Annotated in this window: 224 protein-coding genes, 5 tRNA genes and 2 pseudogenes (1 of these 231 cut by a window edge); 130 read left to right on the top strand and 101 right to left on the bottom strand. The window is 62.1% G+C overall.

Annotation, left to right across the window (positions count from 1 at the left end):
- The first annotated feature begins 76 nt into the window (after positions 1 to 76).
- Positions 77 to 1,498, top strand: a complete 1,422-nt coding sequence (locus tag FJ970_RS22500) for a Ppx/GppA phosphatase family protein (protein WP_415752009.1) — start codon at positions 77 to 79, stop codon at positions 1,496 to 1,498.
- Between the two features lie 25 nt (positions 1,499 to 1,523).
- Positions 1,524 to 2,237 (top strand): RlmE family RNA methyltransferase, encoded by a 714-nt coding sequence (locus FJ970_RS22495; RefSeq protein WP_140755467.1) that lies wholly within the window; start codon positions 1,524 to 1,526, stop codon positions 2,235 to 2,237.
- 179 nt (positions 2,238 to 2,416) lie between these two features.
- Here FJ970_RS22495 and FJ970_RS22490 read toward each other — a convergent pair whose 3' ends face one another.
- On the bottom strand, positions 2,417 to 3,838 hold the full coding sequence (locus FJ970_RS22490) for an MFS transporter (protein WP_140755465.1): 1,422 nt from the start codon (positions 3,836 to 3,838) through the stop codon (positions 2,417 to 2,419).
- A gap of 210 nt (positions 3,839 to 4,048) precedes the next feature.
- Here FJ970_RS22490 and FJ970_RS22485 point away from each other — a divergent pair, with 210 nt between their 5' ends.
- From FJ970_RS22485 to FJ970_RS22465, 5 genes are all read left to right on the top strand, one after another.
- On the top strand, positions 4,049 to 4,288 hold the full coding sequence (locus tag FJ970_RS22485; protein ID WP_140755463.1) for a type II toxin-antitoxin system Phd/YefM family antitoxin: 240 nt from the start codon (positions 4,049 to 4,051) through the stop codon (positions 4,286 to 4,288).
- The gene (locus FJ970_RS22480; RefSeq protein ID WP_140755461.1) at positions 4,285 to 4,734 is read left to right on the top strand and encodes a PIN domain-containing protein; all 450 of its coding nucleotides are present in this window, start codon (positions 4,285 to 4,287) and stop codon (positions 4,732 to 4,734) included. The genes FJ970_RS22485 and FJ970_RS22480 overlap by 4 nt, the downstream gene beginning before the upstream one ends.
- Positions 4,735 to 4,962: 228 nt before the next feature.
- A complete protein-coding gene (gene guaB / locus FJ970_RS22475) occupies positions 4,963 to 6,465 on the top strand; it encodes an IMP dehydrogenase (protein ID WP_140755459.1) in 1,503 nt (500 codons plus the stop codon).
- Positions 6,466 to 6,496: 31 nt separating this feature from the next.
- Positions 6,497 to 7,039, top strand: a complete 543-nt coding sequence (locus FJ970_RS22470; RefSeq protein WP_181178299.1) for a hypothetical protein — start codon at positions 6,497 to 6,499, stop codon at positions 7,037 to 7,039.
- Between the two features lie 25 nt (positions 7,040 to 7,064).
- Positions 7,065 to 7,484 carry an MAPEG family protein gene (locus tag FJ970_RS22465; RefSeq protein WP_140755455.1) on the top strand — a complete coding sequence of 140 codons (420 nt, stop codon included), beginning with the start codon at positions 7,065 to 7,067 and terminating at the stop codon, positions 7,482 to 7,484.
- Between the two features lie 48 nt (positions 7,485 to 7,532).
- On the opposite strand, the gene rnd is transcribed toward FJ970_RS22465, so the two are convergent.
- Positions 7,533 to 8,684 (bottom strand): ribonuclease D, encoded by a 1,152-nt coding sequence (gene rnd / locus FJ970_RS22460; protein ID WP_140755453.1) that lies wholly within the window; start codon positions 8,682 to 8,684, stop codon positions 7,533 to 7,535.
- A 75-nt stretch (positions 8,685 to 8,759) separates the two neighbouring features.
- Positions 8,760 to 10,004: an MFS transporter gene (locus FJ970_RS22455; RefSeq protein ID WP_140755451.1), complete on the bottom strand. Its 1,245-nt coding sequence runs from the start codon at positions 10,002 to 10,004 to the stop codon at positions 8,760 to 8,762.
- Positions 10,005 to 10,206: 202 nt separating this feature from the next.
- On the opposite strand from FJ970_RS22455, the gene aspS reads away from it, so the two are divergent.
- Positions 10,207 to 11,994 carry an aspartate--tRNA ligase gene (gene aspS / locus FJ970_RS22450; protein ID WP_181178297.1) on the top strand — a complete coding sequence of 596 codons (1,788 nt, stop codon included), beginning with the start codon at positions 10,207 to 10,209 and terminating at the stop codon, positions 11,992 to 11,994.
- 234 nt (positions 11,995 to 12,228) lie between these two features.
- Here the strand turns inward: aspS and FJ970_RS22445 are convergent, their stop codons facing one another.
- Positions 12,229 to 13,419, bottom strand: coding sequence for a hypothetical protein (locus FJ970_RS22445; RefSeq protein WP_140755447.1), 1,191 nt, complete (start codon positions 13,417 to 13,419; stop codon positions 12,229 to 12,231).
- Positions 13,420 to 13,755: 336 nt separating this feature from the next.
- Here FJ970_RS22445 and parC point away from each other — a divergent pair, with 336 nt between their 5' ends.
- Together parC and FJ970_RS22435 are read left to right on the top strand one after the other, a co-directional pair.
- Positions 13,756 to 16,002 (top strand): DNA topoisomerase IV subunit A, encoded by a 2,247-nt coding sequence (gene parC, locus FJ970_RS22440; protein WP_140755445.1) that lies wholly within the window; start codon positions 13,756 to 13,758, stop codon positions 16,000 to 16,002.
- A gap of 288 nt (positions 16,003 to 16,290) precedes the next feature.
- A complete protein-coding gene (locus FJ970_RS22435) occupies positions 16,291 to 17,505 on the top strand; it encodes an AI-2E family transporter (protein ID WP_140755443.1) in 1,215 nt (404 codons plus the stop codon).
- A 19-nt stretch (positions 17,506 to 17,524) separates the two neighbouring features.
- Here the strand turns inward: FJ970_RS22435 and FJ970_RS22430 are convergent, their stop codons facing one another.
- The 3 genes from FJ970_RS22430 to FJ970_RS22420 all read right to left on the bottom strand — a co-directional run bounded on the left by FJ970_RS22430 (position 17,525) and on the right by FJ970_RS22420 (position 19,925).
- Positions 17,525 to 18,421 (bottom strand): DMT family transporter, encoded by an 897-nt coding sequence (locus FJ970_RS22430; protein ID WP_027146679.1) that lies wholly within the window; start codon positions 18,419 to 18,421, stop codon positions 17,525 to 17,527.
- A 134-nt stretch (positions 18,422 to 18,555) separates the two neighbouring features.
- Positions 18,556 to 19,314 (bottom strand): arginyltransferase, encoded by a 759-nt coding sequence (locus FJ970_RS22425; RefSeq protein WP_015318275.1) that lies wholly within the window; start codon positions 19,312 to 19,314, stop codon positions 18,556 to 18,558.
- A gap of 140 nt (positions 19,315 to 19,454) precedes the next feature.
- Positions 19,455 to 19,925, bottom strand: a complete 471-nt coding sequence (locus FJ970_RS22420) for an RDD family protein (RefSeq protein ID WP_140755441.1) — start codon at positions 19,923 to 19,925, stop codon at positions 19,455 to 19,457.
- Positions 19,926 to 20,127: 202 nt separating this feature from the next.
- Here FJ970_RS22420 and sthA point away from each other — a divergent pair, with 202 nt between their 5' ends.
- Positions 20,128 to 21,516 (top strand): Si-specific NAD(P)(+) transhydrogenase, encoded by a 1,389-nt coding sequence (gene sthA / locus FJ970_RS22415; RefSeq protein ID WP_140755439.1) that lies wholly within the window; start codon positions 20,128 to 20,130, stop codon positions 21,514 to 21,516.
- Between the two features lie 78 nt (positions 21,517 to 21,594).
- Here sthA and FJ970_RS22410 read toward each other — a convergent pair whose 3' ends face one another.
- Positions 21,595 to 22,263, bottom strand: coding sequence for an alpha/beta hydrolase (locus FJ970_RS22410; RefSeq protein WP_140755437.1), 669 nt, complete (start codon positions 22,261 to 22,263; stop codon positions 21,595 to 21,597).
- Positions 22,264 to 22,464: 201 nt separating this feature from the next.
- Between FJ970_RS22410 and FJ970_RS22405 the strand changes: the two genes are divergently transcribed.
- Positions 22,465 to 23,643: an OpgC family protein gene (locus FJ970_RS22405; protein ID WP_140755435.1), complete on the top strand. Its 1,179-nt coding sequence runs from the start codon at positions 22,465 to 22,467 to the stop codon at positions 23,641 to 23,643.
- Between the two features lie 16 nt (positions 23,644 to 23,659).
- Here FJ970_RS22405 and FJ970_RS22400 read toward each other — a convergent pair whose 3' ends face one another.
- Entirely contained in the window at positions 23,660 to 24,736 is a 1,077-nt protein-coding gene (locus FJ970_RS22400; RefSeq protein ID WP_140755433.1) for a substrate-binding domain-containing protein, read from the bottom strand.
- A gap of 164 nt (positions 24,737 to 24,900) precedes the next feature.
- On the opposite strand from FJ970_RS22400, the gene FJ970_RS22395 reads away from it, so the two are divergent.
- Together FJ970_RS22395 and FJ970_RS22390 are read left to right on the top strand one after the other, a co-directional pair.
- Complete coding sequence (locus FJ970_RS22395) at positions 24,901 to 25,044, top strand: hypothetical protein (protein ID WP_181178260.1); 144 nt, start codon at positions 24,901 to 24,903, stop codon at positions 25,042 to 25,044.
- Between the two features lie 59 nt (positions 25,045 to 25,103).
- Positions 25,104 to 25,250 carry a hypothetical protein gene (locus FJ970_RS22390; RefSeq protein ID WP_181178258.1) on the top strand — a complete coding sequence of 49 codons (147 nt, stop codon included), beginning with the start codon at positions 25,104 to 25,106 and terminating at the stop codon, positions 25,248 to 25,250.
- An 18-nt stretch (positions 25,251 to 25,268) separates the two neighbouring features.
- Here the strand turns inward: FJ970_RS22390 and FJ970_RS22385 are convergent, their stop codons facing one another.
- Together FJ970_RS22385 and FJ970_RS22380 are read right to left on the bottom strand one after the other, a co-directional pair.
- The gene (locus tag FJ970_RS22385; protein WP_140755431.1) at positions 25,269 to 25,637 is read right to left on the bottom strand and encodes a DUF423 domain-containing protein; all 369 of its coding nucleotides are present in this window, start codon (positions 25,635 to 25,637) and stop codon (positions 25,269 to 25,271) included.
- 34 nt (positions 25,638 to 25,671) lie between these two features.
- Entirely contained in the window at positions 25,672 to 26,925 is a 1,254-nt protein-coding gene (locus tag FJ970_RS22380; RefSeq protein WP_140755429.1) for a multidrug efflux MFS transporter, read from the bottom strand.
- Between the two features lie 115 nt (positions 26,926 to 27,040).
- Between FJ970_RS22380 and FJ970_RS22375 the strand changes: the two genes are divergently transcribed.
- Positions 27,041 to 27,706, top strand: coding sequence for a GntR family transcriptional regulator (locus tag FJ970_RS22375; RefSeq protein ID WP_140755427.1), 666 nt, complete (start codon positions 27,041 to 27,043; stop codon positions 27,704 to 27,706).
- Between the two features lie 232 nt (positions 27,707 to 27,938).
- On the top strand, positions 27,939 to 28,172 hold the full coding sequence (locus tag FJ970_RS22370) for a DUF982 domain-containing protein (protein ID WP_246682203.1): 234 nt from the start codon (positions 27,939 to 27,941) through the stop codon (positions 28,170 to 28,172).
- A 60-nt stretch (positions 28,173 to 28,232) separates the two neighbouring features.
- Here FJ970_RS22370 and FJ970_RS22365 read toward each other — a convergent pair whose 3' ends face one another.
- Positions 28,233 to 28,379: a hypothetical protein gene (locus FJ970_RS22365; RefSeq protein WP_140755423.1), complete on the bottom strand. Its 147-nt coding sequence runs from the start codon at positions 28,377 to 28,379 to the stop codon at positions 28,233 to 28,235.
- A gap of 199 nt (positions 28,380 to 28,578) precedes the next feature.
- Between FJ970_RS22365 and FJ970_RS22360 the strand changes: the two genes are divergently transcribed.
- Together FJ970_RS22360 and FJ970_RS22355 are read left to right on the top strand one after the other, a co-directional pair.
- Complete coding sequence (locus FJ970_RS22360; protein ID WP_140755421.1) at positions 28,579 to 29,550, top strand: glycosyl transferase family 90; 972 nt, start codon at positions 28,579 to 28,581, stop codon at positions 29,548 to 29,550.
- 152 nt (positions 29,551 to 29,702) lie between these two features.
- A complete protein-coding gene (locus FJ970_RS22355) occupies positions 29,703 to 30,674 on the top strand; it encodes a glycosyl transferase family 90 (protein WP_140755419.1) in 972 nt (323 codons plus the stop codon).
- A 24-nt stretch (positions 30,675 to 30,698) separates the two neighbouring features.
- Here FJ970_RS22355 and FJ970_RS22350 read toward each other — a convergent pair whose 3' ends face one another.
- Entirely contained in the window at positions 30,699 to 31,742 is a 1,044-nt protein-coding gene (locus FJ970_RS22350; protein WP_140755417.1) for an aldo/keto reductase, read from the bottom strand.
- Positions 31,743 to 32,023: 281 nt separating this feature from the next.
- Between FJ970_RS22350 and ppk2 the strand changes: the two genes are divergently transcribed.
- A complete protein-coding gene (gene ppk2, locus FJ970_RS22345) occupies positions 32,024 to 32,944 on the top strand; it encodes a polyphosphate kinase 2 (protein ID WP_140755415.1) in 921 nt (306 codons plus the stop codon).
- A 284-nt stretch (positions 32,945 to 33,228) separates the two neighbouring features.
- On the opposite strand, the gene FJ970_RS22340 is transcribed toward ppk2, so the two are convergent.
- The 3 genes from FJ970_RS22340 to FJ970_RS22330 all read right to left on the bottom strand — a co-directional run bounded on the left by FJ970_RS22340 (position 33,229) and on the right by FJ970_RS22330 (position 36,229).
- Positions 33,229 to 33,873, bottom strand: coding sequence for a dihydrofolate reductase family protein (locus tag FJ970_RS22340; RefSeq protein WP_140755413.1), 645 nt, complete (start codon positions 33,871 to 33,873; stop codon positions 33,229 to 33,231).
- Positions 33,874 to 34,262: 389 nt separating this feature from the next.
- Entirely contained in the window at positions 34,263 to 35,294 is a 1,032-nt protein-coding gene (hemB, locus tag FJ970_RS22335) for a porphobilinogen synthase (protein ID WP_140755411.1), read from the bottom strand.
- 113 nt (positions 35,295 to 35,407) lie between these two features.
- Positions 35,408 to 36,229, bottom strand: coding sequence for a DUF2066 domain-containing protein (locus FJ970_RS22330; RefSeq protein WP_140755409.1), 822 nt, complete (start codon positions 36,227 to 36,229; stop codon positions 35,408 to 35,410).
- 163 nt (positions 36,230 to 36,392) lie between these two features.
- On the opposite strand from FJ970_RS22330, the gene FJ970_RS22325 reads away from it, so the two are divergent.
- From FJ970_RS22325 to FJ970_RS22255, 15 genes are all read left to right on the top strand, one after another.
- Positions 36,393 to 37,433 (top strand): enoyl-CoA hydratase/isomerase family protein, encoded by a 1,041-nt coding sequence (locus FJ970_RS22325; RefSeq protein ID WP_140755407.1) that lies wholly within the window; start codon positions 36,393 to 36,395, stop codon positions 37,431 to 37,433.
- On the top strand, positions 37,430 to 37,852 hold the full coding sequence (locus tag FJ970_RS22320) for a DUF6163 family protein (RefSeq protein ID WP_140755405.1): 423 nt from the start codon (positions 37,430 to 37,432) through the stop codon (positions 37,850 to 37,852). Before FJ970_RS22325 ends, FJ970_RS22320 begins: the two co-directional genes overlap by 4 nt.
- Before the next feature lie 342 nt (positions 37,853 to 38,194).
- Positions 38,195 to 38,710: a transcriptional regulator LdtR gene (gene ldtR / locus FJ970_RS22315; RefSeq protein ID WP_013896002.1), complete on the top strand. Its 516-nt coding sequence runs from the start codon at positions 38,195 to 38,197 to the stop codon at positions 38,708 to 38,710.
- A 349-nt stretch (positions 38,711 to 39,059) separates the two neighbouring features.
- Entirely contained in the window at positions 39,060 to 40,313 is a 1,254-nt protein-coding gene (locus FJ970_RS22310; protein ID WP_140755403.1) for a L,D-transpeptidase family protein, read from the top strand.
- Between the two features lie 134 nt (positions 40,314 to 40,447).
- Positions 40,448 to 42,088, top strand: coding sequence for a Na+/H+ antiporter (locus FJ970_RS22305; protein ID WP_140755400.1), 1,641 nt, complete (start codon positions 40,448 to 40,450; stop codon positions 42,086 to 42,088).
- Between the two features lie 178 nt (positions 42,089 to 42,266).
- Entirely contained in the window at positions 42,267 to 43,580 is a 1,314-nt protein-coding gene (gene glyA, locus FJ970_RS22300) for a serine hydroxymethyltransferase (protein ID WP_140755398.1), read from the top strand.
- A gap of 117 nt (positions 43,581 to 43,697) precedes the next feature.
- On the top strand, positions 43,698 to 44,276 hold the full coding sequence (locus tag FJ970_RS22295) for a hypothetical protein (RefSeq protein WP_181178296.1): 579 nt from the start codon (positions 43,698 to 43,700) through the stop codon (positions 44,274 to 44,276).
- Between the two features lie 198 nt (positions 44,277 to 44,474).
- Positions 44,475 to 44,954 carry a transcriptional regulator NrdR gene (gene nrdR / locus FJ970_RS22290; RefSeq protein WP_015318247.1) on the top strand — a complete coding sequence of 160 codons (480 nt, stop codon included), beginning with the start codon at positions 44,475 to 44,477 and terminating at the stop codon, positions 44,952 to 44,954.
- A gap of 2 nt (positions 44,955 to 44,956) precedes the next feature.
- On the top strand, positions 44,957 to 46,093 hold the full coding sequence (gene ribD, locus FJ970_RS22285; RefSeq protein ID WP_140755394.1) for a bifunctional diaminohydroxyphosphoribosylaminopyrimidine deaminase/5-amino-6-(5-phosphoribosylamino)uracil reductase RibD: 1,137 nt from the start codon (positions 44,957 to 44,959) through the stop codon (positions 46,091 to 46,093).
- A gap of 6 nt (positions 46,094 to 46,099) precedes the next feature.
- Positions 46,100 to 46,717: a riboflavin synthase gene (locus FJ970_RS22280; protein WP_140755392.1), complete on the top strand. Its 618-nt coding sequence runs from the start codon at positions 46,100 to 46,102 to the stop codon at positions 46,715 to 46,717.
- A 70-nt stretch (positions 46,718 to 46,787) separates the two neighbouring features.
- Positions 46,788 to 47,048 carry a CopG family ribbon-helix-helix protein gene (locus FJ970_RS22275; RefSeq protein WP_140755390.1) on the top strand — a complete coding sequence of 87 codons (261 nt, stop codon included), beginning with the start codon at positions 46,788 to 46,790 and terminating at the stop codon, positions 47,046 to 47,048.
- Positions 47,048 to 47,323 carry a type II toxin-antitoxin system RelE/ParE family toxin gene (locus tag FJ970_RS22270; protein ID WP_140755388.1) on the top strand — a complete coding sequence of 92 codons (276 nt, stop codon included), beginning with the start codon at positions 47,048 to 47,050 and terminating at the stop codon, positions 47,321 to 47,323. The genes FJ970_RS22275 and FJ970_RS22270 overlap by 1 nt, the downstream gene beginning before the upstream one ends.
- Positions 47,324 to 47,402: 79 nt before the next feature.
- Positions 47,403 to 47,897, top strand: coding sequence for a 6,7-dimethyl-8-ribityllumazine synthase (ribH, locus tag FJ970_RS22265; RefSeq protein WP_140755386.1), 495 nt, complete (start codon positions 47,403 to 47,405; stop codon positions 47,895 to 47,897).
- Positions 47,894 to 48,394 carry a transcription antitermination factor NusB gene (gene nusB / locus FJ970_RS22260; protein ID WP_015318243.1) on the top strand — a complete coding sequence of 167 codons (501 nt, stop codon included), beginning with the start codon at positions 47,894 to 47,896 and terminating at the stop codon, positions 48,392 to 48,394. The genes ribH and nusB overlap by 4 nt, the downstream gene beginning before the upstream one ends.
- Positions 48,391 to 49,605: an MFS transporter gene (locus FJ970_RS22255; protein WP_140755384.1), complete on the top strand. Its 1,215-nt coding sequence runs from the start codon at positions 48,391 to 48,393 to the stop codon at positions 49,603 to 49,605. Before nusB ends, FJ970_RS22255 begins: the two co-directional genes overlap by 4 nt.
- Positions 49,606 to 49,619: 14 nt before the next feature.
- Here the strand turns inward: FJ970_RS22255 and FJ970_RS22250 are convergent, their stop codons facing one another.
- Positions 49,620 to 50,192 carry an NADPH-dependent FMN reductase gene (locus tag FJ970_RS22250; protein WP_140755382.1) on the bottom strand — a complete coding sequence of 191 codons (573 nt, stop codon included), beginning with the start codon at positions 50,190 to 50,192 and terminating at the stop codon, positions 49,620 to 49,622.
- A gap of 218 nt (positions 50,193 to 50,410) precedes the next feature.
- Here FJ970_RS22250 and FJ970_RS22245 point away from each other — a divergent pair, with 218 nt between their 5' ends.
- The 6 genes from FJ970_RS22245 to FJ970_RS22220 all read left to right on the top strand — a co-directional run bounded on the left by FJ970_RS22245 (position 50,411) and on the right by FJ970_RS22220 (position 57,829).
- Entirely contained in the window at positions 50,411 to 51,322 is a 912-nt protein-coding gene (locus tag FJ970_RS22245; protein WP_140755380.1) for an ABC transporter substrate-binding protein, read from the top strand.
- A gap of 208 nt (positions 51,323 to 51,530) precedes the next feature.
- Positions 51,531 to 52,694 (top strand): ABC transporter permease, encoded by a 1,164-nt coding sequence (locus FJ970_RS22240; protein WP_140755378.1) that lies wholly within the window; start codon positions 51,531 to 51,533, stop codon positions 52,692 to 52,694.
- Entirely contained in the window at positions 52,691 to 53,629 is a 939-nt protein-coding gene (locus FJ970_RS22235) for an ABC transporter ATP-binding protein (protein WP_140755376.1), read from the top strand. The genes FJ970_RS22240 and FJ970_RS22235 overlap by 4 nt, the downstream gene beginning before the upstream one ends.
- Positions 53,626 to 54,375 (top strand): ABC transporter permease, encoded by a 750-nt coding sequence (locus FJ970_RS22230; RefSeq protein WP_140755374.1) that lies wholly within the window; start codon positions 53,626 to 53,628, stop codon positions 54,373 to 54,375. Before FJ970_RS22235 ends, FJ970_RS22230 begins: the two co-directional genes overlap by 4 nt.
- A 153-nt stretch (positions 54,376 to 54,528) precedes the next feature.
- Entirely contained in the window at positions 54,529 to 55,497 is a 969-nt protein-coding gene (locus tag FJ970_RS22225) for a hypothetical protein (protein ID WP_140755372.1), read from the top strand.
- 190 nt (positions 55,498 to 55,687) lie between these two features.
- Positions 55,688 to 57,829, top strand: a complete 2,142-nt coding sequence (locus FJ970_RS22220) for a sodium-translocating pyrophosphatase (protein ID WP_140755370.1) — start codon at positions 55,688 to 55,690, stop codon at positions 57,827 to 57,829.
- A gap of 119 nt (positions 57,830 to 57,948) precedes the next feature.
- On the opposite strand, the gene FJ970_RS22215 is transcribed toward FJ970_RS22220, so the two are convergent.
- Positions 57,949 to 58,464: an outer membrane protein assembly factor BamE gene (locus FJ970_RS22215; RefSeq protein ID WP_140755368.1), complete on the bottom strand. Its 516-nt coding sequence runs from the start codon at positions 58,462 to 58,464 to the stop codon at positions 57,949 to 57,951.
- Positions 58,465 to 58,578: 114 nt separating this feature from the next.
- Here FJ970_RS22215 and FJ970_RS22210 point away from each other — a divergent pair, with 114 nt between their 5' ends.
- The 7 genes from FJ970_RS22210 to FJ970_RS22180 all read left to right on the top strand — a co-directional run bounded on the left by FJ970_RS22210 (position 58,579) and on the right by FJ970_RS22180 (position 63,401).
- Positions 58,579 to 59,121: a ubiquinol-cytochrome C chaperone family protein gene (locus FJ970_RS22210; protein WP_140755366.1), complete on the top strand. Its 543-nt coding sequence runs from the start codon at positions 58,579 to 58,581 to the stop codon at positions 59,119 to 59,121.
- Positions 59,122 to 59,124: 3 nt separating this feature from the next.
- Positions 59,125 to 59,667: a YceD family protein gene (locus FJ970_RS22205; RefSeq protein WP_140755364.1), complete on the top strand. Its 543-nt coding sequence runs from the start codon at positions 59,125 to 59,127 to the stop codon at positions 59,665 to 59,667.
- 113 nt (positions 59,668 to 59,780) lie between these two features.
- Positions 59,781 to 60,851, top strand: a complete 1,071-nt coding sequence (plsX, locus tag FJ970_RS22200) for a phosphate acyltransferase PlsX (RefSeq protein ID WP_140755362.1) — start codon at positions 59,781 to 59,783, stop codon at positions 60,849 to 60,851.
- A 9-nt stretch (positions 60,852 to 60,860) separates the two neighbouring features.
- Positions 60,861 to 61,832 (top strand): beta-ketoacyl-ACP synthase III, encoded by a 972-nt coding sequence (locus FJ970_RS22195; protein ID WP_140755360.1) that lies wholly within the window; start codon positions 60,861 to 60,863, stop codon positions 61,830 to 61,832.
- A gap of 101 nt (positions 61,833 to 61,933) precedes the next feature.
- Entirely contained in the window at positions 61,934 to 62,257 is a 324-nt protein-coding gene (locus FJ970_RS22190) for an integration host factor subunit alpha (RefSeq protein WP_006201891.1), read from the top strand.
- 215 nt (positions 62,258 to 62,472) lie between these two features.
- Positions 62,473 to 63,012, top strand: a complete 540-nt coding sequence (locus FJ970_RS22185; protein WP_127280880.1) for a MerR family transcriptional regulator — start codon at positions 62,473 to 62,475, stop codon at positions 63,010 to 63,012.
- An 86-nt stretch (positions 63,013 to 63,098) separates the two neighbouring features.
- Positions 63,099 to 63,401, top strand: a complete 303-nt coding sequence (locus tag FJ970_RS22180; protein ID WP_140755358.1) for a hypothetical protein — start codon at positions 63,099 to 63,101, stop codon at positions 63,399 to 63,401.
- A gap of 72 nt (positions 63,402 to 63,473) precedes the next feature.
- Here the strand turns inward: FJ970_RS22180 and FJ970_RS22175 are convergent, their stop codons facing one another.
- The 3 genes from FJ970_RS22175 to FJ970_RS22165 form a co-directional block, all read right to left on the bottom strand.
- Complete coding sequence (locus FJ970_RS22175) at positions 63,474 to 64,451, bottom strand: ATP-grasp fold amidoligase family protein (protein ID WP_181178256.1); 978 nt, start codon at positions 64,449 to 64,451, stop codon at positions 63,474 to 63,476.
- 263 nt (positions 64,452 to 64,714) lie between these two features.
- Complete coding sequence (locus tag FJ970_RS22170; RefSeq protein ID WP_140755353.1) at positions 64,715 to 64,912, bottom strand: hypothetical protein; 198 nt, start codon at positions 64,910 to 64,912, stop codon at positions 64,715 to 64,717.
- A 184-nt stretch (positions 64,913 to 65,096) separates the two neighbouring features.
- A complete protein-coding gene (locus tag FJ970_RS22165) occupies positions 65,097 to 65,711 on the bottom strand; it encodes a hypothetical protein (protein WP_140755351.1) in 615 nt (204 codons plus the stop codon).
- Positions 65,712 to 65,945: 234 nt separating this feature from the next.
- Here FJ970_RS22165 and FJ970_RS22160 point away from each other — a divergent pair, with 234 nt between their 5' ends.
- From FJ970_RS22160 to FJ970_RS22145, 4 genes are all read left to right on the top strand, one after another.
- Entirely contained in the window at positions 65,946 to 66,230 is a 285-nt protein-coding gene (locus tag FJ970_RS22160) for a helix-turn-helix domain-containing protein (protein WP_140755349.1), read from the top strand.
- A gap of 185 nt (positions 66,231 to 66,415) precedes the next feature.
- Complete coding sequence (locus tag FJ970_RS22155) at positions 66,416 to 66,877, top strand: YbaK/EbsC family protein (protein WP_140755347.1); 462 nt, start codon at positions 66,416 to 66,418, stop codon at positions 66,875 to 66,877.
- Between the two features lie 511 nt (positions 66,878 to 67,388).
- The gene (locus tag FJ970_RS22150; RefSeq protein ID WP_210243026.1) at positions 67,389 to 68,018 is read left to right on the top strand and encodes a hypothetical protein; all 630 of its coding nucleotides are present in this window, start codon (positions 67,389 to 67,391) and stop codon (positions 68,016 to 68,018) included.
- Complete coding sequence (locus FJ970_RS22145; RefSeq protein WP_140755345.1) at positions 68,015 to 68,392, top strand: hypothetical protein; 378 nt, start codon at positions 68,015 to 68,017, stop codon at positions 68,390 to 68,392. Before FJ970_RS22150 ends, FJ970_RS22145 begins: the two co-directional genes overlap by 4 nt.
- A 202-nt stretch (positions 68,393 to 68,594) precedes the next feature.
- On the opposite strand, the gene FJ970_RS22140 is transcribed toward FJ970_RS22145, so the two are convergent.
- From FJ970_RS22140 to FJ970_RS22115, 6 genes are all read right to left on the bottom strand, one after another.
- Positions 68,595 to 69,791, bottom strand: a complete 1,197-nt coding sequence (locus tag FJ970_RS22140; RefSeq protein ID WP_140755343.1) for an MFS transporter — start codon at positions 69,789 to 69,791, stop codon at positions 68,595 to 68,597.
- A 428-nt stretch (positions 69,792 to 70,219) separates the two neighbouring features.
- Positions 70,220 to 70,296 (bottom strand) — tRNA-Pro (locus tag FJ970_RS22135).
- 56 nt (positions 70,297 to 70,352) lie between these two features.
- Positions 70,353 to 71,621, bottom strand: coding sequence for an O-antigen ligase family protein (locus FJ970_RS22130; protein WP_140755341.1), 1,269 nt, complete (start codon positions 71,619 to 71,621; stop codon positions 70,353 to 70,355).
- Entirely contained in the window at positions 71,618 to 73,153 is a 1,536-nt protein-coding gene (locus FJ970_RS22125; RefSeq protein WP_140755339.1) for an undecaprenyl-phosphate glucose phosphotransferase, read from the bottom strand. The genes FJ970_RS22130 and FJ970_RS22125 overlap by 4 nt, the downstream gene beginning before the upstream one ends.
- An 87-nt stretch (positions 73,154 to 73,240) precedes the next feature.
- Complete coding sequence (locus FJ970_RS22120) at positions 73,241 to 74,371, bottom strand: glycosyltransferase (RefSeq protein ID WP_140755337.1); 1,131 nt, start codon at positions 74,369 to 74,371, stop codon at positions 73,241 to 73,243.
- Positions 74,372 to 74,382: 11 nt separating this feature from the next.
- Positions 74,383 to 74,946, bottom strand: coding sequence for a polysaccharide biosynthesis/export family protein (locus tag FJ970_RS22115; protein WP_140755335.1), 564 nt, complete (start codon positions 74,944 to 74,946; stop codon positions 74,383 to 74,385).
- A 255-nt stretch (positions 74,947 to 75,201) separates the two neighbouring features.
- Between FJ970_RS22115 and FJ970_RS22110 the strand changes: the two genes are divergently transcribed.
- On the top strand, positions 75,202 to 77,502 hold the full coding sequence (locus FJ970_RS22110; RefSeq protein WP_140755333.1) for a GumC family protein: 2,301 nt from the start codon (positions 75,202 to 75,204) through the stop codon (positions 77,500 to 77,502).
- 29 nt (positions 77,503 to 77,531) lie between these two features.
- Here FJ970_RS22110 and FJ970_RS22105 read toward each other — a convergent pair whose 3' ends face one another.
- Both FJ970_RS22105 and FJ970_RS22100 read right to left on the bottom strand, forming a co-directional pair.
- Entirely contained in the window at positions 77,532 to 78,368 is an 837-nt protein-coding gene (locus tag FJ970_RS22105) for a GNAT family N-acetyltransferase (RefSeq protein WP_140755331.1), read from the bottom strand.
- 128 nt (positions 78,369 to 78,496) lie between these two features.
- Positions 78,497 to 79,726, bottom strand: coding sequence for a GNAT family N-acetyltransferase (locus FJ970_RS22100; RefSeq protein WP_140755329.1), 1,230 nt, complete (start codon positions 79,724 to 79,726; stop codon positions 78,497 to 78,499).
- A gap of 89 nt (positions 79,727 to 79,815) precedes the next feature.
- Here FJ970_RS22100 and FJ970_RS22095 point away from each other — a divergent pair, with 89 nt between their 5' ends.
- Positions 79,816 to 80,874, top strand: coding sequence for a polysaccharide deacetylase family protein (locus FJ970_RS22095; RefSeq protein WP_140755327.1), 1,059 nt, complete (start codon positions 79,816 to 79,818; stop codon positions 80,872 to 80,874).
- Positions 80,875 to 81,009: 135 nt separating this feature from the next.
- Positions 81,010 to 81,498: a GNAT family N-acetyltransferase gene (locus FJ970_RS22090; protein ID WP_140755325.1), complete on the top strand. Its 489-nt coding sequence runs from the start codon at positions 81,010 to 81,012 to the stop codon at positions 81,496 to 81,498.
- A 112-nt stretch (positions 81,499 to 81,610) separates the two neighbouring features.
- On the opposite strand, the gene FJ970_RS22085 is transcribed toward FJ970_RS22090, so the two are convergent.
- Positions 81,611 to 81,826, bottom strand: a complete 216-nt coding sequence (locus FJ970_RS22085; protein ID WP_027143610.1) for a DUF2842 domain-containing protein — start codon at positions 81,824 to 81,826, stop codon at positions 81,611 to 81,613.
- A gap of 153 nt (positions 81,827 to 81,979) precedes the next feature.
- Here FJ970_RS22085 and FJ970_RS22080 point away from each other — a divergent pair, with 153 nt between their 5' ends.
- Positions 81,980 to 83,071, top strand: a complete 1,092-nt coding sequence (locus tag FJ970_RS22080) for a COX15/CtaA family protein (RefSeq protein ID WP_140755323.1) — start codon at positions 81,980 to 81,982, stop codon at positions 83,069 to 83,071.
- 10 nt (positions 83,072 to 83,081) lie between these two features.
- Here FJ970_RS22080 and FJ970_RS22075 read toward each other — a convergent pair whose 3' ends face one another.
- The 4 genes from FJ970_RS22075 to speB form a co-directional block, all read right to left on the bottom strand.
- Positions 83,082 to 83,405 carry a hypothetical protein gene (locus tag FJ970_RS22075; RefSeq protein WP_140755322.1) on the bottom strand — a complete coding sequence of 108 codons (324 nt, stop codon included), beginning with the start codon at positions 83,403 to 83,405 and terminating at the stop codon, positions 83,082 to 83,084.
- An 82-nt stretch (positions 83,406 to 83,487) separates the two neighbouring features.
- Entirely contained in the window at positions 83,488 to 84,330 is an 843-nt protein-coding gene (locus tag FJ970_RS22070) for an aminoglycoside phosphotransferase family protein (RefSeq protein WP_210243025.1), read from the bottom strand.
- Complete coding sequence (gene argC / locus FJ970_RS22065; RefSeq protein ID WP_140755318.1) at positions 84,327 to 85,253, bottom strand: N-acetyl-gamma-glutamyl-phosphate reductase; 927 nt, start codon at positions 85,251 to 85,253, stop codon at positions 84,327 to 84,329. The genes FJ970_RS22070 and argC overlap by 4 nt, the downstream gene beginning before the upstream one ends.
- Positions 85,254 to 85,283: 30 nt before the next feature.
- Positions 85,284 to 86,291 carry an agmatinase gene (gene speB, locus FJ970_RS22060; protein ID WP_140755316.1) on the bottom strand — a complete coding sequence of 336 codons (1,008 nt, stop codon included), beginning with the start codon at positions 86,289 to 86,291 and terminating at the stop codon, positions 85,284 to 85,286.
- 123 nt (positions 86,292 to 86,414) lie between these two features.
- Here speB and FJ970_RS22055 point away from each other — a divergent pair, with 123 nt between their 5' ends.
- Positions 86,415 to 87,623, top strand: coding sequence for an acyltransferase family protein (locus FJ970_RS22055; protein WP_140755314.1), 1,209 nt, complete (start codon positions 86,415 to 86,417; stop codon positions 87,621 to 87,623).
- Positions 87,624 to 87,798: 175 nt separating this feature from the next.
- Positions 87,799 to 88,857 (top strand): glycerophosphodiester phosphodiesterase family protein, encoded by a 1,059-nt coding sequence (locus FJ970_RS22050; protein ID WP_140755312.1) that lies wholly within the window; start codon positions 87,799 to 87,801, stop codon positions 88,855 to 88,857.
- 146 nt (positions 88,858 to 89,003) lie between these two features.
- Here the strand turns inward: FJ970_RS22050 and rpsI are convergent, their stop codons facing one another.
- From rpsI to FJ970_RS22035, 3 genes are all read right to left on the bottom strand, one after another.
- Positions 89,004 to 89,486, bottom strand: coding sequence for a 30S ribosomal protein S9 (gene rpsI / locus FJ970_RS22045; RefSeq protein ID WP_010915637.1), 483 nt, complete (start codon positions 89,484 to 89,486; stop codon positions 89,004 to 89,006).
- 1 nt (position 89,487) lies between these two features.
- A complete protein-coding gene (gene rplM, locus FJ970_RS22040) occupies positions 89,488 to 89,952 on the bottom strand; it encodes a 50S ribosomal protein L13 (protein WP_010915638.1) in 465 nt (154 codons plus the stop codon).
- A gap of 214 nt (positions 89,953 to 90,166) precedes the next feature.
- On the bottom strand, positions 90,167 to 90,631 hold the full coding sequence (locus FJ970_RS22035; protein WP_140755310.1) for a PaaI family thioesterase: 465 nt from the start codon (positions 90,629 to 90,631) through the stop codon (positions 90,167 to 90,169).
- A gap of 147 nt (positions 90,632 to 90,778) precedes the next feature.
- On the opposite strand from FJ970_RS22035, the gene FJ970_RS22030 reads away from it, so the two are divergent.
- From FJ970_RS22030 to FJ970_RS22005, 6 genes are all read left to right on the top strand, one after another.
- Positions 90,779 to 91,603, top strand: a complete 825-nt coding sequence (locus FJ970_RS22030) for an enoyl-CoA hydratase (RefSeq protein ID WP_140755308.1) — start codon at positions 90,779 to 90,781, stop codon at positions 91,601 to 91,603.
- Between the two features lie 10 nt (positions 91,604 to 91,613).
- Positions 91,614 to 92,036: a VOC family protein gene (locus FJ970_RS22025; RefSeq protein ID WP_140755306.1), complete on the top strand. Its 423-nt coding sequence runs from the start codon at positions 91,614 to 91,616 to the stop codon at positions 92,034 to 92,036.
- Positions 92,036 to 92,818 (top strand): AAA family ATPase, encoded by a 783-nt coding sequence (locus FJ970_RS22020; RefSeq protein WP_140755304.1) that lies wholly within the window; start codon positions 92,036 to 92,038, stop codon positions 92,816 to 92,818. The genes FJ970_RS22025 and FJ970_RS22020 overlap by 1 nt, the downstream gene beginning before the upstream one ends.
- Positions 92,815 to 93,336: a CoA-binding protein gene (locus FJ970_RS22015; RefSeq protein WP_140755302.1), complete on the top strand. Its 522-nt coding sequence runs from the start codon at positions 92,815 to 92,817 to the stop codon at positions 93,334 to 93,336. Before FJ970_RS22020 ends, FJ970_RS22015 begins: the two co-directional genes overlap by 4 nt.
- 157 nt (positions 93,337 to 93,493) lie before the next feature.
- Positions 93,494 to 94,774, top strand: a complete 1,281-nt coding sequence (locus tag FJ970_RS22010) for an O-acetylhomoserine aminocarboxypropyltransferase (RefSeq protein WP_140755300.1) — start codon at positions 93,494 to 93,496, stop codon at positions 94,772 to 94,774.
- 6 nt (positions 94,775 to 94,780) lie between these two features.
- A complete protein-coding gene (locus FJ970_RS22005) occupies positions 94,781 to 95,125 on the top strand; it encodes a cupin domain-containing protein (protein ID WP_140755298.1) in 345 nt (114 codons plus the stop codon).
- Between the two features lie 51 nt (positions 95,126 to 95,176).
- Here the strand turns inward: FJ970_RS22005 and FJ970_RS22000 are convergent, their stop codons facing one another.
- Positions 95,177 to 96,427, bottom strand: a complete 1,251-nt coding sequence (locus FJ970_RS22000; protein ID WP_140755296.1) for a cytochrome P450 — start codon at positions 96,425 to 96,427, stop codon at positions 95,177 to 95,179.
- A 104-nt stretch (positions 96,428 to 96,531) separates the two neighbouring features.
- Between FJ970_RS22000 and FJ970_RS21995 the strand changes: the two are divergent.
- Positions 96,532 to 97,636: pseudogene (locus FJ970_RS21995) on the top strand (NAD(P)/FAD-dependent oxidoreductase).
- 2 nt (positions 97,637 to 97,638) lie between these two features.
- Here the strand turns inward: FJ970_RS21995 and FJ970_RS21990 are convergent.
- The gene (locus FJ970_RS21990) at positions 97,639 to 98,229 is read right to left on the bottom strand and encodes a hypothetical protein (RefSeq protein WP_140755294.1); all 591 of its coding nucleotides are present in this window, start codon (positions 98,227 to 98,229) and stop codon (positions 97,639 to 97,641) included.
- A 335-nt stretch (positions 98,230 to 98,564) separates the two neighbouring features.
- On the opposite strand from FJ970_RS21990, the gene clpP reads away from it, so the two are divergent.
- The 4 genes from clpP (at position 98,565) to FJ970_RS21970 (ending at position 104,014) form a co-directional block, all read left to right on the top strand.
- Positions 98,565 to 99,194, top strand: coding sequence for an ATP-dependent Clp endopeptidase proteolytic subunit ClpP (gene clpP / locus FJ970_RS21985; protein WP_140755292.1), 630 nt, complete (start codon positions 98,565 to 98,567; stop codon positions 99,192 to 99,194).
- Positions 99,195 to 99,488: 294 nt separating this feature from the next.
- On the top strand, positions 99,489 to 100,763 hold the full coding sequence (gene clpX / locus FJ970_RS21980; protein WP_023759839.1) for an ATP-dependent Clp protease ATP-binding subunit ClpX: 1,275 nt from the start codon (positions 99,489 to 99,491) through the stop codon (positions 100,761 to 100,763).
- Positions 100,764 to 101,037: 274 nt separating this feature from the next.
- Complete coding sequence (gene lon, locus FJ970_RS21975) at positions 101,038 to 103,449, top strand: endopeptidase La (protein WP_127869591.1); 2,412 nt, start codon at positions 101,038 to 101,040, stop codon at positions 103,447 to 103,449.
- 292 nt (positions 103,450 to 103,741) lie between these two features.
- A complete protein-coding gene (locus tag FJ970_RS21970; RefSeq protein ID WP_027143628.1) occupies positions 103,742 to 104,014 on the top strand; it encodes an HU family DNA-binding protein in 273 nt (90 codons plus the stop codon).
- A gap of 91 nt (positions 104,015 to 104,105) precedes the next feature.
- Here FJ970_RS21970 and FJ970_RS21965 read toward each other — a convergent pair whose 3' ends face one another.
- Complete coding sequence (locus FJ970_RS21965) at positions 104,106 to 105,128, bottom strand: aldo/keto reductase (RefSeq protein WP_140755290.1); 1,023 nt, start codon at positions 105,126 to 105,128, stop codon at positions 104,106 to 104,108.
- A gap of 190 nt (positions 105,129 to 105,318) precedes the next feature.
- Here FJ970_RS21965 and FJ970_RS21960 point away from each other — a divergent pair, with 190 nt between their 5' ends.
- Positions 105,319 to 105,885: an SIS domain-containing protein gene (locus FJ970_RS21960; RefSeq protein ID WP_140755764.1), complete on the top strand. Its 567-nt coding sequence runs from the start codon at positions 105,319 to 105,321 to the stop codon at positions 105,883 to 105,885.
- 3 nt (positions 105,886 to 105,888) lie between these two features.
- The gene (locus FJ970_RS21955) at positions 105,889 to 106,632 is read left to right on the top strand and encodes a creatininase family protein (RefSeq protein WP_140755288.1); all 744 of its coding nucleotides are present in this window, start codon (positions 105,889 to 105,891) and stop codon (positions 106,630 to 106,632) included.
- 53 nt (positions 106,633 to 106,685) lie between these two features.
- Here FJ970_RS21955 and FJ970_RS21950 read toward each other — a convergent pair whose 3' ends face one another.
- From FJ970_RS21950 to FJ970_RS21940, 3 genes are all read right to left on the bottom strand, one after another.
- On the bottom strand, positions 106,686 to 107,603 hold the full coding sequence (locus FJ970_RS21950) for a carbohydrate ABC transporter permease (RefSeq protein ID WP_140755286.1): 918 nt from the start codon (positions 107,601 to 107,603) through the stop codon (positions 106,686 to 106,688).
- A gap of 12 nt (positions 107,604 to 107,615) precedes the next feature.
- The gene (locus FJ970_RS21945; RefSeq protein ID WP_140755284.1) at positions 107,616 to 108,737 is read right to left on the bottom strand and encodes a carbohydrate ABC transporter permease; all 1,122 of its coding nucleotides are present in this window, start codon (positions 108,735 to 108,737) and stop codon (positions 107,616 to 107,618) included.
- Between the two features lie 97 nt (positions 108,738 to 108,834).
- Entirely contained in the window at positions 108,835 to 110,499 is a 1,665-nt protein-coding gene (locus FJ970_RS21940; protein ID WP_140755282.1) for a sugar ABC transporter substrate-binding protein, read from the bottom strand.
- A gap of 276 nt (positions 110,500 to 110,775) precedes the next feature.
- On the opposite strand from FJ970_RS21940, the gene FJ970_RS21935 reads away from it, so the two are divergent.
- Genes FJ970_RS21935 through rbsK form a run of 3 tightly spaced genes read left to right on the top strand, consistent with a single transcriptional unit; the run spans position 110,776 to position 113,257 of the window.
- Positions 110,776 to 111,825, top strand: coding sequence for an ABC transporter ATP-binding protein (locus FJ970_RS21935; RefSeq protein ID WP_140755280.1), 1,050 nt, complete (start codon positions 110,776 to 110,778; stop codon positions 111,823 to 111,825).
- Positions 111,826 to 111,852: 27 nt separating this feature from the next.
- Positions 111,853 to 112,305, top strand: a complete 453-nt coding sequence (locus FJ970_RS21930; protein WP_140755278.1) for an RbsD/FucU family protein — start codon at positions 111,853 to 111,855, stop codon at positions 112,303 to 112,305.
- 4 nt (positions 112,306 to 112,309) lie between these two features.
- Entirely contained in the window at positions 112,310 to 113,257 is a 948-nt protein-coding gene (rbsK, locus tag FJ970_RS21925; protein WP_140755276.1) for a ribokinase, read from the top strand.
- A gap of 115 nt (positions 113,258 to 113,372) precedes the next feature.
- Here rbsK and FJ970_RS21920 read toward each other — a convergent pair whose 3' ends face one another.
- Both FJ970_RS21920 and FJ970_RS21915 read right to left on the bottom strand, forming a co-directional pair.
- Positions 113,373 to 114,152, bottom strand: a complete 780-nt coding sequence (locus FJ970_RS21920; protein WP_140755274.1) for a hypothetical protein — start codon at positions 114,150 to 114,152, stop codon at positions 113,373 to 113,375.
- Between the two features lie 359 nt (positions 114,153 to 114,511).
- Positions 114,512 to 114,602, bottom strand: a tRNA-Val gene (locus FJ970_RS21915).
- A 90-nt stretch (positions 114,603 to 114,692) separates the two neighbouring features.
- On the opposite strand from FJ970_RS21915, the gene FJ970_RS21910 reads away from it, so the two are divergent.
- Both FJ970_RS21910 and FJ970_RS21905 read left to right on the top strand, forming a co-directional pair.
- Positions 114,693 to 115,784 (top strand): tyrosine-type recombinase/integrase, encoded by a 1,092-nt coding sequence (locus FJ970_RS21910; RefSeq protein WP_140755272.1) that lies wholly within the window; start codon positions 114,693 to 114,695, stop codon positions 115,782 to 115,784.
- A gap of 292 nt (positions 115,785 to 116,076) precedes the next feature.
- Positions 116,077 to 117,258: a hypothetical protein gene (locus tag FJ970_RS21905; protein WP_140755270.1), complete on the top strand. Its 1,182-nt coding sequence runs from the start codon at positions 116,077 to 116,079 to the stop codon at positions 117,256 to 117,258.
- A gap of 285 nt (positions 117,259 to 117,543) precedes the next feature.
- On the opposite strand, the gene FJ970_RS21900 is transcribed toward FJ970_RS21905, so the two are convergent.
- The 3 genes from FJ970_RS21900 to FJ970_RS21890 form a co-directional block, all read right to left on the bottom strand.
- Positions 117,544 to 117,611: transfer RNA gene (locus tag FJ970_RS21900), tRNA-Val, on the bottom strand.
- A 235-nt stretch (positions 117,612 to 117,846) separates the two neighbouring features.
- Positions 117,847 to 120,861, bottom strand: coding sequence for an NACHT domain-containing protein (locus tag FJ970_RS21895; RefSeq protein WP_140755268.1), 3,015 nt, complete (start codon positions 120,859 to 120,861; stop codon positions 117,847 to 117,849).
- A gap of 74 nt (positions 120,862 to 120,935) precedes the next feature.
- Positions 120,936 to 121,607 (bottom strand): recombinase family protein, encoded by a 672-nt coding sequence (locus FJ970_RS21890; protein ID WP_227791868.1) that lies wholly within the window; start codon positions 121,605 to 121,607, stop codon positions 120,936 to 120,938.
- A 494-nt stretch (positions 121,608 to 122,101) separates the two neighbouring features.
- On the opposite strand from FJ970_RS21890, the gene FJ970_RS21885 reads away from it, so the two are divergent.
- A complete protein-coding gene (locus FJ970_RS21885; RefSeq protein WP_140755264.1) occupies positions 122,102 to 122,446 on the top strand; it encodes a hypothetical protein in 345 nt (114 codons plus the stop codon).
- 109 nt (positions 122,447 to 122,555) lie between these two features.
- Here FJ970_RS21885 and FJ970_RS21880 read toward each other — a convergent pair whose 3' ends face one another.
- From FJ970_RS21880 to FJ970_RS21865, 4 genes are all read right to left on the bottom strand, one after another.
- The gene (locus tag FJ970_RS21880) at positions 122,556 to 122,783 is read right to left on the bottom strand and encodes a helix-turn-helix domain-containing protein (RefSeq protein WP_140755262.1); all 228 of its coding nucleotides are present in this window, start codon (positions 122,781 to 122,783) and stop codon (positions 122,556 to 122,558) included.
- Positions 122,784 to 123,420: 637 nt separating this feature from the next.
- Entirely contained in the window at positions 123,421 to 124,629 is a 1,209-nt protein-coding gene (locus FJ970_RS21875; RefSeq protein WP_140755260.1) for a hypothetical protein, read from the bottom strand.
- A 147-nt stretch (positions 124,630 to 124,776) separates the two neighbouring features.
- The gene (locus tag FJ970_RS21870; protein ID WP_140755258.1) at positions 124,777 to 125,346 is read right to left on the bottom strand and encodes a hypothetical protein; all 570 of its coding nucleotides are present in this window, start codon (positions 125,344 to 125,346) and stop codon (positions 124,777 to 124,779) included.
- Positions 125,347 to 125,735: 389 nt separating this feature from the next.
- Positions 125,736 to 125,811: transfer RNA gene (locus FJ970_RS21865), tRNA-Val, on the bottom strand.
- A 216-nt stretch (positions 125,812 to 126,027) separates the two neighbouring features.
- Between FJ970_RS21865 and FJ970_RS21860 the strand changes: the two genes are divergently transcribed.
- A tRNA-Asp gene (locus tag FJ970_RS21860) sits at positions 126,028 to 126,104 on the top strand.
- Positions 126,105 to 126,216: 112 nt separating this feature from the next.
- On the opposite strand, the gene FJ970_RS21855 is transcribed toward FJ970_RS21860, so the two are convergent.
- From FJ970_RS21855 to FJ970_RS21830, 6 genes are all read right to left on the bottom strand, one after another.
- The gene (locus FJ970_RS21855; RefSeq protein WP_140755256.1) at positions 126,217 to 126,987 is read right to left on the bottom strand and encodes an SDR family oxidoreductase; all 771 of its coding nucleotides are present in this window, start codon (positions 126,985 to 126,987) and stop codon (positions 126,217 to 126,219) included.
- Between the two features lie 46 nt (positions 126,988 to 127,033).
- Entirely contained in the window at positions 127,034 to 128,029 is a 996-nt protein-coding gene (locus tag FJ970_RS21850) for an ABC transporter permease (RefSeq protein WP_140755254.1), read from the bottom strand.
- A gap of 116 nt (positions 128,030 to 128,145) precedes the next feature.
- Complete coding sequence (locus FJ970_RS21845; RefSeq protein WP_140755252.1) at positions 128,146 to 129,186, bottom strand: sugar ABC transporter substrate-binding protein; 1,041 nt, start codon at positions 129,184 to 129,186, stop codon at positions 128,146 to 128,148.
- Between the two features lie 39 nt (positions 129,187 to 129,225).
- A complete protein-coding gene (locus tag FJ970_RS21840) occupies positions 129,226 to 129,990 on the bottom strand; it encodes an ATP-binding cassette domain-containing protein (RefSeq protein ID WP_140755250.1) in 765 nt (254 codons plus the stop codon).
- Positions 129,990 to 131,153, bottom strand: coding sequence for an ROK family transcriptional regulator (locus tag FJ970_RS21835; RefSeq protein WP_140755248.1), 1,164 nt, complete (start codon positions 131,151 to 131,153; stop codon positions 129,990 to 129,992). The genes FJ970_RS21840 and FJ970_RS21835 overlap by 1 nt, the downstream gene beginning before the upstream one ends.
- A gap of 379 nt (positions 131,154 to 131,532) precedes the next feature.
- The gene (locus tag FJ970_RS21830) at positions 131,533 to 132,837 is read right to left on the bottom strand and encodes a M23 family metallopeptidase (protein ID WP_140755246.1); all 1,305 of its coding nucleotides are present in this window, start codon (positions 132,835 to 132,837) and stop codon (positions 131,533 to 131,535) included.
- 302 nt (positions 132,838 to 133,139) lie between these two features.
- Here FJ970_RS21830 and FJ970_RS21825 point away from each other — a divergent pair, with 302 nt between their 5' ends.
- Positions 133,140 to 134,141, top strand: a complete 1,002-nt coding sequence (locus tag FJ970_RS21825) for a sterol desaturase family protein (protein WP_140755244.1) — start codon at positions 133,140 to 133,142, stop codon at positions 134,139 to 134,141.
- Entirely contained in the window at positions 134,138 to 135,274 is a 1,137-nt protein-coding gene (locus tag FJ970_RS21820) for a GNAT family N-acetyltransferase (RefSeq protein ID WP_140755242.1), read from the top strand. Before FJ970_RS21825 ends, FJ970_RS21820 begins: the two co-directional genes overlap by 4 nt.
- Positions 135,275 to 135,315: 41 nt before the next feature.
- Here FJ970_RS21820 and FJ970_RS21815 read toward each other — a convergent pair whose 3' ends face one another.
- Complete coding sequence (locus tag FJ970_RS21815; protein ID WP_140755240.1) at positions 135,316 to 135,783, bottom strand: peroxiredoxin; 468 nt, start codon at positions 135,781 to 135,783, stop codon at positions 135,316 to 135,318.
- A gap of 95 nt (positions 135,784 to 135,878) precedes the next feature.
- On the opposite strand from FJ970_RS21815, the gene FJ970_RS21810 reads away from it, so the two are divergent.
- Positions 135,879 to 139,259: a DUF3971 domain-containing protein gene (locus FJ970_RS21810; RefSeq protein WP_140755238.1), complete on the top strand. Its 3,381-nt coding sequence runs from the start codon at positions 135,879 to 135,881 to the stop codon at positions 139,257 to 139,259.
- Between the two features lie 7 nt (positions 139,260 to 139,266).
- On the opposite strand, the gene tyrS is transcribed toward FJ970_RS21810, so the two are convergent.
- Positions 139,267 to 140,520, bottom strand: a complete 1,254-nt coding sequence (tyrS, locus tag FJ970_RS21805; protein WP_140755236.1) for a tyrosine--tRNA ligase — start codon at positions 140,518 to 140,520, stop codon at positions 139,267 to 139,269.
- A 321-nt stretch (positions 140,521 to 140,841) separates the two neighbouring features.
- Here tyrS and FJ970_RS21800 point away from each other — a divergent pair, with 321 nt between their 5' ends.
- From FJ970_RS21800 to FJ970_RS21785, 4 genes are read left to right on the top strand one after another with little or no spacing between them, the layout of a single operon-like run.
- Entirely contained in the window at positions 140,842 to 141,576 is a 735-nt protein-coding gene (locus tag FJ970_RS21800; protein WP_140755234.1) for a glycosyltransferase family 2 protein, read from the top strand.
- Positions 141,569 to 141,901: a lipid-A-disaccharide synthase N-terminal domain-containing protein gene (locus tag FJ970_RS21795; RefSeq protein WP_140755232.1), complete on the top strand. Its 333-nt coding sequence runs from the start codon at positions 141,569 to 141,571 to the stop codon at positions 141,899 to 141,901. The genes FJ970_RS21800 and FJ970_RS21795 overlap by 8 nt, the downstream gene beginning before the upstream one ends.
- Before the next feature lie 38 nt (positions 141,902 to 141,939).
- A complete protein-coding gene (locus FJ970_RS21790; protein WP_181178254.1) occupies positions 141,940 to 143,589 on the top strand; it encodes an ArnT family glycosyltransferase in 1,650 nt (549 codons plus the stop codon).
- A gap of 25 nt (positions 143,590 to 143,614) precedes the next feature.
- Positions 143,615 to 144,436, top strand: a complete 822-nt coding sequence (locus FJ970_RS21785) for a phosphatase PAP2 family protein (RefSeq protein WP_140755230.1) — start codon at positions 143,615 to 143,617, stop codon at positions 144,434 to 144,436.
- A 104-nt stretch (positions 144,437 to 144,540) separates the two neighbouring features.
- Here FJ970_RS21785 and FJ970_RS21780 read toward each other — a convergent pair whose 3' ends face one another.
- Positions 144,541 to 145,215 carry an alpha/beta hydrolase gene (locus tag FJ970_RS21780; protein WP_027028091.1) on the bottom strand — a complete coding sequence of 225 codons (675 nt, stop codon included), beginning with the start codon at positions 145,213 to 145,215 and terminating at the stop codon, positions 144,541 to 144,543.
- A 254-nt stretch (positions 145,216 to 145,469) separates the two neighbouring features.
- Here FJ970_RS21780 and FJ970_RS21775 point away from each other — a divergent pair, with 254 nt between their 5' ends.
- The 10 genes and pseudogenes from FJ970_RS21775 to sufA all read left to right on the top strand — a co-directional run bounded on the left by FJ970_RS21775 (position 145,470) and on the right by sufA (position 153,816).
- A complete protein-coding gene (locus FJ970_RS21775) occupies positions 145,470 to 146,630 on the top strand; it encodes a cysteine desulfurase family protein (RefSeq protein WP_140755228.1) in 1,161 nt (386 codons plus the stop codon).
- Between the two features lie 215 nt (positions 146,631 to 146,845).
- Positions 146,846 to 148,363 (top strand): Fe-S cluster assembly protein SufB, encoded by a 1,518-nt coding sequence (gene sufB / locus FJ970_RS21770; protein WP_140755226.1) that lies wholly within the window; start codon positions 146,846 to 146,848, stop codon positions 148,361 to 148,363.
- A complete protein-coding gene (locus FJ970_RS21765) occupies positions 148,360 to 148,776 on the top strand; it encodes a hypothetical protein (protein ID WP_140755224.1) in 417 nt (138 codons plus the stop codon). The genes sufB and FJ970_RS21765 overlap by 4 nt, the downstream gene beginning before the upstream one ends.
- A gap of 366 nt (positions 148,777 to 149,142) precedes the next feature.
- Positions 149,143 to 149,898: a Fe-S cluster assembly ATPase SufC gene (gene sufC, locus FJ970_RS21760; RefSeq protein ID WP_140755222.1), complete on the top strand. Its 756-nt coding sequence runs from the start codon at positions 149,143 to 149,145 to the stop codon at positions 149,896 to 149,898.
- Positions 149,899 to 149,938: 40 nt separating this feature from the next.
- Positions 149,939 to 151,207 (top strand): Fe-S cluster assembly protein SufD, encoded by a 1,269-nt coding sequence (gene sufD, locus FJ970_RS21755; protein ID WP_140755220.1) that lies wholly within the window; start codon positions 149,939 to 149,941, stop codon positions 151,205 to 151,207.
- 5 nt (positions 151,208 to 151,212) lie between these two features.
- Positions 151,213 to 152,457, top strand: coding sequence for a cysteine desulfurase (locus FJ970_RS21750; RefSeq protein ID WP_140755218.1), 1,245 nt, complete (start codon positions 151,213 to 151,215; stop codon positions 152,455 to 152,457).
- Between the two features lie 5 nt (positions 152,458 to 152,462).
- On the top strand, positions 152,463 to 152,855 hold the full coding sequence (locus tag FJ970_RS21745) for an SUF system Fe-S cluster assembly protein (protein WP_027143659.1): 393 nt from the start codon (positions 152,463 to 152,465) through the stop codon (positions 152,853 to 152,855).
- Between the two features lie 58 nt (positions 152,856 to 152,913).
- Positions 152,914 to 153,126 (top strand): annotated as a pseudogene (locus FJ970_RS33930) (DUF4375 domain-containing protein); the annotation flags it as partial.
- Between the two features lie 92 nt (positions 153,127 to 153,218).
- Entirely contained in the window at positions 153,219 to 153,350 is a 132-nt protein-coding gene (locus FJ970_RS33685) for a hypothetical protein (protein WP_265336192.1), read from the top strand.
- 85 nt (positions 153,351 to 153,435) lie between these two features.
- On the top strand, positions 153,436 to 153,816 hold the full coding sequence (gene sufA / locus FJ970_RS21735) for a Fe-S cluster assembly scaffold SufA (RefSeq protein ID WP_140755214.1): 381 nt from the start codon (positions 153,436 to 153,438) through the stop codon (positions 153,814 to 153,816).
- 101 nt (positions 153,817 to 153,917) lie between these two features.
- On the opposite strand, the gene FJ970_RS21730 is transcribed toward sufA, so the two are convergent.
- Positions 153,918 to 154,415: a GFA family protein gene (locus FJ970_RS21730; RefSeq protein WP_140755212.1), complete on the bottom strand. Its 498-nt coding sequence runs from the start codon at positions 154,413 to 154,415 to the stop codon at positions 153,918 to 153,920.
- A 91-nt stretch (positions 154,416 to 154,506) separates the two neighbouring features.
- Here FJ970_RS21730 and FJ970_RS21725 point away from each other — a divergent pair, with 91 nt between their 5' ends.
- Positions 154,507 to 154,830, top strand: coding sequence for a TfoX/Sxy family protein (locus FJ970_RS21725; protein ID WP_140755210.1), 324 nt, complete (start codon positions 154,507 to 154,509; stop codon positions 154,828 to 154,830).
- A 188-nt stretch (positions 154,831 to 155,018) separates the two neighbouring features.
- Here FJ970_RS21725 and FJ970_RS21720 read toward each other — a convergent pair whose 3' ends face one another.
- Both FJ970_RS21720 and FJ970_RS21715 read right to left on the bottom strand, forming a co-directional pair.
- Positions 155,019 to 155,936 carry a pseudouridine-5'-phosphate glycosidase gene (locus FJ970_RS21720; RefSeq protein WP_140755208.1) on the bottom strand — a complete coding sequence of 306 codons (918 nt, stop codon included), beginning with the start codon at positions 155,934 to 155,936 and terminating at the stop codon, positions 155,019 to 155,021.
- A 57-nt stretch (positions 155,937 to 155,993) separates the two neighbouring features.
- On the bottom strand, positions 155,994 to 156,938 hold the full coding sequence (locus tag FJ970_RS21715; RefSeq protein WP_140755206.1) for a carbohydrate kinase family protein: 945 nt from the start codon (positions 156,936 to 156,938) through the stop codon (positions 155,994 to 155,996).
- Positions 156,939 to 157,240: 302 nt separating this feature from the next.
- On the opposite strand from FJ970_RS21715, the gene recA reads away from it, so the two are divergent.
- Both recA and alaS read left to right on the top strand, forming a co-directional pair.
- On the top strand, positions 157,241 to 158,341 hold the full coding sequence (recA, locus tag FJ970_RS21710) for a recombinase RecA (RefSeq protein WP_013895892.1): 1,101 nt from the start codon (positions 157,241 to 157,243) through the stop codon (positions 158,339 to 158,341).
- Between the two features lie 272 nt (positions 158,342 to 158,613).
- On the top strand, positions 158,614 to 161,280 hold the full coding sequence (alaS, locus tag FJ970_RS21705; protein WP_140755204.1) for an alanine--tRNA ligase: 2,667 nt from the start codon (positions 158,614 to 158,616) through the stop codon (positions 161,278 to 161,280).
- 304 nt (positions 161,281 to 161,584) lie between these two features.
- Here alaS and FJ970_RS21700 read toward each other — a convergent pair whose 3' ends face one another.
- Together FJ970_RS21700 and FJ970_RS21695 are read right to left on the bottom strand one after the other, a co-directional pair.
- A complete protein-coding gene (locus FJ970_RS21700; RefSeq protein WP_140755202.1) occupies positions 161,585 to 162,211 on the bottom strand; it encodes a glutathione S-transferase family protein in 627 nt (208 codons plus the stop codon).
- 78 nt (positions 162,212 to 162,289) lie between these two features.
- The gene (locus FJ970_RS21695) at positions 162,290 to 163,501 is read right to left on the bottom strand and encodes an NADP-dependent isocitrate dehydrogenase (RefSeq protein WP_140755200.1); all 1,212 of its coding nucleotides are present in this window, start codon (positions 163,499 to 163,501) and stop codon (positions 162,290 to 162,292) included.
- 214 nt (positions 163,502 to 163,715) lie between these two features.
- On the opposite strand from FJ970_RS21695, the gene FJ970_RS21690 reads away from it, so the two are divergent.
- Together FJ970_RS21690 and murI are read left to right on the top strand one after the other, a co-directional pair.
- Positions 163,716 to 164,636 (top strand): RNA methyltransferase, encoded by a 921-nt coding sequence (locus tag FJ970_RS21690; RefSeq protein ID WP_140755198.1) that lies wholly within the window; start codon positions 163,716 to 163,718, stop codon positions 164,634 to 164,636.
- Positions 164,629 to 165,498, top strand: coding sequence for a glutamate racemase (gene murI / locus FJ970_RS21685; RefSeq protein WP_140755196.1), 870 nt, complete (start codon positions 164,629 to 164,631; stop codon positions 165,496 to 165,498). Before FJ970_RS21690 ends, murI begins: the two co-directional genes overlap by 8 nt.
- Here murI and FJ970_RS21680 read toward each other — a convergent pair.
- On the bottom strand, positions 165,442 to 166,824 hold the full coding sequence (locus FJ970_RS21680; RefSeq protein ID WP_140755194.1) for an RNB domain-containing ribonuclease: 1,383 nt from the start codon (positions 166,822 to 166,824) through the stop codon (positions 165,442 to 165,444). The genes murI and FJ970_RS21680 overlap by 57 nt on opposite strands.
- A 158-nt stretch (positions 166,825 to 166,982) precedes the next feature.
- On the opposite strand from FJ970_RS21680, the gene FJ970_RS21675 reads away from it, so the two are divergent.
- Positions 166,983 to 167,165, top strand: a complete 183-nt coding sequence (locus FJ970_RS21675) for a DUF3008 family protein (RefSeq protein ID WP_140755192.1) — start codon at positions 166,983 to 166,985, stop codon at positions 167,163 to 167,165.
- 85 nt (positions 167,166 to 167,250) lie between these two features.
- On the opposite strand, the gene FJ970_RS21670 is transcribed toward FJ970_RS21675, so the two are convergent.
- Positions 167,251 to 167,445 (bottom strand): hypothetical protein, encoded by a 195-nt coding sequence (locus FJ970_RS21670; protein ID WP_140755190.1) that lies wholly within the window; start codon positions 167,443 to 167,445, stop codon positions 167,251 to 167,253.
- Positions 167,446 to 167,820: 375 nt separating this feature from the next.
- Here FJ970_RS21670 and rpsD point away from each other — a divergent pair, with 375 nt between their 5' ends.
- From rpsD to FJ970_RS21650, 4 genes are all read left to right on the top strand, one after another.
- Positions 167,821 to 168,438, top strand: a complete 618-nt coding sequence (rpsD, locus tag FJ970_RS21665; RefSeq protein ID WP_140755188.1) for a 30S ribosomal protein S4 — start codon at positions 167,821 to 167,823, stop codon at positions 168,436 to 168,438.
- 150 nt (positions 168,439 to 168,588) lie between these two features.
- A complete protein-coding gene (gene ttcA, locus FJ970_RS21660; RefSeq protein WP_140755186.1) occupies positions 168,589 to 169,476 on the top strand; it encodes a tRNA 2-thiocytidine(32) synthetase TtcA in 888 nt (295 codons plus the stop codon).
- Entirely contained in the window at positions 169,466 to 170,293 is an 828-nt protein-coding gene (locus FJ970_RS21655; RefSeq protein WP_140755184.1) for an inositol monophosphatase family protein, read from the top strand. Before ttcA ends, FJ970_RS21655 begins: the two co-directional genes overlap by 11 nt.
- A 69-nt stretch (positions 170,294 to 170,362) precedes the next feature.
- A complete protein-coding gene (locus tag FJ970_RS21650; protein WP_140755182.1) occupies positions 170,363 to 170,791 on the top strand; it encodes a cell envelope integrity protein TolA in 429 nt (142 codons plus the stop codon).
- Between the two features lie 29 nt (positions 170,792 to 170,820).
- Here FJ970_RS21650 and FJ970_RS21645 read toward each other — a convergent pair whose 3' ends face one another.
- The 5 genes from FJ970_RS21645 to purL form a co-directional block, all read right to left on the bottom strand.
- Positions 170,821 to 172,005, bottom strand: coding sequence for a multidrug effflux MFS transporter (locus FJ970_RS21645; protein WP_415752049.1), 1,185 nt, complete (start codon positions 172,003 to 172,005; stop codon positions 170,821 to 170,823).
- A 285-nt stretch (positions 172,006 to 172,290) separates the two neighbouring features.
- A complete protein-coding gene (gene grxD / locus FJ970_RS21640; RefSeq protein WP_013895877.1) occupies positions 172,291 to 172,626 on the bottom strand; it encodes a Grx4 family monothiol glutaredoxin in 336 nt (111 codons plus the stop codon).
- A 151-nt stretch (positions 172,627 to 172,777) separates the two neighbouring features.
- Entirely contained in the window at positions 172,778 to 173,011 is a 234-nt protein-coding gene (locus FJ970_RS21635) for a BolA/IbaG family iron-sulfur metabolism protein (protein WP_015318146.1), read from the bottom strand.
- A 135-nt stretch (positions 173,012 to 173,146) separates the two neighbouring features.
- Entirely contained in the window at positions 173,147 to 173,698 is a 552-nt protein-coding gene (locus FJ970_RS21630) for a hypothetical protein (RefSeq protein WP_140755180.1), read from the bottom strand.
- A 7-nt stretch (positions 173,699 to 173,705) separates the two neighbouring features.
- Positions 173,706 to 175,937, bottom strand: coding sequence for a phosphoribosylformylglycinamidine synthase subunit PurL (gene purL / locus FJ970_RS21625; RefSeq protein WP_140755178.1), 2,232 nt, complete (start codon positions 175,935 to 175,937; stop codon positions 173,706 to 173,708).
- Positions 175,938 to 176,181: 244 nt separating this feature from the next.
- On the opposite strand from purL, the gene FJ970_RS21620 reads away from it, so the two are divergent.
- A complete protein-coding gene (locus FJ970_RS21620; protein ID WP_181178252.1) occupies positions 176,182 to 176,346 on the top strand; it encodes a hypothetical protein in 165 nt (54 codons plus the stop codon).
- A gap of 66 nt (positions 176,347 to 176,412) precedes the next feature.
- On the opposite strand, the gene FJ970_RS21615 is transcribed toward FJ970_RS21620, so the two are convergent.
- Positions 176,413 to 177,822, bottom strand: coding sequence for a PLP-dependent aminotransferase family protein (locus FJ970_RS21615; RefSeq protein WP_140755176.1), 1,410 nt, complete (start codon positions 177,820 to 177,822; stop codon positions 176,413 to 176,415).
- 92 nt (positions 177,823 to 177,914) lie between these two features.
- On the opposite strand from FJ970_RS21615, the gene FJ970_RS21610 reads away from it, so the two are divergent.
- A complete protein-coding gene (locus FJ970_RS21610) occupies positions 177,915 to 178,166 on the top strand; it encodes a DUF1127 domain-containing protein (RefSeq protein WP_140755174.1) in 252 nt (83 codons plus the stop codon).
- Between the two features lie 8 nt (positions 178,167 to 178,174).
- Here the strand turns inward: FJ970_RS21610 and FJ970_RS21605 are convergent, their stop codons facing one another.
- The 7 genes from FJ970_RS21605 to purC form a co-directional block, all read right to left on the bottom strand.
- A complete protein-coding gene (locus tag FJ970_RS21605; RefSeq protein WP_140755172.1) occupies positions 178,175 to 178,816 on the bottom strand; it encodes a Pr6Pr family membrane protein in 642 nt (213 codons plus the stop codon).
- A gap of 7 nt (positions 178,817 to 178,823) precedes the next feature.
- A complete protein-coding gene (locus tag FJ970_RS21600; RefSeq protein WP_140755170.1) occupies positions 178,824 to 179,231 on the bottom strand; it encodes a hypothetical protein in 408 nt (135 codons plus the stop codon).
- Positions 179,228 to 179,893, bottom strand: a complete 666-nt coding sequence (locus FJ970_RS21595; RefSeq protein ID WP_140755168.1) for a glutathione S-transferase family protein — start codon at positions 179,891 to 179,893, stop codon at positions 179,228 to 179,230. The genes FJ970_RS21600 and FJ970_RS21595 overlap by 4 nt, the downstream gene beginning before the upstream one ends.
- 64 nt (positions 179,894 to 179,957) lie before the next feature.
- Positions 179,958 to 180,626, bottom strand: a complete 669-nt coding sequence (gene purQ, locus FJ970_RS21590; protein ID WP_140755166.1) for a phosphoribosylformylglycinamidine synthase subunit PurQ — start codon at positions 180,624 to 180,626, stop codon at positions 179,958 to 179,960.
- Positions 180,623 to 180,877 carry a hypothetical protein gene (locus tag FJ970_RS21585; RefSeq protein WP_140755164.1) on the bottom strand — a complete coding sequence of 85 codons (255 nt, stop codon included), beginning with the start codon at positions 180,875 to 180,877 and terminating at the stop codon, positions 180,623 to 180,625. The genes purQ and FJ970_RS21585 overlap by 4 nt, the downstream gene beginning before the upstream one ends.
- An 18-nt stretch (positions 180,878 to 180,895) precedes the next feature.
- Complete coding sequence (purS, locus tag FJ970_RS21580; protein WP_140755162.1) at positions 180,896 to 181,138, bottom strand: phosphoribosylformylglycinamidine synthase subunit PurS; 243 nt, start codon at positions 181,136 to 181,138, stop codon at positions 180,896 to 180,898.
- A 43-nt stretch (positions 181,139 to 181,181) separates the two neighbouring features.
- Complete coding sequence (gene purC, locus FJ970_RS21575) at positions 181,182 to 181,976, bottom strand: phosphoribosylaminoimidazolesuccinocarboxamide synthase (protein WP_013532127.1); 795 nt, start codon at positions 181,974 to 181,976, stop codon at positions 181,182 to 181,184.
- Positions 181,977 to 182,253: 277 nt separating this feature from the next.
- Between purC and FJ970_RS21570 the strand changes: the two genes are divergently transcribed.
- Together FJ970_RS21570 and FJ970_RS21565 are read left to right on the top strand one after the other, a co-directional pair.
- On the top strand, positions 182,254 to 182,574 hold the full coding sequence (locus FJ970_RS21570) for a DUF1476 domain-containing protein (protein WP_140755160.1): 321 nt from the start codon (positions 182,254 to 182,256) through the stop codon (positions 182,572 to 182,574).
- Positions 182,575 to 182,683: 109 nt separating this feature from the next.
- Positions 182,684 to 183,457 (top strand): HpcH/HpaI aldolase family protein, encoded by a 774-nt coding sequence (locus FJ970_RS21565; RefSeq protein WP_140755158.1) that lies wholly within the window; start codon positions 182,684 to 182,686, stop codon positions 183,455 to 183,457.
- Positions 183,458 to 183,560: 103 nt separating this feature from the next.
- On the opposite strand, the gene FJ970_RS21560 is transcribed toward FJ970_RS21565, so the two are convergent.
- A complete protein-coding gene (locus FJ970_RS21560; protein ID WP_140755156.1) occupies positions 183,561 to 184,115 on the bottom strand; it encodes an RBBP9/YdeN family alpha/beta hydrolase in 555 nt (184 codons plus the stop codon).
- A 245-nt stretch (positions 184,116 to 184,360) separates the two neighbouring features.
- Between FJ970_RS21560 and FJ970_RS21555 the strand changes: the two genes are divergently transcribed.
- On the top strand, positions 184,361 to 185,173 hold the full coding sequence (locus tag FJ970_RS21555) for a VOC family protein (RefSeq protein WP_140755154.1): 813 nt from the start codon (positions 184,361 to 184,363) through the stop codon (positions 185,171 to 185,173).
- 195 nt (positions 185,174 to 185,368) lie between these two features.
- Here FJ970_RS21555 and purB read toward each other — a convergent pair whose 3' ends face one another.
- Positions 185,369 to 186,676: an adenylosuccinate lyase gene (gene purB / locus FJ970_RS21550; protein WP_140755152.1), complete on the bottom strand. Its 1,308-nt coding sequence runs from the start codon at positions 186,674 to 186,676 to the stop codon at positions 185,369 to 185,371.
- Between the two features lie 207 nt (positions 186,677 to 186,883).
- Between purB and FJ970_RS21545 the strand changes: the two genes are divergently transcribed.
- Positions 186,884 to 187,138 carry a DUF2171 domain-containing protein gene (locus tag FJ970_RS21545; RefSeq protein ID WP_140755758.1) on the top strand — a complete coding sequence of 85 codons (255 nt, stop codon included), beginning with the start codon at positions 186,884 to 186,886 and terminating at the stop codon, positions 187,136 to 187,138.
- A gap of 9 nt (positions 187,139 to 187,147) precedes the next feature.
- Here the strand turns inward: FJ970_RS21545 and FJ970_RS21540 are convergent, their stop codons facing one another.
- The gene (locus FJ970_RS21540) at positions 187,148 to 188,173 is read right to left on the bottom strand and encodes a P1 family peptidase (protein WP_140755150.1); all 1,026 of its coding nucleotides are present in this window, start codon (positions 188,171 to 188,173) and stop codon (positions 187,148 to 187,150) included.
- Positions 188,173 to 189,246 carry a branched-chain amino acid ABC transporter substrate-binding protein gene (locus FJ970_RS21535; RefSeq protein ID WP_140755148.1) on the bottom strand — a complete coding sequence of 358 codons (1,074 nt, stop codon included), beginning with the start codon at positions 189,244 to 189,246 and terminating at the stop codon, positions 188,173 to 188,175. The genes FJ970_RS21540 and FJ970_RS21535 overlap by 1 nt, the downstream gene beginning before the upstream one ends.
- A gap of 179 nt (positions 189,247 to 189,425) precedes the next feature.
- On the opposite strand from FJ970_RS21535, the gene FJ970_RS21530 reads away from it, so the two are divergent.
- From FJ970_RS21530 to FJ970_RS21500, 7 genes are read left to right on the top strand one after another with little or no spacing between them, the layout of a single operon-like run.
- The gene (locus tag FJ970_RS21530) at positions 189,426 to 189,953 is read left to right on the top strand and encodes a flavin reductase (RefSeq protein WP_140755146.1); all 528 of its coding nucleotides are present in this window, start codon (positions 189,426 to 189,428) and stop codon (positions 189,951 to 189,953) included.
- Positions 189,950 to 190,879, top strand: coding sequence for an AAA family ATPase (locus FJ970_RS21525; RefSeq protein ID WP_140755144.1), 930 nt, complete (start codon positions 189,950 to 189,952; stop codon positions 190,877 to 190,879). Before FJ970_RS21530 ends, FJ970_RS21525 begins: the two co-directional genes overlap by 4 nt.
- Positions 190,880 to 190,884: 5 nt before the next feature.
- A complete protein-coding gene (locus FJ970_RS21520; protein WP_140755142.1) occupies positions 190,885 to 192,135 on the top strand; it encodes a vWA domain-containing protein in 1,251 nt (416 codons plus the stop codon).
- 48 nt (positions 192,136 to 192,183) lie between these two features.
- Positions 192,184 to 192,522, top strand: a complete 339-nt coding sequence (locus FJ970_RS21515; RefSeq protein ID WP_127280086.1) for an XdhC family protein — start codon at positions 192,184 to 192,186, stop codon at positions 192,520 to 192,522.
- Between the two features lie 6 nt (positions 192,523 to 192,528).
- Entirely contained in the window at positions 192,529 to 193,233 is a 705-nt protein-coding gene (locus FJ970_RS21510; RefSeq protein ID WP_140755140.1) for an XdhC family protein, read from the top strand.
- Positions 193,230 to 194,840: an NTP transferase domain-containing protein gene (locus FJ970_RS21505; protein ID WP_140755138.1), complete on the top strand. Its 1,611-nt coding sequence runs from the start codon at positions 193,230 to 193,232 to the stop codon at positions 194,838 to 194,840. The genes FJ970_RS21510 and FJ970_RS21505 overlap by 4 nt, the downstream gene beginning before the upstream one ends.
- Positions 194,841 to 194,872: 32 nt before the next feature.
- Positions 194,873 to 195,781, top strand: a complete 909-nt coding sequence (locus FJ970_RS21500) for an alpha/beta hydrolase (RefSeq protein ID WP_181178249.1) — start codon at positions 194,873 to 194,875, stop codon at positions 195,779 to 195,781.
- A 29-nt stretch (positions 195,782 to 195,810) separates the two neighbouring features.
- Here the strand turns inward: FJ970_RS21500 and FJ970_RS21495 are convergent, their stop codons facing one another.
- The gene (locus tag FJ970_RS21495; protein WP_140755136.1) at positions 195,811 to 196,860 is read right to left on the bottom strand and encodes a DUF1176 domain-containing protein; all 1,050 of its coding nucleotides are present in this window, start codon (positions 196,858 to 196,860) and stop codon (positions 195,811 to 195,813) included.
- 138 nt (positions 196,861 to 196,998) lie between these two features.
- Between FJ970_RS21495 and FJ970_RS21490 the strand changes: the two genes are divergently transcribed.
- Positions 196,999 to 197,505: a DUF1993 family protein gene (locus tag FJ970_RS21490; RefSeq protein WP_140755134.1), complete on the top strand. Its 507-nt coding sequence runs from the start codon at positions 196,999 to 197,001 to the stop codon at positions 197,503 to 197,505.
- A 51-nt stretch (positions 197,506 to 197,556) separates the two neighbouring features.
- On the opposite strand, the gene FJ970_RS21485 is transcribed toward FJ970_RS21490, so the two are convergent.
- Entirely contained in the window at positions 197,557 to 197,721 is a 165-nt protein-coding gene (locus tag FJ970_RS21485) for a hypothetical protein (protein ID WP_140755132.1), read from the bottom strand.
- A gap of 361 nt (positions 197,722 to 198,082) precedes the next feature.
- Between FJ970_RS21485 and FJ970_RS21480 the strand changes: the two genes are divergently transcribed.
- From FJ970_RS21480 to FJ970_RS21470, 3 genes are all read left to right on the top strand, one after another.
- Complete coding sequence (locus FJ970_RS21480) at positions 198,083 to 198,547, top strand: hypothetical protein (RefSeq protein WP_140755130.1); 465 nt, start codon at positions 198,083 to 198,085, stop codon at positions 198,545 to 198,547.
- Positions 198,548 to 198,666: 119 nt separating this feature from the next.
- Positions 198,667 to 199,734, top strand: coding sequence for an aldo/keto reductase (locus tag FJ970_RS21475; RefSeq protein WP_140755128.1), 1,068 nt, complete (start codon positions 198,667 to 198,669; stop codon positions 199,732 to 199,734).
- Between the two features lie 47 nt (positions 199,735 to 199,781).
- On the top strand, positions 199,782 to 201,050 hold the full coding sequence (locus tag FJ970_RS21470) for a cysteine desulfurase-like protein (RefSeq protein WP_181178292.1): 1,269 nt from the start codon (positions 199,782 to 199,784) through the stop codon (positions 201,048 to 201,050).
- A 15-nt stretch (positions 201,051 to 201,065) separates the two neighbouring features.
- Here the strand turns inward: FJ970_RS21470 and FJ970_RS21465 are convergent, their stop codons facing one another.
- The 5 genes from FJ970_RS21465 to FJ970_RS21445 are packed head-to-tail and all read right to left on the bottom strand — an operon-like array spanning position 201,066 to position 206,578.
- Positions 201,066 to 202,094 carry a histone deacetylase family protein gene (locus FJ970_RS21465; RefSeq protein WP_140755126.1) on the bottom strand — a complete coding sequence of 343 codons (1,029 nt, stop codon included), beginning with the start codon at positions 202,092 to 202,094 and terminating at the stop codon, positions 201,066 to 201,068.
- Entirely contained in the window at positions 202,091 to 202,606 is a 516-nt protein-coding gene (locus tag FJ970_RS21460; RefSeq protein ID WP_140755124.1) for a GNAT family N-acetyltransferase, read from the bottom strand. Before FJ970_RS21460 ends, FJ970_RS21465 begins: the two co-directional genes overlap by 4 nt.
- Before the next feature lie 9 nt (positions 202,607 to 202,615).
- Positions 202,616 to 203,545 carry a 3-keto-5-aminohexanoate cleavage protein gene (locus FJ970_RS21455; protein WP_140755122.1) on the bottom strand — a complete coding sequence of 310 codons (930 nt, stop codon included), beginning with the start codon at positions 203,543 to 203,545 and terminating at the stop codon, positions 202,616 to 202,618.
- A 5-nt stretch (positions 203,546 to 203,550) separates the two neighbouring features.
- On the bottom strand, positions 203,551 to 204,936 hold the full coding sequence (locus FJ970_RS21450) for an aspartate aminotransferase family protein (RefSeq protein ID WP_140755120.1): 1,386 nt from the start codon (positions 204,934 to 204,936) through the stop codon (positions 203,551 to 203,553).
- Between the two features lies 1 nt (position 204,937).
- Positions 204,938 to 206,578 carry a N,N-dimethylformamidase beta subunit family domain-containing protein gene (locus FJ970_RS21445; RefSeq protein ID WP_181178290.1) on the bottom strand — a complete coding sequence of 547 codons (1,641 nt, stop codon included), beginning with the start codon at positions 206,576 to 206,578 and terminating at the stop codon, positions 204,938 to 204,940.
- Between the two features lie 155 nt (positions 206,579 to 206,733).
- On the opposite strand from FJ970_RS21445, the gene FJ970_RS21440 reads away from it, so the two are divergent.
- Positions 206,734 to 206,982 (top strand): ParB N-terminal domain-containing protein, encoded by a 249-nt coding sequence (locus tag FJ970_RS21440; RefSeq protein WP_140755118.1) that lies wholly within the window; start codon positions 206,734 to 206,736, stop codon positions 206,980 to 206,982.
- A gap of 147 nt (positions 206,983 to 207,129) precedes the next feature.
- Here FJ970_RS21440 and FJ970_RS21435 read toward each other — a convergent pair whose 3' ends face one another.
- A complete protein-coding gene (locus FJ970_RS21435) occupies positions 207,130 to 208,158 on the bottom strand; it encodes an isopenicillin N synthase family dioxygenase (RefSeq protein ID WP_140755116.1) in 1,029 nt (342 codons plus the stop codon).
- Between the two features lie 113 nt (positions 208,159 to 208,271).
- Here FJ970_RS21435 and FJ970_RS21430 point away from each other — a divergent pair, with 113 nt between their 5' ends.
- The 5 genes from FJ970_RS21430 (at position 208,272) to FJ970_RS21410 (ending at position 211,752) form a co-directional block, all read left to right on the top strand.
- Positions 208,272 to 208,667 (top strand): GFA family protein, encoded by a 396-nt coding sequence (locus FJ970_RS21430; protein ID WP_140755114.1) that lies wholly within the window; start codon positions 208,272 to 208,274, stop codon positions 208,665 to 208,667.
- A gap of 152 nt (positions 208,668 to 208,819) precedes the next feature.
- Positions 208,820 to 209,017, top strand: a complete 198-nt coding sequence (locus tag FJ970_RS21425) for a hypothetical protein (protein ID WP_140755112.1) — start codon at positions 208,820 to 208,822, stop codon at positions 209,015 to 209,017.
- Between the two features lie 193 nt (positions 209,018 to 209,210).
- Complete coding sequence (locus FJ970_RS21420; protein WP_140755110.1) at positions 209,211 to 210,083, top strand: undecaprenyl-diphosphate phosphatase; 873 nt, start codon at positions 209,211 to 209,213, stop codon at positions 210,081 to 210,083.
- A 147-nt stretch (positions 210,084 to 210,230) separates the two neighbouring features.
- Positions 210,231 to 210,857, top strand: a complete 627-nt coding sequence (locus FJ970_RS21415; RefSeq protein ID WP_140755108.1) for a transglutaminase-like cysteine peptidase — start codon at positions 210,231 to 210,233, stop codon at positions 210,855 to 210,857.
- A gap of 103 nt (positions 210,858 to 210,960) precedes the next feature.
- On the top strand, positions 210,961 to 211,752 hold the full coding sequence (locus FJ970_RS21410) for a phosphodiester glycosidase family protein (protein WP_140755106.1): 792 nt from the start codon (positions 210,961 to 210,963) through the stop codon (positions 211,750 to 211,752).
- Positions 211,753 to 211,757: 5 nt separating this feature from the next.
- On the opposite strand, the gene FJ970_RS21405 is transcribed toward FJ970_RS21410, so the two are convergent.
- Positions 211,758 to 212,390, bottom strand: coding sequence for a DedA family protein (locus tag FJ970_RS21405; protein ID WP_140755104.1), 633 nt, complete (start codon positions 212,388 to 212,390; stop codon positions 211,758 to 211,760).
- A 325-nt stretch (positions 212,391 to 212,715) separates the two neighbouring features.
- Between FJ970_RS21405 and FJ970_RS21400 the strand changes: the two genes are divergently transcribed.
- Positions 212,716 to 213,789: a GH25 family lysozyme gene (locus FJ970_RS21400; RefSeq protein WP_140755102.1), complete on the top strand. Its 1,074-nt coding sequence runs from the start codon at positions 212,716 to 212,718 to the stop codon at positions 213,787 to 213,789.
- A gap of 34 nt (positions 213,790 to 213,823) precedes the next feature.
- Here the strand turns inward: FJ970_RS21400 and FJ970_RS21395 are convergent, their stop codons facing one another.
- Positions 213,824 to 214,012 carry a hypothetical protein gene (locus FJ970_RS21395; RefSeq protein ID WP_140755100.1) on the bottom strand — a complete coding sequence of 63 codons (189 nt, stop codon included), beginning with the start codon at positions 214,010 to 214,012 and terminating at the stop codon, positions 213,824 to 213,826.
- Positions 214,013 to 214,202: 190 nt separating this feature from the next.
- Here FJ970_RS21395 and FJ970_RS21390 point away from each other — a divergent pair, with 190 nt between their 5' ends.
- Positions 214,203 to 215,177 (top strand): DUF3592 domain-containing protein, encoded by a 975-nt coding sequence (locus FJ970_RS21390; RefSeq protein WP_181178248.1) that lies wholly within the window; start codon positions 214,203 to 214,205, stop codon positions 215,175 to 215,177.
- Between the two features lie 12 nt (positions 215,178 to 215,189).
- Here FJ970_RS21390 and FJ970_RS21385 read toward each other — a convergent pair whose 3' ends face one another.
- Entirely contained in the window at positions 215,190 to 215,549 is a 360-nt protein-coding gene (locus FJ970_RS21385) for a hypothetical protein (protein WP_140755096.1), read from the bottom strand.
- Positions 215,550 to 215,729: 180 nt separating this feature from the next.
- Between FJ970_RS21385 and FJ970_RS21380 the strand changes: the two genes are divergently transcribed.
- Positions 215,730 to 216,251, top strand: coding sequence for a hypothetical protein (locus FJ970_RS21380; protein WP_140755094.1), 522 nt, complete (start codon positions 215,730 to 215,732; stop codon positions 216,249 to 216,251).
- A 212-nt stretch (positions 216,252 to 216,463) separates the two neighbouring features.
- Here FJ970_RS21380 and FJ970_RS21375 read toward each other — a convergent pair whose 3' ends face one another.
- From FJ970_RS21375 to FJ970_RS21355, 5 genes are all read right to left on the bottom strand, one after another.
- Entirely contained in the window at positions 216,464 to 220,255 is a 3,792-nt protein-coding gene (locus FJ970_RS21375) for a vitamin B12-dependent ribonucleotide reductase (RefSeq protein ID WP_140755092.1), read from the bottom strand.
- A gap of 674 nt (positions 220,256 to 220,929) precedes the next feature.
- Positions 220,930 to 221,241: a PilZ domain-containing protein gene (locus FJ970_RS21370; protein ID WP_140755090.1), complete on the bottom strand. Its 312-nt coding sequence runs from the start codon at positions 221,239 to 221,241 to the stop codon at positions 220,930 to 220,932.
- 104 nt (positions 221,242 to 221,345) lie between these two features.
- Complete coding sequence (locus FJ970_RS21365; protein ID WP_140755088.1) at positions 221,346 to 221,834, bottom strand: NUDIX hydrolase; 489 nt, start codon at positions 221,832 to 221,834, stop codon at positions 221,346 to 221,348.
- 209 nt (positions 221,835 to 222,043) lie between these two features.
- Positions 222,044 to 222,544 carry a xanthine phosphoribosyltransferase gene (gpt, locus tag FJ970_RS21360; RefSeq protein WP_140755086.1) on the bottom strand — a complete coding sequence of 167 codons (501 nt, stop codon included), beginning with the start codon at positions 222,542 to 222,544 and terminating at the stop codon, positions 222,044 to 222,046.
- Positions 222,545 to 222,660: 116 nt separating this feature from the next.
- Positions 222,661 to 222,865, bottom strand: the end of a protein-coding gene (locus tag FJ970_RS21355) for a universal stress protein (RefSeq protein WP_140755084.1). Its footprint extends 629 nt past the window's final position; only the last 205 of its 834 coding nucleotides appear in the window; its start codon lies off the right edge, out of view; its stop codon occupies positions 222,661 to 222,663.

Here is a 222,865-nt window from a genome sequence, read left to right as displayed (position 1 = left end):
ACCCAGCCGGCAAAATTCAGCATGCGGCTCTTGGTGATCGGCCACGGCACTGTTAGTCTGGCGGCAACTTGAAACAATGCGAAAGCGCCTGCTGCGTCCGTCACCGGTTCGCGCGGCGCCGGAAGGAACGACAGTGGAAGACCGCGACACCGGCGCAGGCGCGCCGGAGGTGGGCGCGTCCAGCGCTTCCCCGGGGTCATCAGGCCCGGGGACAGCCGGTTGGCAGCAACGCCGCCCGACGGAGCCTCGCTCCGTGAATGGGCAGGCGGGCGACGCGACCCACAACCAGAAGGGCAAGCCCAAGAAACGGCGCAAGCGAAGGCGTGGGCGCAAGGTTTTTGCGCGCGACGATGCGCGCCCCGGGGACAGTCGATCGCCGGGACAAGGCAAGGCCGCTGTCGCGGCGGTGGAACTGAAGCCCGTTGCCACTGCGACGATCTCGCCCGTCGTTCCAGTGCCACACCCAGAACATGGCAACCGCCGGCCGCCGGTACACGAGCTTCCCGTCTTCGCCGCGCTGGACCTCGGCACCAACAATTGCCGGCTGCTGGTCGCCGTTCCCACGCGTCACGGCCAGTTCCGCGTCATCGATGCCTTCTCGCGCATCGTCAGGCTGGGCGAGGGGCTGACCGCCAATGGCCGGCTCGGCCAGCCGGCGATGGACCGCGCGGTCGAGGCGCTGAAGGTCTGCGGTGACAAATTGCGCGGCCGCAAGATCAGGAAGGCAAGGCTGATCGCCACCGAAGCCTGCCGCACGGCTGAAAACGGCGTCGAATTCCTTGACCGTGTCGAACGCGAGGCCGGCCTCAAGCTCGAGATCATCGACCGCCGGACAGAAGCCCGCCTTGCGGTTTCCGGCTGCGGCTCGCTGGTCGAGCGCGACACGCAAGGCGTCGTCCTGTTCGACATCGGCGGCGGCTCTTCCGAAATCGCGCTGATCGACCTCACCGGCCGCCGTTCGCCGCGCCTTGCCAACCACATCGTGTCGTGGACATCGCTGCCGGTCGGCGTCGTGTCATTGGCGGAACGCTTTGGCGGCCGCACCGTGACGCGCGAGATCTTCACCGCCATGGTCGACGACGTCGCCGGCAGGCTGGCCGCTTTCGATGGTCGCGATCGGCTGAGCCATCTCAAGACGAGCCCGAATTTCCATCTGCTGGGCACTTCGGGAACGGTGACGACGCTGGCCGGCGTCCATCTCGATCTCGAACGCTACGACCGCCGCCGGGTTGACGGCCTGTGGATGGACCGCGACAGCGTCGATCGCATGGTGGAGAAACTGGTCGGCTGGGATTTCCAGCAGCGCTGCGCCAACCCCTGTATTGGCGCCGACCGCGCCGATCTCGTGCTGGCCGGCTGTGCTATCCTCGAAGCGATCCGCGCCGTCTGGCCCTCGGAGCGGCTGCGCGTCGCCGACCGCGGCCTGCGCGAGGGCATATTGAGCGAGCTGATGGCCGATGATGGCGTCTGGCGCAACGATGGACGTACTAGCGCATGATCATGCTCAAACAAGAAATCAGGCAATGACCAAAAAACCGGAAAAACCAGGGTCCGCCAGCATTCGCGTGCTGAAGACGCGGATCAAGAAGAAAAGCGGCCTGAAGGAATCGTCGCGCCGCTGGCTGCAGCGCCACATCAACGATCCCTATGTCCAGCGCTCCAAGGCCGATGGCTATCGCTCGCGCGCGGCCTACAAGCTGATCGAGATCGACGACAAGCACCACCTCTTGAAGCCCGGCATGAAGGTGATCGATCTGGGTTCTGCCCCCGGCGGCTGGTGCCAGGTCGCGGCCGCGCGCACGAAATCGACGGCCGAACATCCGCATGTCGTCGGCATCGATTATCTGGAAATGGATGCCGTGCCCGGTGCGCCGGTGCTGCTGCTGGACTTTCTCGATCCGCAGGCTCCGCAAAAGCTGGCCGAGGCGCTGGGCGGGGACCCGGATGTCGTGCTGTCCGACATGGCGGCGCCGACCACCGGCCACAAGCGGACCGACCATATCCGCACCATGCATCTGTGCGAGGTGGCGGCCGATTTCGCGCTGTCGGTCCTCAAGCCGGGCGGCCATTTTCTGGCCAAGACCTTCCAGGGTGGCGCCGAGAACGAGCTACTCTCCATGCTCAAGAAGAATTTCCGCTCCGTCCACCACGTCAAGCCGCCGGCCTCGCGTGATGAATCGGTCGAGCTTTATCTCTTGGCGAAAGACTTCAAGGGGCGAGAGGCCGGTCAGGAATAGCGCCTTGCCTTCTCCCCTTGTGGGAGAAGGTGGCCGAGCGAAGCTCGGTCGGATGAGGGGTGCTCCAGCTTGGCAATACGCCTGTATTTCCAAGGCCTCATTCTGTCACACACCCCTCATCCGTCTCGGCGCTTCGCGCCGATCCACCTTCTCCCACAAGGGGAGAAGGGAAGGCTGCCTCACTCTCCCGGCGATCTAACCGGTTGCAATGTCTTGGGCGTCGTCAGCAGCCCATGGCCGGAGACTGCGTTGCCGGCGTCGGGTGCCAGCCGCATGAACGACAGCGACGCGGCGGCCGAAATCGCGGCGACGATGAAAAAGGCGGTGTGGAAGTCAGCGAGCGTCAATGGTTCGCCATGGATGCCGGTCGACACTTCCAGGATGCCGCCGGCAACCGCCACGCCGAGTGCGATCGACAACTGCTGGAAGACGGCGGCGATCGGCGTTGCCTTGCTAGTGTCCTCGGCCGAAACCTCGGCATAGGAGAGTGCGTTGACACCGGTGAAGAACATCGAGCGGATGAAGCCGCCGACCAGCAATATGGCCAGCATCAGCGCGTAAGGCGTTTCGGGGGTGAAGAGGCCGTTGACGGCGATCGATGCGGCAGCGACCAGCGAGCCGGCGATCAACACACGGCGGAAGCCGACGACGCGGAAGATCGGCGCGGTGACGAATTTCATGCCGATGGCGCCGATCGCCGAGACGAAGGTGATCATGCCCGACTGGAACGGAGTCAGCCCGAAGCCGATCTGGAGCATCAGCGGCAACAGGAACGGCACGGCGCCGATGCCGATCCGGAACAGTCCGCCGCCGAGCACGGAGGAGCGGAAAATCTGGTTGCGGAACAGGTCGAGCGCCAGCAGCGGATTTCTGGCGCGGCGCGCATGCATCAGGTAGAGCGCTCCCGACAGCAGCCCCACGGCCACGGTGATGAAGCCGGTCGCCGGCGGCAGATAAGGCAGGCTGACCACCGACAGGCCGAAGACGATACCGGATGCCGCCACCCCGCTCAGCACGAAGCCGACGAAATCGAGCGGCGGCGTCTCCATCGATTCGGTTTCCGGCAGGAAGCGGGTGGCCAGCCAGATGCCGATCAGGCCGATCGGCACATTGATCAGGAAGATCCAGTGCCAGGTGAAATAGGTGGTGATGAAGCCACCGATTGGCGGACCGACCAGCGGGCCGACCAGTGCGGGGACGGTCAGCCACGACATGGCGGCGACCAGTTCGCTCTTGGGCGTGGCGCGCACCAGCACCAGGCGCCCGACCGGGGTCATCATGGCGCCGCCAATGCCTTGCAGGAAACGCGCAATCACGAAGGCCGGCAGCGAACCGGACAGCGCGCAGGCGACCGAACCGGCGATGAACACCGCGATCGCGGCGCGAAAGATGTTCTTGGCGCCGAAGCGGTCAGCCATCCAGCCGCTGATCGGAATGAAGATCGCCAGCGACACCAGATAGGCCGTCAGCGCCAGTTTGAGCGCAATCGGGCTGGTATGGATGTCGATGGCGATCGCCGGCAGCGATGTCGCGATGACGGTCGAATCCATGTTTTCCATGAAAAGAGCGACCGCCAGGATAAGCGGAATGGTGCGGTTCAACGAACGCGTCCGAATTGGTCGAATTTGCCTGCCGGCTGGGGGCATGCCGATACAATGGGCGGTTATCATGCCCTGGGGCCGATGTCGCATTAATTTGCTGTCACTTTTGTGCGATTTCGACGCCGCGGAGTGCCTGGGCAGTGATCAGAGACTGCTTGCCAAGGAGCCAAGCTATCGCTATTGTAGTTAAAATAACTACTTGGATGGATCATGGACGAATCCGTTTCAGCCGCCGACGCCAATCGAAAATTTTCGCTCATTCTTCGTGGTGTGCGGGAAGGGCAGAGCTTTGTCGTGACCAGTCATGGACGGCCGGTTGCGCGGATCGTGCCCGCGGACAATCGCGGTCAGGTGGCCTCGCGTTCGCGCAACACATTGCTGTCGCGGCTTGAACGGCAGCCTGTCGTCGATGCCGGGCAATGGACGCGCGACGAGCTTTACGAGCGGTGAAGGTCGCCCTCGACACCAATATCCTTGCTTACGCTGAAGGCGTGAACAACGCCGACAAGCGTGACGCTGTCCTGGAATTGCTGCGCAACGTTCCGCAAGAGGCAGTTGTCATTCCGGTTCAGGTGCTTGGCGAACTCTTCAATGTGCTTGTTCGCAAGGCTGGACGATCTTCGCAGGAAGCTCGGGATGCACTTCTGGGCTGGCGCGACGCCTTTCCGGTCACAGCAACGTCGCCCGAGGTCATGATGATGGCGGTCGATCTCGCCGCGGACCATCATTTCAGTATCTGGGATGCAGTCATCCTATCAGCTGCCTCGCAATCGGGTTGCCGGCTGCTCCTGTCGGAAGATCTGCAACATGGCTTCACCTGGGTCGGCGTGACCGTTGTCAATCCTTTCGCATCGTCGCGTCATGAATTGCTCGATGCTCTTCTGGGCGCGGACTAGGCTCCAGGAAAAGTGTGGAACGGTTTCCGTCTGGAACTGCGTAGAAACAGCAAGTCGGATCGGTTCCGCGACCCTATCGACACTGAGCCGATCCTTAACGACCACTCAACGATCGGCTTTTCAACGCCGCCGCGACGTGTTACCAGCCACCGCCAATCCTGAAAGGGAATAACGAGTCGGCGCTGTCCATTCCGGTCCAGCGCTTTTTCTGCATTCGAAGGGCTGGCCATGGCAAGAATCATCGAAACCTCCACCGGCGCACTGGCGCTGACCTTTGACGACGTGCTCTTGCAGCCCGGTCATTCCGAGGTGATGCCCGGCCAGACCGACATCCGCACCCGCATCGCCGGCGACATCGACCTCAACGTGCCGATCCTGTCGGCGGCGATGGACACTGTTACCGAGGCAAGGCTTGCCATCGCCATGGCGCAGGCCGGCGGCATCGGCGTCATCCATCGCAATTTCTCGCCCGCCGAACAGGCCGAGCAGGTGCGGCAGGTCAAGAAATTCGAATCCGGCATGGTGGTCAACCCGGTCACCATCGGTCCCGACGCCACGCTCGCCGACGCCTTGTCGCTGATGCGCACCTACTCGATCTCGGGCATTCCGGTGGTCGAGAATGGCGGCGCCGGCGGCCACAAGACCGGCCGGCTGGTCGGCATCCTGACCAATCGCGATGTACGCTTCGCTTCCGATCCGGCGCAAAAGGTCTACGAATTGATGACCCGTGAGAACCTGATCACGGTCAAGGAGAATGTCGACCAGGACGAGGCCAAGCGGCTTCTGCACCAGCACCGCATCGAGAAGCTGGTGGTGGTCGACAAAACGGGCAATTGCGTCGGGCTGATCACCGTCAAGGACATCGAGAAGTCGCAGCTCAACCCGCACGCCACCAAGGATGCGCAGGGCCGCCTGCGCGCCGCGGCCGCCACCAGCGTCGGCGATGACGGCTTCGAGCGCGCCGAGCGTCTTATCGAGGCCGGTGTCGACCTTTTGGTGATCGACACCGCGCATGGCCACTCGCAGCGCGTCCTGGACGCGGTGACGCGGGCGAAGAAGCTCTCCAACTCCGTGCGCATCCTGGCCGGCAACGTCGCCACCGCGGACGGCACGCGGGCGCTGATCGACGCCGGCGCCGACGCCGTCAAGGTCGGCATCGGTCCGGGCTCCATCTGCACCACCCGCATCGTGGCCGGGGTCGGCGTTCCCCAGCTTTCGGCCATCATGTCGGCGGTCGAAACGGCGCATAAATCGGGCGCGTCGGTGATCGCCGACGGCGGCATCAAATATTCCGGCGATCTCGCCAAGGCACTCGCCGCGGGCGCCAGTGCCGCCATGATCGGCTCGCTGCTGGCCGGCACCGACGAAAGCCCGGGCGAGGTCTATCTGCACCAGGGCCGCTCCTTCAAGGCCTATCGCGGCATGGGCTCGGTCGGCGCGATGGCGCGGGGCTCCGCCGATCGCTACTTCCAGGCCGAGGTGCGCGACACGCTCAAACTGGTGCCGGAAGGCATTGAAGGGCAGGTCCCCTACAAAGGACCTGTGTCTGGCGTGCTGCACCAGCTTGCAGGCGGGCTGAAAGCAGCTATGGGTTATGTTGGTGGCCGCGACCTTGCCGATTTCCGCGACCGCGCCACTTTTGTGCGCATATCCAACGCCGGACTTCGTGAAAGCCACGCCCATGACGTCACGATCACCCGCGAAAGCCCCAACTATCCCGGCGGAGCCTGATTCTTCCGGGTTTTGGCGCAACTTGACCGCCATGGTGCTGCGCCTGTCGCGCCATGTCGCGGCGCTCTGCTTCCTCTCGGCGGCGGTCTTCATCGCCATGACGGTGATGGAGTTCTTCTATTTCCGCCAGTTGAGCGGGGGCTTGGCCTCGCTCGACATGCGCTATTTCGGATTCACGCCCGACGAAGGCATGGCCTGGCTGACGGCGCTTGGCCGGCGTGGTGGAGAGATCATCCTGGTCTGGCATTACCTGACCTTCGACCTTTTGTTTCCGGCGCTGTTGTCGCTGACACTGGTCAGCCTGATCCTGGCAACCGGCCGGCGTCTGAAGAATTTCCGGGTGCTGCCGGCGCAGGTGCAGGCGATCTTCGCGCTGGTCCTGGTGCTGCCATACACACTCGCCGACTACGCCCAAAATATCGCCGTGGCGCGGCTTCTGTCCGATTTCCTCTACGCCAACCCGGACTCGCTGTCTTTCGCCTCGGCGTTGATCGTCACCAAATTCGCGTTTCTCGCCGTCCCGGTCATCGTCATTGCCGCTTTCTGGCTGGCGGGCCAAAGACGTCGGAATTGAGGCCGGACAGGACAGGGGCGTTTTCATGAACCAGACCGCGATCTTCTGGCCGGTGCTAGCGCAAGTGCTGCTGGTCTACATCATCTATGTCGTCATGGGCCGGGGCCGCTATTTTGCCGTCAAGTCGGGTGAAGCCAAGGTCGGCCAGTACAAGGTTCGTTCGACCGAGCCGGCCTCCACTGTCACCGTCGCGAACAGTTTGATCAACCAGTTCGAACTGCCGGTGCTTTTCTACGTGCTGTGCCTGTCACTGCACATGACCAACGGCGTCAATTACATCACGCTCGCACTGATGTGGATTTTTGTCGCGTCGCGCTATTTTCACGCCTGGTTTCACCTGACCAGCAACAACCTACTGCTGCGCAACCGCTCCTTCGTTCTGGGCGCGGTGGTGCTGGCCCTGGGCTGGATCTGGTTGGCCCTGCACTTGCTCGCAATCGTCTGAGCTGCGCCAAATACCTTCTCCACAAGCCGAGACGGAAAAGGCCGGTGCTTACAGGTCGAACACCGCTATTTTTCGCTTGTCGAACTTGATGCCGATCTCGCCGCGCACAAGCTTCAGCGCCTGTTCGCCGAAGACGGCGCGCCGCCAGCCTTGCAGCGCCGGCACATCGGCATCCTCGCCCTCGGCCGCGATGCGGTCGATGTCGTCGCTGGAGGCGAGCACCTTCGAGGCGACACCCTGTCTCTCGGCGACGATCCTGAGCAACACTTTCAAGAGTTCCGCGGCCGCGTTCGAGCCCTCGGGCGGCTGGAAGCTTTTCGGCAGTTTCGGCATCTGCTCCTTGGGCAGGGCGAGCGCGGTGTTGACCGCGCCGAGCAGTGCCGTCGCCGTCGAGGAGCGTTCCCAGCCCTTGGGCGTCGTGCGCAGCTTGGCAAGGGCCGCCGCATCGCGCGGACCCTGCTGCGCGATCTCGTAGATCGCGTCGTCCTTGAGCACGCGGCCGCGCGGCACGTCGCGCTCGCGCGCCTCGCGTTCGCGCCATGCCGCCACGCCCTGCACGATCGCCAGCTCCTGCGGTTTGCGAAGTCGCATCTTCAGCCGCTTCCAGGCATCCTCGGGGTGCGGATCGTAGGTCTCGCGCGAGGTCAGGACATCCATCTCCTCATTCAGCCAGTGGGCACGGTTTTCCCGCGCCAGCTCGGCGTTGAGGTGCTGATAGACCTCGATCAGATGGGTAACGTCGGCCAGCGCGTAATCGAGCTGCTTGTCGGACAGCGGCCGATGGCGCCAGTCGGTGAAGCGCGAGGACTTGTCGAGCCGCGCCCCGGTGATGCGCTGCACGAGCTGATCGTAGGAAACGCTGTCGCCGAAGCCGCAGACCATCGCCGCCACCTGTGTGTCGAACACCGGGTGCGGAACGAGATCGCCGAGATGGACGATGATTTCGATGTCTTGCCGGGCGGCGTGGAAGACTTTGACCACCGCCTCGTTGGCCATCAGCCTGAAGAAGGGAGCCAGATCGATTTCAGGTGACAGCGGATCGATCAGCGCCGTCACGCCGGGCGCGGCCATCTGGATCAGGCACAGGATTGGCCAGAAGGTCGTTTCGCGGATGAATTCGGTGTCGACGGTGACGAAATCCGACTTTTCGAAAGCGGCGAGAACGGTCTCGAGTTCTTTCTGGGTGGTGATGACGTGCATCAAATCGCTTTTGGCAGGAGTAGGGTCTTCCTAGATTTCAGCCGGGAAGGCTTTCGTCAAGCTGTGGTGCCGCCGTCAAGACCCTTCCGGACTGTCTGAATCACTATTTCTCCTCGCCAGCCGCGCGAAAACGGTTGAGGTGCGCAACAGCGCGGTGAAGCGGCTGCGCTTGCCGGCCGGCACGCCGGATCGTGCCTGCATGCGGTAGAGGATGACGGCGATGAAGACCGCGTAGACCACGGCGCTGAAGACAAACAACGCGCTTGGCCCGAAATATTGCATCGCGGTCGAGGCCGCGAAAGGGCCGCCAATGGCGCCGAAGGAATAGAGCAGCATCAGGGCCGCGTTGATCAGCACGAACTCGCCGGCATCCGCGCGATCATTGGAATGTGCCGCCGACAGCGAATAGAGCGGCATGGCGAAACAGCCGAAGATGAAGATGATGATGAAGTTGAGCAGCGGATTGCTGCCGGCGATGAACACCAGCGCCAATGCCGAAAGCATCGCGCAGCAGGTCGTCATCAACAGCACCCGTCGCCGATCCCAGCGGTCGGAGAGGTAACCGAGCGGATACTGGATGATGGCGCCGCCGAAGATGCCGACGCTGACGAAAGTGACCACATCGGCGACCGACATGCCGATCTGCTCGGCATAGACCGGCGACAAGGTGCGAAAGGCACTGTTGGTGACGCCGACGGCGATGCAGCCGAAGCAGCCAAGCGGCGAAATCCGCCAGACGCGCGCCAGATCGAGCTTGACCTCCTCGGGCGGCGTCGGGTTGGAGCGGTCGCCGAGCGAGACCGGCACCAGCGACAGCGTGATCATGATCGACATGATGGCGAAGATGGTAAAGCCGCCGGCGCCGAAGACGGGAATCAGGAACTGGGCCGATGTCACCGATCCGGTATCGACCATCCGGTAGATCGCCAGCACGCGGGCGCGGTCCTTGTTCGTGACGCCTGAATTCAGCCAGCTTTCGACGATGGTGAACAGCCCGGCGAAACAGAAGCCGCCGGCAAAGCGCACCGCGCACCACATGACCGGATCGAGGACCAGCACCAGCAGCAACGTACCGACCGAGGCGATAGCCGCCAGCGCCGAAAACGCCCTGATATGCCCGACCGCCTTCATGATGCGCGTGATGGCCAGGCAGCCGAGCAGGAAGCCGGCGAAATAGAAGGTGCCCATGAGGCCGATGTCGGACGCCGAAAACCCTTCCTGCGCGCCGCGCAACGCGATCAGGGTGCTTTGCAGTCCATTGCCGCCGAGCAGGATACCGGCGGCCAGGAGAAGCGGGATCAGCGGACGGATGGAAGACATGAAGGAAGATGATCACGTATCGGTGATCTCTTTCTTGAACCATCGCCTTGGCGAATGCCAGAGGCAATTGCCGGCGGCGTTGAGCCTGTGACGCCCACTTGCCTTGACAAACCATGCCTCCCATGCGCTTTTCGCGCAAATTTTGGGCCGGGCTGCGATGCTTTGGCCCGCAACCCACAATCCCGGACTTTTATCCATGACCATGCATCGTTACCGCAGCCACACCTGTGCCCAGTTGCGAAAGAGCGACGTCGGCAATTCCGTTCGTCTGTCGGGCTGGGTGCATCGCGTGCGCGACCATGGCGGCCTGCTCTTCATCGACCTGCGTGATCACTATGGCCTGACCCAGATCGTCGCCGATCCCGATTCGCCTGCCTTCAAGGTCGCCGAAACCTTGCGTGGCGAATGGGTGATCCGCGTCGACGGTGAAGTCAAGGCGCGCTTGCCCGAGACCACCAACGCCAACCTGCCGACCGGCGAGATCGAGATTTTCGCCCGCGAGATCGAGGTGCTGTCCGCCGCCAAGGAATTGCCGCTGCCGGTGTTCGGCGAACCGGACTATCCCGAGGACATCAGGCTGAAGTACCGATTCCTCGACCTGCGCCGCGAGACGTTGCACAAAAACATCGTGGCGCGCACGAAAATCATCGCCGAGATGCGTAGGCGCATGGGCGAGATAGGCTTCACCGAATTCTCGACGCCGATCCTCACTGCCTCGTCGCCGGAAGGCGCGCGCGACTTCCTAGTGCCGTCGCGCATCCATCCCGGCACTTTCTACGCGCTGCCGCAGGCGCCGCAGCAGTACAAGCAGCTGATCATGGTGTCGGGCTTCGACCGCTATTTCCAGATCGCGCCCTGTTTCCGCGACGAGGATCCGCGCGCCGACCGTCTGCCCGGCGAGTTCTACCAGCTCGACCTCGAAATGAGCTTCGTCGAGCAGGACGACGTGCTGTCGACCATGGAACCGGTGATGCGGGGAGTCTTCGAGACCTTCGCCAGCGGCAAACCGGTGACGCAGAAATTCCAGCGCATCCCCTATGATGTCGCCATGCGCAAATACGGCTCCGACAAGCCCGACCTGCGCAACCCGATCGAGATGCAGGCCGTCTCCGACCATTTTCGCGATTCCGGTTTCAAGGTGTTCGCCAACATCCTGGCCAACGACCCGAAGGCGGAGGTTTGGGGCATTCCGGCCAAGACCGGCGGCAGCCGCGCCTTCTGCGACCGCATGAACTCCTGGGCGCAAGGTGAGGGCCAGCCGGGGCTGGGCTACATTTTCTGGCGCAAGGAGGGCGACAAGCTCGAAGGCGCCGGCCCGCTCGCCAAGAATATCGGCGAGGAACGCACCGAAGCGATCCGCCTGCAACTCGGCCTTGCCGACGGCGACGCTGCCTTCTTCGTCGCCGGCGACCCGAAGAAATTCGTTTCTTTCGCGGGCGCTGCGCGCACCCGTGCCGGCGAGGAACTCAATCTTGTCGACCGAGAACGCTTCGAACTGTGCTGGATCGTCGACTTCCCGTTCTTCGAATGGAACGAGGAGGAGAAGAAGATCGACTTCGCCCACAACCCGTTCTCGATGCCGCAGGGTGGCATCGACGCGCTGAACGGCGACGATCTGCTCGGCATCAAGGCGTTCCAGTACGACATGGTCTGCAACGGTTTCGAGATCGCCAGCGGCGGTATCCGCAACCATTTGCCCGAAACCATGGTCAAGGCGTTCGAGACGGTCGGGCTGGACCGCGCCACGGTCGAGGAACGCTTTGGCGGCCTCTACCGCGCCTTCCAGTATGGCGCGCCCCCGCATGGCGGCATGGCCGCCGGTGTCGACCGCGTCGTCATGCTTCTGGTCGGCGCCAAGAACCTGCGCGAGATCACCATGTTCCCGATGAACCAACAGGCCTATGACCTGTTGATGAACGCGCCGTCGGAAGCGAGCCCGCAGCAGCTTCGCGATTTGGCGCTGCGCGTCGCGGTTGCGAAGAAGGACTGACGGCAGCGTTGCAACTGCCCTTTCTCCCCGTCACTATACGGGGAGAAATGTCCGGCAGGACAATGAGGGGCGGCGCGGGTGCTGGCGATTTGCGAGCGGTCGTAGCAACTGAAGCCTTCTGACAGGCAATCGGTTCAGCATCGAATTTCATATTCGCAAGCTTCAGCGCTGCCCCTCATCCGCCTGCCGGCACCTTCTCCCCGTATAGTGACGGGGAGAAGCCAGCTAATTCGATCAGTCCTCGTTGGCCTTGACGCTGACGCCGAGCGTCTTCGGCAGGTCCAGCGGGTTCGACATGGCGCCGGCCATGATCAGCGCGAACGGCACCGATGCCGGCGGCTCGGCCGAGATTTCGAGGCTCTTCGGATCGTCGAGATATTTGCTGACCGCCGCGGTCACCTGAGCCGTCAGCTCGGGATTGTTGAGCTGCGCCATGCCGAACGGCACGATCGCCTTGGCCTGGTTGGCGATGTCCTTGGCCGACATGCCTTGCTGCTTGCCGACATAGTCCAGCACCTTGCCGGTCAGCGAATCGTCGTCGAAGCGGATCGAGGCGCTGTTGAACGAAAGCTGCTGCAACAGGCCGAGCATGGCCATGCCTTGCGCCGAATTGTCGGCGCCTTCCGGCTGTGCGGCCATCTTCTTCTGCATTTCCTGCAGCGACTTGATGAAGTCGATCGTGTAGCCGCCGAGGTCGAAGGTCATGCCGAGCGTGCCGGCATTCTCGACGGAGATGTCGTATTTCGACAGTTCCATCTTGCCGTCCGATGGCTGCCAGGTGCCGGCCATTTCGAGATTGCCCGAGATGTTCTGGTAACCGAGCGCGTTGATGACCTCCTTGGACTTGGGATCGTCGACCAGCGAGAGATCGGCCGTGAACTTCTCCGTGTTGGCGGTGAACTCCATCGCCTTGCCGTCGGCGGGCGGCGTGATCTCGATGGCAAGGCCGTCCATCGAGAAGGCGGTCTTGTCGGCCACCTTGACCGTCATGTTCGACAGTTCAGCGGATTTGTACATCATCAGCGAACCCAGCGGGCCGGTGGAGCCGTCGGCCGGCACCGTCATGTCGTGGATGACGAAGGGGCTGAGATCGAGGGTGACGCCGTCCTTGCTGTGTTCGAAGGCCGAGGTCGACACGGTGCCGATATCATAGCCGCCATTGGCTTCGGTGACGTTCTCGAGCTTGACGTCGCCGATCGGCAGCGCTTCCTTTTCCGCGGCCGGTTTCACCGACACGCCCTGCAGCACCATGCTGGTATTGTCGCCGGTCACGCCGGTCCAGGTGATGTCGACGCCCTGGGCCGCGAGTGCTGCCTTCAGCCGGTCCGCGACCGCGGCGTCCTGGGCAAGGGCCGCATTCAGCGGCAGTGTGAGCAAGAAGGTCGAAAGAGCGAATTTCCGGAGAGTTGAGCGGTTGATTGTCATCGCAAGGTCCCTGAGAGTGTCCTGAAATTATTTTTCAATTCTTTGCGCCATCACCATTCCGTGACGAACTGGACGGGAAAAAGGCGTGTCCCGGCACATTGGTCGAAAATCGCGGTGAAAGGCAAACCCGATCCGAACGCTATTGCAGGATGCGGTGAATTTGGCATGAAGGTCGGGCCGCCAGCGTGTCGTGCTTCGCAATAGATGTGGCATGTAACAGGTTGATGTTGGTCGGCAAGCTCGACGTTGCGGTTTCCAGTTGCAGAATAGCGTGCAAATCGACCGGCCGGGTGCGCGCCTCTTGCCGCGAATCACCCGCTCGGCTAGGTCCAACCCATGGGAAAAAGGCTTTTGCCGCCTGGCGGCGGCGATCATATCGAACCGGTCGATCTGAAGAAGGCGCTGGAAGAGCGCTATCTTGCCTATGCGCTGTCGACCATCATGCACCGGGCGCTACCGGACGTGCGCGACGGACTGAAGCCGGTCCATCGCCGCATCATGCACGCCATGCGCCTGCTGCGCCTCAATCCCGACCAGGGTTTTGCCAAATGCGCCCGCATCGTCGGCGAGGTGATGGGCAAGTTCCACCCGCATGGCGACCAGTCGATCTATGACGCGCTGGTGCGGCTGGCGCAGGATTTTTCGATGCGCTACCCCCTGGTCGACGGCCAGGGCAATTTCGGCAACATCGACGGCGATAATGCCGCCGCCATGCGCTACACCGAAGCGCGCATGACCGACGTGGCGACCGAATTGCTTGCCGGCATCACCGAGGATGCCGTCGACTATCGGCCGACCTACAATGAAGAGGACGAGGAGCCGGTCGTGCTCCCCGGCGCCTTCCCCAATCTTTTGGCCAATGGCTCGTCCGGCATCGCCGTCGGCATGGCGACATCGATCCCGCCGCACAATGCGGCCGAGCTTTGCGACGCCGCGCTGCACCTGATCGAGCATCGCGACGCGCCGGTGGCGAAGCTGATGGACTTCGTCCAGGGTCCGGATTTCCCGACCGGCGGCATCATCGTCGACAGCCGCGCCTCCATCCTCGAAGCCTATGAGACCGGCCGCGGCGGGTTTCGCGTGCGGTCGAAGTGGAACCAGGAAGACCAGGGCAGGGGCACTTGGAGCATTGTCGTCACCGAAATCCCCTATGGCGTGCAGAAGGCGCGGCTGATCGAGAAGATCGCCGAGCTGTTGATGGCCCGCAAGCTGCCGCTGCTCGAGGATATCAGGGACGAAAGTGCCGAGGACATCCGCGTCGTGCTGGTGCCCAAGAGCCGTTCCGTCGACCCAGGCATCCTGATGGAATCGCTGTTCAAGCTTACCGAGCTCGAAAGCCGTTTCCCGCTCAACATGAATGTGCTTTCGCGTGGCAAGGTACCCAACGTTCTCTCGCTGAAAGGCGTGCTGCAGGAATGGCTGGATCACCGCCGCGAAGTCCTCGTCCGTCGCTCGAAACATCGCCTTGGCGAGATCGAGAGGCGGCTGGAAATTCTCGCCGGCTACCTGATCGCCTATCTCAACATCGACGAGGTGATCAAGATCATCCGCGAGGAGGATGAGCCCAAACAGGTGATGATGGCCCGCTGGTCGCTCACCGACACCCAGGCCGAAGCAATCCTCAACATGCGGCTGCGCGCTTTGCGCAAGCTGGAGGAATTCGAGATCCGCAAGGAATTCGATGGCCTGACCGCCGAAAAGAAGCAGATAGAGGCGCTGCTGGCCTCCGATGCGAAACAGTGGTCGACGATCAAGTGGGAAGTCACTCAGCTTCGCGACAAGTTCGGCCCGGAGACCGAGATCGGCAAGCGCCGTACCCAGTTCGCCGATGCGCCCGAGCACGACCTGACCGACATCGCGCACGCCATGATCGAGCGCGAGCCGGTCACTGTCGTGGTTTCGGAAAAGGGTTGGCTGCGGGCAATGAAGGGCCATCTGGCCGATCTCTCGACGCTGACCTTCAAGGAGGGCGACAGCCTCAAGCTCGCCTTCCATGCCCAGACGACAGACAAGGTGCTGGTCTTCACCACCGGCGGCAAGTTCTACACGATTGGCGCCGACCGGCTGCCCGGTGGCCGCGGCCATGGCGAGCCGATCCGCATCATCGTCGACATGGACAATGACCAGGACATCGTCACCGCCTTCGTCCACGATCCCAAGCGCAAGCTGCTGCTCGCCTCTTTCGACGCCAACGGCTTCATTGTTCCGGAGGAAGAGGTGGTCGCCAACACCCGCAAGGGCAAGCAGGTGATGAACGTCAAGGCCCCCGACGAAGCCAAGCGCTGCGTGCCGGTCACCGGCGATCATCTGGCCATCGTCGGCGAGAACCGCAAGATGCTGGTGTTCGCGCTCTCGGAAATTCCCGAGATGGGCCGCGGCAAGGGCGTGCGGCTGCAGAAATACAAGGACGGCGGCCTTCTCGACCTCAAGCCGTTCGCGCTGGAGACCGGTCTTTCCTGGCAGGATTCGGCCGACCGTACTTTCACCCGATCGCGCGAGGAACTGGCCGAGTGGATCGGCGCGAGGGCATCGGCAGGGCGTATGGTGCCGAAGGGCTTTCCGAGGACTGGCAAGTTCGGTTGAGCTACGCCTCTTCCTTCTCCCCTTGTGGGGCCCGAAGGGCGGGCGAGGCCCGTGACTCGCCCAGGGCGGTGGCCTCGCGTAGCGAGGTCGGATGAGGGGTGTTCCAGGCAACACCAACGCCTCACTCCGCTGGAACCCCCCTCATCCGTCTCGGCGCTGACGCGCCGATCCACCTTCTCCCACAAGGGAAGAAGGAAGAGGCGCCGCCACCACGATTTGGACTATCGTCACGATTGCTGCACTATATCGGTCCATAACTGGCCGGATGGGCCGGGGAGAACAGGGCGTTTGAAGGAAGCAAGGATCCAGAAACCGGAACGACAGCAGCGCCTCTTCGGGCTGTCCACACCGCTTCGGTCGGCCGTCATACCGCCGCTGTCGGCGGCACGCTGGCTGCTCGTGCTGATCGTCGCCGCCGGCGTCTATTTCTTCCACGGTTTCCTGTTCCCGGTGCTGGCCGCCCTCGTCATCGCCTTCGCCAGTTGGCCGCTCTACCGACGGCTGCTGGTCGGCGCTGGCGGCAACCGCACCATCGCCGCCACCTTGGCCATCCTGTTCATCCTCGCCTTCCTGGTGATCCCGATCGCGCTTGCCGGCACCTATGCCATCAACGAGGTGCGCGAATGGGTCGGCTGGGCGATAGAGACCAATCGGCACGGTGCGGTGACGCCGCACTGGATCGCCAGCCTGCCTATCGTGGGTGAGTGGCTGAACGAGCAGTGGACCACCAATCTCGGCCATCCCGGCGGCATCGGTGAACTGATCCAGCTGGTCAGCGGCGCCAATATCGGCAGCATCTACCGGGGCGCGCTCGCCGCCGGCGGCAGCGCTTTCAGCCTATTTCTGACGCTGCTGTTCATGATGATCGCCCTGTTTTTCGCCTATCGCGACGGCGAGAATTTCGCCGGCCAGATCGACCGCCTCGGCGAACGCATCCTGCCGACCCGCTGGGAGCGGATCTCGCGCGTCGTGCCGGCGACCATTTCCTCGACCGTGACGGGCATGACCGTGATTGCCATCGGCGAGGGGCTGGTGCTGGGCATCGCCTACTGGCTGGCCGGGGTGCCGTCGCCTGTGACGCTGGGTGCGTTGACCGGAGTGATGGCGCTCATCCCCGGCGGTGCGCCGCTGTCCTTTACCTTGGTGTCGATCTACCTCGCCGCCAGCGGCTCACCGATGGCCGGCCTGGCGCTGTTCATATGGGGGACGGTCGAGCTGTTCATCGTCGACAAGACGCTGCGCCCCAAGCTCGTCGGCGGACCGATAAAACTGCCCTTCCTGCCGACCTTTTTCGGCCTGATCGGCGGTGTCAAGACCATGGGGTTTCTCGGCCTGTTCATCGGCCCGGTGCTGATGGCGCTGCTGGTCGCAATCTGGCGCGAGTGGCTGCGCGAAGTGGAACTGGCCGACGAGACGGCCGCCGGATCGGCGGCCGAGATCGAGGCCGGTCCGCGCATCGAGGCCCTGCCCGAACCAGGCGCCGCGAAGAAGGCCAACGCCTGATACGGATTTCGCTGCGGCTCTAAGCGGGATGGTGCACCGCCAGGTCGCCGCGGCGCCTGCGTCCATCATGCAACTGCCAGAGCGAATGGGCGACCAGGGTGACAATCAGGATGCCGCCGCCGATCAGGCTGTTGCGTGTCGGCGTCTCGGCAAAGATCATCCACACCCAGATTGGCGCCAGCACGGTTTCGAGCAGGTAGAACATCGCTACTTCCGGTCCTGAAATGTATTTCGGCCCGGCGGCGAGGCAGAAGAACGAGATCGGCATGATGACGGCGCCGTTGAAGATGATCCACCATGGCGCGTTCACGTGAAAACCTTCGCCCGTCACCATGAAGGCGGCCAGCCCAAGCGGCAGAAGGACACCGATGAGCGAGGTGAATCCCATATCCTTGCCGCTGGCACGCGAGATGGTGATGGCGACCGCGATGAAGAAAGCCGAGCAGAGCGCCATGAAATCGCCGAACAGCTTGCCGGTGCCGACCGAACCGCCGACGATGACCAGCACGCCGAGGATCATGACAAGCATCGCCACGATCGTCACCGCCCGCGGTCTTTCCTTCAGGAATATCCAGGACAAGAGTGCGGCGAACACCGTGTTGAAGGCCAGGATGAACACCAGATCGGCGGTCGAGGTGTGGAAGACCGCGGTAACGAAGGTGATCGAGGTCAGCCCATAGCATATCGCCACGATCAGTCCGGACCAGCCGGGGATCAGCGGCGGGACATTCCGGCTCAGAGCGCGCCAGACCGACCAGATGATCATCGCGGCGATGAAGGTGGTTCCGGTTCGCAGCAGAAGGATCGTCCAGGCGCCGCCATCCGCAAGGCGTATCAACGGTATGTCGACAGTCAGTATCAGTCCGCCAATGGCGGTTATCAGAAGGCCCTTCTGGTGATCATGGTGAGAGGACATGCAGGAACTTTCGCAATTGAATTGCAGGCGGCGGCCGATCGGCGCAATCGCGCACTCTCTCCAGCCGAGCGGCTGAAAGACCAGCATCCCCTGCCTTGAAACAGTTTAAGCGTGGATCGTGGGAAAACTCAGCGTCAGACCGCTTCGTTGGTGTAGCGCTCCCAGCCTTTTGGGCCGAGATGCTCCTGCGGCATGAAGCGCATCTTATAATTCATCTTGCGCGAACCATTGACCCAGTAGCCAAGGTAGACATGGGGCAGTCCCATCGCCTTGGCGCGGGCGATATGGTCGAGGATCATGAATGTGCCGAGCGAGCGGCTTTCGAAATCGGGATTGAAATAGGAATAGACCATCGACAGGCCGTCGGCCATCTTGTCGGTGAGCGCGACCGCGATGAGTTCACCCTGACCCTTGCCGGTGATGAAGGTATCGGGTCCGCGCCGCCGATATTCGATCACCTTGGTGTCGACATGCGTATCCTCGACCATCATGGCGTAGTCGAGCACCGTCATGTCTGACATGCCGCCGCGGCGGTGGCGGGCATCGAGATAACCGCGAAACAGGGAATATTGTTCGGTCGAGGGCTCGGCATTGTGCATGGCGCCGACGAGGTCGGAATTGTGCTGCAGCACGCGTTTCATGTTGCGGCTGGCGGTAAACTCCTGAGCCAGGATGCGCACGGATACACAGGCGCGGCAGGTCTCGCAGGCTGGCCTGTAGGCTATGTTCTGCGAGCGCCGGAAGCCGCCTTGCGTGAGCAGGTCGTTCATCTCCGAGGCCTTGTCGCCGACCAGATGCGTGAACACCTTGCGCTCGAACTGGCCGTCGAGATAGGGGCACGGCGACGGCGCGGTCAGGAAAAACTGCGGCGACTGGGTCGGGTGCTGCGTCATCGAGCCTTGGAAACACTCCTTCGAATCGCTCTACCTTTGGCTCCGGCGACGAAAAATTCAACAGGATTGTGAAGGTGTGGCTGACTGAACACCTTCACATTTGCGCTCAAGGGCCCGTGGTTTCTCTTGAGGGCCGGTTTTTAACGGCCGGTACGGCTGACGACAGTGCCGAGCAAAAGATCGTGCAGCGTGCGCTTGCGGTCGGAGAACAACGTCACCAGCAAGACCAGCGGCGACAGGATGACGTTGCCGGCCCAGAACAGCACGGAATGGACGACCGCCGTGAGGCCATCGATCGGCCTGCCATCGAGACGGTCGAGGCGGATGCCCATCATCTTCATGCCCGTAGTGGCCTGGTCGGAGCTGCCCAGCGTGTTCCAGATGTAGAGGATGGCGACTGCCGGCACCAGGACGCCAAACAGCATCCAGCCAAGGCCGAGGGTCAAAAGGCCGAGGAAGAACACCAGGATCGCGAACGGAATGGTCAGCAGGGCGACGATGATATAGTCGAGCAAGAAGGCCAGGATACGCCTTGTGCGGACGCCTTCATAAGCCCTGACATCGTCGAGCCGAGTGTCGATGATTTCGCCGTCGAGAACGCGAGCGTTCATGTCATTTCCTCGTAACGGGGCCTGCTTAGCCTGCGCCCACCTCACCAAAAATGGTGAAGGCTCATGGCGGAATCAAGATAGGGACATTTTCCCGCCACGCCGGGCGGGACAGAATGGGCTGACGGTCTGAACCGGTTGAATTCGCAGTGTGGATGGCGTTAGCTTGCTGCGGCGCAACAAGACGCCGAGGGGACGGGGCAATATGGACTACGACATGCTGGTCATCGGCAGCGGCCCCTCGGGCCGCCGCGCGGCGGTGCAATCGGCCAAACTCGGCAAATCGGTGCTGGTGGTCGACCGGGGCCGGCGTCTTGGCGGCGTCTCTGTCCACACCGGCACCATTCCCTCGAAAACGCTGCGCGAAACGGTGCTCAATCTCTCGGGCTGGCGCGAGCGCGGCTTCTATGGGCGCGGCTATCGGGTCAAGCAGGATATCTCGGTCGGCGACCTGATCGAGCGCCTGCACAAGACGCTCGACCACGAGGTCGAGGTGCTGCAACACCAGTTCATGCGCAACACGGTCAAAAGCGCGCGCGCGGCGGTGAAATTTCTCGGCCCCAACAAGGTCAGCCTGACATCGGACAGTGGCGACTACAGCGAAGTCGGCTTTGCCAATGCGCTGATCGCCGTCGGCACGAGGCCGCATCGGCCGCGCGACGTGCCCTTCGACAAGACCCGTGTCTTCGACAGCGACGAGATGCTTGAACTCGACCGCCTGCCGCGCACGCTGACGGTGATCGGCGCCGGCGTCATCGGCGTCGAATACGCCACCATCTTTTCCGCGCTCGACGTGCCGGTGACGCTGGTCGAGCCGCGCAACTCCATCCTCGATTTCGTCGACCGGGAGATCGTCGACGATTTCATCCACCAGATGCGCGACCGCGGCATGACGATAAGGCTGGGCAGCGCGGTCAAGGAAATCCGCTCCAAGGCGGAAGCCGCCGAGGTGGAACTGGCCGATGGCCGCACGATCCGCTCCGAGGTCGTGCTCTACGCCGCCGGCCGCACCGGCAATGTCGGCAGCCTCGGCCTCGACGTTGTCGGCATCGAGGCCGACTCCAGGGGCCGTATCAAGGTCGATCCGCAGACTTTCCAGACCAGCGTGCCCAATATCTACGCCGCCGGCGACGTCATCGGCTTTCCGAGCCTCGCCTCCACCTCGATGGAGCAGGGCAGGGTGGCCGCCTGCCATGCCTTTGGCGTGACCCTGCCGGCGCCGCCGGAGACCTTTCCCTACGGCATCTATGCGGTGCCGGAGATCTCGACGGTCGGCCAGTCGGAAGAACAGGTACGCCAAAGCGGCGACGCGTATGAGGTCGGCGTCGCGCGCTTCCGCGAGACGTCGCGCGGCCACATCATGGGTGTCAATACCGGCTTCCTGAAGCTGTTGTTCTCGATCGAGACGCGTCGACTGCTCGGCGCGCACATCGTCGGCGAGGGCGCCACCGAACTCATCCACATCGGCCAGGCGGTGATCAATCTCGGCGGCACGGTCGACTTCTTCGTCAACAACACCTTCAACTACCCAACGCTGGCCGAGGCCTACAAGATCGCGGGCCTCGACGCGTGGAACAGGATGGGGCGAGGGTAGGTTACCCTTCCATCTGGGCGAGCAAAGTTCGGATGGTGACCAAACGCTGATTGGGCAGCGAGCGGTCCAGAAAGACAGTCAACCTATCTGCGCAGCCGCCGCCGATCCCGCCAGCCATCGCTCGACGATCGCGGCGTCCGGGTCACCGATTTCGTGGCCCGATGGAACAATCCGGGCGTCGATCTCCGTGCCGTGTCGGCTGAGCAGCGTCACCAGCGCCGGCGCGAAAGGCCCGTAGGTCTCGTCGGCGGCTCCGGCAATGATCAGCGTCCGTGTTCCCGTAAGGTCCGTCGCCGGTACCTTGTCGAGCACCGGCATTGGCCTCAACAGGGCCGCCCTGCGGACGATGCCGGGATGCAGCAGCATCAGGCTCGAAACCAGATTGGCGCCGTTCGAATAGCCAAGGAATGTTGCGTGACCGAGATCAAGTCCATGGCGCGCGGCGCCTTCGGCTGCAAATGCCGCGAACGCGGCGGTTTCGACACGTATGCTTTCCTGGTCGAAGGTGGTCGGCGTGATTCGCTCGAACCAGCGAAAACCGTCCTCCTGGGGGATGCGGCCTCGCACCGCGATCAGGACGGCGTCGGGTGCCATGCTTCTCGCCAGCGCCACCATGCTTGTCTCGTCGACACCCGATCCATGCAGCAGGAACAGGCATTCACGGCGGCCCTTGCCAGCGCCGAGGAGGCGATACGGAAAGGCCAGATCCAGCACTAGGGTGCCGTTTTCGGCATTGTCGCCAGTCATATCGCATCCCGTTGATTATATGAGGTTCCGCTCAATTTGCCGGCTTCAAAACGCAATATTTTCATGCTCCGCGAAAGTTGATTGAACCAGGCGCATTCCGGCCCGTTTCTGCGGCGATACACTCCATCCGGGAGGAATCGAAGCGGTGCGTCGGGGGTCGCATTGCTGGACATGAACAACCAGCTTTGAGGCCTTTTGTCGATGACCACCCCTGTTTCGCCCGAACGCGACACGCGTATCGATGTATTGCGCGCGCTGGCGTTGCTCACGATCTTCATCGACCATGTTCCGGGCACGGCTTTCGAGGCCCTGACCTACAAGAATTTCGGTTTTTCGGATGCGGCCGAAGCGTTCGTGCTGATTTCCGGCATCTCGGTCGCGCTCGCCTACGGCACGAAATTCCGACCGGGAGGCCGGCTTCTGGCGACCTTGAAGATGTGGCGGCGGGCGGGCGTGCTCTACGCCGCCCATATCGTCACGACGATGGTGGTGATGGCCCTGTTCTGCGCCGTGGCGGTGTTTGCCAAGCGGCCGGAACTGCTGAAGCTCATCAATATCGAGCCGCTGATGAAGAATACGCCGCAAGTGCTGGTCGGCATCGTCACGCTCGGCCACCAACTCGGCTACCTCAACATCCTGCCGGTCTATGCGGCGCTGCTTTTGATGGCGCCGGCATTCGTCCTGTTCGTCAGCTACAGGCCCGTCGCGGCGCTCGTCGTATCCGGCACGCTGTGGCTCGTAGCCGGAATCTGGCAGATCGCGCCGCCCAATTACCCCGAGCCCGGTTTCTGGTTCCTCAATCCGCTGTCCTGGCAGTTCCTGTTCAACATCGGCCTTGCCGCCATGCTGCATGTCAGGCGCGGCGGTGTCATTCCGGTCAACCGCTGGCTGATCGGCGCGGCCGCCGCCTATGTGTTGGCGGCGCTGGTGTGGGTGCATAGCCCGCTCTGGGGACATATAACGTGGTTCAACCTGCCGGTGGTGATCGGCGGCTTCGACAAGACCTTCCTGTCGCTGCCGCGGCTGTTGCACATCCTGGCGGTGAGCTACCTCGTCGTCGCCCTGCCGGCGCTCTCCAGCCTGTTCCGCACCAGCCCCGACCACCCGCTGGCGATACTGGGCAAACGATCGCTGCCGGTCTTCATCGCCGGCACGGTGATCGCCATGGTCGCGCAGGTGATGAAGGTGATCAATCCCGGCGGGTTCGTCTATGACAGCCTGCTGATATCGGCCGGCATTGCCATGCAATTCGCGCTCGCCTTCTATCTCGAATGGCTGTCGACCATCGGCGGCTCGGGCAAGGCCCGCACGACGCAAAAGGATCCAGCGCCGGCTCGTGCGCCTTTCGGCCTCTCTGCCGTGGCAAGAGCCAATCGGTAGGCGGTTCGGGGGCGGTTCAACCGCGGGGCTGGCCCGACGAGCCCCGCACGATCAGTTCGACAGGCAGTTGCTGCCGGCTGACCGGCCCGTCGCTCTCCAGGATCGCCCTGACCGCAAGGCGGCCCATCTCGGCGATCGGCTGGGCGATCGTGGTCAATGGCGGCTCGGACACCGCGGCTTCCGGAACCCCGTCGAAGCCGACGACGGAAATTTCGTCAGGCACGTTGAGCCCGCGTGCGCCCAGCCATTCGAGCGCCACCAGGGCTATTCTGTCCGACATGGCCAGGATGGCGGTGGGCGGCGCGTCGGAGGCGAAGATGGTTTCTAGGCCCGCCTTCGTGCTCGCCAAGTCGTTGGCGGTCTCGTAGACGGGCACTTTGGATATGTCGACGCCAACCCGCGAAAGCTCCCGGAGATAGCCGGTGAGGCGGTCGCGCGTCCCTGCATAGGTTGCGGCCCGGACCTGTTCGGCCGAAACAAGGCCTGTCCTGTCGTCGGCGAAGGGCAGCGCCAGGACGGCGAAGCGGCGATGTCCGAGATCGGTGAGATGGCGGGCCGCCATGCCGGCGCCGGCGATGTTGTCGACACCGATCGCGGCGACCGACCCGTCCTCGGAATCGAGGTCGAGCGCGACGAAGGGCAACTTGCGTTCGCGTGCCAACTCCACCAGGCGCGAGCCGCCCTCGATGCAGAAGACGATGAAGCCGTCGACAAGGGCGCTCTGGATGTTCCAGGCAAGCTGCTCGTTGTTGGCGGCCGAGACCAGGGAAATGCCGGCTCCCGTAGCATCGCAGGCCTGCGAGATGCCCGCCATCATGACGCGCGCGAACGGATCGTCGAAGAAATAGGAGAGGGGCTCGGCTGTGGCAACGCCAATGGCGTTGACCTTGCCGGCGCGCAGCAGCCGGCCCTTTGGATCGGGCCCGCCATATCCCATCGCCTCGGCAGCCGCGCGAACCCGTTCGCGCACTTCCTCGCGTACGATCTCGGGTCGGCTGAATACGTTGGACGCCGTGCCGTGCGAAACACCGGCGGCCTTTGCGATGTCGGCCAGCCGTACGGGTCGTCGATTGCCTGCGGTGAGTGACGCCATTTGCGCGTGCCTCCTGACATGCATTTAGCACGTTCCTGGGCCGCATCTAGTATTTTCGTTGGATCGATTCAAAGTTTGCTTGACCAGCGGCGATCATGGTCTTATGTTTGAATCGATCCAAAATAACAGATTTGAACTGTTTGACTGGCCAAAGGAGGAGCGTCATGCATCCTGTCAACTATCTGTTCGATGACATTTATCGCAGCGACTGGAATATCGGGTCGGCCGCCAACAAAGCCAGGCGCCGTGGTGAAACCGGTCCATGGATTCGCGACCTTCGTTTCCTGGTGGTCCGCAATCGGGGCTAATCAGCCTATTCTTTTCAACGCCCGTGGATTGGATCGATTCAAAACGAGGAGAATGAGACATGCATCCCATCCAGCATCTGTTCGAAGATATTTATCGCAACTACTGGGGCATCATGCCTGCCGCCGAGCGGCCAGAGGCAAGGCGCCTGAAGAAGCCGGCCGCGCGCAATCGTGATCTGCTGATCCGACCCGAACGTCGGCGCTGATTCCTGCTGGATTGAACCTCAGGAACGTGGGCGTGCCAGGGCAGAAATTGCTATCGCCAGCCAGCCGACGATGAGCAAGGTGCCTCCGATTGGCGCCGACATCGGAAACAGTCTCGATCCCAGGAAATCGCGGGCGAGAAGATCGCCCGCGAAAAGCACGAGCCCGGCGAGCAGAACGAGGCTTGCGATGCGCAGCCAGCGGTTTGCTCCTCCGACAAGGCCAACGGCCAGAAAGACCGGAGCATGCATCAGGAGGAACGACGCGGCCGTGCCGATGAAGGCGCCGCCGCGATGCGCGGCTGCTGCCGAAAGCGCCACCCCCGCCGCGCCGACGAGACCGCCGGCAAGCACGAGGAGGCGGCTGCCGTTTGGGTCGGCGAGGTTCATGGTCGGCGTGCTCCTTCTGCGGGTCGGGTAAGTCTCAGGGCTTGCCCGCTTCCAGTGCCATATGCCGCGTCCGCCGCGACTGGACAATCCAGTTGCATACGGCACCGAGCGCCATCAGCACCGATGTGCCGAGAAACACCGCCGGCATGCCGAAATGGCCGCCGACAAAACCGCCGGCCAGCGGTCCCGCGACCTGCCCGACATACTGCGCCGAGATCGCCAAGCCAAGCACGTTGCCGCCGACGCCGTCTGGGATGTTGTGCCTGATGACACTGGTGATGCAGGGCAGGAGGCCGCCCAACGCCACGCCCATCAGGAAACGCAGGCCGATGAGCTGCCAGCCGTTGGTGACAAAAGCCTGCGGGATGAGCAGCAGCGCCGAGACCGCCAGCGCTCCCACGACAACGTTCCAGTGCCCGATCCGGTCTGCGAGCTTGCCGAGCCAGGACGCCGACAGGATGGTGCCGAGCGCGGCCGCCGACATCACAACGCCGGCGACGAGCGTCACCCGGCTCTGGTCCTCGATGAGCTGCTGCACATAGACGGCGATGATAGGCTCGATCGACATCGTGGCGAAGGCGAGCAGCATGCCGGTGGTCAGCATGGCCACCACCGGGCGCTTGTCCGGGATCTGCGACCAGCCGCTTTTCGGCTTTGCCGCCGGCGCGGCTTTGGCCGCCCTCTGGCGCGGGTTCTCCTTGATGAGGAAAGTCGTCGCTAGGAAGGCGAGGAAGATCACCCCGCCTGACAAGAGGAAGGTGGCGCGAATCCCGATCACCGGCGGCAGCACGCCGCCGAGCAGGGGACCGACCAGCGAGCCCGCCGTGATGCCCGCCGACAGGACGCCGAGCGCCCAGCCTGAGCGCTCCTTCGGCGTCTGCATGGCCACCAATATGGTTGAACCCGAGGAATAGCCGCCGGCGAAGCCGATCAGCAGGCGCAGCAGAACCAACTGCCAGACCGTCTCGACCATACCCGTCAGCGACATGCAGATCGCCATGCCGAAGGAGGCGCGTACCAGCATCACCTTGCGGCCATAGCGGTCGCCCAGGCGTCCCCACAACGGCGCGACCATGGCCGCGGCGAAGAAGGTGGCGCCATAGGCGATGCCGGACCACTGTACGATGGCGGCATGACCCTGTGCGCCGAGCTGTTCGACATAGAGCGGCAGGAAGGGCAAGAGCAGGGTCATGGCGATGAGCGTGCTGAACGAGCCCGCGAAACAGACGGCGAGATTGCGTCGCCAGTGGATATTATAACCGCTTTGCCGCGTGTCTTCCTGTGCCATGTCCTGCCTGCCCGGTATCGGCGCTTGCTGCGGATACCATTTTGGGATACCAAACTGGTATCCGTCATGAACTTCAAGCCGGTCGCTGTCAATGCGGCTACCGAAAGGATGCGCGATGTCGCAGATGCAGAATGTCGAACGGCAGCTTCGCGAGATGATCCTGGCGCTCGAGATCGGGCCGGGAGAGCGGCTGACCGAACGCTGGATCGAAGGCCGCTTCGGCGCCTCGCGCACGCCGGTCAGGGCGGCACTGCTGCGGCTGGAGACCGAGGGACTGGTCGGCAGGGACGGGCGCGGCTGGACGGTCTCGCCCATTAACCTCGCCGAGCTCGAGCAGATCGCGGTCTATCGCGAGGCGGTCGAGGTCGCGGCGCTGCGGCTGACATGCGGGCAAGCCGACAAGAGCGCTGTCGATATCATCGAGGCGATGCTCGATTCCTGCGACGAAAACACGCCGCGCGAGGAATGGCATCGTGTCGGCATGGATTTTCACATCGAGCTGGCGCGGCTATCCGGCAACGAATTCCTGTTTCGGGCGGTCCGTGACGCCATGACGCGCCTGTCGCGCGCCCGCTGGCTGGAAGTGCGTGACGAAACGGCCCTTGGCCGTGCCTGGCTCGAACATCGCGCCATCCTTGCCGTGACACGCCTTGGTCAGGCCGATGAAGCCGCGCGGATGCTGTCGGCCCACATCGTCGGCAGCCGTGACCGGCTGGTGACGTCGCTTGCCAACGACCGACGTGGCCTTCGCGCCAGGGGATTTGCCGTCGTCGCCGCTTAATGCATGTCGCCCGGAAGTGTCCTCGGTTCCGGGATAACGACATGCATGAAATCAGAAGCTTACAGCAGGTCGGGCGAATTCTATTCGCCGCGACATGCTGTAGTGCGGGCTATGCACGGTAGCGTTCGCCGGAAAAACAGGCGGCGTCTGACGCGAAGCGCACTTTCGGCCTCGCTTCAAGCAAGCCGATGGCGTAAGAGCGGCGATGGAAAACAATCGGTTTGAAACGCCCGTGACCGTCAAATCCGTCACGGCGGGGAGCACTCAGCTCTTGCGTTCGGCAAGGGAGGCTTCCGATTACCTTCTCAACAGCTGGCCCGGGAAGCGCAGCGCCAAGCATCGCGCGGCGCTGCAGGCCTGCCACGATGCGCTCGCCGGCGACAAGCCGGCGATGAATGCCCGACGCGCTTTCATCGCCGCGGCGCGGGAGGTGGATGTTTTCATCAGCGACAAGGCGCCAGTCTGACATAGGCTGACACCGACAATTCGCATTGAGGCACGGCCCGCATTCGCGGGCCGCATGCCGTTACTCCTCGGTTTCGGCCTCCGTCTCGGTCTCGGGCTTCGAACGTTCGCGCGCGGCAACCTTGGCCGCCAGCTTTTCAGCCTTCTTGGCCGCTTTCTGGCGGTCGCGCTCCTTGCGTTCCTGATCGTAGTTTGGTGCTCGCGCCATATCGGCTCCTTTTGTCACTGCCTTGCGGCCCTGAACCTGCCTAGGAGCATTAGCCGTCAAACACAACAGCCGAAGCGACAATGCGTGGATGCTGGTGTCGAAGAGATGCGGGGGCTTGCCAGATGGGCGCCACAATGATGTAGGAAACCCGGGGCGCCAATGAATTGAGAGCTGCCTGTTTATTTTGATCAAGTGACCGATGGCCACAATTTCGCGGACCGCAGCAAGAGTTTTCTACTATGCGAGAAACGCCGCGCGCGATGTCGCTCCGCAGGCGCTGTTTCGCGCCAGGCTGGCCGGCCGTCTCGAAAGGGCCAGGCTTTCCGGTGAGGCGGTGCGCCGCAGGCTGAACTACTACAACAAGCTGCAGGATGGGTTCGCGCCAAGCGGCAATGCCGTGCGCATCGGCAAACTGCCGTTCACCCCGACCATGTACTATTACGACCTGAAGGAATTCGCCCGCTACTTCGATCCCGGTTTGTTCATCGACCTCGAATTCGGCGATGTCAGGAACGTGCCGAAGATGCCGACGATCGTCAAGGATCGGCCGATCCGTGATGACGACAAGAACGCGATCATCATGAAGCTCGACAAGTTTCGCCATTTCCAGATGCCGGCTGACACCATCTCGTTCACCGACAAGCTGCCGGCCGTGGTCTGGCGCGGCGATCTCAACAATCCGATCAGGACAAGATTCCTCAAGGCAGTGCGCGACCTGCCGTTCTGCGATGCCGGCTCGCACAAGCCGAATGCGCCAGCGGAATATGCCAGGCCCTTTCTCAGCATCAGCCAGCACCAGCGCTATCGCTACATTGTCTCGCTCGAGGGCAATGACGTGGCGACCAACCTCAAATGGATCATGAATTCCAACTCGCTCTGCATGATGCCGCCGCCGACCTATGAGACATGGTTTGCCGAGCGGCAGCTCGAGGCGAATGTCCACTATGTACCGCTCGAAGCAGACTTCTCCAATCTTGCCGAACACGTCGCATATTTCGAACGGAATCCGGCGAAGGCAGAGCGCATCGTCGCCGCCGCGAACGCCTATTGCCGCACATTCGACGACGAGCGGGCCGAACAGGCGATCTCCCTGCTGGTGCTCTACAAATATTTCGTGCTCTCGGGTCAGATCAAACCTCATGCCGAGGTGTGGCGCTACATAACGGGCTAGTTGCCGGTGCATCCCCCCGGCGCGCCTCGTCAAGGCCGGCGCCATCTGTTCGGGCACTGCCGGAAAGCGTGGCCCAACGATGCGCAATCATGCCGCCGGAACCATCCCGGCTGTTGTCTGTTTAGTGGCGCTTGTTTTAGATTACGAGAACGATGGCCACCATAAAACGAACGACGGCAAGGGTCTTCTACTATGCGCGAAACGTCATGCGCGATATCGCACCCCAGGCGATCTTCCGACGACGGCTGGCGGGCCGCCTGGAACAGGCCAGGCTCTCGGACGAGGCCGTGCGCCGACGGCTGAATCACTACAACAAGCTGCAGGACCCTTTTACGCCAGGCCCGGATGCGGTGCGCATCGACCAGATACCTTTTGAACCGAGCATGTACTATTACGACCTGAGGGAATTTGCCCGCTATTTCGATCCGTCATTGCTCATCGACCTGCAGTTCGGCGACGTCAAGGGCGTGCCAAAAGTGCCGACGCTCGTCAAGGACCGGCCGATCCGCGCCGACAACGGCAGCGCTGTCATTATGAAGTTCAACAAGTTCCGCCACTTCCACATGCCCGCCGACGCCGTCGCCTTCGCCGACAAACGCCCGGTCGTGGTCTGGCGCGGCGACCTCAACAATCCGATCAGGACACGGTTCCTGGATGTCGCGCGCGACTTGCCGTTCTGCGACGCCGGTTCGCACAAGCGCAGTGCGCCGGCTGAATACAGCAAGCCCTTCCTCAGCATCAGCCAGCACCTGCGCTATCGCTACATCGTCTCGTTGGAGGGCAATGACGTGGCGACCAACCTCAAATGGATCATGAATTCCAACTCGCTCTGTCTGATGCCGCCGCCGACCTACGAAACATGGTTTGGCGAGAGCCAGCTCGAGGCCGGTGTCCACTATGCGCCGCTCGAGCCGAACTTCTCCGATCTCCGTGAAAAGGTAGATTATTTCGAGCAGCATCCGGCCGCGGCGGAGCGCATCATCGCCGCTGCCAATGCCTATTGCCGCAAATTCTCCAATGAACAGGACGAGCAGGCGATCTCCCTGCTCGCCCTCTACAAATATTTCGTGCTCAGCGGCCAGATCGAACCCGATGCCGAGCTCTGGCGGTTCATCGGCAGCTAGCTCTCGCTCTTGGCCTGACACCTATCAGAGATCGCTGCGGTCGAGAACCATGTCGGCGGGGCCGAAGCGATCCTTCGCCGTCAGTTGCTGGTGCCAGTAGGGGTAGAGCAGGGGCGGCCGGCTGACCGCGTCGAGGCGCTGGCGTTCCTCGCTGCCGAGCTCCAGGGCCGCGGCCGCGAGGTTGTCCTTCAGCTGGACGTCATTGCGGGCGCCGATCACCAGCGAGGAGACGGCAGGGCGGCCGAGCAGCCAGGCAAGGGCCACTTGCGCCGCCGATACTCCACGATCCCTGCCGATCTCGACCAGCACATCGACGATCCGCCAGAGCCGGTCCTCGTCGCGGATCGGCGGCTCGGACCAGCCGGCGAGCTGGCGGGCGGTCGGGCTGTCGCGGCGGTATTTGCCGGACAGCAGGCCGCCGGCGAGCGGGCTCCAGACCAGCACGCCCAGCCCCTGGTCGACCGAGATCGGCAGCAGCTCGTACTCGGCCTCGCGCGCTTCCAGCGTGTAATGGATCTGCTGGGTGACGAAGCGTTGCTGATGGAGGCTGTCGCTGATGGAAAGCGCCTTCATCACCTGCCAGCCGGAATAGTTGGAGCAGCCGATGTAGCGCACCTTGCCCTGGCTGACCAAAGTGTCGAGCGCCGCAACGGTTTCCTCGAGCGGGGTGAGGCCGTCCCACTCGTGGACGAAATAGATGTCGATGACATCGGTCTTCAACCGCTTCAGGCTCTTCTCGCATTCGCGGATCAGATGATGGCGCGACAGGCCCTCGTCGTTCGGGCCCTTGCCGATCCGCATCCGCGCCTTGGACGCGATCAGCACGTCGTTCTTGCGTTTGCCGCCGAGCGCTTCGCCTATGATTTCTTCGGACAGGCCGTTCGAATAGACATTCGCGGTGTCGATGAGGTTGATGCCGGCGTCGATGCACATGTCGATCATCCGCTTGGCTTCGGCGAGATCGCTGTTGCCGACCGCGGCGAAGGGCCCGGCGCCGCCGAAGGTCATGGTGCCAAGCGTCAGTGTCGAAACCTTCAGGCCCGAACGGCCAAGGGGGCGGTATTCCATCTCAGATCCTCACGATTTTGTTGAAGAGGCGTGCCGCCAAGGGCAGGCCTGGAACGCGACCGGGGATTTGTAGGACAATTCGGTCGGCTTGTCGCCGTGCGATGACGTCGATGGATCATACATCGCGGAATTTGCAACGGCCGCAATCGCGCCCGGGCTGCAATAAAACCGTCACTGCCGGCCTATATTGAAGTCGGCTCAGGTGTTTCCATTCCAGGCCGCTGGCCAGCAATTGGGGCGCCCAGTGGTAACCGACAGGGCTTGCAAGCGGAGCAGTTGATATGACCGAGCTGAAACAGAATTCCCCTGCCAAGGACTGGCTCGAAGCCGAGCTCGCCGACACGCTCGACGAAGATTATGAGCTCGAATTGTCGGAGCCGGCGCTGTCGATGGAGATCGCCAAGATCTACAAGAACTCGCATCCGCCTTCGATCGATCGGATGCAGTATTTTCGCGACCTGATCAGCCTCCAGTCCGAATTGATCAAGCTGCAATCCTGGGTCGCCTATCACAAGAAGAAACTGGTGGTGATTTTCGAGGGCCGTGACTCCGCCGGCAAGGGCGGCGTCATCAAGCGCATCACCCAACGGCTCAATCCGCGCATCTGCCGCGTCGTGGCGCTTCCGGCGCCGACCGAACGCGAGAAGTCGCAATGGTATTTCCAGCGCTATGTCCCGCATTTGCCGGCAGGCGGCGAGATCGTGTTGCTCGACCGCTCCTGGTACAACCGTTCCGGCGTCGAACGGGTGATGGGCTTTGCCAACCCCGAGCAAGTCGAGGAGTTCTTCCATGACGTGCCGGAGTTCGAGCGCATGCTGGTGCGCTCGGGTATCACCGTGGTCAAATACTGGTTCTCGATCACCGACGAGGAACAGCAGATGCGCTTCCTGATGCGCATCCACGACCCGATGAAGCAGTGGAAGCTGTCGCCGATGGACCTGCAGTCGCGGGTGCGCTGGGAACAATACACCAAGGCCAAGGAGGAGACCTTCGCCCGCACCAACATCCCCGAGGCGCCGTGGTTCATCGTCGAGGGCAACGACAAGAAGCGCGCGCGCCTGAACTGTATCGATCATCTGCTGAAGCAGCTGCCGTACGAAGACGTGCCGCACGAGGAGATCACGCTGCCGGAGCGCGTCTTCAACCCCGAATACGAACGCCAGGTCCTGCCGCGCGAGCTTTACGTGCCGGAGAAGTATTGAGACAGATATTCCCTTCTCCCCGTCACTATACGGGGAGAAGGTGCCGGTCCACCCTCCGCAGCTGCTGCGGAGGACGGGCAGGCAGATGAGGGGCGGCGCCAGCTTCTACAAGTTAAACCCGGCCAAATCGCTGCGTGGACCGAACGTATTCTGAGCTATTTTTGTAATCGGCGGTGTTGTCGGACAAGGCAATCTTCGTTCGGCGGCGCTGCCCCTCATTGTCCTGCCGGACATTTCTCCCCGTATAGTGACGGGGAGAAAGGGGCCTGTACCAAGCGCTCCGCCTAGGCTCGCTTGATGACCACGTGGGTGGCCAGCGCCGTTGCCGCCTGCTCGGTGCACTGATAACCGAGCTTGGGCGTGTCGAGGCCGGCAAAAAGGTTCTCGCCCCTGCCAAGCAGCACCGGCGAGATCGCCAGGTGCATCTCGTCGATGAGTTTCTCCTGCAGATATTGCCGGATGGTGGAGACGCCGCCGCCGACCCGCACGTCCTTGCCGCCGGCCGCCGATTTCGCCTGCTCGAGCGCCGAATGGATGCCGTCGGTGACGAAATGGAAGGTCGTGCCGCCTTCCATGGCTATGGGCGCCCGCTTGTGGTGGGTCAGTACGAAAACAGGCACATGGTACGGCGGGTTGTCGCCCCACCAGCCTTTCCACTTGTCATCAGGCCATTCGCCCCGGATTGGGCCGAACATGTTGCGGCCGAGGATCCAGGCGCCGAGGTTCTCGAAGCTGCGCGCCGCAAAGTCTTCGTCGACGCCCGTCTCGCCACCTTCCTCGCCAAACATCTTGCGGAAAGTGCGGGTGCTGAAAGCCCATTTGTGCAGGGCCGGTCCGCCGACACCGAGTGGATTTTCCAGGCTCTGTTCGGGACCGGCGCCGTAGCCGTCGAGGGACAAGCTGAAAGCGTTGACGCGAAGTTTGGGCACGGGAACCTCCTAAACCACTCTTATTTTGCAATTGGTTTCTTGTAGCAAACTGATTGCTAATTGCAAGCGGTATTTTCCGGACCCATTGCATGTCGCCCGGAAGTGTCCTCGGTTCCGGGATAACGACACGCATAAAATCAGAAGCTTACAGCAGGTCGGGCGAATCCTATTCGCAGCGACATGCTGTAAGGCGCGTGCTTGGACCTCACCGCCAAGTGATGCCCGGAAAATTCCGCGATCAATGGTGTTGGCGCTGTCTCGGCATCCGCCATATCAGCTTATTCGCCGGTGCGTTCCATGAAGCGGATGTGGTTGCTGAACGGGTCGATGACCTCGACCGTGAGAAGAGGACCGGCAAAATCGCTTGCCGGTGCCTGAAATGGCAGGATCTATCCTTTCAGTATAACAGCCACTTCGGGAGCGAAATAGGTCAGGATACCGTCGCAGCCGGCACGCTTGAAAGCCAGCAGCGATTCCAGCATCGCCTTCTCGCCATCGATCCAGCCATTGGCGCCGGCCGCCTTGATCATCGAATATTCGCCAGACACCTGATAGGCGAAGGTCGGCATCTGGAATTCGTCCTTCAGCCGGCGGATGATGTCGAGATAGGGCAGGCCGGGCTTGACCATCAGCATGTCGGCGCCCTCGGCGATGTCTTGTTCGGCCTCGCGCACCGCCTCGTCCGAATTGGCGTGATCGATATAGTAGGTCTTCTTGTCGCCCTTGAGCAGCCCGGCGGTGCCGACCGCTTCGCGATAGGGGCCGTAGAAGGCCGAGGCGAATTTGGTGGCGTAGGACATGATCGCCACGTCCTGAAAACCGCTGGCGTCGAGGGCGTCCCGGATGGCACCGATACGGCCGTCCATCATGTCGGACGGCGCGATGATGTCGGCGCCGGCGGCAGCCTGAATGACGGCCGCCGCCGCGACCTGTTCCACGGTCTCGTCATTGACGATGATGCCGTCGCGCAGGATGCCGTCATGGCCATGGCTGGTGAATGGGTCGAGCGCCGCGTCGGTGATGATGCCGATCTCGGGCACCGCGTCCTTTATCGCGCGGGTGGCGCGGTTGATGACATTGTCGGGGTCGAGGATGTGGGAACCGGTCTGGTCGCGCAGGCCGAGATCGACATTGGGGAAGGTGGCAAGAGCCGGAATGCCGAGCTTGGCCGCGCGTTCGGCCTCCTTGACCGCAAGGTCGACCGACAGGCGAAAGACGCCGGGCATGGCGGCGATCGGTTCGCGGACATTCCTGCCCTCGACGACGAAGATCGGCCAGATCAGGTCGTCGACCGAAAGCCTGTTCTCCTGCACGAGCCGGCGCGACCAGTCGGCCTTGCGCATGCGGCGCAGGCGGCGGCTGCCGGTGACGTCGTCGACGCTGCGCGCGCCGGCGGGTTTTGCTGGGGTGAATTTGTTCATGGCCAAAACTCCGGATCGGCAGCTTTTACCACGAGCCCTTGGTGCTGACCAATGCGACACGTTTGTGCCAGTGTCGAAAGCTGCCACAGCGCTGTCCCTCCACGCCTGTTGGGTCAGGGGTGCCCATTGCCCGAAAGGATCTGTGCCGCGCCTCCGATTGCCACACGAAACGCCTCGTCGAAGCTGACACCGCGCACCTGCCAACGATAGGTCTTGCCGTGATCGGCCAGTCGCCAATCGGCGATCCAGCCTAGCTCCTCATCGCTCCATACGATGCTGCCGGCGAGCGCTCGGTCGCCTCCGGCTTGTTTGGCCAGCCGATCCAGTTTCGCCATGTCGGCCGCCCGCAGCGCTTCTTCGCCCAGGTCGCTCAGCTGTGCGGCCTTCGGAAAGACAACATGCATCAGCATCGGACCGGTGGCATTGACGAAAGATTCGCGCATTGTCTCGCCACGCCCTTCCTCGGCGGTCAGAACGAAATGCCGAGCGCCTTGTTCAGTCGTGAGAAAGACGGTGAGCGTCGGCCGTTCGCCAAGCCAGGGCCTGCTGCCGAGCGACGCCAGCAGCTTGTCGATCACATCAGGTTTGTAGAAGCAGGTGAGATCATGCGGCCGGTCATGCGTGCCTTGCTCGTCATGGATCGGAATGCCCTCCAGCCGGTCGCGGTAGCGAAAGCTGTCGACAAAGCTGCCGGCCTTGTCGCGCAGCGCGTCCATTTCGCGTCTGGCAAGCAGCCGCTGATCGCCGGAAACCCGGATCAGGACTTTGTCGAGGCAAATCCTGAAGCCGAGCTGGCGGTTTTCTTCACCCTGGCCGGTGACGATGGTCTGCGACTGGTAAAGGTCGCCAAGGTCGGCCGCCCTGGCGGAGACATTGCTTGCCCACAACGCCGACAGGCAACTCAGAACAAGGGCAAGGCGCAAAAACTGCGGCATGGCTCACTATCCCGCTCGTGGCCTGTCGTAATGGCCGCCAACGTCTAGCATCGGCCACCGCTTGCCGCCAAGACCGCGGCCGACAGGCCGCTGCCATTGACGCACCCATGCGCCGCCTTTAGCACTTCAGTCCCGCAGGCGCGGGGACAAGGATTCTCTGGCGATGGATTTTGGTGGAGGCGACGAAATTCGCTTCGAAAGGTTGGGCAGGGCCGGCGTCGTCACGCTGACGCGGCCGCAGGCGCTCAATGCCGTTACCCATCGCATGGTCAAGGCGCTGGACAAGGCGCTGCGGTCCTGGGAGCGCGACGACGGTGTGGATGTCGTTGTCGTCAAGGCGGAGGGCAGGGCGTTTTCGGCCGGAGGCGATATCCTGCACATCTACGAAGCAGGCCGGGCCGGAAAGCCGCCGGTCGAGTTCTTCGCCGACGAGTATCGGCTCAACGCCTATATCGCCCGTTTCGAGAAACCCTATGTGGCGCTCATCGATGGCATCGTCATGGGCGGCGGGGTCGGCATTTCCTTCCACGGTTCGCACCGGGTGATGACCGAGAATGCGCAGTTCGCCATGCCGGAGGTCGGCATCGGCTTTTTCCCTGATGTCGGCGCCAGTCATCTGCTGCCGGATCTTGGCGGTTCCTTCGGCATGTATCTGGCGCTGACCGGAAACCGCATCCGCCATGGCGATGCGCTGTGGTCGGGGCTGGCCACCCACACCATCAAGGCCGAAGACCAGGCAAGCGTCCTCGACCGGCTGGTACTGACGGGCGATCCGGAATCGGTGCTGCGCGGTTTCTTTGTTCCGGCCAAGCGGGAGACCGACAGGCCGATCCTGGAGGCGATCGCCCGCCATTTCGCCCAACCGTCGCTGCCGGATCTCATCGACAGCCTGGATCGCGCGGGCAAGGACGAATTCGCGGCCAGGACGCTGGCGACGATCCGCATGCGCTCTCCGACCAGCCTTCGGGTCGCCTGGCGCCAGATCAGCGCCGGGCTGACATTGTCGATGGACGACTGCATGAGAATGGAGTTCCGCATCCTGAACCGCATGCTGGCCGGCCACGATTTCTACGAAGGCATCCGCGCCGCCATCATCGACAAGGGCTCGAAGCCGCAATGGCGGCCGCCTAAGATCGATGCGGTCAGCGAGGCGGATGTCGGGGCCTATTTTTCTCCGCTCGGCGATCGGGAGCTTGAGCTGTGAGCGAGGTGACATCGAGACGCGTCGTTCTGCAGCCCTCGACGGTGGAGGTGATCTTCGCCTGGTTCCAGCGCGTCATCGCGGGCTACTGCCTTATGTTCGGCGTCCTGTACTGGATCAAGCTGATCGGATTCTATCCGGGCTCGCTGTGGCGCTTCGACCTCATGCCGGTGCATTGGCAGGTGGCGGCGGTGATGCTCGCCGTGTTCTTTCCCTTCGCTGCGGCGGGATTGTGGATGCTGGCGTCCTGGGGGCCGGTGATCTGGTTCATATGCGCGGTCACCGAGATCGTCATGTATGCCGGCTTTCCCGAGCTTTTCGGCCATCGTCCCCTGATCATCGTCTCGCATGCCTGCGTGGCGCTGCTCTACATCGTCTTTCGCGTCGTCATCTACCTGCAGAAACGCCCGGCACGGCACTAGTGCATGTCGCCCGGAAGTGTTTTCGGTTCCGGGATAACGACATGCATAAAATCAGAAGCTTACAGCAGGTCGGGCGAATCCTATTCGCCGCGACATGCTGTAAAGCCAATGTACGCATTGATGAGTTGGCGATCGCTCGAATCCGCCCCGGCGATCGTTGCCTAAATCTTTAGGTTAATCATCCTTGCTCGGGTGACCGTTCGTTAAGCGTCTTGCGAAACCTCTTACCGGTAAGCTCTTGTTAGCCCTAGCGTTTAAGTCGAATTTTATGAGTATTCGATAGTGTCGCGATCAAGGTGAAAAACAAAAAATCACCAGGGCGACAAACGAGAGGCAAAGACAATGATCAATTCGCGTCCGGCGGCGAAGACCGCCAACGTTTCCGACGATCGCCGCGAGGCTATCCGTTCCCTGTACATGGAATCGCTGCAGCTGGTCGAGCGTCTGCACCGCCGTCTGCTCGATGTCATCAAGGACGAATTCGACCGCAACGGCCGTTCCGACATCAATGCCATCCAGGCGCTGCTGCTCTTCAACATCGGCAATTCCGAGCTGACCGCCGGCGAACTGCGCTCGCGTGGCTACTATCTCGGCTCGAACGTCTCCTACAATCTGAAGAAGCTGGTCGATCTCGGCTTCATCAACCACCAGCGCTCGCGCATCGACCGCCGTTCGGTCCGCGTCTCGCTGACGCCGAAGGGCAATGAAGTGGCTGATGTGGTTGCCGGCCTCTATGAGCGTCATGTCGGCTCGATCGAACAGGTCGGCGGCATCAACACTGACGAGTTCAAGCAGATGAACCGCGCCCTGCAGCGGCTCGACCGCTTCTGGAACGACACCATCGCCTACCGGATGTAAGACCATCCGGGAAACGGAGCCGCGCCGCAGAAGCGTGGCCATGACAGCGACCTCCAGTCAGGGCCGGTGCCGAAAAGCACCGGTCTTTTCTTTCTTGCGTCCGGCCAAAGCAAATTACGGGCCAAGGCCACGTTGCCGCCATATTCCAATGGAACCGAGAGTGGCAGTGATGCTGTGGTGAAGACCATGCGTCCACCCGCAACCGCATCGCGCCTCTTGGCTTTGTCGCCAATGTGATACGGCCCATGGTTGGCTAATTGTTAAGATTGCCGATTTTAGAGTGCGGGCGAGATCGCGCGATGATCGACGCAGCAAGTGATCGAACGCTACAAGAATGTCTGGAACGTCCATGAGAACCAGCCGCCGCCTTTTCCTTTCCGGAGCCTCCGCGCTCGCCGCCGCCGTAGTGGCCGGTCGTGCGAATGCGCAGGATGTGATCGGGGATATCCTGAAATCCTCGGCGCGCGGCAACTGGGATGATCAGTTCGACGCGCGCGCAAGCGAAGGCGGCAAGGTGGCCTCGACGCTGCCGATCTTCAGCCCGCAGACCGTCGCCTTCACCGAGCAGGCGGTCGCGCAGTATCAGAACATTGTCGGGCAGGGTGGCTGGACGGACGTTCCCGCGACCAAGAAGCTTGAGCTCGGCGTCGACGATCCGGATGTGGTGCCGCTGCGCAAGCGCCTGATGATTGCGGGCGACCTGTCGCAGAGCGCCGGCATTTCGACGGCTTTCGATTCCTATGTCGACTCGGCGGTCAAGCGCTTCCAGTTGCGCCATGGCCTGCCGGCTGACGGCTCGATGGGCAAGTACACTTACGCCGCGATGAACGTCTCGGCGCAGATCAGGCTCGGCCAGCTGCAGACCAACCTGCAGCGGCTGAAGGAGAAGGCCGGCACGTTGGGCAGCCGCTATGTGCTGGTCGACATTCCGGCGGCGCAGGTCGAAGCGGTCGAGAACGACCGCGTCGTGCTTCGCCACACCGCGATCGTCGGCAAGATCGATCGCCAGACGCCGATCGTCAATTCCAAGATCAACGAGATCATCGTCAACCCGTACTGGAACGCACCGGTCTCGATCGTGCGCAAGGACATCATTCCGCTGATGCGGAAGGATCCCGACTATCTCAAGAACAGCCATATCCGCCTGTTCGCGCCCGATGGCAGCGAAGTCGATCCGATGAACGTGGACTGGTCGACCGACGATGCCGCCAAGTACCGTTTCCGTCAGGATCCCGGTTCGGAAAACGCCATGGCGTCGGTCAAGATCAATTTCCCGAGCCCCGACGGCGTCTACATGCACGACACGCCGCAGCAGAGCCTGTTCGGCAAGATGATGCGCTTCGATTCGTCGGGCTGCGTGCGCGTTCAGAACGTGCGCGACCTCGTCACCTGGATCCTGCGCGACACGCCCGGCTGGGATCGCCAGCATTTCGAGGCGGCGATCAAGACCGGCCAGAACACGCCGATCCAGGTCACCAACCCGGTTCCGGTGCATTTCCTCTATCTCTCGGCCTGGTCGACAGGACCCGGCGTCGTCCAGTTCCGCGACGACGTCTACGCGCTCGACGGCGCCAGCGAGCTGCAGATCACGTCTTCGCTGTAACAAGCTGATATTTTTGCAAAAAAAGCCGCCCTAGGGCGGCTTTTTCGTTGCGGACGCCGTCAGATCCAGTCCTTTGACCGGCTGGACGAAGCTCCGGCGATTGGCGATGGTCGGCAAACAGCCGGATTCGTGCCATGGACGTCGCCATTTTCATTCTCGTCGTGCTCGTCTTCGTGGCGCTGTCCGGCGCGCTCGTCCGGCTGGTTCGGGTGCCGCTGCCGGTGCTGCAGATCGCCATCGGCGCGGCTCTGGCGTGGCCCGCCAGGGGCCTGCATGTCGAGATCGATCCCGAACTTTTCCTGCTGGTGTTCATCCCGCCGCTTCTGTTCGGCGACGCCTTCGCGGCGCCCAAACGCGAACTCGTCGCCTTGCGCGGACCCATACTCGATCTCGCCATCGGGCTCGTCTTCTTCACCATCGTCGGCTTCGGCTATGCCTTGCACTGGCTGGTGCCGAGCATTCCGCTCGTCGTCGCTTTCGCGCTGGCCGCCGTGCTGTCGCCGACCGACGCCGTGGCGGTGTCCTCGATCGTCGACAGGAATGTGGTCCCGTCCCGGCTGATGCACATATTGGAGGGCGAATCGCTGCTCAACGACGCGTCGGGACTGGTCATGTTCCGCTTTGCAGTGGCGGCGGCATTGACCGGCAGCTTCTCCTTCGCGGGAGCCTCGCTCAGCTTTCTCTACGCCGTCGCCGCCGGCATCCTGGCCGGTGTCGCGGCCCTGTTCATCGCCGCCAGGGCGCTGCAACTGCTCAACCGCATCGGTGGCGTGCCGGCCGAGGCGCAGGTTCTCGTCATGATCCTGCTGCCTTTCGTCGCCTATCTCGGCGCCGAGCATGTCGGAGCCTCGGGTGTCCTGGCGGCGGTGACCGCCGGCCTGCTGACCGGGGTCACCGGCATGTTCCGTTTCCTCGGCGTGTCGGCGCGCATGCAGACCCTGTCTCTGTGGGCGACGCTCACTTTCGTCTTCAATGGCGCTCTCTTCATTCTGCTCGGCCTGCAGCTTCCCGACATCATCCGCAAGGTCCCGCCGGAATTGTCCAGCCGGCATTGGCTGATCGAGCCGATGGCGACAGTGCTGATCCTGACGCTCTGCCTGATCGCGCTGCGCTTTCTGTGGATCTGGGTCGGCGACATCGCCCAGGCGATCGCGGCGCGTTTCGGCCAGCGCAAGGCCGAGCCGTTTGGATTTCGCGTCCGCCTCGCCGGCTCCGTGGCCGGCGTGCGCGGCGCCATCACATTGGCGGGCATCCTGTCATTGCCGCTGGCTTTGCAGGATGGCTCGCCCTTTCCGGCACGCGATGTCGTGATCTTCCTCGCCGCCGGCGTCATCATCTGCTCGCTCGTAATTGCCAGCTTTGCCTTGCCCAGGATCGCGCGGGGACTGGTCGAGCCGGGCGAGGATCCGGCCGCGGCGGAGGAGCGCCGGGCGCGCGTCGGCGCCGCCAATGCGGCGATCGCCAGGATCGAGAGCATCGCCAACGAGGCAGGCGAGGGCGAGGCGGTCGAGGCTCGGCTGGCCGTCGCCGACAGCATCGTGGCAGGTTACCGTCGACGCATCGCGGCTTCCGACGAAGCCGACGAGGCCCGTGCCGAGGCCCGTGAAGCCGGCAGGCTGGAGCTGGAACTCAGGGCAGCGGGCATCGAAGCCGAGCGCGCCGCGCTGCGCGCCATGTTCCGCAGCCAAGAGATCAATGATCACACGATGCGCGCCCTGTTTTCCGAAATCACCTTGACCGAGGCCTTGCTGAAGCAGCGGCGGAACAGGAAATAGCGGTCCGCGTCGAACCTTTGCCGCAAACCGGCCAGCAAATTTCGCGCCGCAAACGTGGCGAGCCCAAAACAACTGTGTTAATGGCCGGCGAACGCAATGCATGTCGCCCAGAACCGTCCAGTGGTTTGGGACGACGGCATCCAAGAATTTACCCTTTCAACCCCGGGGAACTCAGGCCATGGCAACAGCAGCGGCGGCGTCCAACAAATTCGAATCCTTCTTCGAAACCACTTTGGAAGATGCCGATCCGGAGATCTTCGGCGCCATTCGCAACGAACTCGGTCGCCAGCGCCACGAGATCGAGCTGATCGCTTCGGAGAACATCGTCTCTCGCGCCGTGCTCGAAGCGCAGGGGTCGATCATGACCAACAAATATGCCGAGGGCTATCCGGGCAAACGGTACTATGGCGGCTGTCAGTTCGTCGACGTGGCCGAGGAACTGGCCATCCAGCGCGCGAAAAAGCTGTTCGGCTGCAACTTCGCCAACGTCCAACCGAATTCCGGCAGTCAGATGAACCAGGCGGTGTTCCTGGCGCTGCTGCAGCCCGGCGACACCTTCATGGGCCTCGACCTCAATTCCGGCGGGCATCTCACACACGGCTCGCCGGTCAACATGAGCGGCAAGTGGTTCAAGGTCGTCTCCTATGGTGTGCGCAAGGAAGACCATCTGCTCGACATGGACGCCATCGAAAAGACCGCGCACGAGACCAAGCCGAAGCTGATCCTGGCCGGCGGCACAGCCTATTCGCGCATCTGGGACTGGAAGCGCTTTCGCGAGATCGCGGACGCGGTCGGCGCCTATCTGATGGTCGATATGGCACACATCGCGGGCCTCGTCGCTGGCGGCGTGCATCCCTCGCCCCTGCCGCACGCCCATGTAGTGACGACCACCACGCACAAATCGCTGCGCGGCCCGCGCGGCGGCATGATCCTGTGCAATGACGAGGATATCGCCAAGAAAATGAACTCGGCGGTGTTCCCCGGCCTGCAGGGCGGCCCGCTGATGCATGTCATCGCCGCCAAGGCGGTGGCCTTCGGCGAAGCGTTGAAGCCGAGCTTCAAGGTCTATGCCGAAAGCGTCGCCGCCAATGCCAAGGCGCTGGCCTCCAGCCTAAAGGAAACTGGACTGGACATCGTTTCCGGCGGCACCGACAACCACCTGATGCTGGTCGACCTCAGGCCCAAGAACGCCACCGGCAAGCGCGCCGAGGCGGCCCTTGGTCGCGCCAACATCACCTGCAACAAGAACGGCATCCCCTTCGACCCGGAAAAGCCCTTCGTCACTTCGGGCGTACGGCTGGGCACGCCGGCCGGCACCACGCGCGGCTTCGGCCAGGCCGAATTCCGTGAGATCGGCAAGCTGATCGCCGAGGTGCTGGATGGGCTCAAGGTCGCCAATTCCGACGAAGGCAATGCCGCGGTCGAGGCTGCGGTCAAGGCCAAGGTCGTTGCATTGACCGATCGGTTCCCGCTCTATCCCTATCTCGGTTGACCATCCTTATCCCGGTTGACCATCCTATCTCGGTTGACCGGGCGCGAAGCGTCATCTTTTATCCACCGGCGGTGCGTCACCCCTGATCGGGTGACGCATGGAACTGGAGAATTGATGATGCGCATTTTTTGTCTTGCCTCATTCGGCGCCTTCGGCTGGCTGGCTGCTTGCGGGCCTGTTTTGGCGCAGACGCAGCCCGCCCCGGAAATGCCAGCCACCAGCACTTTCGGCCGCTGGACCACCATGGTCGATACGCTCGACACCGGCCAGGACGCGCACAAGACCTGCGCCGCCTCCACGGCGTTCTTCGACGCGGGTGGCAATTCGGGCACGCTGACATTGTCGATCTCGACAGGCGATGCGCTGCCGCCCGATGCTTATCCGGCCGTCATGATCACCATCGACAACCGGACCCTGCCGACCGACAAGAAGATCGCGGCCATTTTCGGCGATCCCGGCGTCAAGGTTTCCGCGACGGTTTACTCCAACGATGCCGTCAATGGCCGTCCCAGCTGGACGATCGACAACCAGGCCAAGACAAGTCTCGCGCTGCTGCGGGCCATGCGAAAAGTCACGTCGCTCGACGTCACCTTCGGCAAGCAGGCCGTCGCCAGCATTCCGATGGACGGTTTCACGAAGGCCTATCGCAATCTCGGCACATCTTGCGGCTTCCCAACCAAGGACGTTGCGCCTTAACGGCTTGGCGGGCAGGGGACGATGGACATTCTCTGGAAAGGGGCATTGCCGTCTGGCTGCTTGCCGCGCTGGCAATCTTCCTCGCGCCTCGCTATCTCTGAGGCGCGGCAGGCCGTCGAAGAAACGGAACTGCTTCAATCCGCACCGGAAAGGCTCTAATCCTTTCACCTCACCAGATTCGCGAACCCAAGGCTCTCCATGCGCTGTCCCTATTGCCAGTCCGAAGATACGCAGGTGAAGGATTCGCGCCCCGCCGAGGACGGCGCGGCGATCCGCCGGCGGCGTGTCTGCCCCGATTGCGGCGGCCGTTTCACCACGTTCGAGCGCGTGCAGTTGCGCGACCTCGTCGTGGTCAAGAAATCAGGGCGAAAAGTACCCTTCGACCGCGACAAGCTGTTGCGCTCGGTCGAGATCGCGGTGCGCAAGCGCAATGTCGACCCCGAACGCATCGACCGCGCGGTGACCGGCATCGTGCGCCAGCTCGAAAGCTCCGGCGAAACGGAAGTGGCTTCCGGCGAGGTCGGCCGGCTGGTCATGGATGCATTGAAGTCGCTCGACGATGTCGCCTATGTGCGCTTCGCCTCGGTCTATCGCAATTTCCGTGAGGCCAAGGATTTCCACGAGTTGCTCGGCGAGCTGAAGGGGGACGAGGAAAAGAGCGAAGAGGACGCCGGCTGAGGATGGCAGGACCGCAACGCAGCGAGGCCGAACAAGCGGCCCTTGACCGCCGTTTCATGGCTGCGGCCTTGCGGCTGTCGCGCAAGAACGCCGGTCGCACCTCGACCAATCCGTCCGTCGGCACGATCATCGTGCGTGACGACGGTTCAGGCCCGATGATCGTCGGCACCGGCGTCACCGCGATTGGCGGTCGGCCGCACGCCGAGACCGAGGCGCTGGCCGAGGCCGGCGAACTCGCGCGGGGCGCCACCGCCTATGTCACGCTCGAGCCTTGCGCCCATCACGGCCGCACGCCGCCTTGCGCCAACGCGCTGGTCAACGCCGGCATCGCGCGTGTCGTGGGCGCTGCCAGCGATCCCGATCCGCGGGTCTCCGGCAAGGGCTATGCCATCCTGCGCGAGGCCGGTGTCGAAGTGGTGGAAAAGATCCTGGCCACCGAAGCTGCCGAACAGATGGCGGGCTACTTGATTCGTTCTCTGAGAAAGCGCCCGGAAATTATTCTGAAGCTTGCGCTTTCCAGCGACGGCAAGATCGGCAGGGAAGGCGCCGGCCAGGTCGCGATAACAGGCGACATGGCGCGCCGCGAAGTCTACCTGATGCGCGCCGAGGCGGACGCTATCCTGGTCGGGATCGGCACGGCGCTGGAAGATGATCCGGCACTGACGGTGCGTTTGCCCGGGCTGGAGAACCGTTCACCCGCACGCATCGTGCTCGACCGTCAGATCAGGTTGCCGGAAGGCTCGAAGCTGGTGTCGGGCGTCGATCGCGTACCGCTTTTCGTAGCGGCTTGCCTGGAGGCCGATCCGCAGCGCCGGGCGGCACTCGAGCGCGCCGGCGTACGCTTCATCGGCACGGAGACGCACGAGGGCGGCGTCGCATTGCCGGAACTGCTTGAGGATCTGGCGGCGCTCGGCATGGCAAGCGTGCTGGTCGAGGGCGGTGCCAAGGTGGCGAGCGCTTTCCTGGCCGACGGGCTGGTCGACCGCATCGTGCTGTTCCAGGGACCGGAAGCGATCGGCGAAGACGGCATTGCATCGCCTGTCGACGCTGACCATATCCCGGCAGATTTTCGCAAGCTGCGCGAGATGCGGTTCGGCGAAGACGGCTACGCCGAATGGATCAGGGATTTTCAGGGATAGCGATCGATGTTTACCGGCATTGTCACCGATATCGGCACCGTGGCCGCCATCAAGCCGCTGCGGGAAGGGGTGGGACTGCGCATCGACACCGCCTATGATCCCGAGACCATCGCCATCGGCGCCTCGATTTCCTGCGGTGGCGTCTGCCTGACGGTCACGGCATTGCCCCACAGCGGCTCGAATGTGCGCTGGTTCGAGGTCGAGGCCTGGGAGGAGGCGCTCAGGCTGACGACGGCGGCGGGCTGGAAATCGGGCACCAGGATCAATCTGGAGCGGGCGCTGAAGATCGGCGACGAACTCGGCGGCCACATCGTTTCGGGCCATGTCGACGGCACCGCCGAGATTGTCGAGCGCAGGGATGAGGGCGATGCGGTGCGCTTTACGCTGGAGGCGCCACGCCATCTGGCGAAATTCATCGCGCCGAAAGGCTCCGTCGCGCTCGACGGCACCTCGCTCACCGTCAACAGGGTCGAAGGCACCCGCTTCGACGTGCTGTTGATCCATCATTCGCTGACCGTCACCACCTGGGGCGAGCGCAAGGCCGGCGACCGCGTCAATCTTGAGATCGACACCATGGCCCGCTACGCGGCGCGGCTGGCGGAGGCGGCGAAAGAGGGGCTGTAGGCACAGCCCCAATCTCACCTCGACTTAATCAACTTTAATCGCTATGATTAAACTTGATTGCGAGGCTTGAATGGACACAAAAGTTATCACCGCTCATGTTCCGCTACCGCTTGCGGAGAAAGTGGACCAACTGGCTGCTCGACTTGAGCGTCCGCGCGGGTGGATCGTCAAACAAGCCCTTTCCGCTTGGGTCGATTTGGAGGAGGAACGTCGACGGCTCACGCTTGAAGCGCTGGCCGATGTCGACGCTGGTCGGGTTATAGACCACCAGGCCGTTCAGGCATGGGCCGAGAGTCTTGGTACTGAAAAGCCACTGCCGGTACCACGTTGATGGAGCTGAAGTGGACCAGTAAGGCTTTGTCCGATCTGGTCAGGCTTCATGACTTTCTTGCAGCAGTGAACAATCAGGCGGCAGCCCGTGCGGTGCAGTCGCTGGTTGCCGCCCCAGCACGGCTAATCGAGAATCCGCGTATCGGGGAGAAGCTGGAAGAGTTCGAGCCGCGCGAAGTCCGCCGCATTTTGGTCGGCAACTACGAGATTCGCTATGAGATAGCGAACGCCACGATTCTGTTGCTGCGCCTGTGGCACACGCGAGAGGATCGATAGGACGACTAGCCCACGGGCAATCTTCCGCTTGCGATCAAACCGGCTTCGGCCTAAGTCACCGGCGACCCCGGAGACATTTATGGCTGGCACATCCCAACACGGCAAGGCGTTCATCCGTCCCAAGACGAAGGCGCACTTGCTTATCATCGAGGCGCGCTTTCACGACGACCTTGCCGACGCGCTGCTCGACGGCGCGACAAGCGCGCTCGATGAAGCGGGCGCGACTTACGACGTCGTTACTGTTCCCGGTTCGCTCGAAATTCCCGCGGTGATCACCTTCGCGCTCGACGGCATGGCCGAAGGCGGGACGGGCTATGACGGTTTTGTCGCGCTCGGCACCGTTATCCGTGGCGATACCTATCATTTCGACATCGTCGCCAATGAATCCAGCCGTGCGCTCATGGACCTGTCCGTGCAGGACTCGGTCTGCATCGGCAACGGCATCCTGACCACCGAGAACGATGCACAGGCGTGGACGCGGGCCAAGCGCTCGGAAGGCGACAAGGGCGGCTTTGCCGCGCGTGCGGCGCTGACCATGATCGCGCTGAAGGAACAGTTGGGAGCGCGATCGTGAGCGAACCCGCTTCGCCAGGACAGCCCGCGGTGCGCCACGCCAACAAGCGCGGTGCTGCCCGTCTGGCTGCCGTGCAGGCGCTCTACCAGATGGATGTTGCCGGCAGCGGTGTGTTCGAGATCACCGCCGAGTACGAGGCGTTCCGCCTCGGCAAGGAAGTCGACGGTGCGCTCTATCGCGAGGCGGACGCGCAGTGGTTTCGCGCCATCCTGACAGGCGTTGTCGAGAACCAGAAGACCATTGATCCGATCATCCGCCAGGCGCTGACCGACGACTGGCCGCTGTCGCGCCTCGATTCCACGCTGCGTGCCATTCTGCGCGCGGGCGTCTATGAGCTGATGAAGCGCGAGGACGTGCCTGTCGCGGTGATCGTCACCGAATATGTCGATATCGCCAAGGCCTTCTACGAGGAAGACGAGCCGAAGCTGGTCAACGCCGTGCTCGACCGTGTGTCACGCCGTGTGCGTGGCGAGGGCCGCGGCAAGGACGCTTCGTGACCGCCATCGCCGTCGAGGCGGGCAAGGAGGCGCGGCGGACCGCGCTGATCCTCGCCGCCTCGCAGGCGATCATCGGCTCGGCGGCTCCCATAGCCATCTCCATGGGCGCGCTGGCTGGGCAGTATCTGCTCGGCGCCGACAAATCCCTGGCGACGGCGCCCATCACTGGCTTCAATCTCGGCGTGGCGCTCGGCGCCTTGCCGGCTGCGGCCATCATCCGATGGCTCGGCCAGCGGGGCGGCTTCATGACCGGAACCGTCGTCACCGCGCTCGGCGGGCTGGTCGCCACCCTGGCATTGTTCCACGGCAGCTTCTGGCTGTTCGCGTTCGCATTGCTCGTCATCGGCGTCGGCGGCGCCTTCGTCCAGCAGTTCCGTTTTGCCGCTGCCGACAACGCACCGCCGGCGTTCAAGGCGCGCGCCATCTCCTTCGTGCTCGCCGGCGGCATCATCACCGCCATTCTCGGACCTCAGATCGTCATCTTCACCCGCGAATTGTTCGCGCCTGTCATGTTTGCCGGTTCTTTCGCCTCGATCCTGCCGCTGGCGGCGGCCGGCGCCATCATCCTGTCGTTCCTGCGCTTGCCGGCGAAGGCCGCGAGCAAGGTGGTGGACGTTGCCGACGGCGATGCCAGACCCCTTTCCGAAATCGTCACAAAGCCGCGTTTTGTCGCGGCGCTCTTCTGCGCCGTCGGCAGCTACGCGCTGATGAGTTTCGTCATGACCGGCGCGCCGCTCGCCATGGTCGGCTGCGGCCTGTCCGAGGACGATGCGACGCTGGGCATCTCCTGGCATGTCATGGCGATGTTCGGGCCAAGCTTCTTCACCGGCTCGCTGATCCATCGCTTCGGCGCCGAGCGCATTGTCGCCATCGGCCTGCTGTTGCTGACCGGCTGTGCCGTCGTTGCACTGTCGGGCCTGGCGCTGTGGCAATTCTGGGCAGCGCTTATCCTGCTCGGCCTCGGCTGGAATTTCGCCTTCATCGGCGCCACCGCCATGGTGGCGGCCAGCTACCACCCTTCCGAAAAGGGCAAGGTGCAGGGCTTCCACGACTTCGTCCTGTTCGGCTCCGTCGCCTGCGCGTCGCTGATGTCGGGCATGGTCTACAACGCCTGGGGCTGGACGATGCTGAACTGGATGATCTTTCCGGTCGCCGCCCTCTGCTTCGTGGCACTCGGCGCGCTGAAGATAACGAGCTTGCGACCGGCTTGACGCCGATTTGAAAATTATGCGTCCGGCGGCAGGACCTGAAGCACCCGCGCGATGAACATATGGAACTCGGCCATATAGTTGCGCAGGAAGTCCTCGGTGGATTCAACCGTCACCTCGCCCTCATCCGTGATCAGCCCCGGCGTGAACTGGATATAGGCTTCGGGCGCGTTCATCTGCGGCGAGTTGCAGAAACCCAGAACGCTGCGCAGGCTTTGTTGGGCGACGGCGGTCGCGATGGCTCCCGGTGATGTTCCGATGACGGCGGACGGTTTGCGCGCGAATGAATTCTTGCCGTAGGGGCGACTGGCCCAGTCTATTGCGTTCTTCAGTCCGCCGGGGATCGAGCGGTTATACTCCGGGGTGACGAACAGCACGGCCTGAACGGAGGCGATCGCCTTTTTGAAAGCTTGGGCGGCTGGTGGGAAATTGGCGTCATAGTCGTAGCTGTAGAGCGGCAGATCCTTGAAGCCGATTTCCGTCATTTCGAGTTCTGGAGGGGCAAGTTGAACGAGCGCCTTCGCGAGCTTGCGGTTGATGGATTCCCGGGCAAGGCTGCCGATGAGATAACCGACCTTGTGTATGGCCATGACACGCTCTCCGTGTTTGCCGCCCGCACCCTCGGGGCATTATCCGCCGGAAGGCGGCCGATCGCCAGCCCGCTGTTGCCGCCGCGCCGAAATCGGCGCGTCTGGAACAAAAATATTGCGCTGATCCCCTTTCTTATGAAACCGTATGCCCCGACTGGCCGTTGAAGCCATGCTCATATGCGCCCACCGCATTCCGGTTCACAGCAAGGGATTTCACAATGTTTTCGATCAAGCATCTGGTCGGCGCCGCTGTCGCGCTGAGCCTGTCAGCCGTTTCCGCGAGTGCTCAGGTCGTCGTTTCCTCGAAGATCGACACCGAGGGTGGCGTGCTCGGCAACATCATCCAGCTCGTCCTCAACGCCAACAACATCAAGACCACGGACCGCATCCAACTCGGCGGCACGCCGGTAGTGCGCAAGGCGATCATCGCCGGCGAGATCGACATCTATCCCGAATACACCGGTAATGCGGCCTTCTTCTTCGAAAAGGCCGATGACCCCGTTTGGAAGGATGCGGCCAAGGCCTATGAGACGGCCAAGAAGCTCGACTACGACGCCAACAAGATCGTCTGGCTGTCGCCGGCGCCGGCCAACAACACCTGGGCGATCGCCCTGCGCAAGGAAGTCGCCGAAACCAACAAGCTCGCCACGCTGTCCGATTTCGGCAAATATGTCGCCGGCGGCGGCAAGATTGTGCTGGCGGCCTCGGCCGAGTTCGTCAATTCGGCCGCAGCCCTGCCGGCCTTCCAGACCACTTATGGCTTCACGCTGAAGCCGGACCAGCTGATCACCCTTTCGGGTGGCGATACGGCAGCGACCATCGCCGCGGCCGCCAACCAGACCAGCGGCGCCAACGCCGCCATGGTCTACGGCACCGATGGCGGCATCGCGCCATCGGGCCTCGTCGTGTTGACCGACGACAAGGGCGTGCAGCCGGTCTACCAGCCGGCGCCGATCATCCGCGAATCAGTGCTGAAGGAGCACCCGGAGATCGAGACGCTGCTTAAGCCGGTCTTCGCCAAGCTCGACCTCGTCACGCTGCAGGAGCTCAATGGGCGCGTGCAGGTCGGCGGCGAGCCGGCCAAGGGCGTCGCCGAGGACTTTTTGAAGAAGAACGGGTTTTTGAAATAGCTACGCGTCGATAAGTGACGTCAGTGCGAGGCGCCCCCCTCTGTCCTGCCGGACATCTCCCCCTCAAGGGGGGAGATTGGCAGTTTGTGCGCCTCGCTTCTCTTTACAGCGCCGAAGATCGGCGAAGGCCGTCACGACATCCGATCTCCCCCCTTGAGGGGGAGATGTCCGGCAGGACAGAGGGGGGCGCCTCGCGCAAACGCGCCTTATGACCCCGCGTTTCGACAAGCTCGGCGTGGTCATCGCCGTGATTGCTGCCTATGCGGCTTTCGCGGCACCATTCGCCACCTTCCGCGCCAACCGCATCGTTCCCGGCCAGGCACGCTCGATCCTCGAAGCGCTGCCGGTAACGACCGGTCCGCTGCTTTTGGCTATCCTCGTCCTCGCTGCCCTTGTCGCCCTGTTCAGGACGCCGCTCATCTTGCGCCTTGCAGCCAGCGCGATCGCGCTTGTCGCGCTTGCGCTGCTCATCGGTGTCGCCGGCACGTTCCTCACTCCGGCCGGAAATAGCTTTGCCCGGGTCTCGCCAGCTTCCGGCTTCTGGATTCTCATCTTCGCCTTCACGCTTTTGCTCGCCGACGTATTGACCCGGCTCAACCTGTCGCCTTGGGCGCGCGTCGGCGTGCTTGTCGTTGCGGCGCTGGCCATCGGCTTGCTGCTGATTTCGGGACGCTGGGACAGCCTCTCGATCCTCAAGGAGTATTTCAACCGCGCCGACAGCTTTTGGGCCGAAGGCTCCAAACATGTGACCCTGGCGCTCGGCTCGCTGCTTGCCGCCGTGATCGTCGGCTTGCCGCTCGGCATCCTGTGCCACCGCGTCGAGAGCCTGCGGGCCGGCGTTCTCAACGTCTTGAACATCATCCAGACCATTCCTTCGATCGCGCTGTTCGGCCTGCTGATCGCGCCGCTCGGCTGGGTCGCGACCCATGTGCCGGGAGCCGCCGCGCTCGGCATCAGGGGCATCGGCACGGCACCCGCCTTCGTCGCGCTGTTTCTCTATTCGCTGCTGCCGGTGGTGGCCAACACCGTGGTCGGCCTTGCCGGCGTGCCGCGTGCGGCCAACGATGCGGCGCGGGGCATGGGCATGACCGACCGCGAGCGCCTGCTCGGTGTCGAGTTTCCGCTGGCCTTTCCGGTGATCCTCACCGGCATCCGCATCGTCCTGGTGCAGAACATCGGCCTTGCCACCATCGCCGCGCTGATCGGCGGTGGTGGTTTTGGCGTGTTCGTGTTCCAGGGCGTCGGCCAGACGGCGATGGACCTGGTGCTGCTCGGCGCCGTGCCGACCGTGGCGCTGGCTTTCGCCGCCGCCATCATCCTCGACGCGGTGATCGAAATGACCGCCACCAAGCGCAGGGTTGAAACGGCATGATCGAGATCGAAGGCATCACCAAGCGCTATGACGCGACGACGGTCGTCGACAACGTTTCGATGATCATCGAGCCACGGACCATCGCCGTCATCGTCGGCACCTCGGGGTCCGGCAAGACGACGCTGCTGCGCATGATCAACCGGCTGGTCGAACCGACATCAGGCACCATCAAGCTCGACGGCGCCGACAATCGATCGGTGCCCGGTTACGAACTGCGCCGCAGTATCGGCTACGCCATCCAGGGCCACGGCCTGTTTCCGCATCGCACCGTGGCGCAGAACATCGCCACCGTGCCGGTGCTGCTTGGCTGGGACAAAGGTCGCATCAAGGCCCGCGTCGATGAACTGATGACGCTCTACCAGCTCGATCCCCTGGAATTCGGGCCGCGCTACCCGCACGAACTCTCCGGCGGCCAGCAGCAGCGCGTCGGCGTGGCCCGCGCGCTTGCCGCCGAACCCAACGTGCTTTTGATGGATGAGCCGTTCGGCGCGCTCGACCCGATCATCCGCACCAAGGCGCAGGAGGATTTGCTGGCGATCCAGAAGCGCTTCGGCACCACCATCATCCTCGTCACCCATGACATGGAGGAGGCCGTGCACATGGGCGACAGGATCGCGGTGATGGATGCCGGCAAACTCGTGCAATATGCAAGGCCGGCGGAGGTCCTGGCGAAGCCGGCCAACGCCTTTGTCGAGACGTTGGTCGGCGCCAGTGAAAGGCCATTCAGGCTGTTGTCGCTCGGTCGGGTGCGTGACGCCGTGGAGCAGGGCGGAGCCGAAGGCGAAGCGATCCCCGGCGACGCCAGCCAGCGTGACGCGCTTGCGGAACTTCTCTGGTCCGGCAGGCCGGCGCTTCCGGTGAAGGGCGCCGACGGCAAGCCGATCGGCCGCGTCACCGTGGATGGCCTGGTCAAGCGGGCGGCGAGGCCGGCATGAAAGCCTGGCTGCCTCTGTTGCTCAGGCTTGCGCTGGTGGTGTTGCTTGTTGCTTTCATCACCAGCCCGGGTTGGTTCGAGCCGTTGCTGAAGCCGCTGACCGAAAACAACGCTCCCGCGATCTACAACCAAGGCAGCCTGCTGACGCTGACGCTGCTGCATCTGCGTACCGTGTTGATCGCGACCGTCGCGGCCACCATCGTCGCCGTGGCGCTTGCCATCCTCGTCACCCGGCCCGCAGGCGCAGAATTCCTGCCGCTGTCGCGCAGCCTGGTCAATATCGGCCAGACCTTTCCGCCGGTGGCGGTGCTGGCGCTCGCCGTGCCGGCGGTCGGCTTCGGCGAGAAGCCGACGCTGATCGCGCTGTTTCTCTACGGCCTGCTGCCGATCTTCGAGAACGCGCTCACCGGACTGACGACGCTGCCGGCCAATGTCGTCGAGGCGGCGCGCGGCGCGGGCATGACCGGCTGGCAAAGGCTCACCAAGGTCGAACTGCCGCTCAGCGCGCCGATCATCCTTGGCGGCATCAGGCTGTCGGTGGTGATCAGCCTGGCCACCGCCACCATCGGCTCCACGGTGGCCGCCAGGACGCTCGGCGAGGTGATCATCGCTGGGCTGCTGTCGAACAATCTGGCCTTCATCTTGCAGGGCGGTTTGATCGTCGCGGCACTTGCCGTGCTGATCTATGACGGACTATCCGCGGTCGAGCGCTACGCGGCGCGCCGGATGGGGCGTGAGGCGGAATAGCTGTCAGCGCGCGTTGGCAGGGCAAAGTGGTCGAGAATTGCCGCCAGGGGGTCGCCTTCTCAAGGCCCTTGCCATTGTCTTGAAAATCGCAACGCTTGTTCAACCAAGGTGGGCGCAAGGCACAGGCTCAACGGCACCAGGAGAGGCAGGAAGATGGATTGGCTAGCAGGCCTCGGTCGCAGGCTTTGGCGCTCCGGTGAAGCAAGGCCGGCGCGGCCAGTCGGCTTCCCGATTGCGATCTTGTCGTTCGACAGGCCGGGCTATCTGCGCGAGGTGCTCTACAGCCTTCGCCCGCAGATCGCAGAGCGGGACAGGGTGGTGCTGTTTCAAGATGGCGGCTGGAACCGCTGGAGCGGCCGCCAGAAGGGCAATGCCGAACTGATTGCTCAGTGCGTTGCCGCCTTTCGCCGGATCATCCCGTGGGGGGAGGTAGTCGAGGCGCCGGAAAACCTCGGCATCGCGCTGAATTATGAGCGCGCCGAGCGTTACCTGTTCGAGGATTCGCGGGCAGAGAAGGCGCTGTTTCTCGAGGATGATCTGCTGCTTTCGCCCAACTATCTCGGCGTTGTCGGGCAACTCCTCGATCTCGCCGAGCAAGACCAGCGCATCGCCTATGTCGCGGCCTATGGCGATCTCTGGGCCGGCCGGCGCAGCCAGCGGCGCCGAGCACACGACCTCATCCCGATGCACGAGAACTGGGGCGCCGCGCTCACCCGATCCGCCTGGCTGGCCGAGCGGCCTTTTCGCAAGCAATATCTCGAACTGGTCGGCGATTGCGACTATTCCAGGCGCGATCACGAAGCGATCAAGGCTTTCTATTCCGGACGCGGCTGGAAGAATGAGATCACCAGTCAAGATGCCGCCCGCTGGATAGCGTGCGCCGAACGTGGCGCGGTGCGGGTTACCACCTTCGCCTGTCACGCCCGCTACATCGGCATGCATGGCGAACACTCCACTCCCAAGCTGTTCAAGGCGTCGAAGTTTGACAAGACGGTGGTGTTCAGGGGCACTCCGCCTGATTTGACCGCGCCGACGGACGATGAGGTGGCGTTGTGGCTGGGTACCGAGCGCCAGCGCTTTCAGGGCGGCGGCAAGCCGTTCTATGTCGGGCACGGGCTGTGATCCGAATTTAATCGGTTTGCACGAAGCAATGCGGCGAAAGCCGGGCAAAAACCGAACAATATCTTGACGTTCGCAGCCCTGTTTCGCATACACCGATGCGAAGAGGGGGATTCCATGCACGGGATTCCGTCTTTGTCTCAACGGCTCAGGGAGGGGTTCTTTTGGGCCAACAATCGAGGAAAACCCGGCAATGACCATAATTTCCGCCGTCATCGCCTGCGGCTTGCTTTCTGTCCTTTACGCCATATGGGCGACACGTTCGGTCCTTGCGGCCGACCAGGGCAACGCACGCATGCAGGAAATCTCCGCCGCCATTCGCGAAGGCGCGCAGGCCTATCTGGCGCGCCAGTACAGCACCATCGCCATCGTCGGCGTGGTCGTGCTCCTGCTCGCCTGGTGGCTGCTGTCGATCACCGCCGCCGTCGGCTTCCTGATCGGTGCCGTTCTGTCGGGCGCAGCCGGCTTCATCGGCATGCATGTTTCGGTGCGAGCCAATGTGCGCACCGCACAAGCGGCTTCCAACAGCCTCGCCGCCGGCCTCGACATCGCCTTCAAGTCGGGCGCCATCACCGGCATGCTGGTTGCCGGCCTGGCCCTGCTTGGCGTTTCGATCTACTACCTCATCCTCACTCATTTCCTCGGTCTCCAGCCTAACGACCGCATCGTCATCGACTCGCTGGTCTCGCTCGGCTTCGGTGCTTCGCTGATCTCGATCTTCGCCCGCCTCGGCGGCGGCATTTTCACCAAGGGGGCCGATGTCGGCGGCGATCTGGTCGGCAAGGTCGAAGCCGGTATTCCGGAGGATGATCCACGCAACCCGGCCACCATCGCCGACAATGTCGGCGACAATGTCGGCGACTGCGCCGGCATGGCCGCCGACCTGTTCGAAACCTATGCGGTGACGGTCGTCGCCACCATGGTACTCGCCGCCATCTTCTTCGGCGGCACCGCCGTCCTCGGTGCGGCGATGCTGTATCCGCTCGCCATCTGCGGCGCTTGCATCCTGACCTCGATCGTCGGCACCTTCTTCGTCAAGCTCGGCTCCAACGGCTCGATCATGGGCGCGCTCTACAAGGGCCTGATCGTGACCGGCCTGCTGTCGGTCGTTGGCCTCGGCGTCGCCACTTCGGCCACGCTAGGCTGGGGCGAGGTCGGCACCGTCGCCGGCATCACCATCACCGGCAAGAACCTGTTCATCTGCGGCCTTATCGGCCTTGTGGTGACCGGTCTCATCGTCGTCATCACCGAATACTACACCGGCACCAACAAGCGCCCCGTCAACTCGATCGCCCAGGCGTCGGTAACCGGCCACGGCACCAACGTCATCCAGGGCCTCGCGGTCTCGCTGGAATCGACGGCGCTTCCGGCAATCGTCATCGTCGGCGGCATCATCGCCACCTACCAGCTCGGCGGCTTGTTCGGCACGGCGATCGCCGTCACCACCATGCTCGGCCTCGCCGGCATGATCGTGGCGCTCGATGCCTTCGGCCCGGTAACCGACAATGCCGGCGGCATCGCCGAGATGGCGGGCCTGCCCAAGGAAGTGCGTCACTCCACCGACGCGCTCGACGCGGTCGGCAACACCACCAAGGCGGTGACCAAGGGTTACGCCATCGGTTCGGCCGGCCTCGGCGCGCTGGTGCTGTTCGCGGCCTATTCGAACGACCTGAAGTTCTTTGCCGCCAATGGCGACAAGTATCCCTACTTCCAGGGCATGGGCGAAATCTCGTTCGATCTCTCCAACCCTTACGTCGTCGCCGGCCTGATCTTCGGCGGCCTCATACCCTACCTGTTCGGCGGCATCGCCATGACGGCCGTCGGCCGCGCGGCGGGCGCCATCGTCGAGGAAGTGCGTAAGCAGTTCCGCGAGGATCCGGGCATCATGGCCGGCACCTCGAAGCCGAACTATGCGCGTGCCGTCGACCTCCTGACCAGGGCGGCAATCCGGGAGATGATCATCCCGTCGCTGCTGCCGGTGCTGGCGCCGCTCGTCGTCTATTTCGGCGTGCTGCTGATCTCGGGGTCGAAGGCGTCCGCCTTTGCCGCGCTTGGCGCCTCGCTCCTCGGCGTCATCGTCAATGGCCTGTTCGTCGCGATTTCGATGACCTCGGGCGGTGGCGCCTGGGACAACGCCAAGAAGTCGTTCGAGGACGGTTTCACCGACAAGGACGGCGCCAAGCACCTGAAGGGTTCCGAGGCGCACAAGGCTTCGGTGACCGGCGATACGGTCGGCGATCCCTACAAGGACACCGCCGGCCCGGCAGTCAACCCGGCGATCAAGATCACCAACATCGTGGCCTTGCTGCTGCTGGCCGTGCTCGCGCACGGCTGAGACCAGGACTTAAAATCAAAAACCCGCGAGGAGCGATCCTCGCGGGTTTTCGGTCGCCTGAGACATTTCTGTTCCCCAAGTCGGGGAAGCAGGATCTAGGGAAGCAGGAATCCTGGGGATTAGGGGGTGCCGCCGCCGGGAATGCCGGGCGCCAGCTTGCTGGCACCGTTGATGATCTGGCTGAGGAAGTTCTGGTCCTTGCCGCCGGTCGGTGTGGTGCGCGAAATGAAGTCGAAAATCTTGCCGTCCTTCAAGCCGTAATTGGCGATCTGGGTGACGCGGCTGTCCGGGCCGAAATAGACCGCCAGCACCTTCTGGTCGACCAGCCTCGGCTTGTCGAAGGCGACGTAGCGCTTGCGCGTCTGCGAGATATAGTAAAACGCCTCGTTGTCGAAAGTCGCCGTGGTCGACGGCGTGCCGAGCGCCAGAAGCACCTGCTCGCGGCTGGAACCGACCGGCACCGAATCGATCGCCTGCTGATCGAGGACATAGCCTTGCGTGAACGTCTCGCTCGGATTGAGGTCGCCGATCATCTTATTGGTGTGGCAGGCAGACAGCGCCGCCACGATAGCCAGCAAAGAGATCGCACCGGCAGGCCTCGAAATGAAAGTCGACTTGAAATTCAGCGCGCGCAACAACAATTCTCCATTCCATCGCCGCAACTTGCGCTGGGCCGCAAAACCGGTAAACCAGCTTGCTTGCCGATGCAACAAGGCCAATTCAACAAACGGTCCCCGGAGACCATCCCCATGTTCCAGCGCCTTTTTGGCCGCGAACGCCACGCCAACCGCGCCATCACCGAGGCGCTTTACGCACAAATCGTGGCGGCGGCGCGGCAGACTGTTTTTTATTCCCACTGGAATGTGCCGGACACGCCACTTGGCCGTTTCGAGATGCTTTCGCTGCACATGTTCCTGGTCCAGCACCGCATGCGCGGCGAGGACGGTGTAGCACAGGAGATCGCGCAGGTGCTGATCGACGAGTTCTTCCTCGACGTCGATCATTCGTTGCGGGAACTGGGCATTGGCGATGTCGGCGTGCCAAAACGCATGAAGAAACTGGCGAAGATGTTCTATGGCCGCACCGCCGCCTATGATGATGCGCTGGAACGAAACGATCATGACGGTCTGACCGCGGCACTTGCCCGTAACGTCCGTCCCGACGCCGACGCCTGGCCGGAAGCATCGCGTTTGGCCGGGTATGTCGCCGGCGCCAGCCGGCAACTGAGCGCGCAGCCGACCGAATCGATCGCTGCCGGCACTGTGGCATTTCCAGAAGCCAACGGAGGCTGATCGATGAAACACGCCGATATGCAAAGTCCGGTATCCTTTTTCGCCAATGTCGCCCGGCTGCCGGGGCTGCCCGTGGTGATCGAGGCTGACGCTGCCCAGCGCGCGGCACTCGCCGAGGCGCACGGGCTGCTGTCGGTCGAAGCCTATCGCGCCGAACTGCTCGTAGCGTCGTGGAAGCGCAATGGCGTCAAGGTCAGCGGCCGTGTCGAGGCGGACATAACCCAGGCCTGCATCGTCACGCTCGACCCCGTCCAGGCGCATATCGATGAGCCGGTCGAGGCGCTGCTCTTGCCCGAGGATTCCAAGCTCGGGCGGCAGGGATTCGAAGGCGGCGGCGAGATCCTGCTCGACGCGGACGGGCCCGACAGTCCCGAGACATTTTCGGGCGACATCATCGATGTCGGGGCGCTTGCCGAACAGTTCTTCGGATTGGCGATCGACCCCTATCCACGCAAGCCAGGCGCGTCGCTTGGTGCCGGTGACGACACCGGATCGGCCGAGAATGAATTTCAGCAAAAACTGCGATCCTTGCTGGGAAAATCCTGAAAACCTCGCCCGCGACGGAAAAGTCGGTTGTGCGACAGCCTAAAACCGCTATTTTCGCCGAACCTTTGCGATCGCTAAAACGACTTGCCGCCTAACCGTGAGATGAATACCGCGTGATCAGGATTTCCATCGATGCTATGGGCGGCGATCACGGACCAACCGTGGTCATTCCAGCGCTCATGACGGTCGCGACCCGCCGTCCCGACATCCGCTTCGTCGTCTACGGACGTGAGGAACTGGTGCGCCCGGAACTGGCCAAGTTTCCCAAATTGGCCGAGGTCAGCGAGTTCTTCCACTGCGAGATCGCGGTCAGGATGGACGACAAACCGAGCCAGGCGCTGCGCCATGGCCGCTGGAAGTCGTCGATGTGGAAGGCGGTCGAGGCGGTCAAGTCGGGCGCCGCGGATGCATGCATCTCCGCAGGCAACACCGGCGCGCTGATGGCGATGTCGAAATTCTGCCTGCGCACCATGGCCACGATCGAACGTCCGGCGATTGCGGCATTGTGGCCGACATTGCGTGGCGAGAGTGTGGTTCTGGACGTGGGCGCCACCATTGGCGCCGACGCGCACCAGCTCATCGATTTTGCCATTCTCGGCACCGGCATGGCGCGTTCCGTATTCGGCGTCGCCCGGCCCACGGTCGGCCTGCTCAATGTCGGCGTGGAAGAGATCAAGGGCCAGGAAGAGGTCAAGGAAGCGGGACGCATGTTGCGCGAGGCCAACATGGCCTCGATGAACTACCATGGCTTTGTCGAAGGCGACGACATCGGCAAGGGCACGGTCGACGTCGTGGTGACGGAAGGCTTCGCCGGCAACATCGCGCTGAAGACGGCGGAAGGCACCGCGCGTCAGATAGCTGGCTATCTGCGCGCCGCGATGAGCCGCACCCTGATGGCCAAGATCGGCTATGTCTTCGCCAAGGGCGCCTTCGACCGCCTGCGCGAAAAGATGGATGTCGGCCGCTCCAACGGCGGCGTGTTCCTGGGGCTGAACGGCATCGTCGTCAAAAGCCACGGCGGCGCCGATTCGGACGGTTTCGCCGCGGCGATCGAACTCGGCTACGATATGGTGCGCAACAATCTGCTCGACCGCATCGAGGCCGACCTCGATCTGTTTCATGCGCGCAACCCGCATGCCCTGACAGCTAGGAAATCCGACGTCGTTACCGACGCAAAGGAATAGGAAAGAATTTTGATCAGATCAGTTGTGCGCGGCACGGGCGCCGCGCTGCCCCGCCGCATCATGAAGAATGCCGATTTTGAAGGCATGGTCGAGACCTCCGACGAGTGGATCGCCCAGCGCACCGGAATCCGCCAGCGCCATATCGCGGCCGATGACGAGACGACGGCCTCCCTGGGCGAGGCCGCGGCGCGCGCCGCGCTTGCCGATGCCGGATTGACCCCGGACGATATCGATCTGATCGTGCTGGCGACCTCGACGCCCAACAACACGTTCCCCGCTACCGCTGTCGAGATCCAGAACCGGCTCGGCATGCAGCACGGTTTTGCCTTCGACTTGCAGGCGGTATGCTCAGGCTTCGTCTATGCGGTGACGACAGCCGACCTCTATATCCGCGGCGGCCTGGCAAAGCGGGTGCTGGTGATCGGCTCGGAGACCTTTTCGCGCATCCTCGACTGGAGCGATCGCTCGACCTGCGTGCTGTTTGGCGACGGCGCCGGCGCGGTCGTTCTGGAAGCGGGCGAGGGGGCCGGCACGATCGCCGACCGAGGCGTCCTGGCGGCCAGCCTGCGTTCCGACGGCGCGCACAGGGAGAAGCTTTTCGTCGATGGCGGGCCGTCGACGACGGGAACGGTCGGCCATCTGCGCATGGAAGGCCGTGAGGTCTTCAAGCACGCGGTCGGCATGATCACCGATGTCATCGAGACGACCTTCTCGGCCGCTGGCATTACCGCCGACGATCTTGACTGGTTCGTGCCACACCAGGCCAATAAACGGATTATTGACGCTTCAGCAAAAAAGCTTGGGATAGCAGAGCAAAAGGTGGTGGTGACCGTCGATTTGCACGGTAACACCTCGGCTGCTTCCGTACCGCTGGCGCTGTCGGTGGCCGTCGCCGACGGCCGCATCAAGAAGGGTGACCTGGTGCTCCTGGAGGCGATGGGCGGCGGCTTCACCTGGGGCGCCGTTCTGGTTCGCTGGTAAGTGGAGAACGGTCCGGTTTCGGTCCTTGACCTTGCCGGATCAATTACTTAGGCTCTGCTGTTGTTGTGCCGATTTTATGTTTGAACTGATGGGACGGTCGCATGGGGGGAAAAACACTTACGCGCGCCGACCTGGCCGAGGCCGTCTACCGGAAGGTCGGTCTGTCGCGCACTGAATCCGCCGAACTCGTCGAGGCGGTACTGGACGAAATCTGTGAAGCGATCGTGCGCGGCGAGACGGTGAAGCTGTCGTCCTTCGCGACGTTTCATGTCCGCTCCAAGAATGAGCGGATCGGGCGCAATCCCAAGACCGGCGAGGAAGTGCCGATCCTGCCGCGTCGGGTGATGACCTTCAAATCGTCCAACGTGTTGAAGAGCCGAATCTTGCGTTCTCACCAGAACAGCAAGGCCAAGGGCGGCAAATAGTCCTCATTGCACGGTTGAAAACCGGTGCCGCGATGACGGCGGGCTTGAATATTGCTTCACAAACCGCTGAAATAAGGCCCGATTCGGCGGTATGGCCGGATTGGTGTTCTGGCGTATGATCGATTCCGCGCTGGCGGAACAAGCTCTTCTCTTCGTTGAGCGTGATCTCGTCTGAAGACCGTTCCGGGCCACGCTCCAGCGTGAGGATTTCGCCCATGGACAAGAGCCCTGACGCCTTTCGCACCATCAGCGAGGTCGCGGAAGACCTCGACCTGCCACAGCATGTGCTGCGTTTCTGGGAGACGCGCTTCAATCAGATCAAGCCGATGAAGCGCGGCGGCGGCCGTCGCTACTACCGGCCGCAGGATGTCGAACTGATCAAGGGCATCCGCCATATGCTCTATGACCAGGGCTACACCATCAAGGGCGTGCAGAAGCTGCTGCGCGAAAACGGCAATCATTTCCTGGTCGCCATCGGCAATGGCGACATGGCCGCCGTCGAGGCGATTTCGCAACGCAAGCAGGCCGACCAGGTGCCGCTGACGCCTGCCGCCCAGCCGCGCGGGGGAGATGACGAACTGGTTGGCCAGCCAAGGGTCAAGCCCAGCCGCCGCTTTTTCGGCCTGGGCAAGAGCGACGAGGAAGGTCCGGTTGCGCCGGATGCGTCGAAACTCTCGCGTGACAATCGCGCGCTGCTGCAGGAGGCGTTGTTCGACCTCCTGGAATGCAAGCGCCTGCTTGACCAGGTGCGCTGACCGCGAGTGGCTTCGACGTCCCGAAAACCGGAACCGGCGGTCGGGTGAGGCGTTACGTTTCCTTCTGCGAAGCAAGGAAACGGATGATGGTATCATATTCGACCCTTTCGGACATCGACCTGGAAAAGCAGGTCGCGGCTCTCTCGAGGGAACTCGCGGCGTTGCGCAAGGCAGTGTCAAAGCGAGGTGGCGCTTATTATGAAGACGGCCGTGATGCCGCTCTTGATGCGTATTCGGATCTTGCGGAGCGCCTGCGCGATGCCATGCCGGCAATCCGCAAACAGGGCAGGGTGATCGAGAAATCGGCACGCGACCATCCGGCCGCGGCCGCCGCGGTCGGCCTTGTCGTGCTCGGCCTAGTCGCCAGCCTGCTGCTCGGCCGGCGCTGACTGCTACTCCAGGACAAATCTAGAGAGAAATGGCGGCTCGCTTTTCCAGGCCGGCCGCCATTCCCATTCATATCAGCGATTTGTCGTGCCGCGTCGGCATCTGGCACGAAGCGCGTCGGCATAGAGGCGCACGACACCGGCGTGCGGCCGGCGCAGGAAGGCGGATTGATCGAGCCGCCACAGCCGCTCGATTTCCGCGGCGATCGTCGGGTTTGTCCATGTGCCATATCCGGCGGCCGAGTAGACGGTGATCTCGCCGGCATGGAGACGCTCGTCGGTGACCAGGAAATCGATCCTGACATAATCGAGGTCGCCGGCTATGGCGGGCGCGATCGAGATCGCCTGGCGGACATGGGCGATGAGCCGCGCATTGACAGGCAAGACCTGATCCTCGCCGGGATAGTCCGGATCGCGGCCGGGCAACGGATTGGCTTCCCGGTCGAACAGCAGCGAACGCTTGGCGTGCTTGTCCTCCACCCAGACATGGCATATCACCCCGCTGCAGACATGGACCTTGATGTCAGTGGCGATCGTACCGCCGCTGAGCGCCAGCCGCTCCTCCACGAAAACAGTCGGTACGACAGGCCAATAGGCCCATTCGCCATTGCGCCGGCCGTAACGCTTTTTGAGCCAGCGGCTCGCCTTGCGCACGATGGCAGTGCGATCTGGTTCTCCGTCGGAGACGAATATGTTCATTGCGCAGCCATGGTTTGCCTTGACCATGACGTCTCCAACGAGCAGGCCCGGTGGGATGTCCGTGGCGTCGCGCCCGGACCAAAGCGTCTTTGGCATTGCGATCTCGGGACAGGCGTCCCGGATATGGACCTTGGCCGCGAGCTTGTCGGTCAGCGTCACGAACAGCGGGTTGCGATCGAGGATTTTTCGCCAGAGCAACAGCTCATGGTAGCGGCTGGGTACGGCGGTATTGGGCAGATAGCCCAGTTTCATGACAAATCGTACGACGAGGACAGGGTGGCGCAGCGTCAGCCACAATCGCGCGACCGACAGGACAACGCGGTCTGTCCGGGAAAGATAGGCCTTGGCCGTCATCGGGGATACCTGGCCTGTTGGCGAAGCCTGATCCGGCGCAGCATGCCGCTCGGAAATATCCTTGCCGTATCGCGATTTGGCGTCGCGTGAAAGATTTCGTCTGTCGTCGCGGTATCGGCAATTGGCGCCAGAAATCCCGCCCGCGCTGTCATTCGGCGAAAATCGATAGGTCCCATTCATGTCGGCTTGGCATTGTACGACCAAGAGAAGACCAGCCCTGAACAATGAGCCAAGGCGGTCTTCTCGTTGGCAGTCTGGTACGCTCAGTATGCCTTCTTCACAACCTTCTTCATGTGATGGTGATGATGGCGATGGTGGTAGCGGTGATGGTAGCGATGATGGTGGTGGCGATGATGATGCTTTGCCATCATGGCCGCATCCGCGCTCGTCGCACCGATGACCGGCGCCGTGAAAACGAGGGCAACTGCAAGCCCGATGGCCGAGAGGAGGGACTTCTTCATGGATCGTTTCCTTTCTTCGCAGGCAGGTATCAATCGGGCCGATATCCCGACCGCCGCGAATGGAATTACGCTCCTGAATTTTTTCGTCAGTATTTCCCGATTGTAGAATCTTGTTTCTGAACTGTTTCGGAGGAAACCGGCTTCCTGCTCCGTTATCGCCAGGGTCGAAAGCCGGCTGTTTGGCTTACATCGGCGGGATCACGCCATTGTTGCCCACAACGACGCGGCTGGCGCTGAGCGTGCCGTCAGCCTCGCGATGCGCGGGAACGAAGACCGTCGCGCTTGGCTTGAGATCGGTCGGCGCGGCCGGCGCGAAGGTGACGACGGGCGTGCCGTCGGGTATGGAGATCTTCTTCGTCTGCCCATTGTCATAGGTCAGCGTCACGGCCCGCCCGTTTATGTCGGTGACGTCGGCGACGGTGCCGTTGGTCATGCGGCTGTTCGGCTCCAGGTCCCAGGGGCGGTCCCCCTCGCCAGTGCCTTTCAGGGCTGCGGGAAAGATCACCACTTCCAGAGCGCCGCTGCCGCCGTCGGCCTTGGAGACAGAGGCGATGCCGAGGAAATCGCCCTGCTTGATGTCCTTTACCGACGCGTTGGCAACGCCTGAAATCTTCCAGCCTTCTTTCAGTTTGACCGCGGCGGCATCGCCCTGACGGGTTTTCACGGCGAGCAGCGAGGGCTCGAAACTGACCACCGTGCCGCGCACGCGCACTGCGTCAGCTGCCTGCGCGCTGGCCACGCCGACGCCGGAAAGCATGGAAATCGTGCCGAGCACGAAGAGGGATGTCTTGAGGTTCATGGGGGGTATCCTTTTGGGAAAGGCTGGCGGAAAGCGATGGTTTCACGCCAGCGACGTCGAGATAACGAACGGGTGGGGCGAAACTGCTGGGCAAAAAGCCGGTCGGGCGTTCAAAACAACTTGATCGGGGCAGGGCGTGGCAGCGCTTGGCAAATCGCTGGCGAGAGGGCATCTTCCTGCTCGTCTCAGGCAACATCCATTTTGATCAAATGCTTTCAGTCAACGGAGTTGCCAATGCCCAACAATGCAAAAAACCACGCCCTTTCCGAACCATTAGCCAACGAGATCGGGCCAGATTACAACACCCTCAGGGCAATGCGGGAAACGCGCGGATACAGCCTCGAAGCGCTTTCCCTGACCTGCGGCCTCTCGGTCGACGAGATCGAGGACATCGAAAGCGGCCGGGCGGCCGACCCGGCGAAGCTGCGTCGTATCGCGTCCGCGCTTCGTTTGCCCCAGGACGCTCCCATTGCTTCCGCCGCACCGACACTGGCCGCACAAGGCCGGCCTCAGGCATAGATCGGCGACAGGCATGCCCAAGAAACCCGCCAAGGCCCGCTTGGCGGGTTTCTTGTTGACGCGATGGCATTCTCCGGCAAGCCGGGCTTGCCGATTTGCAGATCGCACGTGTTCATACGCGCGGCCCCCAAATCCGCGCCGATCGCATCTGCCATGCATCGGGCCTGAACCGTGAGTTTTTCGATATGAGCCTGGACTCCGTTGGTGCCTTCTTCACGGCTCACGCGCCTGATATCGAGGTCATTGTCACGCAATCGAGTTCGGCGACGGTGACGCTGGCGGCGGAAGCGCATGGCGTCCTGCCGGCGCAGATCGCCAAGACGATCTGCCTTCGCGTCGGCGAGCGCACCATGCTGGTCGTGACCAGCGGCATCGCCAGGCTGGACAACCGCAAGTTCAAGGACCAGTTCGGCGGCAAGCCGCGTATGCTGGACGCACAAGAGGTTGTCGCTGCCACGAGCCATCCAGTGGGCGGTGTCTGCCCGTTCGGCCTGCCGGCGCCGCTGCCGGTCTATTGCGACGTCTCGCTGCGCGAATTCGCCGAGGTCGTACCCGCCGCCGGCGCCACCAACGCGGCAGTGCGGATTGCACCGCAGAGGATGGTCGAACTGGTTGGCGCGGAATGGGTGGATGTGTGCCAGGCCTAGTGCCGGATCCAATCCTGAGTTGAGCCGGGCAGGATGGGCAATTCGAGAATGAGGGGCGGACTTGTGGGGGCAAGTCCCTGCTTTAAAATGGTCGGAGTGGCCGGATTCGAACCTTATCCGGAGTCCGAGTGTCCACTGAGAGTGTAGATTGGTTTTTCGCAAGCTTCCGAACTGCGCTCACGACAAAACGCGCCGTCCCGATTAGCCAGCGCTGACTTCCGTTTCGGAAGAGTATCCACATTTCGCCCCCCCGCAGCCGCCATTATCGCTTCACGTCACAGGTCGTGGGAGACGATCCGGCGGGCGCTGACGGCGACTTGGTCGCTCGGCTTGGCATACGCCCTGACGAGCCACGGGGCCCAGGGCAGCCAGTGTGCCCATCACCGTCCCCGTCTAAGACGGCCTTGCTGACTCCGATTTGAGCAAAATCAAAGACTGCCTTATCGAACACCGATATTGATGCCTCTGACCATTCCGGCGCTTCGCATGCCGAATGACAACGGAGGTTCTGATGGAAATCACCACTCGCGATCTAATGACGGTGCTCCATGGAATGGGCTTCGGCGCTCTTTTCATGCTCGCATTTTCCGGTGCCATTGCCGGTCTCTATAGAATGTCAGCCCCAGGGGCGCCGCCAATGAGTTCAAGGGAACAGTCGCTGCTCAACTTTTGGATTGTCGCGATGGTGGTTCTCTCATGGCTCACGGTGTTCTCTGGCACCTACGGCGTCTATCCGTGGTATCGCGCTGTTCCGCCGGCCGGGGTGACCGATCTTGCGGAGTATCCGCGGAGCCTTCTCCTGTCGAGCCCAAGAACATCTGAGTGGCATTCTCTCGGCATGGAATGGAAAGAGCATGTCGCCTGGCTGGCGCCAATCGCAATGACCATGGTGGCCTATGTCACCATGAAGTACGGACGAGCGATCATTCAGCACCGGAACATGCGCATCTCGGTCTTGGCCTTTGCGGTCGCGGCCTTCTTCGCCACGGGCGCAGCCGGTGCACTGGGCGCGTTCCTCAACAAATACGCTCCCGTCCGCGGCGGCCAGTCGATCGTATTGATACAAGGAGAGCAACCGGAAGGAGCTCAAACACCAGGAGTGCAGCGACAGGCCGCGCAGCCAAAGGGAGAACAGCCATGACCATCTCGCAGAAGCCGGTCGTCGGCAAAAGCCAACTCGTTGAAACAATCGCTGAAACCATACCCAATGGTCCCGGCGGGGCAGCCATTCTCGCCGCAGGCATCGGATGCGCTGCCATCGGTATCCTGGCTCTCGCCGGCGATGCCTCGAAGGCCATCAACGGCTTGCTGAACTTCTACAATCCGACAGGAGCTCTCTCCGGCGTGACGACCGTGGCCATCATCGTCTGGCTGGTGGCGTGGTTCACCCTCTCGCGTCGTTGGGCGACCAAGACCGTGGCGATGAGCAGGGTCAATATCGCCGCTTTTGGGCTGCTCCTCGTCGGTGTACTCCTCACCTTCCCATCGTTCATGGATTTCCTGCAGGGCAAATAGTTGGCCTGAGGCAAGCGCTGCGTCGGGGATACCGACGCAGCATAGCTTTCATCTTCACCAGCCCGCTCGAACCGAATAGCCGCTGCTTGAACGGCAAGGCAATCCGACACCTCCCCGGTGGAACATAGTGTGGCATTCGTCTCTGCGCTGCCTACGCGCGCTGCACAACGCGAGCCTTAGATGAAGCGTGCGTTTCGACAGTCTAGCTGGATCGGGTGCTTTTCGGGCTGTCCGATGGGACTAGGATCAGGGTTGCCGCAGTACCAACCACGGCGAAGACAGCTCCGTAGATAAATACGGCTAGGTGCCCAAGTCGGTCCCAAAGAAGGCCTGCGATTAGGCTCGCAAGGAGCTGGGTCAGCCCGACGAGCGAACTGTACCAGCCGATGCCGCCCGCGCGCAGCTCGCTCGGCACGAAATCGGCGGCGAGCGCCTTACCGACAGTGCGGAAGGTTCCTTGGTAGGCGCCGTAACAAACAAACAGAATGGCAACAATCCAGACGTTGGCGCTGAGTGCAAATCCCCCATAAGCGACAAAGAACACTGCGAACGCAGCGAGCAGAAGATTGCGGCGGCCGAGGTGATCGGACAGAAAGCCCGTCGGATAGGAGACCAACGCAGCGACAAGGTTGAACCCGGCATAGACGAGAACCGTGTTCTCAACCGAGGCACCCGCGGCCTGTGTTTCAAGAATAAGGAAGGCGTTGCTCGAGTTGCCGATGCAGAACAGGCCAGTCGCCATCAGGTACTTCCAGTAGGCGCGAGGAAACCGCCGGAGGCTGATATCAACCTTGGCCTTAGCGGCGAAATCGACATGCTCCTCGCGCACGAACAGCACGATGGCGAAGGCGAGCAGGCCCGGGATGACGGTGAGGTAGAAGATTACGCGCATATCGAGTCGAAACGCACCGAGCAGCAGCACGGCGATGAGTGGCCCGAGAAAGGCGCCTAGATTGTCACCGACTCCCTCGAGGCCGAAGGCTTTCCCGCGGTGTTCCTCCGCCGCGGCTGCGGCGATAAGTGCATCGCGCGGTGCGGAGCGGGTGCCGGCGCCGACACGATCGAGGAACCGTACACCGAGCACCATCGGCCATGCCGATGCAAGTCCGGTTATGGGCTTGGAAAGGGCCGAAAGGAGATAGCCGGCCAGGGCAATGGGCTTGCGGCGCTGCATCCGGTCAGACGCCCACCCGGAGAAGCCTTGCACGATGTTCTGTGTCGCCTGCGCGACACCGTCGATCAATCCGACTACGCTGCCACCCGCCCCAAGAACTCCGGTCAGGAAGAGTGGAAGGATCGGGTAGAGCATCTCGGTCGAGATGTCGGCAAACAAACTGCAAAACGACAGCAGGATGACGTCGCGTGTCAACCAGGACGAACGGGTGCGGACATTGGGCATGGGTTTGGCCGAAGATCTGACGAGGAAACGCCAAGCACTGACCGTCGTTCAGCGAGTCTGACGCAACGTATTTCGAAAAGGTAGGTCAACCGTCGAAGACGTCCATACGTTGCCAGAATCCGCCCCCTGGATTGGTCTGGCTGATGTCCTTCATTGTGCCCCGGGCGGCGAAAACGTGATCTATGCATGATTTCGCAGATTGACTTCAACGCCTACAAGCTCAGCCCGAAACACGCCACGGGTCATGGATGAAGCTGCCGGAAATTCACGGGCTTTGGACAGTTAGGCAACCATGGAGACTGATGCGCGAGGGGGCGATAATGCACGAACCCGGCTCCGCGGCGGCCGCTGCAAGCGGTGCGGGGAAAATCCAGGTCCTTCGGAGTCAAAGCTGGATCGCCACATTGGGGGATGAGGCGTCTGTGAAATGGTCGGAGTGGCCGGATTCGAACCGACGACCCCTTGACCCCCAGTCAAGTGCGCTACCGGGCTGCGCTACACTCCGGACCGGTCGCGATGTATCGTGATAACCCGGCTCGGGTCAACCGATTTCCGCGATAATTATCTTGCCGCGACCGCGGGCTTGAACGAGGCCCGCAATACCGGCCTCAACTCCCGCTGGTGGCGGTATTCCAGGGCGATGGCTCCCCAGATCAAGCCAAGCAGCAGATACAAGTGGCGCCAGTGGTCGATGTCGATGAAGGTGCCGAGCCCGATATTGCCGATGAAGGCGACGTAGGCGCACAGGAGGTAGGGCTGCCAGGGCCGGTCGCGCAGCAGGATGCGGAACCCCGCCGATATCGTCCAGACGATCAGCGTCAGGAACGAGACGAAGCCGAGCCAGCCATAGTCCATCAGCATCTTCAGCCAGATGTCGTGCGTGTCCTCGCCGTAGATCGTGCCGAAGACCAGCGGCCCGATGCCGAACGGATGCTCCATCGCCATCTGGAAACCGATCGTGTAGCGGGCGAAGCGGCCGAGGCGGGCGGTGTCGTAGCTCTGTTCGAGATGGGCGCGGTTGGAGAACATCTCCGCCACGCCAGGCAACTGCAATATGACGATGATGGCGATGGCCAGCAGCGATAGCGCGGCGATGGTCATGATCACCACGCGCAGTCGGAACATGCCGCTGGCGCTCTGCAGGAACAGGCAGCCGGTGAGCAGGACGGCCGAAAACGCGAACATGCCCCAGGCGCCGCGCGAGAAGGAGAAAAAGATGCCGGCGCTGATGACCAGCAGCGGCATAGCCAGCAGCGGCATGCGCGTGACCGGTCCGGTCAGCAGCAGATAGAGCAGGTAGATGCCGGGCAGCACCAGGAACGGCCCGAACACGTTCGGGTCCTGGAAGGCGCCGGCGGCGCGGTCGTATTTGGTGAACATCTCCGCGCCCGGGAAAGCATGGAAATAGCCCGCTATGCCAAGCAGCGACGTCGCCACCGCCGAGACGACATAGGCATTGAAGATCAGCCGGTAGAGATTCGGCTGCGTGGCGGTGACCGATGCGAAGAAGACGGCGCTGAAGGCGAGGAACAGCGACACGGCGAGATAGAGCGGCGTGTTGGCGAGGTTCGCCATCTGCGTCATGGAGATCATGCCGCCGATATTCATCGTCACAAGCAGCACCAGCAGCGGCATGGCCGCGCGCGAAATCCTCAGGCCGAACAGAGCCCAGATGGCGATCAGCCCGGCCATGTAGATTTCGTAAGGCGCCGGCTCGCTGATGACGAACCCCGACAGAAGAATGCCGAGCACGACCGCGCTCGAGGAGATCAGCGTGATCAGCTTGGCGTTGACCGCCGCGCGCGGCAGATCATGGCTGATCGCCCTCAATAGGCGTTTTCCGTATTGAGCAGGCGGATCGGCGTCAGGAACAGGATCCGCAGATCGAACAGCAGCGACCAGTTCTCGATGTAATAGAGGTCGTATTCGGTCCGCATGCGGATCTTCTCGTTGGTGTCCATCTCGCCGCGCCAACCATTGATCTGTGCCCAGCCGGTAACTCCTGGCTTGACCTTGTGGCGCGCGAAATAGCCATCGACCACCTCGTTGTAGAGCAGGTTGTGCGACTGCGCGGCAATGGCGTGCGGGCGCGGACCGATGAGCGAGAGCGAGCCGAGCAGCGAGTTGAAGAACTGCGGCAGTTCGTCGATCGAGGTCTTGCGGATGAAGCGGCCGACACGGGTGACGCGCGGATCGTTCTTGGTCACTGTCTGCTTGGCGGTCGGGTCCGACCTGTCGGTGTACATGGAACGGAACTTGTAGACTTCGATCACCTCGTTGTTGAAGCCATGCCGCTTCTGCTTGAACAGAACCGGCCCCTTGCTGTCGAGCTTGATGGCGATTGCCGTGCCAAGCATCACCGGCAAGAAGACGACGATGCCGACGAGACTGAAGATGATGTCGAAGGCGCGTTTGGCGACCGAGTCCCAGTCGTTGATCGGCTTGTCGAAGATGTCGAGCATCGGCACCGAGCCGATGTAGGAATAGGCGCGCGGACGGAACTGCAGCGCATTGGAATGCGCCGACAGCCGGATGTCGACCGGCAGCACCCACAGTTTCTTCAGCAATTGCAGCACGCGCGATTCGGCGGTCAGCGGCAACGACACGATCAGCATGTCGATGCGGGCGATGCGGGCGAATTCGATCAGTTCCGAAATGGTGCCGAGCTTGGGATAGCCGGCGACGAGGGCTGGCGAACGCTTGTCGTTGCGATCATCGAAGATGCCGCAGATGCGGATGTCGTTGTAAGGCTGCTTTTCCACCGAGCGGATGAGCACTTCCGCCGCCTTGCCGCCGCCAACGATGACCGCGCGCCGTTCCATGCTGCCATCGCGCGCCCAGCGCCGGATCAGCTTCGACATCACCAGCCTGAGACCGAAAAGGCAGACGAAGGCAACGACGAACCAGGTGCCGAACAGCAGGCGCGAAAAGTCTTGCGACATCTTCATGGTGAACGCCGTCAACGCCATCATGGCGAAGGTCCCGGCCCAGACCAACAGGATGCGCCCAAAATTGGCGATCGGCCGCATCAAGGCGACGACCTGGTAGCAATCGGTGACATCGAGCAGCACCACGGCGAGGAACGACGCGGCGGCGATCGTCAGCGGATATTGCCAGGCGAGGTAATTGAAGAATCCGACGTAGTAGAAATAGACGCAGAGCCCCGAGACCAGCAGCACCGCGAATTCGACCATGCGCAGCACGCCGCTGACCATGATCGGCGACATCGTATCGCGCCGGTATTGCGACGCGACCTGCCGGGCAACGTCGTTCATGCCGCCGGGCTTGTCGCCGTCGGCAGGGCCGTCGAATTGACGCACCGCTTCTGATGAAAAGCGGTGCGCGGGGTCGATTTCGTTCATGGAACTGTCCGCAAGCTTTGCCAGGGTGATTAGCAAAAGAGAGCTAAGAAACCCTTGAAACAACCTGTGGCTTTGGAAGAGCCTGAACTACTTTTCGAGCGCGGCGAAGTAGGCCTTCTCGATTTCGGCGGCCATGACGTCGGCGCCGAAGCGCGCCCTGAGCGTGGAGTCATCGGGCATGAGTTTGCGATAGGCGGCAAGGTCGCCCAGCGCCTGGCTCATCTTCTCGGCGAGCTCAGTCGGATCCGGCCGGATCAGGGCAGGGGAGCCCGAACCGAAAATCTCCGGTATGCCGCCGACCGAGGTCGCGATCATTGGCCTTGCCGCGGCAAGTGCCTCCAGCACGGTATAGGGCATGGCTTCGGCGCGCGAGGGAACGACGACGAGCGCCGCCAGCACAAAGGCCTCCCGGGCCGGCATCGGCGGCAGGAAGCGGACATTGCCTTCAAGCCCCAGGCGCTTCACCTGCGCGTGGTAGCGGGGCAGGTCGTCGCCGTCACCGACCATCACCGCACTCGGTGTACGGCCAAGCCGGGAAGCGGCGGCGGCCAGGGCATCGATGAAGATGTCGGGGCCCTTGAGGTCCCGCATCATGCCAATATAGAGAAAATCGGCCGCGTCGGCCCTGGCGTTCACCGGCTCGAATTCGGTGGCGCGAAGTCCATTGTAGACCAGTGTGTTCGGGATCGGCGGCTCGCCCACCTTCCTGCGATAGGTCCGCCGCTCGTAGTCGGACACGAACAGCAGGCTATCGGTGAAGCGTGCCATGAGATACTCGAGCGCGAAGAACAGCTTTCCGGTGGCTGTATTCTCGTCATAGTGGAGAGAGCCGCCATGCGGCGAATAAAGGCGGGCTACGCGAGACCTTGATACCCGCAACAATGAGCCGAACAGACGGGCATAGGCGCCACCCTTGGCACCGTGCCCGTGCAGCACGTCCGGCCGCAATTCCTTGATGATCCTGTAGGTTTGCCGGGCCGAAGTCAGGTCGCCCGCGCCGACATGGCGCTGCATTGGCGTGCGATGGATGCCGAGCGCCAGCATGTCCTTCATCTGCTCGAACAGACGCTCCTCGAATTCGCCGCCTGTGGTCGAGTCGCAAACGATGCCGACCATGTGGCCGGCGGCGACCTGCGCTTCCGTCAGGTCGCGCACGTGCCGGAAAATTCCTCCGACGGGTGAGCGAAAGCAGTGGACGATCCTGAGCTTGCCCGCCACGAGGTGTCTGTTCAGAACAGGCGTTCGCGGACGTAGACGGTATCTCCCGGCAGCAGCGGATCGGAGGTGACCACGCGGCCGGTTATCACCTTGCCGTTGATGTCGCGGGTGATGTCGACGCTCTCCTGGTTGGCGCGTGGCGTGAAGCCCCCGGCGATGGCGATGGCCTTCTGCACGGTCAGGCCGGGCACGTAGGAATACTGGCCGGCGGCGCCCACTTCGCCCATGACGAAGATCGGTCGGTAACGATCGATCTCGACCGAGACGTCGGGGTCGCGCAGGTAGCCTTGCCGCAGTTTGTCGGCGATCTCTTTCTCCATCTGCTGCGCGGTGTGGCCACGTGCCGGTATGGCGCCGACGAGCGGGAAGGAGATGTAGCCGGACTGGTCGACGCTGTAGCTATTGGTCAGGCCGTCCTGCTCGAACACGGTGACGCGGACACGGTCGCCGGCGCCGAGACGATAGGGCTGGTCGAGGACCTCATGAAAGGCGGCCGGCGTCGGCCGGTAGCTGGAGCAGCCCGCGAGCATCGACACGGCAAGCAGTGCGCGAAAGAGGGAAGCAGTGCTTTTCATGATCGGACAGGTACCTTCGACTGGCCGCTGCGGCGTCGCAGCAAACATCTGGGATCGCGCCCGTTATCATCCTGTTAGGGTTAATGGCCGGTAAAGGAGCCCCGCCAATAGCGATCAGCAGACAAGGTTTTGCGATTTTATCGATTTTTTTCTGTTGCCCGCAGTAAACCCTAATGGAAGCTTACCGTGATCTTAACGGCTGAGTTACCATAGTTGTTTACGGTGCGTCCCGACCCAGTTTCGGAGTAGGGATGCATGTCCGTTCAATCCGCGGCCGCAGACGTCGATGTTGATCTCAGGCAGCTCTTTGCCAGCCTGGGGCGGAACTGGCTGCGGATTCTGGTCTTCGTTCTCGTCGTGACGGGACTTGCCTTCGCGGCCGCGTCGTTCGCGACCCGGTATTACAAGGCCGAGACGCAGGTGGAGATCGCTCCACGTGAATCCGTCTACACCCGTCCGGCCGGCAGCAACAATGACGGCGACAAGCCGATCCTCGACGAGCAGGGCGTTGCTACCCAGGTCCAGATAATTTCGTCCAACGAAATTCTCAAACAGGTGGCGCAGAAACTCGGCCTGTCGCGACTGCCTGAGTTCGACGAAACGATCAACATGTCGTCCCTGAGCCGCGGTCTGATCCTGCTTGGATTGAAAAGCGACCCGATGGACGTTCCAACCGACGAGCGCGTGCTGAAGAAGATGCGCGAGAAGCTCAACGTCTACGGTGTTGAAAAGACTCGCATCATTGCCATCGAGTTCTCTTCGGAAGATCCCAAGCTTGCCGCCGCCATCCCCGATGCCATTGCCGCCGCTTATATAGCGGGGCAGGGGGCGGCCAAGAGCGAATCGAACACCGCCGCAGCGGACTTCCTGGCGCCCGAGATCGCCGACCTGTCCAAGCAGGTCAGGGATGCCGAAGCCAAGGTCGCGGCTTACCGCGCCCAGTCGGACCTTCTGATGGGCGGTAACAATTCCACCCTGGCCACCCAGCAATTGGCCGAGTTGTCGACCGAGTTGTCGCGGGTGCGGGCCAACCGCGCCGCTGCCGAAGGCACGGCCGAGAGCGTGCGCAAGGCACTGCAGAATGGCGGATCGCTGGATTCACTGCCGGAAGTGCTGTCTTCCGATCTGATCCAGCGTTTGCGGGAGCGGCAGGTCGAACTGCGTGCCAACATCGCCGATCTGTCGACGACGCTGCTCGACAATCATCCGCGTATTCGCGCCGCCAAATCACAACTGGCCGATCTCGATGCGCAGATTCGCAGCGAAGCCCAGAAGATCATGAAGGGGCTGGCGATGCAGGCCGATGCCGCCAAGGCGCGCGAAAGCCAGCTTGTCGCCGACGTCAACACGCTCAAGGCTGCTTCGGCGCAGGCCGGCGAGCAGCAGGTCGGGCTCGACGCGCTGCAGCGCGATGCCGCCGCCAAGCGCCAGCAGCTCGAACTTTACCTGACCAATTATCGCGAGGCGGCGTCGCGTCAGGATCGCAACTATGTTCCGGTCGACGCTCGCATCGCCTCGCCGGCTTCCGTTCCCTCCGAGCCGTACTTCCCCAAGATCGGGCCGATCGTCGGTGCCGCCGCCGCGGCTTCCCTTCTGCTGGCGGCGGTGTTCACGCTGCTTCGGGAGCTCTTCTCGGGCCGCGCCATGCGCCCGGCCAGCGGAGCGCGGTTTGAACCGATCGACGAGGTGGCGATGCCGCCAGCCGCTTATCAGGAGCCATCCCCCCGCTCGGAGCCGGCAGTCGCCAACGAGTTCGCCAATCGCGCCGCCGAGCCGTCATGGCCCGAAGCGCCTGCACCGACGCAGCCGCGGCCTGCCGCCGAGGTCGAGCCTGTCGCCAAAGCGAAGCCTGTCGCCGAGCCTGAATCCTTGGCCAAATCTGAACCCGTTGCCGAGCCTGAGCCCATGGCTGAGCCGCCGGAGCCCGTCGTGGAGGTTCGTCGGCCGCGTTCCGTGCTCGGCGAGATCGACGTCGAGAAGGCTGCCGAGAAGCTGATCGCCAGCGGGGCCGCGCGCGCCATATTCGTTTCCCCCGAGGGCGACGAGGCGGCGGCGTCGGCGATCCTGGTGGCGCGCGAGGTTTCCGACGCCGGCCTGCGCGTCCTGCTGCTCGACCTCACGGCCTCGGGAGCTGCTTCGCGGCCGATGCTGGACAGCGGGCTTTTCCCCGGCATCACCAATCTGCTGGCGTCGCAGGCGCAGTTCAGCGACGTGATCCATGCCGACCTCTATTCCGACTGCCATGTCATCCCGGTAGGCACCGCCGATCCGGTCCGTGCCATGCGCGCCGCCGATAGGCTGCCGATCATCATGCAGTCGCTGACAACAGCCTATGACCTGGTGGTGGTCGAATGCGGCCCGGCCGACGCACAAGGCATCAGCCGTCTGGGCGGCGAGGCCACCGAGGTATTCTTGTCCATGCTGGAGGCCGACGACGAGGTGACGCAGGCCGCGGTCAAGTTGATCGAGAGCGGCTATCCCGACCTGACGCTGGTGACGCCGCTCGGCCACGAGCCGCCAGGCAACCCGGTGCCGGGGCGGCGTTCAGCAGCCTGAAAGAGCTGCCACTCGAAGGCACGTCAGGCCTATCCCAGTTCCAGGGTCGTCACGCCGAATATTCTGTTGGCGTCGAGCCTCGGCGGCGGGCCTTTGTACATGCGCGTGGTGGTGAAGGTCGATGAGAAGCCTGCCGCCACGAGCGCCGCGATGAAATCCACCTTGCTGGCCGGAACGTCGATGTGAAGGTCGCCACCTTCGCAGGCGCTCGCCAGGTCGTCGAGCAAATCCAGTGCGGTCCGTGTATCGTCGGCGAAGAGCGGGCCGATCTTGAAGCCGCTGCGGCAGGATCGCGCTACCGCGTAACCGGCCGTCCCCCGCGGCGTGATTGCTGCCAGCGCGCGATGCGGCGGCTGCAGCCATCGCTGCAGGAAGGAATGGCGGGACGCGGGAAAGCAGAGTGCGTCATACCTGATGATGTCTGGCACCAATTGCGCGGTCACCGTGCGAGGCCGTTCGGCGCCGATGGTCAAGGTTGCAGGGCGCCCGCTGTAACGAATGGTCTCGTAGAGCGGCCTGAACCCTTTGCTCTCGTAATTGGCCTGTTGCTCTTCGACGCCATCGAGGCCGATGGTGCGCCCGGCCAGCCTTGTCATGCCCGCGGTCCATACCGCCTTGCCATAGCCCTTGCCGCGCATGTCCGGCCGGCAGATGTAGAGGCCTATGAAACCAAAATCGTGCCCATAGGCCACCGCTGATATCCCGGCAACCATTTCGCTGCCGGCAAAGGCACCGATGAAACCCCTGGGATCCGCTGCCTGAAACATCGCCGCATCTTCAAGGCCGGGGTTCCAACCCTCCGCGGCCGCCCAGTCGACGAGATCGGCCAATTCTCCCAGCGACAGCGTGCGGATGATCGGTTTCATGGTGCTCATTTCGCAGCGATAGTGTTCGGTCGATGGATTTCAGCACGGGATGGCAAGTCTTGACCAGCGGCCCATATAGACGCCGCGCTTCGCATCGAGGCCAGCAGACCACCGCGGGTCGCGCAGGCCTAGCTGTCGTCCTCGCCGGCCGCCGGCTGTGCCTGTCCGGCTGCCTTGCGGCGCAGCATCTTGGCGAGCTTCCAGATCGTCGGGCTGTTCTTGACCAAGGCCTTCAGCCGCGCGCCCAGGCGAAGTGCCTGTGCCAGCCCACGGCCCTTGAGCGTCAGCGGGACCAGGACCTCGAAATGCTGCGTTTCGATATCGCACCATAGCCGCTTGTAGGGTTCGTCTCCGACGGAGAAATCATAAACCGCGAACCCACTCTGCCAGGCATTCTGGATGTTGTCGAAGAACAGGAAGTCGCCCGGGCTGGTGTTGGAGAGATCGTCCTCGGCGATCGCTCCGAACTCGCAGATCAGGCGGCTGCCCGAGCGGCTCGATCCGGTGACGGCGCGCAGCTTGCCGGCGACCTCCAGCCCGTGCAGCACGAAGTAAGGCTTGTCCTCGGCGACTGCTTGCGTGAACAGCCCTCGGAAGAAGGCGCGTGTCCGGCCGTCACCGAAGACGTTGGCAATGCCCATCTTGCGGAAGCGCTGTTCCTTCATCTCGAAGAACGCATCGAGCAGCCTCTCCACCTCGTCGGCGCTGCGTGCCTCGATGCGCCGGTGGCTGCCGACGGCCTCGAACTTGCGCGTCTGCGAACGATGCTTCTTGCGTTTGCGCTTGCCGCCGGCACGCAGCAGCAGCGCATCGAACCCGCCGCTGAGGTCGACGGCCAGCGAAAGATTGGGACTGGCGAAATGATCGAGCGATGCCAGCGGATTGGCGATGCCGTCGAGATCGGGCAGCAACCTTTCCAGCGCGATGAGATCGATATCGGGCCGGGATCTGGCGATCGCCGCCAGCATCGACCGGATGGCTGTGAGGTCGCCGCTGGCGAGCCACTGCGGTTCGGCGGCGCAGAAATTGCCATTGGCGTGGCGGCCGCCCATGAACTGGGCGAACCGGAACGGGCCGCGCTTGACCACCTCCAACGCCAGTGCGAAGGCCGGTTTGCCCTCCAGTTCAAGCGTGGCAATGAGCAGATCGGGCTTGACCTCGGTGGCCCAGTTCAAGATCCATGCCGCACTTTGCGGCGGCGCACAGAGCGCCGAACGACAGAACGCCGCATATGCCGCGAGCCCCTCGGCGGCGGCAACGGAAACCGACAGCCCCACGGCATTCCCAGGCAGTGCGCGTGGCGAGGCCTGGGCCGCCGCGAGCCGCTTGCCATCAAATGACGCGGTTGCGTCAACCATACCTCAATCCTTAGGGCGTACTGATCCCGATTTGGGGGGCGCTCGGGCGTATTCCGTGCTTGGATAGCCTAGGCGCAAAAGGTGAATGAATGATCGACGGTGGGGAGGCAATCCGGAAATTGGCGCTCAACGTCGCCCGCTATACCGGCCTAGCACCGCTGGCCAGGCCGTTTGTCGGCGGCATCGGCGCCATCCTGATGCTGCACCGCGTGACGGCGACACCTGAAAAGCCCGACAGCGTCAACCGGCACCTCAACATCGCGCCCAGTTTCCTCGATGCCGTGATCGCCGACATGAGAGCGAACGGCTATGCCTTCGTCTCGATGGACGAAGCCGTGGAGCGCATCAAGGCAGGTGGCAAGGGCGGCCGGTTCGCCACCATCACCGCCGACGATGCCTATCGCGATAACATGACGGAGGCCCTGCCGGTGCTGGAGAAGCATGACGCGCCGCTCACCATCTATGTCGCTCCCGGGCTGATCGATGGCACCGCCCACCTTTGGTGGGATGTGGTCGAGGACATCGTCAATGCCTGCGATCAGCTGGCCCTGGCGACATCGAACGGCCCGACTGTGATCGATTGCGCGACCCCCGCAAGGAAACATCAGGCCATCGCCCGCCTGCATGCCTACTTCACCACCGAGGTCCGCGAGGAAGACCTGCGGACCGTGCTGCGCGACCTGGCCGCTTCGAATGGCGTCGACGCGGACGCCCCGCGCCTGCGCACGCTGATGAACTGGGATGAGATCCGCACCGTCGCCGCGCACCCGCTGGTGACGATCGGCGCCCATACGATCAACCACAGCAATCTGAAACGGCTTTCCGAGGCCGACGCGCGGCGCGAGATCGGCGCCGTCAACGACATGCTACGGACCGAGCTAGGCGAGGAGCCGCGCCATTTCGCCTATCCCTATGGTTACGCCAGCGCCGTTGGCTGCCGCGAAGTGGGCTTTGCGCGCGACGCCGGCTATGCCTCCGCAGTGACCACCCGCCACGGCGTGCTGCGCGCCGAACATGCCGGCTTCCTGCACGCCTTGCCGCGCATTTCGGTCAATGGCCGCTACCAGAGCCTCGCCCATATCCGCACCATGCTGTCGGGCGTGACGACGCCGCTCGCCAATGCCGGCAAGATGCTCGTCACGATCTAAAAGCAGTTCCAGGAAAATGCGCTGCGGTTTTCCTTCTGGAATTGCGGTGATCTATCAACTGATTGTCGCAAGATGACCGCTCCGGATGGGAGCCGGCCATTCGACAAATGGGCGCGAGCATCTTAGTTTTTTGCAATGACAGCCGATCTTCCCGAGCTCAGAAGCGCTCGTCTCATTCTTCGTAGGCCAATACCCAAAGATGTGGAGACGCGGCTAGCGCTTGGACGGCATCGCGAGATTGTTGAAGGCTATGGGGGGACATTCGACCCAAACGCAACCTTAAGCCAGGGCGACGCCGAAGCCGCCACTCGCTTCATTGAGCAACAGAATTGTGCCTGGGTGATCGATGCGGGTTGCTTTATCGGTCATGTCCGCCTCCAAAACATAGACCGGCAAGACAAAAGGGCAACCTTGGCCATCGGCATCGACGACTTGGCATATCTCGGCAAGGGATATGGCGCCGAGGCCATCAAGCTCGTCCTCGGCTATGCCTTCGATCGTGGTCTGCACCGCGTGTCTCTGCGGGTGTTGTCGAGCAATTCCCGTGCTATCGCCTGCTATCGCAAGTGTGGATTTGTGGAGGAGGGGCGCGAACGCGAAGCCGCACTCGTCAATGGGGCCTAGCAGGACGACATCGTTATGGGGGTATTGGACAGAGAATTCGACCCGTCCTGAAGGACTATGCGAGAGCGCACTCGACTGCGTCTGAGTAATTGAGTTTTGATCCCAAGGCGTTTCAGCGCTTGGCCCGTGGCTCCAGCATCAGCCACTTGATGATGCCCATCGCCGGCAGCACCCAGAGCAGACCGCTAAGCAGGAAGAACAGGAATTGCACCAGCGCGCCCGATTCCGACAACCGGGCGACCGCGAAGATCGAGGCGACCAGCGCGTAGATGATGACCAGCGCCAACAGCAGGAACATTCCGATCAGCTTTTTCAGGCGAATGGGCATGGTACGGTCTCGTTGATGGCTACCGCTTAGGCCGAACGCGGGACGCGCGCAACCCACGACATCGGGCGCGACGGCGTGCCGCGCTGCCCGGTCTTGCCAGCAGGAGTGCGATGGTTCACCAATCCGCGACATTCAACCCGTCGGGATATATTCATGGCCGCCATCACTGCCGCCGCGCCCTATCAGGCCCGCGACCGCGATCTGCACAACCGGGCTCTCGTGCGCGGCTGGCTGTACGCCGTGCTCGTGGTGCTGTTCGCGCTGGTGCTGGTTGGTGGCGCCACGCGGTTGACCGAATCCGGCCTGTCGATCACCGAATGGCAGCCGATCCATGGCGTCATCCCGCCGCTCAACGACGCCGAGTGGCAGGAGGAATTCCAGCGCTATCAGCAGATCCCGCAATACACCGAACTCAATAAGGGCATGAGCATCGAAGCGTTCAAGTCGATCTTCTGGTGGGAATGGGCGCATCGCCTGCTGGCGCGCAGCGTCGGCCTGGTCTTTGCCTTGCCGCTGCTGGTCTTCTGGGCGACGCGCCGCATCGAGCGCGGCCTTGGGCCGAAACTGGTCGGCATTCTGCTTCTCGGCGGCCTCCAGGGCGCCATCGGCTGGTGGATGGTGGCCTCCGGCCTGGTCGACCGCGTGTCGGTGAGCCAGTACAGGCTCGCCACGCACCTGACGCTGGCGGCACTGATCTTCACCGCAACCATGGTCGTCGCGCGGGGTCTCGCTCCTCACTCCGAGCCTGCGGCCGATCGCTCGACGCAGAGATTGGCCGGCTTCATCGTGCTTCTGGCGCTGATCCAGATCTATCTCGGCGGTCTGGTCGCCGGTCTCGACGCCGGCATGAGCTACAACACCTGGCCGCTGATGGACGGCAGGATCATCCCCGGCGATCTGCTCATCCTCGAGCCGGCATGGCGCAACTTCTTCGAGAACCCGAAGACGGTGCAGTTCGTCCATCGGCTCGGCGCCTACACGGTCTTCGCCGTCGCGCTCTGGCACATGATCGCCACGCGTCGGCGGCTGCCCGGCTCGACGCATGCGCGACGCGCGACCCTGTTGTTCGTTCTGGTGCTGGTGCAAGCTTCGATCGGCATCGGTACGCTGCTGATGCAGGTGCCCCTGCATATGGCGCTGACACATCAGGCTTTTGCGCTTGTCGTGCTGGGCTTTGCCGCCGCGCATTGGCGCGGCACCAAGGGCGCCTATCCCTTGCCCAACGAGGTTGCCGTCGGACGCTGAGTGCGGCCGATCACATCCAGAATTCGTTCGACTGCGTCGTCTTCTCGCCATCGAATTCAGCCTGACGCAATGCGGCGGCGGATGGCGTCGACTGGCTCTGAGCGGCCTTGGCAGCTTTGTCGGCGTCCAAGGCTCTCAGTGCGTCGAGCTTGGCCTGGGCGGTGGCGATATCCTGCTGCACCTGGGCGGCTTGAACCTGATCCTTGATCGCCTTGGCCTGGTCTTCCAGGTCCTGGATCTGCTTTTCGAGCGCTGCCTCCTGGGCTGCATTGCTCGAGGAACCGGACGAGGAATATTGGGTTGCCTGGGAGGAACCCGAGATCGCGCCGACCATGACAAATCCTTGAGGAGGGAGCCAGGACACGGTCTGTAGCCGATCATGGTGAACAAGCCGTTACTTCAGCTCTTCCCCGGGATCACAAACGCGCCCGCACTTCCCAGATCGCCGCGGCAATCGACAGCTCGCGGTTCTCCTCGACCGCATTGTCGTCCTCATGGTGCCAGGCCGCGGACAGGCAACCATAGGCGATGGCATGGTCCAGTATCGCTGCCGGTGATTGTCCCAGCGCCCGGGCAAAGACCTCGGCCATATGCGCGATCCGCTCCGGGGCGAGGCAAAGTGCGTCGCGATCGAGCGGGTTGTAGAACATGTTGGCGGCGTCGAAGCCGGGATCACCGAGCACGCCTTTCGGATCGATCACCAGCCAGCCGCGCGCTCCCCGCAGGATGTTTTCGTGATGCAGGTCGCCATGCAGCGGCCTGATGTCATGCGGATTGGCCAGCAATCGATCCGCGATGGCGCCGGCCTCGACATAGAGGCTGTCATCGCCGATGCCGCGATCGGTTGCGGCCTTCTTGAAAAGGCTGGCGAACCGCTCCCTGAGCGGCTGAAGCTCGGGCGGGTAGGGGTGCTCGGATGGCGAAAACAATTTCGCCATCACATCCGCCGCGATGGCGGTCGCTGCATCGTCGCCTTGCTCGTCGAGAACCTGCGACAGAAGTGTGTTCCCGCCATATTCGAGTAGCATGGAATGCCCGTCGAGGCCGAGAAGCCGCACCGCGCCTTCGCCGCGTCGCCAGGCAAGGAAATGCTCGCCGCGCAACTCGTCGGCAACGTCGTCGAACGGCTTCAGCGCCTTCACGATCGCCGGTGAGCCGTCCTCGAGCCGCACCTTCCAGATGCGGCTCGAAAAGGTCTCGGCAATGAGTTCGGGTTCGCTGACCCTCCAGCGCGCTGGGAAGGCTGGCGCGTCCATCACAGACCGAGCATCAGGTCCATGTTCTGGACGGCTGCACCCGAGGCGCCCTTGCCGAGATTGTCGTAGACCGCCAGCAGCAGCGCCTGGGCTCTGCTGTCGTTGGCGAAGACATAGACCTTCATGCGGTTGGTGCCGTTGTAGATCTCCGGATCGATGTCCGGCACCCGCTCCAGATGCGCGTAAGGCGCCACCTCGACCACACCGCCCTCGATCGCGGCGAAATGGTCCGCAATGGCGGCGTGAAGTTCGGCACCCGTCGGGACGCGGTCGAGGCCACCGAGTTGCAACGGCACAACCGTGATCATGCCTTGCGCGAAATTGCCCACCGCCGGCTGCATGATCGGATCATGCGACAACTTCGCGTACGCCTTCAATTCCGGCACGTGCTTGTGCTGCAGGGTCAGGCCATAAGGCAGGAACTCCGAGGCGTCCTCGCCCTTGGCGACGTAGTCTTCGATCATCGGGCGCCCGCCGCCCGAATACCCCGTAATGCCGTTGACCGCGATCGGGAAATTGGCCGGCAGCAGACCTGCGGTGACCAGTGGCCTGAGCGTCGCGATCGGCCCCTGCGGCCAGCAGCCGGGATTGGCGACGCGCCTGGCCGTGGCGATCTTCTTGGCCTGCTCCTTGTCCAGCTCGGCGAAGCCATATTCCCAGCCTTCGGCCACGCGATGCGCGGTCGACGCATCGATGACCTTGGTGGTGTCGTTGGTGATCAGCGAGACGCTTTCCTTGGCTGCATCGTCGGGCAAGCACAGGATCGCGATGTCGGCGGCGTTGAGGAATTCGGCGCGCGCGGCCGTTTCCTTGCGGCGCTCGACCGGAATGGAAATGATCTCCAGATCGCCGCGCTCGGCAAGCAGCGCCCGGATCTGGAGACCGGTGGTGCCGTGTTCGCCGTCGATGAAGATTTTCGGTTTCATTGCCTGATCAAATTCCCTGATATCTCAAAACTATATGCCGTTGCCCTGATTGACTGCGGCGCCATTGTGGTTGCCGTTGTTCAGTTCCTCGAGCCGCGCCTTTCGTTCCGCCAGCAGGCCGAGATACTGCATGGCCACCATCGAACCGGCGATCGCCGTTATATCGGCGTGATCATAGGCCGGCGCAACCTCCACGACATCGGCGCCGACAATATCGACCTGATTGAGCTGACGCAGCGTCGACAGGATCTTCGCCGAGGATGGGCCGCCCGAAACCGGCGTGCCGGTTCCCGGGGCATAGGCCGGATCGAGGCAGTCGATGTCGAAGGTCAGATAGGTCTTCTTGCCCCCGGTGCGGTCGACGATGGCATAGGCGATATCGGAGGCGCGCATTTCCTCGATTTCATAACCATGCAGGATCTTGATGCCGAACGTGTCGGGCGCATGGGTGCGGATGCCGATCTGGATCGAGCGATCTGGATCGATGATGCCTTCCTTGACCGCGCGGCCGACGAAGGAACCATGGTCGATGCGCTTGCCGTCGTCGGGCCATGTGTCCTGGTGGGCGTCGAACTGCACCAAGGCGAGCGGCCCGTGGATGGCGGCATGCGCCTTGAGCAGCGGCCAGGTGACGAAATGGTCGCCGCCGAGCGTCAGCAGGAAGGCGCCCGATTTCAGGATCTTGGTCGCTTCGCGCTCGATCGTGCCGGGCGTCTTCTGATGGTTGCCCGAGTCGAGCAGGCAGTCGCCGTAATCGACCACGGCGAGGTGCTCGAACAGATCGCGCGAGAACGGGTATTGCGGGTCGTTATCGAGGATCGCGGAGGCGCGGCGGATCGCCTGCGGCCCAAACCGGGCGCCCGGCCGGTTGGTGACGGCGGCGTCGAAGGGAATGCCCCACACCACCGCATCCGCGCCCTTCACGTCCTTGGTGTATTTGCGCCGCATGAAAGACAGCGCGCCGGAATAGGTCGGCTCAAGGGCGCCACCCGTTTTGGAGCGGGCGGTGAAGGCATGGTCGATGTTCTTGGTCGCCATTACTGGTCCTCGTTTTCATCGGGGTGCAACAACTACAGAACCGGCATGGAAGATGCCAGTCACGGCCTGGGGAGACGAAACGGCGCCGCCCGGGTGCCGCGGCAAGACAGGATTTGTATCATCATGACGCAGACCGCGTTTCTTAATCGGTCGGATGCCGTGGTGTCGACCCACGCCGGCACGATCGCCGGCGATCGCTTCCAGGTTCTCGATTCGTGGCGCGGCATCTGCGCGTTGCTGGTGGCGCTGTTTCATTTTCCGACCGCCTCGGCGATCTCGCAGAGCAGCTTTATCGGTTCGGCCTATCTTTTCGTCGACTTCTTCTTCGTCCTTTCCGGCTTCGTCATCGCCTCCAGCTATGCCAATCGGCTGGGCCGACCGGAAGAGGTCGCCCGCTTTGCGCTGGTCCGTTTCGGCCGCATCTACCCGCTGCATCTGGTCATGCTTGGTGCCTTTGCCGCCTTCGAGCTGTTGCGGTTGGTGCTGCCGCAATTGCATGGCACGGGGGCTGCTCCCTTCACCGGCGGCTTCGACGTCGAGAGCTTGGCTGCCAATCTCCTTTTGCTGCAAGGTGTCGGCTTCGAGGATCGGTTGACGTGGAACGCGCCAAGCTGGAGCATTTCGGCCGAGTTTTTTGCCTATCTCCTGTTTGCCGGCGTGGTCTTCATCGCCGGCGCGCGCGCCTGGATATGGTTTGTCGCCGCCGCCGTCACCGCGCCGCTGTTCCTGCTCGGCTTCTCCATGCGTCATATGGATGTGTCCTACGATTTCGGCTTCATCCGCTGCCTCCACGGCTTCTCGCTCGGCGCCCTGTTGGCCTGGTTTCAGCAAGATTCCATTGCAGGGGCGCGACAGGTTCTGCTCGCAAACGGCCCGCGGATGAGCTGGACTCTTGCCGAAATCGTCATGGTGGCCGTCATCGGTCTTTTTGTCTCGCTGGCGGGCGACAACGACGCCGGCATTGCCGCGCCCCTGGTGTTCGCCCTGGCGCTGTTCCTCTTCGCCCATGAAGGCGGCTGGATCAGCGCGTTGCTCAGGACACCGTTCATGCTGACGCTCGGCGCGCTGTCCTATTCGATCTACATGGTCCACATCTTCGTCCAGGCGCGCCTGATCAATGTCGCCGGGCTCGTCGAGCGCAAACTCGGCCTCGGCTTGATTGGCGACATCGTACTGCGTGGCGATCCCGCCACCGGCTTTGGCGCCGGCTGGACGGGGACTGTGGCGATCGTCGTCATGCTCGCCGCCACCATCGCCGTGTCTTGGGCCACATGGCGCCTGGTCGAAATGCCGGCAATGGCGTGGTTCCGCCGACTGTCGAAGCGCATCTGACCGATATCTCCGGCCAACCGCTAATGCATATCGCCCAAAGGTGATCTCGGTTTGGAGTGCGCCCCCAGGGGGTGCCTGAATCCGTTTCGATGCGACGCGCTTTAGCCGGCTTCGTTCACCTGGATGTCACTGATGTCGCCTATCCCCGGCTCGATCCGGCAAGGAGCGATTCTCGATGCGGACGATCTGGCTGAGCCTTCTGCTTTCCACCGCGCTGGCGGCCGCCTCCGGCCAGGCCTTGGCCGGCGAAACCCGCGCCAGCCAGATCCTCGACCGTTTCGAACATGCCAACCAGTGGCGCGACCATGTCATGGTGGCCGCCCATCGCGCCGGCAGCATGCAGGCCGGCAAGACCCTCTATGCGGAAAATTCACTGGCCGCCGTGGAAGGCTCGATCGCGATCGGCGCCGAAATCGTCGAGGTCGACATCCGGCGCTCGAAGGACGGCGCGTACATCGTCATGCACGACAGTTGGCTCGACCGCACGACCACCTGCAAGGGCGAGGTCGTCAGTTACACGCTGGCCGAGCTGAAGAGATGCCGGCTGGTGATCGAGGGCACCCATGCCGTCACCAACGAGCCTGTCTCGACGTTGCGCGAGATGCTGATGACGACAAGGGACAGAATCCTCATCAATCTCGACAACAAGCTCGAAGTCGGCGACCTCCCGGGCATGATCGCGGTGGCGCGCGACCTCGGTATGGCCGAGCAAGTCATCGTCAAGGAAAACCTGTGGAACCAGAACAGGATCACCACGGTGAAAGCCGCCATGGCAGCGGCAGGCGGTGGCTTCCAGTTCATGCCGATCATCGCCGATGACGCGGTGCATGATGCCGGCTTCGCCTCGATGGTCGACCACGCCTTCGCGCCGCGCGCGATCGAGCTGATCAACTGGCGGGCTGGCGCCGAGACGCTCACCGAAACCGGCGGGCCGCTGTTCAGCGCCCGCATGCGCGCCGAGGCGGTGAAGGGCGACTGGCATATCTGGGCCGACACCTATGCCATCGTCAACAAGCCGGGCGGCTTCCTCGCCGGCGGGCGTGGCGACGAACTGGCGGTCCAGGCCAGCCTGCCGCGCGAAGCCTGGGGCTTCTGGGCCGATCGCGGCGCCACCATCATCCAGACCGACGAACCTAAGGCGGCGATCCACTGGCTGGCGGCAAACGGCTATCGCGTGCCTTATGCCGACGACAATCGGCCTTTCAAACCGGCGCATACGGCCAGCATCAATTAGGAGTGGCGGCAGAGGCTGCCGCTCTCCTCTCTCGTGAGAGTTGCCTGTAGGGCGCTGTCCCACAACCTGTCGATCACTCAGATCTGTAGCCCCAAAAGAAAAGGCCGCCCGGAGGCGGCCTTTTCGATATCGACAGTTCGAAACGCTCAGCGCTTCGAGAACTGGAAGGAACGACGGGCCTTGGCCTTGCCGTACTTCTTGCGCTCGACGACGCGGCTGTCACGGGTCAGGAAGCCACCCTTCTTGAGCACGGCGCGCAGCGCCGGCTCGTAGTAGGTCAGCGCCTTGGAGATGCCGTGACGCACGGCACCGGCCTGGCCGGAGAGGCCGCCGCCGACGACCGTGGCGACGATGTCGTACTGGCCCGAACGGTTGGAGGCGATAATCGGCTGGTTGAGGATCATCTGCAGGACCGGACGCGCGAAATAGGTCGCGAATTCCTTGTCGTTGACGACGATCTTGCCGGAACCCGGCTTCACCCAGACGCGCGCGATGGCGTTCTTGCGCTTGCCGGTGGCATAGGCGCGGCCCGACTTGTCGAGCTTCTGGACGTGGACGGGGGCCGCGGCCTGCGTGTTGGTGTTGCCGGTGGCGGCGCCCAGTTCTGCGAGCGAGGAAAGCTCAGCCATCTTATGCGACCTTCTTGTTCTTGGAATTCAGCTTGGCCACGTCGAGGACTTCTGGCTGCTGGGCGACATGCGGATGCTCTGCGCCTGCATAGACGCGCAGGTTCTTCATCTGGCGACGGCCGAGCGGACCACGCGGAACCATGCGCTCAACGGCCTTCTCGACGACACGCTCGGGGAAACGGCCCTCGAGCAGCTGGCGCGCGGTGCGCTCCTTGATGCCGCCGGGGTGGCCGGTGTGCCAGTAATAGACCTTGTCGGTGAACTTCTTGCCGGTGAACACCACCTTGTCGGCATTGATGACGATGACATTGTCGCCGTCGTCGACATGCGGGGTGAAGGTCGGCTTGTGCTTGCCGCGAAGATGATTGGCGATGACAGTGGCAAGACGGCCGACGACGAGACCCTCGGCGTCGATCAGGATCCACTTCTTCACCACATCCGCAGGCTTCTGCGAAAAGGTTGTCATGTTTTCTGCTCTCGGTTTTGACCTTCACGGGGAAGGCGTTTCTTGTTGCTTGAATTGGCTAAAGACACTTGTCCCCTGCCAATAATAAAACGGCGGCCTTTGCGGGCCGCTGCTTCGTGGGGGCTTATAGGCGAGCGGAGTGACCGCGTCAAGGCTGCGGGGAAGTCCTGCCGCGTAGAAAATGCTGTAGAAACAATATGTTGGTCTAAAGGTATTATTTTACCACACCGACAGAGCGCTGCGGCGGGATCGAATAGGTGCCCGTGGCATGCGCGATCGTGTGTCCATCCCGGCTGGCGACGATGTCGATGTCGAACACCATCAGGCTCTTTCCGAGCTTCAGGATGCGGCAATACCCGTCGATTGGCCCGGTTTCGGCCTTGCGCACGAAGTTGATGTTGAGGTTGGTGGTGACCGAGAGCGCATCCGGCCCGGCATGGCTGAGCACGCAGACATAGCCGCCGATGTCGGCCAGCGTGAACAGGGCAGGGCCCGACACTGTGCCGCCGGGACGCAAATGCCGCTCGTCGGCATTGAGCCGCACGATGCAGCCCCCAGGAAACACGTCGATCGCCTCATAGGCGGCCGAGTTCTCATTGAGTTGCGGAAAGACGGTCTCCATCAACACGTTGATCTGCGCTGCGGTCAGCACCGGCTTGAGGTTGGTCTGGGCGGGCATGTCGGTCTCTCGTTCTGCGCCAAGCCTGTATGGGCGCAGCTGGGTGTTTCTGGCAACATATACATCGCCCTGGCGCAAGCGATGGGTGTTGGACGAAACCCGATCCGATATTAGATACTCTGCCAGCGGAAACTCGGAGACCTAGCCATGGCCGAAATCCTTGCCATCAAGCCTGCTGCCGCCGACGAGGGTCCGGTTGCGACAAGGCTGGATAAGGGAGTGCTGCGCCTGACGCTCGCCAATCCGCCCGCCAACGCCCTGTCGCTGGCAGTGATGGCGGCGCTGACGGCGGAACTCGACCGCGCCAAGGCCGACAAAGCCGTTCGCGTCATCGTGCTGTCAGCGGCCGGCAAGGTGTTTTGCGCCGGCCACGACCTCAAGGAAATGACCGCGCGGCGCGCCGACGCCGATCGCGGCAAGGCCTTCTTCGAAGAGACGTTTGCCGCTTGCGCCACGCTGATGCAGACGATCGTGCGCCATCCCCTGCCTGTCATCGCCGAGGTGGACGGCCTGGCGACTGCCGCCGGCCTGCAACTGGTCGCCAGTTGCGACCTTGCGATCGCCTCGCATGAGGCGACCTTCTGTACGCCGGGCGTCAACATCGGCCTGTTCTGTTCGACGCCGATGGTGGCGCTGTCGCGCAACGTCTCGCGCAAGCAGGCAATGGAGATGCTCTTGACCGGCGAGACGATCGACGCGGCAACGGCGAAGGAATTCGGCCTCGTCAACCGCGTCGTGCCGCGCGAGTACCTGAATCAGATTGTCACCAAATACGCGCAAACCATTGCTTCCAAATCCTCCTTGGTGGTGAAGACCGGCAAGGAGGCCTTTTACGCGCAGGCCGAGATGGGTTTGGCGGATGCCTATGCCTATGCCGGCCGCGTCATGGTCGAGAACATGCTGGCGCGAGACGCGGAAGAGGGCATTGGCGCCTTCATCAGCAAGCGCAAGCCGGAATGGACGGACGAATAGGACGAGGATCGTGGAACCCCGCATCTCCATCATCACCATCGCCACGGACGATCTGGATCGCGCCGTGCGTTTCTACGAGGCGATGGGTCTGAAGCGCCACGCGGGGATCACCGACGGTGTCGCCTTCTTCCAGATGGGCGGCGCCATCCTCGGTCTGTTCCCGCGCGCCAGCGCCGAGGAGGACTCGGGCATCACCTTCGCCAAGGCGCCTTCGGCCGTCTATCTCGCCTACAACACCCGCTCCGATGCCGAAGTCGACGAGGTGCTCGCCATGGCTGAAAAGGCCGGCGGAAGGATCGTCAAGCCGGCCGGCCGCGCCTTCTGGGGCGGCTGGTACGGCTATTTCGCCGATGCGGATGGGCATGTCTGGGAAGTGGCGCACAATCCGGCCTTCCCGATCGCGGACGACGGCACGATTTCGCTGCCTGATTGATGGCTTATCGCAAGCAACTGACACGGCTCAAGGCACCGTATCTCAAGCGCATCCTGCTCGACCCCGAGCGCGTGGCGGAATGGGAAAAATATCCCTGGAACCTGCCGCTGTTTCGCGGCCACGAGTTCGAACTCGAATTCACCACGCCCATCACCATCATCGTCGGCGAGAACGGCACCGGTAAATCCACGCTGCTCGAGGCAATCGGCGCGCTGGCCGGCTATGACGAGGCCGGCGGCGGCAAGGGCTATCGACCGGTCGACCACTCCAGTGCCATCGACAAGAGTGGAGCGGCACTGGCGAACACATTCCGTGGCCACTGGTTGCCAAAAGTCACCGCTGGCTGGTTCTTTCGCGCCGAATCCTTCTATTCGGTGGCCCGCTACCTCGACCAGGCCGCGCAGGAGGACCCGTTCAAGCCACCGCCGCCGGATTTCCTGTCCTGGTCGCACGGCGAAGGCTTCATCCGCTTCTTCGAGGAGCGCTGCCGCAGGCAAGGCATCTATATTCTCGACGAGCCCGAAAGCGCGCTTTCACCGACGCGCCAGATCGAACTGCTGAAGATGCTGCGGCGCATGGATCAATCGGGCACCGCGCAGGTGATCATGGCGACCCATTCGCCGCTGCTGATGGCCTGTCCCGATGCGCGGCTGTTCCGCATCAGCCGCTTCGGGCTCGAGCCCGCAGACTTTCGTGATACGGACCATTTCCGCATGCTGCGCGATTTCAGCAACGACCCGGATGGTTTTCTCGCCGAGGCGTTGTATGAGGACGAGACATGAATCACGACAGCTACGACAATGCCTATATCGGCGGCATCCTCAATTCGGTGAAGACGATCGCCATGGTCGGCGCGTCGGCGAATGACGTCAGGCCGAGCTATTTCGTGCTGAAATACCTGCTGGCCAAGGGGTTTTCGGTGTTCCCGATCAATCCCGGCCAGGCCGGCAAGGAAATCCTCGGCCGAATGACCTATGCCAGGCTGGCCAACATACCGGAGCCGATCGACATGGTCGACATTTTCCGCAATGCCGCGGCGGTTCCCGGCATCGTCGACGAAGTGTTGCAGCTCGATCCGTTGCCGAAAGTCATCTGGATGCAGCTTGGCGTGCGTCATGACGAGGCGGCCGCACGCGCCGAGGCGGCGGGCATCAAGGTGGTAATGAACCGCTGCCCCAAGATCGAGTACGGCAAGCTCTCCGGCGAGATCGGCTGGACCGGTGTCAATTCCGGTGTGCTGTCGTCGAAGAAGCCGCTGATGCGCCAGGGTTTCCAGAGTTTCGGCGTGCGTCAGAAATAGGCGCAACGCAGGGGCGCAAAATTATTCCGCGGAATGCCGCATTATCCTGCGGTGTGATCGAAGGATCAACGCCGAGCGGAATTTTCTTCTTTGCATTCGCACGCCGCCTTCGCCAAGAATGCGCAGCTGATTTGAGAAGTTTCAAAGGGAGGTTTCAGTGACCCGTACACCCGGTTTCAACACGCTCGCCGTCCATGCCGGCGCCAAGCCCGATCCGGCCACCGGCGCGCGCGCCACGCCGATCTACCAGACGACCTCCTTCGTCTTCGATGACGCCGACCACGCCGCTTCGCTGTTCGGGCTGAAAGCGTTCGGCAACATCTACACCCGCATCATGAACCCGACCCAGGCAGTGCTCGAAGAGCGAGTCGCGGCCCTCGAAGGTGGCACGGCTGCGCTTGCGGTTGCATCCGGCCATGCCGCGCAGGTCATCGTTTTCCACAATCTGATGCAGCCCGGCGACAATTTCGTCGCCGCCAACAAGCTTTACGGTGGTTCGATCAACCAGTTCGGCCATGCCTTCAAGAATTATGGCTGGGAGGTGCGCTGGGCCGACACCAATGATCTCTCGACCTTCGAGAACCAGATCGACGACAGGACCAAGGCGATCTTCATCGAGAGCCTGGCCAATCCGGGCGGCACCTTCGTCGATATCGAGAAGATCGGCGACATCGCCCGCAAGCATGGCCTTCCATTGATCGTCGACAACACGCTGGCCTCGCCCTACCTCATCCGCCCGATCGAGCACGGCGCCGACATCGTCGTGCATTCGCTGACCAAGTTCATGGGCGGCCATGGCAATTCGATCGGCGGCGTCATTGTCGACGGCGGCACCTTCGACTGGTCGAAATCGGGCAAGTACCCGATGCTGTCGGAACCGCGCCCCGAATATGGCGGCCTCGTGCTGCACGAAACCTTCGGCAATTTCGCTTTCGCCATCGCCGCCCGTGTGCTCGGCCTGCGCGATCTCGGTCCGGCGATCTCGCCGTTCAACGCTTTCCTCATCCTGACCGGTCTCGAAACCTTGCCGCTGCGCATGCAGCGGCACTGCGACAATGCGATCACGGTCGCCGGCTGGCTGTCCAACCATCCCAAGGTCGCCTGGGTGAATTATCCCGGCCTGCCCAGCGACAAGAACAATGCGTTGCAGAAGAAATACTCGCCTGAAGGCGCCGGCGCCGTGTTCACCTTCGGCCTCAAGGGCGGCTACGAGGCGGGCATCAAGTTCGTCGAGGCACTCGAACTCTTCTCGCACCTGGCCAATGTCGGCGACACCAAGTCGCTGGTCATCCACCCGGCGTCGACCACGCACCGCCAGCTTTCCGACGAGCAGAAGGTCAAGGCCGGTGCCGGGCCGGATACGGTGCGACTGTCCATCGGTATCGAGGACGTCACCGACATCGTCGCTGACCTCGAACAGGCGCTCGCCAAGGTCTGATCTGATATGACCGCGTTTCTTTCCGTCGACACCAAAAGCGTGGAGCCCGAATCCGGCGCGCCCGCGCCGGATCGCCTGATCTCGGGCGATCCGAAATTCCGCACCTGGAACGTCGAGGAGCGCGACGGCGGCCTCTATGCCGGCATCTGGGAATCGACCCCCGGCAAATGGCGCATCGTCTATGACGAATGGGAGTTCTGCCACATTCTCTCAGGCGTTTCGGTGATCGCGGAAGAGGGCGGCGAAGCGCGCACCATAAAGCCCGGCGACAGCTTCGTGCTGCGGCCGGGCTTCAAGGGAAGCTGGGAAGTGCTTGAGACGACTCGCAAGGAGTATGTGATCAAGCTTTGAAAGGCTGATCACATATCGAGGATCGGATCGGATTTCCGGGCAACTCGCCAGCTAGAAACCCACGGCGAGCGCCTCCAGCCCATGGAAGTGGTAAGTGTCGCGGAAGCGGGGCTGTTCGGCAAGATGCAGTCGCGGGTGCCGCTCGAACAAAGTCTTCAGCGAAACCTGCAGTTCGAGGCGGGCGAGCGGCGCGCCGATGCAGAAATGGATACCGGCGCCGAAAGACACATTCTTCTGGTCGGTGCGCTCCGGCCGGAAGGCCTGCGGTTCGGCGAAGGCGTGCGGATCATGATTGGCCATGCCAAGCAAGAGCCCTATCGTCTGGCCCGGCCGCACGACGATGCCGGGCGCGATTTCGATCTCCTCATGGGCATAGCGCATGAACATATGCAGCGGCGCGTCGAAACGCAGGCATTCCTCGACGGTCGCCGCGGTCGTTTCCGGTGAGGTGAAGAAGCGGCGCGGGTCGCCGCCTTGCACAAGGATCGAGCGCACTGCGTTGCCGGTCTGGTGCACGGTTGCCTCATGGCCGGCGTTGAGCAACAGGATGGCCGAGGAGACCAGTTCGTCCTCGGACAATTTCTGTCCGTCTTCCTGCGCCGAGATCAGCAGCGACAGCAGATCATTGCCCGGGTTCTTGCGCCGCTCGGTGACGTAGCCGCGCAGGAAATCGGAAAATTCGCGTGCCGCGCCATTGGCCGTCTCCTCGGTCTCGCGGGTGCGGCCATGGATGTACATGGCGACCATCTGATGCGACCAGTCGAGTAGTTGCGGCCCCATCTCCACCGGCACGCCGAGCATTTCGGCGATGATGGTGATCGGCAGCGGGGAGGCGAAGGCCGGCAGGAGGTCAAAGGCCTTGCCAGGTTCGAAACGATCGATCAATTCGTTGGCGAGTGCCTCGACACCCGGCCGCAACCGTTCGACCTGACGCGAGACGAAGGCACGGTTGACCAGTGTCCTCAGCCGCGTGTGCACCGGCGGCTCCAGTTCCAGCATCGAGTTGGCTTCGATGCCGTCGAACGCCTCGAGATGGGTCCTGTCCTGGCCGACACCGTGGCTGTCTGGGATGCCAGCAGGGTTCTGGCGGCCGAAACGGCGGTCGCGCAGCAGTCTGTTGACATCGCCGAAGCCGCCAAAACACCAGAAGCCGAACTCTTCCCAGAAAAATGCATTCGATGCGTCATGCAGGAGGCCGTAGGCCTCGTACGGGTTCATGAAGAAAGCCGGTTCGCGCGGGTCGAGCCTCAGCCGGCGTGTGGCTGGATCAAAGGCCAGATACGGGAGCGTCGATTTGGTCATGCCAGACCCATAGCGCGGCTTGCCAGCCCGGTTCCAGACCGTATGTTGCGTTCGGCAGCCTGATGCATTGAGCCAGCCAGTAGGGTTGCGAAAGGTCTGAACGGATGAATGTGATCGTCGTCGGCGCGGGTATCGCCGGTCTCTCCACGGCGTGGTCGCTGGTCAAGGCAGGCCACGCCGTCTCGATCGTCGAGCAGGGGCCGATCCCCAATCCGCTGGCGGCATCGGGCGACCATCACCGCATCATCCGCCGTGCCTACCGCGCTGGAACCGGCTACGGCCGGCTGATCACCGAAGCCTATGAGGCCTGGGACGAGATGTGGGCCGATCTCGGCGAGAACCACCTCGATCCCAGGGGATTCGTCTGCGTTTCGCGCGAGCCCGGCGATGAGGCCGAGGAATACCGCGAGGGTCTGGAAGAGGGCAATTTCCCTTTCGAATTGCTGGAGCCGGACGCAGCCGTCGAGCGCTGGCCGTTCCTTGAGACCGGCTCGTTCCGCTACGCCTATTTTTCGCCCGAAGGCGGCGCGCTGCATTGCCGCAAGATCGCGGTCGGGCTGGCCAAATGGCTGCGCGCCAACGGCGCCAACGTCTACGAGCACAGCAAGGTGACGGAGATCGATGCAGAGGCCGGCCATATCGTGCTGGAAAGCGGCGAGACGATGCAGGCAGACCGCATCGTCGTTGCCCCTGGCGCCTGGGTGCTGAAGCTATTCCCCGAGCTCGGCGGCGAATTGAAGACTTTTCGCACCGCGCTCGCCTATGTCGAGCCCCCGGCCGATCTCGAGGCCGCATGGGAGGCCGCGCCCGTCATTCTCGATGTCGGCGGCAAGACCGATGGCTATATGATCCCGCTCACCCGCGGCGCCGGAATGAAATTCGGCTCGGGCCTGCACAAGGTGCCGACCAGCGACGCCGACTGGAACCGCGAGCCGGTGCCGGGCGAAGGCGAGGCGATCCGCAACCTGTTCTCGCCGCCGATCACCCGCATCGAGGAGTACAAGGGTGACCGAAGTGGTCACCTGCGCCTACACCTTCACCGAGGACGAGAAATTCCTGGCGCATGAAACAGGCAAGTGCCTGGTCGTCTCGGCGTGCTCGGGCCACAGCTACAAGTTCGGCGCGGCAGTGGGGCGCCGTGTGGCCAAAGCCATCGGCGACGGCGATGTCATCGGCCTCAAGGCTTGGCTACGGGCCGAGGTGGCCTAAGCTCAATCCTGGCAATGCCTCGGAATATGCACGCGCCGCCAGCCGGATGAGCCTTCGCGCACCAGCACGCGCCGCGGAACGGTCTGGTAGGCGGCAGGAATATCGATGACGCGCCCTTGCTCGGGCCGCACCAGCACCTCCTCGGCGATGCTGTCATATTGCGCCGGAATGACGACGCGCCGCGTGCGCTCGGGCTGGATCACCACCGTCTCGGCGACGCTTTCGTAGCGTGCCTTGTGCCAAACCTTGCACAGCACCCGGCGGCCATGGATGACGCGCCATTCCCAGGAATAGCCGCCGCCATCGACCCTGACGGTGTGGACTGTCCGGGTGATTGCCGGGACCACTTCGTACCGAACCTGTGCCGGCACGGTCATCACCACGCGCTCGCGGGTGCCGTAGATTGGCGGGTCATAGTCGACGATCTGCTGGCCCGGAGGGCTGACCATGACGTCTTCGTAGACGGTGTCGTAAACGGCCGGTGTGCGGACGGGCTCGTAGCATTCGACAGCGCGGCCGCCTGCCGCCGTTTGCGAAATCGAGCCGAGCAGGGTCAGCCCGGCAATGGTGAAGCATGCGGTTTTCCCGGACATGGCAGTCCCCCGTTTGAACTGCAGGCACAAGTTCAACGTTGAATTGTAGGGGAAGCCATTGCGGAGAAAAGCGGTTTCGGCGCATTTCGTTAAGTGACGAGGTTAAGAAACTGCTACCTGGCGGGGGCAGGCTCGGTATTTCGGGGCGGCGTGGCATCAGCTGCTGCCAATCCTTGCCCGGAAGCTTGATTCGACTTACCCAGATGGCTAGGACGGGTCGGCCTTGCACAAGGATGAGCCGGCATCCTATTTACATCTTGACGATCCAGAACCGATTCTGCCCGAACTGCCAGCCTGTCCGGCGCCGGAAATCCCACCGCGAGAAGAGATAACTGATGAAGAATCCCATCGAAACCTACATGAACCTCGTTCCGATGGTGGTCGAACAGACCAATCGCGGCGAGCGGGCCTACGACATTTTCTCGCGCCTCCTCAAGGAGCGCATCATTTTCATCACCGGTCCGGTCGAGGACGGCATGGCGACGCTGGTCTGCGCGCAGCTCCTGTTCCTCGAAGCCGAGAACCCGAAGAAGGAAATCAATCTCTACATCAATTCGCCGGGCGGCGTCGTCACCTCGGGCATGGCGATCTACGACACCATGCAGTTCATCAAGCCGGCCGTGTCGACGCTGTGCATCGGCCAGGCGGCCTCGATGGGCTCGCTGCTGCTGACCGCCGGCCACAAGGACATGCGCTTTGCCACGCCGAACGCCCGCATCATGGTTCACCAGCCGTCCGGTGGCTTCCAGGGCCAGGCGTCCGATATCGAGCGTCATGCCCAGGACATCATCAAGCTGAAGCGTCGCCTCAACGAGGTCTATGTCAAGCACACCGGCAAGAGCTATGAAGAGATCGAGAAGACGCTCGACCGCGACCATTTCATGACCGCCGACGAGGCCAAGGATTTCGGCCTGATCGACAAGGTCATTTCGTCGCGCGAGGCGGCCGAGGGAGCGTTGGCATAAAGGTTGGTTGGCAGTTGGATGGCACCATCACGCGCTTTTGGCGCGTCTTGCGTCATTTCGGCCACAATTGGCTGTTCCCTCGGAGGTCGGGATTGCCTACGTTAAGGCTATGTTGATTTTCGACGGCTTAGCTTTGCGTGGGGAAGCTGCGAATCATTGCCACGTTTTCTGATTTGTGTTTCGTATGGAATACGTTGCGGGAGCCGGAAGACTGGCGGCGGCGGATTCCCGCGATAAATAGAGTATGCGCCCTTTCAGCCAGACCATCGGCGGGCGGCCATGAAAGGACATGAAATGAGCAAGGTCGGCAACAACAGCGGTGACTCCAAGAACACGCTCTATTGCTCGTTTTGCGGCAAAAGCCAGCACGAGGTGCGCAAGCTGATCGCCGGCCCAACGGTGTTCATCTGCGACGAGTGCGTCGAACTTTGCATGGACATCATCCGCGAGGAGAACAAGACCTCGATGGTGAAGTCGCGCGAGGGCGTGCCGACCCCGCAGGAGATCCTCAAGGTTCTCGACGACTACGTCATCGGTCAGCCCTACGCCAAGCGCGTGCTGTCGGTGGCGGTCCACAACCATTACAAGCGCCTCGCGCATGCCGGCAAGAACAACGATGTGGAGTTGGCCAAGTCCAACATACTGCTGATCGGCCCGACCGGCTGCGGCAAGACGCTGCTGGCGCAGACGCTGGCCCGCATCATCGACGTGCCCTTCACCATGGCGGACGCCACGACGCTGACCGAGGCCGGTTACGTCGGCGAGGACGTCGAGAACATCATCCTGAAGCTGTTGCAGTCGGCCGACTACAATGTCGAGCGCGCCCAGCGCGGGATCGTCTACATCGACGAAATCGACAAGATTTCGCGCAAGTCCGACAATCCCTCGATCACCCGCGACGTGTCGGGCGAGGGCGTGCAGCAGGCGCTGCTCAAGATCATGGAAGGCACGGTCGCCTCCGTCCCGCCGCAGGGCGGCCGCAAGCACCCGCAGCAGGAGTTCCTGCAGGTCGACACCGCCAACATCCTGTTCATCTGCGGCGGTGCCTTCGCCGGGCTGGACAAGATCATCTCGGACCGCGGCAGGAAGACATCGATCGGTTTTGGCGCCATCGTCGCGTCGCCGGAGGATCGCCGCACGGGTGACGTTTTCCGCCTGGTCGAGCCCGAGGATCTGTTGAAATTCGGCCTCATTCCGGAGTTCGTCGGTCGTCTGCCGGTCCTGGCGACGCTGGAGGATCTCGACGAGCCAGCATTGATCCAGATCCTGACCGAACCGAAGAACGCGTTGGTCAAGCAGTATCAGCGCCTGTTCGAGATGGAAAATGTCGACCTGACCTTCCACGAGAACGCGCTTTCGGCGATCGCCAAGCGCGCCATCGAGCGCAAGACCGGTGCGCGCGGCCTGCGTTCGATCATGGAAGCGATCCTGCTCGACACGATGTTCGAACTGCCCGCGCTCGAAGGCGTGCGCGAGGTGGTGATTTCGGAAGAAGTGGTGACCGGCAGCGCCCGGCCGCTCTACATCTATTCCGAACAGAAGGAAAAGAAGGGCAATGTCAGCGCCTGATATGGCACTTGGCCCTATATTTTTGTGGAACGGCGCCCTTGCGGCGCCGTTTTGCTGTGAGGAACCGGCACACCTTCGCGATGGAATGGATTGCGGACCATGTTAACTCTTGATCTTTGGCCCGCCTGCATCCACCTAACACGAGAAGGCCGAGGTGCCCGATTTCTGTGCTGTAAAACTCCCGTCATAAACGGTGGTAGGCGGAACGATCCCCGGTCGTTAATATGAGATTCGCGGTTGGCCTGATGGTGGCCGCGACATGAAAGGTTGGACAATGGCCAAAATATCCAAGGCTCCCAGCGACGGCGTCTTTGCAGTCCTCCCACTGCGCGACATCGTGGTGTTCCCGCACATGATCGTTCCGCTCTTCGTCGGGCGCGAAAAGTCGATCAAGGCGTTGGAAGAGGTGATGGGTCAGGAAAAGCAGATCCTGCTCGCCACCCAGATGAATGCCGCCGATGACGATCCCGAGCCCGATGCGATCTTCGACATCGGCACGCTCGCCAACGTGCTGCAGTTGCTGAAGCTGCCCGACGGCACCGTCAAGGTTCTGGTCGAGGGCGCCTCGCGTGCGAAAATCGTCTCCTTCACCGACCGTCCCGACTTCCACGAGGCCAAGGCCACGGCGCTGGTCGAGCCGGAAGAGGAAGAGGTCGAGGTCGAGGCTCTGGCCCGCTCGGTCGTCACCGACTTCGAGAACTACGTCAAGCTGAACAAGAAGATATCGCCCGAAGTGGTGGGTGCCGCCAGCCAGATCGACGACTATTCAAAGCTCGCCGACACGGTTGCCTCGCATCTCGCCATCAAGATCCCTGAAAAGCAGGAGATGCTGGCCACGCTTTCCGTCAAGGAGCGGCTGGAAAAGGCGATGGGCTTCATGGAAGCCGAAATCTCCGTCCTGCAGGTGGAGAAGCGCATCCGCTCGCGCGTCAAGCGCCAGATGGAGAAGACGCAGCGCGAATACTACCTCAACGAGCAGATGAAGGCGATCCAGAAGGAACTCGGCGAAGGCGAGGATGGCCGCGACGAGGCCGCCGAGATCGAGGCGCGCATCAAGAAGACCAAGCTCTCAAAGGAGGCTCGCGAAAAGGCGGAAGCCGAGTTGAAGAAGCTCAGGACGATGTCGCCGATGTCGGCTGAATCGACCGTCGTGCGCAACTATCTCGATTGGCTGCTGTCGATCCCGTGGGGCAAGAACTCCAAGGTCAAGCAGGACCTGGCCTACGCGCAGAACGTCCTCGACACCGATCACTTCGGCCTCGACAAGGTCAAGGACCGCATCGTCGAGTACCTTGCCGTGCAAAGCCGCCAGAAGAAGCTGAAGGGGCCGATCCTGTGCCTCGTCGGCCCTCCCGGCGTCGGCAAGACCTCGCTCGGCAAGTCGATCGCCAAGGCGACCGGTCGCGAATTCATCCGTATGGCGCTCGGCGGCGTGCGTGACGAAGCCGAGATCCGTGGCCACCGGCGCACCTATATCGGCTCGATGCCCGGCAAGGTCATCCAGTCGATGAAGAAGGCAAAGAAGTCCAATCCGCTCTTCCTGCTCGACGAGATCGACAAGATGGGCCAGGACTTCCGTGGCGACCCGTCTTCGGCGCTGCTCGAGGTGCTCGATCCCGAACAGAACTCGACGTTCATGGACCATTACCTCGAGGTCGAATACGACCTGTCGAGCGTGATGTTCGTGACGACGGCGAACACGCTGAACATCCCTGCGCCCTTGATGGACCGCATGGAGATCATCCGTATCGCCGGCTACACCGAGGACGAGAAGATCGAGATCGCCAAGCGGCACCTGATGCCGAAGGTTATCCGCGATCACGCGCTGCAGCCGAAGGAGTTCTCCGTCGGTGAGGACGCGATCCGCGCCATCATCCAGACCTACACCCGTGAAGCGGGCGTCAGAAGCCTGGAGCGCGAGCTGATGAAGCTCGGGCGCAAGGCGGTGACCGAGATCCTGAAGACGAAGAAGAAGACGGTGAGCATCACGGCGGCGAACCTCGCCGACTACCTCGGTGTTCAGCGCTACCGCTTCGGCCAGGTCGAGGCTGACGATCAGGTCGGTGTCGTCACCGGCCTTGCCTGGACGGAAGTCGGCGGCGAGCTGCTGACGGTCGAAGGCGTCATGATGCCCGGCAAGGGCCGCATGACGGTGACCGGCAATCTGCGCGACGTGATGAAGGAATCGATCTCGGCGGCGGCCTCCTATGTCCGTTCGCGCGCCATCGATTTCGGCATCGAGCCGCCGCTGTTCGACAAGCGCGACATCCACGTGCACTTGCCGGAAGGCGCAACGCCGAAGGACGGTCCGTCCGCAGGCGCGGCCATGGCCACGGCCATTGTGTCGGTGCTGACGGGTATTCCGGTTCGGGCCGATGTGGCGATGACTGGCGAGATAACGCTTCGCGGCCGAATCTTGCCGATCGGTGGCCTCAAGGAGAAGCTGCTCGCCGCACTGCGCGGCGGCATCAAGAAGGTGCTGATCCCGGAAGACAACGCCAAGGATCTGGCGGAGATTCCGGACAACGTGAAGAACGGCATGGAAATCATTCCGGTCTCACGCGTCGGTGAGGTGCTGCGCCACGCGCTGGTGCGGATGCCGGAGCCGATCGAATGGGTCGAACCGGTCAATCCGCCGGCCGCGACCGACAGCGCCGACGATGCCGGAAAGTCGCTTGCGCATTAGGGCGCTGCGCGTCCAGCGCAAAGGACGCTCCAATACTGGGGATTTGCGCATGGTCCTTTCGGAAAACCGACCGCGGTTTTCAGGGCCATGCGTTAGAAATCGCTAAGGTTGCAGCGCACAAACAGAAAGCCGGGCTTCGCGCCCGGCTTTTTCATGTGAAAAACCCCGGAATTCCGGGCTTTTTCCGCTTTTTTCCTGCCTTTTCGACTTGGTTGCGGGAACGCTTCTTTCTAAAGTCCGTTTCCTGCCGGATGAGTCGTAAGTTCCGGTGTTCTCATGGAAGGGAATTTTTATGAACAAGAACGAACTGGTGTCCGCTGTCGCCGACGCCGCGAGCATTTCGAAGGGTGACGCGCAGTCGGCGGTCGATGCAGTGTTTTCTGTCATCTCCGGCGAACTGAAGAAGGGCGGCGATGTCCGGCTTGTCGGCTTTGGCAATTTCACCGTGTCAAAGCGCGCTGCATCCACCGGCCGCAACCCCCAGACCGGCGCCGAAGTGCAGATCCCGGCGCGCACCGTGCCGAAGTTCTCGGCCGGCAAGGGCCTCAAGGACGCCGTCAACTAAGCGCATTTTAATTTTCGAAAACCAGAAAAGCCGGGCTTGCCCGGCTTTTCATTTTTGGACCCCGTATCGAATCGATCGGACCAGAAGCTTCTCAAGCTGTCGGGGCGTCGGCGCGCATCAGGCCTTCCTTCTTGAGATCGGCCCAAAGCGCTACAGGCACTTTCGCGTCCAGCAGCGACCGGTTGCTCTCGACTTCTTCAGGCCGCTGACCGCCGGGGATGACCGAAACCACCGACGGGTGCAACTGCGGGAATTGCAGGGCGGCCTCGATGAGCCTGATACCATGGCGTTTGCAGACGGCCTCGATGCGCGTCACTCGGTCGAGCACATCCTGCGGCGCTTCGGAATAGTTGTAGTAGGCGCCGGGCTTCGGTCCGGTCGCCAGAATGCCGGAATTGTAGGGGCCGCCGAGAACGATGCCGATGCCGCGTTTCTGGCAAAGCGGCAGGAACGATGTCAGCGCCTCCTGTTCCAGCAGCGTATAGCGCCCGGCAAGCAGGAACAGGTCGAAATCGCCGCGCTCGGCCAGCGTCTGGGCCACCTGCCATTCGTTGATGCCACCGCCGAACGCCTTGATGACGCCCTGGTCGCGCAAGGCGAGCAGGCCATAATAGCCCGAGCGCATGAACTCCTCGATGCGCTGGTCGGACGCCTCCTTGCTGCCATGGGTGAAGATGTCGACGTCGTGCACGAACAGGATGTCGATGCGGTCGACGCCAAGCCGCTCCAGCGAGGCCTCGAACGAGCGCATGACGCCGTCATAGCTGTAGTCGTAGACCTCCTTGCGCGACGGCGTGTCGAAGAACTTGCCGATGCCCGTGCGCTCCTCTGGCGGGCAGGCGCGCATGATGCGGCCGACCTTGCTCGACAGCACATAGTCGTCGCGCTTCCTGGAGCGCAGGAACGGGTTGAGGCGCGTTTCCGACAGGCCGAGCCCATAGAGGGGTGCGGTGTCATAGTAGCGGCAGCCGGTCGCCCAGGCGGCCTCCAGCGTCGCATGGGCGTCCTCGTCGGAGACGGCGCGGTAAAGATTGCCGAGCGGAGCCGTGCCGAAGCCCAGCTCCGTGAAGGTGATGCCGCCATTGCCGATGCGGTCGAAATGCCGTGTCTTCATGTCTTGAAATTTTCCCGGATTGATTTGTCTGACATGACACTATCATGCTCGTGGCTAGGCAAAAGCACCGCTGAGCGTTGGACACGCATTTTCGCGGTTGCTAGCATGAACGAAATCAAGCCGTTCCGGGGAAGAGCATGATCGGGAATTGCCAATCATCTTCGACTACCGGCACGCCGGTGGCGCGGCCATGAACAACTCCGGCTCGCAGATGTTCAGGACCGCACTCGACGAGCTTGGCGCGGTGCTGGCGCGCGTCGATGGCGACCGGATCGACGCCGCCTGCGGGATGCTGGTGGATGCCAGGCAGATCGTCGTCTATGGCTGCGGCCGCGAGGCCTTGCAGGTGAAGGGCTTCGCCATGCGGCTCTATCATCTGGGCCTGCCGGTTTCGGTCGTCGGCGACATGAACACGCCGCCTGTAGCGCAGGGCGATGTTTTGCTTGTCAGTTCCGGGCCTGGCCAAACCTCGACCGTGCTCACCCTGATGCGCATCGCGCGCGCGGCAGGCGCGACCGTCCTCCTCCTGACCGCCCAGGCGGGCGGCAGCGCTGTAGGGCTTGCCGACATGACGCTGCTGATCCCGGCGCAGACCATGGCCGACGACCAGGGACCGCAAAAGACGTCGGTGCTGCCGATGGGCTCGGTTTTCGAGGGCGCGCTGTTCCTGCTGTTCGAGATCATGATCCTGAAACTCAGGGAATTGACCGCGGCGTCGCCGGAAGCCATGCGCGCCCGCCACACCAACATGGAATAGACCATGCGCTATGAACTGATGCTGCCGCACCAGATCCGCAAGGCGATCGCTGAGAATTGGCCGGTTGCGCTGCCGCTCGGCGTGCTGGAATACCATGGCGAGCACATGGCCGTCGGCATGGACACGCTGGCCGTCATCAAGACGTTGGAGCTGCTCGAACAAGAGAGCGATGTCGTCATCCTGCCGCCCTTCTATTACGGTGCAGCGAGTTATGCGGTGGCACCGCCGGAAGGCAGTGGCTCCGTTCAGGTCGGCGGCAATCAACTGGCGCCGTTCGGCGAGGAGCTGTTCTACAGCCTGCTGCGTATCGGTTTCCGCAACATCCACGCCATCGTCCATCACCAGACCGAGAATTTCGCCGCCGGCATGCCGACCGATCTCGCCTTCAAGACCGCCGGCAGGCAGGCGATCTTCCGCTTCCTCGAGAAGCAGCGCGGCGAGGGCTGGTGGGGTTCCGAGACGATGGCCGACTACTATGCCGGGCATGCCGCGGGCGAAAATTTCTTCAACTGGGTGCAGGTGCATCCGCTGATGCCGGCCGCCATGAACGGCAAATATCCATTCGACCATGCCGGCATCGGCGAGACATCGCTGATGCTGGCGCTATGTCCGGAAGCAGTGGACGCCGCGCACTTCGCGGACAACAAAACCTGGTATACGGCGAGCGCGGCGGATGCTTCGGCAGAGCTTGGACAGAAGGGCGTCGCCATGATCATGGATCATCTGCGCGCGATCCTGAAGGCCTAGCGCGCCCTTCCTTCTCCCACAGAGGGGTACAGAGGGAAAGAAGAGGCGCCCGGTCACTTCACCGCACCAGCCGTCATGCCCATGATCAGGTAGCGCTCCAGCGCGATACCAATGACCGCAAGCGGCGCGATCGCTGCGGTGGCCAGCGCGGCCATCGACCACCAGTTGATGCCTTGCGACCCCGTCTGGCTGGCAACCATGACCGGGATCGTCTTGGCGTCCGTCGAGGTCAAAAGGGCGGCGAAGAAATACTCGTTCCAGCACAGCACCATTGCCAGGATGAAGGCGGCGACCATGCCCGGCAGCGCGATCGGCATGACGATGCGGAAAAAGGCGCCCCAGATCGACAGGCCGTCGACGAGGGCTGCTTCCTCGAGTTCGACTGGAATCGAGTTGAACTGGTCGCGCATGATCCAGATGACGATCGGCAGCACCATCAGCGTGTAGAGCAGGATCAACCCGATGCGCGTATCGAGCAGCCCGACTTCGCGGTAGAGCACTAGGAAGGGTAGGGCGAGCACCACCGGCGGCAGGATCAACTGCGACAGGAAGAAGAACGAGATGTCCTCGTTCTTGAACCAGGCGAAATGGTAGCGATAGCGGGTCAGGCCATACGCGGCGAGGCTGCCGATGATGATCGCCAGGCTCGACGCACCAACCGAGGTGATGACCGAATTCATGAAACGCTTGAGGAACTCGTCGCGCACGGTCGAGGTCTGGAAGATCGAGTCCGGCGACAGGCCAAGCGATCGCCAGCCTTTCCAATCCGGCTGGAAGTCGACAAACGGGATCAGATGCCCTTGCGTGACGTCGACCGCCGATTTGAACGAGGTCGTTATCGTCCAGTAGATGGGGAACAGGCAGATGAAAGCCCAGAAGACAAGTGCGCCATAGATGAAGACACGGCTGGTGATGAAGCTCGCCGGGGAGCGGATTTCGGAGACGGTATAGTCGGTGGTCTGAACGCTCATGATCCGGCCGCTCTAGTTGACGTTGCGCACGAAGCGGTTGGCGATCTTCAGGAGCCAGGTCACGAACACGACGATGATGACGAGATAGGCCATCGCCAGCATGGTGCCGTAGCCGACATTCGAGCGGTCGCGATATTCGCGGTAGATGAAGCTCGACACCGAATCGGTGGCTCCGCCAGGGCCGCCCGACGTCACCGTAATGATGATGTCCGCAAGCTTCAGCTTGAAGATGATGCGCAGGATGACGGCGGTCACAGACACCGGCAGCATCAGCGGGAAGGTGACCTGCCAGAAGGTTTGCCATGCATTGGCGCCGTCGACACGCGCCGCCTCCAGCACCTCGCGGGACATCGCCTGCAGTCCGGCCAGCAGCATGATCATCATGAAGGGGATGAAGGTCCAGGCGTCCAGCATCATGATCGAGATGCGGGCTGTGATCGGCTCTGAGAAGAAGGCGGGATTATCCCAGCCGAGATGGCGCGCCAGCGTCGCCGCCGGGCCGAACCGGTATTCCATCAGCGATTTGCCGATCATCCAGGACACCGCGACCGGCGACAGCATCAGCGGCATCAGGAAGACGACGCGGAAGAATTTTCGCGCCCGGATCTGCGCGTTGAGCAACAGCGCCAGCCCGAAGGCGATGACATATTCGACCAGCACCGCAAGCACATAGAGCACCATGTTGAACAGCGCATTGCGGTAGTATGGATCGCCGAGCATCTGCCAGAAATTGTCGAGCCCGTTGAACCTGCGGCCGCTGAAGGAACTGAGGTTCCAGTCGGTGAGCGCGATATAGAAACCAAACAGCGTGGGAAAGATCACCATGGCGATGGTGAACAGCAGCGCCGGCAGCAGGAACAGCGCGCGCTGGCCGTCCTCGCCGCGTGTCAGAACCTGGCCGATCCCGATAGCAACGCCCCATAGCACATAGGCGTAGACCACGGGCCGCCATGTCTCGAAGCCGATCGTATCGACCTCGGTCTTGTAGAGGATCTGAAGCAGGATCGTCGCCAGGAGGCCGAGTGTGGCCAAGGCCATCAGTGTCCAGCCGAAGCGTTTGCGGCCAGGCGGGATCAGATCCATCGGTGTGGAATTTGCCGGCCACGCATTCGTGGTCGAGGTCTGTTCAGCCACGCCTCTCGCCTCTTCTGGTACGATGGCCGGCAGAGCCGGTCAAAACTCGGCCCGGCGATGATGTGACGCCGGGCCGTGACTTTTATCAAACGTCCACCTATGCGCCGAGCGAGGCCTTGTAGAGTTTGATCTGCTTCTCGCGGCCGATCTGGTCGGTCAGCTTCTCCCAGGCAGCGGCGATGGCATCGGCGCCTTCCTGTGCCTTCATCTTGCCTGCGAACGTATTGGCCAGGATGTCCTCGGCAGCGCTGTAGTATTGGAAGATGCCGGGGATACGTGGCTCTATAGCGCCATTCGGATGATTGTAAGAGTTGAACTGGGAGTCGAGGTAGTTCGTGATGAATGCCCTGTCGTAGCCGGCCGCCACCCATTCGTCGATGTCGTGCTGGCTGTTGCGGTAGCACTGGAATCCGGACGGATACATCGCCGTCCAGATTGCCAGATCCTTGCCACCGAGATGCGCCGCCGCGCTCCAGGCGGCCTTGTGCTTCTTCGGATCGCCGTCGACGCGGGCCATGACATAGACGCCCCAGCCGAGATAGGCGAGGTTGGGCGCGTAGTTCGGTCCGCTCGGCAGTTTTTCCCATTTGCCGGCCTTGGAATTGTAGACGTCATCCGAGCCCGGCAGGATGTCGAAGCCGCAAAGGTCGCCAATCACAGAGGAATCGTTGGTTTTGGCGTTGGAACCGATGTCGCCCCACCAGGGGATCATTGAACCGGTTCCGGCCAGAAATTGCTGGAAACCGGTGGTGTTCGGGTCGGCATTGATCTGGTCGGCCGGTTCGGACGGCAAGGCGTCGATGACGTCCTGGATGGCGCGCACCCAGGCCGGATTGTTGATGCGCGGCTTCATCGTGTCGGCGTCGAACAGCCACGCCTTGTCGTCGGGATGCTTGGCGTAGGCGGTGGCACGGCTGCCCAGGAAGTAGAAGCCGAAACCGCCCCAGGGCTTGGGCGCATCCAGATAGCCATAGACGTCCTGGCCCTTGAATTTCTTGCCCTTGAGGAACTTGGTGACGGCCTGCACCTGCTGCCAGGTCTTCGGTACGCCCCATTCACCGGCTCCGCCGCCGTCCTTCCACTGCTTGGCAAGGTCTGCGTCGGCGAACACGTCGGTGCGGTAGTTGAAGTTGTGCGTGTCGCCGTCGATGGTGACGCGATACTGCTTGCCATCCCAGGTGCCGACCGGCGGCTTGAGGTAGTTGACGAGATCGTCGAAGTCGATCTGCTTCTTGACCCAGTCGGGCATTTCAGAGGTCAGGCCCTTGCCGCAGACATCGCCTTCGAAAGGCGCGCCCATCTCGGCAATGTCGAAGTCGACGGTTCCGGTGGCAATCGACTGCTGCAGGCGGGCATTGTAATCCGCTTGCGCCAGATCGATCCAGTTGATCTTGGCGCCGGTATAGGTCTCCCATGGCTTCAGGAAGCCGCGGAACAGCACATTGTGCAGATTCTGGTTGTTGAGGCCCATGAAGGCGAGCTCGACACCGGCGAACTCGCCTTGCTTGACACTTGCCTTGGTCGCATCGAGGCAGAGTTCGCCGACCTTCTGGAAGTCGGCGTCGGTCGGTTGACCTTTGCCAACCCCGGGAATCTGCAAGATTTTCGAGCGCAGTTCGCTTGTGGCCGAAGCCGGGCGTGTCAGGGCGCCAAGTCCGGCGCCGGATGCGGCCGCGATCGCGGCCATGGAGGCCGCGCCCTTCAATATGTCGCGCCTTGTAGCGCCGGCACGGACCAGTTTGTCGTAAAGATCTACTCGCATGGACTATTCCTCCCAGAACGTTAGTCGTGAATCGAAGTGCCAATCGTGCCGGGCGCTGGCTTTGTTCAGATGCGAAACCAGGACCCCAACCTGCGTCACTTCGCGTTCCGTTTTTTCGGATAGAGTACCAGCGTTTCGGATCGGCGCTCGTCACTATTCTCGCAACCAAACGCCGTGTCAACGAGAACGGTTTTTATCTATAAGAGACCGGCTTGCCCTGACCGGTCGCGTTGGTTAGCTTCTGCGCCTACGGCCATTGGAGCCGATGGGGGAACGATGGCTCAAGTCGCGATAAGCAAGGTGGCCAAGGCGTTTGGAACCGTCAAGGTTCTGCACGAAGTCAGCGTCGACATTGCCGATGGCCAGTTCGTCGTGCTTGTCGGCCCGTCAGGCTGCGGAAAGTCCACGCTGCTCAGGATGGTGGCGGGGCTGGAGACTGTCTCTGGCGGCACGATCGCCATCGGCGACCGCGTCGTCAATCACCTGCCGCCCGCAAAACGCGACATCGCCATGGTGTTCCAGAACTATGCGCTCTATCCGCACAAGACGGTGGAGCAGAACATGGCCTTCGCCCTCAAGCTGCGCAAGACCGATCCGGCCGTGGTTGCCGAGCGGGTCAAGCGCGCCGCCGACATCCTCGACCTCAGCCCCTATCTGAAGCGCTATCCGCGCCAGCTTTCCGGCGGCCAGCGTCAGCGCGTCGCCATGGGGCGCGCCATCGTGCGCAATCCGCAGGTATTCCTGTTCGACGAGCCGCTTTCGAACCTCGACGCCAAGCTGCGCGTGCAGATGCGCACCGAGATCAAGGAGCTGCACCAGCGGCTGAAGACCACCACCATCTATGTCACCCACGACCAGATCGAAGCCATGACGATGGCCGACAAGATCGTCGTCATGCGCGACGGCCGCATCGAACAGGTCGGCGCGCCGCTGGAGCTTTTCGACCGGCCGGCCAACCTTTTCGTCGCCGGTTTCATCGGCTCGCCGTCGATGAACCTGCTCAAGGGCACCGGGCGCAAGGGTGGCGTCGACATTGCCGGAACGCTGTTCCCGGTTGCTCCGAACAACGCCGTCGAGGAGGGGCGCTCCGTGGTGTATGGCGTGCGGCCCGAACATCTCGAGATCCATCCCGATGGCGTGCCGGCCAAGATTTCGGTGGTCGAGCCGACCGGATCGGAAACCCTGGTCTTCCTGCGCTTCGGCGACGGCGAGATGGTGGCGCTGTTTCGCGAGCGCCATGACTTCAAGCCCGGCGACACGCTGAGGCTTCGGCCAAGGCTCGACCATATCCATCTGTTCGATGCCGAGACCGGCAAGCGTCTCTGATCTCAAACGTACTTCACGAGGACCATCATGCTCAAAGGGATCGATCCGTTGCTCAATGCCGATGTGCTCCAGGCATTGCGGGCGATGGGCCATGGCGATGACCTGATCATCGCCGATACCAACTTTCCCTCCGATTCGGTGGCGCGCCAGACGGCGCTCGGTCGGGTGCTGCGCATCGATGCCTCGGCGGCGCAGGTGGTGAAGGCGGTGCTGTCGCTTTACCCGCTGGACACGTTCGTCGACGACTCGGCCGCTCGCATGGAGATCGTCGGCAAGCCGGACGAGATTCCAACCGTGCAAAAGGAAGTGCAGAAGGAGATCGACGCCGCCGAGGGCAAGTCTTGGCCGATGGTGCCGGTCGAGCGTTACGCCTTCTACGAGCGAGCCAAGCAGGCCTATTGCGTCATCCAGACCGGCGAACTCCGGTTCTACGGCTGCTTTGCTTTCCGCAAGGGCGTCGTGCCGCCGGATGCGGAGTAGCGGCATGGCCTCGGGCAAGCCGATCGTCATTCTCGGTGTGTTTGTTGCCGACACCGCCTATCGCGCCGATCGCCAGCCGCGCATGGGTGAAACGATCCTCGGCAATTCCTTCAAGCTGGGACCAGGCGGCAAGGGTTCGAACCAGGCGGTGGCCGCCGGCAAGCTGGGGGCGGACGTCACATTCCTGACCAGGCTCGGCGTCGACGCCTTCGCCGACATGGCCAAGCGGACCTGGAAGGATGCCGGCGTGAAGAGCGCCGCAATCGACACGCCGGACAGCTATACCGGCGCCGCCTACATCTTCGTCGAGGAGGGAAGCGGCAACAACGCCATCATCGTCAGCCCCGGCGCCGCCATGCTGATCACGCCTGAGGATATCGATGCCAATGCCGACCTTGTCAGGAGTGCCGGTGTTTTCGTTACGCAGCTCGAACAGCCGATCGATGCCGCGATGCGGGCCCTGGAGATCGCGCGCGGGGCAGGGGTGACGACCATTCTCAATCCGGCACCCGCCGCAACGCTTCCCGACCGCATCTACACGCTCTGCGACTATCTTACGCCGAACGAGACAGAGGCGGAGGAATTGACCGGGCTGAAAGTCTCCTCCGTCGATGAAGCGCGCGTCGCCGCGGACAAGCTGCTTGAAAAGGGCGTCGGTACGGTCATCGTCACGCTCGGCGACAAGGGCGCGCTGCTGCACGCGAAGAATCGGTCCGAGCATGTTCCAGCCATCAGTGCCGGCCCTGTCGTCGAGACCACCGGCGCGGGGGACGCCTTCAATGGCGGCCTGGCCGCAGCACTTTCGCGCGGCATGGAGCCGCTGGAGGCGGTGCGCTTCGCCTGCGCCGTTGCCGGCATTTCCGTGACCCGTCCAGGCACCGCACCGTCGATGCCGACATTGCAGGAGGTTGGGGAGCTGCTGGCCAAGGGGTTAAAAAAGTTTGAGGGCTAAAGACATAGCGATTGGGCAAGAAGTTTTTGCCTAGGCCCGCATATCAGATGTAAAGCATTGACCAAAGAGATTTTGTCAATGGTCCTGGATATGCGGTTATTCAATGCAAGGAATGCTAAGAGCGATGGTCAATCCCAACAAGTGAGTCAACATTCGCGTTTATCAATTTGAGCGATATGGCCTCTGAAGCACTGAGAAAATGAAATTCATCTTCCGTCTGCTGCATCGCAATCAGAAAAATTCTCTGATCCATTTCCATCTCAGAAATATGTCTAGCAAGATCAGCTGATCCTTCTTTGAAAAATGACAAATATTGCAGAACCTCGCTTCGCGTGAAATTGCGCTTATCCTTGACTAAAGGATAAATTTGATGGAGGCCGATATTGGAGAAAATGTGGGAGAAGCGCTGCTTGCCGCCCATCAAAATGAGGCTGCAGGCAGAATTACATGATGAGGGATCAAGCGCGCCGTCGATCTCAACTGTTACAGACGGGCGTGCGACAACCGTTATTGCGCCGTAAATTCTAGCTTGTCTTGACACTGAATAGGCTGGACTGGCCAGCCCGCCAAGAGAATCAAGAAGTAGGATAAAATGTGGACCTAGGCCCTTTCTGGCGTTGTCTCGCGACCAGTTTGTGGACTTCTCGAGATGATCGAGCGTCGTCTGAAAGCGGTCGATGGTCGTGTCAGAAATCTCGCCGTCGGCGAACACGACAACGCAGTTCTCGCAGTGGGGATTCTCGATGATCTTAAAAGTCATCGGCTCTTGCTGTATCGACTTCGCCTTGTCGGCAACGGCGAATTGGACTGCGACGTACATAGTCACAGTTGAGACGACTAACAAAAAGAAAGCATGTGAAATTCGCATCAAATGCCCCTCGTAGACGTGATCCAAGCGAAGCCTAATTCGTAACTCTGAATACAGGGTGCGCCAATCTTGGGACCTCGGTTGTCCGTGAAGATCGCTAAGATGTATCTGGCGCCAATCGAAAAAGCGATCCGAAATTGCGCCGAAGACTTGATCAAGGCAAGCCGAGATAGTCCTTTGGGCCTTCTTCTCCCTTGGGTTGACGGCTAGTAAGCGCCTTGGGGCACTACAATAGCCTGGCGTGCGTCACGCAGAAATCTTTGATGTCTCAGTGGCGCTCCGACACTGCGGCCGCAATCGCGCTACGTTTCGAAAGTTGTTGCTATTTTGTAGGTGGTCGCTCGGCCTTTGAAGGCATTTGGAGTCTTGCGAACTTTGAATCGACGTGGTGGGCGATGACGGGCTCGAACCGCCGACATCTTCGGTGTAAACGAAGCGCTCACTCGAAAAGGGCTTAACCAAGCAGGCCAATTACCCCTTCAAAATCAAAGATATAGCGCTATCTCTCTCTAGCTCCAAAGCTGACCAATCGGTTGCTGTCACAGCACAGTCACACCGGAGCAAAAAATGGCTACTCTTCGCAAGCGAAACGGCAAATGGCAGGTCCAAGTCAGACGCCAGGGATTCCCCGTCCAAACAAGGTCATTCGTCTCAAAGGCAGACGCCAACGAATGGGCGAGGACCATTGAACGCCAGCATGACAGGCATGAGCTAGGTCCCGACCGAAAGGCTCTCAAAGCGATGACCCTTACCGATCTCGTGACACGGTATCGAGATGAGGTTGTCCCCAAAAAGAAGGGCTCAGCCGTCGAGACGATCCTCTTAAACCGCTTCCTCCGCTATCCGATCTGTCAGAAGACGCTCTATGACCTAACCACGGCTGACTTTGCGACTTATAGGGATCAGCGATTAAGCGAGCCCAAGCATCGATCAGACAAGCCAGTTAACCCCAAATCGTTGAAGCGTGAGCTTTCTCCCCTCTCCCATATGTTCCGTCATGCCGTGGTCGAATGGGAAATTCCTCTGAGAAATCCGCTCGACGGGTTGAAGCTCCGAGTGGTCGACAATAAGCGGGAAAGGCGACTTCGTGCTGGCGAACTCGAAAGGCTTCTGGAAGCTACGAAGAAAGGGAGGAACAAGCTTGTCGCTCCTCTCGTACTGTTCGCCCTGGAGACTGCCATGAGGCGTGGTGAGATACTTTCGATCCAGTTCCGCCACGTCGATTTCGAACGCCTCTCCTTGGTCATCCCTGAGTCGAAGTCGGGCTATTCGAGGATCATTCCTTTGACGAAGCGAGCCGTCTCGATTTTGGAGGCTGTGCGCCCAGCAGGTGCCAAGGCAACGAACCTAGCCTTTCCTGTCACGCCGGTAGCAATGAGGCTTCAATGGGACAGGCTGACAGAGAGGGCAGGAATAGATGGTCTGAATTTTCATGACCTCAGGCACGAAGCCATTTCTAGGCTGTTCGAACTCGGTCTGACCGTTCCTGAGGTTGCCTCGATTTCAGGTCACAGGACGATTGCTCAATTGATGCGGTATTCTCACGCCAGTCAGGAAGCTGTCAGAGCGAAACTCATAGACAATGACGGTGAGCCGGGAGGACATGCATTTGTGATTGACACGGCAAGGGGGCAGCACACGGTAGAGCTGATCGACTGAAATATCTGCATTTATGCCCCAAGAATGTGCTATCCCACTTCCCTAGGCCCTTGGGACCCACCTTGGGCCTTTTCTTTTGCTTAGCATCCGCAAGATCGCCACCTCGACGAGGTAATCCCCGCCGACTCCGGAAGCTTGGCCCCGGGGCGAATTGCACGCTGGCAAACTGTTAAATGGGCAACCAGATTTTTTGCAAATTTAGTCGCTGTTTCAAAACATTCGTATCGACAGCAGCTAATCATCACAGATACGCTTGCGTCAGTCGACGTCAAATTGGTCATCGTCTTAAGCCATGAATCTAAATGCACCTGACATCGGCAGCGTGACGCCGGTCCCTCTTTCTGGCGACCCAAACCTCTTCAAGGCACTTTTTTCGTTCAGGGTACGTGACGGGCATTCGCCCAAAGAAAACTTCCTGACTGAGGCCCTAGTTTACGTGCTCAAGAGAAACCCAACCGCGATGCGAGAGTGGGTAAGACTGCTCACAAGCGGACAGGTGTCAGCGAGTTCGGTCGAAATCAATACGCGATTGACGCACATCGATGATGAAAATTACTCCTCGATCTACCCTGATGTTCATGTGTCTGGATATGACATCGAGGAGAACAAGTTCAACTTGGTTGTTGAGCACAAATGGGATTCGCCTTGCAGTTTGCTCCAGCTCAAAAGGTACGCAAAGCTTAGAAAGGCAGGTGAAAGGAGCTTCCTGGCGTTCGTATGCGCAAGCGCACATGAGAAGAAGGTCGCCGACAGATTCCCCAAAACAGACTTTGACGGTCTGTCCTACAAGGCCGTTCTTTGGCGGGATGTATATCGCATCCTATGTTCCATCAGTACAAAAGATCGGTTAATAGAGGAGTTCCTGTACTTCATGAATATGGAAGGTTTGGGGCCTGGAAGGGCCATCACGGTTCTAGAAATGCAAGCTTTCATTGCCGCTCGTGGTTTTAAGGGTCAATTGGATCGGTATTGCCAGCGACTCCTGAACGAGTACGAATGGAACTGCATACCTCAAAAATATCACTACGCTCCCAAGGTGCACGATGCATGGGGACGAACGGCCATTGTCTTCTCTGAGAGTACTTGGAAGCCCGCAATAGCGATTGGCTTCTTGTACGACCCTACGGACCACGGCGTTCAACTGATTAACCCGGAAAAAGGGATCGATCTGGCAATTCGAGTCCACGCGAACCCGGCGAACTCCTCGCCAACCAAGATGCTTGAACTGCTGGAACAACGCGCTGGCGAGCTTCGGAAACAAGGCGCTGTGGTTCACACGAAAAATCAGCCTGGCAACAACAATAAACACACCCTCATTCTAGTCAGAAGGTCCTTAGGGGACGTGTTATTGGAGACCGCCACCGAAGACGAGCAGATTGAAGCGATCTATGCCCAGCTAGAAAAATGGTGCCTCACTCTCTTTGCTGACCCAAAGCTCTTGGACGCCTTTGCCGCGCTGAAGCCGTACCGATAACGCAACCTGCCTCCCCAACCCAGTCGACTGGTCTTCTGGCTGTCGGTTCTCATCACACGCGCCGAATGTGCCATCCCGCAGCGTCTTCCTTCTTCAGGAATAATGACCTTGAAATTGTGGAAAGCCCCTGGCGTCGAATCTGGACCCTGCGATTTGATTCAAACGCTTCCGGAACGTAGCCATTGCATCGCATCCACTGTGCCAGAGTTGTGACAGCAGCGAATTCGAACAGCCTCAGGAAAGCGGACAGATCGAATTTATCTTTGGTTCAATCTGTTGGATGGTGGGCGTAACAGGGATTGAACCTGTGACCCCTGCAATGTCAATGCAGTGCTCTCCCGCTGAACGTCGCCTTCGCTCCTGTCGAAAGACTGAATAAATTCAGCTGCTTAAGGCAGTCTACGATCTTTCTCGGCTACACGCAATCCTCAACAGCAAACGCCATTCTTCGACGTCTGCTGTGACGGGAGTGTGACAGGAAAGTAAGCGACAGCTGGCCCGCCATCCCCATGTGGCAAAGAGATCAGAAGGACAAGGCTCGTCGCTCCAATCACTCTGTACTCCTAATGGCTCAGCCTAATAGTGCAGTTACGCATTTAGGCTACGGTACCGTTCCGGTAGAGAACCTAATTCAGCCTTTAGAGAATGAATGATCTCTAAAATAGCTTGACCATATGGATCGTCCGCCGGAAACGCCCATTCCTCGGCAACAAGCCGCGACAACGTGGATTTGTGCTGTACCCGTAACGCTTTGGGGCCCACTCTAGCGATAGCTCTTGAGCTTCGTCCTGCCCATAAGAACAGTAGCATCAAAAAAATCTCGCGAACATTAGGTCGAGCTCGCCGCACCCGCTTCTCTTCACCAGCATCCTCACGCGAGCGAAAGATCAAATCCTCGAACAGCTCGTTGGCCATATAGTCCCCGCCGCCCAGGACATCCTTCACACGATTTGCACGCCATTCAACCAACATGTCCTCTGCAATGAGCTCCAATAGCTCGGACGCCTGCTTTTCGTTTAAACCAAACGGTGGTTCGAAATAGATCCGGGTTCGAGTTGGCCCTTTAAGTGTAGAGAGAAACAGAATAGGTGCAAGAGAAGCGATTTCCGCTGGAACAAGTGCTGACGGACGCAGCCCGAAAAGACCAACTCTAAATTTCCTGTATAGCTCAATGACATCGGTCCGGTAGATATATATATACGTTCTCGCCTCATCCACGTCCTTGAATGCGCGCTTCAATTCCTCACTCTGGATCTTCGCCCTGCTCTCTGCAAATGCGTTCCAAACACGATCAGATGGCGTAACTAACCCATTCATTGAGCCCGAACTGAAACCGGTAAACCTGGCGCCGATCAGGTAAAGAGCAAATGATCTATCAGTAGAATTTCGACCTGCAAGTATCGGTGCAATTTGTTCGCGCATCCGTTTTTCAACAAAAGCTGCACGCTTATGAGTTGCGCGAAGGATGTCATGTATGATCTCAATAGAGCGGACGTTAAAGTTGGCGCCGAGGTGAATGCAACGATGAAAAACATAATCTAAAACCTCTCGCATTTTAGATTCTGAGACAATTAAATACTCCAATGCCTTAGCAATAAAGGTCAGGAAATTCGTTTCCTCCTCCGGACCCAGCCGATTGTCCGCTCCGTACTTCAGAAGCGCATCGAGCGCTTGGGTAGAGCGAACTCCGCTTCGATAAGTCGAGATTTGCAGAGCAAGATGGCTTACCACATCCCACTCGGCTTTAATCACCTTTGATATTAAATGCCCCTGTAGCAGTGCAACTGTACCTCCGGCCTCCTCTTCGAGTCGCCTGGCGAAGAAGTACTCTAGGAAAGTTCTATGTGTGAATTTGAATAGGTGCGGCCCAATATCGCACATAACCCATGCACGGCCGGTGATGAAGTTCACGAGGACTTTTGCGGCCTCGTATGATCGCGCTTTGTCCTCATCATACCAGGAGAAGAAGAAGGATTTCAGCTTTCCAACCAGCCACTCCTCGGTGACCCCGTCTTCCATCTCCGCACTGCCAAATATGTTCGATGCAAGGTACCCAAATAGGTCGAGCAAATTGAAATCCTGCGGGAAATCGAAAATTATGTCACGCCTCTGATCCCATTTCTCAAACATTAACATAGAGCACTCCTTATATATCTCCGGCCTATTATTTGGCACATCTCCTCTTGCATTGAAAATATAAACCATTAGACCGAGTAATAGCGGATTCTCTCTTAGATCAGACGCTGTATTCTCAGTCTGAGATATAAACGTCTCGGCCTTCTTCTCAGCTTCGGCTTTCTTAAGGCCAGATACGGCTCGAATCAACTGTCCGGAGAACTTCCTAACCTCGTCTTTATTCAACCTAGATAGAGTATATATCACAAAGTCGTCGCTGAGCGGTGCGTCCTTATATCCAACTATTCTTGACGTCACTATCGACGGGCAAGTGCTGTAGGCGTGAACAAACTGCTCTATCAGAGCGGTCATTGCTCGTCTTGCGCCAACTTCCAGTACTTCATCTAACCCATCAAAAAGCAGAACTGCCTCACCTAACGCCAGTGCCTGCTTCAGAAATTTTGTAGCTAATGTATGGTCATTGTCGCAGTACACCCGAATATCATCGACGAGGTAATCAAATATATTGTATGATGGATCTTTTTGCTGCTTCTTCTCCAGAGTCCTAAGAATGATACGAAGCGGGATCATAAGATCGCGGGTATCAAATGACGGGTGTCTGGGCGCTGACGCTTCCAAGCCGATCTGAGTTGCAAGGTCGTAGCAGAGAATTTGCGTTAGAGTGGATTTTCCTCCGCCAGGATCTCCCAGGATGACAACACGGCTGAACGTTCGTCTAAAGTTTATATAACTAATATTATGAGTTCGGTCGTGGTGTGCGTCCCTATGCGCTGCCAAAATTTCTTTTTGCGTCAATGGACTCAGCCGGGGCGCAATCACAAGCTTGCTTATGAGAATCTTTTTTGTGCCTTGGGTGGTCTCTACGTTGACTTGCCTATTTGCTGCCTCAATGCCCTTAGCCACTTTAATGCGAAGTTCTCCGAACTGGCTTGAGGGTAAAACGTCAAGCGACTGGGCATTCTCTAAGCAGCTCGCGAGTGCGTCGAGCCGGTGAAGGATTTCGCCAGTGTTTGCCTTTATCGCTTCATAAAGAATCTTCTCCTCTACGCCTTGATGTAATCGAGTTTTAATCGCCGTATTGAGGGCGTCGAACAGCGCTCGCCCAGGAAAGGGCAAGGGAGCATGCGATTTGTAAAGCAAGTCAAACGCCGGGTAAGCCGCTTCCGGGTCTTTCCCACACATTGAAAAGTGCTTCAGTGCGTCAGGTATCGCACTGCGTTCGATCTCATAGAAGAACTGGGCGACATTGTCATCGTATACGCCGTGGTCATTGCCAAGAACCCTTATGAGGTCGTTGAGTTCCGGTCTCAACTCTGTGCCGCGTTCTGGCTCCGGTATCTGGTTAAGTGAGCGATTTATAGCTCTCCTTCGGTAGACGATGTCAGCAATCCCTTTATATGGACGTTTTAAACCGTCATACACAATCGAACTTAGAACACCGACTATGATTTCTGGCCCGACAGGCATGCGGCTGCTTCCTCAATTAGACGACGGATTTCAACCTGCACGATCGCGGGAATCGGCGTCGGATGTCAAGAAAACTATCCAGTTGTCCCGCGCTCTTCTGGCGTTAGGCTGATTAAAGTAGTCGCTCCATTAGAGCTATTATGCACGCGTAGGGGACGTTCTTTATGAAGTCGTACAAGGGTCCGATGGATTTTTCCCACGGACATTTCATTTTGGCATGCAATGGCTCGGATCGACATGCCGGCTTCGCGGTCGCGCTGCATTTGGGCAGTGTCAATGTATTTGAACGGCCGCCCCAGCTTCCGGCCCTTAGACCTCGCTACGGAAAGTCCAGCCTTAACCCGTTCGCTGGTCATGTTTCTTTCAAACTCGGCAAAGACCCCTATCATCTGAAACATCGCTTTTCCCGAGGGAGTCGTAGTATCAACCGCTTGCTGATGAAGGTAGAGATCGATGTGATGACAAAGAAGGTCGTCCAAGGCTGCGATCAGGCCGGTCAAGCTTCGTCCTAGGCGCGACACGTCCCATGACATCAGAACTTGGAATTTGTTTCTCACTGCATCCTTGAGCATTTTGTCGAAAGCAGGTCGACTTTCCCGTCCCTTGGCCCCGCTGATCCCCTCGTCCTGGTAGATGGCCATGATCTCCCAGCCCTTTGCCTGAGCCACCCTCTCAAGTTCAAGACGTTGGTTTTCTATCGATTGATCCTTGGTACTGACCCTTAGATACAAAGCTGCCCTTCTCACGGCTGTCCTCCGTTCATTAAACACTCCTTTTATGAACATCCGATTGGGCCCTTTCAATGTCAAGGAAATCAACGGGTCAGCTCAAGAAATCTCACAGGGGTTTTATGAACGGCTTACAGATGCAACCATCCCGTCTGTTCCGGCGCCCATTTGCCAGGATGCAGGGGCCAAAAGTTTACAGCGCGCAACGCCGAAAAGTATGCATGAAACCGCCGCACGCCCTTGTATTCCCAGGCTGTAAACGTTTTCCAAAAGCGTCACTGAACCTCATTGAACAGGCATCGGTATCACGAAGGCGGATGCAAGCGAGGGCCGCCCGGTAAGGCCGAAGGTGGTAGGCCGGGGGGTACCGGTATCGTATACGGCCCCGGCGCAATTTGGGAAAATTGCGTTTTGTAAACTTACGCAGAATGCGTGGGCGGGGCCATCCTGCACTATTGGCCATTGTTAAATTGTTGGGGTAACATCCACCCAACACCGGGATTTCGAACACCATGGCGAAAGAGACAGTGGTCTTCACCCGAGCCGCGATAGCCGAAATGGTCGGCCCCGATTTCGATCTGCTTCGAAGCCACGTCAACCCTAACCTATCGCACAGGGAGATTGGTCAAGCTTGGGACGCCGAACTTGGAGAACTGCTGGCATCACACGTCGCCGCCGCTGGTATTCGCGACAATGACGACGCCAAGCGGTTCGCAGAGATTTACCTAGAAGAGCAAAAGGCTATGACCGATCGCCTCGTGGAGCAGAAGGCGTTCAACCATCAGATGCACGATACCGTCGCGAGAACCGTCGTTCGGGCATCGATTTGGAGCATGATATTTCAGATATTCAGATGAAAGGGTGCGGGGGCATGGAGTGGGGCACATGTTGGCATTCGTGGGTCTCCAATGACGTTCTTTCTAGGGCTGTCCGGTTCGCCTTGTGGACGGCTATTTTCCCCACTGTCTATTCCTTGATAACGCCTTCTGGCGGCTTCAGAAGCTCCCATCCTTCAACCTGGAGCACGACCGAAAGCTTCCCGACGAACTTTAGGCTCGCGTAATATTTACCCTTCTCGATCTGGCTGAGGTAGTTCCGGCCAACTCCCGCATCATACGCAAGGTCGTCTTGAGACAGCCCTCTTAGGTGCCTCAGACAGCGCAAATTCGCAGCAAGCACTTCCCGCAAGTCCATGCGGGAAACGAACCCAGTTGCTCAAAATACACACCTCGATATATTAAACAAAAGCCGCCAGCGGGAAGGATTGCGTATGAAAGTGGGCACTCGCCACAGGCATGCTTGTAATGTCATGCACCGTATCGCTGGCTAACGGGCCTTTTACCTCGATGGGCGTGGGAAACAGCTCTTGCGCCGAGATCCTCCGATGGAGCCCGACTGACCAAAACGATAGCGGTGACATGATCTCGTCCTGGGCGGATGGCTATTTGCGCGGGATCAACATGGCTCATGTGTGGTGGGAGCAAGTCTTGCTTGGGAAAAACAAACAAGCTGAACTCGTTGAGGAAGCGGGAGCATACACGAGGCACGATTTGTCGGCCGCATCTGTCTCAGAACAGTTAGCGTTTATGCTAAAATACTGCAGTCAGAATCCGCTTAAACCCCTTAGCGAGGCAGCTAAAGCGCTGTATCGCGAATTGCCGATAATACCCGACACCATCGTTCCCGCTCACTAATATTAGAAAATATGGAAGGCTAGACCGGCGGGCCAGATGTGGTTTGTTGCGCTGCCCCGAGGCCACAAAACAATTGCACTTGTGCAGTCCGCTGAGAGTGCCTCCCCCCGCGTTGCCGAGGGGAGAGGAGTTTGCAATTATTCAGCCGCCTTCAGGTTGGTTACCTCACGAGCGCCGAATAGCTCTTCCGGCAGTGGAAGGGCCGAGCCAGAAGGAAGCTTACGCCCCCCAATGACCAGTTTGGCTTCCCGGCCCTGGCCGGGATTAGAGTTCTCAAGGTATCCATCCTCAATGGCTTTCTTTGTCGTCCTACTGATCACGGACGGATCGCGATTGAGAATTTCGGCAAGCTGGGTGTTGCTCAGCCCGACGTATGCGTCCTTGCCTGTCCTCGCCGCGATAGCCTCGACAACGGTCCTGATGTTGTCGGGGACAGTCTTGGCAAGACCCTCCGAGATACAGTCGTTCACAAGATCGTAAACCACCGTGTAGTCGTCAGCGTTGGCGATTACGGCCCCGTTCTCGTCCATCTCCCTGGTGCAGGAGTGCAGCAAAGCCGAAGCCTCAATTAACGCCAAAATCTGAGGGAAGTCCCTTTTGACCTTGTCGTGTGTTGTCGGCAACGCCTTTGCGATGTCCATGGCAAAGGGAATAACCACCTTCTTCGGTCCCAGCTTGATGTATCGATACAGAGCAAACCAAGGTTCGAGATTCAGTGGCTCTTTCCCTTTGGATTTTCCCTCGGCCATCGCCACAAGCGCGCCAGCGATTTGGTCAGGAGACTCGTGGATGTTCACCGCGAGCATTCTGTTTTCATCTTCAGGATGAATACCGGTCGCTGTCGTTGTCATGATGAGGCCGCACGGACCTTCCAACGTCGGAAGCTCTGAGCCCTTCAAGCCCTTGTCAGTGCTTTCTACCGTGGCGTACCTGACCTTGCCCTCGCTGAGCAGCTGACGGAGCAGGGTCCTACCGGCACCATCAGCCATTCCTGAGGCTTCACCAATGATCAAATGCTTATGCTTCAAGGAAAACCCCTTGAGATAGACGATGGCTTTCTCGGACATGCCCTCAAATTCTTCGTACGCTTCTGAGGGTATGAACTGTTTGCCCATACGGAGACTGAATGATTTTCCAGCCCCCGACGGTCCTTTGATCAATAGTGAAACAGGCCTTTCCAGCATACCTGTCAGCAAAACAAGGTAGACCAACAGTGGTATATTTGCAGATCCAGCGAAACCTTGCCTCTCAATATATCCTTGTAATAACTGATGGATTTTGGGGTAGGTCGCTATCTCTTTGCAATCTTTTAGAAAGTCACCTCTCAATTTATCTGATTCTTTCAAAATATTCTCCTTAATACCGATTGTTCATATGTCTTCCTTTCTGTCCGCTTTCGTAGAGCTCCTTAATCAGCCCGTCGGACACATCGAACCTATCCAAAGCGGAAGACCCAAAAAACAGCCCAAAATTCGGCCCTAAAATCGGTATCACTAAGTGTCTGATTTAAAACGGCTATATAAGCCTCGGAACGTATTCTTGAGCGTTTTCTGACTTGGCGCCAGTTCTGAGAAGTTCTTAGAAGCCCATCTTTGCAGGTAGTCCGCCTCTGCACTCAGCGTGGTCTCCATTTCCTTCTGTGCACCTCGCCTTCGCAATTCTGCTTCGATCTCTCTAAACCGGGGATATGCTGGCCGTCCCCGCGAATGATGCTCAACCCTTTCGGAATCAAACCAGAACAGCGGCTTCGGCCATGTCTGCTTGTTGCAGAAGGCTTCTAGCCAGTCATGATCGACTTGCGTATCCTCCTGCGGGAGCTTCTCATCTGGCGGAAACTCCTCCAGCTTCAGCCAGGTTTGACCTGCCCTGACGCGGTGCAGATTGAGAACGCCCCTTCGCAATTCGAGCAAGACTACCCTTTCAGACAATCTGAGCTGCTTGTGCCAATGATGGGCAATATCTCGAAGAGAGAGTAACCGGACATTTTTCAACGATGCGTGCATGTCCAACCCCGCTGCCGTTTTCGGAATTTCGGCGCAATGCGCCTTAACTTTCTGTTCCAACCCCAACCCGCGCATAAGTGCACAAGCTTTGAGGTTAGGGAAAGTGCTTGGGTGCGGGGGAGATGAAGACGGCCATCGGGCCCTGTTGTTCGACCCTTAAAACCGTCGAGGCATTCGGAATTAATCGCCAGTCAAGTGGCTAAGGTCAGCACTTACATGTTCGCGGAATGACCACTAAGAAGGTCGCTTGCGCTTAAGCTGATGTGTGGGAATCATCTTCCTCCTGTCACACTGGTGTCACAGCGGACGGCAATTTGGCCGGGTTTTTGGGGGCGATTAGCTCAGTAAGTCAACTCGTTGACGTGCGACCACAAAACGTCTTAGATTGCGCAAGCAACTGATTTATCAGCGTTTTGGGAGCGGAAGAGCGCAATTTCTATGATTTGGAATGGTGGGCGATGACGGGCTCGAACCGCCGACATCTTCGGTGTAAACGAAGCGCTCTACCAACTGAGCTAATCGCCCTCTCCGGCCGGACCTTTAAGCGCTCAGGCTCGGCTTCGCAAGGCCAAATGAGCAGCCGGCACCCTGTTCGACGAGCGCATCTGCGACCAAATCACCGGCTGTCAAAAAACCTTCTCGACTTTGCGTTTATGCTGTCTTCCCGCGCTTGACACTCGGTACCGAACCCCTTATCCACCGCCCCAACGACGAACACGGCTGACACGTGCTCGTCAATGCGCGGGTGTAGCTCAGTTGGTTAGAGTGCCGGCCTGTCACGCCGGAGGTCGCGGGTTCGAGCCCCGTCACTCGCGCCATTTCTCTCAAGGGATTTCGAGCCCTTGGTTTCGGAGAAATGTAGACGTCGAATATCAAAAGATTTCAGTAGGTAGCCAGGATACTTTCGTATCCGGCTTGATCTTGCCTCGCTCACGGCGGCACCATACGGAAATCCTTCCCTTCCGGCAGCAATTGCCCGCCATCGACGACAATGGTCGTGCCGGTGATGTAATTGGCGTCGTCCGAGGCGAGGAACAGGAAGGCGTTGGCCACGTCGCGCGGGCTGCCGAGCCGACCGAGCGGAATCGAATCCTCCATGTTCTTGATATAGGCGGCGCCGCGATGCTGCTGGATGGCTTCGGTGAGGATATTGCCGGGTTCGACGCCGTTGACGGTGATGCCGTACCCGGAGAATTCTAGCGCCGCAGCGCGAATGAAGCCATTGATGCCCGCTTTCGTCGCCGAATAATGGCCGTGGCCAGGGCTGGTGACGTGCGGGCCGGTGATGGAGGAGGTGTAGAGCATGCGGCCAAAGCGCTGGGCCTTCATCGGCACCAGGGCCGCGCGGCTGGCATTGAAGGTGCCGCGTAGGTTGACGGCCATGACGCGGTCCCAGTCGTCGGCGCTGGTGTTTTCGATCAGCTGCCAGGGATAGATGCCGGCGTTCTGGACGATGATGTCGAGGCGGCCATGCTGTTTCAGCGAAAGCGCCACCGCGGCCTCGGCGTCGCTCATTTGCGAGATGTCGGTTCGGATGAAGGGGACGCCGAGCTCATCCGCACTTGCTTGCCCGGCCTCGCCCTCCGTATCGGCCAGCACAAGCCTTGCGCCTTCTTCGGCGAAGCGCAGCGCGATGCCCTTGCCGATGCCACGCGCGCCGCCGATGATCAACGCCACCTTGCCTTCCAGTCGTCCTGTCATGCGAACCGTCCTGTCATGCCAATCCCCACCTCATGCCAATCCCCGCTCACGCCAGTCTTTGGCGAATGGTTTGCTTGAATGCGTCGAGCAGCACGGCTGCCAGAACCAGTAGGCCGTGGATGACCTGGGTGAAGTTGGCGGGCAGGCCCATCAGGTTGATCGCCGTGTTGATGGCGGAGAGCAGGAGCACCCCGGCATAGACGCCGGGCAAGGTACCGACACCACCCTTCAGGCTGACACCGCCAATGACGACCGCGGCAAAGGCGTTGAACAGTAGACCGACGCCAAGATTTGCCGTGGCGCCCGATGTGCGGATCGCCAGCAGCCAGCCGGCTAGCCCTGCGATGGCGCCGGCGAGGACGAAGGCGATGATCAGGTTGCGGTTCACCCGGATGCCGGCGCGGAAGGTCGCGGTTTCGTTGCCGCCGATCATCACGAGGTGCCTGCCGAACGGCGTCTTGGCCATGATCAGCGAGAACACCACGAAACAGGCCACCGCGATCCAGGCGGTAAGCGGCAGGCCGACCAGGCGTTGGATGCCGAACCAGCGGATGGCAGGTGCCAGATCCTGTGCCGACCGGCCGCCCGAAATGACCAGCACCAGGCCGCGGACCCAGATGTAGGAGGCGAGTGTGATGATGAAGGCGCTCATCTTGACCTTGACCACGAGATAGCCGTTGAAGGCGCCGATGAGGCCGCCGACGGCCAGCGCCAGCAGCAGCGAGACCGGAACCATCAGCCATTCCGGGTGCAATTGGACGCCGAGGCCGATGCCCGAGGAACAAAACAGGATGCCGACCGTCATGGCGCTGAGCGCTGCGACGGATTCGACCGACAGGTCCATGTGACCGGCAATGATGACCAGCGCCAGGCCGATCGACATGACGCCGAGCACGCTCGACGCCTCGATGATGTTGGCGAAAATGCCGAGCTGGAAATAGTTCGGGATGAACAGCGAGAAGACGACCAGGACAAAAAGCAGCATGAACCAGACGAGGTTGTCGAGGACGAACTCCAGTGCGTGGCGTGTGCGAAGGTTCATGTGTCGATCCGGTTGGCGTGCGCAATCAAGGCCGCGGCAGATTGCCTGCGTCTCGTTTCATGCGGGCAGGGAAGGGCTCCGGGCCGGGCATGGCCCGGAGCGCCTGGGCCGTCTGTCTATTCGACCGACTTGACCGTATCGGTCGGCGGCTTCTGGTTGCCCCAGAAGGCCGGATTGTCGACGTTCTCCTTGGTGATGGCGGCACCCGGGATTTTGATGTTCGGGCCCCAGGCTTCCTTGGTGAGGGTCGATTTCAGCCCAAGCACATCGTATTCGCCGGGCTTGATCTCTTCCTTCTTGACGACCTTGTCCATGAACATGGCGACGGCCGCGGCCTGTGCGTAAAGCGGCTGCTCGACCTCGACGTTGAGCCAGCCCTTGCGGATCAGGTCGAGGCCGACCGGCGCGCCGTTCGAGCTCATCAGCATGACGTCGCCCGGCTTCTTGCCGGCGGCCTCGAGCGAGGCGACGGCGGCGACGGACAGGTGTGCGGCATGGCTGAAGATCAGGTCGATGTCGGGATTGGCCAGCATCTGGTCGGCAACGATTGTGCCGGCATTGCTGGCCTCCCATTGCATGGCCGGCAGCGAGATGATCTTGACGTCCGGGAACGCCTTCATCTTCTCTTCGAAACCCTTCTGGATGTCGAGCGTGTAGGGATCGCCGGGGTCGCCAAGCACCTGCAGGACCTTGCCCTTCACCGAGCCGTTCTTGGCTTTCAGAAGCTTTTCGGCCTGGTCGGCGGCGACGTAGCCGATCTCGACGGTGCCCGCGACCGAGGTGAAGTCGGACGGCGTCGACGTGATCTGGCGGTCGAACTCGACCACCGGAATGCCGGCGGCGCGCGCTGCCTCGATCGATGGTTTCAGCGCGTTGAAATCTACGGCGGCCAGGATGATCGCCGCCGGCTTCAGCGCGATGACGTCGTTCATCTGTGACTGCTGGGCGTCGGTCTTGTTGTCGGCGTTCAGCGTCTTCATGTCATAGCCGGTCTGTTTCAGGAACAGCTCCAGCGCGCTCACGGAGCCGGTCTGGAACTCGTCGAGCAATGTCGGCACCATGTAGTAGACAATACCCTTGGACTGGGCGAATGCCGGCGTGAGCGTGGCAAAAGCCAGTGCCAGGATACCGATGACAGCAAGAAGTATTCGCTTCATGTCGTTGGCTCCCTGTTAAGCCGGACCCCTCTTTGTCCCTCAGCCCGCCGGTCCGGCACCGGCGAGCGTCTCCCCGGTGATCATGTTGATCACCGCGTCGGGACTTGTTTTGTTGCGTGCGACATCGCCCGCCACGACGCCCTGCCGGATCACCACGATCCGGTCGGCGACCTGGAAAGCCTGCTGCATGATATGCGTGATGATGACGACGCCGATGCCTTGGCTCGCCACCTGGCGGATCATGTCGAGACCGCGCCGCGTCTGCTCGACGCCAAGGGCGGCGAACGGCTCGTCGAGCAGCACGAGCTTGCCGCCCCAGTGCACGAAGCGGTTGAGCTCGATGGCCTGGCGCTGGCCGCCCGAGAGATGCTCGACATTGGTGCGCAGCGAAGGAATGCGGGTACCGGCGCTGGCCAGCGCCTTGCCGACGACGGCTTCCATGGCGCGTTCGTCGAGCACGGGAATGCCAAGCACCTTCCTGGTGATCTCGCGGCCCATGAAGAAATTGGCCACCACGTCGACATTGGTGCAGAGCGACAGGTCCTGGTAGACGGTCTCGATGCCCGCCGCCTTGGCTTCCGCCGGCGACCGGGCCAGGAACTCCTTGCCCTCGAACACCATGCGGCCCGACGTCGGTTCGAGACCGCCCGCGATGATCTTGACCAGCGTCGACTTGCCGGCGCCATTGTCGCCGAGCAGCGCCACCACCTCGCCCTTGCCGATGGAAAAGCTGATCCCCTTCAGCGCTTCGATCGCGCCATAATTCTTGGTCACGTTGTCGAGCACCAGCAGGGGTTCGCTCATCAGGCAATCTCCCGGGCCGAAAGGACGTCGCGGCCGCGCTCGCGTTCGGCGGCGAACATCTGGCCGAAGCGGGGCGACAATACCCCGGAAACGGCAAGTGCCGCCGCGCCGCGCAGCACGGCATGCTGGCCGCCGCTGGCAACGATGACACGCGGCGTCTTGCGGTCCGCGCGGGCCGAAACCGAATTGTGCAGCGGTTCGGCCGCGTCCGCCAGGCGTTCGAGCAACTCCGATGCCGCCAGGCCGCCGAGCACGACCGTCTCCGGGTCGAAGAGGTTTTCGATGATGGCGATGGCGTTGCGAAAGATCGGGCCGACCTGTGCCACCCAATCGGCGTCATTGCCGGCCCGCCGGCCCCGCGCTTCGAGCGAGAGGTAGCGCTCGAGGCAGCCTCGGTTGCCACAGGGGCAAATCTCGCCATCGGCGACCACGGGAATGTGGCCGATCTCGCCCGCATTGCCCCAGGCGCCGCGCAGAACGCTGCCGTCGTGCATCATGGCGCCGCCGAGCCCAACGCCGAAATAGAGATAATAATAGTCGGAATGGCGGGCTCCGATGCCATAGAGCCGCTCGCCCATCGCGGCTGCGGCCATGTCGGTCTCGAAGAAGGCCGGCAATCCCGTCGCGGCCGTCAGCCGCTCGCGCAGCGCCACATGCTTCCAGCCGGTCATCGTGGTCGGGCCGACGAAGCTCATGGAGTCCACGTCGAACGGGCCGGGAAGCGCCATGCCGACGCCGATGACGCGGCCGCCGGGCCGCTTGCCGGTCAGGTCCCGGACCATGGCGCCGATCTGGTCGAACGCATGATCGGGCGCCGCGTTGGGCGCTTCGCGGCGCGAACTCTCGATGACGTCGCCGCTGAGATTGATCAGTGCGGCGTCTATTCCAAGCGGCGTCAGGTGGATGCCGACGGCATAGCCGCCTTCCGGGTTGATGCGCAGCGTCGCCGGTGGCAGGCCACGCCCCTTCGGATCTTCGCGCACGGACAGGATGTAGCCCTGTTCCTCCAGTTCGCGAACGATGGTCGACACGGTCTGGACGGTGAGCCCGACATGCCTGGCAATGTCGCCACGTGCGATCGGGCCATGACGGCGGATGGACTCCAGCACGATGCGCCGGTTGTACGGCCGCCCGAACTCCTGATTGGTTCCCCGCAATGCCATGCCTTGCGCCCCCACTTGACGTAAGGTTCGCATCAAACATTTATTCAGTCAAATGGAATTCAAAAAAGTCTCGGGACGCGGGACCGAGCTGCCGATCTTTCTGCGTCTCACCTTCGGTTGATCAGTGATGAGGCAACAGCATGTCGCGGCGAATAGGGTTCGCCAGACCTGCTGTAAGCTTCTGATTTCATGCATGTCGTTGTCCCGGAACCGAGGACACTTCCGGGCGACATGCATTAAGAAACGACGGGTTGCGATCGCGCCGCAATAATGGCTGATGGCCGTCAGCGGTTTGGCGGTGCGGGATACTGCTTGGCGAGAGAGAGGCGCGGCTCGGCCGGACTTCCGGATTCAGCCGGCAAGCGAGCGGTTGCCCTTGCTAGAGATATTGCGCGACTTTCTTGCCGACTGTCAGGAAGCGCAGCGGATCGATCGCCTCGCCATTGTGCCGCACTTCATAGTGGAGATGCGGGCCGGTCGAGCGCCCGCTGCTGCCGGTCTTGCCGATAGTTGCGCCGGCGTCGACCTTTTCGCCCACCGTCACGTCGATCTCGCTGAGATGCCCGTAACGGGTCGCAAAGCCATTGCCGTGATCGACTTCCACCATGCGGCCATAACCGCCGTTCCAGCCGGCCTTGGTCACGATGCCGGGCGCTGTCACCCGCGCCGCCATGCCGATCGGCGCCCTGAAATCCATGCCCGAATGCAACGCGGCGGTGCCGAGGATGGGGTCGGTGCGCACGCCGAACGGACTGGTGACGGGGTGGCCGGGAGCGGGGTTGGCAAGCGGCAGCCGGCGCGCTTCTTTTTTCAGCTGGTCGAGCGTGTCCAGCGCCTCGTCCAGTTCCTTGACCTTGCTGTCGAAGATCATCGAGGCGTTGAGCGGGATCAACGGTCCACCGACATCGTTTTCGTTTTTGCCGAAATCGCTGTCGACCGGCAGTCCGGCTGCCTGCAGCGCCTGCTGGATGGCATCGGCGCTTTTGTAGGCATTGTCCGCGAGCGTGCTGATGCGGCTGAGCTGTTCATTCTCGATGGATTTCAGCGACTGGTTGATCGAGACAAACAGCTTGTCGGCGCGATCGGCGGCTGAATCGCTGGGCAGCGGATCGGTGCGGGTCGACCACAAGGAGAAGGGCCTGGTGTCGGCGGTGCCGAGGTCGGCGCCCAGGCCGGCGACCGCGTAGGTCTGCGCGGGCTGGTTGATGCTGCCGGTCACCTCTGCGCGCTTGTCGGGCTTGGCGGCCGCGGCCGGATCGTTGGCGGGCGCCGTTCCGACATCGTTCTCGGCGCGTTCGAGCAGCGGGCCGAGACGGCCATGCCGTTGGCTGAGCTGCGTCTGGCGCTCGAGCAGTTCGCTGACCTTGGTCTCCATCAATTGCTGGTCGAGCAGCTGCCTGCTGGTGATGCGGTCGACCTGGGCGCGGAGCGCCGAAATGCGGTCCTCGTAAGCCTGCTGCATCCGCGCCTGGCGCGCGGTGGTGGCGCCGATCAGGTCGTCGCGCAGCACGAGATAGGATGTGGCCAGAAGGTAGCCGATGGCAATGGCGGCGAGTGCCGAGCCGATGAATGCCGCGAGCCAGGGACGGATCGTGAAGTGCCTGATCTCGTTGCCTCGGGCGATGATGACCGTGTGGGGTTCCTTGCGCCTGCCGAAGACTGCGGACTGACCGGTTGCGTTCACGGGACCAAGCTTTCGTTACGACACCACGACCGCCCGATTACACATTATTAGGGTTAACAAAGGTTTGCCTTGTCCACTGCGCGGCGCCGAATGCACGCAGCGCGGGCAAGAGGTTGCTTGTAAATCGCCAGGGTGCGGCCGCCATGCCGCGAAATCGTTGGCGATGAGCACCAATGTTCTGCCAGCAGCGATCTGTCTTGCGCAGAGCAAGGCTTGGGTTTCTTAACTGTCTTCGATTGCATTTGATTGACGTTTTTCGAGTAAAGGCGAGCTGGTATTTCGGATTCACCGTGGCGGTAGGGATGCTGAACGATCTGATTGGCAAGATCCTCGACAAGATTTCGGGCACCAGTCTGCTGGCGACCGGGCTTTTGCTGCTGACTGCCCTTGTCAGCGCGCTCGTGGCCTATTGGCGCACGGTCGAGGAAAAGAGCTGGAAGGAGTTTTTCGAGTTCGTCATCCCGCATGAGGTCATCACCCATCCCTCCGCGAAGGCCGACCTGCTGTTCTGGGTCACGAAGAAGGCCCTGATGCCTTTCCTGATGCTGCCAGCCGGAATCGTTTTCGTCACGGCGGTGGGCTACGGGACCAACTGGCTGTTTTCGACACTGTTCCAGTTTCAGCCGCCTCTGATCGAGGGGCCGGCAGGTCCGGTGACGGTGCTGATCTTCACCGTCAGCATGCTGCTCGCCTACGACATTTCCTATTATCTCTATCACGTCGCCCAGCATCGCTACCCTCTGCTTTGGGAACTGCACAAGGTGCATCACTCGGCCGAGGTGATGGTCGGGGTCACCAAGGACAGGGTCCATCCGCTCGACGAGCTGATGAATCGAGCCTGGGACGGCCTCATCGTGGGGTTCTGCTTCGGCATCTGGTCGCTGATTTCGCTGAACCTTGTCGAACTGACCGTCTTTGGCGTCAACGTCTACGTCATGCGCAACATCCTGATGATGGATTTCGTCAGGCACACGCATTTCAAGATCTCGTTCGGCCCGCTCAACAATTTGATCCTGTGTCCTCATTGGCACCAGTTGCATCACAGCGTCGATCCGCGCCACTACGACAAGAACTTCGGGCTGCTCTTCTCGTTCTGGGATCGGCTCTTCGGAACATTGTGCGTGCCGAGGCCCGACGAGGACTTCAAGTTCGGGCTGGTCGACCGCGATGTGCGTGACTACCAGTCGCTCGCCGGCCTTTACGTCATGCCGTTGAAGCGGATGTGGGGGCATATCGCCAGGCGCATGCGGCCTGGTAAGCCACGGCCACGCACCTCGCGATCATCGGAAGGGACACGGCCATGAACGCTCCCGTTGTGCTTGCGGTCCCGCGGACACGTACCTTCGAAGTCGTGACATCGGCGGTGCGCCTGGCCGAGATCGCACCGGCCTGGAGCGCGCTCTGGCAGCGGGCTGGCGGGCTTGTCTTCCAGCACCCGGACTGGATCGCGGCTTGGTGGCGCACCACCCCGCATCAGGAGCGGCGCGCACTCAGGATCGGGCTTGCCTGGAACGGCGACCGGCTCGATGGCGTGATAGCGCTCGCGACCTTTAGGCGCTCCGGCGTCCGCATGCTCGAATGGGCGGCGAAGGATCACAGTGACTATTGCGACGCGCTGGTTGCACCCGACAGCGACCCGCGGGCGATCTCCCGACTTTGGCAGTATGTTTTTGACCAGGGCGGCTTCGACCTGATCTATCTCAACCGTTTGCTGCCGGATGCCGGTGTTCATGCCCTGCTGGAACCGGCCCATGGCAAGGCGCTTCGGCCCAACCACCGCACTGAAATCAGCTATCGTGTCGCGGGTCCCTGGCAGCGCGGGGCGGAATGGTTCGAGACGTTGTCCAAGAAGGGCCGGCAGAACTATCGTCGTGGCCGCAAGTTCATGGAAGAGAGCGGTGCTTTGCGTTTCCGGCTCCTGGATGCGGAGGACCCGCGTGAGCCGGTGCTCGAGCGGGTCGCGACGCTGAAGCGCCTCTGGCTCGCCCGGCATGGTCGTGCCTCGGATCTGTTCGATAAGGGCTCGCCGGTTCTCGCCGCGCTCATTTCGGTGCTGGCCGACCTCGGGCTGTTGCGCATCTTCGTGCTGGAGCTTGACGACACGATCGTCGCCGTCTCGATCAATTTCGAACAGCACGGCACGATGATGGCTTTCGTCACCACCTACGATCCCGAATATGAGCGCGGCTCGCCGGGCATGGTACTGATGATGGACTATATCCAGTGGTCGCTCGACCGTGGTCTTGCCACAATTGACTTTCTCTGCGGCGGCGAGGATTTCAAGCGGCGCTTCGCCACGCAGTCAGTCACGCTGTCATCGATGATGGGCGCGCGCGGCCTGCGTGGTCATCTCGCCGCGCTGGCCGATCATGTGAGCCATGTTTCGAAATCCTGGAGGACTGGGCGGCAGCCGAAGGTCGAGGCATCTGACGAGTAACGACCGCAATTGTCGATTGCCTGCGTGGGCTTTGGCTGCGTTCAGAGCGCGCGAACTGCTTCCAGCACGGCCTCGGCATGGCCCTTGACCCGGACCTTGCGCCAAATCCTGGCGATCCGCCCGTCGCGGCCGATCAGGAACGTCGCACGCTCGACACCCATGTATTTGCGGCCATACATCGATTTCTCGACCCACAGATGGTAGGCCTCGATCACTTTGCGCTCCTCGTCGGCGGCAAGATCGATGGTGAGATCGTATTTCGACTTGAACCTGTCGTGTTTCTTGGCGCTGTCGGGCGACAGGCCAATGACCACGGCGCCGGCCTTCTCGAATTCCGGCTTCAGCTGTGAGAAGCTGATCGCCTCTTGCGTGCAGCTCGTCGTGTCGTCCTGCGGATAGAAATAGAGCACGACCGGCTTGCCGGCGGATACCGCCAGGCTGAGCGACCCGCCGCCATCCCGTGGAAGATCGAATTGCGGCGCGAGATCGCCTACTTCGAGGTCGGCCATATCGATGCCCTTGTTTGAGGTTACGCGCGCAGCCACAGCGATATAGTGTCGAGCGGGGATTCGTCCACGAGCGAATTCGTACAACGGAAGATTGCGTGGATCAGGAGCAACCCCAGCACGAGAAGATCAGGTTCAGGCGGGACGAGATCACCGACCTGGGGGCCTTGCCGTCCGCGTGCCGTGTCCCGCCTCTCGGCCAGGCGGCGATCGGCCGCGGCTTCCGCATGCTTTCGCGCGTGTTTGCCGGCCTGGCCGCATTCATGCTGCTGGCCGCGGTGGCCGTCTATCTCATCGGCCTTTCCGGCATCGGGTCGGACCGGCTGCGCGTCGAAGCGGAGAGTGCCATAGAGAGGCTGGCGGGCGTCGACGTCGATGTCGCGGTCGGGCCCGCGCGCATCACACTCGACAGTTCGAGCTTCGTCGCGCTGCAGGTGAGCGATGTCAGCCTGAAGACCAGTGATGGCAAACCGATGGCGGATGCCGGGCGAGTGCGCTTTGGCGTGCGCCTGGTGCCGCTTCTATGGGGCGAGGTGCGGCTGACCAGTGCCAGGATCTCCGATGCCCGCATCGTCACGGCTGCGATGCCGTCCGGCGGCGACTGGACCGCGGCGCTGCGCAACCAGGACGGCCTCGTCGATCCGGAGAAACTGTCGGACGCGGTGTTCGCCAACATCCATCGCGCGCTCGACGCCGTGCGGGAAGATTCGATGCGCCGGATCGATCTCCGCAATGTCGAATTCGTGCTGCCTGATGCCGGGTCGATCAAACTGGTCAAGATCGCCGACGCGACCGTCGTCCAGTCGGGGCCGGGCGGCATGGAGTTTACTTCCGAGGCGGATGTCGACGGCAGGACAGTCACCGTTGCCGCCTCAGCCACTCGCGATATCGCCGCGCACCGGGTGACGGACCTGCATGCCAGCATCAATCTGGCGGATGCCGGCGCCGCCGCTGCCGGTTCCGGCAAGCTTGGAGCCGTCGCGTTGAAGCTGGCGGGATCGGAGGGCTCAGATGCCACTGCATCACGCTTGACGGCCACCCTTTCGTCCACCGGGTCGGTGCTGGATCTTGGCACGCGTGGGCTGCTGCAGGCGAATGCCGATATCAATGCGACGCTTGTCTATGGCTCCAACAAGATCCAGGTGGACAGGTTGCTGCTCAAGACCGGCCGCTCGACTTTCGATTTTGCCGGCTCCATCGGGCCAAAGCCCTCGTCCGGCGCCGCGGGCGAGGAGCCCGCCTACCGCTACGACCTGACCAGCGACGGCTCGACCTTGGCGCCGTCGGAATCGCCGGAGCCCGCGCTGACCTTCCTCTCCCGCGTCGCCGGCGTCTATCAGACCAAAAGCCACAAATTGGTGGCCGAGCAGATCGCCGTTCGATCAGCCGCTTCCAGTGAGGTGCTTGGCACCGCGACGGTGGAATTCGTCGACGGCAAGGCCCCCGGGATCAATCTGGCGCTCAACGTCCACAACATGCCGGTCTCCCATGTCAAACAGTTGTGGCCGTGGTTTTCGGCGCGCAATGCGCGGCTCTGGGTGCTGGACAATCTGTTCGGCGGCCGCGTGGTAGACGCCAATCTCCAGTTCCAGGTGGTGCCGGATCGCCTGGGCAACGGCGTGCCGCTTTCCGCCGACGAGGTCTTCGGCCGCTTCCAGATCGAGGGGGCGCGTTTCGACACGGCAGGCCGCATTCCGCCGATCCGCGACGCAGTGGGCGTCGTCGGATTCCACGGCAACGACGTCGACATTTCGTTGTCGTCGGGCACCGTCTTCATGCCCAGTGGCCGCATGGTTGCGGCCAGCAACGGGACATTGACCGTCAAGGCAGCCAACCGCCCGCCGGTCATCGGCGCTCTCGATATCGACGTTGCCGGCGATGCGTCCGCCGTGACCGAACTTGCGTCCTACGAACCGATCAATGCGATGCGCCATGTCGGCATTCTGCCGGAGGACCTTTCCGGCGGCGTCACCGGCCACGTCAAGGCGGACATTCCGCTGCAGTCGGGGGTCGATACCGAGAAGCTCGATTGGCTGGTGTCGCTCGACTACACCGGCCTGTCCCTGGCCAAGCCGTTCGAGGGACAGACCGTGACCGGTGCCGATGGCTCGATCACAGTCGATCCGCAAAAGGCTGTCATTTCGGCCAAGGCATCGCTGAATGGCATTCCGGCCGAACTCGACCTCGTCGAGCCGCTGGCGGATGACGGGCCGGCGCGCAGCCGCAAGGTGGCCCTGCTGCTCGATGACAAGATCCGCGCCGCCGCCATGCCCGGCCTGACGCCGCTGCTTGGCGGAACGGTGAAGGTCGCGATCGACAAGAGCGGCAGCGGCAACCAGAATGTCTCGGCCGACCTGACCAATGCCAGGGTGGACGTTCCCTGGGCCGGCTGGAGCAAGGGGGCGGGGGTTCCCGCCAGCGCCACCTTCGTCATGACCAAGTCCGGCGACACCACGACGCTGTCCGACTTCAACCTCGACGGCAAGACGTTCTCCGTCGAGGGCAGCATCGTGCTGGTCAACGGCGCCCTGTCTTCGGCCAAGTTCAGCAAGGTCACCTTGAACAGGGGCGACGACGTAGCGGTTTCGGTGAAGCGGTCGGGCAAGGGCTATGCGGTCGACATCACCGGCAACGCGCTCGACGCTCGTTCGCTCATCAAGCAGTTCACGTCCGACGTGGACACCGCAACCAAGACGACGGGAACAGACAACATTTCCGTCAGCGCCGATATCGATCAGCTGACCGGCTTCCACGATGAGCAACTGTCCAACCTGAAGCTCGACTACAGTGCGGCTGGTTCGAGGGTCAACGGACTGAAGGTCAGCGCGACGGCGAGTTCCGGCGCAGCCATCGCCATCAGCAACACCACCGGTGACGGCAGGCGCTCGCTCAACGTGCAGTCGGCGGACGCCGGAGCCATCCTGCGGTTCCTCAACATCTATGAGCACATGGAAGGCGGATCGATCACGCTGGCGCTGACGGGGGCCAGCGACGGACCGATGAAGGGCAAGGTCGACACCAGCAACTTCTTCGTCGTCAACGAACCCAAGCTCGCCTCCATCGTTTCGACCACGCCGGCCGGCGACAGCCGCAGCCTCAACCAGGCGGTGAATGGCAAGCTCGACACGTCGCGGGTGAAGTTCGAACGTGGCTACGCCGAGATCGACAAAGGCAGTGGCTATCTGAAGCTGACCAATGGCGTGCTGCGCGGCCCGCGCATCGGCACGACGTTCCAGGGCGTCCTCTACGACCAGAACAACAATATGGATATGACCGGCACCTTCATGCCGGTCTACGGCCTCAACCGCATTTTCGGGGAACTGCCCATCGTCGGCGCGCTTCTGGGCAATGGCCGCGACCGCGGTCTGATCGGCGTCACCTACCGGCTCAGGGGCAATGCCAACAAGCCGGTGCTCGATGTCAACCCGCTGTCGGTGATCGCGCCGGGGATATTCAGGTCGATCTTCGAGTACCGGTAAGGGGCTCTCAGGCCGGCCGCACCAGGATGTGTTTTTTCTTGCCCAATGAAAGCTTTACGACATTTTCCGGACTCAAATCCTGAAGCGTGACCAGTCGACGGTCGTCGCTTACCGGCTGGTCGTTCAGGCGCACGGCGCCGCCCTGGATGTGCCGTCGTGCCTCGCCATTGGATGAAGCCAACCCAGCGCTGACCAACAGCGACAGGATGCCGACGCCGGCTTCGAGAGCGGCCTTGTCCGTCTCGACGGTCGGCAACGTGTCGGCGAGCGCGCCTTCCTCGAAGGTCTTGCGCGCCGTCTCGCTGGCCTGTTCGGCGGCCGCGCGGCCATGCAGATGGGCGGTGATCTCGGTAGCGAGGATCTTCTTTGCCTCGTTGATCTCGGAGCCGCCCAGCCGCTCGAGCCGTGCGACCTCGTCCAGTGGCAGCGTGGTGTAGAGTTTCAGGAAACGGGCAACGTCGGCATCCTCGGTGTTGCGCCAGTATTGCCAGAATTCGTAGGGGCTCAGCATCTCCGGATCGAGCCACACCGCGCCCGAGGCCGACTTGCCCATCTTGGCGCCGGACGAGGTGGTGAGCAGCGGCGTGGTCAGTGCGTAGAGTTGCGCATCCTCCATGCGGCGGCCGAGATCGATGCCGTTGATGATGTTGCCCCATTGGTCGGAGCCGCCCATCTGCAGGCGGCAGCCGAGGCGCTTGTAGAGTTCGACGAAATCATAGGCCTGCAGGATCATGTAGTTGAATTCGAGGAACGACAGCGATTGCTCGCGATCGAGCCGCAACTTGACGGAATCGAATGCAAGCATGCGGTTGACGGAAAAGTGCCGGCCGACATCGCGCAGGAAATTGACGTAGTTGATCTCCATCAGCCAGTCGGCATTGTTGATCATGACCGCGTCGTTCGGACCGCTGCCGAATTTGAGGTAGGGCATGAAGTTGCGGCGGATGCCGGCGAGATTGGCGTCGATATCCGCGGGCGTCAGAAGCTTGCGCGCCTCGTCCTTGAAGGAGGGGTCGCCGATCATCGACGTGCCGCCGCCCATCAGCGCGATCGGCCGATGGCCGGTCTGCTGCAGCCAGTGCAGCATCATGATCTGGATCAGCGAGCCGGCATGCAGGCTCTTGGCCGTGGCGTCGAAGCCGATATAGGCCGTCACCGTTTCCTTGGCGAAAACAGTGTCGAGGCCGGCATCATCCGAGGTCTGGTGGATGAAGCCGCGCTCGCTCATCGTGCGCAGGAAATCGGATTTGAAGGCAGGCATGTTTTCTTTCCCGAAGCGTACGCCCGGTCCGTCGCGGGCATATGTGAACGCGCGCGTTTAGCACCCAAGCGCGATCAGCAAAAGTGGATTCCGGTTTTGCGCCGGATCGCGCGCCAACCAAGAGTTGGCGATGAGCAAAAGTGGATTCCGGTTTGCGGCCGCGCGGATGGTGCCCGCGGCGATCCGGCTGCGATGCTTGCTTCATCGTTTCGGCTGGCGTAATGAGGCGCCGCGCCAAAAGGTTCTTGCAGCCCACGACCTCAAGCGGCACCGCACGGCATCCACAAAATGCCATATCCGACGACAGAGCCCCGACGCGACATGCCGGACGCATTGATATCCATTGTCATTCCTTGCAGGAACGAGGCGGCAAACCTGCCGCTGCTGATCGATGAGATCGAGGCGGCGATGGTTGGCCGCGACTTCGAACTGATCATCGTCAATGACGGCTCGACCGACGAGACCGCTGCCGTGCTATCCGAACAGGCCGCGCGTCGCCCGTTTGCGCTACGCGAGTTGCGGCATCAGAAGTCCGCGGGCCAGAGCCTCTCGGTGCGTTCGGGCGCCTGGGCGGCACGGGGCGGCATCGTCGCGACCATCGACGGCGACGGCCAGAACGATCCGCAATACATTCCGGTTCTGGTCGATGCGCTGCGCCAGGCCGGCCCCGATTTCGGCGCCGCGCAAGGGCAGCGCCTCAAGCGTCGCGACAGCAAGGTCAAGCAATTGGCGTCGCGTTTTGCCAACTGGCTGCGAAACGCCATCCTGCATGACGAGACGCGCGACACCGGCTGTGGCCTGAAGGCGGTTCATACCGATATCCTGCGCAAACTGCCGTTCTTCGACGGCACCCATCGCTTCGTTCCAGCCCTGGTCATCCAGGAGGGGTATCGCGTCGTGCATTGCGACGTGGTCGACCGCTCGCGCCGGCACGGCAAATCGAATTACGGCATTTTCGATCGCGGCCTGCAGGGCGTGCTCGATCTCTGTGGCGTCTGGTGGTTGCGCCGCAGGCGCCGCAGAATGCCAAAGATAGAGGAAATCAGGCGTGGTTAACGTGCTTCAGGAATTGGCGACCTGGCTTCACCAGGTCTTCATCATGCAATTCGACGCATGGGTGCTGCTCGGCTTCATCGCCCAGTTCTTCTTCACCATGCGCTTCGTCGTGCAGTGGCTCGCCTCGGAAAAGGCCAAGCGCAGCGTCGTGCCGGTGGCCTTCTGGTTCTTCTCGCTGTTCGGCGGCGGCCTGCTTCTGATCTATGCCATCCAGCGTCAGGATCCGGTGTTCATCGCCGGGCAGGCCATGGGCATGTTCATCTACATCAGAAATCTCTGGCTGATCGCCAATGAGCGCAAGGCGGCGATGACCAAGGTCGATTGAGCAACCGCCCAAAAAGAAATGATCGGAGAGGCTCAAAAATGGCGTTGAACAGGAACTACATCTTCCTCTTCCTGTTCAGCCTGGCGATGACGGCTTCGGGGCTGGCTTCCATGCCGCCGATCGACCGTGACGAGCCGCGCTTCGTCCAGGCCACCAAACAGATGGTCGAGAGCGGCGACTATGTCGACATCCGCTTTCAGGAGACCTCGCGCTATCAGAAGCCGATCGGGATCTACTGGCTGCAATCGGCGGCCGTGGCGCTGAGCGGGCAGGGAGCCGAGGCACCGATCTGGGTCTATCGCACGGTTTCGGCACTTGGCATTGCCATTGCCGTGCTGGCGATTGCCTGGACAGGGACCAATCTTTTCGGTGCCAATGCCGGCCTCGCGGCCGGCCTGGTGATGGCCGCGATCTTCGCCACGGCTTTCGAGGGCCGCGACGCCAAGACCGATGCGATGCTGCTGGCCTGCTGCGTGGCGGCGCAAGGCGCGCTGGGGCAGATCTATCTCGCATCGCGCCGCAATGAACCGGTCGCCGGCCATCTCTGGTGGATCTTCTGGATCGCGCAAGGGGCCGCGATCCTGATCAAGGGGCCGATCGCGCCGCTACTGTCCGCGTTGACCATCGCGGCGCTGTTCGCCTTCGAGCGCGATGGGCGCTGGCTCTCGAAACTCAGGATTGGGCGCGGCTTGCTGCTTATCCTGGTGATTGCGCTGCCCTGGCTTGCCGCGATCACCTGGAAGAGCCACGGTGCTTTCCTGCAGCAGGCCGTCGGCAAGGACATGCTCGGCAAGGTCGCGTCAGGCGCGGAATCGCACGGCCTGCCGCCCGGCTTCTATATGCTAACCTATTCGCTGTTCATGTGGCCATTCGGCCTGATCGCGGTCGGCGCTGGCCTGCAGGCCCTCAACCGTCTGCGCGACGATGTCAGGCTGCGCTTCTGCCTCGCCTGGTACATTCCGTTCTGGCTCGTCTTCGAACTCATTCCCACCAAGCTGCCGCATTATGTCCTGCCGGCCTATCCCGGCATGGCGCTGCTGATCGGCTGGCTGCTGACATTGGAACCGCAGGATGCCAATGCGCCGCTCAGGCGCTGGCAGCAATGGTTGTGGTGGTCGACCGCATTCGGTCTTGTCGTGGTCAGCCTTGGCCTGGCGGCGGTCTGCATCGGAGCGCCGATCTACCTTGCCCACACTTTCTCCTGGTGGAGCATTCCGGCGGCCGCAGCCGCGCTCGGCGCAGGCTATTTCGCTTTTTCGCGGCAGTTGCAGGTGCCGCTGCCCCGCATCGGCGCCACCGCAGCCTGTGCGGGTATCGCCTACGCCTTGCTGTTCGGGGTCATCGCCCCGTCGCTGAAGCCGATCTGGCTGAGCCCGGCGATCAAGGAAGCGGTGCGCGCCAACAAACCTTGCGACACGACCGTGCTGGCCTCGGCGCGCTATCAGGAGCCGAGCCTGGTGTTCCTGGTCGGCACGAAAACGGTGCTGACCGATGTCGGTGGCGTGGCGGAACATCTGCTCGCCGATCCTGCTTGCTCCTTGGGCCTGGTGCCGATCGGCGACGAACAGAAATTGAATGGCATGCTGTCCGTGCAAGGCAAGTCGGCGAACCGCCTCGCCGAAGTCGACGGCCTCAACTATTCGTCGGGAGACAAACTGTCGCTCGGTCTCTACGGTATAGCGCAATGATTTCAATGATGGGGTCGAGTTCCCAATGCTCGTGAAATCGCGTCCTCCAGTTTCCAGATCGCTCCTCGGGATAGGACGCCGATCCCTCGGCAATTTTCGCGACACCCTGCAGATCGCAAGACGGCGCCTTGCCGTTCGCCCGGCTCGCTATCCCAACATTTCGTGGTGGGCGTGGGGCCTGGTCTGGGTCTTTCTGACGGCAGCGGCCTTTGTCCGTCTCGATACGCCGGCAGGGGTGGCGCATGGTCAATGGTCGCCTGATGTGGCCAGGCTTGCCGAGTTCTTCACGCAATTCGGACTGGGCGGCTGGTATCTCATCCCGTCCGCGCTGCTGCTTGTGGCGGCCAATCTGACGGATTGGCGAAGCCTTTCGCGGCGCGCGCTGATGCTGGTCTACAGTTGGACTTGTCTGGCTTTCCTGGTGCTGAGCGCCGTTGGCCTGTCCGGCCTAACCGTCAATGTCCTGAAATATGCCATTGGCAGGGCCCGCCCGCTCTACTTCCAGGATTTCGGCGTCCTTGCGCTGCACCCTTTTGCCTTCGATGCGCGCTTTGCCGGCTTTCCGTCCGGCCATGCCACGACGATGGGTGCCGTGTTCGGTATCCTGCTGCTTTTGTTCCCGCGACGTTGGTACATCGCTTTGGCGGTCACGGCCTGCGTCGCCTCGACCAGGGTCTTCGTCGGCGCGCACTATCCGAGCGACACCGTTGCCGGCTTCGGCCTCGGCTGCGCCTTCGCGTTGGCGTGCGGACTGGTCTTTGCCAGGCTTGGCTTCATCTTCCGTCCGGCACCTTCAGGATTGCCGGTCCGCAAGCCATCGTTCCGGCTTATTGCCCCTGAAAAATAGGTCGCTGCCGGACCATCAGCACGGCGGCAAGACACAAGACACATGTCGAGGAGGCGGGCATTGCCCGCCCGCTCATAGCCCGGGGATACGGATCGCCTGATGTCTTAGCGCAGCCGTTTCGGCCGCGGATCGGACAATTCTCCCGCCAGCCGGCGATCGAGATAGTCGGCGCATTCCTCGATCAGCACATCGGCGTCGTTGGCAAAGAAATGGTTGGCGCCGGGCAGGGTCTTCTGCGTGATGGTGATGCCCTTTTGCGTATGCAGCTTGTCGACCAGGCCTTGCACGTCCTTCGGCGGCGCCACCTTGTCGGCGTCGCCATGGATGATCAGGCCCGAGGACGGGCAGGGTGCCAGGAACGAGAAATCATAAGTGTTGGGCTGCGGCGCGATCGAGATGAAGCCTTCGATCTCGGGCCGGCGCATCAGGAGCTGCATGCCGATCCACGAACCGAAGGAATAGCCGGCCACCCAGCAGCTCTTGGAATCCGGATGCAGCGACTGCACCCAGTCGAGTGCGGCTGCCGCGTCCGACAACTCGCCGGTGCCGTGGTCGAACTCGCCCTGGCTGCGGCCGATGCCGCGGAAATTGAAGCGCAGTGTGGTGAAGTCACGCTTCTGGAACATGTAGAAAAGGTCATAGACGATCTTGTTGTTCATCGTGCCGCCGAACTGCGGGTGCGGATGCAACACGATGGCAATCGGCGCGCTCTTTTCCTTCGAGGGCTGGTAGCGTCCCTCCAGGCGGCCAGCCGGACCGGTAAAAATGACCTCAGGCATGAAATACTCCACGTGACATATACAAGTGCGCGGCACCCGGAACTCTTCCTCTGGCCGCGCTTCCACAGACCTTGACGCAGGGCGAGCGTCTTCCTAGAAGCTAGTTTAGAATTGTTCAAAACTGGGTGGCCGAAACGCGATCGCCCGGTCGCACTCGCCGCAAGCCGCGTAAATAGGACGGCTTGCCTTGGAATTTCAAGGAAATAACGCCATACGTCGCCGGAATGGCGTCGGACGGGAAGAACTGGACGAAAATGGCCGCGATACGCGCCTATCTCGACTATAATGCCAGTGCACCGCTGCTTTCAGCGGCGCGCGAGGCCATGGTCGCGGCGTTTGACGCAGCCAACCCCTCGTCGGTCCATGCCGAGGGGCGTGCCGCGCGCAGGCTGGTCGACAATGCCAGGCGCGACGTGGCGGCATTGGTCAACGGCAAGGCTGAGCATGTCGTCTTCACCTCGGGCGCGACCGAGGCTGCCTCGACGCTTCTGACGCCGGACTGGCGGATGGGGCGCGGCGCCATTCGCATGAGCCGGCTCTACGTGTGCGAGGCCGACCATCCGTGCCTGCTGAATGGCGGACGCTTCTCGGCGGACCTGGTGACTCGGATCGGTGTCGGCGCTGATGGCATCGTCAGTCTCGACGCCTTGACGGCGGCGCTAGGCGGTCACGACAAGGCCTATGGCTTGCCGCTGGTCGCGATCCACGCCGCCAACAACGAAACCGGCGTCATCCAGCCGATCGATCGCATCGCGGAGATCGTCAGGGCGGCGGGCGGCATTCTTGCCGTCGACGCCGTCCAGGCCGCGGGCCGCGTTTCCATCGATATGTCGGCTGGATACGCCGACTATGTGATTCTGTCCTCGCACAAGATCGGCGGCCCCAAGGGCGCTGGCGCCATCGTTGCCGCCGCCGACCTGATGATGCCGAGGCCGCTGATCAATGGCGGCGGCCAGGAGAAGGGCCACCGTGGCGGCACCGAGAACCTGCCCGGCATCGCCGGTTTTGGCGCCGCCGCGCGAGAAGCCCTGGCCGGACTGAACGCCATCGGTGCCGTGCGTCAGCGTCGCGATGCGGTCGAAACGTCGATCAAGACGCTGGTGCCGGATGTGGAAATCTTCGGAGCCGGCGCACCAAGGCTTGCCAACACGACATTCTTCGCTATTCCCGGCGTCAAAGCCGAGACCGCCCAGATCGCCTTCGATCTGGCGGGCGTGGCGCTTTCCGCCGGCTCCGCCTGCTCGTCGGGCAAGGTTGGGCCGAGCCATGTGCTGAAGGCCATGGGGTACGGTGACAGCCTTGGCGCCTTGCGCGTGTCGGTCGGTGCCGCGACCGGAGCCGAGGACATCGAACTGTTCCGCGCCGCGCTGGCAGGCATTGCCGCGCGCCGGGCGGGTAGAGAGAAAGCCGCGTAGCGGTTTGAGCATCGGACCGAAAATCCGATGCTTGAGAAAAACGGATTTGGGCTTCGGCCTGGTAGAGCCGTGCGTTTCATGCTGGCCGGGTGAATTTCCGGTCGAGGCGCACTATATTGAACTTACGCTGCCGCGGACGCTGCTCGGCGTCCAATCGGCGGTGCCATAGTTTGAAAACTGTCGGGCCTTGACCCCGGCGTGGATGGAGAACGCATATGCCTGCTGTGCAGGACACGATCGATCGGGTCCGAAAGATCGACGTCGACCAATACAAATACGGATTCCAAACCGAGATCGCTGTCGACAAGGCTCCCAAGGGCCTGAGCGAAGACATCATCCGTTTCATTTCGGCCAAGAAGGACGAACCGTCCTGGATGCTGGAATGGCGCCTCGAAGCCTATCGGCGCTGGCTGACGCTGGAAGAGCCGACCTGGGCGCGCGTCAACTATCCCAAGATCGATTTCCAGGACATCTACTATTACGCGGCGCCCAAAAGCACGCCCGGACCGACTTCGCTCAGCGACGTCGATCCCGAGATATTGAAGGTCTACGAGAAACTCGGCATTCCGTTGAAGGAGCAGGAGATCCTCGCCGGCGTGCAGAAGACCGACGTCTCGGAGCTCGAGGAAATCAGCGACAACGTCTACAAATCGGGCCGCGTCGCCGTCGACGCCGTGTTCGATTCCGTGTCCGTCGTCACCACCTTCAAGAAGGAGCTGGCGCAGGCCGGCGTCATCTTCTGCTCGATCTCCGAAGCCATCCGCGAGCATCCTGAGCTGGTCCAGAAATATCTCGGTTCGGTCGTGCCGACCTCCGACAATTTCTACGCGACGCTGAATTCGGCCGTGTTCACCGACGGCTCGTTCGTCTTCGTGCCCAAGGGCGTGCGCTGCCCGATGGAGCTGTCGACCTACTTCCGCATGAACGAGAAGAACACCGGCCAGTTCGAGCGCACGCTGATCATCGCCGAGGAGGGGGCCTACGTCTCCTATCTCGAGGGCTGCACGGCGCCGCAGCGCGACGAGAACCAGCTTCACGCCGCAGTGGTCGAACTGGTCGCGCTCGACGACGCCGAGATCAAATATTCGACCGTGCAGAACTGGTACCCCGGCGACGCCGAAGGCAAGGGCGGCATCTACAACTTTGTCACCAAGCGCGGCGACTGCCGTGGCGACCGTTCGAAGATTTCGTGGACGCAGGTCGAGACCGGCTCGGCGATCACCTGGAAATATCCGAGCTGCATCCTGCGCGGTGACGATTCCTCTGGCGAGTTCTATTCGATCGCCGTTTCGAACGGCTACCAGCAGGTCGACTCGGGCACCAAGATGATCCATCTCGGCAAGAACACGTCGAGCCGCATCATCTCCAAGGGCATCGCCGCCGGCTTCTCGCAGAACACCTATCGCGGCCAGGTCTCGGCACACCGCAAGGCGACCAACGCCCGCAACTTCACCAATTGCGACTCGCTGCTGATCGGCGACCAGTGCGGCGCGCACACCGTGCCCTACATGGAAGCCAAGAACTCGACGGCGCAGTTCGAGCATGAGGCGACGACGTCGAAAATTTCCGAGGACCAGAAATTCTACGTCATGCAGCGCGGCATTCCGGAAGAGGAAGCGATCGCGCTGATCGTCAACGGCTTCGTCAAGGATGTCATCCAGCAGCTGCCGATGGAATTCGCGGTAGAGGCGCAGAAGCTGATCGGCATCAGCCTCGAGGGGAGTGTCGGGTGAGTGACGACGAGGCAGAGAACGGTCCGCCGTTGGTGGCACGCGTCCACCAGTTTGACAGGGATTCTGGTGAGCTACCCGACGACTATCGGGCCAAACTCGATGAGCAGATTTGCGGAGAAGTGGCAACGTCGCTTGGAAATTACCTTCGAAGCTTTGCTGCCGAAAGCAAGGTCGCCGTCAGTATCGAAGTCGGAGCCAACCGAATTAGCGCTGGGCGCGAAGACGGCACGGAGTTGATGATCCAAGTCTACGGTCCTGAGATTTTTGAAATCACCAGGTGGCCGAATCCCGCCGACGCCGTCGAGGATGGAATTATGCGATTTGACTTGGCAGCTGAACTTGAAAGCGGCGTCGCCGTTACCCTAGCCCGGCGATATGTAGTTAACGGAACGATAGAGCAAGAGAATGCTTGAAATCAAAAACCTGCACGCCCGCATCGTCGATGACGGCACCGAGATCATCCGCTGGCAGGCGCAGCGGTTTTCGTGATGAGTTTCGGCCTGTCCTTCTGGCGGTTCACCATCCTGCAGCGCCGCCACATCGACTACTCGATCAGCTACGACGACTATTTCAGGGAAGGGAAAAATGCGTAGCCGAAAGTTGATAGCTGTTGGGCTCGTTTGCTGGGTGGCCACCGCCGTGTTGGCTGTGTGCCTTGTTTGGCAGAAGCCGGACGCTTTGACTGGCGACGACGTGGCGCCAATTCACCAGTTCAAAATCAAAACCAACTGACTGCATAGAAACATCGACCGCCGTATCGTGTACTAGAAAGAACGAAAATGCTTGAAATCAAGAACCTGCACGCCCGTATCGTCGATGACGGCACCGAGATCATTCGTGGTCTGGACCTGACGGTGAAAGCCGGCGAGGTCGCGGCCATCATGGGCCCGAACGGCTCGGGCAAATCGACGCTCTCCTACATCCTCGCCGGCCGCGAGGACTATGAGGTGACCGACGGCGACATTCTCTACAACGGCCAGTCGATCCTCGAAATGGACCCGGCCGAACGCGCCACATCAGGCATCTTCCTCGCCTTCCAGTATCCGATGGAGATACCGGGCGTCGCGACCATGGAATTCCTCAAGGTGGCCATGAACGAGCAGCGCAAGGCGCGCGGCGAGGAGCCGCTGAAGATCCCGGATTTCCTCAAGCGCGTGAAGGAGGCAGCCGCCTCGCTCAGCATGGACATGGCGATGCTGAAGCGGCCGCTCAATGTCGGCTTCTCCGGCGGCGAGAAGAAGCGCGCCGAGATCCTGCAGATGAAGCTGCTTGAGCCAAAGCTCTGCGTGCTCGACGAGACCGATTCCGGTCTCGACATCGATGCGCTGAAGATCGTCTCGGACGGCGTCAACGCACTGCGCTCGCCGGAGCGCGCCATAGTCGTCATCACCCACTACCAGCGCCTTTTGGAGCACATCGTGCCGGACAGCGTGCACGTGCTCTACAGGGGCCAGGTCATCAAGTCGGGCGACAAGTCGCTGGCGCTCGACCTCGAGGCCAACGGTTATGCCGGCGTGATCGGCGAAGCCGCGTGAGATGCCAAGTCATTTTGTGCCAAAAGACAGGGCGACACTGATGAACATGCATACACAACCGCAGCGCACACCGGCCGAGACGGCGTTGATCGACGCGTTCGGCGACCGGCTGTCGCTGCTGCCGGGCGACGGCGCGGTGATGCTGAAGCGCGACGACGCCATCGAGGCGGTCAAGCACGGCCTGCCGACGCGGCGCATCGAATCCTGGCATTACACCGATCTGCGCCGGCTGTTGAATGCGGTGCCGGACTTCGATCCGGCCGCCGCCGCGAAAGCCATCGCGCCAATCGTCGACGGTTCGACGGTTCTGAGCCTGTTGAACGGGGTGTCGAGCGCCAAGGCGCCGGTCGTCGAAGGCGTCAGCGTCCAGCGCCTGTCCGAAAAGCTGACCGATGGCAGCATTGCGCCGGGGCTCGATCCCTATGGCAGCGACGATGCCATCGGTGCGTTGAACACCGCCTTCGTCGCCGACGGCTATTTCGTCGACATCGCCGATGGCACGGAGCTGGAAAAGCCGATCGAGCTGCAGAACCTGCAGGCCGGCGGCCAGACCCATGTGCGCCTGCCGGTACGGGTCGGCACCGGCGCCAAGGCGGTCATCGTCGAACGCCAGGCCGGCGAGGGCGCGGCGCTGACGAGTTCGGTCAGCCAGCTGGTGCTCGGCGAGGGCGCCGAGGTGACGTGGCTGATCGTCCAGGAGCAGCCGGAGACGGCAACGCATCTGGCGCAGTTTAAGGCCCATATCGGCAAGGATGCGAAACTGACGCTGTTCGTCATGAACGCCGGCGGCAGGCTGGTGCGCCAGGAGATCATGGTCAAGACGACGGGCGAAGGCGCCGATTTCAAGCTGCGCGGCATCAACCTTCTGGCTGGCGACACCCACACCGACGTCACCATGGTGCTCGACCATTCGGTGCCGCACACGACGTCGACCGAGGTCATCCGCAATGTGGTGACGGGCAAGGCTCGGGGCGTGTTCCAGGGCCGCATCAACGTCCACCAATACGCGCAGAAGACCAACGCCAAGATGGCCTGCAACACGCTGCTTTTGTCCGACGACGGCGAGTTCTCGACCAAGCCGGAGCTCGAAATCTTCGCCGACGACGTCGTCTGCGGCCATGGCGCGACGGTCACCGAGATCGACCACGACCATCTGTTCTACCTGATGGCGCGCGGCGTCGACGAAAAGAGCGCGCGGGGGTTGCTGGTCAAGGCGTTCGTCGCCGAGGTGATCGAAGAACTGGACGACGAGGCGATCGTCGAGGCGCTGGAAGCGCGGCTCGATGAGTGGTTTGTGACGCACGGGTGATCCTGATGAACGCTCCAGGCAAGATCGGAGATTTCTACGACGTCGAGGCGATCCGCCGCGACTTCCCGATCTTGTCGCGCGAAGTCTATGGCAAGCCGCTCGTCTATCTCGACAATGGCGCCTCGGCGCAGAAGCCTCGGGTGGTGCTCGATACCATCCAGCATGCCTATTCCCAGGAATATGCCAACGTCCATCGCGGCCTGCATTTCCTCTCCAATGCCGCTACCGATGCCTATGAAAAGGCGCGTGAGACAGTGCGCCGTTTCCTCAACGCGCCAAGCACCGACAACATCGTCTTCACCTCGAACACGACCTCAGCGATCAACACCCTCGCCTATGGCTATGGCATGCCCAATATCGGCGAGGGCGACGAGATCGTGCTGTCGATCATGGAGCACCATTCCAACATCGTTCCGTGGCATTTCATCCGCGAGCGCCAGGGCGCCAAGCTGGTCTGGGTGCCGGTCGACGATCTCGGCGTCTTCCACATCGAGGAATTCGAGAAGCGCCTGACCGACAAGACGAAGCTCGTTGCCATCACGCAGATGTCGAATGCCCTGGGCACGGTGACGCCGATCAAGGAGATCGTCCGCATTGCCCATGCGCGCGGTATCCCGGTGCTGGTCGACGGCAGCCAGAGCGCCGTGCACATGCCCATCGACGTGCAGGACCTCGATTGCGATTTCTTCGTCTTCACCGGCCACAAGGTCTACGGCCCCTCGGGCATCGGCGTGCTTTATGGCAAGAAGGATATTCTCGCCGGCATGCGTCCCTTCATGGGCGGCGGCGAGATGATCGAGGAGGTGACGGAAGACGTCGTCACCTACAACGAGCCGCCGCACCGCTTCGAGGCCGGCACGCCGCCGATCGTCCAGGCGATCGGACTGGGCGCCGCGCTCGACTACATGGACTCCGTCGGGCGTGAGCGCATCGCGGCACACGAGGAAGACCTCAAGAATTATGCCCATGAGCGCCTGCGCGCCATCAATTCGCTGCGCATCTTCGGCGATGCGCCTGGCAAGGGCGCCATCATCTCCTTCGAACTGCAAGGCATTCATGCCCATGACGTATCGATGGTGATAGACAGGCAAGGCGTGGCTGTCCGTGCCGGCACCCATTGCGCCCAGCCGCTGTTGAAACGCTTTGGCGTAACCTCCACATGCAGGGCATCGTTCGGCATGTATAATACCAGGGCCGAAGTCGACGCTTTGGCAGAGGCGCTTGAAAAAGCGCGCAAGTTTTTCGGGTGACGACCATGGATGATGTGAGCACCACCACCGAAGCTACGCCGGAAACCGCCGGCAACAGCGTCGTATCCGCCTCGGCCATCCCGGCGGATGAACTGGCGCGGCTGACCGATGACATCGTCTCGGCGCTGAAGACGGTCTACGACCCGGAAATCCCGGCCGATATCTACGAGCTCGGCCTCGTCTACAAGATCGACGTCGAGGACGACCGATCGGTCAAGATCGACATGACGTTGACCGCGCCCGGCTGCCCGGTGGCCGGCGAAATGCCAGGCTGGGTCGAGAACGCCGTCGGCGCGGTCGAAGGCGTGTCCGGGGTCGAGGTCAACATGACCTTCGATCCGCCCTGGACGCCCGACCGCATGTCCGAAGAGGCGCAGGTCGCGGTGGGCTGGTATTGAGGGGCTGCAGGTGGAGGAATGGGAGACAAACGTTCCCGAATTCGTGCCGCCTGCAACCATGAAACTAATGCAGCGCTGGGGTGGTGACAGATTCCTGCAAGCCTTGGACAAGGCAACCGAGTTTCATGCATTTCTGAGCGAACTCCCGTCTGACGTTGCCGACGTCCTCTGTGCGGATTTGCTACATGGCGACGTCATGAACGGGGGCTTCGATCAATATTTTCAGAACTCGTTCGGGATAACGATCGAGCGAGCTATCCCGGCTATGCAGGCGTTTGGCCTAGCGAATCATGCGGAAGCTGCCACGCGTGCGCTGATGGTTTTCGGTGGGGACTTTCCCCTCGCAAGGCACGGATGGATAGAATGGACGAACTGCCAGAGGCGGCATTCGACGATGCAACTGATCGATTCTATGCCGCCGAGGATAATCACGCGACAGGAATGCATGCCGTTCTGGAGCGCGCAGCCGAGCAGTTGTTGTCCAGGCAAAAGTGAACAAGCTTGCAGCGCCCCGAAATGTTCACCATCTTAGGTGAGAATGATCCACGGGCCTTGGACCCGCGCGAAATTGGAGAATGACATGGGACGCTTTGCCGTCATCACGATGACCGAAAAGGCCGCCGACCGGGTGCGCGAGATCGTCGCCACGCGTGACAGTGCGCACGGCATTCGCCTCGGCATCAAGAAGGGCGGCTGCGCCGGCATGGAATATACGGTCGATCTGGTGACCGAGCCCAACGCCAAGGATGACCACATCGAGCGCGACGGCGCCCACGTCTATGTCGCGCCGGAGGCCGCCCTTTTCCTGTTCGGCACCGAGATGGATTTCGAGCAGACGACGCTGCGCACCGGCTTTACCTTCCGCAACCCGAACCAGAGCTCGGCATGCGGCTGCGGCGAATCGGTCGAATTGAAGCCAGCCGATCTGAAAGCCTTGGCCGAGGCGCGCGCTTCGGCCTAGCCTTCCTTCGCCCCGTTTGCGGGGAGAAGGTGGCCCGAAGGGCCGGATGAGGGGCAGCGCCTGCCTCTCAGAATTTGGCGCCGCCCCCCATCTACCTGCCGCTACTTCACCCACATTTTCGTCCGCTTGTGCCAGTCGGCGATCGATTCCTCGGGATAGACGTCGAACACCTTGTCCTTCGGCCCGACATCGGGCTCGACCCAGTTCGCCTTGTATTTCAGCATCAGATGCACCTTTCCGGGCGGCTTCGGCAGGTCGCTGTCGATCGCCGAGGCGAAAGGATGCACCAGTTCCGGCCAGGTCGGGTCGTAGAGCCAGAGCGCTGACCCGCATTTGCGGCAAAAATTGCGCTCGCCGGTCGAGATCTCGCAGTGGGGATGCTCGTCGTCCTCGATCTCGGCGCGATAGACGCCAAGGTTTCTCTTGCCCCGGATGTTCAGCGTCGCGTTGTCGGCGCCGAGATTGATGGCAAAACCGCCGCCGCCCTGCTGCTTGCGGCAGATCGAGCAGTAGCACAGCATGAACGGCACGGGCGTGTGGCTTTCCACTTCGAAACGCACGGCGTTGCAGCGGCAGGATCCCTTGAGCAGGACAGGCATGGCAAAAAACTCCGACAGGATAGCCTCAACCTGTCAGCATGATTTTGGTTGCGGCGATGACAAGGCCAAATGCCGGTGACATGATCGCGGCATGGACAATGAACGCATCGCCGAACTGTTCGAAGGCCTCGGTCCGGTCAGCATCCGAAAACTGTTCGGCGGCAAGGGCATCTATTTCGACGGCGTCATCGTCGCCATCGTGCTGCGCGGCGAATTGCTGCTGAAAGCCGACGAGCAAAGCGCGCCCGACTTCGAAGCCGCGGGTTGCCGGCAGTGGACCTACACCGGCACGCGCCACGGCAAGCTGGTGGCTATGCCCTACTGGAGCATTCCCGACAGCGCTTTCGACGATCCGGACGAAATGACGGTCTGGGCACGCCGCGCCTATGAGGCGGGGCGCCGCGCCGGGAGGTAGATTCCCGTGAGCGCGAGGCAGCCCCCTCATCCGGCCGCTTCGCGGCCACCTTCTCCCCGAGGGGAGAAGAGGTCGACATCGGCGCTAGCCAGTTCCTCTCCCTTCGGGGAGAGGTCGGATTGCCCCGAATTGCTCTTTTGCAATTCGGTCTTGGCAATCCGGGTGAGGGGGACCTTCGTCGCGAGAAACTACAGCGCCTTCGCTATCCGCGCCGCCAGCCTTGCATTGTTCTCGACCAGCGCGATGTTGGTCTTCAGGCTGCGGCCGCCGGTGAGCTCGAGGATTTTTCCCAGCAGGAACGGCGTCACCGCCTTGCCGGTGACGTTGAGGGCTTCGGCCGCCTTCTGCGCGGCTTCGATGTAGCCGGCCATTTCTTCAGCGGGGATTTCATGGTTTTCCGGCACCGGATTGGCGACCAGCAAGCCGCCGCTGAGCCCCAGAGCCAGGCGCGTCTGGTAGAAATGCGCGATGTCTTCCGGCTTGTGCAGGGTCAACGGCGCACGGAACGGCGACTGCCGTGACCAGAAGGCCGGCATCGTCTCGCAGCCATGGCCGATGACGGGCACGCCGCGCGTTTCCAGCACCTCCAGCGTCTTCTCGATGTCGAGGATCGCCTTGGCGCCGGCCGAGACGACGATGACCGGCGTGCGCGCCAGCTCATCGAGGTCGGCCGAGATGTCGAAACTCTTTTCCGCGCCCTTGTGCACGCCGCCGATGCCACCGGTGGCGAACACCTTTATCCCGACCATGTCAGCCGCGATCATCGTGGCAGCGACCGTGGTGCCGCCCGTGCGTCCCTGCGCGACGGCGAAGCCGAGATCGGCACGCGACAGCTTCATGGCGTCACCCGTCATCGCCAGCGATTCGCGCTCGCCGTCGGAGAGGCCGATCTTGATGCGGCCGCCAATCACGGCGATCGTCGCCGGCACCGCGCCGCCGTCACTGATGATCTTTTCGACATTGGCGGCCATGGCGCCATTGTCGGGATAGGGCATGCCATGGGTGATGATGGTGCTTTCGAGCGCCACCACCGCACGGCCGGCCGCCAGGGCCTGCGCCACCGGTGCGTGGATATCGATGAAAGGGCGGGCGGTTTCTGGCGTCATCTCTGATCTCCAATCCGGAGTGCGGCGCATCCACTGCGCTCTATGAATTTGCCGGTCTCATGCCACTTCCCTGGCATCCGGCACAAGGGCCAGCGCCTCCGCGAAGCTCGCCGCGGTGAATTCGGGCACGGCGTTGGCGCTTTCAATGGCCAACGTTGCCGCCGCGACGCCTTCGCGCAGGGCCTGGCGCAACGGCAGGCCGCGCAGCAGTGCCGCGACCGTCGCGCCCGCCAGCGCGTCGCCGGCGCCGGTGACATCGGCGACCTTTCTGGGAGCAGGCGGCACGATCGAAAAGGCGCCTGTCTCATCGAAACCCAGCACGGGGCCGCTGCCTGCCGTGATCACGCCGCTGGCAAGGCCGCTGCATCGCAAGCCGTCGATCATTTCCCGCTCGGCGGCACTTGCATTGACGTCGGCCAGTACAACGGCCTCCCGTCGGTTCATGAAGAGCTGAGCCAGCCCGCCGAGCACCGGTATCAGCCGCGTCACCTTGGCCGGCGAAATCGCGATGGCGAAAACCGGTTTGCCGGCGGCGAGCGACAGCAGCCCCTCCAGTGCGGCCGACGGCAGGTTGGCGTCGCACAGGATGGCATCGGCGGCAGCCACTTCCTGGCGTATCTTGGAACGCCGGATCTGCTTGGGAAAGGCCAGGTCGTACAGCGCCATGTCGGCAAAGCCGACGATCAATTCGCCTTCGCGATCGATCAGTGCCGTGTAGCTCGGCGTGGTACGGTCGAGGAACACCGCCGACAGGTCGACGATGCCTGCCTCGGCGATGGCCCGTGAAACCGTATCGGCTGACGCGTCGCCGCCGCGCACCGAGAGCAGCGATGCGGAGAGGCCGCGCCGCACCATGCTGCGCAACGCATTGAAGACGCCACCGCCGACATCCTCGCGCATCGTGCCGGGATTGGAGGCCGCCGGCACATAGGGGCCGGACACCTGGCCACGCCGGTCGATATGGGCGCCGCCCACGGCCAGTATCTCTAGGGATTCCATCATGGCGGCGATATGACCTTTGTTGTTGCAGACGCACAAGCGCTACAATGCGCGACAGAGCTTCGCATGCAGGACGGCGATTCGGCCGGGCGATAGGATCGAGCCGTCTGGCCCAATGCGGAGCCTGTTCCTGCCCGGGCGGAGCCCTCTCCTGCCCGGGGTTGCGAGACAAAAAAAGAACAAATTGGGATATCGCTTGTTTTTCAGTTGGTTGTCACCCCTTGCCAAATGAGAACAAAAAAGGTACAAAATGGCAGGGATTACGGATTGTCCGGCCTTCATTGACGACCAAGGGGTGATGTATCATGGCTCAGAATTCTTTGCGGCTGGTAGAGGATAAGGCAGTGGACAAATCAAAGGCTCTGGATGCGGCGCTGTCGCAAATCGAGCGGGCTTTCGGCAAGGGCTCGATCATGCGGCTCGGCGCCAACGAGCAGGTCGTCGAGATCGAAACGGTGCCGACCGGCTCGCTCGGCCTCGACATCGCGCTCGGCGTCGGCGGCCTGCCGCGCGGCCGCATCATCGAAATCTACGGGCCGGAAAGCTCGGGCAAGACGACGCTGGCCCTGCACACCGTGGCCGAAGCCCAGAAGAAGGGCGGCATCTGCGCCTTCGTCGACGCCGAGCACGCGCTCGATCCGGTCTACGCTCGCAAGCTCGGCGTCGATCTTGAGAACCTGCTGATCTCGCAGCCCGACACAGGCGAGCAGGCGCTGGAGATTTGCGATACGCTGGTCCGTTCCGGCGCCATCGACGTGCTGGTGGTCGATTCGGTGGCGGCGCTGACGCCGCGCGCCGAAATCGAGGGCGAGATGGGCGATTCGCTGCCCGGCCTACAGGCCCGTCTTATGAGCCAGGCGCTGCGCAAGCTGACCGCCTCGATCTCGCGCTCCAACACCATGGTCATCTTCATCAACCAGATCCGCATGAAGATCGGCGTCATGTTCGGTTCGCCCGAGACGACGACCGGCGGCAACGCGCTGAAATTCTACGCCTCGGTGCGCCTCGACATCCGCCGCATCGGCTCGGTCAAGGATCGCGACGAGGTGGTCGGCAACCAGACCCGCGTCAAGGTGGTCAAGAACAAGCTGGCGCCGCCCTTCAAGGTGGTCGAGTTCGACATCATGTATGGCGAGGGTGTCTCCAAGACCGGCGAACTGGTCGATCTCGGCGTCAAGGCCGGCGTGGTCGAGAAGTCGGGCGCCTGGTTCTCCTACAATTCGCAGCGTCTCGGCCAGGGCCGCGAGAATGCAAAACTGTTCCTGCGCGACAATCCCGATACCGCGCGCGAGATCGAACTGGCGCTCAGGCAGAATGCCGGGTTGATCGCCGAAAAATTCCTCGAAAATGGTGGCTCTGAAGGCAATGGCGACGACGGTTTCGAGGACGAAGCCGGCGCGATGTAGGGTAACGGCCAGAGTTTGGCCATAAAACCAGCCTATTATCTGATGCTTAAGTAACAGAGTTCTGTAGTATCGCGTTCCAAACCGCCGGCCTTCGCGCCGGCGGTTTTCGTTTGCGCGTCCGCGCAAATGCCGGTGCAAAGCGCGAATTGGCCCAATTCCGTGTTTCTGGACAGGGTCAAGAGCTACGGCTAAAAGGCCAACTCCATCTTCTAGAAAACACAGAGCCATCTCCCGCCGGTCCGGCCGGCGGTTCTCTCGAAAAGGCAGTATCCATGAGTGGCGTGAACGAGATCCGGTCGACCTTTCTCGACTATTTCCGCAAGGAGGGCCATGAGGTCGTGGCCTCGAGCCCGCTCGTGCCGCGCAACGATCCGACATTGATGTTCACCAATGCCGGCATGGTGCAGTTCAAGAACGTCTTCACCGGTTTGGAGAAGCGGCCCTATTCGCGTGCCACCACGGCCCAGAAAAGCGTTCGCGCCGGCGGCAAGCACAACGATCTCGACAATGTCGGCTATACCGCGCGCCACCTGACCTTCTTCGAGATGCTCGGCAATTTCTCCTTCGGCGATTATTTCAAGGAGCGCGCCATCGAGCTTGCCTGGAACCTCATCACCAAGGAATTCGGGCTGAAGAAGGACAAGCTGCTCGTCACCGTCTACCACACGGACGACGAGGCGGCCGGCTTCTGGAAGAAGATCGCCGGTTTCTCCGACGATCGCATCATCCGCATCCCGACCTCCGACAATTTCTGGGCGATGGGCGACACCGGACCCTGCGGCCCGTGCTCGGAGATCTTCATCGACCGTGGCGAGCACATCTGGGGCGGCCCTCCCGGCAGTCCGGAGGAGGATGGCGACCGGTTCCTCGAATTCTGGAACCTGGTGTTCATGCAGTATGAGCAGGTGACGAAGGAGGAGCGGGTCGACCTACCGCGCCCGTCGATCGACACCGGCATGGGACTGGAGCGCATGGCCTCCATCCTGCAAGGGGTGGAGAGCGTCTTCGAGACCGACCTGTTCCGTCATTTGATCGATGTGGCGTCCTCCGCGCTTGGGCGCGCGCCCGATGCGGAAACGGTTGCGTCCTACCGCGTCATTGCCGATCATCTGCGCTCGTCCTCCTTCCTGGTCGCCGACGGCGTGCTGCCGTCGAATGAAGGCCGCGGCTATGTGCTGCGCCGTATCATGCGCCGCGCCATGCGCCATGCGCAGTTGCTCGGCGCCCGAGATCCATTGATGTGGAAGCTGGTACCGGCGCTGGTGCGCGAGATGGGCCAGGCCTATCCGGAACTGGTGCGCGGCGAAACGATGATTGCCGAGACCCTGAAACTCGAGGAGACACGGTTCCGCAAGACGCTGGTGCGCGGCCTCGGGCTGCTCTCCGAGGCGACGGAGAAGCTTGGCGCCGGCGACATGCTGGATGGCGAGACGGCCTTCAAGCTCTACGACACCTATGGCTTCCCGCTCGACCTGACACAGGACGCGCTGCGGCAGCGCAGCATTTCGGTCGATCTTGCCGGCTTCACCAATGCGATGGAGCAGCAGAAGGCGGAAGCGCGTAAGCACTGGGCCGGATCCGGCGAGGCGGCCACCGAAACGGTCTGGTTCTCCGTGCGTGAAAAGAACGGTGCAACCGAGTTCCTCGGCTACGAAACCGAGCAGGCTGAGGGCCTCATCCAGGCGCTGGTCAAGGACGGCAAGACCGTCGACAGCGCCGCCAAGGGCGATGCGGTCGCCGTGGTCGTCAACCAGACGCCGTTCTATGGCGAATCCGGCGGCCAGATGGGCGACACCGGCGTTATCTCGGGTGAGGGGTTCTCGGTCGAGATCTCCGATACACAAAAGAAGGCCGATGGTCTGTTCGTGCATCTGGGCAAGGTGATCGCAGGCACGGTCAAGACGGGTGCCGCGGTCGAACTGAAGGTCGATCATGCCAGGCGCTCCAGGCTACGCGCCAACCATTCAGCGACGCATCTGATCCACGAGGCGCTGCGCGAGGTGCTGGGCACCCATGTCGCGCAAAAAGGCTCGCTGGTCGCGCCCGAGCGCCTGCGCTTCGATATCTCGCACAACAAGCCGATTTCGGCCGAGGAGCTCGATGAAGTCGAGCGCATGTCCAACGAGATCGTTGTCCAGAACAGCCCGGTCACCACGCGCCTGATGTCGGTCGACGACGCCATTGCCGAGGGCGCGATGGCGCTGTTCGGAGAGAAGTATGGCGATGAAGTGCGCGTTGTCTCGATGGGCACGGGCCTGCATGGCGCCAAGGCCAATCGGCCCTATTCGGTCGAACTGTGTGGCGGCACGCATGTCAGGGCGACCGGCGATATCGGCCTCGTGCGCATCGTCTCGGACGGTGCGGTCGCCGCAGGCGTGCGCCGCATCGAGGCACTGACAGGCGAAGCCGCGCGAAAACATCTCGACGAACAGGACAGGCGGCTGAAGGCGGCCGCCGCCACGCTGAAGATCTCGCCGGCAGATGTGCCAGCGCGCGTCGAAGCGCTGCTCGAAGAACGCAAGAAGCTCGAGAAGGACCTGACCGAAGCGCGCAAGAAGCTGGCGCTGGGCGGCGGGTCGCCTGCCGATGCGCCAGCCGCCAACGAGATCGTCGCTGGCGTCGGCTTCCTCGGCAAGGCGGTTTCCGGCGTATCACCAAAAGATCTGAAGCCGCTTGCCGACGCCGGCAAGACTTCGCTTGGCTCTGGCGTCGTCGTCTTCGTTGGCGCTGGCGAGGACAACAAGGCGAGCGTCGTGGTCGCCGTCACCGATGATCTCGTCAGCCGCTTCAGCGCCGTCGACCTGGTACGCGTGGCCTCCGCCGCATTGGGCGGGCAGGGCGGCGGTGGCCGCCCCGACATGGCCCAGGCCGGTGGCCCGGATGCGTCAAAAGCCAATGATGCGATCGCCGCGGTAAGGGCGGCGCTGGAGGCAGCCTGATTGATTGTGGTTGGGCAATCGCTTCAGGGCGAATTGTTTTGTATTGAGGGGTGGCGCTGCCCCTCATCCGCCTGCCGGCACCTTCTCCCCGTATAGTGACGGGGAGAAGCGATCTATGGCGCACTCGGCACTTTCTTCTGCAACGCTGGCGATTTGGCGAAACCATCGATGACATCGTCCTTCTCCCCGTCACTATACGGGGAGAAGTGCCCGGCAGGGCGATGAGGGGCAGCGCTGGCGTCGACGGGTCCGCAAGCGATCGGCCTGCTTCTAGGGCGGGACGACGATTGCGGCTGTCGCCGGATCAACCGGCCTTCGCGGTATGCGCGAAGCTCGAACGAGCGGCGATGCGCTCATACCAGTCGCTTATAGCGGCGAACTGGGCGAGAAGCTCGCGCCCCTCGCTGACCTTGACGAAATAGCCAATCATCGCCGCCGCATGCAGGTCGGCCAAGGTCAGCTGGTCGCCAAGCAGCCAAGGCCCTTGTGCCTTCAGCGACGTCAGCACCTTGAGCACTGTTTCGGCTTGCCGCAGGCCAGAGGCGATCAAGCTCTCGTCGGGCTCCGCCTTCTCTAGCCGCTCGACCGCGACGTCCCAGACCATCGACCGGTATCCATAAGCATCGAGCATGCCGATGATCTGGTTCATCCGCGCACGACTGCGCGGGTCCGTCGGCTGCAGCGCCGGACCGTCGAACGCCTCGTCGACATAGCGCGCGATCGCGCTAGTCTCGAACAGGCGAAAGCCGTCATGCTCGAAAGCCGGGATGCGGCCGAACGGGTGGTGTTCGAGGTACCAAGCGGGAATGCCCTCGGAGGCGAAGATGTCGAGCGGCACCAGCTCGTAGTCGATGCCTTTTTCCTCCAGCGCCATCCGCGCGATGCGCACATACACACTGTAATCCGCGCCGTAGAGGATTGGCTTGGTCATGCTGTCGGCCCTTCGCTTTCGCCGGCCCTAAAATGCGAAGGCTCCTTTCGGAGCCTTCGCATTTGGAACTACGGGTACTTACGCCATCGCCTTCTGCAAATTCTCGTCGATCTTGTCGAGGAAGCCGGTGGTCGAGAGCCAGGGCTGGTCGGGGCCGATCAAGAGCGACAGGTCCTTGGTCATGAAGCCGCTCTCGACGGTCTGGATGCAGACCCTTTCCAGAGTCTCGGCGAAGCGCTTCAGTTCGGCGTTGTCGTCGAGCTTGGCGCGGTGCGCTAGGCCACGCGTCCAGGCGAAGATCGAGGCGATCGAATTGGTCGAGGTTTCCTCGCCCTTCTGATGCTGGCGATAGTGGCGGGTGACGGTGCCGTGCGCGGCTTCGGCTTCGACGGTATTGCCATCCGGCGTCATCAGCACCGAGGTCATCAGGCCGAGCGACCCAAAACCCTGCGCAACCGTGTCGGACTGCACGTCGCCGTCATAGTTCTTGCAGGCCCAGACATAGCCGCCGGACCATTTCAGGCTCGACGCCACCATGTCGTCGATCAGGCGGTGTTCGTACCACAGCTTCTTCGACTTGAACTCGGACTCGAATTCCGCCTCGTAGACCTCCTGGAAAATATCCTTGAAGCGGCCGTCATAGGCCTTGAGGATGGTGTTCTTGGTCGACAGGTAGACCGGATAGTTGCGCAGCAGGCCGTAGTTCAGCGACGCCCGGGCGAATTCGCGGATCGACTCGTCGAGATTGTACATGGCCATGGCGACACCGGCGCCGGGCGCGTCGAACACGTCGTGCTCGATCACCTGGCCGTCCTCGCCGACGAACTTGATTGTCAGCTTGCCCTTGCCGGGGAAGCGGAAATCGGTGGCGCGGTACTGGTCGCCGAAAGCGTGACGGCCGACGATGATCGGCTTGGTCCAGCCGGGCACCAGGCGCGGCACGTTCTTCATGATGATCGGCTCGCGGAAGATGGTGCCGCCCAAAATGTTGCGGATCGTGCCGTTGGGCGATTTCCACATCTTCTTCAGCTTGAATTCCTCGACGCGCTGCTCGTCGGGGGTGATGGTCGCGCATTTCACGCCGACGCCGTATTTCTTGATGGCGTTGGCCGAATCGATCGTCACCTGGTCGTTGGTGGCGTCACGATGCTCGATGCCGAGGTCGTAATATTCGAGCTTGAGGTCGAGATAAGGGTGGATCAGCTTGTCCTTGATGAACTGCCAGATGATGCGGGTCATCTCGTCGCCGTCGAGTTCGACGACCGGGTTCGCCACCTTGATCTTCGCCATGGAAAGAATGCCTCGTTGCTGGGAATGGGACGGCCTTGCCCGCGTGGCGTTGGCCGGGGGATGCCGCCCCTATATCAAAGCGCTTTTGGCCACGCAAACGGCGATCGGTCACGAATTGAAGGCCATGGCCGCCTTCATTTGCGAATGCTTCATTTTCGCGGCCGAATATGGCAGGGGACGCTGAAATGCCGCAAACAGCAGTTCATTGACAGTCATGCCTATCACCAAAGACCCCGCTAACACCGCAGCCGCCGGCCCGGCGATCATTCTGGTCGAGCCGCAGCTCGGCGAAAACATCGGCATGGTCGCCCGCGCCATGGCCAATTTCGGACTGTCGGAGCTGCGCCTGGTCAACCCGCGCGACGGCTGGCCGAGCGAGAAGGCGCGCGCCGCCGCCAGCCGTGCCGACCATGTCATCGATGTCGTCACCGTTTACGAGGATCTGGCCTCGGCGCTCGCCGACCTGAACTTCGTCTTCGCCACCACCGCCAGGCAGCGCGACGGCTTCAAATCCGTGCGCGGCCCGGTGGAAGCGGGCAGGATGCTGCGTGCCCGTCACGGAATGGGGCAACGCACCGGTATCCTGTTCGGTCGTGAGCGCTTCGGTCTCTACAATGACGAGGTTGGCCTTGCCGACGAGATCGTCACTTTCCCGGTCGATCCCGATTTCTCCTCGCTCAACATCGCCCAGGCGGCCTTGCTGATGTCCTATGAGTGGATGAAGTCGGGCCTGGAGGACGAGACCAGAACCAATTTTTCGGGGCCGGAGATGAAGCCGGCAAGCAAGGAAGAATTGCACGGCCTGTTCGCCTATCTGGAAGGCGCGTTGGAAGCGCGCGGCTATTTCCGGCCGGCGCCGAAGAAGCCGAAAATGGTCGACAATCTGCGCGCCGTGCTGACGCGCGCCGGCTTCGCCGAACCGGAGCTCAAGGTGTTGCGCGGCATCATCTCGTCGCTCGACCGGTTTTCACCCGCGATGCCGCGCGGCGATGGGTCACCGGGCGATGACCCGCGGCGTTTGCCCGCGGCCGCCGCGCGCGCGCGCAAGGCGGAGGCTGCTGGCCGGGTGCCGGACGCCAACGGCGACGATGCGGACACGCCGCCGCTCGGCGGCAAGGGAACCGACAATGACTGAGCAGCCGATCCTGATGTTCGATTCCGGCGTCGGCGGGCTCACCGTGTTGCGCGAGGCGCGTGTCCTGATGCCCGACCGGCGCTTCATCTATGTCGCCGACGACGCCGCTTTTCCTTTTGGCGCCTGGGAAGAGCCGGCGCTGCGCATCCATATACTGGAGCTGTTCGCCAGACTGCTCGACCGGTTCAAGCCGGCCATTTCGGTCATTGCCTGCAATACCGCCTCGACGCTGGTAATCGACGCTTTGCGCGAGACCTTTCCCGGCCATCCCTTTGTCGGCACGGTACCTGCGGTCAAGCCGGCGGCCGAGCGCACGCGCTCGGGGCTGGTCTCGGTGCTGGCGACGCCGGGCACGGTGAAGCGGCAATACACGCGCGACCTGATCAGCAAATGGGCGCAGAAATGCCATGTCCGCCTGGTCGGCAGCGACAGGCTGGCGGGCCTGTCCGAAGCCTACATGCGCGAGGGCTTCGTCGACGAGGAGGCCGTACGCGCCGAGATCGCTCCATGCTTCATCGAGCGTGACGGTATGCGCACCGATATCGTCGTGCTGGCCTGCACGCACTATCCCTTTCTGGTCAATCGCATGCGCAAGACCGCGCCGTGGCCGGTCGACTGGATCGATCCGGCCGAGGCGATCGCACGGCGTGCCCTTTCGCTGCTGCCGCCCATCGATGGGGCGCTGCCGCAGGGCGAGCCCGACATCGCGGTCTTCACCTCGGGCAAGGCGGATTTCGCCGTCAGCCGCCTTATGCAGGGTTTTGGGCTGACCGTGCACTTAGACAGTGGCGGAGCTGCCCGCCACTCAAACAGGTTCGAAAACGATCCTGCGTTGATCAGGATCGGCCAGGACCAGCCTTAGCATCAGACCGTCGCCCTGTCTGGGGCCGGAGGCCTTCACGGTGGCGACCACAGGCATGTCGGCAAGTTGAACGCGCACGCCATGGTCGACGAGGTCGGTGACGACGGCTTTGAATGTCTCACCCTCGCGGCCTTCCAGCATTATCGCCTCCGCAAGGTCGATGGCCGCGTGGTTGATCTGCGAAGCGCGGGAATCGGCACGTCCCATCGCCTTGGGCAATCGGGCGAACGCGTCGGTTACTGCCTGGGGCACGGGCTGGCCGTTGGCGATAGCCAGCGCGCAGCGCACGACATAGCGATCGGCAAGTCGCCTGAGTGGCGCCGTTGCATGGGCATAGGTCGCGGCCATCGCCTCATGCCAGGGGACAACGCCGTCCTGATAGGGCTGATAAGACGCGCCGGGGCTTGCATGGCGGATTTCCAGCATCAGCGCCGCCTGTCGCGGATCGGTCGGGTCGAGGGTTCGCTGATAGTCTCGCAACGCGGTGGAGGCCGGCCAGGACAGTCCGAGAGCCTGTGCCGCGTTGCGCAGTCTTTGAACCTTGAAGGCATCCGGCCCCGACATCACCCGAAACAAGCCGGTGTGGTGCGCCAACATGGCATCGGCAATCGCCATGTTGGCGGCCAGCGAAAGCGCTGCGTTGTCCTGCTCGGATTGCAGCAGCGGTCTGAACGAAAGCCGGTACGTGCCGTCGGCAAGCCTCTCCACCTCCTGCTCGGGTGGATCGACGCGGGAAGCCCCACGGCGCTGTTCGTTCATTGCCATGCGCAGCGCCATTTCGGCGAAGCCGGCCGGAACGTCGGAAGCCTTCACGCTGTCATAGGCGAGCTTGGCGCGGCTTTGAATGATTGCCCGCTCCGCGCCGTCCAATTTCGTCGCGCCGTCCTGCGCAACCCGGACCGTGAAGATAACAGCTGGACGGGGTCCATCCGGCAACAGGCTTGCCGCACCCTCGGCAATCACCGGCGGGTAGAGCCCGGCCTTGCCGTCCGGCAAGTAAAGTGTCTCGCCCCGCGTCCAGGCCTCGAGATCCACCGTGTCGCCGTCCTCGACGAACCAGGCCACGTCGGCAATGGCATAATGCAGCAGAAGGTCACCGCCGCTCGCCTCGATCGAGAACGCTTGATCGAGATCGGTGGAGGCAGCCGGATCGAGCGTGACGAAGGGCATCGCCCTTCGATCGGCATGCTGGTCGGGCACACGTTTGGCCGCCGCCTCGGCCGCGGCCACTACCTCAGCCGGAAATCCATCCGGCACGTGTAATTCGCTGCGGATTTTCGCCAGGCCAGTCGAGAGAGCCTGTGAGGGATCTGTCAGGGATTTCATTCAGCCGTCCTACACTGGGGTTCCGGACACGGGAAGGCTGCCAACGAAAATCGCCAAGGCCGGCCACCGGCTGCCACCGGGTGGACCGGAACGAGCCACCGGCGCTGGAACCGCCGCCGAAACGCGGCGTTTCTCTTGACAGCAAAGGAGAACCCGCCATGCCAGCCACCTCGAAAGCCCAGCAGAAGGCCGCCGGCGCCGCACTCTCCGCCAAACGCGGCGAGACCAAGAAAAGCGAACTCAAAGGCGCTTCCAAGGGCATGTATGAATCGATGAGCGAAAAGCAGCTCGAGGAATTCGCCGAAACGAAGCGTAAGGGATTACCGGCGAAAAAATCCTAGGATCGAGCGCTTCGAGCCAGACTACCTTGGAATGAAAAAAGGCCAGCGACGGTTCGCTGGCCTTGGGATTGTCGCGTTGAAATGCCTACCAGCGGCAGCGCCGTACTCTCTCGACGATCACCCTGCGATGACCATGCCGCCACACCACTCTCTTTTTGACGATGACGCGGCAGACCTGTCTATGGCCATGCCAATGGCGCGCCATGGCCGGCTCCGGGGCCACCGCCATCGATCCTGCAAGCACCGCGGCGCCTGCCAGGGTAAGGAAGAACTTCTTCATGCAAATTGGGCTCCTCTAGCTCCAGTCCCTTCTTGGTGCCGCTGGCGCAAACCTCCCGCCACATCCGGCATCGCATCAACGCCCTAAACGCTATACGGTTGCGCCACGCCGCGCCACTCACAAGCTTGACACCGGTTAAATCTCGGTTTAACCAGCCGCCAACGCCGGGCAGCGATGTCCGGTGTTTGTTTTGTATACGCAAGATCTGTCACGACAGTCGTTTCCGATCTTGTTTGAACTGACGTGTCCCGTGGGTTTTCCGCCGCGTTGCGTGGGAAAACCCTGTCAGGTCTCGAAAACGGAGGCCAGAGGAGGGCGCGTTTCCTTCACCCGGACCATGAGGTGCCGGGTGTGTTGTTTTGAAAAGGGAATGCGATGAGCAAGCGCGAATCCGCGAAATACAAGATCGACCGCCGTCTCGGCGAAAATATCTGGGGCCGCCCGAAGTCCCCGGTCAACAAGCGTGAATACGGCCCCGGCCAGCATGGCCAGCGCCGCAAGGGCAAGCTTTCCGACTTCGGCCTGCAGCTGCGCGCCAAGCAGAAACTGAAGGGTCACTATGGCGACGTTTCGGAAAAGCAGTTCCGCAAGGTCTATGAAGAGGCCGACCGCCGCAAGGGCGACACCTCGGAGAACCTGATCGGCCTGCTCGAATCGCGTCTCGACGCGGTCGTCTACCGCGCCAAGTTCGTACCGACCATCTTCGCCGCCCGCCAGTTCGTCAACCACGGCCACGTCAACGTCAACGGCAAGCGCGTCAACATCGGCTCGTACCGCTGCAAGCCGGGCGATGTCGTCGAAGTGCGCGAAAAGTCGAAGCAGCTGGTCATCGTCCTTGAGTCGGTCGGCCTCGCCGAGCGCGACGTGCCGGACTACATCGATGCCGATCACAACAAGATGGTCGCGACCTTCTCCCGCATCCCGGGCCTCGCCGACGTTCCGTTCGCCGTGCAGATGGAACCGAACCTGGTCGTCGAATTCTATTCGCGCTAAGCGAACGCTTTTCTGCGATACCGGAAAGGCCGCCCATCGAGGCGGCCTTTTTGTTTCAGGCATCCGCTTTGCGGCGTGTCGCTGAAATCAATTTCGATTTTCCGGCCAATGCGCTAAGCCGGCGGAAGTCACATCCGGGGCCGTCGCGCCATGAACATGCAGCCAGACATCGAAACACTTGAACCGGCCGCCGAAGGCGGCTCCCACCCGCTGTTCGCCGAGGTGCCGTCCTCGGTCGAGTTCAACAAATTGCGCAAGCGGCTGCTGCGGCAGACCCGCCAGGCGATCGAGGACTTCTCGATGGTGAAGCCCGGCGAGCGCTGGCTGGTGGCGCTGTCGGGCGGCAAGGACTCTTACGGCTTGCTAGCCTTGCTGCTGGACATGAAATGGCGCGGGCTGCTGCCGGTCGAGTTGCTGGCCTGCAATCTCGACCAGGGCCAGCCGAATTTCCCCAAGCACATCCTGCCTGACTACCTCGACGCCAACGGCATAGCCCACCGGATCGAATACCGGGACACCTATTCGGTCGTCACCGGCAAGCTCCCCGAAGGCAGCACCTATTGCTCGCTCTGCTCGCGGCTGCGGCGCGGCCATCTCTACCGGATCGCGCGTGAGGAGGGATGTTCGGCCCTAGTCCTCGGCCATCATCGCGAGGATATTCTCGAAACCTTCTTCATGAACCTGTTCCATGGCGGCCGGCTTGCCGCCATGCCGCCAAAACTGCTCAACGACGACGGCGACGTCATGGTGTTGCGGCCGCTCAGCTACTGCGCCGAGGTCGATCTGGAGAAATTCGCCGCCGCGATGCGGTTCCCGATCATCCCCTGCGACCTCTGCGGCAGCCAGGAAGGGCTGCAGCGCAACGCCATGAAGGCGATGCTCGAAGACATCGAAAAGCGGATGCCTGGCCGCAAGGACACGATGGTTCGTGCTCTGTCCAACACCAGGCCGTCGCATTTGCTCGACCGAAAGCTGTTCGATTTCGCCGCCCTCAATGAAACCCTCGCGATCAGGCAAGATATTCCCGATGACATTTGACGATACCGCGATCGACTGGCTGGCCGGCATTCTGGCCGAGGCAGCCCAAGCCGAAATCATGCCGCGCTTTCGACGATTGAGCGATGGCGATATCAGGCAGAAGACTTCCGCCGCAGACCTGGTGACGGAGGCCGATGTCAACGCCGAGCGGCTGATCACCGCCAGGCTGCGCGAGCGCTATCCCTCGGCCATGGTGGTGGGTGAGGAGGCCTGCTCCGACAATCCGGCGCTGCTCGACGGCTTGGGCGACGCCGAACTGGCATTCACCATCGATCCGGTGGACGGCACCTTCAATTTCGCATCCGGCGTACCGCTGTTCGGCGTCATGCTGGCGGTCGTGGTCAGCGGCGAGACGGTCGCGGGCATCATCCATGATCCGGTGGGCAAGGATTGGCTGATCGCGGCCAGGGGTGCCGGCAGCCATATCAGGCATGCACATGGCAGCCTGGAGAAAGTGCATGTGGCGCCGCCCGTGCCGATCTCGCAAATGACCGGCGCGGTCTCCTGGCAATATCTCGAGGAACCGGAGCGTTCACGCCTTGCGCGCAATCAGACCAAGGCACTGTCGCAGTTCGCCTATCGCTGCGCCGCGCACGAATATCGCCTGCTGGCCAGCGGACATGCGCATTTTGTCGTCTACAACAAGCTGATGCCCTGGGATCATCTGCCCGGCGTGCTGATCCATCAGGAAGCCGGCGGCCATGCAGCGCGTGTCGACGGCAGCGCCTATCTGCCCTCGCATGTCGACGGCGGCCTGCTTGTCGCGCCGGACCAGGACTGCTGGCAGGAACTGCGCCGCGAGCTGTGGGCGGAATAGGATCAATTCCTGGGGCTTGAACTGTTGGGTTGTACGGTCGAACCCTTGCGTTCTGGCGGAGGCTCTCGAATGAAACGTCGGTTCGCGGTTTTTGCGGCACTTACCTTGTTTGCGAATTGCAACGAGGCGCTCCCGCAAGAGCGCCCCTGCCGTAGCACCGATCCCATCGACACCATCAAGGAGATGTCGGACGCCATCTATGCGTGCTGGCAGCCGCCGCCAGGAACCGCGGGCATGTCTTTGACACTGCGGTTCTCGCTTCGCCGCAACGGCACGCTGATCGGCAAGCCTCGTGCCACCTATTCTGACTTAGGGACCGATTCCCAGCTCGGCCGTGCCTTCGTGGCATCCATCATCAAGGCACTCGACGACGCTCTACCGTTGCCCTTTTCAGATGGCATGGGCGGGGCGATCGCGGGGCGAATGCTTTCTCCTCGCTTCACGGCTCGCTCGAAGATACATCCTGACGCACGTCGCTTGGCCCCGGCTTGGCTTTAAGCCGAACAAAACTCAAGGCGTGTGTTGTCTCAGTGCAGGTCGGTGACGTGCCCTGAGACGGGGGCGTTCTGCGGCTGGAACATCTTGCCGCGCTCGGCAATCAGGATCATCAGCAGCGCGGCAACCGAGACGCTGCAGAACCCAGCGGCCAGCGGCGTCACCGTGCCGTTGAAAGCCTGACCGATCAGCGTGCCGAGAATGCCGCCGAGAAACGTCTGCATGAAACCCAGGATGGACGACGCCGTTCCGGCCAATTGGCCAAGTGGCTCCATGGCCAATGCGTTGAAATTGGCGCCGAGGCAGCCAAACGGTAGCATGGCGCCGGCAAAGAAGGTGATGAACAGCCAGAGCGGCATCTTCGTTTCGAGTGAAACCACCAGCCAGGCCAGGCTGATCACCAGAAACAGCAGCAGCGCGCTTTGCGACAGGCGGCGCATGCCGACGCGGCCGACGAGGCGCGAGTTGAGATAATTGGAGAAGGCGAGCACGCCCGCGACACCGGCGAAGATGACGGGGAACATCTCGCCGACGTCGAAGACGTTGACATAGATCTGCTGCGCCGAGGCGATGAAGCCGAACATGGCGCCGAAGATGAACGTGCTGGCGAAGGCATAGCAGAGCGCGATGCGGTTGGTGAGCACGATGCGGAAGCCGCCGACAATGGAGGATACCGTCAGTTGCCGGCGGTATTCGGGATGCAGCGTCTCGGGCAGGCGCAGCAGCGACCATGCCGACACGACCAGGGCGCCGACGGCCATGGTGACGAATATCCAATGCCAGGTCGCGAACAGCATGATGAACTGGCCGATGCCTGGTGCCACGACCGGGATCGCCATGAACACCATGAAGATCAGCGACATGACTTCGGCCATACGCCGGCCATCGAATGTATCGCGCACGATCGAGACCGCGATGACGCGCGTGGCGGCCGCGCCAATGCCTTGCACGGCGCGGCATATCAAAAGTGTTTCAAAGCTCGGCGCGATGGCGGCCGCTGCGGCCGCCGCCACATAGATGATCAGGCCGGCGACGAGCGGCGAACGGCGTCCGAACCGGTCCGAGATCGGCCCGAAGAACAGTTGGCCGCCGCCGAAACCCAGTATGTAGGCGGTGATCACATATTGCCGGTGGTTTTCATTCTCGACGCCGAGCGAGGCGCCGATCTGCTGCAGCGCCGGCAGCATGATGTCGATGGCCAGCGAATTGAGCGCCATCAGCGCGGCGCAGAGCGCGATGAACTCCCAGCGCGGAATGGGCAAGATGCTTGCCCCGGGCAAGGTGCTTGCCCCGGGCAAGGTGCTTGCCCCGGGCAAGGTGCTTGCCCATTCCGGCGCTGATTTCTGCTGGTCCACGGCAAGTCCGATCTCTCAAACGAAAACGCGCCGGCGGGCCGGCGCATTGGCTCGTCCTGGTCCCGGGATCCGGGATGTAAAAAATTGCCGAGGTGGGGCCGCCCCGGTGGCCGGGGCATGTCGATATCGACATGCCCGATACTGAAGTCAGGCGGCGCCTTTGACGCTCACGCCCTTCTCGACCAGGAAGGTCTGCAACTCGCCGGCCTGGAACATTTCGCGGATGATGTCGCAGCCGCCGACGAATTCGCCCTTGACGTAGAGCTGCGGGATCGTCGGCCAGTTGGAATAGTCCTTGATGCCCTGGCGCAGCTCGGCCGAGTCCAGGACGTTCACGCCTTTATAGTCGGCGCCGATATAGTCGAGGATCTGCACGACCTGGCCGGAAAACCCGCATTGCGGGAAGCCGGGCGTACCCTTCATGAAAAGGACGACGTCGTTGCCCTTCACTTCATTGTCGATGTAGTCGTTGATACCGCTCATGGAATATCCTTTCACGCCTGTGGGAGTCAGGCTCGAAGCATGTCTTTCAAATAAACCCATAGGTTGCCCGAAACAAGACTTTAGCCATGCCATCACCCGAATGGCGCAAAGAATGGGCCGTTTTGGGCCAAGCGTGTCGGGTGGGAATGCCTCAGTCGGGAACGCTGGTCTGCAGCGCCAGCGCATGCAGCACGCCGCCCATATTGCCCTTCAGTGCGTCATAGACCATCTGGTGCTGCTGGACGCGGCTTTTTCCCCGAAAGCTCTCGGCCACGACTTCGGCCGCGTAATGGTCGCCGTCGCCGGCGAGGTCGCGGATCGTCACGCGGGCATCCGGTATGCCGTCCTTGATCAGTTTTTCGATGTCGTGGGCGTCCATTGCCATTGCAGAAATTCCTGTTTCGGGAGGGCGGCGGCGCGGCGGCCCATGCGATGAGAGTCGGACAAGCCTAAAGCCTTTCCAATCCGGATTGAAGCGGTTCCGTCCGGTGTCCGTTCCGTTGGTGTTCAGGAGATGGTTTCACCCAGGCCCCTGCGCCGGCTCATCCTCGCGCATCGAGAAGGCGCGGCCAAGGCTGAAGACCAGCACGTAGAGCGGGGTGTTGACCGCCAGGTTGGCGATCGGCAAATAGCTGGTCATCCGCCAGGCAGGCGAGAAGAACGGCTGACCGTAACCATCGCAGACGAGCGAAGAGCCATACTCCCACAAGGCCCCCAAGACAGCCGAGACGGCGAAAAGCTTGATGCAGGTGACGATGTGCCTGGCTCGCGTTGGCTCCGGCAGGAGCCGGTTCCAAAGCACCAGGCAGACGATCGGAACCGCATAGATGAGGTTCTGCAGGACCAGCATCGGAAGCGTGTCGTTGGCCGCGGCGAGAAATTCGGCGCGTGTTTCCAGCCTGGGACAAACCTCACTCGAGGTCGTCGACAGCAGGAAGAAGACGAACGGTCCGAGGCACCAGAAGAAGAACAGCGACGGCCAGAAGACGACTGCAAGCAGCGCCCGTACGGCCAGTTTCTTATGATTGAGCAGGATCTTTTCCGAAAACCGGTTTCCACTTTTCGGGATCATGCTCTCGTCAATTGGCCTGATCCATGAAACGCGGGAACCAGCCTTCATGAGCGGCGGTCAGATCGCTGACCGGGATTGCCCTGGCATCGCCGAGTTTCAGCCCGTTGCCCCCCGTCGAGCCGATCCACGGCGCGAAGATGCCCAGTTCGCCCTGCTGCTTGCGGATAGCGTCCCATTCATCGCCATGCGGATCGATCGACAGCGTCAGGAGATAGCGGCCCTGGTCTTCGCCGAACCAGACCGGGATCGGATCGGTACCGACCAGTCCGGGAACGGTCGCGCCGATGCCCGACGCCATCGCCATTTCGGCCAGCGCCACCGCGATGCCGCCGTCGGAGACGTCATGCGCCGCCGTGACGATGCCGGACGCGATCAACGAGCGTACATGGTCGCCGACGCGCTTCTCGTGCTCGAGATCGACCGGCGGCGGCGGGCCATCGCTGCGACCGTGGATATCCCTGAAATAAACCGACTGGCCAAGATGCGTTCCCCAGGAAGCCGGTGCGCCGACCAGCAGGATCATCTGGCCTTCCGCCGCAAAGCCGATCCGCGCCATCTTCGACCAGTCCGATATCAGGCCGACGCCGCCGATGGTCGGTGTCGGCAGGATGCCCTGGCCGTTGGTTTCGTTGTAGAGCGAGACGTTGCCGGACACGATCGGGAAACCAAGCGCCCGGCAGGCGTCGCCAATGCCCTTCACCGCGCCGACCAGCTGGCCCATGATCTCTGGCCGTTCGGGATTGCCGAAATTGAGATTGTCGGTGGCAGCGAGCGGCAGTGCGCCCGTAGCGGTCAAATTGCGCCAGCATTCGGCCACCGCCTGCTTGCCGCCCTCATAGGGGTCGGCTTCACAGTAGCGCGGCGTCACGTCGGAGGAGAAGGCCAGCGCCTTGGTCGGATGTCCCTCCACGCGCACCACGCCGGCATCCCCGCCCGGAATCTGCAGCGAATTGCCCTGGATCAGCGTGTCGTACTGTTCCCACACCCAGCGACGCGAGGACAGGTCCGGTCCGCCTAGCAGCTTCAGCAGCGCATCGGCGAGGTCGGCTTGCGGGATGTCGTTGGCGGCAAGCGGCGCCGGCTTCTTGGACTCCACCCACGGGCGGTCGTATTCGGGAGCCTTGTCGCCGAGATCCTTGATCGGCAGGTCGGCGACTTCGTCGCCCTGGTGCCGCACGCGGAAGCGCAGATCGTCGGTGGTCTTGCCGACGATGGCGAAGTCGAGGCCCCATTTGTGGAAGATCGCCTCGGCTTCCTTTTCCTTTTCGGGGCGCAGCACCATCAGCATGCGCTCCTGGCTTTCCGACAGCATCATCTCGTAGGCGCTCATGCGCTCTTCGCGCACCGGCACCTTGTCGAGGTCGAGCTCGATGCCGAGGTCGCCCTTGGCGCCCATTTCGACCGCCGAACAGGTTAGGCCGGCCGCACCCATGTCCTGGATGGCGATCACGGCGCCCGAGGCCATCAGTTCGAGAGAGGCCTCCAACAGGCATTTTTCGGTGAAGGGGTCGCCGACCTGCACGGTCGGGCGCTTCTCGTCGATCTTGTCGTCGAATTCGGCCGAGGCCATGGTGGCGCCGCCGACGCCGTCGCGGCCGGTCTTGGCGCCGAGATAGACGACCGGCAGGCCGACGCCCTTTGCCTCGGACAGGAAGATGGCATCGGTCTTGGCAAGTCCCGCGGCAAAGGCGTTGACTAGGATGTTGCCGTTGTAGCGGGCGTCGAAATTGACCTCGCCGCCGACCGTCGGCACGCCGAAGGCATTGCCGTAGCCGCCGACGCCGGAAACCACGCCGGCGACGAGATGCCTGGTCTTGGGATGGTCGGGCGCACCGAAGCGCAGCGCGTTCATCGCCGCGATCGGTCGCGCGCCCATGGTGAAGACGTCGCGCAAGATGCCGCCAACGCCGGTCGCCGCACCCTGATAAGGCTCGATGAAGGACGGGTGGTTGTGGCTTTCCATCTTGAAGACGACACAGTCTCCGTCGCCGATGTCGACCACGCCGGCATTCTCGCCCGGGCCTTGGATGACCTGCGGACCGGTGGTCGGCAAGGTGCGCAGCCATTTCTTCGAGGATTTGTAGGAGCAGTGCTCGTTCCACATCGCCGAGAAAATGCCGAGTTCGGTAAAGCTCGGTTCGCGTCCGACCAGATCCAATATGCGCTGATACTCGTCGGGCTTCAGCCCATGCGCGGCGATAAGGTCCGGTGTGATCGGCACAGAATTGGAAATGGTCATGGGCGGCGGTCTATGTCCATGGAGCAGGGATTTTGAGTCTCCTCTTATCGCAAGCTTTGCGGCCGATACACCCGTCGGCGGAGGAAAAAGGCAGAAAGCAACAGGGTGATGACCACGACGGATCGCGCCAGACCCTTCCGTACGCGACGGAAGGCGCCCAGCCAGCTATTGGAGCCTCGTAAAGCCAAATGGGGAACGCCATGATGCCCCGGTCGTTAGGTCCCTATCACTAGGAGACAGGATCATGGCTACCAAGCAAGGCAAGAACGACAATCGCCTCTCGGACAAGGAGGCTCTCCATATAGCGGAGACCACCGACGCTTCGCCCCGGCAAGCCAAGGAATTGGCCGAGAAGCACGGTAAGGACAAGGCCGAGAAGGAAGCCAAAAACTTCAAGGCCGAAGGCTGATCCGAGTCCGGTTCAAGTCCCAGTTTCGCAAGGCGGCGTCTCGGGGCAAGCTGGGGGGCGCACGGTTCAGGAAAAGCTGTCGTAACCTGCGCGGCCTTCGTCCAGAAGCCGCCTGATCACCGCGACGCCGCCCGCAATATCCTCGCGCCGCCTCGGCTGCGAAACACCGAAGCGCACCCCATGGAAAACCCGCTCCGAGCGCCCAGCCTTGAATTCATCCTCATCGTCGATCAGCACGCCGTGCTCCAGGCAGGCATTCTTGAAGGTGCCGGAAAGCCAGGGATCGGGCAGGGTGAGCCAGACGAATGGCACTTTGTCGTGCGACTTGAATGAGAAGCCCGCCAGACTTTCGCGCACTATGGACATGCGGGCGCTGATCTCCGCGATGCTGCGCTTGCGGATTTCGCCGGCCTGGCCGGAAAGCACCAGCCGGGCATTCACCTCCGCCAACAGGAATGGCATGCCGCCGGTCATCATCTTGTGGGCGACACGGATGCGATGGCGATAGGCGGGCGGGCAGGAGAGCCAGCCGCCACGCAGACCGGCGGCGACCGATTTCGACAGGCCGCCGGCAATGATGGTGCGTTCGGGCGCAAATTCGGCAAGCAGCGGTGTCGGGTCGTCGGTCAGATGGCCGTAGAGGTCATCCTCGATCAGGATGACGTTGTATTCACGGGCGACACGCGCGATCGCCTCGCGGCGCGCCGGCGACAAGGTCACCAAGGTCGGATTCTGCGCCGTCGGTATCAGAAATATCATCCTGGGATGCTTTTGCGCGCAGACCCGTTCGAAATCCGCCGGATCGAGGCCTTCATCGTCCGAGGCCACAAGCGCGGTGCGCCGGCCGATCAGGCCGGCGCTGCGGGAAATCTGCGAGTAGGTGAGGTGCTCGAAGGCGACATAGTCGCCCGGCGTCGTCAGGGCCGCGATCGCGGCCATCACCGCGGCATGAGTGCCGAGAGTGGGGACGATTGTATCGGTCGTTGGCCGGAAGGCGTTCCGTGACAGCCACCGGGCGCCGGCTTCGTACCAGCGATCCGGGAAATCGCGCGTGTAGCTCGAAATCTCATGCGGATGGTCCTGTGCGGTGCGCGACAGGACGTCGGCGACAATGGCGCCCTGGCCGATGTCCGGAGCTGCCGTGCTGTCGAAACGCAGCTTGTCCTTGGGGGCATCGACGGAACGAGTGCCTTCGACGCTGGTGTCGGGGGCCTCTGGCTTTGTAACGCCAATGTTCTCGCCCAGCACAAAGGTGCCCCGTCCGACCTCGCCACTGACGAGGCCGCGCTCACGCAGCAATTGATAGGCCCGGCCGATCGTGCCGACCGTGGCACCGATGTCGTAGGCGAGGTCGCGCTGTGGCGGCAGCTTTGCCCCGGCGCCGATCACACCCCGGTCGATATCCGCTTCGATGGAATCCGCGAGGCGCTGATACAGCGGACCTGAACCCGTGAGATCTGGAACCCAATTTGTCATGGTGACAATTTTCTATATTGCACCGTTTTGGGAGTCAATACATATCAATAGCGCGCTAAAAAGGGTGCAATTGATATTCGGGCAGAAAGAAAATGGATACAATCGGAACATTCCACCACCCGAGAACCGAATTACTCGGCCAGCCTGCTCGCCCGACCGGGCAGCGCGGCTTCGCCGGCCGGCTTGTGCAAGTGGTCAGGTCGCTGGCGAAATGGATCGACCATCTGCTGGAACGCCGGCGCGGCCGGCTGGCACTGCTGGAGATGACCGACGATCAACTCAAGGACATCGGCCTCTCGCGCTGCGACGCTCACCGCGAGGGCATCAAGCGGCTCTGGGAATAGCACCCGGCCTATCGGGCGCCTTTGCTCCTGACGCGCTTGATGCCGTGATCGACGAAAACGGCGACGACGCATATCGCCACGAACAGCGCGGTGATTGCGAGCGCCGCTACAGTGACGCTCTCGACGCCGTTCCTGGCGATATCGAGAAAGGGGTAGGGCACCTCGCCCGCCAGCGGCGCCCGGGCCAGCGCATAGGCCAGATAGGCGATGGGATAGACAACCCACCAGGAGATGTCGCTCCATCTCGTTCTGCCGTCGGCGCCTGATATCAGCCACCACAGGACAAACAGCACCGGCGTCACATAGTGCAGCAGGACGTCGCAAAGCAGGAACAGGCCTTGTGGCTGCCAGAGCCGCGCCAGCACAGTGGCATAGACAATGAAGACCAGAGTGATCGAAACCGCGACGCCCGCGCGCATCCGTGGTCCGGCAAAGGCCGGCAGCCACGCATAGCCGCTGGATGACAACAGCGAGGTGTGGACCAGCACGGCGCCAATGTTGGTCAGGATGGTGAAGAAGCTGAAATAGAACACGATCGAGCCCGCCAGGCTGCGGCCTGCTTCCATCGATGCCGGAATGGTGATCGAGAACTGCAGGGCGAGCGCTATCAGGCCAACAACCAACCCTCCGGTCTGCAGGAACCGGCCCATGGCTGGCTCAGGCTGTGGCTGCGCAGGCCGGATTGCCGGCCTGCCAGCGCGCGACATCCGAGCTGATGCGTGCGCCAAGCGGGTCGTTCATCAACGGTCCGAAGACGTCGATATGGCTTGAATTCCCCTGCGCCTGCACGACCAGCAAGGGTTTGCCGCCATAGTGCTTGGCCGGCACCAGCAGGAAGCGCGGCTGGCCGCTGAACGAGTTCAGCTCATTGGCCATCTGATATTGCTTGAAGGCTGGATCCTTGCTGGCGATCCAGCATTTGTGAGCCGATATCGCCACCTGTTCCATCGCCAGCAGCGCGGCACTTTTGCCCGACGGCACGGGCGTGCTCTTGGGGCTCGATTGGCACGATGCCAAGGCAAAGCCTGACGCGGCGATCAGGGCGATCGTCCTGTTCTTGATCAAGCGGCACCCATTTCGAGTTCGGACGGAAAGATCTTCAGGCCGTCGGTCATCTCGCCCCATACCCTGGACAATGCGGGATGCTGCGAAGCGATCTGCTGATAAGCATCGAATTTGGGATAGGCGTCGAGCAGGTCGTGGCGGCCTGTCATGGAGCGGAAATTGTTGAGGATGAACCGTGTCGGCGTCAGCCAGGCATCGGCAAGGCTGATGTCGTTGCCGAGCGCGAAGGGGCCTTGCGCCATGCGTGCCTCGATGGCCGCCAGCCCATGGTGGAGACGGGCGAACTGGGCGTCGATCTCGGCAGTGTTGCGCTTCGGCACGAAATGCAGCTCGAAAAGCTTCATCGTCGGCGTCAGCACATCGAGATCGGTGATGCGCGCGAACATGCGCACCAGCGCGCGGTCCTTCGAATCGGGCGGCAACAGCGCCGGTTCGGGAAACCGTTCTTCGAGATACTCGGCGATGACCACCGATTCGACGATCGTTTCGCCCGAGCCGGTGATCAGAACCGGAATCCGGTTCATCGGCGATATGGCGCGAAACTCCTCGGGGATCGGAAAACCCGGCGGCGGCGCGATGATCTTGAGTGGCACGTCCTTGATATAGGCCAGTGCCCGAACGATCGACGAGTAGGGCGACAGCGGCCGCGAATAGAGTTTCATGACCGTCTCTCCCTCACGCTATGATTTTGAACTGCCGCAATTCTCGAGGTTGCGGTTGCAAACTTCAAGCGGCAATGCCCAAGGCGCCTTCGAACAGCGCCCTGCCGTCATTGCCGCCATGCGCCGCTTCTATCAGGTTCTCGGGATGCGGCATCAGGCCAAGCACATTGCCTTGTTCACTGACGATGCCGGCAATGTCGTTGATCGAGCCGTTCGGATTGGTGCCTTCGGCATAGCGGAACACCACCTGGCCTTCGCCTTCGAGACGGGCAAGCGTGTCGGCGTCGGCAAAGTAATTGCCGTCATGATGCGCCACCGGCGAGCGGATGATCTGGCCCGGCTGATAGCGACGGGTGAACATGGTGTTGGCGTTGGCGATTTCGAGCTTGACCTGCCGGCAGACGAACTTCAGCGAGGTGTTGCGCATCAGCGCACCGGGCAGCAGTCCCGCCTCGACCAGGATCTGGAACCCGTTGCAGACTCCGATCACCATCACGCCCTTGGCCGCCTTTTCGGCGACCGCCCGCATCACCGGCATGCGTGCCGCGATCGCGCCGCAGCGCAGATAGTCACCGAAGGAGAAGCCGCCCGGAATGGCGATCAGGTCGACATCGGGGATTTCGGTGTCGGTCTGCCAGACGGTTGCCGGCGCCTGTCCGGAAATCTTGGTCAGCGCCGCGATCATGTCGCGGTCTCGGTTGAGGCCAGGGAGAAGGACGACGGCTGATTTCATTTTGGTTCGTAAGGCCTCTGAGCTTCGGCAAGTTCGCGCAGGTCGAGACGGCGTTCTATGCGTTCAAGTCGATCATCCTGGCGGGCGAGAATGCCATAGATGTTATGGATGTCACTTTGCGTTGCCACCATGTGACCCCGCATAACATTCAATTCCCGTTTCGTCTCGGAAACGTCCTGACGAAGCTCACCAATTTCGTGATGCACGCGCTTCAGCAGCTCGAACATCAACTCAATCGTGACTTCCGGCATGCTGCCTCCGACACAACCTCAGGTAAGCGTCACACTATAATTCTCAATCACCGTATTCGCCAGCAGCTTGTCGCACATGGCCTTCAAGTCGGCTTCAGCCTTGGCCTTGTCGCTTTCCGCCAGCTCGACGTCGAACACCTTGCCCTGCCGCACCGCGCCGACGCCTTCGAAGCCCAGTCCCGACAGCGCGTGTTCGATTGCCTTGCCTTGCGGGTCGAGAACGCCGTTCTTGAGGGTGACGGTAATGCGGGCCTTGATCACGCTGGACGTGCTCCTGTTCTGAATATCGGGTTGCAAGCCGCTGTCAGTGCGGCTTGCCTTTGAGGCCGTCGGTCGAGGCGACCAGCACCGGACCGGTGGGACGCGGCGGCTCGTTCTCGTTCATGATGCCGAGGCGGCGGGCGACTTCCTGATAGGCCTCGACGAGGCCACCCATGTCGCGGCGGAAACGGTCCTTGTCGAGCTTGTCCTGCGTCGCCACGTCCCACAGGCGGCAGGAGTCCGGCGAAATCTCGTCGGCCACGACGATGCGCATCATGTCGCCCTCGAACAGGCGGCCGCACTCGATCTTGAAGTCGACTAGCTGGATTCCGACGCCCATGAACAAGCCGGAGAGGAAATCGTTGACGCGGATGGCGAGCGCCATGACGTCATCGATCTCCTGAGGACTTGCCCAGCCGAACGCCGTGATGTGCTCTTCCGAAACCATCGGATCGTCGAGCGCGTCAGCCTTGTAATAGAATTCGATGATCGAGCGCGGCAGGACGGTGCCTTCCTCGATGCCGAGGCGCTTGGACAGCGAACCGGCGGCGACATTGCGCACCACCACTTCGAGCGGGATGATCTCGACTTCCTTGATCAACTGCTCGCGCATGTTGAGCCGGCGGATGAAATGGGTCGGAATGCCCATGCGGTTCAAATGATTGAATATGTATTCGGAAATGCGGTTGTTGAGCACGCCCTTGCCGTCGATGACCTCGTGCTTCTTCTTGTTGAACGCGGTTGCGTCGTCCTTGAAGAACTGGATCAGCGTGCCCGGCTCGGGTCCTTCATAGAGGATCTTGGCCTTGCCTTCATAAATGCGGCGGCGATTTTTCATTTGAATTTTTCTCTGGATTTGCGGGCAGGCGGCAAGCGAACCACTTCCTGCCCGTCCGCCTGAATTAATGCGGCGACGGTGACGTTCAATGCCGGGTCTATCCCAATCACACCGTTTGCTCAATCGGCAAATCCTTCCAATCAACCGCTTTCGGGACTGAAATGCCGCAGCGCAGCATATGACGAAGCATATTGACCGGCCCGCGACCTTTTGGTTTGTGCTTCGGCAACACACATATTCACCTGCCAACGAATCGGATTTGACCCGGAGGGACGCCATGAGCAGCATGAAAGACCGCGAAGAGGGCTTCGAGCGCAAATTTGCATTCGACGAAGAGCTTCGGTTCAAGGCCTCGGCGCGGCGCAACAGGGCGCTTGGTTTGTGGGCCGCCGAAAAGCTCGGAAAATCCGGTCCTGACGCCGACACCTACGCCAAGGAAGTCGTTGTTTCCGACATCGAGGAAGCCGGCGACCATGACGTGTTCCGCAAGATCCGCAAGGATTTCGACGCTGCGGGCGTCGACCAGTCCGATCACCAGATCCGCCGCACCATGGACGAACTGATGGCGCAGGCGATCGAGCAGATCAGGAACACCTGATCCGGCCTCTTACTGGACCAATCGACCGCCCGGCCGATCCGGGCGGTTTTTCTTTGCCTTTGCGGCGGTTTCCGGCTGAAACTGCCGGCGTTAACAAGGAAGAGATTAGATGTCCCTGAAGTCCCGTCTTGCCGCCGATGAAACGCTGGTCACCGCCTGGTCGGGCGTGCCGGATGCCCTGACCGTGGAGATCCTCGCCAGGCAGGACTTCGATGCGGTCACACTCGACATGCAGCATGGCGGCCATCACGAGGACAGCGTCCTGCGCGGCCTGGCACTGGTACTGGCTGTGGGCAAGCCGGCGCTGGTGCGCATTCCCGTTGGCCGTTTCGACATGGCCAGCCGTGCCCTCGATTTCGGCGCCGAAGCGGTCATTGCGCCGATGGTCAACTCGGTGGCCGATGCAAAGCTGTTCGCCGCCGCCATGAAATATCCCCCGCTCGGCGAGCGCTCGTGGGGCCCGACCTATGCCTTCCCCCGCCATGGCAAGGGGGACTATGCCGAATGGCTGCGTGACACCAATCAGCGCACCATGGCGTTTGCGATGGTCGAGACGCGCGCCGCGCTCGATGCGCTCGACGGCATCCTCGATACGCCGGGCATCGATGGCATTTTCCTCGGGCCATCCGATTTCTCGATCGCCTGGACCAACGGCGCCACGGTCAATTCCACGCTGGAAAGCATGATGGAGACGGTGGCCTCGGTTGCCGAGCGCACCCGCAAGGCCGGCAAGCATGCCGCGATCTACGTCGTCGAACCGGCTATCGCCGGCCGCGTCGTGTCGATGGGCTACCGCCTGCTTGCCACGGGCTCCGAGCATGCGCTGATTTCGCTGGGAGCAAAGACCTTGCTCAAGGGCATCAAGGATTCGATTGGCGCCTGACGCCAGAGCAATTCCAGGAAAAGCGCGTAGCGCTTTCCCTAGGGAATTGCGTGAAAACAAAGAGTTAGAGCGGGTCGGCGATTCTATCAAGCGCTGAACCGCTCTAAGCCTTCAGGTCCGTCAGGAACTTGGCGAAGGTCATCGATCCCTCGGGCCAGGGGCCAAAACCTGAATCCTCGCTGAGATGACCGGTCTCGCCGGCGTCGATAAACAGCGAGCCCCAGGCGCCGGCGATGTCCTCGGCGACATCGAAGGGGCAAAAGGGATCGTTGCGGCTGGCGATCACGATCGACGGAAACGGCAGCGGCTCGCGCGGATAAGGGCCGAAGGTCATCAGATGCCTCGGTTTGATCGTGGGGTTGGCGACGTCGGGCGGCGCCACGAAGAAGGCGCCGGCGACCGGCTTTTGAAATTGCGGAATGGCTTGTACGGCCGCGGCCACTCCCAGTGAATGGGCGACGAGAACGACAGCTCTCTGCGCCTCGTTGACCGCCTTGGCCACGCTCGCCGTCCAGTCCTCGCGCACCGGCTTCGACCACTCCGCCTGTTCCACGCGTCGCGCCGTCGACAGCTTCGATTGCCAGCGGGTCTGCCAATGCTCGGGTCCGGAATTGGTGTATCCGGGGATGATCAGAATATCTGCGTCTTTGACTTTCATGGCGCTGAGATAGCGAGCGCGATTGTCTGATGCAACCGTTGATGGACGCGCCCTACGCTCGCAATGGTGAACACCATGTTCGCTTTTCGCTCTCTTGTGTGAACGATGGCGATCGACGATGTCTGTTGGGAAAGAAACAGCCGTGGAGGACCGGGATTTTGGCGCTGACACGACGTACAATGATCGGCGGCGCCGGGCTCCTGGCTTTGGGAACTTCGCGAAACGTTGCCGCAACGGAGACAATGATGAGCGAACTGCCATTTGCCGCCACCACGCCGGTGAGCGTCGCCCGGGTCGGGCTGAAGGCGCGTGATGCCGAAAGCCTCGCGGCCTATTACCGACGGGTTGTCGGCCTGCAGGAACTGAGCCGTGCCGATGGCGCGATCACCCTGGGCGCAGCCGACCGTCCGCTGCTGGTGCTTGAACCGGACGTGTCCGCCAAGCCGGACGATCCGCGCAGCGCCGGCCTCTTCCACACGGCATTCCTCCTGCCCAGCCGCGCCGATCTCGGCCGCTGGATCAACCACGCCATCGCAGACAAGATCGCCATCGAGGGGGCTTCGGACCATCTGGTCAGCGAAGCGCTGTACTTGACCGATCCCGAGGGCAACGGCATCGAGATCTATGCCGACCGCCGCCCGCAGGACTGGAAATGGAACGGCGACAAGATCGCCATGGCGACCGAGCGGATGAACATTCCTTCTGTCGTTGCCGAAGTGCCGGCCGGCGACGCGGGCTGGCAAGGCGCGCCGGAAAACAGCATTGTCGGCCACGTCCATCTGCGCGTCGGCAGGCCGGAAGAGGCGGAAGCCTGGTGGAACCAGGAGTTCGGGTTCGACACGGTGGCCAAATATGGCGGCCAGGCGGTGTTCCTGTCGTCAGGCCATTACCATCACCACATCGGCGCCAATGCCTGGCAGAGCGCCGGCGCCGGCCGCCGCGACCCGTCCCGCTCCGGCCTTGCCTGGGTCGAGATGCGTTCGGACAATGTGAGCAGCGCAACGACCCGTGAGGACCCCTGGGGCACGGTGATCAGGACTGTGCCTGGGAAGGCTTGATTGGGCGTCAACACAGCTTCTTTCTCCCCGTCGCTATACGGGGAGAAATGCCCGGCAGGGCAATGAGGGGCGGCGCCGAGGTTGCAAGGTTATCGTTTCTGACACAATGCGATGAGTAGCTTTAACCGCCGAAGTTGGCGCTGCCCCTCATCCGCCTGCCGGCACCTTCTCCCCGTAAACGGGGAGAAGGAAAGCTCACGCCGCTCCGAACACCCGCTTGAAGATCGTGTCGACGTGCTTGGTGTGGTAGCCCAGGTCGAATTTCTCACGGATTTGCGTCTCCGGCAGCGCGGCTGTCACTTCCTTGTCGGCAAGAAGTTCCTCAAGGAAATCAGCGCCTTGCTCCCATACTTTCATGGCGTTGCGCTGCACCAGCCGGTAGGAGTCCTCGCGCGACAGGCCAGCCTGCGTCAGAGCCAGCATCACGCGCTGGGAATGCACCAGGCCGCGGAATTTGTTCATGTTGTTCAGCATGTTCTCGGGATAGACGACCAGCTTGTCGACGACGCTGGTCAGGCGTGACAGCGCGAAATCGAGCGTCACGGTGGCGTCCGGGCCGATCATGCGCTCGACCGAGGAGTGCGAGATGTCGCGCTCATGCCAGAGCGCCACGTTCTCCATCGCCGGCAGCGCCATGGAACGCACCATGCGGGCAAGGCCGGTGAGGTTTTCGGTCAGCACCGGGTTGCGCTTGTGCGGCATCGCCGACGAGCCTTTCTGGCCCGGCGAAAAATACTCTTCCGCTTCCAGCACTTCGGTGCGCTGCAGGTGCCGGACCTCGATCGCCAGTCGCTCGATCGAGGAGGCGATGACGCCGAGCGTGGCGAAGAACATGGCGTGGCGGTCGCGCGGGATCACTTGTGTCGATACCGGTTCCGGCTTCAGTCCCAGCTTTTGAGCCACATGTTCCTCGACATAGGGCTCGATGTTGGCGAACGTGCCGACCGCCCCTGAAATCGCACAGGTGGCGATGTCCTCGCGCGCGTGCACCAGCCGCTCGCGGCAGCGCGAGAATTCGGCATAGGCCTGCGCCAGCTTGATGCCGAAGGTGGTCGGCTCGGCATGGATGCCGTGGCTGCGGCCGATGGTGACGGTGTCCTTGTGCTCGAAGGCGCGGCGCTTGAGTGCGGCAAGCAACGCATCGATGTCGGCGAGCAGGATGTCGCTGGCGCGGGTGAGTTGCACCGCAAAGCAGGTGTCGAGCACGTCCGAGGACGTCATGCCTTGATGGATGAAGCGCGCGTCGGGTCCGACGAATTCGGCAAGATGGGTGAGGAAGGCGATGACGTCATGCTTGGTGACGCGCTCGATCGCGTCGATCTTCTCGACGTCGAATTCCGCCGCGCTTCCCTTTTCCCAGATGGTTTTGGCCGCTTCCTTGGGGATAACGCCCAGTTCCGCCAGCGCATCGCAGGCATGGGCCTCGATTTCGAACCAGATGCGAAACCGGGTTTCGGGCGACCAGATGGCGACCATTTCCGGCCGGGAGTAGCGAGGGATCATACGGATTGATTTCCAGCTTCGCGTTGCGTTGGCCGCGTCCTAACAGAGGCGGGCAAAATGCTCAACGTTGCTGCCGCGCAAACAGAGGCTGGCCAAGCGGAAATAGAAATCAAAACGTCGTGCGGACCACAGCCGATGCATCCAATCCGCTCGCCATTTGTTATTGTCGGCAGTCCCAATGGCAACCACCCCAATGGAGAACCTGACATGACCGACACCAGCAAAATTCGTGAGCACATGGAAGTCGTCGGCGCCGACGGCGTGCATATCGGAACCGTCGACAAGGTCGATGGCCAGCGCATCAAGCTGACCAAGGCCGACAGCGGCGAGGGCGCTCACAAAGGCCATCACCACTATATTTCCCTGGCCCTGGTTGCCGAGGTCGACGGCAAGAAGGTGTGGCTGTCCGCGAATTCCGATGTCGCGGTGACGTTCGAGGAAGAAAAATCCAATCCGGTTTGAACGAAGGCTTTAGCCCAGTCGCGACGACCAGACGGGAAACAGATCGTTGCCGGCTGGCGTCGCGGCAAACACGCCACGGCTGATGGCGCGCGCCATGGTGGCACCGGCGGCGGCGTAGAGATCGACTGCGGCGTCAGCGGTGAGTTCGATCCCACTCCTGCCGGTCGCCAGGGCGAACACCAAGTCGCCATCGGCCGGCGTATGCGTCGGCCAGATAGCCCGCACGAAGCCGTCATGCGCCGAAATCGCCAGGCGTTTCGCCGCGGCCTTGGTGAGGATCGCGTCCGTGGCGATGACGGCGATGGTCGTGTTGCCGCCCGTTTCCATCTGCCGCCCGTGATCCTTGTCGCGGTATTTCAGCAAGATCCGCTTGGCGTCTTCGGGCATGGGCGATGGATAACCGAGCCTGCCGAATTCATCGCCGATTTCAAAGGGTGCCGCCCAGAAATGGCGGGTGCGGCCGACGGTCACCGAGCCGGTCGGGTTGACGGCGGCCAGCGCACCGATGGTGACGCCATTGTCGAGCAGTGTCGAGGCGGACCCCAGGCCGCCCTTCAGGCCCGAAGTCAGCGCCCCGGTACCGGCGCCGGCTGTGCCAAGTTGGAAATCGACGGCCGCAGCTTGTACCGACTCGTAGCCGAGGTCGCGATAGGGTGGATAACGGCCCCAGTCCTTGTCGCCGCCATTGCGCAGGTCGAACAGGATTGCAGCCGGCACGATCGGTACCCGGAAGCCGCCCACCTCGAAGCCGATGCCGCGTTCGCGCAGTGCGGCCTGCACGCCGGACGCAGCATCGAGGCCGAAAGCCGAACCACCCGACAGCACGACGGCATGGATTGTCTCGATAGCATTGTGCGGTTCCAGCAGATCCGTCTCGCGTGTGCCTGGCGCGCCCCCAAGGATTTGCACACCCGCCACCGCCGGCTCGTCGCAAAGGACAGTCGTCACGCCGGATTTCAGCTTGGCATCGGAAGCATTGCCAACGCGCAGGCCGGCAACGTCTGATATGAGGTTGCGCGGGCCTGTGCGGAACATCAGTTGCTTTCCAAGGGCACGAAATGGGTGCCGTCGAAACGGAAGACGCGGTAAGGGCTCTGGCTGAGGTCGCCCTTGGGGTCGAAGCGGACCGGCCCGATCGCCGTGGTGAAATCACGCCCGGTGAGCGCATCGGTCAGCGGTTTGCCTGAGCTTGCGCCGTCCGCCGTCGCCGCCTTGGCGACCTCGACCGCCGCATAGGCCGGCAATGTGTAGCCGTCCGGCACGATCTTTTGCGCGGAAAAGCTTTCCAGCACCTTTGGGTCGGCGACATCTGCCCATTCGGGCGGCGCGATCATCAGCGTGCCCGTTGCATAAGGAATGTCGCCGGGCGGCGTGCGCAGGTTTTCGCCGCCGGCAAGGACGATGCCCGTCTGGAGTTGGGCGGCATCGCGCCCCATGATGGCGATGTCGTCGCCGTCGCCTCCGACAAAGACATGCGTAGCGCCGGCCTTTTTCAGCCGCCCGACTAGGCCGATCTGGTTGTCGAGTTGCGGCCGGAACGTGTCGACGAAGACCGGTTTCAGCGCTGCCTGCTCCGCCGCCGCGCGAAATGTCTCGGCGATTTCGCGGCCATAGATGGTGCCGTCATCGATGATGGCGAACAGTTCGTCACGCCACAGCCGGATGAGGTTGGAAGCGACAGCGTTGCGCTCGTCATCGCCACGCGGCCCGAGGCGATAGACCGGCCAGCCCGTCTTGGCGCGGCGGTCGGTCAGGCTTTCGGTTCGCACGCCGACGGTGATGACCGGAATGCTGGCGTCCTTCAGGACAGGCATCGCCGCTTCGATCGCCTGCGTGCAGAGGAAGCCGATCACGACATTGACCTTGGCTGCCACGAACTCCTTGGCCGCCGCAGCGCCGCCGTCGCCGGTACAGGCGTCATCGACGGTCTTGAGCTGGATGCCGTTCGCGTCTGCCGCTAGCCCGGCGCCGGCCTCGATCTGCTTGCCGAGGATGGCCGATGGTCCCGACAGGGGCGCGGCGACGCCGATCGTGAGCGTCTGGGCGCCGGCGGCGCCGGTCAGCAACAGCCAAGCCAGCGCGATGGATATCGTTGCCCCGGATCGCATCCTGCCGAACCGTTCCTCCAAGCCCGCGACACGCGCGCAGCACCAATTCCCGCCAAGACCTAAAGGCTGTCCGGCCTTGGTGCAACACGCGAATTCGGGATATGGGCCAAGCACTTCGCTTGTGGCACGTGATGTCTGGCCATATATAACAGTTCAGGTTTTGGCTGTGGAAATGTCTAGTGCTGAAGATAAACGATATTGGACCGCAGGCCTATCGCGACGCGATGAGCCATTTTGCCGGTCACGTCCATGTGGTGACCACCGACGGACCCGCCGGCAAGCGTGGCGCGACGGTGATAGCTGCTTGTTCCGTGTCGGACACGCCGCCGACCATCCTGGTCTGCCTCAACCGTGAAAACCCCAAGAACGAGCCGTTCGTAAAGAACGGCAAATTTGCCCTGAACACGCTGGCTTCGCACCAGGAGCCCCTGTCGATTGGGTTCTCCGGCATGACTGGGTTGCCGGTCGAAGAGCGCTTCGCGCTCGGCGAATGGGACGTGATTTCCACCGGCGCGCCGACGCTGAAGGGCGCACTCGCAGTATTCGACTGCGAGCTGATCGACACCAAGGACCTTGCCACCCATCGTGTGCTTTTTGGCAAGGTGACAGGCCTGCGCATGGGCGATAATTTGCGGCCGCTGATCTATCACGCGCGCGGCTACCACGTCCTGGAAAGTGGGGCGGTCGCACCCACGGAGAAAGAATGAGCGACTTGAAACCGCGCGCCTTGCCGCGGACGATCGACGAGACGCTCGATCTGCTGACCGGCGCGGACTATGTCGCGGACCGGTCGCTGGCAACGGTGCTTTTCCTGTCGCTGCGCATGAAACGGCCGCTTTTCCTCGAGGGTGAGGCCGGCGTCGGCAAGACCGAGATCGCCAAGGTGTTGGCCGAGGCGCTTGGCCGCCGGCTCATCCGCCTGCAGTGCTATGAGGGGCTCGACGTCTCTTCGGCCGTCTATGAGTGGAATTACGCCGCGCAGATGATCGAGATTCGCATGGAGGAGGCTGCCGGCAAGGTCGAGCGCTCCGCCATGGAACGCAATGTGTTCTCCGAAAAATACCTGATCCGCCGGCCGGTGCTCGATGCGCTGACCGGCAAGACGGGCGCGGCCCCGGTCTTCCTCATCGACGAGCTCGACCGCACCGACGAGGCCTTCGAAGCCTTTCTGCTCGAAATCCTCTCCGACTTCCAGGTGACGGTGCCTGAACTCGGCACCATCAAGGCGGAAGAGCCGCCGATTGTCATCATCACCACCAACCGCACCCGTGAGATCCACGACGCGCTGAAGCGGCGCTGCCTTTATCACTGGGTCGACTATCCCAATGCGGAACGCGAGCTGGAGATCGTGCGCCGCAAGGTGCCTCGGGCCAACCAGCGGCTTTCGGCCGAAGTGGTCTCCTTCATCCAGAAGCTGCGCCAGATCGAGCTGTTTAAGGTGCCGGGCGTCGCCGAGACCATCGACTGGGCCGGTGCGCTGACCGAACTCGACAAGGTGGCGCTGGATCCAGAGACCGTGTCCGACACGATCGGCGTGCTGCTGAAATACCAGGACGACATTGCCCGCATCGGTGCGGGTGAGGGCCGGCGCATCCTCGACGAGGTCAAGGCCGAGCTCGCGGCGGCGGAGTAGCGGTAATGAAGACGCCGCGTCCCGATCCCAGAGAGGCGACCGAGGACGGCCGGATCGCCGACAACATCGTCTATTTTGCCCGCACCTTGCGCAAGGCCGGTATGCGGGTCGGGCCGGCCTCGGTCAAGGACGCGATCGAGGCGGTGCTCGTCGCCGGCATCGGCTCGCGCGAGGATTTCTACTGGACCCTGCATGCCGTTCTGGTGTCCAGGCACGAGGATCACTCGACCTTCGACGAAGCCTTCAGGCTGTTCTGGAAATCGCGCGAACTGATCGAGAAGCTGCTGGCGATGTTTTCGCCGGTGGCCCCTGACGTCAGGCAGAAGCAGAAGCCGCGCGCGGCCGAAAACCGCGTCAGCCAGGCGATGTTCGAGGGTCATCAGAAGAACCAGACGCCTCAGGAAATCCCCGAGATCGAGGTCGATGCCCGCTTCACTTTCTCCGGCAACGAGGTGTTGCGGGGCAAGGATTTCGCGCAGATGAACGCTGCCGAGATGGCCGATGCCAAGAAGGCTATCGCCGAGCTGCGATTGCCTTTCGACATGGTGCGGACGAGGCGGTTCAAGGTCGATGCACACGGCCGCCGCATCGATCCACGTGCCATGATGCGCTCGGCGGCGCGCACCGGCGGTGAATTGATCCTGCCGAAATTCCGCTCGGTCCGCGAAACACACCCGCCGCTGGTGGTACTGGCAGACATTTCCGGTTCGATGAGCCAGTACACGCGCATCTTCCTGCATTTCCTGCACGCGCTGACGGAAAAGCGCCGGCGCGTGCACACCTTCGTCTTCGGCACGCGGTTGACCAATTTGACCCGGCAGATGCGCCACCGCGATCCCGATGCCGCCCTTGCCGATTGCTCGGCTGTGGTCAAGGACTGGTCGGGCGGCACGCGCATCGGCGATACGCTGGCCGAGTTCAACCTTGTATGGTCGCGACGCGTGCTGGGACAGGGCGCGGTGGTGCTTCTGATCACCGACGGGCTGGAGCGCGACGATATCGTGGGCTTGTCGGAAGAGATGGAGCGGCTGCACAAATCCTGCCGGCGGCTGATCTGGCTGAATCCGTTGTTGCGCTTCGATGGTTTTCAGGCGCGCGCCCGGGGCGTCAAGGCGATGCTGCCGCATGTCGACGAATTCCGCTCGGTGCACAATCTCGACGCGCTCGCCGATCTCTGCGCCTCGCTGGACAAGAAATCGGCGCTTTCGGTCGATCCGCGGCGGTGGATGGGTGCTGGCGCGAGGCACGCCGCATAGCCATATGTTTCCCGAACCCTGGAAAAACAGATCCTGAAAGAAGCAACGATGAGCGACAGCATTTATCTCGATGAGGCCCGCGACCCGCTGATCATCGCGGAAGCCTGGATGAAGGACGGCAAGGATGTCGCTATCGCGACCGTGGTCGAGACCTGGGGTTCGGCGCCACGCCCCGTCGGCAGCCACCTTGTCATCGATGCCGATGGCAATTTCCATGGTTCCGTTTCGGGTGGCTGCGTCGAGGGTGCCGTCGTGACCGAGGCGGTCGACGTCATCGGCTCCGGCAAGGCCAGAATGCTCGAGTTCGGAGTTGCCGACGAGACGGCCTGGCAGGTGGGCCTGTCCTGTGGCGGCCGCATCAAGGTTTATGTCGAGCGATTGGGCTGACCTCGGATGGATCCCTATGCGCTGAAAACGCTCAATGCCGAACGACGCGCCCGCCGCGCGGCGATCCTCGTCACCGATCTCGGTGATGGTCGCGGTCGTATCGTGCGGGAGGGCGATCAGGTCGCCGGTGATCTCGGAGCGGCGATCGCTAGGGCATTTCGATCCGGCAATTCCGGCTCCGTCGAGGCGGAAGGACGGACCTTCTTTCTCAATGCGCATCTGCCGCAGCCGCGCCTGGTAGTGATCGGCGCCGTGCATATCAGTCAGGCGCTCGCGCCGATGGCCCGGATCGCCGGCTATCCGCTGGAGATCATCGATCCGCGCACTGCCTTCGCCACACCGGACCGGTTTCCCGACGTCGCCTTGCATGCCGACTGGCCGCAGGACGTGCTGCAGCGCCAGCCGCTCGACAGTTACACCGCGCTCGCCGCCGTCACTCATGACCCGAAGATCGATGATTTCGCGCTGAAGGCGGCACTCGACGCCAACTGTTTCTATATCGGGGCGCTCGGCAGCCGAAAGACGCATGCAAAGCGCGTCGAGCGTCTGCTGGCGCTGGGCGCGAGTGCCGACCAGATCGCGCGTATCCACGCGCCGATCGGGCTGGACATCGGGGCGGCAAGCCCCGCCGAGATCGCCGTCGCCATTCTCGCGCAGACCATCCTTGCCTTCCGCTCGCGCGGCCTGGATGCGAAAGGCGCGGCGGCGTGAAATTCGGTCCGATCCCGATCGAGGCGGCCGAGGGGGCGGTGCTGGCCCATGCCACCACCGCCGGCGAAAAGCGGTTTCGCAAGGCGCACAGGCTGAGCGCCGAAGATGTCTCCATACTCAAAAGGGCCGGTATCTCGCAAGTCGTCGCGGCCGTGCTGGCTCCGGACGATCTCGGTGAGGATGCCGCGGCGCAAAGAGTTGCGCAGAGCATGACCTTTGGGGGCATCGAGGCGAAGCCTGCCGCCACCGGTCGGGTCAATCTCCACGCCAGGGCGGCTGGTATCTTCACGGTCAATGCCGCTGTCATCGACGCCATCAATGCCGTCGATCCCGCCATCACCATCGCCACGCTGGCCCAGCACGCGCCGGTCGAAAAGGGCCAGATGGTCGCGACGGTGAAGATCATTCCCTTCGCGGTCTCTTCCGTACTGGTCGACGCAGTGATGAAAATCTGCTCCGGCGTCGAAATCTTTGCCGTCAACGCCTATCGGCCGGTGCGTGTCGGTGTCATCCAGACAGTGCTGCCGGGCACTAAACCTGGTGTGCTCGACAAGACGTTGCGCGTCACCGAAGCCAGGCTGGCGCGCTCGGGCGGCAGGCTGACGGCGGAGCGCCGCACGCCGCATGAGATTGGCCCTGTCGCCGAGGCGGCCATCGCGCTGGCGCGCGACAACGACATGGTGATCATCTTCGGGGCTTCGGCCATGAGCGATTTCGCCGACGTCGTTCCGGCGGCGATCGGGAGAGCCGGGGGGACTGTCATCCGCGCGGGCATGCCGGTCGATCCCGGCAATCTGCTGGTGCTCGGCACACTCGGCGGCAAGCGCGTCATCGGCGCGCCTGGCTGCGCCCGCAGCCCCAAGGAGAACGGCTTCGACTGGGTGCTCGACCGGTTGATTTCCGGCCTCGATGTCACCGCGCGCGACATCGCCGGCATGGGCGTCGGCGGCCTGCTCATGGAGATACCGACGCGGCCGCAGCCGCGCGAGCCGCTGCCGGCCAAAAACCGGCTCAAGGTCGGGATCGTGCTTCTGGCGGCGGGCCAGTCGAGCCGCATGGGCGGACCGAACAAGCTGATGGCGCTGTTCGACGGCCAACCGCTGGTGCGCCGCACAACCAAACGCGCTCTCGCCTCGAAGGCTTCGGACACGATCGTCGTCACCGGCCATCAGCGCGAGCGGGTGCGCGCGGCATTGTCTGGCCTCGACGTCACCTTCGCCGACAATCCCGACTTTGCCGATGGCCTGTCCACGTCCCTGAAGGCTGGAATTGCTTATCTGCCGCAAGACGTCGCCGGTGCAATGATCGTTCTTGGAGACATGCCCGGCGTGGCGCCTGGCGACCTCGACCGGCTGATCGATGCGTTCCGCGCGGCCGGAGGCAATTCCGTGGTTCGCGCCTCGCATGAAGGCAAACGCGGCAATCCGGTGCTCCTGCCGCGCTCGTTGTTCGCGGCCGTCGCCCATCTCGAAGGCGATACCGGCGCACGCCATCTGGTCGAGGCAGAGGGGCTCGATGTCATCGATGTCGAGATCGGCGAGGGCGCGTCCGTCGATGTCGACACCCGAGAGGCGCTCGAAGGCGCGGGCGGCGTGCTGCAGGATTGACAAACCCGGCCTGTATTCCGCATGCCTTCGGTATGGCATTCCCTTTCTTGCTTCGCCGCTGCTTACCTTGCGCTTTCCTGGCCTTTCTGGCTGCAATCATATTTCCGATCGCAGCCTACGCTGATGTTCTCACGCTCAAACCCTTCAAGGACGATCTCTTCGCCTATCCGGCGACGCTCTCGTCCGACAGCGACGGCGCCTACACCGTCCTCGACTACCGTGAAATGCGCGACATCAACCAGCGCGACGAGGTGCCGGAAAAGCGCGTGCACCGCCAGTACACCGACACCGGCGTGCGCAAGGTGCAGCAGGATCTGATGTTGAAGACGGACGCCGGCGATGTCAGGCATGTCGCCGTCGGCAAGACGCAAGGCGCCGCCGTCATCGTGCTCTATCTGCACGGGCAGGGCGGCAGCCGCAAGCAAGGCGTCGACGACTTCACCTTCGGTGGCAATTTCAACCGCCTCAAGAACCTGATGGCCGGCAATGGCGGGCTCTATATCACACCTGATTTTCCTGATTTCGGCGACAAGGGCGCAGCACTGATCGCGGCCCTGATCGAGCACTATGCCGAACAGTCCCCGGGCGCGAAAATCTTCATCGCTTGCGGCTCGATGGGCGGTGCGCTGTGCTGGAAGCTTGCCGCACGCAAGGATACTGGCGCCCGCGTGGATGGACTGCTGCTGCTCGGATCGCTGTGGGACGAGGGCTTTCTTGCAAGTCCCGCCTTCAAGCGTCGCGTGCCGGTGTTCTTCGGCCAGGGCAGCCATGATGTGGTCTTTCCCGTGGCCAATCAGGAAGCGTTCTTCCGCTCCATCCTAGCCAGGTCGAAGGCCTATCCGACCCGCTTCGTCCGCTTCGAAACCGGCACGCATGGCACGCCGATTCGCATGGTCGACTGGCGCGGTACTCTCAACTGGATGCTGTCGAAGGCGCCTTGAACGACGCTGACTGCAAGCCCGGGGTATTTTCAGGGCGCGGTGTTGTAGTCGACGACTGTCTCAGGGTTCTGCTCGCCGTGATAGGACGCATCGACATCATACTGGACCAGCGAGAAATCGCCGTTGCGGAACAGATAGGTGCCCGATGACGAGGCATCGCCGGCGCCGCGCCATTTGTTGAAGGTGGTGATCGTGTGGGCGTCCTTGTCATAGTTGGAATTGGTCGCCCAGCCTGTCGTCCGGAAGCCGACAATGTGCATGGACTCGACCTTGCCCTCGCTGTCGTTGTTGACGTAGCGGATATCCATCTCAGGCTCGGTGAACTGCAACTGCCTGACACCAGATACATCATCGCTCATGTAGTAGATGGAGTTTTCATTATAGGCCGCGGCAGAGCAGGCGAAATGGAAAAGCCGCGTTTCCCGGTCGGGATCGCCGGCGGCCGCGTCCTTGTCCCTGTATTTGATCGAGAAAGTTTCCGGCTCGTTGGCTAGAAGATTTTTGTCACACTGGTCGGCATAGCCAGCCAGAAAGGCCTTCTTGGCCTGTTCCAGTGCGGCATCCTTCTTCGGTGGCGGCGGACCGTCGCCGCAGCCTGGCGGCAGCGCTTCGTCGAAATCCGCGGTGGAGGGCTTCAGCGCCCCCTTGTCGATAAAGATCGGCTGGAAGGGCGGCGCCTGGATTTGGGCATTGACCTGGCGCAGCGTGTAGCAGCCGGCGAAAACCTTCGCTTCGCCCTTCTTGTCGGTTGCCTGGATGGCAACCGGGACGTTGTAATAGATGCTGCCCGCCGCGCCCTCGTCCGAGATAGGACCGGTCTTGACCTCCACAGTGTCGGTGCCGTCATAGCCTTTGACGAACGTATCGAAATCCTTTGCCGGCTTTGTATCTCCATAGTAGCCCCAGGCGCGGGCGAATTCATGGCGGTTGATGGCGCTGTAGAGAGAGCGGACGACCGCGTCCGCGCTCGACCGATCATCGACGTAAGGCGCTTCGGGCGTATCGCTGGCGGCCAATGCGGTCTGGCCTGTCGTGGCAAGGGAGAGAAGGGCAGTCGCTGCCAGAAGGACGCGTCTCATCGGGAATCTCCACTCGATAACGAAGATTCTACCATGGCGATTGCGGCGACGTGGTGACGCCGTCCGGCTTCAGCTTGAAGAATCGCGCCTGAGGGCGCTAGGTTCCCGCCGGCGTTCCTGCCGGACAGGAGATCTGACGTGACGATATCGATGTATGAGGCATCCGTGCCCGTGTTTTCAGCCAGGCTGAAGGCACTTTCCAGTGTGCTGGCGGCAGCCGAACAGAATGCGCTTGACCGCAAGATCGATCCGCAGGTGTTTTTGACGGCGCGGCTCGCGCCCGACATGTTCGCGCTGACCCGGCAGGTGCAGATCGCAACCGACCATGCCAAGGGCGCGCCGTCACGTCTGGCCGGCCGCGAAGTGCCGAAATACGAGGACAATGAAGCAAGCTTTGCCGAACTCGAAGCGAGGATCGCCAAGACTGTCGCCTATTTGGCGACTTTTTCGGCAGCCGATATCGACGGGTCGGATGACAGGATGATCGAGTTGAAGCTGGGGGGCCGGGAAACCACATTGAGCGGCATGCAGTATCTGCTGCACGCTGCCATGCCCAACTTCTATTTCCACCTCACCACCGCCTACGACATCCTTCGCCACAATGGCGTGCCGCTGGGAAAGGCGACATTCCTGGGATCGCGTTGAGGAGTGACGTTCGAGATGTCCCGTATCGATCCGGGACATCTCGCCACCTGCCTAGCGGATGGACATTTCGCGGGCGATGCGCGGGAAATCGGCAGGCTTGATGCCGATGTCGGCGCGCTCGGCGTTGCTCATGGAATAAAGCAGTGCGAGCGCCGCGCGATATCTCTGATGTTCCTGCGGGCGCGGCCGGGCGAACATTTCCGTGAAGAAACCCATGGTTCAGGCTCCTGGTTGGTCCTCCACGCCAGACAGTATAGGTGAATCGTGAAGATTGTGCAGTGCAGCATTTGCATGCCTGCCATGTCCGGATGATTTTTAGAATTTTTTTGCGGCCCGGTGAAACTCTTGCGCGGCGCCAATCGTAGGCTTCGAAGCTGGCACATCCCGGACTGCATAAAGGTGCAGTCCGGCTTCTTCGTTTGAGGAGCATTGATCCTCGATCGCAATCCTCGCAACGGCTAAATTCGTTCACATCGGTGGCATGTATTTTTAACGAGCCGGTTCTACTTTGTAGTCCAGACAGTCAGGCAAGCGGGAGGCTGACATCGCTACCAGCGCCAAGCGTGATTTCGCTTCGTTGCTCGACGACCTCTTCGTCGCCTCCGACAAGGGCGACGGCATCAAGGGCGCGGAGACCGGCGCGCGCCCATCCATCCCGTTCGACTATCTCTCGGTCGCCGATGAACTCCATTCCGGCCGCATCAAGGTATCCGCCGCGGAATATCGCGAGGCCGGTGCCGATCTGGCCGGCGAATTCGCCGCCTTGCTCGAACAGGCCAGGCTGGCCCTGGCTGGCGAAGAGCCGAAGCCGGAGGAAGCATTGCCGCCAATCGATCCTGAATCGATCGCGGTCGAACTGGGACTGAATCAGCCCAAGGGCCTTGCCGATTTCGGCCGCATGCGCCGCAGCTTTGCCTTCTCCAACCATCCCGACCGCGTTGCCCCGCATCTGCGCCAGCGCGCCATGGTCCGCATGCAGGTGGCCAATATGCTGATCGACGAGGCCAAGCGCCGCGCCGCCGTGGCTGCCGCAGGCCGCTAACCGTCTCCGCTCACGCAAAAGTCGGCCCGGCGAGGCTTGGAGAGCGCCTCCGCTTTTCCTATAAGATGCGAATTCCTCCCGGCGCAGCCGCGCAGACCTTCCCTCCGGAGCAGAATTCCATGCACAAACGCCGTCTCGGTCGGACCGATCTTCTTGTTACCCAGATTTGCCTTGGTTCGATGACCTGGGGCCAGCAGAACACCGAGGCCGAGGGCCATGCCCAGATGGACCTGGCCTTCTCGCGTGGCGTCAATTTCATCGACACCGCCGAACTCTATCCGATCCCGCCCAAGGCCGAGACGCAAGGGCGGACCGAGAAGATCATCGGCAGCTGGATGAAGTCCAAGGGCAATCGCGACAAGGTGATCCTTGCCTCAAAGGTCGTCGGTCGCACGGCCAATGCCTGGTTTCGCGGCGACCGACCCTCGCAATTGGTGCGGGCCGATATCTTTGATGCCATCGACAAGTCGCTGGCCAAGCTCGGCACGGACTATGTCGACCTTTATCAGATCCACTGGCCGGAGCGCGACATTCCCTGGGGCGCCAACCCGACGCGTGTCGGCGCGGTGGCGCGCCGTGCCGATGCTGTCGGCGCACCAGCCGGCGAAACGCCGATCGCCGAGACGCTCGCGGTGTTCGAGGAACTGGTGAAGGCAGGGAAAATCCGCCATTTCGGTCTTTCGAACGAGAGTTCTTGGGGCCTGATGCGCTTCCTGGCGGAGGCCGACAGGGGGATCGGTCCACGCGTCGCCTCGATCCAGAACGCCTACAACCTCGTCAACCGCACCTTCGAGGTGAACCTCGCCGAGGTTTGCGAGCGCGAAGGGGTGTCGCTGCTCGCCTATTCGCCACTGGCGCAGGGTTATCTGACCGGCAAATACGATCACGGCGCCCGCCCGCAGGGCTCGCGCTCGCAACTGTTCAATCGCGGTCAGCGTTATGAGACGCCCAATGCCGCCGAAGCGCAGCTCGAATACAATGAACTGGCGCGCTCTTTCGGCCTGGAGCCGGCGCTGTTTGCCAATGCCTATGTCTCGAGCCGCCCCTTCGTGACCTCCAACATCATCGGCGCGACAACCATTTCGCAGCTGGAAATGGCGCTGTCCTCGGTGGATGTCGTCTGGACCGAAGAGATGCAGAAGGCGGTGGACGCCATTCACCAGCGGGTCGGCAATCCCTGTCCGTGACCTGGCCGGCTGCGGAATTGTCGAACAACAGCAAAGGGGTGGAGACGATGGTGGATTTCCCGATCGAGGCCGTGCGTGGAAAATTCCCCGCTCTCTCGCTGACCGGCAAGGGCCGGCGGCGTATTTATCTCGACAATCCTGCCGGCACGCAGGTGCCGCAGGCTGTGGCCGACGCGGTGTCGCGCTGCCTGCTCACGACCAATGCCAATCTTGGCGGCTATTTTGAAACGACGATCGCGGCGCAGCAGATCGTTGACGAGGCGCATCTGGCGATGGCCGATTTCCTCGGTGCCGCAAGCCCCCAGGAGATCATTATCGGCGCCAACATGACGACGCTGACCTATCACATGTCGCGAACGCTCGGGCGCACGATGAAGCCAGGCGACGAGATCATCCTCACCCGCATGGACCATGAGGGCAATGTGTCGCCCTGGCTGCAACTGGCCGAGGATGTTGGCCTCGTCGTGCACTGGCTGCCGTTCGACGAGAAGAGCTGGCAGGTCGAGGAGGCGACGCTGGCAGGTCTGCTGTCCGGCAAGACACGGCTGGTGGCGTTGAACTACGCCAGCAATCTCACCGGCTCGATCAATCGGGTCAAGTCTTTGACCCAACTTGCAAAAAACGCCGGCGCGCTGGTTTATGTCGATGCCGTGCAATTCGCGCCGCATGGCCTGATCGACGTGCAGGACCTCGGCTGCGATTTCCTGATCTGCTCCGCCTACAAATTCTTCGGTCCGCACACGGGCATATTGTGGGGCCGGCGCGAAGTCATCGACGGCCTGAAAGCCTATAAATGCCGCTGTTCCTCGAATGGCCTGCCGGAGCGCTTCGAACTCGGCACGCCGCAGATCGAACTGATGGCCGGGCTCACGGCAGCGGTCGACTATTTTGCTGATCTCGGCGCCTCGGCCGGCGAGAGTGGGTCGAGAAGGCGCAGGATTGCCAAGGCGTTCGAAGCCTCCATCGCCTATGAAAACCCGTTGGCGCAAAGGCTGATCGACGGCCTGTCCGATATTTCCGGGCTGACCATCCACGGCATCGCTGATCCGGCGCGGATCCATGAGCGTGTCCCGACTGTCTCCTTCACCGTGGACGGCATAGTGCCCGAAACGATTGTGCGGCAGATGAACGCCGAAAACATTTTCCTGTGGTCGGGCCACAACTATGCCTGGGAAATCGTCCACCAACTCGGCATTCCCGCCGAGCAGGGCGTCGTGCGCATCGGCATCGCGCACTACAATACGGCGTCCGAAATCGACGAAACGCTGGAGAGCGTGCACCGGGTGATTGCCATGCTCAGGCAGCAACGCTCCTGACGCGAGCTTGCATTGTCACCGCGCCTTGCCGCCAAAACCGGTGAGGAACGCGGTGAGATTGTCGCCGAGCGCGTCGCAGAGATAGCCGCCTTCCTGGACGATGACCGTCGGCAGGCCGAGCCGGGTGATCGCCTCGCCGATGCGCGAGAAACCTGGCGTCGTCACCGAAAGCCCGCCGAACGGATCGCCCTCGAACGCGTCGAGGCCGAGCGCCACGACCAGCGCATCGGGAGAGAAGGCGCGGATGCGCTGGACCGCCACGGCGAGTGCCTCCAGAAACGCCGCGTCCGCGGATTTGCGCGGCAGCGGCAGGTTGAAATTGTAGCCAAGTCCCGGACCTTCACCGCGCTCGTCGGCATGGCCCCAGAAGAACGGGTAGAAGCGCACGGGATCGGCATGAAGCGAAACGGTCAGTACGTCAGGCCGCGCATAGAAAATGCCTTGCGTGCCATTGCCGTGATGCAGGTCGACATCGAGGATCGCCACGCGGGCAGCCTGTCTGCGCAGCACCTGTGCCGCGACGGCCGAATTGTTGATGAAGCAGAAGCCGCCGGCGACATCTGCAAAGGCGTGATGGCCAGGTGGTCGGCACAGTGCATAGGCACCGGAAGCGCCTGCCATCACCGTTTCCGCCGCCTCGACCGCGCTCCAGGCGCTCCATAGCGCGCTATGCCAGGTTTCGCCCGAGATTGGACAAGCGGTGTCGGCCATGTGGTATCCGGCCTGGCCGACAGCGGAGGCCGGATAGGAGCCGTTGCGGGCGATCGGGTGGATGTTGGGGATGACCTCGGCCGACGCCCCTTCGATCCGCTGCCAGCGTTCGAAAATATGTTCGAGGAAGTCGAGATATTCGGGTGTGTGCACCGCCGAGACCGGGCCGAGGCCGTGATCGCGCGGTCGCTCGATCGTGCAACCGGCGGATTTTGCGCCGGCTAGCAATCTTTCGACGCGTTCCGGTTTTTCAGGGTTGGGTTGCGCCGCACCGCTGGAAAGAAAGGCCTTGGGGTCGTGCCGCTTCTGCTCCTGCGCGTAGAAGGCTTTCATTCCTGCTCCCCATTTTCCGACGCGTCGGCGAAGGCGAAAAAGGCCTCGCCGATGATTTTCTGCGTCTGCTCGTAACTCGACCAGGCAATGCCCAACCTCTCGTAAAAGGTCTTGGCTCCCTCATTGTCGGTGTCGACGGACAGCCTGAGATACACGCCGCCATCCCTACGGCACTCGGCCGCCACGCGCCGCAGCAGGCGTTCGCCGATCTTGCGGCCACGGAACCGGTCCTCGACATAGAGGTCCTGCACATAGACGCCAGGCCGACCCATCCAGGTCGAGAAGATCGGGAAATGCAGGCAAAGCCCGGCGAATTCGCCACCGACTTCGGCGATCAGGGTCGAGAAGGCGGGCTTTTCGCCGAAGCCCCAGGTTCTGAGGTCGTCCGCCGTCGAGACGATTTCCTCGGGCGCGCCGATATGGGTACCGAGCTTCAGGATCGCCGCATGGATGTTTTCGACATCATCGATGGTGCCGGGGCGGAGGAGGACATCATTGGATGGATTAGTCACGGTCTTGTCTCAAAAAGCCACCCGGTCGCCGCCCTTGAGCGCCAGCATGTCGCGCGCTTCCGCCGGTGTCGCAACCTCCAGCGAAAGCCCGTCGAGAATGCCACGGATGCGGCGCACCTGGTCGGCGTTGGATTTCGCCAATTGGCGGCCGTCATAGAGGCTGTCTTCCAGCCCGACACGGACATTGCCGCCCATCGCGGCGGCGATCGATATCAGCGGAATCTGGTTGCGGCCCGCGGCCAGCACCGAGAACTGGTAGCTGTCGCCGAACAATTTGTCGGCGATGCGCTTCATGTGGACAAGATTGTCAGGGTCGGCGCCGATGCCGCCCAGTATGCCCAGCACGAACTGGATGAACAGCGGTCCCGACACCAGCCCCCGGTCGCGGAAATGCGCCAGCGAATAGAGGTGGCCGACATCGTAGCACTCGAACTCGAAGCGGGTGCCGCAGCCTTTGCCAAGCCGCTCGAGCACGCCCTCCATGTCGGCGAACGTGTTCTTGAAGATGGTGTCGCGCGTGGCTTCGAGCAGCTTCGGTTCCCATTCGTGTTGCCATTCCCTTGGCTTGTCGAGCATCGGAAACAGCGCGAAATTCATCGAGCCCATGTTGAGAGAGCACATCTCGGGCTCGGCCCGAAGCGGCGCCGCCAACCGCTGGTCGAGCGTCATCAGCGAGGAACCGCCGGTGGTGATGTTGATGACAGCCGACGTCGCCTGCTTGATGCGCGGCAGGAACTGCATGAACACATCGGGATCGGCGGTCGGCCGCCCGTCCCTGGGGTCTCGGGCATGCAGATGCAGGATCGAGGCGCCGGCCTCGGCCGCCGCGATGGCGTCCGCGGCAATCTGGTCCGGTGTCACCGGCAGATAGGGCGACATCGACGGCGTGTGCACCGAACCGGTGACGGCGCAGGTGATGATGACTTTGCGCGGCGCCATCTGCTCTACCCCCGGCCTTCAACCGGCAGGTCGAGCTCGGAGGCCAGAACCTCGAGCGAGTCGCCAATGATGGAGATGATCTCGCCGATCTGTTCGCTGGTGACGATCATCGGCGGTGCCACCATGAAATTGTCGCCGTCGACGCCGCCCTTGACCCTGCGGCCATAGATGATCAGCCCGCGCTCATAGGCGATGTCGAGCAGGCGCTGCGTGGCTTTTTTGCTCTGTTCGATCGGTTTCAGCGTATCGGGATCGGCGACCATTTCGGCGCCGGTAAGCAGCCCCTTGCCGCGCACATCGGCAATGAACGGAAAGCGCTTCGCCAGGCCCTTCAATCCGTCCATCAGCACATCGCCCATGGCAGCCGCATCGGCGATCAGGTCGAGCCGGTCCATTTCGCCAAGCACGGCAAGTCCGGCGGCGCAGGCCAGCGGGTTGCCGGCATAGGTGTGGCCATGCTGGAAGCCGCCGGAGGCGAGCAGTGGCTCGACCAGCCGCATCGGCGCCGCCAGTGCCCCGAGCGGCGCGTAGCCCGATCCCAGTCCCTTCGACAGCGCGACGATATCCGGCTTGCAATTCCAGTGGTCGCCGCCGAGGAATTTGCCGGTGCGGCCGGCACCGCTCATCACTTCGTCATGGATCAGCAGGATGCCGTAGCGGTCGCAGATCTCGCGGATGCGCGCATAGTAGCTGTCCGGCGCGACAAGCGCAGCGGTCGCGGCGCCGCCGATCGGCTCCATGATGAAAGCGACGACGCTTTCGGGGCCTTCGGCGAGGATTTTTTCCTCCAGTATGTCGGCATAGCGCACGCCGCGCTGCTCCATCGAGAGATTGTCGCGGTCGCGCCAGGCGGTTGGTGCCGGCACGGTCGGCATCACCCGCATCATCGGCGTAAAAGTCTCGGCCAGCGCATCGTCGCCGGTGATCGAAAGCGACCCCAGCGTACCGCCATGATAGGAAGGGAAGCGGGTGATCACTTTCCAGCGGCCGGCTTGGCCGGTGGCCACGGCCCATTGCCTCGCCAGCTTGATGCAGGATTCCGTCGCTTCGGAACCGCCGGAGACGAAGAAGATGCGGTCCATGCCTACCGGCAGCTTGCCGGCAAGTTCTCGCGCCAGTTCTTCCGCCGGCTCGTTCTCGAAATGCAGCCGGTAGGCGAAGGTGGCGCGGTCCATCTGCCGCTTCATGGCGTCGAGCACATTGCGGTTGGAATGGCCGATATTGGCGACCATCGGCCCGCTCGACCCGTCGATGAAACGGCGACCATCCTGCGTCCACATGTAGATGCCTTCGGCGCGGTCGATCAGCGGCCGGCGTAGGCTGGAGAGGTAGAACAGATGCGATTGGCGCCGGGCATCGGTGTCTTGAATGGCAGGCTGGACTTTCGACATGTCAGGACTTTCCAAGAAAGCGATCGAGGACATTCTGGGTAACCCGTTCGACCATCGGGTCTTGTCTTAGCAGGCCGGCGACCCATTCGCAGCTTCCGGCGTGGAACACGTCGCCCTTGCCGCGTGGAAAATTGACGATCATGCCATTGCCGCGTTTGACCTTTTCGAGATTGGCGTCGCTCGCCTCGCCGAACAAAGTTTCGGCGGTGAAGCGGCCGTCCTCGTCGGTGAGGAACTGGTCCTCGACCGGGATGTCGGCGCTTTCCTCGACCTGGCTTGCCATACCGACGGCGAGCACCTGCAAGCCATCGGGCGCGCCGCTGGTCGCGGTCGGGTAGGGCAGGCCGCCGCGTATCTCGAAGTCGAGCCCGTCCACCTCATAGCCATAGACATGGCTGTCGGCGCCGAGCAGGTCGCCGTAATAGATGCCGGTGCCGGCGAAGGCCCAATGTTCCGGCCGATAGACCGGAAAACCGCGTACGCCACGTGGCGCGCAGCCGCCCCAGCCGGCATAGACACCACGTGTGGCGTTGAGCCCGAAGGTGGCTGAACCCGGCCGGCCGATTTCGGGCGCTTCCCAGGAATTGGTGGCGCGCGTCACGTCGCCGCCGCGATAGGCGGGATCCTCGGCCCGGGCGCGGTATTTGTAGCAGACCTGTCGGCGGCCCTCGTCCTCCAGCCGCGTCTGCCACATGAAATTGCCGGCAAAACGCGCCGCGTGACCGCCGCGTTCGACGTAGAAGTCGACCGCGTCGCGCATCTCCCAGGTCCAGTATTCGTCATGGCCGACGAAGACCGCGCAGTCATACCCGTCGAGTATCTCGGGCGAAAAATGCAGGTCGTGCTGGCTTGTCAGGTCGACATCATAACCAGCCCGTTCGGCGAAGCGAAAAAAATGGCTGTCGTAGCTGGCCCAACCGGACGAGGCGTATTTCTTCGAATGACCGGTGGCGAGCGCCCACTCCATGTGCGGATACCGCGGCACGGTCTTCGGCGGCACCGCGACCTCCAATGGCACGCGCGGCGCATCCCCGGGCAGCACGACGAAGCCGCGGCACCAGGGGCGCTGCGTCGACACGATGGGCGAGTACTGGTTGCGGTCGGGCCCGGTGATGCCCTGATAGTGGTTGGAGCCTCCCCAGGTGTTGTAGGCAAGCCATGTGCCCGTCGCCGCCACCTGCAGCACGCGGCCGGGTTTCTTGCCGGGCTGGGGAGAGACGATAAAAATGTGGTGACTTTGGATCGACTTGCCGTCGCGCCCGTCCGCGGTCAGCGTCACGCGATAGGCGCCGGACGGCCAATCGTTTCCCACACGGAATTCGAAGGAGGCTTGCCAGCCGCAACCTTCGGCCGAGCATTGATCCGGACTGTCCTGCCAGCACGATGCGATGCCCGACTTCTCGAACACTTTCCTCTCGGCGCCGCCGTCCCGAACGATCGTGATGCCGAAGGACGGAGCGGTCGAACTGACATGCAAAATCACCATCTCGCCGGCACGGTACGAAAACCGGTCGCTGTAACACCAGATCTCGCCGCGCTCGCCATCCATGCCTGGCCATTCGTAATAGTGGCCGCGCACGGCATGGCGGCGCTGCGCCGCCGTCAGTCCGAAATCGGGGAATTCGGTTGGCAGATTGATCATGAAGCCCTGGTCCATCGGAGGCGCCATTTCGGCGATCCGCCGGCCAGGCGTCAAATGGAAACGATCATGCCAGCATTCGTTAGCCGCACCCTTGGCCGCCCTCAGCAAACCGACTATCTCAGGAAGACGGCGGCGGTTCCGCCAAGGGGACAGGCATGCTCAGGGTGCAAAAGGTCAAGGTCGACGATATCTACGTGCCCACCGCGCGCAAGAAGACACTGCATCCCGAGACCGTCCGGCATCTGGCCGAGGATATACTGGAAAACGGCATGAAGACGCCGATCCAGGTCCGCCACGACGGCAAGCGGCACATACTTGTCGAAGGACTGCACCGTCTGGAGGCAGCCAAGTGGCTCGGCGAGTCGGAGATCGACGCCTATCTGGTGCACGCCAAACGCCACTGACGCGCGCCTCCTTCGCCTGCAGCACTCACAGTCTCCAGAATTTTTCACCGGCGGTATAGGGCCGCGTTGGCTCGGCTCGACGTTGGGACGCAAACCTGACCTTGCCATCGCCGCTGGCCGTCTCCAGCGAGACGGCCAGCGTGTCGCTCAGGAAGCCTTGGCTCGGCGAGGCTGCCTCAGATGCTTGATACCGCTCATCTCGACGAAGTTCGTCGCCGACTCCCAGAGATAGTCACCGTAGAGAAACGGCTCGAACGGTTCGGCGTCGTCCAATGGCAGAGGCGAGATTTCCGCATCGACGCGCGGCTCGTAGAAGAACGGGATCGAGAACCGCACCGTTTTCGGCGCGATGACCCGGTGCCGTGTCGCCCGCACGCGGCCGCCGGTCCAGCGTTCCAGCAACTGGCCGAAATTGACCGCCAGCGTGCCGTTGGCTGGAGGCACGTCGATCCATTCGCCGGCGAGGTTCTTTGCCTGCAGGCCCTCGACGCCGTCCTGCGCCAGCAAGGTGACGAAGCCTGAATCGGCATGTTCGCGGCCGATGATGGTGCGCATCTCACCCTTGTGGATCACCGAAAACTCCGGCCCGCTGGTGTCGACGCCGGCATTGGCGTCGCGCAGGGGATAGCGGATCAGGCGCAGCGTCGAGATGCCACCATCGAAATAGGCATCGAAGATCAGTTCAGGCAGGCCAAGTCCGCGAGCGATCGACCGCATCAGCATGGTGCCGACCGTCTCCATCGCGCGATAGTAGTCGGCTGCGGCGGTACGCCAGCCGGGCAGCGCATTTTCGGCTGGCAATGGTGTCGGCTCACACAGGGGATCGTCGGAGGCTGACAGTCGCGCCGCGTCGGCAAGGTCCGGCCCCATGTCGATACCTTCCTTGTAGGAAACGGCTTGCGGCTGCAGCGGAAACCAGCCGCGGTAGAAATTCTTCTTCGTGTGATCGAAATTCCAGCGCAGCAATTCCTGCTTCCCGGCATCGGGAAGCGCGAAGATGCGCAGCAATCGCGCGCGCTTGTCCGGCGTCAGCCAGTCATCGCCGGGAAAATCCCGAACCGCCATGAAACCGATGCCGGCCGCGGCGGCCATGATCCTGGCGTCGCAGCGGTCGCGGGCGGGCGAGGGCGGTCCGAACAGAGCCGCAATGCCGATTGTTTCGATGTCCGCTGTCATCGCGGTCCTGCCACATCACGATAATCGATGACCTTGTATCAAAGCTTTTCAATTGACCCAATCGGCTTCGCCGCTACCTTGCCGCCTGTTCACTCCAACAATGGATCCAGGCGATGACAAAATATGAGGGCGGATGCCTGTGCAGGGCGGTGCGCTACCGCACCGACGCCGGCCCCATCAACGAGCGCATCTGTCATTGCCGGCTCTGCCAGAAGGCGATCGGCGCGGCCTTCAATGCGCGCGTTCTGTTCCGCATCGACGATGTGACGGTCGAGGGTCCGTTGGCCACGGTCAATACCTCGCCGGACCTCGAGCGCGGTTTTTGCCCCAGCTGCGGCACGACGATGTTTTCGCGGCGCGATTCGGCCGGCATCATCGGCGTCACGACCGGTTCGCTCGACGACCCGTCGCTGTTCCGGCCCCAGATGCACATCTGGACCACCTCAAAGCAGCCTTGGGTGATGCTGGATGACGGCCTGCCGCAATATGAAGGCGCTCCGCCGGCCTAGGCTTTCTCCTTCCCGTCGACAGGAGAGGACTTGCCCCAGGATGACCAAAAAATAACCGAAAGAGACACGCGATAGCCGGCAAAGCGTCATTGGCGGGCCATCTTTGTCACCCTATCTAAGCGTCGCGGGCCCGGCATTCGAGGAGACGACGGATGAGCGACAGCATCAGCACCCTGGACGAGCTTTTGAGCGACCCGATGGTCCTGCTTGTGATGGAGCGCGACCGTGTGCGCCCGGAACAGGTGCGCATGCTGCTTGAGCGGGCTCGCCGGCCGTCCGCAGAGGAGCCTGTCATGCCGCCCGCGCATGTGATCGCCAGGACCTGCCAGAAACTGTGGCTGTGCCCGTAATCGTCTTGTCAACCTCACCCATGGGAGCATCGCCGGCCCTTCGGGCCGGTTTGAACCGTACGCGCCTGACGCGGCGGTGCCAGCTTACAAATCCGTAAATTGATTCTCCGCAGCATGACGGTATGGCTTGTCCGGCTCCGATCGCCGCCGATCGTGCCTTCGCAAGTCCGATCTCTCCCGCATGGAACCCGACATGGCTGATATCTGCACGCAAGGCGTCGACACGGGCTTTGTCGGCCTTGGATTTGCCAAGGTCGCATTCCTCGGCCTTGTGCAAGGCATCACCGAACTGCTGCCGATTTCTTCGACCGCCCATATGCGCATCGTGCCGGCGGTGCTCGGCTGGCAGGATCCGGGCTCCGCCTTCTCCGCCGCCATGCAACTGGCGGCTCTAGCCGCCGTGGTCAGCTATTTCTGGGCCGATGTGAGGGATCTTCTGTTCGGGTCACTCGACGCCCTCACGCGCCGCGATTTTGCCGACCGGCATTTCCGCCTGGCGCTGTGGATCGTGCTGGCGACGATCCCCATCGTCATCGCCGGTGTGGCTCTCTCGGGCGTTCTCAACACCTGCAATTCGCCGTTGCGCAGCCTGAGCGTGATTGGCTGGGCCTGCATCGCCATGGCGGTCCTGCTGGGGCTGGCGGAAATCCTTGCCCGCCACCGGCGCACCATGGCCGACGCGTCGCTGGCCGATGCACTGCTGGTCGGCATCGCGCAGATCGGCGCCTTGATACCCGGAGTTTCCCGTTCCGGCTCGACCCTGACGGCGGCACTGGGGCTTGGCTTCAAGCGGGCGGAGGCGGCCCGTTTCTCGTTCCTGCTCGGGCTGCCGGCCATCTCGCTCGCCGGCCTCAAGGAATTGTGGGAACTGCACAAGGTGCATCTCGATGCCCATGGATGGTCGGTTCTCGGCCTGGGACTGCTCGTGGCCTCGATATCGGCCTTTTTCGCCATCTGGGGCCTGATGCGTGTGCTGGAACGCTTCTCCGCCTGGCCCTTCGTCATCTATCGCGGCGTGCTCGGGGTTGTCCTGCTGCTCGGCGTGGCAACGGGATGGCTTGCCTAGGCCGGATCGGCACGCCCCCGGTGTTGCGCGGCTGCAACCGCCAGGAGGACATGAACCCGTGCCCGAAGATGTGATCGGACGCCTTCATTGACTTCCGGCAACATCCGCCCTTAACGTTCTGTTAACAAAACAGATGGGCGGGGCCGGATGGCATCCTCGATGGGTTGGCGCCGGAAGGCGAAGGGGCTGGGGCTCACGATTGGCCTGATTGCTTTCTGTTCGGCGGCGAGTTCCGCCTACACGGCTCCCGTTTCCATGGTTATCGGTGGCTCGACCTCCCAGCCGATCGGCCACTATGATTTTTGCAAGATCCATTCCGCCGAGTGCTCGATCCGTTCACGCGACAGCGAGCCGGCACGCTTGACCGCCAAGCTGTCGCGGGAGATCAGCGCCGTGAACCTTTCGGTCAACGCGCGGGTCAAGCCGATGAGCGACATGGACAATTACGGCAAGGAGGAATGGTGGGCCTATCCGGACAATGGCTTCGGCGATTGCGAGGATTACGCGCTTGAAAAGCGGCGCGAGCTCAACAGCCTGGGCATTGCCATAGCCAACCTCCTGATGACGGTGGTTCGCAAGCCGGACGGCGAGGGCCACGCCGTGCTGACGGTGCGTACCGACAAGGGCGACTTCATCCTCGACAATCTCGTCGACAAGGTTCGTGTCTGGAACCAGACGCCGTATCGCTATCTGAAAAGACAGGCGAGTGACGACACCGGGCACTGGGTCTCCATTCTTGCCGGCGAAGAGAAGCTGGTCAGCGCCGTGAAATAGCCGTCGGGCCGTAGTCCACGCTTCTCCTCGAGCAAATCCTTCATCATGCCGGCAAGCGGTGCTATCCACGACAATTCGTTGGGACCGACAATCCGGAACGCGCATGGATTTTTTGACTCTCCTGCATTCTGCGCCCTTGTTGCTGACCTTGGTCAAGGGCGCGTTGCCCCACGCGGTCGCCACGATGATGGCATTCGGCCAGTGGTTCGCTTCGGTGCCGCCTTGCCGTGACGTCGCCTTCGAGGCCGCGAGCTTTCTCGTCTGCGAGGTCGATCCGAAACTGTATTCGATCGAACTGTTCTGGAAAGACCCGGCGGGCAAGCCTTTTCAATCGCTGCACAATCTCGACAGCGCCCAGCGCACGGCCGGCCGTACCATGTTGTTTGCCATCAATGGCGGCATGTATCATCCGGACCTCAGGCCGGTCGGCCTCTATGTCGAACGCGGCCAGGAAATGGCCGGTGTGAAGACGGGCTCGGGAAGCGGCAACTTTTCGCTGCAGCCGAATGGCATCTTCTACGTCGGCGGCGGCAAGGCCGCGGTCCGGGCGACCAGGGACTTCGTCAGGCAGCGGCCAGCCACCGACTATGCGACGCAATCGGGGCCAATGCTGGTGATCGACGGCCAGCTTCACCCGAAATTCCGGTCCGACGGCACGTCGCGCAAGAGCCGCGACGGCGTCGGAGTGCGAAAGGATGGGGTTGCCGTCTTTGCCATCTCGAACGGCACGGTGACGTTCCATGCCTTCGCCCGCCTGTTTCGCGACGTGCTCGGCTGCGACAACGCGCTCTTTCTCGACGGCACGATATCGAGCCTGCTCGCTCCGGCCCTCGGCCGCAACGACGACTACTGGAACCTGGGGCCGATGATCGGCGTCTTCAGGAAGCGCGGCTGAACGCCCTAAGCCCGGGTATCGCGCCTGCCGCGCAGTCTGATGACAATAACGACGACGATGATCGCCGCCGCCATGGCCGCGATCACCGCCAGGCCGAACAGGCTGGTTGCGTCGAGCTCAGGCAGATTGTCGGCCCCTTTCGCCACCAGCCACCCAGGCGACAGCACGACCGGCGCCCAGATGATCGCCGACAGGATGTTGGCGATCTGGAAGCGGCGCCTGTTCATCCCCATCATGCCCGCGACCAGCGGCACGGTGGCACGCACCGGACCGAAGAAGCGACCGACGAAAACCGCGGCGAAACCGTAGCGATGGAAGAACAGGCGCGCCCTGGCTATCTCGCGGCGATAGCGGTTGAGCGGCCATTTGTGGACGACGCCACGCCCGAGCCATTTGCCGAGGAAATAGGAGATGGTGTCGCCGAGCACCGCGCCGATCATCGCGGCGAGGAGGACCGGCAGTGGCTGGACGATACCGGCACCCACCAGGCCGCCGACGATGATCAGCACCGTGGTGCCGGGCAACAGGATGCCGACCAGCACCAGCGATTCGCCGAAGGCCAGCAATCCGACCACGAGGCCCGCCCAGGCCTGATGGTTCTCGATGAAACCAACGCTCTGGTCGATGAACGACTGCACGCAAGCTCCCTTTGAAAGTGTTCCTCAGCTGCCGCTGTCGAGCAGGCTCCTGAGTTGGTCGAGCTTGTCGTTGACGAGCCAGCCGCGTGGCCCGGCGCCTTTTCGAGATTCATGGGAACGCCGGCGCATACGCCGCATACCGTTCTCAACAGCCATATCATGGCGCTGTCAAGGCTTGGCCGGGCCGCTCCTGCGACTGTCTGAAAGGGGCCACAGCCATGGTAAAAAACTTGATTCAAACTTTATTGGTAATTTCTCGTTCATAACTCGTCTGGTTGTCCGTCGGCCGTCGCCTTCGGTCTGTTGTGTTTGAGTACAGGTCCAGATGCGGTTACCAGGCGTCATCAGTTTCGTGATCGCATCGCTGTGCCTTGCCGGCTGTTCGTCGACATCGGGCATGGACGCGCTCGACATGCAGAAGCCGTCCAATGAGACGACCAGTTCGGTGGTGCGGCCAAGCGCGCCGATCACATCCGTTCCGGTGGCCAAGGCAAACGCGGCGCGCAATCGGGTTGAGGTTGCGCCCGAGGACGACACCGCTCGGCCCTTCGGCCTTGCGGAGGAAGAGACGGTGGCGTTTCCCGCACCCGAACTGCCCGACAGCGTCGAGCCGCCGATCGAGGAGGCTGCCCTGGTGTCGCCGCCGAAACTGTTGTCGCGGGCGGCGCCGCCCATGCTTGCAGGCCCGGTCACGCGCTACGGCTTCCGCGATGCCAAGCCGATCAATTTCGGCCGCTCGTCGCCCCGTCACCTTGCCGTGCATGGTGTCGACGTGTCGCGCTGGCAAGGCGACGTGAATTGGGAGAAGCTGCGCACCCAGGGCGCCAACTTCGCCTACATCAAGGCGACCGACGGCGGCGACCATCTCGACCCGATGTTCACCAGGAACTGGCGCGGCGCCGACGCCGCCGGCCTGAAGCGCGGGGCCTATCACTTCTTCTACTGGTGCCGCACCGCCGGCGAGCAGGCCGATTGGTTCATCCGCAACGTGCCGAAGGTGGAGGGCGCGCTGCCGCCGGTGATCGACGTCGAGTGGAACGGCGACTCCAGCTGCCAGCGGCGCCCGTCGCGCGAAAAGGTGCTGGAGAAGATGCAGGTGTTCATGGACAAGCTGGAGCGCCACTATGGCCAGCGGCCGATCATCTACACGGCGCCGGATTTCTATCGCGACAACCTTCAGGGCGCCTTCCCGGACTACCCGTTCTGGCTGCGCGCTGTGGCCCGGCATCCGTCAAAGGTCTATCCCGATCGCAAGTGGCTGTTCTGGCAGTATTCCGGCTCCGGCCTGTCGCATGGCGTGACCGGCCGCATCGATCTCAACGTCTTCCACGGCGATGAGCGGCAATGGCGCGCCTGGGCCGGCGGTGGCGGCAGGCAGATGATGGCTGACTCGGACTAGGGCCGGATACCGTCCGTCGCCCGGGCGCTCGTCCCTATCGGAACTGGTTGCTTCCGGCGTTCTTTTCCTCGCACAGCCGCAGCCGCGTCCTCAGGCTCATGATCTCGGCGATGGCGGCATCGATCATGGCGAGAAGCGTCAGCGTGTCGTGCTGGGTCGGATCGGCCCTGACATAGGCGAGCTGGTTCACGATATCGGTTTCGTCGTCGGCTTTGTCACTCATGCGCATCGTCCCGGCTGTTGTCTTCCTGGAATTTATCCGATCGGGTCGATCGTCAAGTGGTCCTTTTATCACGTCGTCGTGCGGATGGCGTTGCCGGCGTTCATTTCCCAATCTTGCGAATAGACGAGACATTTCCGGCGCCGTGCTGTCTATATGCGGGCTGCTGCACTCTTGGTCGTCGGGGGGCGAGTTGGAGCTCAAATTTCTATTGGTTGGCTTTGCCTGCACGGTCGCCGGCATGCTGTCGATCGTCACCTTCCTGAAATGGCGAGAGGTCAAGGCCGCCAGCCGCTGGTTGCCGACGCCTGGAAAGATCGTCTCGTCGCGTGTCGAGGCGCGCGAGGTGACAAGCTCGGGCACTGGCTCGGAAAGCAGCACTTCGACCGAAATCCGCAATTTTCCGGCCATCACCTATGAGTACAAGGTGGGCGGCAAGACATTCCAAAGTTCGCACTACAGCGTGCAGGAGAACCTCGGAAATTTCGAAGTCGCGGAAACCCTTGCGCGGTTTCCGCGCGGCGCGGCGGTAACCGTGTTCTATGACCCGTCCAGTCCGGGCAAGGCGGTGATCGAGCGCACCATGCCGGATGGCGCCTTCAAGTTCATGGTCCAGCTTTCGGCGGGGCTGGTGGTTGGTGCGCTGGTGCTGGTGTTTTCCGTCGGTGGCGTGATGGAGGCAATCGGGCCGCATTTGCCCAAGCCGCAGAACCTCGGCGCCGCGGCGTTCCTGCTGTTCATGGGTCTTTTTGTGCTGCGCATGGGCTTTGCCCAGAAATCGATGGCCGAGCAGGCGACAAAATGGCCGACCACCGCCGGCCGTATCGATGCGTCCGGCCTGCAGGCGATCAAGACCCGCGACAGGTTCGAAGGCTACCGGCCTTGGCGCACTGTCTTCAAATCCCGCATCGTCTACAGCTATGGTGTCGCCGGACAGCGCTACAGCGCCGATCGCGTCGCTTTCGGCGCCAGCGTGACGCCCTCGCTGCCCGGCCTCGTCGGCGGTCAGGCGAGGCGGTATGTCGAGAGCGGCAAGGTCGACGTGCATTATGACCCCGCCAATCCCGCCTCGGCGGTGCTCGAATGCCGGGTGCGCGGGCTCTGGCTGCTGTGGGTCTGTTCGGCAGGCTTTCTCGGCGGCTCGGCCTTGCTGGTCGGACTGGTCTGAGCGTCGCCGCCTTCAGCAGCGCACGAGAGGTCCGCTATCGAATCCCCGCCAGGTCAATCGCACCGTCGCGCCATCTCTTTTGATATGGATGATGCGGGAAAATGGCTCGTCAAGCGATGGGTCCTCGCCATAACACTGGCTGGCGCGAACCACCCAACCGGTGGCGGTTTTGCGGAAGCTCGCGTGCTCGCAGCCGAGGTTGGGAAACGACAGGGCCGATTGATCCACGGTGAAGACAGTCTGGCGCTGGACGTCGGCGGTCGCACGGCAGTTCAACCTGTCCCTGGACCAAGTCCCGACATAGGGCGCTGCCGCTGCGGCCGGCACAATCGCAGTTGCGGAGATTGCCATGATCATTGCCAAACGCTGCATCCTTGTCCCCCTGGGCCGTCGTCTGATCATACAGATTGCTGGTTTGCGTGGGGCAAGTTTCGATCGACGTGCGATAAACGCAGCGGTTCCGGATTTCGCTTATGGTTTTGCACGGATGATGCGACTGTGCAGCCCGGCACGCAGCCGGCCTTGCTTCACAACGCTTTCCCCGAGATTTCGATGATCATTCGCAAACTGGCCTTTGTTGTCCTGGGTTCGCTAGGGCTCATGCAAGCGGCGAGCGCCAAGGAATGCCTGCTGAGCCACGCCACCTATCAGGAGCCACGCTCGGGCGCGGTCATGCAATTCCGGCCGCTCGACAACGAACCGGCGGCACTGACGACGCAGGTGTTCTCGCTGACCGTGCCCCATACCGACATAAGCCTGCCGGCCGACATTACCTGGACCAACGGCAAAAATTCATTTCCGCTCGGCACCATCCGCCACACCTGCACCGACGGCGACCTCGAAGCGGGTCTGCAGGACGGCAGCGGGCTGTGCAGGATATGGGACGGGCAGATCTACGCCCTGACCGGAGGCGGCGCCGAGCAGCTGAATTCCCACGAAGCGACACCGGCACCGAAAGGGCTGTTGCTGCCGCAGTTCGGTGCGACGTTCAGCGAATGGCCCGACTTCGCCAACGCCAACCCCGATGGCTCAGCCTGGGATGCCTTTTCCTTGACGGGATGCAGCGATGAATAGCGCGATGGGGCTGATCAACCTGACCTGGTTGCGTCAGTGACGGGTAACTGCCGTGCCGAAGAACTCGCACTATCACGCCCGCCGATCGACAAGTGCGTCGGGAAAAGCACCGTAACATCATCGGTTCGGTCGTAAGGTCGGTCGAACAAAACACCGAGGCCGACCCTCTCGGGCCGGCCTCGGATACCGTGAATAGGAAGTGCCTTAGATTCTCAGCTGCAACCGCTCGTGGCGCCACACGTATCGCACTTCTCGCAAGTCCCATTCCTTACCATGGTAAAGTTCTGGCACTCGGAGCAGGAATTGCCGGTGTAGCCTTGCAGCAGCGACTTGGCGCGGCGGTCGGCGGCGAGTTTCTTCGCCTCGGCCGCTTCCTGGGCGGCCGTGTCGGTGAACAGTGCCGCGGTGGTATCGCTCGAGGCATCGGAGGCCGCTTCCTCGAAGGCGATGTCTTCCGCCAATTCCTTGGCCCGCTCCTCATAGTCGCGCTTGTAGGCGACCGCCTCGTCGCTCGCCGGCTTCAGCGCCAGCACGTTGGAGCCGGAGAAGGCTGTCGGCGCCGAACGGGCAGGGGTGCCGGAGGAACCGGCAAAACCCTTCGGCTCGCCTGCCCTCGAAACCAGCTTTACCGGCGAGCCGCGGGTCAGGCCCTTGGAGACGGCGTCGGTCTTGCCTTCGCTGATGCCGCGGCCAAGTGCGGTGTTGGAGAAGTCCGACTGGTCGACATGGGCGAGATCGTTGCGGCCGAGATAGGAGATGGCCAGTTCACGGAACACGTAGTCGAGGATCGACGTCGCGCTCTTGATGGCATCGTTGCCGATGACCATGCCGGCCGGTTCGAACTTGGTGAAAGTGAAGGCGTGCACATATTCGTCGAGCGGCACGCCATATTGCAGGCCGAGCGAAATCGCGATGGCGAAATTGTTGAGAAGGCCACGCAGCGTGGCGCCTTCCTTGTTCATGTCGATGAAGATCTCGCCGAGACGGCCATCGTCATACTCGCCGGTGCGCAGGAAGATGGTGTTGCCACCGATCTTGGCCTTCTGCGTATAACCCTTGCGGCGGCCAGGCAGCTTCTCCTGCTCGCGCGACACGCGTTCGATGATGCGCTCGACGATGCGCTCGGTGATCTGCGCCGCGCGCGCTGCCGCCGGTGCCTGTATCAGCTGCTCGACCGCATCGTCCTCATCCTCCTCGCCATCGGCGAGCAGCGAGGCATTGAGCGGCTGCGACAGCTTCGAGCCGTCGCGGTAGAGCGCGTTGGCCTTCAGCGCCAGCTTCCAGGACAGCATGTAGGCGCTCTTGGCGTCCTCCACCGTCGCGTCGTTCGGCATGTTGATGGTCTTGGAGATGGCACCGGAGATGAAGGGCTGCGCCGCCGCCATCATCTGGATGTGGCTGTTGATCGAAAGCGAGCGCTTGCCGATCTTGCCGCACGGGCTGGCGCAGTCGAACACCGCCAGATGTTCGGCCTTGAGGAAGGGCGCGCCTTCCAGCGTCATCGCACCGCAGACATGGATGTTGGCGGCCTCGATGTCCTTCCGGGAGAAACCCAGCGCCGGCAGCATTTCGAACGAGAAGTCGTTGAGCTGTTCGTCGGTGAAGCCGAAAGTCTCCTTCACCCAGTCGGCGCCGAGCGTCCACTGGTTGAAGACGAACTTGATGTCGAAGGCCGACTTCAGCGCGGCGTTGAGCGCCGCGATCTTGTCATCGGTAAAGCCCTTGGCCCTGAGCGAGCCGGGGTTGACGGCCGGCGCCTGGTTGAGATTGCCGTGACCGACGGCGTAGGCCTCGATCTCGGCGATCTGGCTCTCGGAGTAACCGAGCGTGCGCAGCGCTTCCGGCACGGCGCGGTTGATGATCTTGAAATAGCCGCCGCCGGCGAGCTTCTTGAACTTCACCAGGGCGAAGTCGGGCTCGATGCCGGTGGTGTCGCAATCCATGACCAGGCCGATCGTGCCGGTCGGCGCGATCACGGTTGCCTGCGCGTTGCGGTAGCCGTGCTCCTCGCCGAGTTCGATGGCGCGGTCCCAGGCGGCCTTGGCGTGGGTGGCCAAATCCTGCTGCTTCAGGTCCGACGCCACGAGAGGCACCGGATTGACGGCGAGTTTTTCGTAACCATCCTTGTCGCCATAGGCGGCGCGGCGATGATTGCGCATGACGCGCAGCATGTTCTGGGCGTTGCGGTCATAATCGGGGAAGGCGCCGAGCTCGGACGCCATTTCCGCCGAGGTCGAGTAGGCGACGCCGGTCATGATAGCCGTCAGCGCGGCGCAGATGGCGCGGCCCTCGTCGGAATCGTAGGGAATGCCCGAGGTCATCAGCAGGCCGCCGATATTGGCGTAGCCGAGACCGAGCGTGCGGTAGTCGTAGGAAAGCTTGGCGATCTCCTTCGACGGGAACTGCGCCATCATCACCGAGATTTCGAGAACCATGGTCCACAGCCGCACGGTGTGCTCGTAGGCAGCGATATCGATCGTGCCGTCGGCGTTGCGGTAGGGGAGCAGGTTGATCGAGGCGAGATTGCAGGCCGTGTCGTCGAGGAACATGTATTCCGAGCACGGGTTGGAGGCCCGGATCGCACCCGCCGAAGCGCAGGTGTGCCAGTCGTTCATCGTCGTGTTGAAATGCAGGCCCGGATCGGCCGACGCCCAGGCGGCGTAGCCGATCTTTTCCCACAGGTCCCGCGCCTTCAGCGTCTTCAAGACCTTGCCGTCCTTGCGGGCGGTCAGGTGCCAGTCGGCGTCGGTCTCGACGGCGCGCAGGAAATTGTCCTTCAGCGACACCGAATTGTTGGAGTTCTGGCCCGAGACCGTCAGGTAGGCGTCAGAATCCCAGTCGGTGTCGTAGGTCTTGAACGACATCGAGGTGTAGCCCTGCTTGGCGAACTGGATGACGCGATAGATGTAGTTTTCCGGCACCGCCGATTTCTTGGCCGCCTTGATTTCGCGCTTCAGCGCCGTGTTGACGGCCGGATCGAAGCAGTCGTCGTCATGGCCTTCGCAGTTGACGCAGGCCTTCATGATCGCTTCGAGATGCTTCTTGACGATCTTGGAGCCGGTCACCAGCGAGGCGACCTTCTGCTCTTCATTGACCTTCCAGTCGATGAATTCCTCGATGTCGGGGTGGTCGGCGTCGACGATGACCATTTTCGCCGCGCGGCGCGTCGTGCCGCCCGACTTGATGGCGCCCGCCGCACGGTCGCCGATCTTGAGGAAGCTCATCAGGCCGGACGAGCGGCCGCCGCCGGACAGCTTTTCGCCTTCGCCGCGCAGCAGCGAGAAGTTCGAGCCGGTGCCGGAGCCATATTTGAACAGGCGCGCTTCTCGCACCCACAGATCCATGATGCCGCCCTCGTTGACGAGGTCGTCCTGCACGCCCTGGATGAAGCAGGCATGCGGCTGCGGATGCTCGTAGGAGGACTTCGACTTGGTCAGCTTACCGGTGAAGGGGTCGACATAGAAGTGACCCTGGCTCGGACCGTCGATGCCGTAGGCCCAGTGCAGGCCGGTGTTGAACCATTGCGGCGAATTCGGCGCGACGCGCTGGGTGGCCAGCATATAGGCAAGCTCGTCGCGGAAGGCGCGCGCATCTTCCTCCGACGCCTTGAAGTAGCCGCCCTTCCAGCCCCAATAGGTCCAGGTGCCGGCCAGCCGGTCGAAGACCTGGCGGGCGTCGATCTCGGAACCGTAGCGCTCGGCTTCCGGCAGCTTGGCGAGCTCGACCTCATCGGCGACGGAGCGCCACAGGAAGGAGGGGACGTCGTTCTCCTCGACCTTCTTCAGGCGCGCGGGAACGCCGGCCTTGCGGAAATATTTCTGGGCCAGGATGTCGGCGGCGACCTGGGAGAACTGCGCCGGCACATCGATGTTGTCCAAGCGGAACACCACCGAGCCATCCGGATTCTTGATCTCGGAAAGCGCCTTGCGGAATTCGATCTCCGCGTAAGCGGCCCCTTCTTGGCCTGCATGTCCTGGCTTGGTGAAACGACGCTCGATGCGCATTGGTCCGGTCCCTTTTGTCTATATATAGCGCTTTCATCGGGGGATTTCTGCCCCCAAAGACGAAACGCGCAGTCCGCCGTTTGCTGGCATTGCGAACAATGCCGGCATCTCCTCTTCGCGGGCGCGGCCACGCACACGACAAAACGCCTTGCCGAGCGTTTGCCGAGGCTGCCAACCGACCCCGCGGGTCCCTCAAAACTGAATTTTTCGATTCCCTCACCTGAGGGAAATTCACACTATCTAGCGTCGAACCTGTCTGCAAACACTAAATATAGTGTTAACAGACAATTTATTCCAGTCCGACAATTCTCCCTTTCGTCGCCCCACCACCCCACGATCCCAACGCTTCCGCCGGCCTCGTAAACAGGCGGAAATGCGGGCAAAACGCACATAATCCGGGAAAAAGACCGGGCTCAGAACTTTCCGGTCGCGCTCTCAACAGGAGCGCATGGCCTATAAAAGGCGACTCGTTTCGAGCCGTCAAGGATTCGTTTGCGTAGCTTTTGTGACCCCAACATCTTGTGTGTCACACATGTGGATAACGTGGATAGAATGGGCCGCTGTGGCGGCCATTTTCCGGCGGCAGGCATTTGCGATCACCGGTCCGCCTACGCGGGCTGCGTCAAGACTGTCCGGCGGGGTCAAAAAAGCCCGGCAAGCGGATGCGCAGGGAGTCAGCCGTAGTGTCGCTTCGGCTTGGGCTCGGTACCGGTGAACTGTACGCCGATCCGGTCATTGCGGCGCCAGCGGACTTCGCAGCGATAGGCGACGCCGTCGAGCGGCACATAAAGAAGGAATTGGTCGGGAACCCGGGACTCGAGCGGGATTTTCAGTTCGGCGCCGCCCGCATGCTGGTCGCGCACCATGCAACCGATTTCTGAATTCCGGATCCCGGTGATGATCGTTCCACCTTTGAGCACGCGTGGCCGATGCTCGCGCTGCGGCTCAGGGGACTCTTGCTGAAATGGTTTTACAGGATTCGCCATCGATGAAACGCGCCAGACTGGCCCATTTCTATCGAAGAAAAATTAGCAAACCATTCACACGCGGTGCATCACATAGTTGTGAATCTGTCGCGATACACGTGCGCTCAGGAGAACCTGCGCGGGTCGGCGCAGAAATAGGCGATGATCTGACAGAGGTCGGGCTCATTGACCATGCGCACGGCCTCGCTGGAACTGACCCACCTGCGTGTGCGGGAATTTTTTTCCTTCCAGCGGTCGGCGATCTTGTCGACATGCAGCGGAAACACCAGCACCTCGCAAGGCACTTCTTCGCCCGAAGCCAGAACCTTGGCATAGAAATAGCGGCCGGCTTCGAGATGGGAGATGTTGCCGCGCAAACCGGCTTCTTCTGCGGCCTCGCGCGCGGCGGCTTCGCAGAGCGGCTCCTTGGCTTCCGGCCAGCCTTTCGGCAACACCCAGCGGCCAGTATCGCGGCTGGTGATCAGCATGACCTCGACGCCGTTCCCGACATCGCGCCAGGGCAGGGCGGCAACCTGCAGACGACACGGTGCCGTGCCGAAGAGTCGCCGGACCCTTTCAGCAAGGTGGTTGTGCGTCGTTGGCCGTGTCAACATCGAAGAAGCTAGCCCCAGCCTCCAGAATCGTTTGCCGTCTCATGAATCTTACGGCTAATTGTGACCAATAAAAGTAAAAACTTCGGTCACGCTGGCTGATTCCCGTCAACAAGGGTCGATTTCGCAGGATATCTTGTCAGCGGATCAGTCCGCGCAAGCAAATATTGTCGTCGGCGCTGGCTTGATTGGTAAAAACGGCTTGCCGCGAATCAGCCGGCGTGATCGTCGGCGATCGGCTTCTGATAGGTGAAGCCCATGTCCCAGGGAAAATAGATCCAGGTGTCCTGGCTGACCTCGGTGACGAAAGTATCGACCAGCGGTCGGCCCTTGGGCTTGGCGTAGACGGTCGCGAAATGGGCCTTGGGCATCATTGCCCGCACGATGCCGGCGGTCTTGCCGGTGTCGGTCAGGTCGTCGATGATCAGCACGCCGGCGCCATCGTCGGACAGCAAGGCCGGCGTGATCTCCTTCAGCACCTGTAATTGTCCCTGGCTGGTGTAGTCGTGATAGGAGGCGACGCAGACCGTCTCGATGACGCGGATGCCGAGTTCGCGCGAGATGATCGCCGCCGGAACCAGGCCACCGCGCGTGATGCAGACGATAGCCTTCCACTGGCCTTTGCTGGTGCCGGCAAGCCGCCAGGCAAGCGCGCGGGCATCGCGATGGAACTGGTCCCAGGAGACCGGGAAGGCTTTTTCGGGAAGGGACATGTCTCGCGCACTCCGCGGCACGCGACGGCCGCGTGCAAGAAAACAGGGGAATGCGCGCGGAATTAACTGGAAACCCCCGGCCTTGGCAAGAGTGGCTGATAGCGATCGCTGTGGACTTACCGCGACAGGAAGGCCGCTACCTGCGCCGTGCGCAGCACCGTGCGTGTCACCCCGCCGAACAGAAGCTGGCGCAGCCAGGAGTGGCTATAGGCGCCAAGCACCAGGAGATCGGCGCCGGTCTCCGCGATTCTGTTCTGGATCATGTCGTCGACCGAGGTGCCGCCCGATTTCTGCACCGAGACACTGACGGTGGCGCCGTGG

This window comes from Mesorhizobium sp. B2-1-8 (assembly GCF_006442545.2).
Taxonomy (GTDB): domain Bacteria; phylum Pseudomonadota; class Alphaproteobacteria; order Rhizobiales; family Rhizobiaceae; genus Mesorhizobium.
The sequence above is the reverse complement of the archived record's forward strand: the minus strand, read 5'-3'. Positions and strand labels throughout refer to the sequence as shown.

What these genes read in the sequence shown, in the direction of transcription:
- FJ970_RS21650 (WP_140755182.1), top strand. Translation starts at nt 170,363, where the DNA reads ATGAAACGTCGGTTCGCGGTTTTTGCGGCACTTACCTTGTTTGCGAAT.
- FJ970_RS22275 (WP_140755390.1), top strand. Translation starts at nt 46,788, where the DNA reads ATGGACACAAAAGTTATCACCGCTCATGTTCCGCTACCGCTTGCGGAG.
- FJ970_RS21835 (WP_140755248.1), bottom strand. Translation starts at nt 131,153, where the DNA reads ATGGCATTGCGGGGAACCAATCAGGAGTTCGGGCGGCCGTACAACCGG.
- FJ970_RS21610 (WP_140755174.1), top strand. Translation starts at nt 177,915, where the DNA reads ATGGATACAATCGGAACATTCCACCACCCGAGAACCGAATTACTCGGC.
- FJ970_RS22085 (WP_027143610.1), bottom strand. Translation starts at nt 81,826, where the DNA reads ATGCCCATTCGCCTGAAAAAGCTGATCGGAATGTTCCTGCTGTTGGCG.
- recA (WP_013895892.1), top strand. Translation starts at nt 157,241, where the DNA reads ATGGCTCAGAATTCTTTGCGGCTGGTAGAGGATAAGGCAGTGGACAAA.
- FJ970_RS21415 (WP_140755108.1), top strand. Translation starts at nt 210,231, where the DNA reads ATGGCATCCTCGATGGGTTGGCGCCGGAAGGCGAAGGGGCTGGGGCTC.
- FJ970_RS21700 (WP_140755202.1), bottom strand. Translation starts at nt 162,211, where the DNA reads ATGACCAAGCCAATCCTCTACGGCGCGGATTACAGTGTGTATGTGCGC.
- rbsK (WP_140755276.1), top strand. Translation starts at nt 112,310, where the DNA reads ATGGCCTCGGGCAAGCCGATCGTCATTCTCGGTGTGTTTGTTGCCGAC.
- purC (WP_013532127.1), bottom strand. Translation starts at nt 181,976, where the DNA reads ATGAAAAATCGCCGCCGCATTTATGAAGGCAAGGCCAAGATCCTCTAT.
- FJ970_RS21620 (WP_181178252.1), top strand. Translation starts at nt 176,182, where the DNA reads ATGGCTACCAAGCAAGGCAAGAACGACAATCGCCTCTCGGACAAGGAG.
- clpX (WP_023759839.1), top strand. Translation starts at nt 99,489, where the DNA reads ATGAGCAAGGTCGGCAACAACAGCGGTGACTCCAAGAACACGCTCTAT.
- FJ970_RS22030 (WP_140755308.1), top strand. Translation starts at nt 90,779, where the DNA reads ATGGCCGAAATCCTTGCCATCAAGCCTGCTGCCGCCGACGAGGGTCCG.
- FJ970_RS21895 (WP_140755268.1), bottom strand. Translation starts at nt 120,861, where the DNA reads ATGCCTGTCGGGCCAGAAATCATAGTCGGTGTTCTAAGTTCGATTGTG.
- sufD (WP_140755220.1), top strand. Translation starts at nt 149,939, where the DNA reads ATGAACATGCATACACAACCGCAGCGCACACCGGCCGAGACGGCGTTG.
- purB (WP_140755152.1), bottom strand. Translation starts at nt 186,676, where the DNA reads ATGATCCCTCGCTACTCCCGGCCGGAAATGGTCGCCATCTGGTCGCCC.
- FJ970_RS22175 (WP_181178256.1), bottom strand. Translation starts at nt 64,451, where the DNA reads ATGACGGCCAAGGCCTATCTTTCCCGGACAGACCGCGTTGTCCTGTCG.
- FJ970_RS21750 (WP_140755218.1), top strand. Translation starts at nt 151,213, where the DNA reads ATGAACGCTCCAGGCAAGATCGGAGATTTCTACGACGTCGAGGCGATC.
- FJ970_RS21675 (WP_140755192.1), top strand. Translation starts at nt 166,983, where the DNA reads ATGCCAGCCACCTCGAAAGCCCAGCAGAAGGCCGCCGGCGCCGCACTC.
- speB (WP_140755316.1), bottom strand. Translation starts at nt 86,291, where the DNA reads ATGGCGACCAAGAACATCGACCATGCCTTCACCGCCCGCTCCAAAACG.
- FJ970_RS21935 (WP_140755280.1), top strand. Translation starts at nt 110,776, where the DNA reads ATGGCTCAAGTCGCGATAAGCAAGGTGGCCAAGGCGTTTGGAACCGTC.
- FJ970_RS22160 (WP_140755349.1), top strand. Translation starts at nt 65,946, where the DNA reads ATGCCCAACAATGCAAAAAACCACGCCCTTTCCGAACCATTAGCCAAC.
- FJ970_RS21630 (WP_140755180.1), bottom strand. Translation starts at nt 173,698, where the DNA reads ATGATCCCGAAAAGTGGAAACCGGTTTTCGGAAAAGATCCTGCTCAAT.
- FJ970_RS21845 (WP_140755252.1), bottom strand. Translation starts at nt 129,186, where the DNA reads ATGAAGCGAATACTTCTTGCTGTCATCGGTATCCTGGCACTGGCTTTT.
- FJ970_RS22280 (WP_140755392.1), top strand. Translation starts at nt 46,100, where the DNA reads ATGTTTACCGGCATTGTCACCGATATCGGCACCGTGGCCGCCATCAAG.
- FJ970_RS21815 (WP_140755240.1), bottom strand. Translation starts at nt 135,783, where the DNA reads ATGGCCGACCTCGAAGTAGGCGATCTCGCGCCGCAATTCGATCTTCCA.
- ttcA (WP_140755186.1), top strand. Translation starts at nt 168,589, where the DNA reads ATGAACATGCAGCCAGACATCGAAACACTTGAACCGGCCGCCGAAGGC.
- FJ970_RS21425 (WP_140755112.1), top strand. Translation starts at nt 208,820, where the DNA reads ATGAGCGACAGCATCAGCACCCTGGACGAGCTTTTGAGCGACCCGATG.
- FJ970_RS21930 (WP_140755278.1), top strand. Translation starts at nt 111,853, where the DNA reads ATGCTCAAAGGGATCGATCCGTTGCTCAATGCCGATGTGCTCCAGGCA.
- FJ970_RS22150 (WP_210243026.1), top strand. Translation starts at nt 67,389, where the DNA reads ATGGAAATCACCACTCGCGATCTAATGACGGTGCTCCATGGAATGGGC.
- murI (WP_140755196.1), top strand. Translation starts at nt 164,629, where the DNA reads ATGACTGAGCAGCCGATCCTGATGTTCGATTCCGGCGTCGGCGGGCTC.
- FJ970_RS21730 (WP_140755212.1), bottom strand. Translation starts at nt 154,415, where the DNA reads ATGCCTGTCCTGCTCAAGGGATCCTGCCGCTGCAACGCCGTGCGTTTC.
- parC (WP_140755445.1), top strand. Translation starts at nt 13,756, where the DNA reads ATGGGAAAAAGGCTTTTGCCGCCTGGCGGCGGCGATCATATCGAACCG.
- FJ970_RS21370 (WP_140755090.1), bottom strand. Translation starts at nt 221,241, where the DNA reads ATGGCGAATCCTGTAAAACCATTTCAGCAAGAGTCCCCTGAGCCGCAG.
- ppk2 (WP_140755415.1), top strand. Translation starts at nt 32,024, where the DNA reads ATGACCGAGCTGAAACAGAATTCCCCTGCCAAGGACTGGCTCGAAGCC.
- FJ970_RS22170 (WP_140755353.1), bottom strand. Translation starts at nt 64,912, where the DNA reads ATGAAGAAGTCCCTCCTCTCGGCCATCGGGCTTGCAGTTGCCCTCGTT.
- FJ970_RS22250 (WP_140755382.1), bottom strand. Translation starts at nt 50,192, where the DNA reads ATGGCCATACACAAGGTCGGTTATCTCATCGGCAGCCTTGCCCGGGAA.
- FJ970_RS22400 (WP_140755433.1), bottom strand. Translation starts at nt 24,736, where the DNA reads ATGGCGTCACTCACCGCAGGCAATCGACGACCCGTACGGCTGGCCGAC.
- FJ970_RS22055 (WP_140755314.1), top strand. Translation starts at nt 86,415, where the DNA reads ATGACGCAGACCGCGTTTCTTAATCGGTCGGATGCCGTGGTGTCGACC.
- FJ970_RS21840 (WP_140755250.1), bottom strand. Translation starts at nt 129,990, where the DNA reads ATGAGCGAACCCCTGCTGGTGCTCGACAACGTGACCAAGAATTATGGC.
- alaS (WP_140755204.1), top strand. Translation starts at nt 158,614, where the DNA reads ATGAGTGGCGTGAACGAGATCCGGTCGACCTTTCTCGACTATTTCCGC.
- FJ970_RS22125 (WP_140755339.1), bottom strand. Translation starts at nt 73,153, where the DNA reads ATGAACGAAATCGACCCCGCGCACCGCTTTTCATCAGAAGCGGTGCGT.
- FJ970_RS22140 (WP_140755343.1), bottom strand. Translation starts at nt 69,791, where the DNA reads ATGCCCAATGTCCGCACCCGTTCGTCCTGGTTGACACGCGACGTCATC.
- FJ970_RS21395 (WP_140755100.1), bottom strand. Translation starts at nt 214,012, where the DNA reads ATGAGTGACAAAGCCGACGACGAAACCGATATCGTGAACCAGCTCGCC.
- FJ970_RS21535 (WP_140755148.1), bottom strand. Translation starts at nt 189,246, where the DNA reads ATGCGATCCGGGGCAACGATATCCATCGCGCTGGCTTGGCTGTTGCTG.
- aspS (WP_181178297.1), top strand. Translation starts at nt 10,207, where the DNA reads ATGCATCGTTACCGCAGCCACACCTGTGCCCAGTTGCGAAAGAGCGAC.
- FJ970_RS22395 (WP_181178260.1), top strand. Translation starts at nt 24,901, where the DNA reads ATGCATCCTGTCAACTATCTGTTCGATGACATTTATCGCAGCGACTGG.
- FJ970_RS22350 (WP_140755417.1), bottom strand. Translation starts at nt 31,742, where the DNA reads ATGGAATACCGCCCCCTTGGCCGTTCGGGCCTGAAGGTTTCGACACTG.
- FJ970_RS22015 (WP_140755302.1), top strand. Translation starts at nt 92,815, where the DNA reads ATGAATCACGACAGCTACGACAATGCCTATATCGGCGGCATCCTCAAT.
- FJ970_RS22075 (WP_140755322.1), bottom strand. Translation starts at nt 83,405, where the DNA reads ATGGTCGGCGCGATCTCGGGTTCCTCCCAGGCAACCCAATATTCCTCG.
- FJ970_RS22470 (WP_181178299.1), top strand. Translation starts at nt 6,497, where the DNA reads ATGGTGCTGCGCCTGTCGCGCCATGTCGCGGCGCTCTGCTTCCTCTCG.
- FJ970_RS21485 (WP_140755132.1), bottom strand. Translation starts at nt 197,721, where the DNA reads ATGGGTTTCTTCACGGAAATGTTCGCCCGGCCGCGCCCGCAGGAACAT.
- FJ970_RS21885 (WP_140755264.1), top strand. Translation starts at nt 122,102, where the DNA reads ATGGCGAAAGAGACAGTGGTCTTCACCCGAGCCGCGATAGCCGAAATG.
- FJ970_RS21655 (WP_140755184.1), top strand. Translation starts at nt 169,466, where the DNA reads ATGACATTTGACGATACCGCGATCGACTGGCTGGCCGGCATTCTGGCC.
- FJ970_RS21585 (WP_140755164.1), bottom strand. Translation starts at nt 180,877, where the DNA reads ATGCCGGAAGTCACGATTGAGTTGATGTTCGAGCTGCTGAAGCGCGTG.
- FJ970_RS21445 (WP_181178290.1), bottom strand. Translation starts at nt 206,578, where the DNA reads ATGATCAATCTGCCAACCGAATTCCCCGATTTCGGACTGACGGCGGCG.
- FJ970_RS21595 (WP_140755168.1), bottom strand. Translation starts at nt 179,893, where the DNA reads ATGAAACTCTATTCGCGGCCGCTGTCGCCCTACTCGTCGATCGTTCGG.
- FJ970_RS21380 (WP_140755094.1), top strand. Translation starts at nt 215,730, where the DNA reads ATGATCATTCGCAAACTGGCCTTTGTTGTCCTGGGTTCGCTAGGGCTC.
- gpt (WP_140755086.1), bottom strand. Translation starts at nt 222,544, where the DNA reads ATGTCCCTTCCCGAAAAAGCCTTCCCGGTCTCCTGGGACCAGTTCCAT.
- FJ970_RS21990 (WP_140755294.1), bottom strand. Translation starts at nt 98,229, where the DNA reads ATGTCCGGGAAAACCGCATGCTTCACCATTGCCGGGCTGACCCTGCTC.
- guaB (WP_140755459.1), top strand. Translation starts at nt 4,963, where the DNA reads ATGGCAAGAATCATCGAAACCTCCACCGGCGCACTGGCGCTGACCTTT.
- ldtR (WP_013896002.1), top strand. Translation starts at nt 38,195, where the DNA reads ATGATCAATTCGCGTCCGGCGGCGAAGACCGCCAACGTTTCCGACGAT.
- FJ970_RS21940 (WP_140755282.1), bottom strand. Translation starts at nt 110,499, where the DNA reads ATGCGAGTAGATCTTTACGACAAACTGGTCCGTGCCGGCGCTACAAGG.
- FJ970_RS21720 (WP_140755208.1), bottom strand. Translation starts at nt 155,936, where the DNA reads ATGACGCCAGAAACCGCCCGCCCTTTCATCGATATCCACGCACCGGTG.
- purQ (WP_140755166.1), bottom strand. Translation starts at nt 180,626, where the DNA reads ATGAAATCAGCCGTCGTCCTTCTCCCTGGCCTCAACCGAGACCGCGAC.
- nrdR (WP_015318247.1), top strand. Translation starts at nt 44,475, where the DNA reads ATGCGCTGTCCCTATTGCCAGTCCGAAGATACGCAGGTGAAGGATTCG.
- hemB (WP_140755411.1), bottom strand. Translation starts at nt 35,294, where the DNA reads ATGAACAAATTCACCCCAGCAAAACCCGCCGGCGCGCGCAGCGTCGAC.
- FJ970_RS22385 (WP_140755431.1), bottom strand. Translation starts at nt 25,637, where the DNA reads ATGAACCTCGCCGACCCAAACGGCAGCCGCCTCCTCGTGCTTGCCGGC.
- FJ970_RS22355 (WP_140755419.1), top strand. Translation starts at nt 29,703, where the DNA reads ATGGCCACCATAAAACGAACGACGGCAAGGGTCTTCTACTATGCGCGA.
- FJ970_RS21715 (WP_140755206.1), bottom strand. Translation starts at nt 156,938, where the DNA reads ATGATGGAATCCCTAGAGATACTGGCCGTGGGCGGCGCCCATATCGAC.
- FJ970_RS22035 (WP_140755310.1), bottom strand. Translation starts at nt 90,631, where the DNA reads ATGCCCGCCCAGACCAACCTCAAGCCGGTGCTGACCGCAGCGCAGATC.
- FJ970_RS22305 (WP_140755400.1), top strand. Translation starts at nt 40,448, where the DNA reads ATGGACGTCGCCATTTTCATTCTCGTCGTGCTCGTCTTCGTGGCGCTG.
- FJ970_RS21825 (WP_140755244.1), top strand. Translation starts at nt 133,140, where the DNA reads ATGCTGAACGATCTGATTGGCAAGATCCTCGACAAGATTTCGGGCACC.
- FJ970_RS22375 (WP_140755427.1), top strand. Translation starts at nt 27,041, where the DNA reads ATGTCGCAGATGCAGAATGTCGAACGGCAGCTTCGCGAGATGATCCTG.
- FJ970_RS22405 (WP_140755435.1), top strand. Translation starts at nt 22,465, where the DNA reads ATGACCACCCCTGTTTCGCCCGAACGCGACACGCGTATCGATGTATTG.
- FJ970_RS22455 (WP_140755451.1), bottom strand. Translation starts at nt 10,004, where the DNA reads ATGTCTTCCATCCGTCCGCTGATCCCGCTTCTCCTGGCCGCCGGTATC.
- glyA (WP_140755398.1), top strand. Translation starts at nt 42,267, where the DNA reads ATGGCAACAGCAGCGGCGGCGTCCAACAAATTCGAATCCTTCTTCGAA.
- FJ970_RS33685 (WP_265336192.1), top strand. Translation starts at nt 153,219, where the DNA reads ATGGACGAACTGCCAGAGGCGGCATTCGACGATGCAACTGATCGATTC.
- FJ970_RS22210 (WP_140755366.1), top strand. Translation starts at nt 58,579, where the DNA reads ATGTTCCAGCGCCTTTTTGGCCGCGAACGCCACGCCAACCGCGCCATC.
- FJ970_RS21615 (WP_140755176.1), bottom strand. Translation starts at nt 177,822, where the DNA reads ATGACAAATTGGGTTCCAGATCTCACGGGTTCAGGTCCGCTGTATCAG.
- FJ970_RS21520 (WP_140755142.1), top strand. Translation starts at nt 190,885, where the DNA reads ATGAAGACGCCGCGTCCCGATCCCAGAGAGGCGACCGAGGACGGCCGG.
- rpsD (WP_140755188.1), top strand. Translation starts at nt 167,821, where the DNA reads ATGAGCAAGCGCGAATCCGCGAAATACAAGATCGACCGCCGTCTCGGC.
- FJ970_RS22245 (WP_140755380.1), top strand. Translation starts at nt 50,411, where the DNA reads ATGTTTTCGATCAAGCATCTGGTCGGCGCCGCTGTCGCGCTGAGCCTG.
- FJ970_RS22225 (WP_140755372.1), top strand. Translation starts at nt 54,529, where the DNA reads ATGGATTGGCTAGCAGGCCTCGGTCGCAGGCTTTGGCGCTCCGGTGAA.
- FJ970_RS21905 (WP_140755270.1), top strand. Translation starts at nt 116,077, where the DNA reads ATGAATCTAAATGCACCTGACATCGGCAGCGTGACGCCGGTCCCTCTT.
- FJ970_RS21375 (WP_140755092.1), bottom strand. Translation starts at nt 220,255, where the DNA reads ATGCGCATCGAGCGTCGTTTCACCAAGCCAGGACATGCAGGCCAAGAA.
- FJ970_RS22380 (WP_140755429.1), bottom strand. Translation starts at nt 26,925, where the DNA reads ATGGCACAGGAAGACACGCGGCAAAGCGGTTATAATATCCACTGGCGA.
- sufC (WP_140755222.1), top strand. Translation starts at nt 149,143, where the DNA reads ATGCTTGAAATCAAGAACCTGCACGCCCGTATCGTCGATGACGGCACC.
- FJ970_RS21495 (WP_140755136.1), bottom strand. Translation starts at nt 196,860, where the DNA reads ATGAGACGCGTCCTTCTGGCAGCGACTGCCCTTCTCTCCCTTGCCACG.
- FJ970_RS21555 (WP_140755154.1), top strand. Translation starts at nt 184,361, where the DNA reads ATGAGCGAACTGCCATTTGCCGCCACCACGCCGGTGAGCGTCGCCCGG.
- FJ970_RS21570 (WP_140755160.1), top strand. Translation starts at nt 182,254, where the DNA reads ATGAGCAGCATGAAAGACCGCGAAGAGGGCTTCGAGCGCAAATTTGCA.
- rplM (WP_010915638.1), bottom strand. Translation starts at nt 89,952, where the DNA reads ATGACAACCTTTTCGCAGAAGCCTGCGGATGTGGTGAAGAAGTGGATC.
- FJ970_RS22005 (WP_140755298.1), top strand. Translation starts at nt 94,781, where the DNA reads ATGACCGCGTTTCTTTCCGTCGACACCAAAAGCGTGGAGCCCGAATCC.
- FJ970_RS22100 (WP_140755329.1), bottom strand. Translation starts at nt 79,726, where the DNA reads ATGGTTGACGCAACCGCGTCATTTGATGGCAAGCGGCTCGCGGCGGCC.
- FJ970_RS21365 (WP_140755088.1), bottom strand. Translation starts at nt 221,834, where the DNA reads ATGTTGACACGGCCAACGACGCACAACCACCTTGCTGAAAGGGTCCGG.
- FJ970_RS22090 (WP_140755325.1), top strand. Translation starts at nt 81,010, where the DNA reads ATGACAGCCGATCTTCCCGAGCTCAGAAGCGCTCGTCTCATTCTTCGT.
- FJ970_RS21385 (WP_140755096.1), bottom strand. Translation starts at nt 215,549, where the DNA reads ATGCAGCGTTTGGCAATGATCATGGCAATCTCCGCAACTGCGATTGTG.
- FJ970_RS22050 (WP_140755312.1), top strand. Translation starts at nt 87,799, where the DNA reads ATGCGGACGATCTGGCTGAGCCTTCTGCTTTCCACCGCGCTGGCGGCC.
- FJ970_RS22360 (WP_140755421.1), top strand. Translation starts at nt 28,579, where the DNA reads ATGGCCACAATTTCGCGGACCGCAGCAAGAGTTTTCTACTATGCGAGA.
- FJ970_RS21450 (WP_140755120.1), bottom strand. Translation starts at nt 204,936, where the DNA reads ATGTCGAAAGTCCAGCCTGCCATTCAAGACACCGATGCCCGGCGCCAA.
- FJ970_RS21465 (WP_140755126.1), bottom strand. Translation starts at nt 202,094, where the DNA reads ATGAAAGCCTTCTACGCGCAGGAGCAGAAGCGGCACGACCCCAAGGCC.
- FJ970_RS22185 (WP_127280880.1), top strand. Translation starts at nt 62,473, where the DNA reads ATGGACAAGAGCCCTGACGCCTTTCGCACCATCAGCGAGGTCGCGGAA.
- rnd (WP_140755453.1), bottom strand. Translation starts at nt 8,684, where the DNA reads ATGCACGTCATCACCACCCAGAAAGAACTCGAGACCGTTCTCGCCGCT.
- FJ970_RS22235 (WP_140755376.1), top strand. Translation starts at nt 52,691, where the DNA reads ATGATCGAGATCGAAGGCATCACCAAGCGCTATGACGCGACGACGGTC.
- sthA (WP_140755439.1), top strand. Translation starts at nt 20,128, where the DNA reads ATGGACTACGACATGCTGGTCATCGGCAGCGGCCCCTCGGGCCGCCGC.
- FJ970_RS22330 (WP_140755409.1), bottom strand. Translation starts at nt 36,229, where the DNA reads ATGCCGCAGTTTTTGCGCCTTGCCCTTGTTCTGAGTTGCCTGTCGGCG.
- FJ970_RS21645 (WP_415752049.1), bottom strand. Translation starts at nt 172,005, where the DNA reads ATGGCGCTCAATTCGCTGGCCATCGACATCATGCTGCCGGCGCTGCAG.
- FJ970_RS22465 (WP_140755455.1), top strand. Translation starts at nt 7,065, where the DNA reads ATGAACCAGACCGCGATCTTCTGGCCGGTGCTAGCGCAAGTGCTGCTG.
- FJ970_RS22295 (WP_181178296.1), top strand. Translation starts at nt 43,698, where the DNA reads ATGCGCATTTTTTGTCTTGCCTCATTCGGCGCCTTCGGCTGGCTGGCT.
- FJ970_RS21475 (WP_140755128.1), top strand. Translation starts at nt 198,667, where the DNA reads ATGCACAAACGCCGTCTCGGTCGGACCGATCTTCTTGTTACCCAGATT.
- FJ970_RS21785 (WP_140755230.1), top strand. Translation starts at nt 143,615, where the DNA reads ATGCTCGTGAAATCGCGTCCTCCAGTTTCCAGATCGCTCCTCGGGATA.
- grxD (WP_013895877.1), bottom strand. Translation starts at nt 172,626, where the DNA reads ATGAGCGGTATCAACGACTACATCGACAATGAAGTGAAGGGCAACGAC.
- FJ970_RS21515 (WP_127280086.1), top strand. Translation starts at nt 192,184, where the DNA reads ATGAGCGACAGCATTTATCTCGATGAGGCCCGCGACCCGCTGATCATC.
- FJ970_RS22190 (WP_006201891.1), top strand. Translation starts at nt 61,934, where the DNA reads ATGGGGGGAAAAACACTTACGCGCGCCGACCTGGCCGAGGCCGTCTAC.
- FJ970_RS22420 (WP_140755441.1), bottom strand. Translation starts at nt 19,925, where the DNA reads ATGAACGCTCGCGTTCTCGACGGCGAAATCATCGACACTCGGCTCGAC.
- FJ970_RS21780 (WP_027028091.1), bottom strand. Translation starts at nt 145,215, where the DNA reads ATGCCTGAGGTCATTTTTACCGGTCCGGCTGGCCGCCTGGAGGGACGC.
- FJ970_RS21540 (WP_140755150.1), bottom strand. Translation starts at nt 188,173, where the DNA reads ATGTTCCGCACAGGCCCGCGCAACCTCATATCAGACGTTGCCGGCCTG.
- FJ970_RS21965 (WP_140755290.1), bottom strand. Translation starts at nt 105,128, where the DNA reads ATGAAGACACGGCATTTCGACCGCATCGGCAATGGCGGCATCACCTTC.
- FJ970_RS21725 (WP_140755210.1), top strand. Translation starts at nt 154,507, where the DNA reads ATGGACAATGAACGCATCGCCGAACTGTTCGAAGGCCTCGGTCCGGTC.
- FJ970_RS21565 (WP_140755158.1), top strand. Translation starts at nt 182,684, where the DNA reads ATGTCCCTGAAGTCCCGTCTTGCCGCCGATGAAACGCTGGTCACCGCC.
- FJ970_RS21510 (WP_140755140.1), top strand. Translation starts at nt 192,529, where the DNA reads ATGGATCCCTATGCGCTGAAAACGCTCAATGCCGAACGACGCGCCCGC.
- FJ970_RS22115 (WP_140755335.1), bottom strand. Translation starts at nt 74,946, where the DNA reads ATGAAAAGCACTGCTTCCCTCTTTCGCGCACTGCTTGCCGTGTCGATG.
- purL (WP_140755178.1), bottom strand. Translation starts at nt 175,937, where the DNA reads ATGACCATTTCCAATTCTGTGCCGATCACACCGGACCTTATCGCCGCG.
- FJ970_RS22310 (WP_140755403.1), top strand. Translation starts at nt 39,060, where the DNA reads ATGAGAACCAGCCGCCGCCTTTTCCTTTCCGGAGCCTCCGCGCTCGCC.
- FJ970_RS22020 (WP_140755304.1), top strand. Translation starts at nt 92,036, where the DNA reads ATGGCTTATCGCAAGCAACTGACACGGCTCAAGGCACCGTATCTCAAG.
- FJ970_RS22095 (WP_140755327.1), top strand. Translation starts at nt 79,816, where the DNA reads ATGATCGACGGTGGGGAGGCAATCCGGAAATTGGCGCTCAACGTCGCC.
- FJ970_RS22495 (WP_140755467.1), top strand. Translation starts at nt 1,524, where the DNA reads ATGACCAAAAAACCGGAAAAACCAGGGTCCGCCAGCATTCGCGTGCTG.
- FJ970_RS22220 (WP_140755370.1), top strand. Translation starts at nt 55,688, where the DNA reads ATGACCATAATTTCCGCCGTCATCGCCTGCGGCTTGCTTTCTGTCCTT.
- FJ970_RS22000 (WP_140755296.1), bottom strand. Translation starts at nt 96,427, where the DNA reads ATGACCAAATCGACGCTCCCGTATCTGGCCTTTGATCCAGCCACACGC.
- FJ970_RS21850 (WP_140755254.1), bottom strand. Translation starts at nt 128,029, where the DNA reads ATGAACCTTCGCACACGCCACGCACTGGAGTTCGTCCTCGACAACCTC.
- FJ970_RS22205 (WP_140755364.1), top strand. Translation starts at nt 59,125, where the DNA reads ATGAAACACGCCGATATGCAAAGTCCGGTATCCTTTTTCGCCAATGTC.
- FJ970_RS22325 (WP_140755407.1), top strand. Translation starts at nt 36,393, where the DNA reads ATGGATTTTGGTGGAGGCGACGAAATTCGCTTCGAAAGGTTGGGCAGG.
- FJ970_RS21855 (WP_140755256.1), bottom strand. Translation starts at nt 126,987, where the DNA reads ATGACAGGACGACTGGAAGGCAAGGTGGCGTTGATCATCGGCGGCGCG.
- rpsI (WP_010915637.1), bottom strand. Translation starts at nt 89,486, where the DNA reads ATGGCTGAGCTTTCCTCGCTCGCAGAACTGGGCGCCGCCACCGGCAAC.
- FJ970_RS22240 (WP_140755378.1), top strand. Translation starts at nt 51,531, where the DNA reads ATGACCCCGCGTTTCGACAAGCTCGGCGTGGTCATCGCCGTGATTGCT.
- FJ970_RS21635 (WP_015318146.1), bottom strand. Translation starts at nt 173,011, where the DNA reads ATGGCAATGGACGCCCACGACATCGAAAAACTGATCAAGGACGGCATA.
- FJ970_RS22145 (WP_140755345.1), top strand. Translation starts at nt 68,015, where the DNA reads ATGACCATCTCGCAGAAGCCGGTCGTCGGCAAAAGCCAACTCGTTGAA.
- FJ970_RS21960 (WP_140755764.1), top strand. Translation starts at nt 105,319, where the DNA reads ATGAACAACTCCGGCTCGCAGATGTTCAGGACCGCACTCGACGAGCTT.
- FJ970_RS21410 (WP_140755106.1), top strand. Translation starts at nt 210,961, where the DNA reads ATGGATTTTTTGACTCTCCTGCATTCTGCGCCCTTGTTGCTGACCTTG.
- FJ970_RS21430 (WP_140755114.1), top strand. Translation starts at nt 208,272, where the DNA reads ATGACAAAATATGAGGGCGGATGCCTGTGCAGGGCGGTGCGCTACCGC.
- FJ970_RS21435 (WP_140755116.1), bottom strand. Translation starts at nt 208,158, where the DNA reads ATGACAGCGGACATCGAAACAATCGGCATTGCGGCTCTGTTCGGACCG.
- FJ970_RS21775 (WP_140755228.1), top strand. Translation starts at nt 145,470, where the DNA reads ATGGCCGCGATACGCGCCTATCTCGACTATAATGCCAGTGCACCGCTG.
- ribH (WP_140755386.1), top strand. Translation starts at nt 47,403, where the DNA reads ATGGCTGGCACATCCCAACACGGCAAGGCGTTCATCCGTCCCAAGACG.
- FJ970_RS21470 (WP_181178292.1), top strand. Translation starts at nt 199,782, where the DNA reads ATGGTGGATTTCCCGATCGAGGCCGTGCGTGGAAAATTCCCCGCTCTC.
- FJ970_RS22230 (WP_140755374.1), top strand. Translation starts at nt 53,626, where the DNA reads ATGAAAGCCTGGCTGCCTCTGTTGCTCAGGCTTGCGCTGGTGGTGTTG.
- FJ970_RS21745 (WP_027143659.1), top strand. Translation starts at nt 152,463, where the DNA reads ATGGATGATGTGAGCACCACCACCGAAGCTACGCCGGAAACCGCCGGC.
- FJ970_RS21455 (WP_140755122.1), bottom strand. Translation starts at nt 203,545, where the DNA reads ATGGCGCCGCGCAAAGTCATCATCACCTGCGCCGTCACCGGTTCGGTG.
- argC (WP_140755318.1), bottom strand. Translation starts at nt 85,253, where the DNA reads ATGAAACCGAAAATCTTCATCGACGGCGAACACGGCACCACCGGTCTC.
- FJ970_RS22365 (WP_140755423.1), bottom strand. Translation starts at nt 28,379, where the DNA reads ATGGCGCGAGCACCAAACTACGATCAGGAACGCAAGGAGCGCGACCGC.
- FJ970_RS22080 (WP_140755323.1), top strand. Translation starts at nt 81,980, where the DNA reads ATGGCCGCCATCACTGCCGCCGCGCCCTATCAGGCCCGCGACCGCGAT.
- FJ970_RS21910 (WP_140755272.1), top strand. Translation starts at nt 114,693, where the DNA reads ATGGCTACTCTTCGCAAGCGAAACGGCAAATGGCAGGTCCAAGTCAGA.
- FJ970_RS21500 (WP_181178249.1), top strand. Translation starts at nt 194,873, where the DNA reads ATGGCATTCCCTTTCTTGCTTCGCCGCTGCTTACCTTGCGCTTTCCTG.
- FJ970_RS21690 (WP_140755198.1), top strand. Translation starts at nt 163,716, where the DNA reads ATGCCTATCACCAAAGACCCCGCTAACACCGCAGCCGCCGGCCCGGCG.
- FJ970_RS21605 (WP_140755172.1), bottom strand. Translation starts at nt 178,816, where the DNA reads ATGGGCCGGTTCCTGCAGACCGGAGGGTTGGTTGTTGGCCTGATAGCG.
- FJ970_RS21560 (WP_140755156.1), bottom strand. Translation starts at nt 184,115, where the DNA reads ATGAAAGTCAAAGACGCAGATATTCTGATCATCCCCGGATACACCAAT.
- FJ970_RS22485 (WP_140755463.1), top strand. Translation starts at nt 4,049, where the DNA reads ATGGACGAATCCGTTTCAGCCGCCGACGCCAATCGAAAATTTTCGCTC.
- FJ970_RS21670 (WP_140755190.1), bottom strand. Translation starts at nt 167,445, where the DNA reads ATGAAGAAGTTCTTCCTTACCCTGGCAGGCGCCGCGGTGCTTGCAGGA.
- FJ970_RS21820 (WP_140755242.1), top strand. Translation starts at nt 134,138, where the DNA reads ATGAACGCTCCCGTTGTGCTTGCGGTCCCGCGGACACGTACCTTCGAA.
- FJ970_RS22430 (WP_027146679.1), bottom strand. Translation starts at nt 18,421, where the DNA reads ATGTCCTCTCACCATGATCACCAGAAGGGCCTTCTGATAACCGCCATT.
- FJ970_RS22445 (WP_140755447.1), bottom strand. Translation starts at nt 13,419, where the DNA reads ATGACAATCAACCGCTCAACTCTCCGGAAATTCGCTCTTTCGACCTTC.
- FJ970_RS21790 (WP_181178254.1), top strand. Translation starts at nt 141,940, where the DNA reads ATGGCGTTGAACAGGAACTACATCTTCCTCTTCCTGTTCAGCCTGGCG.
- FJ970_RS22105 (WP_140755331.1), bottom strand. Translation starts at nt 78,368, where the DNA reads ATGAAACCGATCATCCGCACGCTGTCGCTGGGAGAATTGGCCGATCTC.
- FJ970_RS21545 (WP_140755758.1), top strand. Translation starts at nt 186,884, where the DNA reads ATGACCGACACCAGCAAAATTCGTGAGCACATGGAAGTCGTCGGCGCC.
- FJ970_RS22165 (WP_140755351.1), bottom strand. Translation starts at nt 65,711, where the DNA reads ATGAACCTCAAGACATCCCTCTTCGTGCTCGGCACGATTTCCATGCTT.
- sufA (WP_140755214.1), top strand. Translation starts at nt 153,436, where the DNA reads ATGGGACGCTTTGCCGTCATCACGATGACCGAAAAGGCCGCCGACCGG.
- FJ970_RS21525 (WP_140755144.1), top strand. Translation starts at nt 189,950, where the DNA reads ATGAGCGACTTGAAACCGCGCGCCTTGCCGCGGACGATCGACGAGACG.
- FJ970_RS22425 (WP_015318275.1), bottom strand. Translation starts at nt 19,314, where the DNA reads ATGACGCAGCACCCGACCCAGTCGCCGCAGTTTTTCCTGACCGCGCCG.
- FJ970_RS21970 (WP_027143628.1), top strand. Translation starts at nt 103,742, where the DNA reads ATGAACAAGAACGAACTGGTGTCCGCTGTCGCCGACGCCGCGAGCATT.
- FJ970_RS21955 (WP_140755288.1), top strand. Translation starts at nt 105,889, where the DNA reads ATGCGCTATGAACTGATGCTGCCGCACCAGATCCGCAAGGCGATCGCT.
- ribD (WP_140755394.1), top strand. Translation starts at nt 44,957, where the DNA reads ATGGCAGGACCGCAACGCAGCGAGGCCGAACAAGCGGCCCTTGACCGC.
- FJ970_RS21950 (WP_140755286.1), bottom strand. Translation starts at nt 107,603, where the DNA reads ATGAGCGTTCAGACCACCGACTATACCGTCTCCGAAATCCGCTCCCCG.
- FJ970_RS22500 (WP_415752009.1), top strand. Translation starts at nt 77, where the DNA reads ATGCGAAAGCGCCTGCTGCGTCCGTCACCGGTTCGCGCGGCGCCGGAA.
- FJ970_RS22390 (WP_181178258.1), top strand. Translation starts at nt 25,104, where the DNA reads ATGCATCCCATCCAGCATCTGTTCGAAGATATTTATCGCAACTACTGG.
- FJ970_RS21440 (WP_140755118.1), top strand. Translation starts at nt 206,734, where the DNA reads ATGCTCAGGGTGCAAAAGGTCAAGGTCGACGATATCTACGTGCCCACC.
- FJ970_RS21800 (WP_140755234.1), top strand. Translation starts at nt 140,842, where the DNA reads ATGCCGGACGCATTGATATCCATTGTCATTCCTTGCAGGAACGAGGCG.
- clpP (WP_140755292.1), top strand. Translation starts at nt 98,565, where the DNA reads ATGAAGAATCCCATCGAAACCTACATGAACCTCGTTCCGATGGTGGTC.
- FJ970_RS22270 (WP_140755388.1), top strand. Translation starts at nt 47,048, where the DNA reads ATGGAGCTGAAGTGGACCAGTAAGGCTTTGTCCGATCTGGTCAGGCTT.
- FJ970_RS21880 (WP_140755262.1), bottom strand. Translation starts at nt 122,783, where the DNA reads ATGGACTTGCGGGAAGTGCTTGCTGCGAATTTGCGCTGTCTGAGGCAC.
- FJ970_RS22180 (WP_140755358.1), top strand. Translation starts at nt 63,099, where the DNA reads ATGGTATCATATTCGACCCTTTCGGACATCGACCTGGAAAAGCAGGTC.
- tyrS (WP_140755236.1), bottom strand. Translation starts at nt 140,520, where the DNA reads ATGCCTGCCTTCAAATCCGATTTCCTGCGCACGATGAGCGAGCGCGGC.
- lon (WP_127869591.1), top strand. Translation starts at nt 101,038, where the DNA reads ATGGCCAAAATATCCAAGGCTCCCAGCGACGGCGTCTTTGCAGTCCTC.
- FJ970_RS22110 (WP_140755333.1), top strand. Translation starts at nt 75,202, where the DNA reads ATGTCCGTTCAATCCGCGGCCGCAGACGTCGATGTTGATCTCAGGCAG.
- FJ970_RS22410 (WP_140755437.1), bottom strand. Translation starts at nt 22,263, where the DNA reads ATGACTGGCGACAATGCCGAAAACGGCACCCTAGTGCTGGATCTGGCC.
- FJ970_RS21420 (WP_140755110.1), top strand. Translation starts at nt 209,211, where the DNA reads ATGGCTGATATCTGCACGCAAGGCGTCGACACGGGCTTTGTCGGCCTT.
- sufB (WP_140755226.1), top strand. Translation starts at nt 146,846, where the DNA reads ATGCCTGCTGTGCAGGACACGATCGATCGGGTCCGAAAGATCGACGTC.
- FJ970_RS21695 (WP_140755200.1), bottom strand. Translation starts at nt 163,501, where the DNA reads ATGGCGAAGATCAAGGTGGCGAACCCGGTCGTCGAACTCGACGGCGAC.
- FJ970_RS21680 (WP_140755194.1), bottom strand. Translation starts at nt 166,824, where the DNA reads ATGAAATCCCTGACAGATCCCTCACAGGCTCTCTCGACTGGCCTGGCG.
- FJ970_RS22155 (WP_140755347.1), top strand. Translation starts at nt 66,416, where the DNA reads ATGAGCCTGGACTCCGTTGGTGCCTTCTTCACGGCTCACGCGCCTGAT.
- FJ970_RS21400 (WP_140755102.1), top strand. Translation starts at nt 212,716, where the DNA reads ATGCGGTTACCAGGCGTCATCAGTTTCGTGATCGCATCGCTGTGCCTT.